We start from the raw sequence: 230,686 nt of genomic DNA, 5'->3' as shown, positions 1-230,686 counted from the left end.
CAGGCGGATAAAGGTGGATTTACCCGATCCCGAGGCGCCCACGAGGAAAACGAACTCCCCGCGGTCCACGTCAAGGCTGACTGAGTTGAGCGCAGGCCGGGATTTCCGGTCATACAGCTTGGTGACATTGTCGAATGTGATCATGACTACTTAGTGCCCATGGAGCGGCCGGAGACACGGGCCTTGGTTCGGGGTATGGGCACCGGCTCCTCGACTATAGCCAGCTTGCCGGACAATGGGCCAGAACCGGCCGGTGCGTGTCGGACCCGCGGGTGGGTCACGACGACGGCGCCTGCGCGGCGATGCGCCGGTCAAGGCCGCGATTTCCTGCAGGTTACTTGCGCGCCGAGACACTGCCGTTGGCGCGCCAGCGGATGCCGGCGTCAATGAAGTCGTCAATCTCGCCGTCGAACACCGCGGAAGTGTTGCCCACTTCGTGTTCGGTGCGCAGGTCCTTGACCATCTGGTAGGGATTGAGCACGTAGGACCGCATCTGATCACCCCAGGAGGCTTTGACGTCGCCGGCGAATGCCTTCTTCTCGGCGTCCTCCTGCTCCTTTTTCAGCAGCAGCAGCCGTGACTGCAGCACCCGCATCGCGGCGGCACGGTTCTGCAGCTGCGATTTCTCGTTCTGCATGGAAACCACGGTGCCGGTGGGAAGGTGCGTGAGCCGGACGGCGGAGTCGGTGGTGTTCACGGACTGGCCGCCGGGGCCGGAGGACCGGAAGACGTCCACGCGGATCTCGTTGTCCGGGATCTCGATGTGGTCGGTCGGCTCAATCAGTGGAATCACTTCGACGGCGGCGAACGAGGTCTGCCGGCGGCCCTGGTTATCGAACGGGCTGATCCGCACCAGCCGGTGCGTACCGGCCTCCACCACGAGGGTGCCGAACGCATAGGGGGCCTTGACTTCGAAGGTGGCCGATTTCAGGCCCGCCTCTTCCGCATAGGACGTATCCAGGACGGTGGTGGGGTAACCGTGGCGCTCGGCCCAGCGCAGGTACATCCGCAGCAGCATTTCGGCGAAGTCCGCCGCGTCCACTCCCCCGGCGCCGGAACGGATCGTCACGACGGCCTCGCGGGCGTCGTACTCACCGGAAAGCAGCGTGACCACTTCCAGCTGGGACAGCGACTTGCGCAGCGACTCCAGCTCGGTCACCGCCTCAGCCTTCGACTCGGCGTCGGCCTCGTCCTGGGCCAGCTCCACCAGGACCTCGAGGTCATCGATGCGGGACTCGATCTTCTCCAGGCGTTCCAGCTCCGACTGGCGGTGCGAGAGCTTGGAGGTGATCTTCTGCGCCTCGGCGGGATCGTCCCAGAGGTCGGGCACGCCGGCCATTTCGCTGAGCTCTTCGATGTCCTCTTTGATCTTTGCCACATCCGAGACCTCTTCAATGGAGGCGAAAGTGGAGCGGAGGGCGCGGATTTCTGCGGGAAAATCTATTTCTGCCATGGTGCTTACAGCCTACGCCATGTCCCTGCGCCGCTGCCCGCCGCCGTCGTCGTACGGGCACACGGGACACCGGACGCGCCGGGCCGATGCGCGCAGCGGTGATCGGGGACGGCGTTAGGTTAAGAGTACGGATATGGAATGTTCGCCCTTTCGAAGGAGCCTGTCGTGACCCATCCCGAGCGCGGACACATTTACACTTTGGACGAACTCAATGACCTCGCCGAGCAGGGCGATCCCTGGGCCATGGGGAAAATGGACGAGTGGGAGCAGCACTTTTCCAACGAATACGTGGGCAATATGAAGGACAAGTGTCCCGACGGCGACTGCGAACAGTTCGGGGAGCCGGTGACCATTTGCTACGGCGAAAACGGCCGGATCCTGGACATCGACCACGGCGGCTGGGGCCACGGTCCGGCCCGTGAGGCGGCAGAGCAGCGGAAGGCTTCGTAGGTTTTCACCACCGCGCCGGCGTGTGCTGGCTTTGCCTAGGGGCGATTGGAAGAATTCCTCTTCAGCAGTGTGTAGAGACCTGCAGCAACGAATATTCCGCCGAGGATACCCAGGGCAATCGAGCCTATCTCCAGTGCGGCTGCCGCGAGGCCGGCCACACTGGACGCCAGGATTGCTCCTCTCATGCGGCCACGCCCTCTGCCTTGTATTGCGCGGCCCACAAGTCACGGTCTTTGCGGGTGATCTTTTTGCGCAGGATTTCCCCCCAGGAGGAGAGAATCCATGCGCCGCGTATGCAGGCCAAGAGCTCAATGGGGATTATCAACACGACGATAAGGATGTCCCACTTGTCCTTATACGGGACGCGGACGGCGGTCTTGAGGTTGATGGCCAGGAACAGGAAGGGTACGAGCAGCCCCCACCAAGCCAAGGTCAAGGAATCCAGATACAGCGCCAGGGAAACTACCATCACCCAGAGCGCCCGGATTGCCGGTCCGAGCAGATTGAGCATCTGGCTCAGCCAATCCCTGATGGTCAGATGGTTGACTCCGAAGCGAAGCAGATCCTGCAGGGTGCCTGTCTGCCACTTCATGCGCTGCCCCCACAGGGACTTCAGGTTCTTCATCCCGTCGGTGTATGCCCTGATGGTGGTGGATACATAGGTCCTGTATCCCGCTTCCCGAAGCCGGTAGGTCAGCTCGTAGTCCTCCACCGCACTTTCGTACGACCACGGCCCTTCCCTGTCATCCCTGGCGGCAATCTCCCTCAGGGCCCTTCCGGAGAACGCAGACCCGGCGCCTGCCAGGACATTGGTCCACCCCTGATTCAGCCCCTGTTGGATGTTGTAGGCGTATTCGGATTTCTGCAGTCTGCACCACAGACCGGGCTGCCGGATGGTGAATTTGGAAGTCGATCCTCCGAAGAGACGCTTCCATGATTCCTTCTCCCAGTCTTCGATCGCATTGGGGACAAGCACCGTATCCGCGTCCATGGACACGACAAGGTCGGAGTCGCGGCCATAGAGGTTCCACCCCCTGTTCATGGCCTCGGACTTGCGGTGTTTCAGGCGGGGCAGATCCATGACGATGACGGGGTACTTCTTTGCTACCTCGACCGTTTGATCAGTACATCCATTGGCGATAATGACGATCTGGTCCGGCAGCCGGGTCTGCGCAAGCAGGGATTCGATGGTTTGCCCTATTGTCTGTTCCTCATTGTGCGCCGGCACTAAAACCGTGATCTCCATTTCTCCTCCTTCCTGTGCAGAGTGCAGGGATCCTCGCCGTGCCCGCCGTTGCCGCATCGCAACGCCACGCAAGAAGGACAACCCGCAGAAGCATGTCGAGCGTGGACTCGGCCGGCGGCGTACCGCGCTCGATGGCCCCTGTCCGCGCCAAGGAAAGAGGACACGAAACCTGCGGCCCGCGAGGGCAATGCCGCATAGCCTCGGAAGGAACGCCCGACGTAACCCGTGACCCGGTTCTCGAGTAACCGCCGCACCTTTGCGAACCGGCTGGCGGGATCCAATCCGCAAACGCGGATCGCATCCCGGCCCTGGCCCTCTACTATCCCTACGACATGCACTGGAGGGTCTCCCCGGTAAGGCACGGGATGGACCGGATATGCCGTCCGTCCCGCGAAAATCGTGAAGCCGGTTTGTGGCTACGGCGTAAGGCTAGGAGGCGCGGGAGGGCCTTGACGAGGGTATTGCGGGGCCGGATGGAAAGTCGGGTATGTCACCCGCGGCGCCGGGGGCAAGGACCCAGTAATCGCGGGCTTCCCCCCGGGTCCCGCCGGCCTCGGCTTCAACCGAAGCGCTCCACAAGCTGTGTGGACTCGGAGTCCACCCATCGGCGCCCGGCGGCCCGCCCGGACCGGCCGGAACCGACCTCCTGACGCGCCGTGGCAGTGCGTGGATGTGTCGGTGCGGAGGTCTACGTTAACCAGTGACGGAGAAGGAACACACGCCCTGATGAAGGAGCCTGTCTTGACCGAACGGAACCCGCACCACCATCCCGAACGCGGCCGCCTCTACACCCTCGATGAACTCAACGACCTGGCTGAGCAGGGTGATCCCTGGGCCATGGGCAAAGTGGACGAGTGGGACCGGGACTTCTCCAACGACTACGCGGTGAAGATGTTCGACAAGTGCCCCGACAGCAGCTGCGAATACTTCGGGGAGCCCGTCAATATCTGCTACGGCGAAGACGGGCAGATCCTGGACTTTGATCACGGCGGCTGGGGGCACGGGCCGGTGCAGGACATGGCGGAGAAAAAAGCGTCGTAGGGCCCGATCCTTACTGAAGCAGCCGTGCCCGGGCCTCACTGACGGCGGTGACCGGAATACCGTCCGGGACCAGGAAATTCACTATGGGCGGGTGCACCCGTGCAGCCAGGACAATCCGAGCCGTCCGGCCGTCCGCCGTGCCGGTGTCTTCCGCCACCACCAGGTCCTGAAAGCGGGATTCGGCCCCCGTCTCCTGAAGGTAGTTACGGGCAGCGGTGCGTACCGCACCCGCTTCCAGGGCCGCCGCCGGGCCGTCCCCGGCGTCGGACTGGCCCAGCGTGAACGCATCCGCTGCTGCCACAGCTGCCCCGTCTGCCGCCGAGAGCAGCTTTTTCTGTCCGATGTACACGGATGATGCCGCCATAACGACCGTCACCGTCAGCATCGCCAGTAGCGTGTAGCCAATGATCAGCACGCCGACCTGGCCGCTTTCTCCATCGCGGTTGGCTGCCGGCGTCATCCGAAGCGCTCCACGACCTGGGTGGATTCCGAGTCCACCACTACCGGAGAGTCCCCTGCCCAGGGAAGCCCGGGCAGGGGAACATCAATCGCCACCCGCACCGTTACGAGGGTGCCGGGCGCGAGGCAGTCCGCCGGGCAGGTAATAAGCATGTCCAGGTTCCCGGCCGGCAACCCGAAGTCATCCAGGGCAAGCTGCGCGGCTTCCGTGGCGCGTCGCTCCGCCGTCGCCGGATCCGGTGCCGCGGCATAGACCTTTGCAGCGGCATCCGCCGCTCCGACCGCGGCAAAAGAGGCACCCTGGAGCTGGCCCACCGTGATGATGAGATACACCACCGGAACCAGCAGCAGCAGCCCCAGGAAGATGAATTCGACGACGGCGCTTCCGGTTTCGTCCCGCCCGTGCCGGGCTTCACCGTACGTGTCCGGTCCGCCCTCAGCGCCAGGCCGCATGCCCGGACACCTCGATTCCGCCGCCGGGCCCGATCAAACCGAGCACCGGCAGCGGTGCCCGGACGGTGATCTCGAGCAGGCGGGCGTCGCCTGCTCCCTGTTCGGCGCTGCTGATGTCCCCGGCGTATTCCGCCCCCAGGGTGGCATGGATCAGGTCGGATGTGCGCCGGATACCGTCCTGCGGAGAACGGTCCGCCAGAGTCCCGTAGCGGGCCCCCGTTGCCGCGGCGTCGATGAGCGTGTTGCGCACGTGCAGCACCAGTGCCAGCTGGATCACCGCCATAAATACCAGGCTGACCAGCGCCCCGACCAGCACGAAGTCCACCACGGCCGACCCGCGGTCTGTCCCGCCCGTGCCAGCGCGCACGGCACGGGCCGCAGTTCGCCGGGTGTCCGCTGGGCGGCGTCCCCGGGCTATGGCTTCACCTGTTCCATCGCTGTCCTGAACAGCTGCTCCAGGGCGGGCTCGGCTATGAACAGCAACCCGGCGACCAGGATGGCGGACATCAGCGTAATCATGACCCACCCGGGTACGTCGCCGCGTTCCCGCTCCATGGGCCGGGCCGCAATCCGCACCCGGCGGAAAAGCCGGCTGCACCAGTCCGTTAGAAAGGCGACGGCTGCCCGCCAGCTGTCCTCTGTTCTCAGGCGGCGTTTCCCGCCCGTTTCGGCCCTCCGATGCCTGCTGGCGTTATTCATGGTGTTCCTTTCCTTCGTAGCCCTGGTCATTGATGTCCGGGGTGCCCGGATGCCCCACCGCCCTCACAGCCCTCACAGCCCCAGCCTCAGCAGTGCCATGCCCGGAAACACGGCAAACAGGACCGTAAGGGGAAGGATGCCGAAGACCACCGGCACCATCATGGCGATTTCCTTTTTTCCTGCGGTTTCCATCAGCTCGCGCTTGGCTGCGTCCCGCACGTCCTGGGCCTGCGCCCGCATTACGTCAGCCAGCGGCGTCCCGCGTTCCACTGCCACGCTGACCCCGTCCACAAACCGTGTGAGCGGCGCAAGCCGGATCCGGCCGGACAACTCCTCCAACGCGGCAGTCAGAGGCGTTCCCGCCCGCGTCTGTGCCAGAACCCTGCGGAACTCCCCGGCCAGTTCTCCCTGCGCCGCTGCTGAGACGCGCTCGAGTGACCCCACGGCGTTCTCGCCCGCTCCGACGGCGAGCGCCATCATTTCGGCGAGACTGGGAAACTCCGCCAGGATGCGGGCATTGCGGCGCTCTATCTGTTGGGTCAGCAGATAGTCGCGGAGGAGGAATCCCGCCACGGCACAGGCAAAGACGCCCAGGACTACCGCGGGTACGCCTATGCGTCCACTGCCGACCAGGAACACCGTTACCACCCCTCCTGCCAGGAGCCCCCCACCGGCACAGAGCACCTGTTCCACGCGGAAATCCACGACGGTTTTCGTACCGCCTGCCTGCTGCAGTCGGACGGCGAGCAGCCCGTTGCCGGGAGACAGGCGGGCCAGCCGGCGGCCGGCGTCGCGCAGTACCGGACGCAGGATGCGCTCGAGCGGACCGAACGGGGTGAGATCCGCCGCCGAAGGGTCCAACAACCTCGACGCCGGACTGACCGAGCGCAGTTGCGGCGCTACGCGCTCGGCAAAGGAGGTGCTGCGCAAAGGCGGCAACCGGTGCAGCACCAGGAGCAGGCTGATGCCCACCATGGCACCGGCCAGCATGGCCATCGCGGTCAGGCCCGTCACCGCAGGACCCTCACGTCTTCCGGCAGGGCCCCGATCCGCAGCATCAGCCGGTAGCAGAGCACGGATATCCCGATGCCTGCGGCCAGGATGCCGGCGCCCGCTGCCGTGTTGTAGGCTGCCGCGGTTTCCGGCCGGGCGGCCAAGAGCAGCAGCACCACCCAAGGGGCGGCGGCGGACAGCCGTGCCGCGTTGACGGTCCAGGATTGCCGTGCCAGCAACTCGCTGCGGGTACGGGCGTTCTCCCGCAGGAAGCCGGCCAGCGTACCCAGCAGGCGGCCCAGATCCGTACCGCCCACCTGGCGGGTGATCCGCAGCGCTTCGATAATTCTGTCCGCCACGGGATCCGAGAGCCTGTCCTTCAGCCGGGTCAGCGAATCCTCAAAATCGCCGCCGGACCGATAATCCGACGCGAACGAAGCGAAGTACCCCCGCAGTTCATCCGGCCCGTTGTCCGCAAGCTGGATCAAGGCCTCGGGGAGCGGGAGCCCCGCCCGGATCGCGGAGCGCAGGTGGTCGACGACGTCGGGCCAGAGTTCGGCGAGCGACGCCTTCCGCCGGGTGGCCTGCACCCGTACCAGCGCATAGGGAAGAACGGCACCGAAGCTGCCGAAACAAGCGGCGATGGGCACCGAGAGCGTCAGGGCATAGACCAGAAGCAGCACGGCAACGCCAGTGAAGGCGCACGTCGCCAGCAGCCCGCCCACGCTGACCCGTTCAATCCCGGCCTGCCGCAGCAGATCCTCGAGGAACCCTGCACGGCGGCGTCCTGCCTCCGGGCGGGGAGGGGAAACCCAGCAGGACTGCCACAGCAGCAGCAGGCCGAGTCCCAGGCAGAGTCCGGCGGCCGCGCTCACTGTCCGCTCCCGAGAAGCGCAGCCACGTTGACCCCTGCCCGAGCGAACTTCTCCGCTGCGGGCATGGAGGACGCCGTGACGGCCAGTTGGCCGTCAGGCCGGGCGAAAACGGACGACGACTCAATCAGGCCGTTTTCGACCCGTCGCCCCAGGGCCAGGATTTCGGTCACTTCCCGCTGTCCTGAGGAGGTCCGTTCACAATGGACCACCAGGTCAATGCAGGAGGCCACGGTCGGAACCACGAAGGCGCTCGAGATATTGCTCCCGGCCAGCAGCGGCAGAGTGCACAGCTTGGTTACCGCATCCCGGGCACTGTTGGCATGTACGGTACACATCCCGGGCAAGGCCGGTTATGCCTCAAGCACGCTCCACGCTAAGCTCATGCGATGCAGCGCACAGCTTTCATCTACTGCCGGATCAGCGACGACAAGACGGGCGCGAAGCTCGGAGTGCAGCGACAAGAGGAAGACTGCCGTACCCTCGCGGCAGACAAGGGGTACGAGGTCGTCCGTGTTTTCCAGGACAACGATATAAGCGCATACTCGGGCAAAGCGCGTCCGGAATACGCCGCCATGCTCAAGAGAGTGGCGGCGGGTGAAGTCGATGCAGTTCTGTGCTGGCACCCAGACCGACTCCACCGCCGTCCGATCGAGCTTGAGGCATACATTGATGCCTGCCGAGAGGGACGAGCAGTCACTCATTCGGTCAAAGCCGGAGAGATGGACCTCGCTACAGACTCAGGCCAGATGATTGCACGAATGCTGGGCGCTGCCGCCAGATACGAGTCCGATACCAAAGCAACCAGAATCCGCCGCGCATCGGAGCAGGCTATCCGGGCAGGTAAATGGACGGGTGGAACCCGACCCTTCGGATGGACGATTGCTGACGGCATCCCTGCGCTCCACCCGGAAGAGTCAAAAGCAATCGCTGAGGCCTGCACTCGCGTACTGAAGGGCGATAGCTTGGGATCGATTATCCGGGAGATGAATGACCGCGGTCTCACGACAACCAGGGGTAAGAAGTGGGGATACGCACAGTTGGCCCAGGCATTGGAGCGGCCCCGAAATGCGGGGCTGGCGGACTACCACGGGGAGATCGTGGGTCCTTCCACCTTCCCCGCCATCGTCTCGGAAAACGTGTGGCGGGGAGTCTGCGCCGTTCTTGGCGACCCTTCCCGCAGGCGCTCGCAGTCCAACAAGGCTGTCCACCTGCTCGCAGGAATAGCGCAGTGCCACTGTGGTGCCTTCGTCCGGTCGGCCACGGTCAGTGGCCGTGACGGTCAGAAACACCGCATCTACAGGTGTGTTGTTCGCGGTCCCGGCCACGTGAGCAAGCGGATCGAATTAGTAGACCATGTCGTCAATCGTGTGATTGTTGCAGTGCGGGCAGCCCAGTCGGCTACGAAAGAAGCCGACGTCGAACCCGACCCCGAGGCGGAGCGACTGCAGCTGGAAGCAACGGCGCTTCGTAAGCGTCAGGCCGATGCGGGAACTCAAGCTGCTCTCGGCAAAATCCCGATGCAGATGCTCAGTAACATCAACGCTGTCATTGAGCAGGAACTGGCCACTGTCACCGAAGCAATGGTCCGCATGGAGGCGGCTGCGGCCCGCCGACCTCCGAGTGACGGGGACATTCGCCCCCTCTCTATGGATTCACCCGAGGCCGCTGAGTGGCTGGGCATGCATATCGACGATCGCAGGGACTACCTCCGCAGTATCTGCAATATCGTGCTGCTTCCTCATGGCAAGGGTTCCACCAAAGTGTTCAACCCCGACACAGTCCAGGTGGTAATCAAGGCCCAGGGCGAGGGGCCGGGGCCGTTGAGCGAGGAAGCGATTCACAATATCCGCCGCCAAACTCAAGTGGCCCGGACTCTCAAAGAGGAAGGAGCAGGTACCTTCGTGACTTTCCATGTGGGGGGACAGGACGTCACGTACCGAATAACAGACGACGATGGTGGGTTACCGGCCACGGAGAGCGAACTGTATGCCCGCATGATCCCCATACGGGGCGCGGGGGCCTAGGGGCCAGAGCGGCCTGAGGGGCCGCAGGGACCCCAGGGGTGCCCGAAGCGGTCTTTAGCCACCCCTGCCTCTCCTGGTAGCTCCTAGGTGCCATTATGGGGTGCTGCTAGGGGTAGGCCGGCCCCCCCCTCAGCACCACTGCCACCCGTCGCTACTTGCGAGACCGAGGAGGCAAAGACAGCGCTTCCATACGGCGGTATAGCGTAGCCCTCGACATTCCAAGGTCGCGTGCAACTTCAGCGGCTGGCTCGCCTGACTCGATTAGACGAGCCGCCTTCTTGATCTGACTGTCCGTAAATTGAACCCGGCGTCCGCCCAAGTCCTTGCCAGCCTCTCGGCGTTTACTGACACTGTCCGTTATGCGCTCGCGTTTGATCTCGAGCTCCATCTGGCCAAGTGCGGCCATGACGGTGAATACCATGGCCCCCATGGGGGTGCTGGTATCCACGTCCCCGCCACCCAAGTTGAGCACCCGCAGTCCGGCACCCTTTGCCTTGATCTCCTCGGCCAGCTTCAGCATGTTTACGGTGGAGCGCCCCAAGCGGTCCAACGTTGTGACTACCAGTGTGTCCCCCTCGTGCAAGGCACCCAACGCCTTGTCCAGGTTCACTCGTGAGGCCTTGGCCCCACTGACTCCATGGTCCACATACGTGTCATCGCGCCGCACACCAGCGGCGAGCAGGTCGGCCTCTTGCCTGTCTGTTCCCTGTGCCTTGGTCGAGACCCGGGCATATCCAATAAGCTTTCCCATTTACCTGCTCGCATTCATGTGTCTCGCAACAGTGTTCTATTGGTGTGAAATTAACAGCTAGTTGTGAGACATGCAAGCGAGACGGATTGCGTGACCATTTCCTGCGGAATGTGTCTCACAACTGAAGTGTCTTAAAAGCCATGGGTTGCGAGACGGAAGGGCGACTGGGTTTTGTGCAACAATCGCTGCATGGTTTCAGTCCCCCCGCGTACCGTCATTTAAGTCACCCAGCTTCAACTGCCCTCGCTGCGGGGCCCTTGCTGCACAGGACTGGTTCGATATCTACGCGAAACCGTCGGAGGGCGATGGCCCTCTCGAAGAAATGGTGGATGACGTGAGCACGGCATGGGTAACGCCAGAACCTCACTGGCCGGTGTGGACAGCCAGCCGCTGTTACTCATGCAAGGATAATTCCATCTGGCTGGACAACACACTGGTGTACCCGGACCCATTTAAGGAATCCATTGAGGCCGTGAGCGAACCCCATGAGGACATGCCAGGGGATGCGGCGGTGCTTTTCCGCGAGGCTGTGTCAGTTCTTCCCTTCTCCCGCAGGGCTGCTGCGGCACTGTGTAGGGCTTCCATGGAAAGGCTGGTGAAGTTTCTTGATCCTGACTGCCCCAAAAACACCAGGTTGGACGAGCGACTCGTCCGCCTTGAGGATCGAGTGTCTTCCTCGACGATAAATTTGCTGAACGTGCTGAGGCATGTCGGAAACACTGCACTCCATGGTGGACACGATGGTGATGGAACGGCAACGATCTACATCGATGAAGATGACAGGACCATTGCTGAGACCTTTTTCGTTGCCATTAACACTCTCGTGGATGAACTTGTGACACGCCCCCGCAGGAGCCAAAAGTTGTACGACTCGCTTCCCGAGAGCGTACGGGCAGCCTATGAGCGAAAGGCTGGCAGGCCGGGGGGAGGCAACCCCCTCGATGTGGAGCCCGCCCACCGGTCGTCCTAGCCGCTCCCTACCCGGACGGGTTAGGAAGTTTTGGCGCCGGTCCCGGGAGCCCTTCTGCCTGTGGCCTACTGGGCCGAAAGAGGTCGAACTGGCCGATCTTCATGCCTTCATACACTGGATGAAGGCGGGCTGCTGCGGTGAACTGGTGAAGGTGCGGCATCAGGTCCTCCCCGTAGGCCATTGGGGGGCGTTTGCCGTCGCGGCCAAACGGGGGAAGCTCGCCGTAAGGGAGGTTGTTTGCGGCAGCCCAGCGCTCGATGTTTCGCATCCGAGGATGTATACCAGCGGCGTCGCGCCAGAAAGCCAAGGAACCGGCCAATGCGCGGGCATGACGAAGTTGGGAGTTTAGCGTCCCACTGATGGGCCACAGGTGATCAGGACGGACGCAACGCTTGACGTTGCAAAGGTGGTCCAATGTCTTCCGGCGCTCGTGACCGCCCATAAACCACACGTACGCGAAGCGGTGGGCATACCAATGCCCACCCGCATGCATCTGACCGTAGCCGTCTTCGTTCGGTTGCTCCACCCAGATCCAACAGCCAGTATCCCAGTCCGCCTCGATCCCTTTCCGGAACCGGGCCAGGGATTTTTGTTGCGCCGCGGGGCTGCGGGTCGTTAGGGCAAGCTGTTCGTGGGGGCGGCAGTATCCGTGGGCAGCAGGGAGACTCTTACATCCCTCGGCTTTGCACTTAGTTTGTCGGCGAAGCCACTTCCTGTAGTGCGGTTCGCAGCGGCCTTTGCGTCCGCCGTGCTGTTGACAGCCATCCTCGATGCATGTTTTCTGCGCAGTCATCGGGCTCCTAGCCGTGTCCCATGTTTATTGGACTCGCAAGCCTACATCAGCCCCCGAGCGCGCAGTGACAGGGCGGATTTTCAGGCTCCAGTCGGATGCCTCCAGGGAGGCACCCTACTAAGGTTTTATTCGAGTTGCCGGGCCCCTGCCCGCGTAGCCCTCAGCGGAGCGGGCCTTGGCTTGCCTGGACTTGACTTGCCCTTAGTCCAACGCCACTGACACTCAAGCGGAATGGCGTCAGCCCCCTCACCCCAGCCGCAAGGCGTACGCCACGCCGGAGCCTGCATACTCAGCGAGACCAAGCTTCCACTACGCTGAAGGCTCGAATCGTATGGGGGGATGGAAGACGTTGGCAGCTGCTACAGAGTCTGATGTGAGGAAGTACGCCGAAGTCTGCACAGTGGCAGTCACACATGTGCCTGCTGGCCGCGGCGGCAATGAGGAGGAGATCACCGAGACAGTACTCGGCACCCTCAGGAGGGTGGGCTACCAGGCTGCGGAGCACCCCATCCACGGCTTTGGGGCAGGGGCCACCGGCATGCCCGAAGTCCCGCTCGGTGTGGTCATCACGATTGTTCGGCAGGTTAGCCAATGGATTGCAGAATGGCTCGAAACAAAGCGGCAGCGGGAAATCAACGCCCTGCTACCCCAATGCGTCGTCCAGCTCGTTGTCACAACCAAAGACGGACCAAGACATGAACCTACCAACCTCGCCGCAGGACTGTTTGCCACACTCCCTGCGGTTCTTGCCGACTTGCAGGCGGCGGACTACCGCCGTCGATACACCTTCATGATTTACACCAGCGCTCCTGAATACGTGCAGGTGACGATGAACCTGTCGGACGACAACATGAGCAACAAGGATCTTCTCAAGCTAGTGCGGGCTTGCACGGTGAAGCCTCATGTTGAGCAGGGACCTGCAGGTGCAACCCTGCACCTGTGGTTCATCAAGAAACACTGGTGGATGCCAAAGAAGGTGGGAAAATCTGTCTCTCAGGCCTCCCCCGGTGAGTCCATGATCGGGCAGCGCCGTCACCGCTACCCCCAGACGAACTAGCTTGCGCCTGTGTGGTTGCACTGTGTGTGCCCCCAGTTCGGGAAGGGCGGAGACCTGCCTGCATCACGGGTATCTGGAACCACACCTTTCCGGGCATGCCCTTCATCCAAAGAATGGGTGAGCGGCGTTATAGGATCGTGGTCATCGACGGGGGACGAGTTACCCGCCATGCAGCCGCTGAAACGAGCTTGCGTAATCGGAAGGTAGGACTAATTGCCGAAATCCTCCGCAGATCCGCGGCAACAGTCACACGCCTGGCTTTTATTGGCGGTTGGCGAGAAACAACAGCATGCTGGCAATGACGGATACGAGGACGATCCCTCCGTAACTTACCGGTGGGATTCTACCGTCCCCCATTCGGAGGACCTAAAGGTAGGTGACGCGATAGTCCTTTGGGATAAGAAGACATCCCTAGGTGTATCGGTCATTGAATCGATTTCTATTGGCTCACAAGAAAAAACTATTAAAAAATGCCCGAACTGCAACAAGGGAAGCCTCAGGTTGCGGACCACAATGACGCCTTTGTACAGATGCTTCAGATGTGGTGCGCTGTTTAACGATCCTGTCCTGGTTCCCAAGCAGGTGAAAACCTTCGAAAGCAGACATGATGTCGCATGGGTTGATCTTGCAGCCGTTCTGCCGGGCTCAACACTCAGGACGCTCTGCAAAGATGCCAACTCCCAACAAAGCATGAGGCCTCTTCGTTGGGATGCGTTCCGCAGTGCGATTGCCGAGACCGCCATGCTGCCCGCGCTTGATACCGTGGAGACATCAGCAGCCCGGATCTTGGGTGGTCATAAAAACCGGACGGTCCGGGTCCGAATTGGCCAGCACCATTTCAGGAAATCACTTATTGATCAGTATGGATCTGTATGCGCATTCACAGGACCTGGGCCGTTGGCAACCTTGGAGGCAGGACATCTGTATAGCTACGCGAAGACGGGAGAGCATGATTGCGATGGGGGTTTCTTGCTGCGAAGAGACGTCCACCGACTCTTCGATTTGGGGTTCCTCGCCGTGGAACCCCAATCCTTGACGATTGACGTGCACTCGGACCTCGGAGTCTATCCACTTTACAACGGCCTCCACGGCCAGAAGCTGCATATCGCGGTTAATCAGAAACAACGGCAGTGGCTGGACGAGCACTGGAGAACCCATAGAGAACCGGACACGCTGTCTTATCTGTCAGGCCATCGCGCCAAACTCGCATAAACAGGTGACGGTCCACTTCTCAAATATCTTGGACCAGCGCTCGTCCCAAGCTCACCCCCGCTGGGACCAAAACTCTCTGTGCTGATCGAAATACTTTTGAGAGGTGAAGTGCTCCGACCAACCCGAAATCTGGGCGCCCTTCAGATACTCATCGAAGTATAGGCGGGCTGACGGATCGGTCAGGGTTTTCCGTGCCTTAACTTCTCCACCCATTCCGACGACTATCATTCCCCGCTCATAAAGCTCGTCACACCCGAACTTGCAAGCAAGCATCGCAATAGCCGGGATGTCTAGCTTTTCCTCCATCGTGCACAAACTCCGCTTCTTGATGTGAGCGGCTACTAGGAAGGCAAAATCGAACGTACGGCCGCATAGCGCGCATGCACCCTCGGAACCCTCCACGAGGTACTGCCGCAGATAGCTCTGCTCCATTCGTCTTTTCGCCTGATAGCTTGAATCCAGCTCATCAAACTGCCTCGCTATTCGTTTATTGGCAGCCTCGCTCGGGAGAGGCGCGGGTGCGGCCCAGACGCTTTCTAGGTACTTCACAATCGGCGCGCTCTGCTCATCGCTCAGGACGGAGAACTCACGAGTAGGGAAAGGTAGTCCGCCCAGTGCATCCTTTATTTGTTCATATGAAATGCTGACGTCGAGTGGCTGGTTGAAAGCATACATAAACTCCCATGAGGACTTATGGCCGTTTGCGGTCGTCTTCTTTTCCCACAGTTGATCCGCCAAAGCAGCGCTTCTGAACTTGTGAGTGACTGTGGCAGTCTTGAAGACTTCGTTGTTTCCTGTAAAGAGAACAACATCACCGCTTGAGATCCGTTGCCACCTGGTTTCCATCTGGCCCCGCTCGCCAGCTGTCGTTCCCCATACGGGAACGCCCCCGGACGGATGCAGCCTCTTCAATGCCGACTGGTCAGACTCGTGCAAATACTTCGCTGTCGTACTTAGGGAGATTGGATGTTCCACGGTTTTGGCATAGTTCTTTGCCGACTCAGCGTTGCGGGCCGGCTGGACGATCACTCGGGGCATACAGGATTTTCCTTCATGGCGGGGTACTTCGCAGCATTGACCTCAACCTTGTGTCTGATTGCCTGGTCGAGGTCAACCCGCGTTGCACGTGCTAAATAGTGCAGATAGATACATATATCGGCCATCTCGTCGGCTATGTTCTGTTTATTCGAAGATTGAGTAAGCCAGAGGTCGATTTCCGAATCCGGGGTCCATTGGAGGAGCTCGGTGAGCTCGCCAACTTCCTTCACCAAGGCCAGCATCAAGCTGCGTGGCAGATGGTGTTGCTCCCAATCCCTGACGGCAGCAAAATCATCAAGCGTCGCTTCCAACTCTCGGTCCATGGAACCATTTACTCACACCCGATGGTGCCCGGACGGCTGGCGGGCGGTCCGCGGCTTTCTCATCGCACAGGGCTGTCTTGAAGGGATTTGCACTGTGCATGAAACATAATCGGGAAGCCGGCGTTCAGGGCAATCAGCATGTCCAGGCTTTCCGCTTCCCGGACCTCCCCGACAATCAGCCGGTCCGGCCGCATCCGCAGGGCTTCCTTGACCAGGCGCCGCAGCGGGATTTCGCCCTGCCCCTCCAGGTTCGCCTGCCGGCACTGCAGACCCACGACATCACGCAGCGGCAACTGCAGTTCAAAGATCTCCTCTACAGTCACCACCCGTTCGCGGGCGCCTATGGCGGCGCCGAGACAGTTGAGCATGGTGGTTTTGCCCGCCTGCGTGGCACCCGAAACCAGGATATTCAGGCCGGCTCCCACTGCCGCATCCAGGAAACGGGCGGCGGGGGCGGAAAGCGTTCCCAGTTCCACCAGGTGCTCCAGGCGGCGTGCACGGGCCACGAACTTCCGGATATTGACCGCCCAGTGGCGCCGTGTGACATCGGGTATGGCCACGTGCAGCCGGGACCCGTCCGGCAGTGCCGCATCCACGAACGGTGAGGAAAGGTCCAACCGGCGGCCGGAGGATTTCAGCATCCGCTCGACCAGGACGCGTACCTGCTCCGATGTCAGTGTCAGCGAGGTCAGTTCCGACCGGCCATCCCGCGCCAGGTAGACCTCGGTCGGTGAGTTGATCCAGACTTCCTCGACCGTGGGATCATCCAGCAGCGGCTGGAGGATACCGAAGCCGGCGACGGCGTCGAACACCTGCCGGCGCACCGATTCGGGCCGGCCCAGCGGCGGCAGCGATCCGAGAAGGGAGCGTTCGTCGTAATCCGATACGGCGGCATCCACCAGCCGGCGGACCTCGCCCACCTGTTCCTGCGGATCCAGGCCGCGGACGCGGATGAGTTCGCGTACCTCGTCTTCCACGATCCGCAGCGCGTCCATCCGTATCCCCCGTATTCACCCGGGCGGAAGTGCCCGGTATGAGACTGGTGGCCTTGGTGTGCGGGCCACGGGCGACAGAGTAGGGGCCGGGTAGCGGAGAAGCGAGAGTAGTGGTCAGGCGTTGTGGATAAGTACCGGCCGCCTATGCCCGCCGGCACGTTCCGGGACCGGCGAACCCGGCCCGGAAGGTTAAGACAGCTCGTCCTCGACCAGGGAGCGCGGCTGCACCTTTTGGGGATTCACGAGGTACGCGAGCACCGCCACGGATGCCGCAGCTCCGACTGCGCCTACCGCGAAGCCGGCAATGGCGCCTTCCAGACCCCAGACCGGTGCCATGAATGCCATCGCGGCGATACCGGCAACGGTGGCGCAGAATGAAGCCGCCGAGTAGGCACGGTGCCTGCCGGTGGCCATCATGTAGGCCCCCGGAACGGCCGTGAGCGAGGACACGGCAACCACGGCCAGCAGGACCTGCAGGGTCGGCACACCGCCTTCATAGCGGCCGGGGAACACCAGGTCCATCAGCCAGGGCGCCAGGGCAATCAGTGCACCGAAGATGGCGGCGAAACCGACCACGCTGAGGATGAAGAACGCGAGTGCCTGCCGGCGGGTTTCGCGGGCGGCTTCCCGGGCCCTGCCGGCAAAATACTGGACCAGAACCTGATTGAGGGACTGCGCGAGCATATTCGCCGGCGTCGCCAGGGTCAGGGCGGCAGCGAATAGATCGGCCTTGGCCTTCACATCGAACGTCTGGACAAAAAGCATGACGGCCGGCAGCAGCCCTCCGGCCGCAACGAGTCCGAAGATGGCATACCCGGTATAGCTAAGCACCTGCCGGCGCTCGGCGACGTCTAGTCGGGGACCGGTTTCCCGCGGCCAGGCGAGGACGCCGTAGACGGTGTATCCCACGCCCAGGGGCAGCAGCAGCGCCCAGTGGGCTCCGGACGTGGTGACGGCCAGCAGGACACCAAACGAGACCGCAGCGGACACGAGGTCAAGGATCGAGGCGCGAGTGGCCTTGGCATGCCCAAGCAGAGCACCGCGGGTAAAGGTGTAGGCGCCGTAGCTGACGACCAGGAAGCAGGACGCGGCGGCGGCCGCCGCATCCCCGGTGAAGTAGTAGCTGATGGGATAGGCAACCAGTGCGGCGGCTGCGGAAGCCACCCAGAAGGATTTGCGCAGCAGCCGCATCACGCCGCCGGCAGCCGGACCGTTCATGGAGGCAGCGGGAAGGAATCGCATTGCAGCCAGCCCTGCCCCGGCAGGCCAGAACAGGGAGAAATACACCGCGAGAGACAGGACGGCCGATACCTCGGAGATTACATCCGAGGTATTACCGATCCATGTCGTGTACGCAAACCGGACAACACCCTGAACCAGGACGCCCAGCGTAGCCACCAGTGCGTGGAACAGGAGAACCATTTTCACAACGTAAGCCTACCGGTTTTCCCTGTGGTCCCCGCGCCGGTGCCCGCGGGCCGGGCCCTGGACCACCGGTAAACTGGCAAGCGTTGGCTCTTCCCTTCCCATCCCTTTGGAGTTCTTCTTGCGGATCCTCTATGTCATCACGGACGCCGAAATCGGCGGTGCCGAGGTTGTCGTCGAAACCATGGGCCGCAGCCTGCAGCCGGGCGATGAAGCCGAGCTGGCTGTCCTGATGGGCAGGGGGAACATGGGCGAACGCCTGGAAAAGGCGTTCAGCCGGGTGCATTACCTCGACTTCGCTCCGTCCTCGCGCGACCTGCCGGGCATGGTCCGCGCACTGCAGCGGGTGTGCCGCAGCTTCGAACCCGAGGTGATTCACTCCCACCTGTTCCACGCGGATCTGGTGACACTGCTTCTGCCCTCCTCCGGGGCCGCAAAAGTCAGCACCATCCACACCCAGGGTTTCAGCAAGGCCGACCACATCCTGACCCGGATGATTGCCCGGGTGGTCGGGCTGCTGTCCTACCGGTTCGATGCGGTGGTTCCCACCGGTGAGGCGTGCCTGCGGTTCGGGCAGAGCTACCGGTACCGCCGCCTCACCTCCCCCATCGACAACACGGCTCCCCTCCCCCCGGAGAACAATTACAACCCTGAGGCCAGGACCCTGCTGTCCCTGGCCCGCTGGCATCCGGTGAAAGGCCACCCCGTGCTCCTGGAAGCATTCAGCCGCCTCCTCGAGACCCACCCGGACTGGACCCTTGCGTGTGTAGGCCCCGGCGCTTCCGCAGACAATCCGGACGCCGTCCAGGCGGTCAGAGCGGCAGGGCTGCAGGAAGCATTGAACGACGGCCGGCTCCAGCTGCGCGGCCCCACGGGGGATGTTTCCGCCGTGCTGGCGGAGGCAGGTGCCCTGGTGATCTCCAGCCTTTACGGAGAAACGTTCCCCGTAGTAGGCGTCGAAGCCAACGCCGCCGGCGTGCCCGTGATCGCCACCCGGGTCGGTGAGTGCGCCCAGTTCGTCGCCAGTCCGGAGCATCTTGTGGCCCCCGGAGATGCGGATGCCCTGGCCGGGGCACTGCGCCGCTTCGCCGACTCGACATCGGCGGAACGCACAGGGTTCTCCAAGCAGGTCCGCACCCGGGCCGAAACCGAGTTCAGCCCGGAGACCGCTTCCCGGAAATACCGCGACGTGTACCGAAAAGCCCTGGCCCGCAAGCACAGCCGGTAGCCCGCAGGCGATCCGTGAACGGATCTGCCCTGTTGCCATCCGTGGGCCCGTCCCGCCATTGTCAGCCCTTAAAGGCGGGGTGTAATTTGTATGTGCTGGACGAGTCGTCCTACCGCACCGGTGCAGGGACCTGGTACCCGGGCCAGTGCATGGAGCTACCAAAGGCCGATTCGACACCAGGGGTGACCGGATGCCAGCCGTTGACGTATTGCTTCCCTATTGGGGCGACCCGGAACTTCTCAAGGCAGCTGCCGGGAGCGTCCTCGCACAGAGCTTCACAGACTTCAAACTCACCGTCATTGACGATGCCTACCCTGATCCCGAAGCCGGCAGGTGGCTCGCTGCGATGGAGGATCCGCGCGTCGAGTATTTGCGGAACGCTGAGAATCTGGGGGTGAACGCCAACTTCGCCAAGGCCCTCGGCCTTGCGACGGCGCCGGTGTTCGTCATGATGGGCTCGGATGACGTCATGCTTGGCAACTACCTGGAAACGGTCCTGGAGCTGATGGACGCCTTTCCGGCAGCCGCCGTGGTCCAGCCCGGGGTCATCCCCATAGATTCCGAGGGCATTCCGTCCCGAACCCTGCCCGACCGCATCAAACGCCTGACCGCACCCAAAGCCCGCGAGGCGCGCCTGCTGCAGGGAGAAACGCTTGCCGCCAGCCTGCTGCACGCCGGATGGCACTACTTTCCGTCCCTGGCCTGGCGCCGGGACGCCGTCCTGCCCTTGGGCTTCCGTCCGGAGTACGACGTCGTTCAGGACCTTGCACTGCTACTGGACGTCGCTGCCTCGGGTGCGGGCATGGCCGTGTCCGGGGAACCGGTGTTCCACTACCGCCGCCACGCCGGATCGGATTCCTCCCGACGGGCCCATGACGGCCGGCGGTTTAGCGAGGAGCACCGGTTTTTCGAGGACGAGGCTGAACGGTTTGCGGCACTGGAGTGGCCTCGTGCTGCCCGGGCGGCACGGCTGCACTGGACCTCCCGGCTCCATGCCTTGTCCGTGATCCCGGGAGCCATTTCAAGCGGTTCCTTCAAAACCGTCCTACCCCTGGCCAAACACGTCGTTCACTAACCACCAGTCTGTGCACATTTACGCCGGATAAACCGCACAGGGCTAATTCACACCTCCCCACCGGGAACTCCCTTGTCCCTTTCGTGACCCGTTTTCGGCTGTTGCGTTGATATTCCGGCAATGCCCCTCGGATAGTCTTCTCGTGACCCGGATTTATCATCCGGGCGAACCACCTGGAGACATTTCGTGAAAAAACACCACTTAGCCCGATCAATGGGGGCTGCAGTTCTCGTGGGGAGCCTTGCCTGGACGGCGTTGCCGGCCGCCGCCCTCCCCCTCATGCCGTCCGACCCGGCCGGGCCCGTGACAGCCACTGAAACCCCAGCCCCCGCGGTACCTTCCTCACCCGAGACAGCCGAACCCGCCGAACCAGCCGCACCCGCCACGGGCCAGCTGGAGACAGTCCCTGCAGCGCCGCAGGAGGAACCGGAAACTGAAGGCCTGCCGGCCGAGCCTGCACCGGAGAGCGCAGTTCCCACGGATGCCCCGGATGAGATGCCCAGCCCTGAGCTTGACGCAGCCGAGCTCAACGAAGCGGCAAAGGAACTCGGTGCCCGGATGGGCCAGGGCCTGGAGCGCCTGCAGGTCACGGGTGATCCGCAGGTCCCCACTCCCCTCGAGCTGGAGGACCTCAAGGAGATTGCCGCCGAGGGCCTGGACGCCCCCGAGCAGGTCCCGCCGTCCGGAACGGTACCGGATGCCGAGCTCTCCAGCCATGTCGGGTCCCCCGCGGCCGCAAAAGCTGCGATCCTGACGGAGCAGCCGTCAACCACGCTGGCCAACACCTGGCGGCCGCCGGGGATCCAGGGCCTCGACGTATCCAGCCACCAGAAAAACGTGGACTGGACAGCTGCCTGGAACCAGGGCGGGCGGTTCGCCTATGTGAAGGCCACCGAAGGAACGTATTACAAGAACCCCTATTACTCCCAGCAGTACAACGGCTCCGCCAACAAAGGAATGGTGCGCGGCGCCTACCACTTCGCTATTCCGAGCGTAGGAAGCGCCGTCGCCGAGGCGAATTACTTTGTGAACAACGGCGGCGGCTGGAGCGCGGATGGCAGGACCCTTCCGCCTTTGTTGGATATCGAATACAACCCCTATCCCGAGCTAGGCAATACCTGTTACAACATGACCGCCGGGCAGATGGTGAACTGGATCCGGGCCTTCTCCGACACCATCAAGGCCCGCACCGGCCGTGTGCCGATGATTTATTCCACGACTGACTGGTGGCGCACCTGCACCGGCAACACATCAGCGTTCGCCGACCATCCGCTGCACATAGCCCGGTATGCCCGGGACGCCGGCACCATGCCGGCCGGGTGGAGCAAGTACACCCTCTGGCAGTACAGCTCCACCGGGCCGTTTGTCGGCGACTCCAATGTGTTCAACGGCTCCGCCGATGCGCTGAACGCCTTCGCGCGCAACAACAGCTTTGTTCCGGATTGGACGGCCAAAACCTTCAGCCCGGGCGACTTCAACGGCGACGGTTCTGCGGACCTGGTTACCCGCCGTGCCGACGGCACCCTGTGGCTTTCGCCCGGGCGGGGTAACGGGACCTTCGGCACCGCTGTGAAAATAGGCCAGGGTTTCCAGATCTTCAACCAGCTGGTGGGGGTTGGAGACTACGACGGCGACGGGCGCAACGACTTCGTGGCGCGCCACATCAACGGAAGCCTGTGGCGTTACTCAGGCACCGGCAAGGTCGGCTCGGGCCAGGAAGGTTACCGGCCGGGTGTGCAGATCGGCACCGGAGGCTGGGAGACCTTCAGCAGGCTCGCCGGCACGGGTGACCTCAATGGCGATGGCCGGGCGGACCTGCTCGGCGTTCACTCGGACGGCCGCGTGGCCTTGTACGCCGGCACCGGCAAGGGCACCCCGGGACCGTCCCGCATCGTGGCCACGGGGTGGAACAGGTTCGACCGCGTCGTCGGCGTCCGGGACTTCAATTCCGACGGCCGCAATGACGTGATGGCTCGCACCACCAACGGGCAGATCTGGATACTGCCTGGCAACGGCGATGGCACCTTCCGCGCTCCCTTCCCCGTCGGACAGGGCTGGAACATCTTCAGCGATATTCTCGGCGGTGCTGACTTCAACCGGGACGGCAAGCCGGACCTGGTCGGTTCCACTTCGTCCCTTACCCTGTCCTTCTATGCGGGCACAGGCAAAATTTCGGAAGGTTATGCTGCCCGCAAGGCAACATCCACCACGGCATTGACCGGCCGGACGCATGTCTGGAACTCACCGGACTTCAACGGCGACGGCAAGGCGGACCTGCTCAGCACCACCTCCGACGGGCGGCTGTGGCTGCATCCGGGCAAGGGCTCAGGCACGTACGGCGCACCCGTCCGTATAGGCACCGGATGGAGCATCTATACCGAAATCATCAGTACCGATTTCAACGGCGACCGCAAGGCGGATCTTATTGCCCGCGACCGCGAGGGTACCCTCTGGTTCTACCCCGGGACCGGACGGTCCGACAGCAAAAATGAAGGGTACCGTGCACGCATCCGCATCGGTTCGAACTGGTCGGAATTCAGCCAGCTCCTGGCTGCCGGTGACATGGATGCCGACGGCCGCAACGACCTCATTGCCCGGGGCAAGGACGGCCGGTTGTGGCTTTACCGGGGCACCGGCAACGCCGGCGCCGGAAGCGAGGGCTACCGTCCCCGCACTTTGATCGGTACCGGCGGCTGGGACGCCATGACGGAAATCATCGCTGCCGGTGACTATGACCGTTCCGGCAGCAGGGACATCCTGGGCCGGTATCCGGACGGAACGCTGGCTTATTACCCCGGCGCCGGCAACGGCCAGCTGCAGGCAGCCGTCCCGGTGGGGGTCGGTTGGAACATTTACTCCGCCGTTCTGGGATCGGATGATCTGAACGGGGATTCGCTGCCGGACCTGGTGGCCGTGGAATCCGGCGGCAGGACCTGGTTCTACGCCGGTGACGGGATGAAGGACGAGGGCTACAGGCCCGCGGCCGCGGCCGGAAAGCTTTAACCCAAAAACGCAGGGGTACCGTCCCGGTCCGGGACGGTACCCCTGCGTTTTTCCTGTAACAGCGCCGGTGCTCTAGCTTCGGCGCCCGCGGGGGCTGACGCTGCCTGCTTCCCGAAGAAAATCATCAGTCCGCCCGGACCAGTCCATGGCGTCCAAAAGCTGGGGAGAGACCGTCTCGAGCGGTTCGGCCAGAGCCTGCTCCGTGGCTTCAATCCATCCCCGGCGGTCATCCGCCGCCACTGTGCGCACCGACGCTCCCTGCCCGCGCAGGTATTCCGCTGCCGCGACGGGCGTGCTGACAATAGCCGCTCCGGCTGCCACGGCTTCCAGGAGCGTTGTCTGGAAGCCTTCGGCCAGTTCCGTCGGGTTCAGCAGGACACCGCCGGAGAGGATCCCGCGGATCCCTTCGCCGTCGAGGTATCCGTGGACGGTGAACCGTTCGGGATGGGAGGTGGCGGCAACGGCCTGTTCCAACAGCGGACGCTGGGCGCCGTCGCCGATGAAGTGCACCTGCAGGTCCGGATTCTTCAGCGCCTCCGCGACCTCCACCACACGCTGCCAGCCCTTACCGGCTACCACCCTGCCCACATACACAAGGTGCGTGGGATGCGCCGGCACCTGCGGGGCCGCTGCGGAGAAGAAGTCCGCATCAATGGCGTTGTGGAACACATGGCCATCCACGTTGGCCAGCCTGCGGACAAAACCGCGGGAAGCATCGGAAATTGCCAGGACCCTCCCGGCGCCGCGCAGCACGGCCCGGCCCATCGTCCAGTCGACGGCCTTGCTCGCTACGGCCACCAGCGAAGAGACGCCGCGGACAAAGTCGGAGCCGTGCTCGGTGTGGATGGCCGGCAGCCGAAGCCGCTTCGCTGCCCGGACGCCCAGGTATGACATCGGGAAGAACCGGGTGTGGGTGGAGACGACGTCGGCCCCTGACTCGCGCAGCACGCTGCGGATCCGGCGGCCTGCTCCCGGCCAGGGGAAAGCCAGTACCCCTCCGATGCTCGGGGTGCCTTTGAGCCGGACGACCCGGACACCGTCTTCGGTTCCGCTCGGATGCACGTTATCCAGCGTGATGACGGTGACCGCATGCCCCCGCTCAGCCAGCCGCCGGGCCAGTGCCGAAATGTGCAGCTCGACGCCGCCCACTTTCGGGGGATAGTTGTTGACGACAAACGCTATGCTCTTCGGCGGCCCGGCTACGGGCCCCTGTGTGTGGGATTCCGCCATGGGTTACTGCGCGGCCTGCGAGGCGCTGTTTCCGTCCGTACCGACGGCGTCCGTGGAAGCGGGTGCCTGCCCGCGTTCCGTCGGGTGCTCCGCCTCGTCCAGCGCGAGCCGGCGCGAGAGCTTGGTAATGGAGATTTCCATACTGCGGAACCGCTGGTAGGTAGTCGCCATATAGACGAAGAAGCAGATGATCGTGGCGTACAGCACCAGATCGGTGCCGCGTCCGATGCCGAGGAACTCCGCTGCGGAGGACAGCACGGCCGGGAAGAATATCGAGAAGACAGCCGCGGCCGCGAAGATCAGCAGCAGGATCCTGCGGATCGCCAGGTGCCGCGCGTTGCTGCCGCCGCGCATAAGCGCAAAGGCGACCAGGATGACCGCCAGAACCAGAACTATTTGCACGATGATGATCATTAATTTCTACCTAGGACTAGTTCGGCGACGATGTTCACGGAGTTCAGGAGAGACTGTCCCTTGGAGCGCGAATAGTCCGTGTAGATGATCTCGACGGGGTGCTCAACCCAGCGGGGAGCAAGTTTGGCGATCTTGTTCACGAACTCGGAGGCGTGCGCCATACGGTTCTGCGTCAGGTTGATGTTGCGCGCAACGTAGGGATTGAATGCCCGGAGCCCGTTGTGTGCGTCGGTCAGCGGCAGGCCGGTAGCCATCCGCGATTGCAGGGCCGCGGTGCGCAGCACCAAACGCTTCGCCGGGCTGAGCTTTGTCCGGTCATCAAGGAACCTGGAGCCCAGCACAATATCCGCTTCCCCGGAGAGGACGCGCCCGGCCATTTCCCGTGCATCCTCCACGCGGTGCTGGCCGTCCGCGTCGAACGTCACGATGCAGCCCAGGTCCGGATCCTGAAGGGCATAATCGATGCCGGTCTGCAGCGCTGCGCCCTGGCCGAGGTTAATGGGGTGCTGCACCACCACGGCCCCGGCCGCCCGGGCAATCTCCTGCGAACCGTCAGTGCTGCCGTCATCGACGCAAACTACGTTGGGAAAGCTGGGGAGCAGCCCCTCTATCACCCCGCCGACGACCGAGGCTTCGTTGTACATCGGGATCACTATCCAGGTTCGATTCACCCGTCCATTATTCCACAGCGCCACTTGGCCCTACTACGGACCCGCTGCTGAGGCGGGGCGACCTTAATCGCAGGCAGTGATCCTGAAAAGTTCCACCGTGCCGATCTGATCGACCTTTTCGAAGCCCGGGGCACCGTCCAAACCGGCGATTCCCGGGTAGGCCTCGTTGGCCGGATTGCCGGGCAGGTAGATCAGTTCACCGCTGTTGATCGCATAGTCCACATTGAGCTTTTCCAATGCGTCGCAGACCTCCGGGTCCGTGGCAGCATCCCGGAGACGTGCGGCTATGACCTCGCGCTCAGGCGTCATCGGTGTCTGGACATGGGGGAAAAGGGCTGTGCGGCCGGAGACCATGTACACCCAGGCGCTGCCGTCCCACGGGTTGCCGGCCACCGCGGAGTCCTCCGGGACTATGTCGGTCAGCTCCTCGAAGAGGGCAAGCTCAGTGGTGGACATGATGTCCGAGTTCGGGCCCAGGGTGTAGCGCTTGGCTGCTTCCTGAACGGCCGGACGGACAGTGGTCTCCTGGCTGACCAGGAACAGTGTTCCCAGCACGGCCACAGCGGACACGATGGCGGCGGCCCGTCGCGGCATTCTGATCCGCTTGAGGCCACTGGCCAGCAGATCAGCCAGCACTACCGCACCCTTGGCTGCCAAGGGTACGGCGAGCACTGCCGTCGCGGCGGCGAGCCGGTTCTGGTCGTCATACCAGCCGCCGGTCAGGAACGTGCGCAGCGGTGAGTTTTCAACCCCTGAGGCAAAGATGAACAACAGCGCAATCAGCAGGTAGCCCGCAAGGTACCACCGTGTGCTCCTGGCCCGCAGCAGCGCAACCGCGCCCACCAGCACCAGTACCGCCGAGGCATAGGCGGCGTCGCGCAGGGCATGCGTGGTGAGTAGGATTTCACCGACCGCCTGGGCAGTTGTCTGGTAGGGCTGCCAGGTGTTGGCAAAGTCCCGCACCGGCAGCGGCCGCAGGGCAACCCACGCAGCGGCAAGCACGGCTGCCCCGGCGAGGCCGGCAACCACGCACCACAGCTTGGCGCGGACCGGCGCGCCTGGCCGGCGGAAGATCGGGAACGCCCATCCGGCATAGGCCGCCAGGGCCAGCGGCAGCAGTGCGACCAGCAGGACCAACAGGGCGTTGGGGTGTGAAAGCGCCAGACCGGGGCAGGCCAGCAGCACCAGCCACAGGAGGATCCAGACACCTCGGGGTTCCCTTGCAGCCCGGCGGATGACGAGCGAGGCCAAGGCTACGGCCGGCAGCACCAGCGCCATCGCGTAGAAGTTGGGGTAGATGACGCCCCAGTCCACGAGGAGGTACGGGTAGGCGCCCAATGCCGAGGATGCCACTGCCGCGGCAAACATCACCGCGGGCCGGTTACCGAACAGAACACGGGCGGCAAAGACGGCTCCGAGGGGCCAAAGGATAGCGCCGATCACAATGTTGACGCTGTTGACTGCCTCCGGGATCCCGACCCCGGCTGTATCCGCCACGAGAGCGGTGACTCCATGCCAGACAGCGGGATAAAAGGCCGGACCGGTGCCTTGGACCCCGCCCGCGGTGAGCACCGAGGCGCTACCGGTGTCCTGCATATAGCGCACGACATTCAAGTGGAAGATATTGTCCGCTGTTTGGGAGATGTACCCCGGCTGCTGGAAGATCTGGATGAAGCGCCAACCGATCAGGCAGGCGGCCAATGCCACGGCTGCCAGCCCGGTGACCTCACGGGCCGCTCCGCTGCGCGCCCATCCGGATGTTTCCGCTGCGTGGGCGCCCGCCGGGCGTGCTGCAGCAGGGGATGCGTCGGGCCGGCGGACAGCCCGGTCGAGCAGGAAGCGGACAACCATTGTCAGCACGGCAGCCACAGCGGTACCGATGAGGACCGTCAGAGGATTCCATTGCAGGCCCAGATAAGGGGCAACAACGCCCGTGACAGCCAGCACGGAGGCGCTCACGGCACCCGACAGCCCTACGGCGGCACGGACACCGCATCGGGAGGCCAGAACGACCAGGAACCCGGGAAGGACGAGAAAACAAAAAGCGATACTTACGGCCGGAGCAACGTCCATCCAGCTACTGTCCACGGTTCCACACTCTCGATGTTTTTTTGGTCTGTTCCAGCTCCGCCGCCTCCCGGCGCGGACCGGACACTAGCTGCGCAGGCGGGCGACGACGTCGTCCACCGGGCCGTCCATGATGATCTGTCCGTGCTCCAACAGGACGCCGCGCTTGCAGATCCGGGCAACCAGGTCCAGGTCATGGCTCACGACAACCAGGGTCTTGCCCTCCCCCGCCAGTTCCTTGATCTTGTCGATGCATTTCTTCTGGAACGGCTCGTCGCCGACGGCGAGGATCTCGTCCACGAGGAAAACCTCGGGGTCAGTGTGGACCGCCACGGAGAACGCCAGGCGCAGGTACATCCCCGAGGAGTAGAACTTCACCTCGGTATCGATGAACTGCCCGATCTCGGAGAATTCGACGATCGAGTCGAATTTCTCATCGATTTCGGCTTCGGTCATGCCAAGGATGGCACCGTTCAGGTAGACGTTGTCACGCCCGCTCAGGTCGTGGTGGAAACCGGCACCCACCTCAATCAGGCCGGCAACCCGGCCGCGGGTTCCCACAGTGCCGGTATCCGGGCGCATCACGCCGGAGATGTGCTTGAGGAGGGTGGACTTGCCGGACCCGTTGAGGCCCAGCAGTGCCACCGTCTCGCCCTGTTCAATGTCCAGGGAGACGCCTTTGAGGGCATGGAACTTCTCCGAAAGATCGCCCTTCCGGCCCTTGATGAGCCAGACGAACGCTTCCTTCATCGAACGGGTATGCCGCAGCACAAACTGCTTGTTGATGTTACGTACTTCAATGGCATTAGCCACGGTTCACAGCTCCTGCGCGAAACGGCCCTCAAGGCGACGGAAAACGAGCTGGCCAACGAGCAGCACCAGTGCCGATATAACCAGTGCAACGGGTATCCACACGGAGAGCAGGTGCGGAGGAATGGCCTCGGCACCGTCGGTGGTGGGCAGCCAGAACGCATAGTGGAATGTCTCGACGCCGACGGTAATGGGGTTCAGCTGGTAGATGTTGAAGAACGTCCCACCCAGGGTGTCCCGCACCATCTTCCAGGAATACAGCACCGGCGATGCCCAGGTGGCGATCATCAGCAACATGTCCACCAGGTTCTCCGCGTCGCGGAAGTACACGTTGATGGCTCCGAAAAGCAGGCCTAGTCCGGTAGCGAGCAGTGCCACGATGACAAAGCCGGCCACTGCCGCCGCCAACTGCAGCAGCGACGGACGCCAGCCATTGAACAGGCAGGCCACCACCAGGATCACGATCTGGGGCACAAAGTGGACGCCGGAGACCCAGACCGAGGCCACCGGGAAGAGCTGGCGCGGCAGGTAGATTTTCTTGATCAGCCCGCCGTTGCCCACAATCGAGCGTGACGCGTTCCCGAGCGCTTCGGTGAAGAAGTTAATCAGCACAATGCCGGAGAACAGGTAGATCGCGTAGTTGGGCAGCCCGTTAGGGTTGCGGTCGCTCAGCTCCATGTTCAGGAAGACACCCAGAGCAATGTAGAAGACAACGAACTGAACGCCGGGCTTCACATAGGACCAGAGGAGCCCCAGGATCGACCCGCGGTAACGGACCTTTAGTTCCTTGGAAACGAGCAGCTTGAGCAGGAAACGGGACCGGAGGATATCCGCCAGCCCCGCTCCCCGCCCCGGGGTTTCCAGTGCACCGGTGGACAAGCTTATTTACTCTCTTCCGAGTGCTCGGCGAAGGTCTTCTTCCAGGCCTCGAAGGAGGTGATCTCCGGAAGCGCCTCGCGGTACTGGTCGCTGAGCTTCTGCCAGTTCTTCAGGATTTCGGCATTTAGCTTTACTGCTTCTGCCAACAGAACCCGCAGCTGCTTGGGATCGCGCTTGTACCAGGATGCTCCGGTGCCTTCGGCGTTGGAGACCACAGCACTGTCGTACTGGGACATGCGCCACCACTTGTTGTCCTGGTGGGCAATGTAGGCCTGGGGATGCTCGAGGCTCGAGGTCGGCACCTTCTTGGTCAGCTGGCGGACCACTGTCTTAGCAGCCCACGGAATCAGGGTCGCGTAAGAAGGTGCGGAGAAGCCCTGTCCGCGCCGCGGCGGCTTGTGCATCACCGGAGCCGGGAACGCTTCCGGTTCCGGCTGGATCTGCGAGTCGCTGAAGTTTTTGGTCATGGCACGGATTTCCGGCAGCTTCGTCGGCAGGATCTCATGCAGATGGCCCGGCCCCTTGAGCAGGTCCTGCAGCGCCATCACCCGGCCCTGAGCGGTGAAGTACTGCATGGAGATCAGGTGCTTGAGGTCGATGTAGCCCGTTTCGCGGACCACCCGGCCGCCATGTTCATACGGGCTGTGGATCAGCGCCGCGATCATGCGGTTGCGGGTATGGAAGTACGCCTGCCAGCCGACCAGGTCATCCTTGTCGATCCAGGAGACGTGCCAGACCGCAGCACCCGGCATGGACACCGTCGGGTAACCGGCGCTCTTGGCACGCAGGCCGTACTCGGCGTCGTCCCACTTGATGAAGACCGGCAGCGAAAGGCCGATGTCGCGGATTACCTGCGTCGGGATCAGGCACATCCACCAGCCGTTGTAATCAACGTCGACGCGGCGGTGCAGCCAGGGGGTGTGGCGGAGGTTCGAGCCCACGAAATCGTGGCCCAGCGTCATCTGGTCGTGGGGCTGGTCAGGCTGGAAGCGGTAGGGGTTCACCGTTTCGCCGAAGGTGTGCAGGACGGTCCGGTTGTACAGGTCGAACATGTGCCCGCCCACGATGGTGGGCGTCTTGCACCGGTCAGCGAAGGTGACCAGGCGGGAGATGCTCTCGGGCTCCATCACGACGTCGTCGTCCAGCAGGAGCACATAGTCGCTGCCGCTTTCCACCGCCTCGTACATACCGCGGGCGAATCCGCCCGAGCCGCCAAGGTTGGCCTGGTTGATGATGCGGAGCTTGCCGCCAAGCATCGCCTCGACCTCGGCGAAGCCATCGGCCTCGGCGACCTTGTCGGTGCCCTGGTCAACGATCAGGACTTCCTTGACCACTTCGAGGGCTTCCGGATGCTCGCCGAGGATCCGCAGGTTGTTGATGCAGAAGGAAGTCTTATTGAGCGTGGTGATTTCAAGCGTGACGGTGCCGGCCTTCACCGGTTCTCCCGCGGCCTGCCACTCGGCTTCGTCAAGAATCAGGGGTTCGGATCCGGCCACCAGATCGAACCAGTACCAGCCGCCGTCGCCGAAGGGCTTCAGGCTCAGATCGAAGGTGCTGGTGGTCGGCGAATCCACGCGCTGCGTCTGAACATGCTGCAGCGAGCCGCGCGCATTGGATTTGTAGACGCTGACCGCACCCGTACCGGTGGTGCGGACGCTGAGCCGGACACTCTCAAGATTGGTCCAGCGCCGCCAGTAGCTCGCCGGGAAGGCATTGAAGTAGGTTCCGAAGGAAACCCGCTCACCGGGACGAACCGAGGTGGAACGGCGGGAGAGGAAGTCTTCGGCGTGTACTTCCTTGCCCGGTGCTGCCGCGGTCTGCGCCCGGGTGTCCTTGTGCGCGTCCCCGTTCATGGTGGAGAGCTGCACGCCGGTGGCGCTGCCTGTATCCATGTACAGCGGGATGGTGTCCAGCTGGTCCAGGGACGGGAGGATAACCCGCTGCAGGGACGACCAGGCCTGTCCCGGCTCGTTCGCGTCCTGCTTGCGCTCTACGATGGCGTTGCTCACGCTTCGACTCCTCCGCTTTCCAGCTTTGCGCCCCCGGTGAAGTGGGGCTTGATCTTATTGTCATACATCGACAATGCCGAACCGATCGCCATGTGCATGTCCAGATACTTGTACGTGCCAAGCCGGCCGCCGAAAAGCACATCGGATTCGCCCTTGGCGAGGTCGCGGTAGGCCAGCAGCTTCTTGCGGTCCTCCGCCGTGTTGACGGGGTAGTACGGCTCATCCCCCTTTTCCGCGAAGCGGGAGAACTCACGCATAATCACGGTGGCGTCCTTGGTGTAGTCCCGCTCGGGGTGGAAGTGGCGGAACTCATGGATCCGGGTGTAGGGAACGTCCTCATCCGGGTAGTTCATTACCGATGTTCCCTGGAAATCCTCGATCGGAAGGACTTCCTGCTCGAGATCGATGGTGCGCCAGGACAGGTCGCCTTCGACATAGTCGAAGTAACGGTCCACGGCGCCCGTGTAAACCACGGGAACCTGGCCGCGTGTAGCGTCCCGGGAGAATTCGTGCTCGCCGAAGAAGTCCGTATTGAGGTGGACCTGGATGTTGCGGTGGTCAGCCATCCGCTCGATCCACGCAGTGTAGCCATCAACCGGGAGACCCTCGTACTTGTCGTTGAAGTACCGGTTGTCGTAGTTGTACCGCACGGGCAGGCGGCTGATGATCTCCGCCGGCAGGTCCTTGGGATCCGTCTGCCACTGCTTGCCGGTGTAGTACTTGATGAAGGCTTCGTACAGCGGGCGGCCGATCAGGGAGATGCCCTTGTCATTAAGGTTGGTCGGATCCGTACCGGCAAGCTCGCCGGCCTGTTCCTGGATCAGTGCCCTGGCTTCGACCGGGCCCATGGAGGAGCGGAAGAACTGGTTGATGGTGCCCAGGTTGATGGGCATGGAGTACACCTCGCCCTTATGGCTGGTGTAGACCTTGTGGACGTAGTTGGTGAACTCGGTAAACCGGTTGACGTATTCCCAGACCCGCTCATTGGAGGTGTGGAAGAGGTGCGCTCCATAGCGGTGCACCTCGATTCCGGTCTGCGCTTCGTTCTCGCTATAGGCGTTGCCGCCAATGTGGTGGCGACGATCAAGAACCGCGACCTTAAGGCCCAGTTCCTTCGCAGCGCGCTCGGCTACGGTCAGGCCAAAAAAGCCCGACCCGACGACGACGAGGTCAACGTTCACATCTACTCCTGATTGGTACGGTATGGCCGGTCCGGGCGCATACCCGACTGCAAGGTTATCCGACTATTGCTTTTCGGGCACTTTGGGTGATGGGCTGTCGGCGACACGCGGCCCTGACGGCACTGCCCTGGTTCCCCGGTCTACCAGCCGACTGCTTCATGGAATCTGCGGTCGAATTCCGATGCCATGGACGCGGTGTACGACGTCGTTAGATGGTTGTTATCGACGTAAACGTACGTGTTTCCAATCACCGGACGGCAGATTCCGTCGGGACAGATGAGGTCGGAGAAATCGAGCAGCGGCGTGTTGACCCCCATGCCGTTCCACGGCCAAACCGGCGAGAGCTTCGTGGCCAGCGGCTCGGTGCATTCTTCGGCCTGCTCGCCGTTGGACTCGGCGCAGAGCTGCATGTCAAAGGCGAAGCGGGGATTGTCCCTGATGCCGACAACCGGGATTCCCTGCGCCTGCAGCTTTTGGGCGGCCTCGGGGAGTCCGTCCACCACCGGGTCATTGGCCTCCTCCGTCCGCGAAACGGTCGCCAATGTCACGAAGGCGTCCGGCATGATTTCCAACGCATAGTCGGTTGCGGCTGCATTGAACGCATTGCAGTCCGCGTTCCGGGTTTCGTCTTCCTCGCCGTACGGGCACAGGCCCAGCAGCAGTGCAATGACCCGGTAATTGTGGGCTTCGGCCATGGGTTCAATCGCTGACAGCCACTGCTGTACGTGTGAGCTGCCGACAACCAGGATGGTCTTTTCGGCGTCGTCCCCGTTGGCCGTGCTGAAGCAGCGACCGACCAGGGCCGGGTCTGTGGGTCCGTCGTCCACGTCCGCGCACTCCAAGGCCAGCCGACCCCAGGTGTCCGGGTCCTGGCTGGAAACGGACTGTATCGGCGCCGTTTCTGCTGCTTCGGAGGCAACGTATCCGGGCATCAGGACACGTGCTCCCGGATAGTTCTTCTCCGCCTCGGCCTGCAGTCTCTCCGCCTGGGCTTTGAGTCCATACTGCACACCTGCGAGGGGAACGGCGACCAGGCTAAGGCAGACGGCCACCACCAACACGGACCGCTTGAGGTTTGCGTCAAACCAGGCAGCGCGCCGCAACGGACGTTCGACGAAACGCGTTGTCAGATAGGCGAGCAGGAGGGAAGCAGCGATGATCGCGACTCCCGAGAGCGGCCCCGCTGACGGATATCCGCGGTAAATCAGGTAGATGACCATGACCGGCCAGTGCCACAGGTAAAGGGCGTAGGACATGTCACCCATCCGCACCAGCGGCCCCCAGGACAGCAGCCGGTCCGCACCCCATCGGCTGCCGGTCTGGCCGGCAAGGATAACGAGCGCGGCGGCGACCAGCGGCCAGAGCGCGACAAATCCGGGGAACTGCCCCTGCACATCCAGAATGAACCCGCCGGACAGGATCGCGGCGAGCCCTATCCAGCCTGCAGGAATCCGAAGCCCTCGCGGCAGTCGCAGATACGGGAGGGCGAGTGCCAGGAGCGTGCCGAAAGCAAACTCCCAGAGGCGTGTCCGGGTATCGAAGTAGGCATGCGCCTGGTTGGTGTAGGTCTCGCTGATGGAGAAGGCGAGGGAAACCACGAAGACCGTCCCGAAGACGATCAGGACCACGGCCCGGAAACGGCGCTTCGTAGCCCGCGCAATCAGTGCCGCGAGGCCGAAGAGCAGTGGCCACAGGATAAAGACCTGCCCTTGGACGGACAGCGACCAGAAGTGCTGGAACGGGCTGGCGATACTGTCATCCGCTGCGTAGTAGTCCACGGAGTTTGCTGCCAGCGCCCAGTTCTGGAAATACAGGAGGGAGGACCAGGCCTGCGAAAGTATTTCGTTCCAGCGGCTGCGGGGAACGAAGATGGCCGAGGCGACAAGCGTGCCCACGATGACCACGACAACCGCGGGAAGGAGCCGTTTGAAGACATGGACCCAGTAATGGAGCAGATCAAGTCCCCGGCCTTGTTCAACCTTCCGGATAAACGAGAGGGAGAGCAGGAATGCTGAGATGAGCAGGAAAACATCCACTCCGCCTGAAACCCGGTCAAACCAGATGTGGTAACAGGCGACCATAAGGACTGCGAGCGCCCGGAGGCCCTGTACCTCGGGACGGTATGTGCTTTTCCTACCTTGTACCGGTGCTGCATCTGCCCGGAGCTCGGCCTTTAGGTGAGTCACGCATGCCTTTCTAAAGCGGTATTCACTAATGCAGTCTACTGCGGACGGCTTGACCTCCCCTCCACACCCATCGTGCCCTCCCCTGTTTATCCACGGCCGGCTCCTTCGTTCGTGACCAGGAATACGGTCTGCCTAGGCTAATCCTGAAAACCAGCACGGCCCCGCCGCGACACCCGGGACGAACGTGCTGCGGAAACAGGTATAAGCCGGGTACAACCTTGGAGGGATGTTGCAGCTTCATGTGACGCTCGCAAGCGCGCCGGGCACCGAAACAGGCCTTCGCCCAGCCCGGACCGGGCTGCGTGAAGTGGTCATTGAGGTCTCCGCCGGGACCAGCGGCACCATCGTGGCCGCATTGCTCACCGACCGTTACGGTGCCGCGGCTCTCTGCATCCAGGGACGTCCCCTCGAGGAGCTCACGCCAGGGCAGGCGCCGTTCGTCAATGGGGCGGTGATCGTACGTTCCCCCTCGCTCCCCTCCCCGCCGCAGGGGAATGCCGTAGTTCCCGCCACGGCGGCAGCGCAACTGCTGCTTGTGGTCTGCAGCGGACCCGACGCCGGCCACATCATTGCGCTGCGGCGCGGCAGATATGCCATCGGCCGCGGACAACCCCCGCTGGCCGACGCAGCTCCGCTCCGAGGCGGACACCGGATAGGCATCGTGGATCCGGCGCTCTCACGCAGCCATGCCCAGCTCATTGTGGCCACCGATTCGGTCAGCATTCGTGACCTCGGTTCCGCCAACGGCACCTGGGTTAACGGCGAAAGAGTCCGGACAGCTCTCCTGGATACCGGTTCAACCCTGCGGATCGGATACAGCACCTGCCGGTTGGTCCTTGCCGGAGTGGCGGGCCCGGAGCCCGACGGCTCCGCCGCCCAGCCCGAGGATCCGTTCACCCCGCTGACGGTAAAGCTCCAGGAACAGGGTCAGAAAACCGCCCTGCTCCTGCTGGGTGCTCTGCTGCCGCTTGTGCTGGGGGTGGTCCTGGCAGTAGCAACCGGCATGTGGATGTTTCTGGCTTTCAGCGCCCTCTCCGCAGTGACTGCGCTCATCGCTGCCGTTTCCGGCAGCAGGCGGCGCCGTGAACAGGCTGCATCGGTTGCAGAGGCCGCCCGCGAAGATGCTCAACGCCGGCGCCTGGCTGCCCCCGATCCCGGAACCACCGCTGTGCAGGCAACGGCCGCCCCCGCCGGGTGTCCCGGCAGTACGCACCGGGACCGCCGGCCACCTGGGCTTCCACGACATGACGGCACAGGTCCGGATCCGTCACCGGTCCCGGTTCGGATCGGAGCAGCAGACCAGCCGGCCAACCTGGAGGTGGTTCCCGCACGTCCGGGCTTCGCGCCGCCGCAGCTGCAGGATGCTCCCGTGGTCCTGCAGCTGGGCCGGGACCGCGAGATTTCCCTGCACGGGACAGATGCCGTGGCGCTGTACCGGACCATCCTCCTCCAAGCCTCCGCCGCCGCGGGTGCGCGTACCGGAATGCTGTTCCTTTGCGCAGGTACCGCGGATGAGCTTGAACCCGACGGCAGGTTCCTGCCCGGCGTCACCCTGGCCGCCCTGCCCGAGGCGTCCCGCACGGCGCTGGCCGAGGCCGGCGCCCGCCTGCGGAAGCTGCTTCCCCCCTATTCCGCAGACCGGCCCGCGGTACTCGTACTGGCGCTGCGCGGGGCATGGACCGAGCTCGCCGGTGAGCTCCGTGAGGAACTCCCCACTGACTGGCGGGCCGGCAGCACCGTCATCTGCCTAGGTGGCCCGCCGGCAGCCGTACACGTGTCCCTGACCGCGGCCAGAGGAACCCTCGCCCGGGGTTCCGGCACCCTTGAGTTCCTGCCCGACCTCGTTCAGGCGCCGGTTTTCGGCCGGCTCAGCCGTGCGCTCGGGCGCAGCGCACCCTGCCCCGACCCCTCTTCCGAGGGGATTCCTCAAAGCCTGGCCTTCGACGCGTTTTTCGCGTCGGATCCCGGCCGTCTCCTACGGGACTGGGAAAAGAACGCTGCGGATGCGGACGCATCGGGCGGGAAGAATGGAGCAGCCGTCGTCGGGCTCTCTCCTGCCGGTCCGGTGACCCTTGGCCTCGAACGCGACGGACCGCATTTCCTCGTCGCCGGAACCACGGGGGCGGGAAAGTCGGAGTTCCTGCGCGCCTTCATCACCGGGCTGGCGTCCATTCATGCCCCGACTGCCTTCACCGTCCTCCTCATTGATTTCAAGGGAGGATCCGGGCTGGGACCGCTTGCCGTGCTGCCGCATTCGGTCGGAATCCTCACCGATTTTTCCGCGGAGAACGTATCCCGAGCACTCGTCTCGCTGCGTGCGGAGGTCCGGCGCCGGGAGGTCCTGCTAGCCGATGCCGGGGCGGATGACCTCGGCGCCTACAACGCCAACCGCCCTCCGATGGAACAACTTCCACGGCTGCTGGTCGCGGTCGATGAATTTCGCATGCTGGCTGAGGCGGTACCCGCTGCGCTGCCGGAGCTTTTGCGGATAGCCGCCATTGGACGGTCACTCGGCCTGCACCTGCTGCTGGCAACCCAGCGCCCGCAGGGCAGCATCACCACTGATATCCGGGCCAACATTGCCACGAGTGTTGCGCTGCGGGTCCAGTCCGCCGGCGAATCCCGTGACGTCATTAATGCCGACTATGCGGCCGAGATTCCGGCAGATCTACCCGGCCGCGCCTATGCCGGCATTGGCGGCCGCCCGCCCCTGCTGTTCCAGAGCCTTTCCACCGGCATGCGGAGCGTCACCAGCCGCTGCACGGTCCTGGATCTGGGTGAATACCTCGCTGCGGGCCCGGGCCCGGACACCCCTGCAGCATCGGCCGCCGACGCCGCTGCCCTCTCCGGTATCTGTTCCACCATCAGTGACGCTGCAGCCGCGGGAGGATATCCCCCTCCGTTCCGTCCGGTGCTGCAGCCCCTTCCATCGGTACTGAGCGGATCGATGCTCTCTACCTCACCGCTCCTGCACAGTGATTCCGGGACGGTAGTTCTCGGACTCATGGACGAACCGAACCGGCAGAGCCAACGCGCACTTGCGTGGGATCCCCGACGGGACTCCCACGTGGCCGTGCTCGGCAGCACCCGGGCAGGGGCGTCGGACTGCCTTGCGCTGCTGGCCGGCAGGCATCTGCGGATCCTTCCGGGACGGTACCTGTACGTGTTGGATTCGGACGGAAGCCTCGCCTGGCTGGATGGAGCTGATCAGACCGGAGCCTACGTCGGCGCGCAGGACACCAAACGGGCCGCGCGTGTGCTCGCCTACCTTGCCGCCGATCTTCTCCGCCGCATGGCGCCGCAGCCGTCCGCCAGCGGGAGCAGCGGGGCGCCCCCTGCGGGTATCACGCTCCTGATTACCGGCTGGTCCAGATGGTGCACGGCGTTCCGGTCCGGCCGCGGACTCACCGGCGAAGAGGACCTGGCCGACCTGATCCGGGACGGAGAACGCGCGGACATCTGTGTGGTGATCACCGGCGACAGGGAAGTCCTCAGTTCCAGGTTCTTTCCGCTGATTCCCAACCGCATGTTCTTTCCGGCGGATGCCAGCGCGGAGACGCTGCTGCTCTGGCCGCGGCTTCCGCCCATGGACCGTATCCCGGGGCGGGCACTCGTCCAGGGAAGGATTGGAACAGACGAGGGATTATCTGCCCAACTCCAGGTTCCGGAGGCCTTCCCGGAACCGGCGCCGCCTTTGCCCGCCGGGGTTGACCGGCCTCACCGGGTGGAGAGTCTTCCCGTTTACGTCAGCGCGGAGTCCCTGGACCCGGCGGCAACCGCAGACGACATCCCGGCGGGAGTGAGCGGCGACGAACTGGAAACGGCAACGGTCCGGATACCGGCAGGGACCGTATTCCTCGTTCTGGGTCCGCGGGGTTCCGGAAGGAGCTCGTTCCTGCGTCAGCTCGAAGGTGCAGCGCATCCATCGCTGAAAAGCCGGCTGGTCCGCGGGCCCGCCGATGTGGACGCTGTGGTGCGGACCTTGGACCGGGCGGATGCACGTCCGGAAAACATGCTGGTCCTGGTGGACGACGCTGATCTGCTTTCCCCGCCCGCGCAGCAGCAGCTGGCGGCTGTGCAGGCAAAAGGGGTACGGCTTGTCCTCGCAGCCCTCCCCGGACCCCAGCTGTCCGCACGGGTCCCACTGGCCGTGCAGGTCCGATCCGCACCGCGGGGTGCGCTCCTTGCCCCGGCGGGACCGGCGGACGGCGACATCCTGGGCGTGAGGACGGACCCGGCGGCACGGCATCCGGCCGGCCGCTGTTATCTGGTCGAGGGCCCGGTGGTACGGGAAGCGCAGGCAGCGGCTGTCCCAGGGAACCAGCGCTAGAAAGCCTTGGTCTCGGTCCCGTCAGTGCCGTCCGTCAGCCGCCGGGTATGGTCCAGAACCGGTTTGGTGAACAGCAGCAGCAGGACCGCGGCGGCCGGCAACAGCAATCCCAGCCCGGCGAGAACCAAACCCGCCTGCAGGGTGGGCACGGCGATGATCACGACAAAGAGCTGCCACACCATGGCGGCGGACCGGGTCCATCGGTAGCCGCGGAAGAAAAAGTGGCCGACGGCAAGCAACCAGACGGCCAGGGCCACGGCGAAGACGAGGGTGAAAACGGCCCCGCCGAGGGAAAGCGGAGTAGAGACGGCCAGTTGGTATCCGTACCACCCGGCGAAGGCCAGGAGGCACAGCGCCTCCAGAACCAGTACGGCCGCAATGACCAGTACTGCGGGCGCCCGCTTCACCTGTGGTGCATTCTTAGGTCTTGACACATTGGCACACTACCGGACATAGTCTGATTGCGGCCATGCCGGGGGCGGCCGCGGCGGGGTCATCCGGATCGGTCCATGGTTCGGTCCACGGTTCGATCCATGGTTCGAACGCATCGGCAGCCACACGCAGCAACGCCGAAAAATGTACTGCGTCGGCGCGTTCCGGGACAGCTCCCGCCTGATAAAGAACGGGGATGGCACACAAGACCTGTGATGCATCCCTCAGCCCTGAGGCCATATTTTCCGGTTGTTACCCCTTGTTTGCGTTCAGCTGACGTGCCACGCTAGATACAGGGAAATCAGGGGCCGAATCCGGCCCCTTTAGTTTGTAGTTGCTCGTGAATGTTTTCACAAACACGTAGGAGTCAACTTTTCAGAGGAGATAGTGATCAACATGGATTGGCGGAGCCGCGCAGCTTGCCTGGATAAAGATCCGGAGCTTTTCTTTCCCGTAGGCAACACCGGCCCGGCTCTTCTTCAGATTGAAGAAGCCAAAAGCGTCTGCCGGCGCTGCCCGGTCATCGATACCTGCCTCCAGTGGGCCATCGAAACCGGCCAGGACGCCGGCGTGTGGGGCGGCATGAGTGAGGACGAGCGCCGCGCGCTGAAGCGCCGCGCAGCCCGCGCACGACGCGCCTCATAACCGGGAACCATTCCCGTAGCCGGCCGCGCCGGCACAAAGGGCCGCTGCCATGGGCAGCGGCCCTTTGTTATGCCCGCACCTTTCCGGCGCGGGCATCGTTGCCTACGTACAGCGTTGCCTAGGTACGGCGGTATTCAGTATCGAGTCCCATCTCGATGGTGACCTGGGTGCCGCCGCCCTCGGCCGCAGACCACTCAATGGTCCCGTCCAGTTCGCTTTGGACCAGCGTGCGGACAATCTGCAGGCCCAGCCCCTCCCGGCGCGGCTCGGGCGGCAGCCCAACGCCGTCGTCGGACACGGTGACGGTGAGCCGTTCTTCCCGGCCCGCCGGTCCGTGCCGCCGTGCCGCCAGCCCCACCGTGCCGCGGCGGCCCGCCAGACCGTGCTCGACGGCGTTGGTCACCAGTTCGTTGATCACCAGGGCCAGCGGGGTGGCCAAGTCACTGGGCAGCTCCCCGAACGAACCCTCGCGCCGGGTCTTGACCTCCTGCGTCGGAGAGGCCACCTCGGCCGAAAGGCGGAACTGCCGGCCGATCAGCTCGTCAAAGTCCACATTCTGGGTCAGTCCCTGCGAGAGGGTTTCATGCACCAGGGCAATGGTGGAGACCCGCCGCATGGCTTGAGCAAGGCCCAGCTTCCCGTCCTCGCTCTCCATCCGCCGGGACTGCATCCGCAGCAAGGCCGCCACGGTCTGCAGGTTGTTCTTCACCCGGTGGTGGATCTCCCGGATGGTTGCGTCCTTGGAGACCAGCTCCATTTCCCGGCGGCGCAGCTCGGACACGTCGCGGCACAGGACCAGTGCACCAAAGCGCTCCTTCTCGTCGCGCAGCGGAATGGCACGCAAAGACAGGCTGACACCGCGCGATTCGATCTCGGTGCGCCACGGCATCCGTCCCGTCACCACCAAGGGCAGCGTTTCGTCCACCATCCGGCGGTCCTTCAACAGTGCCGTCGTGATTTCCGCCAGGGAGCGGCCCTCCAGGGTTTCCATATCCCCCAGCCGGCGGAAGGCGGAAACACCGTTGGGGCTGGCATACTGCACCACCCCTTCGGCATCCAGGCGGATCAGCCCGTCACCCACGCGCGGAGCGCCCCGGCGGGAGCCGGTGGGCGTCGCGAAGTCCGGCCAAAGCCCCAGGGTCCCCATCCGCAGCAGGTCATAGGCACACTGGCGGTAGGTCAGCTCCAGCCGCGAGGGCATCCGTGAGCTGGACAGGTCCATGTGCGAGGTCACCACGGCGAGCGTCCTGCCGTTGCGGACGAAGGGAATGGCCTCCACCCGCATGGCCGTCTCGGCGGTCCAGCTTGTTTCGCTGGACCGCTCGATCTGCTGGCTCCGCCAGGCCGCATCCACCAGCGGCAGCAGGTCGGCGCGGATGCGCTCCCCGACAAAGTCGCTGTGGAAGACCGTATGCGACGTGGACGGGCGGGCGTGTGCCAAAGCGACATACCCGCCCTCGGGCACGGGAAACCACAGAGCCAGATCCGCGAACGCGAGGTCCGCGACCAACTGCCAGTCCCCCACCAGCAGGTGCAGCCATTCCGCGTCCCCCGGGCCGAAGTCCGCATGCTCCTTGATCGGGTCGGTAAAAATTGCCACGTTTACTCCGGACTAGCGTCGAACAATGGAGCGCAGCACCCGCAGGGCTACCGAAAGCGAGGCCATGTCGTCCTGCTCCAAGCCGTTGACTTCCTTGAACATCTTCGTGGCCCGGCCCAGATGATCCGCGTTTTCCTGCTCCCACGTGTCCAGCCGCTCAACCGCGTCTCCCCCGGCCAGCTCCGGCGTGGACTCCAGGACAGCGGTCGTCATATCTGCCACGGTGGAATACAGGTCATCGCGCAGGGCTGCCCGGGCCAGTGCCTGCCACCTGTCTGCGCGGGGCAGATTGGTGATCCGGTCCAGCAGGTCATCGATGCCGTAGCGGTCATAGACCGCGTAGTACACGGCAGCAACGGACTCGGCCGGCTCGTCGAAGCCCCGGCTGACAAGGGCAACATCGAGGAGTCCGAAGGATTCGAACTGTTCGGCCCAGTAACTGCCAAGTTCCGTCGGAATATCCAGCTCGCGGGCCTTCTCCTGCAGCGCCCTGACCCGTTCGGCGTCTCCGCCGCGCAGGTACCGGGTGAGGTCGGCGAGCAGCGGCCGGACCACCGGCTTGAAGGCCTCAATGTCCTGGGCAATCGAGGTTCCCCTGCTGACGTGGTTGACGAACCAGCGCAGTGCCCGGTCAAGCAGCCGGCGGAGGTCCAGGTGCATCATGGACCAGGTCCGGGTGGGGAAGTCCGCAGGCAGCGCGCCGAGGTCGGCCAGGACCTTGTCGATGCCGTAGATTTCCCGGATGGCGATAAAGGCCCGTGCGATCTCCGCCTCATTGGCCGAGGTTTCCTCGATGATCCGGAAGGCGAAAGTGATTCCGCCGATGTTGATCATGTCGTTGGCCACGACCATGGAGATGATTTCCCGGCGCAGCGGATGGGTGTCCAGCTGGTCACCGAACCGCTCAACAATCTGCTGGGGGAAGTACCTCCGCAGGGTGCCCTCGAAGTAGGGGTCATCGGCAAGGTTGGACGCGGTCAGGGCCTTCGTGAGTTCAATCTTGGCGTAGGCGGCCAGCACGGCAAGTTCCGGCGATGTCAGCCCTTCTCCGGCAGCGATGCGGGCGTGCAGCTCGTCATTGCCCGGCAGCGCCTCCAGCTGGCGGTCCAGGTCCGCGTGTTCTTCCAGCCAATCCATCAGCCGCTCGAAACTCGGGCTCCAGTCCACCACGCGCTGGCGGTCGTTGAGCAGCAGCATGTTCTGGTCGATGTTGTCCTGCAGGACCAGCGTGCCCACTTCGTCCGTCATGGAGTGCAGGAACTCGGCCCGTTCCGCCGGGTCCAGCCGGCCGGCGGCGACCATTCGGTCCACGAAGATCTTGATATTGACTTCGTGGTCGGAGCAGTCCACGCCCGCGGAGTTGTCGATGGCATCCGTGTTCAGGATGACGCCGGCCCGGGCGGCTTCGATGCGGCCGCGCTGGGTCATGCCCAGGTTTCCGCCTTCACCCACCACCTTGACCCGCAGGTCTCGTCCGTCCACGCGGATGGGATCGTTCGCCTTGTCTCCGACGTCGGCCGAGGTCTCAGTGGAGGCCTTGACGTAGGTGCCGATGCCGCCGTTGTAGAGCAGGTCCACGGGGGCCTTGAGGATGGCCTTCAGCAGTTCCGGCGGGCTCATCTTCTTCGCCGTGTCGGGCAGGCCCAAAACGGCACGTACCTCCGGCGAGAGCGGAATGCTCTTGGACTGGCGCGGGAATATCCCGCCGCCGGCGCTGATCAGCGAGGAATCATAGTCAGCCCAGGAGGAGCGGGGAAGCTCGAAGAGGCGCCGCCGTTCGGCATGGGAGACGGCTGCGTCGGGGTTCGGGTCAAGGAAGATGTGGCGGTGGTCAAAGGCGGCCACCAGCTTGATGTGCTCGGAAAGCAGCATGCCGTTGCCAAACACGTCACCGCTCATGTCGCCCACACCCACCACGGTGAAGTCCTGGCTCTGGGTATCGATGCCGAGCTCGCTGAAGTGCCGTTTGACCGATTCCCACGCGCCCCGGGCGGTAATTCCCATGGCCTTGTGGTCATACCCGACGGACCCGCCGGACGCGAAGGCGTCGCCAAGCCAGAAACCGTATTCAGCGGAAATCGAGTTGGCGATGTCGGAGAATGACGCGGTGCCCTTGTCAGCGGCCACCACCAGGTAGCTGTCGTTGCCGTCGTGACGGACCACCCGCTCGGGCGGCACCACTTCCTCGCCGGACTCGGTCACCACCAGGTTGTCGGTGAGGTCCAGGAGCCCGCGGATGAAGGTGCGGTAGCTGTCCTTGCCTTCCTCCATCCAGGAGCCGCGGTCCACGGAGGGGTCGGGAAGTTTCTTGGCATAGAAGCCGCCCTTGGCGCCGGAGGGCACAATGACGGCGTTCTTCACTGTCTGCGCCTTCACCAGGCCCAGGATTTCAGTGCGGAAGTCCTCACGCCGGTCGGACCAGCGCAGCCCGCCGCGGGCCACTTCACCGAAGCGCAGGTGCACGCCTTCCACCCGGGGCGAATAGACCCAGATTTCGTATTTGGGACGCGGGAACGGGGCTCCGTCGATCGCACCGGTGTTCAGTTTGAAACTGATGTACGGCTTGTCCTGGTAGTAGTTGGTGCGCAGGGTGGCGGTGATCAGGGTGGCGAAGGTCCGCAGGACCCGGTCGGCGTCGAGCGTGGGGACCTGCTCGAGTCCGCGTTCCAGCGCCGCACGCGCAGATTCGATGGCGGCCTCGCGTTCGTCCACGTCCGGGTTGAACCGGCCGTCGAAGAGCGCCAGCAGGGCGTGCGCGACGTCGGGGTTGGCCAGCAGGGTGCCTGCCACGAAACCGTAGGAGTTGGCCGTGCCCACCTGCCGCATGTACTTGGCGTAGGCCCGCAGAATGACGACCTGCCGCCACGCGATGCCCTGCTGGAGGATCAGCCGGTCGAAGGCGTCCGACTCGGCGGTCCCGGACATCCCGGCGCGGAAGGCCTCGGCCAGCAGCGGGCCGGTCTTTACCGGGTCAATCCCTGCCGGGTACACCAGCCCAAGATCGTACAGGTAGAAGCTCGCGCCGTCGCCGCGCCGGATTTCGAACGGCCGCTCGTCCAGGACTTCCAGTCCGAGGTTGTGCAGGAACGGAAGGATCTGGGTCAGCGACTTCGGCTCCGTCAGGTAGAGCTTCAGCCGTGCATCGGCCTGCTCTTCGCTGTCACCGGCGGCCGGAACGTAGACGAACAGCTCCGGGGCGGTGTCGGGGCGGGCTACCCGGGCTTCAAAGCGGGCAATGTCCTCAAGCGCGTCTTCGACTTCGTAGGCCACCCGGTACGCAGCCGGGAACGCATCCGCCCACAGGGCCGAAAGCCTGTCGGCGTCCTGTCGCGCGAATTTGTTCCGGACGACCTCTTCCACGCCTTCCGTCCAGGACCGCGTGGCTTTCACCAGCCGGGCTTCCAGCGCCGGAGTATCCACCTCGGTAATCTCCTGGCCGCGGGGCAGCCGGATCCGGAAGAAGAGCCGCGCCAGGGCGGATTCCGTCATCCGGGCTTCAAAGTCGATGGATTCGGCATTGAACGTGGACCGCAGTTCGTCCTGGATCCGCAGCCGGACCGGCGTGGTGTACCGGTCCCTGGGCAGGAAGACCAGGGCGGACATAAACCGCCCGTAGATATCCGGGCGCAGGAAGAGCCGGGTACGGCGACGCTCCTGGAGGCGCAGGATGGCCAGTGAGGTATCCAGCAGGGCGGCCGGCTCGATCTGGAAGAGTTCGTCGCGGGGATAGGTTTCCAGAATGGAGACCAGGTCCTTGCCCGAATGTGAATCTGCCGGGAAACCGCAGGTGCGCATGACCTCGCGGACCTTATCCCGGACGATCGGGATGCTGCGGACAGAACCCGTGTAGGCGCCGGTGGCGAAAAGACCGATAAACCGGCGTTCGCCGTTGACGTTGCCGTGTTCGTCAAAGCGCTTCACGCCCAGGTAGTCCAGGTACGCCGGGCGGTGCACGCTGGAGCGGGAGTTGGCCTTGGTGATAACGAGGGCGCGCTTCTCCCGGGCCTTGGCACGGCCAGCGCCGGTAAGCCGCTGGACCCTGCGGGACGCCGAATGCAGCCGCAGCAGCCCCAGTCCGCTGTCCTCGGTGGGCCGGAGGGCGTCTTCTCCGTCTTCGGTGATGAGATCGTATTCCCGGTAGCCCAGGAAGGTGAAGTTGCCGTTGTCCAGCCAGGTCAGCAGTTCGCGCGCCTGCTGCAGGTCGGGAATGTCCCTGGCCCCGGGAACGGTGTCCAGCGAGCGGGCAATCTCATGCACCTTGGAGCGCATGGCCGGCCAGTCGGACACGGCAACCCGGACATCGCCGAGGACCTTGTTCAGCCCGTCGACAAGCTGGGCACGCTTGTCCTGGTCCGTGATGCGGGCAACCTCGATGGCGATCCAGGACTCGACGCGGGTGGTGCCGCCGTCGGTGCCGAGCAGGTCTGCGAGGTTCGGCAGGGCGGCGGTGTCGCCGCTGGAGACCCCCGCGGCGGCAGGGACACGCTGCACGCGCTGCAGTTCCCCGGTCCGGGGGTCCCGCGTGGCGAGGAAAATGGGGTGGACGACGAGTCGGATGGCGGCGTTCTGCCGGACCACTTCGGCGGTGACCGAGTCCACCAGGAACGGCATGTCATCGGTGACGATGAGCACCACACTGGTATCCCCCAGGTCCACGATGTCCACTGCCGCGGTACCTTCGGCGCGGGTCAGTGCGAGTTCCATGTGCTTCCGGGCGCGCTCCCGCAGCACCGACGGCGGATACGCCTGCGCATCTTCACGCGCCAGATGCTCGTAGTAATCCCCTGTGAACTCGTCGAGGGAAGTGTCCGAACTTAAAAGATCCGCGATGCTGGATCCTGACGACATGTAATACGCCTCCGATAGTACTTACGTCCTGCTGCTCCGTTGCAGCTTGCTCTAATGAGCCTAGCTCCGAATGCGTGAAAGGTCACTTTGCCCGCTGCGGGCGCCGCGCAGGCCGGCGCCGCCCGGTCTGAATGCCCGCCAGCGCGGCGATGGAGGCACGGAGGGCCGACGCCGGTGCCGTTTCCAGCAGGGCCGTCCCGGAGAGCAGAGCCGCATCGGCGGCGTCGTAGTCGGCCGGCAGGAAGGCGGCTATCTCTCCGCCGGGGCCGAACCGTTCCCAGGCGCCGCCCAACTGGGTTTCCGGCTGCCTGCCCACCGAGGACGCCCGGACCTTGTTCAGCACAATGAGGGGATCAGCGGTCGGCACCGTGTGTGCCAGTTCTGCCAAGGCCCGGACCAGGCGGGGCACGCCGACGGCGTCCGCCGCGCCGACCGCATAGACGGTGTCCGCCTTTTCCAGGACGAGCAGCGTGGCTGCGTTCCGGCGCGGGGCCATCGTGTCGAAGCTGAGCTCCTCGTCTGTCTCCAACGAGAACCCGCAGTCCACGATAATCAGGTCATACAGCCGGCGGGCTGTTTCGAGCACTCCGTCCAAGGCTGCCGGGCGCAGTTCCACCCAGCGGTCCGAGCGGGTCACCCCGGTAAGGACGGCCAGCCGGTGACCCCGCAGGGAAACGGACGCGGCAAGGGCGCTGAGGCTTTTCTCATCGAGCAGGCCCTGGTCCGCGAGTCGGCAGGCCTGGGCTATGCCCGCGGACTCATCGAGCAGCCCCAGGCCGACAGCGACGCTGGCTCCATAGGTGTCCGCGTCGATGAGCACCACGCTTCGCCCTGCCGCGGCATGTTCGGCGGCCAGGTTGACGGCGAGCGTCGTGCGGCCCGGCGCTCCGGCAGGACCCCAGACAGCGGTGACGGTGCCCGACCGGACGCCCGGCGAATCGGAGGCCGGGTCTCCCGGCCCCGGGCCGTCGGCGCCGGTGCCGGCTCCAAGGGCCGCCCCTGGATCTCCCATCGTGGTGCCGGTCCTCCGGCCGGGCCGGCCCAGGGCCAGTACGGCCGCGGAGATGAGCTCCGCCAAGGCTGCCGGCTCGAGGCCGGTGGGGGCATTGGGAATGTTCAGCGCATCCAGCCGCCGGCACAGCAAGGGGTCATCGGCGAGCGCCAGCAGGGCTACCCCGGCGGAGCCCAGCCGGTCCGCGACGGCGGCGGTGATCTCCTCTGTATCGCCGGCCACGATGGCGGCGCGGACCATTCCGGTTTGTGCCACAGCCAGCATTTCGGTCAGCTCATGGCACCGGCGTACCACCGTCACCGGCCCCTGGAGCCGCTCCAACCCGTCCAGGACACCTGCAGCTGCGGTTCCCACGGTAGCGACCGGGATGTTCACGAGCCGGGTGCGGGGTTGTGGACCACAGTGATTTTTGCCTGGTTCGAGAGGGCTGCCAGCAGAAGGGGCAGGTCCGTATCCTCAACCAGAATCAGGAGTTCGGTGCTCCGGTTAGCGCCGAGTGCCGACTCGGTAACGGACAGTTCCGAGATTTCAGCAGCCTCGATCAGTTGCCGGGGTTCGTCGAACCCGTTCCTTCCGTCAGGCGCAGCCGCCCAGATATCAACACGCGAGCCCGCCTCCGTCCTGGCCGGCAGGGGGTCTTCCACCCGCAGTCCCACTGGTTTGCGGTCCAGCGCGTCAGGCGCCGTCAGGGCGGATCGGGCCACCAGCTCCCCCTCCCGCAGGACGGCGCCCGCCACGGCGTTCTCCGGCACCCCCTCGGCGGCAGGCAGATACAAGTCCGAGGCGTTCCCCAGCCGGACGGGTACCGGGCGGAGGTCCTCCGCGCGGATGGGGTCGCCGGGGGCGATATCGCGGTGGACGGCGAAGACGTCGGTGGTCTCATCAGCCTGCTGGACAAGGGTCACCACTGCCGTGACGGAGCCCAGGATCAGGAGGATACCCAGCAGGAGCCGCGGATCCCGCCAGGACGGTTTGCGCAGCCTGGCAGCAGACGGCTTCGTTTCCTGTGTACGCAGACTCATGTTTCCCCCGGTTCCCCCGTGCTTGGCTGAGGCCAGTGTGGAGTACGCGCGGACGGATGGAAACGGTGGTTTTCGGGGCGGCGGAAATCTGTGGATAACCCGGCCGGAGGATTTTGCCGGTGCCAGACTGGTGCTGCTGGTATATAACAGGTGCAGACCGCAGTGGTGCGGTTCGAAAGGTGAGTGCCGTGGGCGATAAGAGATTCCTGACGCTGGCCGACGTCGCCGAGGTACTGAACATCTCCTCTTCACAGACCTATGCCCTGGTGCGCAGCGGAGAGCTACCCGCCATCCAGATCGGCGGACGCGGCCAGTGGCGGGTTGAGACGCAGCAGCTCGAAGACTATATTTCCCGTGCCTACCGCAAGTCCGCAGCAGCGGTCCGCCAGGGCATCCCCGCGGAAGACGGGGCCGACCGCTGATCCTGCCGTGTGCGGGGCTTTGGGCCGGATAAGAGGCTCAGCTCCAGCCGTGCTGCTGCGTCAGGACCGCTGCCACCGAGGAAGTCGGCAGAAGATGAACCGCGGACACGTTTCCCGGCCGCCGTGCCTCGCCGGCTGCGACCACGGCCAACTCCACAAAGTCCGCCCCCACCCGGTCAATGGTTCCGTGCAGAACCTCGCCTGGCGCCTTCCCTGCCGGCCGCAGCGTCACGGTGCTCCTGTCCCGGGCTATTTCCCGAAGGGCGGACGCGATGCCGAGGTTCAGCGTGCGGGTGGCGGAGGCGGCGAACCGGTCCAGCCCCGCGACCGATACCACGTGCGCCAGCGCGGCAAGGGCTGAGCCGCGTTCACCGTCAAGCACCACCCAGCCGGCGCCAACATGCCGCAGCACACCCCGCAGCGTTCCTGCCCGGCCGAGATCAAAGACCAGTTCCCTGCCGCACTGGCTCCGAAGCCGGTCCTGCAGCGTGAGCCCGCCGAGCTCCATGCGCACGCGTTCGGAAATTTCGCTGGCCGCGCCCAGTTCCTCCGCGGCCGCCATCTGTGCCTCCATGTCCCTGAACAGGGCATCCCATCGCATCGCCCAAGGCTAGCTTCGTCATCCCGCGGAGACCACCACTCTGGACACCTATCGCGCTGAAGTGTAGACACGAGCCTCACACGGAGCATTTGCAACCAAAGCCCAGCAATTTTGGTTATCCGGTTCAGTCGGCAACAAACAGCATCAAACTGCATCAAACGGGCGCGGCACCACCGCGACACCGTCCAGAACCACCACGGTCAGGAGACGCCATGAGCAAACGGGTTACCCGCCCGGGACTGGCAACCGATGCACTGACCGCTGCCGCGGTGGCAGCGCTGAGCCTGGTGCTCCTCATGGGCGGGGCGGAAATCCTCCGGGCCATGCCAGCCGGCGGCGACACCTCCGGTTCCCCGGTGTCGCTGCATTCCCTGGAACTGCTGGCGGGCCTGTGCGCCGCAGGCATCGGGCTGGTATTGATCATCTGGTGGGTGGGCGGGGCGCTCTGCGCGGTGGCCGGCGGCATCCTGCTGCGATGCGGCCTGGCGGCAGCGGGGCACCGGGCGCTGCTGCTGGCGCCCGGGCCGGCCCGGAGGCTGGCTGTTGCGGTGCTCGGCCTTTCCCTGACCGCCGGAAGTGCGCCGGCACTGGCAGCCGCTTCAGTACCGGTTCCGGCAGCGGCGGCGCCGGTCACCAGCGCCTTCGGCGCAACCGAACGGGACCGGCTGCCGGAACCGCTGCCTGCCGGCCTTCCCGGTGCCGCAGGGACGCCGGCTGAAGAACCCGTCTCACCGCTGTGGCGGCCGGCGCCCCCGCAGCCTCCCGCCGGGAACGTCCTGACGCCCGCGCCGCGGACGGAACAGGCTGAAGTGGTGGTCGTTGCCGGAGACACCCTGTGGTCGCTCGCGGCGGACCAGCTGGGCCCGCTGGCGACGGATGCCGAAATAGCGGCGCATTGGCCCCGTTGGCACGCACTGAATCTCGCCGTCGTCGGCCCGGACCCCCACCTCATCCTGCCGGGCCAGATATTGTCGGCGCCCGCCCCCGAGCCCACTCCCCCGCAGTAAGGAAGGACAGCACCATGACCAGTGTGATATTCCTGCCGGCTCCCGACTCCCCCGCAGAGCTGGCGCGGCTGGCGCAGCTGGCGCCGGCCGACGACGCCGGACCCATCGCTGTCTACCGGGCCCGGTCCCGGGAGGAGATCCCCGCTCCGGTGCCCGCCGTGCCGCGGCAACCCCCGGGAAACGGCGTGGACGTCTCGACACCACCCGCTGCCCCCGCGGCGGTCTGGGCTTCGGACCCCGCCGACGATGCACGGGTTCGTGCCATTTGCCAGTCCGTGGCCCTTGCCGCGCTCGAGGTGCTGGGCGGCGTCCGTCCACTGCAGCAGATGAGCCGCTGGCTGGACCAGGAGAATTATGACCGGCTGCAGCTGCGGGCCAACCTGGTGCGGGGCCGGCGGCAGGCAGCGGCGGCAGCTGCCGGCTCCGGGTCCGGCCCGGATCCGCAGCTGCTGCACCGCGGCGTGCGGATCCGCTCCTGCCGGCTGTGCCCCGTGGCCGAAGGCATCTATGAAGGGGCGGTGGTTGCGCTGGAACACGACAGAGCCCGCGCCGTCGCGCTGAGGATCCAGCTTCGGCGCGGGCTCTGGAGGGTCACCGCGTTGGAGATCGGCTAGGAGCCGCGCCTACTTGCGGCGCTTGGCCTTCTTGGCACCGGCCTTGCCGGCCTGGGCCGCGCGGCGGGTACCTGCACCGTCGGTCTGCTTGGAGGCCGTCCGCTCGATCCGCGTTTCCACCCCGCCCTGGCTGTCCGGCGCACTGAACTGCAGGCTCGCCGGCTGCTGCGGCGCCTCCAGTCCGGCAGCCTTGATCACGGGGGTGCCGATGACTCCGCGGGCGTCCTTGACTCCCGAAAGTGCGTTGGCGGCCGGCGCGGCAGGTTCGCTCACCTGCACGTCTGCATTGAACAGGTAACCGATGCTTTCCTCGCGGATGGATTCCATCATGGTCTGGAACATCACGAAGCCCTCGCGCTGGTACTCCACCAGGGGATCGCGCTGGGCCATGGCCCGCAGGCCGATGCCTTCCTTGAGGTAGTCCATTTCATACAGGTGTTCCTGCCACTTGCGCCCGATCACCGAGAGCACCACGCGGCGCTCCAGTTCACGCATGGTGGCGGATCCGAGTGCCTCCTCGCGCGCCTGGTAGGCCAGCTTGGCATCCGAAAGGATCTCATTGTGCAGGAACTCCCGGGTGAGGCGGGACTTTCCACCGGCTTCGTCAACAACCTCGTCGATTGTCAGGCCGATGGGGTACAGGGTCTTGAGGTTGGTCCAGAGCTGTTCCAGGTCCCAGTCATCCCCGTGGCCTTCGGCAGTGGCTTCGTTCACCACGGCGGTGACGACGTCTTCCAGGAAGAAGCTGATCTTCTCCTGCAGGTCATCACCCTCAAGGATGCGGCGGCGGTCGCCGTAGATCGCTTCACGCTGGCGGTTCAGGACGTCGTCGTACTTCAGGACGTTCTTGCGCTGCTCGGCGTTGCGGCCTTCGACCTGGCCCTGTGCGTTCTGGATCGCCTTCGAGACCAGCTTCGATTCCAGTGCGACGTCGTCGGGCATGGAGGAGCTGTTCATGATCCGCTCAGCGGCACCCGAGTTGAAGAGGCGCATCAGGTCATCGGTGAGCGAGAGGTAGAAGCGGGACTCGCCCGGATCGCCCTGGCGGCCGGAGCGGCCGCGCAGCTGGTTGTCGATCCGGCGGGACTCGTGGCGTTCGGTGCCCAGGACGTAGAGCCCGCCCAGTTCCACGACTTCCTGCTGCTCGGCGGCGACGGCGTGGCGGGCCTTCTCCAGCGCGTCCGGCCAGGCGGCTTCGTAGTCTTCCGGGTTGTCGTTCGGGTCAAGGCCGCGCCGTTCCAGCTCGGCAATGGCATTGAACTCGGCGTTGCCGCCGAGCATGATGTCGGTACCGCGGCCGGCCATGTTGGTGGCCACCGTAACGGCGCCCTTCCGGCCGGCCTGGGCAATGATCGCCGCTTCACGGGCATGGTTCTTGGCGTTGAGCACCTCGTGCCGGATACCGGCCTTGGCCAGCTGTTTGGAGAGGTATTCACTCTTTTCCACGCTGGTGGTGCCCACAAGGACGGGCTGGCCGGAGGCATGGCGTTCGGCGATGTCCTTCACGACGGCGTCGAACTTGGCCACTTCGTTCTTGTAGATCAGGTCCGACTGGTCGATCCGGGACATGGGCTTGTTGGTCGGGATCGGCACCACCCCGAGCTTGTAGGTGCTCATGAACTCGGCTGCCTCTGTTTCGGCCGTGCCGGTCATGCCGGCAAGCTTCTCGTAGAGACGGAAGTAGTTCTGCAGGGTCACCGTGGCGAGCGTCTGGTTTTCGGCCTTGATGGCCACGCCTTCCTTCGCCTCGATCGCCTGGTGCATGCCTTCGTTGTACCGGCGGCCGGCAAGGATGCGTCCGGTGTGCTCGTCAACGATCATGACTTCACCGTTGAGGACCACGTAGTCCTTGTCCCGCTTGAAGAGTTCCTTGGCCTTGATGGCGTTGTTCAGGAAACCGATCAGCGGGGTGTTGGCTGCCTCGTACAGGTTGGAAATGCCGAGGTAGTCCTCGACCTTCTCGATGCCCGGTTCCAGGATGCCGACCGTGCGCTTCTTTTCATCCACTTCATAGTCGGTTTCCCGGGTCAGCCGGGTCACGACCTTGGAGAACTCGGTGTACCAGCGGTTGACGTCGCCGCTCGCGGCGCCGGAAATGATCAGCGGGGTACGCGCCTCATCAATGAGGATGGAGTCCACTTCGTCCACAATGGCGAAGTGGTGTCCGCGCTGCACCAGCTCGGCAGCGCTCCAGGCCATGTTGTCGCGCAGGTAGTCGAAGCCGAACTCGTTGTTCGTTCCGTAGGTGATGTCCGCGGCGTACTGCTCCCGCCGGGTCGCGGGATCCTGGTTGGAGAGGATGCAGCCGCTGGTCATGCCGAGGAAACGGAACACGCGGCCCATCAGGTCTGACTGGTACTCGGCCAGGTAGTCATTGACCGTCACAATGTGCACGCCCCGGCCGGTCAGTGCGTTGAGGTAGGCCGGCGCCGTGGCGACGAGGGTCTTTCCTTCACCGGTCTTCATTTCGGCGATGTTCCCCAGGTGCAGGGCGGCTCCGCCCATCAGCTGGACGTCGAAATGGCGCATGCCCAGGGTGCGGCCGGCGGCTTCGCGGACGGCGGCAAACGCTTCGGGCAGGAGATCGTCCAGGGACTCGCCGTCGTTGTAGCGCTCCTTGAGGCGGTCCGTCTCACCCCTGAGTTCGGCATCGCTCATGCCCTTGAACTCGTCCTCGAGCACGTTGATCGCGTCGGCGTAGTTACGCAGTGTCTTCAGCGTCTTCTTGTCGCCGGTACGAAGAACTCGTTCGAGTAGTGATGCCACTGATTTGCTCCCAATCTAGTGTTGCCGAAATCTGGCGTCCCCAGTCTACGTGAGAGACGTATGGTGCTGGTCCGTGGTTCCCCAATGACCTTTATTCCCTGCATACTTCCAGCTTCAGCGCGGGAGCCAGATCCCCCACGGGCCGGACGGTAATCCCCCCGAGCCCAAGCCACTGTGCCATGAGGACAAGCTCCGCGGCCAGTTGGCGCGCCGTGGCCGCCGGAGCTCCGGGTTCGGCGAATGCTCCCTGCACCAGCAGCATACCCGCGGCACGGTCTGCTTTAAGGTCCACCCGGGCCACCAGTTCCTCGCCCAGCAGGAAGGGCAGTACGTAATAGCCGTGCTGCCGGGCGGCCGGTGGGGTGTAGATCCCGATCCGGTAATGGAAACCGAAGAGTTCCTGCAACCGGCGGCGCTCGAAGATGAGCGAATCGAAGGGACTGAGCAATGCCCGCCCGTGGGCGGTTCTGGGGATGACCGCTTCGGCGTGCAGGTAGGCCGGCTGCTTCCAGTCCGCCACGGCCACCTTTTCAAGTATTCCCTTCCGCACCAGCTCCTCTGCGGCCGCGGCGGCGGCACGCTGCGGCAGGCGGAAATAATCGGCCAGTCCCCGGACAGTGGCAATGCCGTGTGCCTTCGCCGCGGTCTCGGTCAGCCGGAGGACCGCGTGTTCCGGATCGGAGGGCTCCAGTGCTGCAGTGCCTGCCGGATGGACGTCCTCGGTCAGGGCGTACAGCCGCTCAAACTGCGGAGTACGGCCCGCGGAACTGATGAGGCCGGAAGCGAACAGATCCTCCAGGACCCGCTTGACCGCATTCCAGTTCCATCCCCAGTTCCCGGCGTCCCGGACCTGCCGGTGGCCCAGGACATCAGCTGTCTGCCTCGCGGTGAGGGGCCGGCGCGACGAGGCAAGGACTTCGAGAATCCGGTGGCGGAGGTTTTCAGCCACCTCGGCGGGAAGGGATACGGCCGTCATCCACGTGCGCTGCTGAACAGCCCGCAGATCGGCAAAGAGATCCGGGCGCACGAAGCTGGCCTCGTGCGCCCAGTATTCGACCATTCGCCGGGGTTTCCTCGTGGCCAGTCGGTCGAGAATAGCCCGGTCGTAGGGACCGAGCCGGGAAAACAGCGGAAGGTAGTGGCTGCGCGCCAGGACATTCACGGAATCGATCTGCAGCAGCGCCAGCCGGTCAAAGGTACGGCCCGCCTGCCTTGCGTTAACAAGGCCGGCGGGCCGTACACGGGCCAGTCCCTGGGCCGCCAGCGCCGTACGCCGGGCCTGGCGGAGCGACAGTCTGGTTCTCATGCCCTCATCCTAGGCCCGCCCGGAATGACGGGCGGGCCCGGGGAGGCCGTGTCAGGCTGTGGCGCGTCCTCCGGTTTCGGCAACACGGTATCCGCGGGTTTCCTCCCGCGGATCCTCCATGCCTTCGGCGCACTTTGAATCCAGGGTGATAACGCCGTAGGTCCAGCCGCGGCGGCGGTAGACCACCGACGGCGCCCCGGTCGCGGAGTCCACGAAGAGATAGAAATCGTGACCGACCAGCTCCATGTTGTCCACGGCGTCGTCAAGGCTCATGGGGGCACCCGGGAAAACCTTGCGACGAATCAACACGGGGCAATCGCCGGTCGCGTCTTCATCCTCGGCAGAGACGGCGTCGGCTTCTTCAGCTTCCGCCGCGGCGGCAACCTGTTCGTAAAGCGGTTCGGAGGTACTTACGGGACCAAGATCAGCGGTGGCTACCCGGACGGGGATCGGGGCGTGGCGTCCGTGGTGGACTTTGCGCCTGTCGCTGGCCCGGCGGAGCCGCTCGAGCAACTTGCCATAGGCGAGGTCGAAGGCTGCGAACTTGTCGCCGGACGTAGCCTCGGCGCGGACCACGGGGCCACGGCCGGTAACCGTGATCTCCACGGTCAGGGCACTGTCTGCGTCGCGGACGTTGCCCTGCTTCGTCACTCGGGCTTCCACCCGCTGGACCTTGTCGCCGAGCGCTTCCACTTTGCCGATCTTTTCTTCGGCATATTCGCGGAACCTGTCCGATACTGCAACATTGCGCCCGCTGATCATGAATTCCATGGTGCCCTCCAATAGATTTCGGTGACACAACAACGGCCGCTGCCTGTTTCCTTCACGGCCGTTGCCGCAGGATAGCTCCGCTTCTTGAAGCTATCCATACCAACACGTTAGATCACCGCCGGTCTTTATTCACGTCCCGTGATTCCGTTTCCACCGGCCGCCGCCGCGCTCCCCGGCACCGCAGCGGAGGAGGGAGAAGTGTTACGTGCCGGGGCTGGTGTGGCGGCGATAACGGCGGCCGAGCGGACGACGGCGCCCGCGAACCGAAGTGCCCGGACTGCCTCCGCGAGGGTCGCCCCGGTAGTCAGAACGTCGTCCACCACCACGCAGGTGCAGCCCGCGAGACTGCCGGCCGGGCCCGCCGTCATGGTGCCGTGGACGTTGCGGCGCCGGCCGGCGCCGCCCAGGCCCTTCTGCGCGCCCGCCGGCCCCTCACCTCCCACGCGAAAGCCGAAGAACCCAAGAGCCGGCGGTCCGGGCGCGTGCGCAACCAGGCATTCCACCCGGGACCCTGCCGGCAGCAGCTGCCGGCGTTCAACTCCCCGCATCAGCAGCAGCAGCGGGGAGTAACCGCGTTTGCGCAGTGAGCGCGCCGTACCCGGCACGGGCACCAGCACCACGGGCGTTCGGGGTTCGTGGCACGCGGTCCGGACCGCTGCGTGGACGGCACCCGCCAGAACCGGGACCAGGAAGGCCGCTAGGTCGGTGTGCCCGCGGTTCTTGAAGGCGAGCAGTGTCCGGGCGAGTCCGCCGGCATAGGTTCCCGCGGCCAGCACCGGAAGGGGGACAAAACCGGTGTCCTCCCCTTCGGGGCCGCATGTCAGCGCGTACCCGGGTTCCGGTTCCGCCGTCGGCAGCGCGGCCGCGCCTTCCTCCGCATGGCTGGGATGCAGCGTGGTCCGGCGGATTCCAGCTGCGCATCCGCTGCACAGGCTCCGGTCGGGCGTTTCGCAGACAACGCAGGCTACAGGCACCACGGCGGCTGCGAGGCCCGCGACCGCCCCGGCCGCCGCCCGGCCCGCGGGCGAGAAAAGCAGCCGGTCCAGCAGCTCGGATAGTTTCCCCATCCGCCCATACTCTCCCCCGCCGGCCGGACAGGGGCGCGGTGACCGGTTCGCTGTGGACCGGTCCCTCCGGCGGGCTGCATTGGCTCCGGCTGTGGAGGACGAGCCGTGACGGCCGGCCTGTCCTAGCCGGGGAAGGCGGGGTCCTTGACCCCTTCGGTTCGGAGGGGCCAGCTGCTGCCGACCTTATTGAAGATGCCGGCAGAGGTCTGGATGAAGATGTCCTCCACCCCGTTTCCGGCGCTGAGTCCTTCAATCCCTTCCTTGGGCGCAAGGAGCTCGGGTTCAAGGCCCGCGCCGAGAATGACGGGGGTGCCTTCCTCCGCACCGGCCTGCACGGCGACAACGGTATCTTCCGAAGCCCACTTGACCCGGTTTACGGCACCGGCTGCAGCGGGGACCTGCAGCGTCAACGGTGCGGTGAGGGACGTCGGAGTGCCGTCCGGTGACCGGACAATGCCCGCAATCATCACGTTGCTGCGGCCATTCTGGCCGGCGGCGAAAAGCGCCCGGCTGCCGTCGCGGGAAATCCGCACCTCAGTCACGGAGAGGCCTTCCAGCCACGGAGCTGAAAGCACTGCTGCCGAGGCCTGGTCCCCGCCCGGCGGGACAGCCAGCACTTCGGACCCGGTTCCGGAGGGCCGTGAGGTCCACACCCATTGCCGGTTGTCTACGCTTGGCGCCGTGAACCGGCTGCCATCAGCCGCTGTCCGAACATCCTGTCCCCGCCCGGTGACCAGAAGGGTGTCCTGCCCGCCGTCGAGGAACGCTATGGTCTCTCCGTCCGCGGACATGGCCGGATTGCGCGGGGCGTACTCCGCCACCGACGGCACATCCTCGATGTCCACGGGGCCATCGTTATAGAAGGCAAGGTCACCCTGGTAGATAACGATCTGCGTTGCACCGGCGGACGGGTCGCTAATGGCCGTCTGCACCTCGCCGCTTCCTTTGCCCAGGTCCACGGAGCGCTGCTGGGCCGTCAGGTTCACCGAGGTGACGTTGTTCAGTCCGCGCAGGTTTTCCTCGAGTTGTTTCACCATTTGCTGCCGGTTCAGGTCCGATGAATCGGACAGAGGCTCCGCCAAATCCACCGAGGCTTCGCCTGACGCCACGGGCACGGCGTCCCGGGCCAGGGAAGTACCTGCCGGGAAGGCACTGACGACGGCGCCTTCCAGGTACGGTGCCGGCCCCACCAGGAGGGCGCTGACAATGTTGGCTGCTATGCCGGGCCGCTGGATGAACCACCGGGTATCCGGAACCCAGTACTGGTAATCACTGGAATAGAAGTAAAGGTTGTGCGGCTTGAAGACAAGCGGGAAAGTGGCCGAGGGCAGCATGATGCCGTCGGGGATCGCGCTCAGCCGCCACTGTCCGTCCACTTTTTGGAGCCGGACGGGAATGGTTTCAGTACTGCCCTCCGGAACATCGGTGCGGATGCCCTGGGAGCTGACGCTTCCCTGTACTTCCAGCTGGATCTGGAAAAGGTCGGGTTCAGGCATGGCCACAATGCGCGAGGAACGGTAGACCGTGACCTTCTGGCTGGGCGACCAGGTGTCGGCCAGTTCCGGACTCAGGAACTGGCGCGCAACACTGTAATCGTCCGCAGCACCTTTTCCGGCCTCCATAAAACCACGGATGATGTCCTGCGGGGAGTCGCCCTCAGCCGGTCCCTCGGGCGAGAACACCGCGTCCGCACGCGCCTCGTTGCCGCTCTCGGCCGAAGCAGTGCCCACCGGGCCCACCGTCGGGATGGACGAGCATCCGCCGAGGAGCAGTGCGGAGCTGACCAGGACTGCGAGCAGGCGTCCCGCCTTGGTTTGCGCGGGGGACGCGTCCTGCCTTCTGCGCGTGCTCATCCTAGAAGACATCCGGTTCCTCCTCAGCGGTTACGGCCGCGGCGCTCAGCGCCCGGGGCCCGGCGTCGTGCGGCGAGAGCGGCACCGGCGACGAGTCAAACGTTCCTCCATGGCGCAGGGGCAGCGTGAGCCGGAAGCATGAGCCGTTGCCGGGATCGCCCCAGGCCTCCAGGCGGCCACCGTGAAGCCGGGTGTCTTCGGCGGCGATGGACAGTCCCAGGCCGCTGCCGCCCGTGGTGCGTGCCCGCGCCGGGTCCGCACGCCAGAAACGGTCGAAGACCCTGCCGGCGGCTTCCTCCGTCATGCCGATACCGTGGTCGCGGACGGCAATGCCCACGGCATCGGCGTTCACCGCTACGGCAATCTCGATCGGCTCGCCCTCACCGTGCTCCAGCGCGTTGACGAGCAGGTTGCGCAGGATCCGTTCAATCCGGCGCGGATCCGCGTCCACCACGCAGCTGGATTCCTTGGAGACCACCAGCACCTCGGAGCCGCTGTTGTTCGCCAACGGCTCCGTTGCGTCCATGACGTCACGGACGATGTGGAAGACATCGGTGGGCTCGAGGTCCAGCGCCGCCGCGCCGGCGTCGAAGCGCGAGATTTCCAGCAGGTCCGCAAGCAGTGCCTGGAACCGTTCCACTTGGTGGTAAAGGAGTTCCGTGGAACGCCGGTACATGGGGTCGAAGCTGTCGCGGGCCTCGTAGAGCACCTCCGCAGCCATGCGCACCGTGGTGAGCGGGGTGCGGAGTTCATGCGAAACGTCGGAGACGAAGACCTGCTGCATGCGCGAAAGCGTCGCGAGCTGGGTGATCTGGTCCTGGAGGGTCCCGGCCATGTGGTTGAACGACGCCGCCAGGCGGGCCACTTCATCCTCGCCTTTGACCTCCATGCGCTCCTGCAGTTCGCCGGCGGCAAGCTTCTCCGAGACCGCCGCTGCGTCGCTGACCGCGCCCAGGCCCGCTTTGGCGACTACCCAGGCGATGGTTCCGCTGATGGCCAGGAGGAGGAAACCGGCAATCCAGAGGATCCGGTGAATGTCATCCAGCGTTTTCTGCATGGAGGAGAGGTCATAGATCAGGTAGAGGGCGTACTCCGCACTGTCCGGCGGTAGCGTGACCTTCGTGGCGAAGGCGATGCCGGGTTCCCCGTGGGCGAGTTCGAGCGGGGCCCAGTACACGTAATCCGTATCAGCGTCCCCGACCGTGCTGGCAGCAACCGCGTCGCTCAGTGCCACCGGTATGCCGCTGGCGGTGATGTTTCCCGTGTTCACCGAGGAAGGGACGTACAGCGGGTCTGACGTGGGCAGCGGAGTCAGCAGATAGGTTCGCTGGGCGTCGGCACCCTTGCCCTCGAGCAGCGGAAGCGTGTCCGTCACCAGACGCTCGGTGCTTTCCCGGTCGCTGGCGGTGGTCTCACGGAAGTTGTCCTTCACATTGGAAAGGCCCGCCGTCGCCTCGGTCCGGAACTGGGCCAGCCGCTCCTCATAGAGGGACCCGGCAATCTGATGTGAAAGGAATGCACCGATGCCGGCGCCGGCGAGCGCGACAAGCAGCAGCGTGGACATGATCGTCTTGAACTGCAGGGACCGCCGCCACTGGCGGGCAATCCGGTGGAAGGTGGCCCGGCGGAAGGCACGCCGCAGGCGGCCAAGCTGTTCCAGGGCGCTGGCGATTCGTTCGGATTTCCCGGCCGCCCCGGCCAGGAAACCCGGCAACCTAACTCTGTCCCGCTTTATATCCGACACCGCGCACCGTCAGTACTATCTCGGGTGCTTCGGGGTCGCGTTCAATCTTGGAGCGGAGCCTCTGCACATGCACATTGACCAGCCGCGTGTCGGCGGCATGGCGGTAGCCCCATACCTGTTCCAGCAGCATTTCGCGGGTGAACACCTGCCACGGCTTGCGTGCCAGCGCCACCAGCAGGTCGAATTCCAGCGGGGTCAGCGAAATGCTGTCGCCGCCCCGGGATACGGAGTGGCCTGCCACGTCGATGGACACTTCGCCGATCCGCAGCGTCTCGGGTGACTTCTGGTCCCCCGGGCGCAGCCGGGCCCGGACGCGGGCCACCAGTTCCGCCGGTTTGAACGGCTTGGGCACATAGTCGTCGGCGCCGGATTCGAGTCCGCGGACGACGTCGGCCGTGTCGGCCTTGGCGGTGAGCATCACGATGGGGGTGTCGGACTCGTTGCGGATCTGGCGGCAGACTTCAATGCCGTCGATCCCCGGCAGCATGAGGTCAAGCAGCACCAGGTCCGGCTTGCTGTTGCGGAAAACGTCCAGCGCCAAGGAGCCGTCTGCGCAGAACACCGGATCGAATCCGTCGTTGCGCAGCACGATGCCAATCATTTCGGCAAGGGCTTCGTCGTCGTCTACGACCAGTATGCGTGCCTTCATAACTCCCTGTTCACTGCTTGCGTCCGTCCGCGCGCAACCGCGCGCCGGGGTCAGCAGTCATAGCGGCTGCCGCTCCCCCCAGGCGTGCAAAGCCGCCTAAGTCAATCCCTATCATCCTAAGCGACACAATTCCGGGCGCGGCTCGCCCCGGATGCTGATTGACCGCGCTGTCACTATAGTCGAGGTAACAAAGTCAACTGCCTGCAGGGGGATACGGGTAAAGATGAGCGAGCAAGAACACAAGGGGCCGCAAGACGGACCACAGGAATCCGTGCCGGGGCCGCCGCCAATGCCCCCGCAGGACCAGTCCTCCGCCGCCCCGTGGAGTCCCGCTCCCCCGCCGCCCGGCGCCTGGCAGCCCCCGCAGGGAGATCAGCAGCAGCGCCCGGCCAACCCCTGGGCGCAGCCGCAGCAGGGCTCCGCCTGGGACAGCCCCAACCCCTATGCCGCCGGCCCTGCGTTCGGGCAGCAGTATGGCTACACCCCGCCGCCCAAGCCAGGCATCATCCCCCTGCGTCCGCTCGGACTAGGGGAAATGATGGACGGGGCGTTCCAGGCCTGCCGCCGGAACGCGCTGGCGGCCTTCGGCAACTCTCTGCTGATCCAGGGCATCATCACGGCGCTGACCATCGGACTGGGCTTTGGCATGATCTCCACCTTCGAGGACGCGGCACTGAGCGGTGCCTCGGATGATGAGCTGACCGGCCCGGTCCTGGGGGCGCTCACCGGGTTCGCCGGGCTGGGCATTATATCTCTGGTAGGGGTAATGGTGGTGCAGGGCCTGCTGGTGGTTCCCGTGGCGCGGGCCACCCTGAATCTCCGGACCGGGTTCAGCCAGATGTGGCGGATTGCACGGCAGAGCATCCTTCGTTTGGCCGGACTGGCGCTGGTGCTGCTGGCAGCGTCAGCGGTGGCTATTACCGTCCTCGTCCTGCTGTTCAGCCTGATTATCTATCTGCTCGGAGATGCCGGAATTGCGGTCGTGGTGATAGCTGTCCTGGGGCTGGCAGCGGTGACCGCCTGGGTGTCGGTCAAGCTCGCCCTGGCTCCGGCAGCGCTGGTGCTCGAGGGCACCGGGATCTTCCGGTCGATAGCGCGCTCCTGGCAGCTGACCCGCCGGAACTGGTGGCGCACCTTCGGGATCATTATCCTCACCAGCATGATCGTCGGCGTCCTGACGCAGATCCTGACCATTCCCTTCAGTTTCATCATCGGCTTCGCCACCGCATCAACGGAGGACCCTGCAGCCCTCGTGGCCAGCAGCGTGGTGCTGATCGCGGTCACGCTGCTCGTCTCGGCCGTGGGATATGCCTTCCAGGGTGCCGTCACCGCACTGCTGTATGTGGACCTGCGCATCCGCCGCGAGGGGTTTGATCTGGCCCTGATGAAGGACCAGGAGGGTCCGCATACGCAGGATCCCGAGTTCCTTCCCGGCCGTCATGCCGTACCCATGATGCGCAAGGCTCCGGCCGGGCCGCCCACGGGTATGCCCTAGGCATGCTGTTCCCCTTGCGGCTTCCGGCCGGTTTTCCCGTCGAACGGTTACCCGTTCGGGTTTCCGGCGACGTTCCCGTCGAGCCGGACGCGGACCAGGCCCGTGACTGGGCGCGCGAGGAACTGGCCGAACGGATCTACGAAGATGCCAAGCCCGGTCTGGCGGAGCGTGTGCTCCAGTCGGTGCTCGACTGGCTCGGCGATGTACTGAGCGGCCTGGGCGGTCTGGGCAGCGGGCCCGGCGTCCTGGTCCTCGCGGCCACCGCCGCCCTCCTGGTCGCTGTCCTGGTGCTGGTCATCCGTCCGCGGCTGAATGCCAAGGCAAAGAAGAGGAATACGTCCGAAGTGTTCGCGACGGACGTCGTGGAAACTGCGGCCGACCACAGAAAACGGGCCGGCGAGGCGGCTTCGGAACAGCGCTGGGACACGGCCGTTGCGGAGCGTTTCCGCGCCATGGTCCGTTCCGCCGAGGAACGCGTCATTTTCGAGGTGCAGCCGGCGCGGACGGCGGCGGAAGCCGCCAGCCGGCTCAGCGGCGCGTTCCCTGCTTCCGGAACCGAGATCATGTGGCTGAGTCAGAGATTCGACGAGATCCTCTACGGTGCCCGGAACATGGCCGCCCGCGCCGCGGACTACCAGCGCGCCCTTGAGCTTGATGCCCTGCTGGAAGAAACCCGTCCGTCCATAGCGGAATCAAACGGATCGGCTCTGCCCGGGTTGGCGGTGCCCCGATGAACGGCTCCCCCGTCAAGGATGTTCCCCAAGACTCCCCCGCCGCCTCCTCCGCCCCGCCTCCTGCGGTGCCCGAGGAGCGCAGCGCTGCGGCACGGCCCGCGCCATTGCGCAGGGCCGGGAGCTGGTTGCGGCGGCACCGTGTCATTATTTTCCTCGCCCTTCTGCTCTGCGGCATGGTGGCCCTTTCCCTGTGGGGCCGTACCGACGCGGACGGAGTTGCGCTCTCACCGGACAACCCGGCACCCGACGGCGGAAGGGCCGCTGCGCAGATCCTCTCCGGCCAGGGCGTGGAAATCCTGCAGCCACAGGACATCGGCGAAGCGCAGGCCGCACTGGAGGAACATCCCGGTGCCACGCTGCTCTACCTTGACCCCAACGGTTTCCTGGACAGCGGCCAAATGGAGGAACTCGCGGACGCCGCGGGCCGGGCGGTGCTGGTTGCCCCCACGTTCGCCCAGCTTGCAGCAATCGCCCCGGACATCCGCCAGGCCGGCCTCCTGCCCGCCGAGCCCGGCACGCACATCCTCGACGCCGGGTGCCGGGACGAGGACGCACGAACCGCCGGCAGCGTCGCCACCGGGGGACGGACCTACCGCGGTCCGGTGACCTGTTTTACCTTCGACGGCGACCGTGGCGACGCCGGCGGTGCTGCCGGCTCCTACGCCGCCACCCGCGACGGCTCGACCGTTGTGCTGGGCAGCCCGGACCTCATTGCCAACAAGGCGCTGGCGTCCGAGGGCAACGCCGCCCTGGCGCTTCGGACCCTGGGGCCGGATGAAACACTCGTGTGGTACCGGGCCGTTCCGGCCGATATCCCCGTTTCGGACCAGCCCGCCGACCCCTTCGCCTACCTGCCGGCCTGGACCGGCCCGCTGATGCTCTGGCTGGTCCTGGTGACGGCGCTGGCCGGGTTCTGGCGCGGACGGCGGCTTGGACCGCTGGCCGAGGAACCATTGCCGGTAGTGGTCCGGTCCGCCGAAACGGCCGAGGGCCGGGCGCGCCTGTACCAGGACAGCCAGGCGGTGGACCATGCGGCCGCCACGCTGCGGGCCGCGGCCATGACCCGGCTTGCTGCCCATCTGCGGCTGGGCCCGGGAGCCGGCACCGACGCGGTAACCCGCGCCACCGCCGAAGCAACCGGCCGCAGCTACACGGAGACCGACCTACTTCTCAACCAGCAAAGGCCCGGCACCGGATCGGAATTGGTGCGCTGGGCCCAGGACCTGCACGACCTAGAGGAAGAAGCCACTTCATCATGAGCCAGCAGTTCGATACCTACCCCGTGCCGCCCGGAACGGCCGACGGTGCCGCACCGGCACCCCCGCTGCCCCCGGGCGAGGACCCGGTCCGCGCCGCGCTGGCACAGGTGCGGCAGGAGGTCGCCAAGGCCGTGGTGGGACAGGACGCCGCCGTGACCGGGTTGATCATCGCACTGCTCGCCAAGGGCCACGTCCTGTTGGAAGGCGTCCCGGGTGTGGCGAAAACGCTGCTGGTCCGCAGTCTCTCCGCTGCCCTTGACCTGGACACCAAACGGGTCCAGTTCACTCCGGACCTGATGCCCGGCGACGTCACCGGTTCCCTGATTTACGACGGCCGGTCCTCGGAATTCTCCTTCCGGGAAGGCCCCGTCTTCACCAATATCCTGCTGGCAGACGAGATCAACCGGACGCCGCCCAAGACCCAGGCATCCCTGCTTGAAGCCATGGAGGAGCGCCAGGTGACTGTTGACGGCGTCACACGCGCGCTGCCCGAACCCTTCATCGTCGCGGCCACGCAGAACCCGGTGGAGTACGAAGGCACCTACCCGCTGCCGGAAGCCCAGCTGGACCGGTTCCTGCTGAAAATGACGCTGGATCTTCCCGGCCGGGACGACGAAATCGAGGTGATCCGCCGGCACAGCAGCGGCTTTGATCCCCGTGACCTTGCCGCTGCCGGCGTCCGGCCCGTGGCCTCGGCACGCGACCTGGAGCTGGCCCGCCAAGCTGTGGCCGAAGTGTCCGTTGCCCCGGAGGTGCTGGCCTACATCGTGGACATTGTCCGGGCCACCCGTTCCGCGCCGTCGTTCCAGCTCGGGGTCTCACCGCGCGGCGCCACGGCACTGCTGAATACCTCCCGCGCGTGGGCCTGGCTTTCGGGCCGGACCTTCGTGACGCCGGATGATGTGAAGGCGCTGACGCTTCCCGCCCTGCGGCACCGCGTGTCCCTGCGTCCTGAAGCGCAGATGGACGGGGTCAATGCGGACCACGTGCTGGGCAGCATTCTCTCCACCGTCCCGGTCCCCCGGTAGGCGGGGCCGCGCTCATGGCTGTCTCCGGCCGGCTCGTCCTCCTGGCGGCTCTGGGAACCGTTGCGGTGGTGCTGTACCCCGGCGCTGCGTCGATCCTGCTCTGGCTCGCGTTCCTTGCCGCGGCTGCCGGAGCCGACCTGCTGCTGGCGGCGTCGCCTCGCCAATTACAGGTCCACCGGCAGCTGCCGGACAGTGTGCGCCTGACCGAGACCGCCGTCAGTACGCTGGTGGTGCGCAACGGCAGCCCAAGGGCGTTGCGGGCGGTAATCCGCGACTGCTGGCAGCCCTCGGCCGGAGCACGCAGCCCCGAACAGCAGCTTTCCGTTCCCGCAGGCGAGGCACGCCGCATGGACGTGGGCCTGGAACCGGCACGCCGCGGCGTCCTGCGCAGCGGATACATCGGCGTGCGCAGTTTCGGTCCCCTGGGCCTGGCCGCCCGCCAACGGACCCTCAGCCTGCCCGGCGAGATCAGGGTGCTCCCGCCGTTCTATGCCAAACGGCACCTGCCGTCCAAGCTGCGCCGCCTGCGGGAACTGGATGGAAACGCCTCGGTCCAGCTGCGCGGTGCAGGGACCGAGTTCGACTCGCTGCGTGAATACGTCCGCGGCGACGATGTACGTTCCATCGACTGGCGCGCCACGGCCCGCCGCCGCGACACCGTGGTGCGGACCTGGCGCCCGGAACGGGACCGGAGGGTCGTCATCCTTCTGGACACCTCCCGGACATCCGCAGCCCGGATCGATGATGAGCCCCGGCTGGACACCGGGATTGAAGCCACACTGCTGCTGGGCGTGCTGGCTGCCGGCGGCGGGGACCAGGTGGATTTCCTCGCGTTTGACCGCAGGATCCGCGCCCGCGTGGATTCGGGCGGGAAAGGCAATCTGCTCAGCAGACTGGTCAACGCCGCCGTCCCCCTGGAGCCGGAACTTATCGAAGCGGACTTCTCCCTGCTGCCCGGGGCGGTGCACGCCGTGACGGCACGCCGGTCACTGGTGGTCCTGATTACCTCCCTTGATTCCGGTGCCGTGGAGGAAGGCCTGGTCCCGGTCCTGCCCCGGCTCCTGGAGAAACACGTGGTTGTCGTCGCGTCGGTCCGCGACCCCGGTCTCAACGACCTGCGCACCGCAGGCGGGAGCACCCCGGCGGTGTTCCGGGCCGCCGCTGCCGAGCGTGCGCTGCTGGACCGGGCAGCGGTGACCGAACAGCTGCGCGCCATGGGAGCCGAGGTAGTGGACGAGCCGCCGCACGAACTCGCCCCCGGACTTGCCGACATGTACATCCGCCTCAAGGCAGCAGGAAGGCTCTAGCCATGGCATCCGCGTCCCTCTACCGGCAGGTCCTGGGCGCGGACTTTGCCCGCCTGCAGCCTGAGCTGCAGGACTACTTCGGCCTTGGCGAGGGCGCAGGCCGGTACGGGGAGGGCAGCGGCATCTTCGCCCGTGCCGGTTGTCCCCGTCCGTGGCTGCGCCCGCTGCTGCCCCTGGTGCCGGTCTCCAACGCCTTCTTCCCGAACTACGGGACCGAGGTTCCGTTCACCATCCGCAACTATCCGCACCGCGATCCCTGGGGACGCCCGGCACTCACGGCCGTGCGCTCCTTTGATTTCCCGGCGGGAACCCGGGTGTTCGAAGATACGACGGTGCTCACCGCTCCCGGCGTCCTGACGGACTATCTGGGCCGGCGGCGGAACCTGGCCACGGACCTGGTCCTGAAGGTCACGGACGAGGGGCATCTGCGGATGAATTCCCCGGCCAGCCGGCTTTTCCTCGGTCCGCTGCGGCTGCCGCTGCCCCGCTTTGCCGCAGCCGACGCGCACGTTGAACAGTGGTGGGATGAGGCCGCCGGGTCCTTCCGGATCCGCACGCAGGTGATCCAACGCCAGCTGGGGACCGTCTTCGAATATGACGGCGGGTTCAGCTACGGCCTCCGCCCGTTAGACGGCGAACTGCCCGACGACGTCGAACCCGCCAGGTGGGAGCGCCGGGTCTAGGTGACAGGGTCTAGGCAACACCGGGACTAGGCCAGCCACACCGGGTCTAGCCCTCAGCCACCACCTGGTCCAAGGCGGCGGCGGTCCCGGTGAGCCGTGTGAGGACCCTGCGGGCCGTTTCCGGCGACACGTCGGCAAGGCCCGAGGCCGGGGTCAGGCGGAGCGCCGGCAGGCTCGAGACCGGGAGTCCGATTTTGTGCCAGGGACGCAGGACACTCTCCACCAGACGGGTGACCTGGGGCAGTTCACCGCCCTCACGCGGAACAGGCAGGATGCCCAGCCAGACCCGGTGTCCGCTTTCCACCGCCTCCGCGATGCCCTCCCAATCGCGGGATGTCAGGGAATCGGCGGCCAGCGCGGTGCCCTGCGCCCCGGCCTGCCGGGCCAGTTCGAAGGGGGATTTGGTGCCCTTGCGCAGCGGACCGAATGCGTCCGCCCGGGGCAGGGCGAAGACTGTGGCCGCGCCGCCGGCGCTCACCGCTGTGCACAGCTGCTCCCAGGCGGCGGAGACCTCGGAGGACGGGACGGAACGCAGCGTGCGGTATCCGGAGGCGGTGGGAATGCCGCCGGCCAGCACTGCGGCGATGTCCGGCTCATCCACCTGGACGGTGATCCGTGCATCGGGAACCGAGGAAGAGGCCCGGGCAATATAGGATCCCACCCCGGCAATCAGCGACTGCATCAGGTCCCGGCGGGCGCCGGCGTCGGAAAGTGCCCGCTCCCCGTTGTGCAGGTAAAGGTTGGCGGCAAGCGAGAGGGGTCCGCGCAGGGAAATCTTCAGGTCCCCGCCTGGGTGTTCCCCGGCGACGTCGGCCAGGGCATTGAGGTCCTGGCTGAGCAGCGATACCGCCCTCCGGTGGTCCTTGCCGGGGCGTTCCACCAGCCGCCAGCCGTGCGGCTGGGTATCCACGAAAATGTCCACCAGCAGGGACGCGCTGCGGCCGACCGGGTCGGCCCCGGGGCCGCGCTGCGGGAGTTCGGCCAGGAAGGGCAGGTGGGGGTCCCCCAGCTCGCCGCGGATCACCCGGGTGGATTCCACCGGGTCGGTTCCGGGCCAGCTGCCCAGGGCCGTCGCGGCCAGCGTGCCGGTCACTGCCTCCGGGCGGGCCGCGGCCTCTGCCGGGTCAGGAGGCTGCGGCATCTGTTCCGCCGTTGCGGGTCTGGGAGATGGCCTGATGGTGCCGGATGACCTCGCTGATGATGAAGTTCAGGAACTTTTCCGCGAAGGCGGGGTCCAGGTGCGCGTCCTCGGCCAGCCGGCGCAGGCGCGCAATCTGGGCGACCTCACGCCCGGGATCGGCCGGGGGAAGATTGTGCTCAGCCTTGAGGTGGCCCACCCGCTGGGTGGCCTTGAACCGCTCGGCGAGCAGATAAACCAGGGTGGCGTCGATGTTGTCGATGCTGCTGCGCATGGCAAGCAGCTCTGCCATCACATCGTCGGCAACCTTCCCGGAGAGGGAACTTGCCCGCGGATCGAACTCATCGTCCGAAGAATTGCTCATAGGTCCTGTCTGGCTCATTCGTCCAGTTTAGGGTGCAGCAGCGCCCCGGCCGGAGCAGGTTACGCTGCCGTTCCCGGAACCGCCGCACCGGCACGTGTCAGGAGACGGCTGCCGGGTTCCATTCCAGGGAGCGGGCCGAGTCGATGGTCGCCTGTCCCAGCACGCGGGTGCCCTGGTACAGCACCATGGACTGGCCGGGTGCCACCCCGCGCATCGGTTCGGTGAGCCGGACCACCAGTTCCTCGCGGGCGGCTCCGGTTTCGCTGTCCGTGACGTCTTCCATCCAGCCGGTGGCGGCGACGGGATCGCCGTGTGCCCGGACCTGGACCATGCAGTCGAACGTGGACCGGTTGCCGATTTCGGCAATAGGCCGGCCGGCCCAGGAAATCTTGATGCCGCGCATCTGGTCGATGTTCAGCAGCTGCTCCGGTCCGACAATGACCTTGTTTTCCTTGGGCCGGATTTCCAGTACGAAGCGGGGCTTGCCGTCGGCTGCCGGGGTGCCGAGCTTCAGGCCGCGGCGCTGTCCCACGGTGTAGGCATTGGCGCCGGGGTGGGTGCCGAGCTTGGTGCCCGTTTCATCCACAATGTCGCCTTCGGACATGTTGATGCGCTCTTCCAGCCAGCCGCGGGTGTCGCCGTCGGGGATGAAGCAGATGTCGTGGCTGTCGGGCTTGTTGGCCACGGACAGGCCGCGGCGTTCCGCTTCGGCCCGGACCTCGGCTTTGGAGGGGGTTTCAGCGAGCGGGAACATGCAGTGGCGCAGCTGCTCTTCGGTCAACACACCGAGCACGTAGGACTGGTCCTTCGCCCAGTCGGCGGCACGGTGCAGTTCCGGATTGCCGTCGGCATTGGTGAGCACCTTGGCGTAGTGGCCGGTGCACACGGCGTCAAAGCCCAGCGCCAGTGCCTTTTCCAGCAGGGCAGCGAACTTGATCCGTTCATTGCAGCGCATGCAGGGGTTGGGTGTACGGCCGGCGGCGTATTCGGCCACGAAGTCGTCCACCACGTCTTCCTTGAACCGTTCGGAGAAATCCCACACGTAGTACGGAATGCCGAGGATGTCACAGGCACGCCAGGCGTCCCGCGAGTCCTCGATGGTGCAGCAGCCCCGGCTGCCGGTCCGCAGGGTGCCCGGCATCCGGGACAGCGCCAGGTGGACGCCGACGACGTCGTGCCCTGCCTCCACTGCCCGTGCTGCGGCTACGGCGGAATCGACTCCGCCACTCATTGCTGCCAAAACCTTCATGAACTAAAACCTGTTCCTGCTGTCTGGATGCTGCTTACGTGTCCGGCCATGCCGGCTTTCTTGGCACGCTCATACGCGTCCGGAAGTGCCTGCAACAATGTGTCAACGTCTTCGGCAGTGGTTGTATGCCCGAGGCTGAAGCGTTGTGCGCCACGTGCCTCGGTTTCGCTGAGCCCCATGGCGAGCAGCACATGCGAGGGGCGGGGAACGCCGGCCGTGCATGCGGATCCGGTGGAGGACTCAACACCGGCCAGGTCAAGGAGGAAAAGCAGTGAATCCCCTTCGCAGCCGGGGAACGTGAAGTGGGCGTTGCCCGGCAGGCGGCGTCCCCCGCCGTCGTCGTCACGTGCCCCGCGCAGGACGGCCGCCGGAATGGCCCGCTCGACGCCGGTGATGAGGTAATCGCGGAGCGTGCGCAAGCGTTCGGACTCGTCCGTCAGGTGCTCGGCTGCGTCCTGCGCCGCCGCGGCGAACGCTGCGATTCCTGCGGTGTCCAAGGTGCCGGAGCGGATGTCCCGCTCCTGTCCGCCGCCGTGCTGGACGGGCGTGAGCTTGACGGCACGGCCCACAACCAATGCGCCCACTCCCACCGGACCGCCGATCTTGTGGGCGCTGATCGCCATCGTGTCCAGGCCTGCAGCACGGAAGTCCACCGGGAGGGCACCGAAGGCCTGCACCGCGTCGGAATGCACCGGGATGCCGTATTCGTGTGCCAGGGCCGCAATGGCGCGGATGTCCTGAACGGTGCCTACCTCGTTGTTCGCCCACATGGCAGTCAAGAGCGCCGTGCTGTCGGCGTTGGCCTCCAGCTCGCGGCGGATGGCCTTGAGGGACATCACGCCGTCGGCGTCCACCGGGATCCATACCGGCACGGCGCCTTCGTGCTTCTCCAGCCACTCCACGGTATCCAGCACGGCATGGTGCTCAATGCCGGAAACGAGGATGCGGGTGCGGGCCGGGTCAGCGTCGCGGCGGGCCCAAAACAGGCCCTTGACCGCAAGGTTGTCCGCTTCCGTGCCGCCGGAGGTGAAAATGATCTCCGAGGGATGGCAGCCTGCAGCGGCGGCCAGGATCTCGCGGGAGTCCTCCACAACCATCCGGGCGCGGCGGCCTGAGCCGTGCAGCGACGAAGGGTTGCCGCTGCGGCTGAGTTCTGAGGTGAGTGCGGCGAGGGCCGAAGCCGAAATCGGCGTGGTCGCCGCGTGATCTAGATACACGGGCACCAGCTAATTCTAGCCGCCATTACGCCCGCTGCCGATTCGGGCGGCCGGGACTTTCCGAACTATCCGGTAGCTGCAGGCCCTGCCGCTCTCCCCCTGGCCGGTTCACCGCGGTACTGCGGACGCGGGGCAGGAATTTGGAGAGTCGGTAGAATTGCTCCACTTAGCCTCACCCGCCCCCTAACGTCCCCGCCTGCGCAGCCCTCCGGAAAGGAACCGCCGTGAGCCCGTCCGGCCCGACACTCTATGAGGTCCTGGGGCTGACGCCTGCGGCATCAGCGGCAGAGATCAAATCTGCATACCGGAAGGCAGCACGGGAAACCCATCCGGACCACGGTGGAGACAGCGAGCGCTTCCACCGCGTTACGGATGCCTACCGCGTCCTGTCCGACCCCGGGCAGAGGCAATCCTATGACCGGACGCTCGGCGGCAGCGGCAGGCCAGCGGCCGGCGGTACCGAACCGGCGAACGCAGCACGCCGTCCCGCAGCCGGAAATGCAGCCGGCAGGCCCCCGGCCGCAGACCTGGACCGGCCACCGATCTTCGTGCCGGACTTCTCGCCGCGGAACCCGCCGCTGATTCCCCTGACGCTCGCCGGCCAGCAGATCCACGGCGCTCCCCGCCGTCCGGGTTTCTTCTCCCGGCTCGGCTCCACGGGCAGCCGGTTCGATGCGGAGAACCTGACCATCCGGCTGCTGGACCGTGAAGTCCTGGACGAGTACCCGGCGGCCAGGCTGGTCAACGGCCTGCACATCCCCGACGCCGGACCGGGCGGAGGCAACCTCGACGTCGGGCACGTGCTGTTGGGCGGCTACCGCATGGCCGTGCTCGGGTCGCTGATGGCATCCGAGGGCAACTACCGGTGGGACGGCCGGCACCTGCGGCACCGCGGCCGGGAAGTCTCCACCCTCCGCCTTGCCGATGCCGTCCGGACGCTGCAGTCACGCTTCCCCGACTGCCTTGTGGCAGGCTGGCTGGTCCTGCATAGCCCGAACGGTAATCCGTTCGAGCCGATCGTTGATTATCCGCCCTCGCTCAGCCGCTCCGCGCCCGCCACCCTGCACGTGGCCAACCCCGGCGGGCTGGTGCGGGAGCTCCGGCGCTTCTTCGCCGAGGGACCCACCCCCAACGCTGTCCAGCTGCCGGTGCTGGCACCGCTGATCGACGCCTCGTCCCGCTGACCGGATGCGGCCCGGCCGGGGTGCTCGGGCATAGGATATAGCTGTGTTCCGCATCCTTTTCCATACCCCTGAAATCCCGGGCAACACCGGGAACGCCATCCGTCTTGCCGCCATCACCGGGGCCGAGCTTCATCTGGTGGAGCCGCTGGGCTTCAGCCTGGAGGATTCCAAGCTTCGCCGGGCGGGCCTGGACTACCACGACCTCGCAGTGCTCCATGTGCATAAGACGTTGCAGGACGCCTGGGATGCGCTGCGGCCGGAGCGCGTTTTCGCGTTTACGTCCGATGGCGATACCTCCTATACCGATATCCAGTACCGGGCCGGTGACGTCCTGATGTTCGGCCGGGAGTCGGTGGGACTTCCGGCGGAGGTCAAGGAGGATCCGCATGTCACCGCCCGCGTGCGGCTGCCCATGCTGCCGTCGCTGCGTTCCCTCAACCTTGCCAACTCCGCCTCCATTGCCGTGTATGAAGCCTGGCGCCAGCACGGCTTCGCCGGTGCCCAGATCTAGCGAAGGATCCACCCATGTCTGAACACCCCCTCGGGACCACTTACGACGACGGCGCCGCCGACTTCGAACGCCTCGCCCCGTCGCTGTGGAACCCGATGGGCAACGCCCTGGTGGCGGCGGCCGACATAGCCCTGGGCGACCGCGTCCTGGACGCCTGCTGCGGCAGCGGAGCCACCACCATCCCGGCCGCACAGTTCGCCGGGCCGGACGGCGTGGTGCACGGAGTGGACCTGAGCGAGGAACTCCTGGCCCTGAACCAGGCCAAGGCGGACACCCTCTCGCTGAACAACGTGCAGCTGGCGAAGGCGGATATTTCCGATTGGGCCGCCGAGGAGCCCTATGACGCAGTGCTGTGCGCCTACGCGGTGTTCCTGCTCCCGGACATGGACGCCGCCGCTGCGGCCCTGGTGTCCTCGCTCCGCAGCGGAGGACGCCTTGCCCTCAGCACCTGGCAGGAAGGCGCTGCGGCCGAATTCAACGAGCTGCTGTGGAAGGCATGCCGGCAGGAGCGTCCGGATCTGGCCGATGCCGCCACCCACCCGGCCGTCGAGAACCTCAGCCGGCTGGATTCAGTGGAAAAGCTCACCGCCTGGCTGCAGGGGCTCGGACTGCAGGAGGTCACCGTGACGCCGACGCCGGGCCGGGTGCAGCTCAGCGGATCCCTGGCCTGGTCGCTGGTGCTGGGCAGCACCTACCGGACGCTGCTGCCCGCCGACCCGGCGGCGGCGGAACGGGTACGCGAGGCGTTCCTGACCGAACTCGGCGATGATTTCGAGCTCAACACCGACACCCTGATCGCCACCGGAGTCCGTCCCTAGGACCTGTCCGCACCCGGCCGGCGTTGCGGGCCGGGTGCGCCTGCTCGCAACGGCGGCTGCCGCTTCCCGGTCCGGACCGGTCAGAAACCTGCGATGGTTTGGTCCGTGTTCACTCCAACGGCATGGAAAGCCTCGGCACTGGATCCCTCAGGCAGGTGGTGGCGTTTGGCGTTCTCCTGCAGGAGCCGGCGGACGGTGGCGTCCATACGGTCAATATCCGGGTGCTGGCTGGCATGGACCCGGATCGCGGCAAGCTTTGCGTCCACGGTCTCAGTGACGTCGACGGCGGTGTTCTCCCGTTCGCGGGGAGCACCGTAAAACCATAGCCACGGCACCTTGTATGCCTCGAGGCCCTGCTCCGCCAGTTCGGGATAGGCGAAGGGGTTCTCCGCCGCCGGGTAGACCGCACGGGTCACGATCTCGCCGCAGGCGAGATGATCCGGATGGCTGGCCTGCAGCCTGTCCCAGTTCCGTTCGGGATGCATTGACAGGACCACGTCCGGCCGGACCCGGCGGATCAGTTCCACCGCGCGGGCAATCACTGCATGGTTGACCTCGAGGTAACCGTCCCGCTCATCCAAAAAGACCACGTCCCGCGCACCGACCTGCCGAGCCGCTGCCCGCTGTTCGTCCCTGCGCAGCCCGCTCACATTGGTGCGGTCCGCCGGATCGAACCCGCCGGCGTCGCCGGAGGTCATGATGCAGTAGGTGATGTCCGCGCCTTCGCGCGCCCAGCGGGCCACCGTGCCGGCGGCGCCAAAGTCGATATCGTCCGGATGGGCGGCGAAGGCCAGGACCCGGCGCGGCGTGGAAACAGCTGCCACCTTAGGACCTGCGCTTCCGGATCTCCTCAGCGGCCTGGGGCAGTACGGAGAAAAGATCCCCGACCACACCGAAATCCGCGATTTCGAAGACGGGTGCGTCGGCATCCTTGTTCACGGCGACAATGACCTTGGCGGTCTGCATGCCTGCCTTCTGCTGGATGGCGCCGGAGATGCCTGCGGAGATATACAGCTGCGGGGACACCGTCTTGCCGGTCTGGCCCACCTGCGCCGAGTGCTCGATCCAGCCTGCATCGGTGGCCGCACGGGAGGCGCCCACGGCACCGCCCAGCAGATCGGCCAGTTCCTCCACCGGCCCGAAGTCCCCTTCCATGCCGCGCCCGCCCGCGACGATCACCCGGGCTTCGGAGAGTTCCGGCCGCCCGCTGACCCGTTTGCCGGTGCGGCTTGTCACACGGGCGGCAGGACCGGTTTCCGGTACCGGGAGCTCAACCAGTTCCAGCGTCGGAGCGCCGTCCTGCGCCGCTGCGGGCTCGATGCTGTTGGCCTTGACCGTGATGATGGGGGTGCCGCTCTCCACCCGGCAGGTGGAGGTATAGGACCCGGCGAGGACTGATTTGGTCACGGACAGGTCCGGGGCAACTGCCACGGCATCGGTCACCACGCCGGAACTGAGCTTGATGCCGGTGCGGCCGGCAATCTCGCGGTCTTCGAAGGAGTTGCCCAGCAGGATGGCCGACGGCTGCTCCGCCGTCGCTGCGGCCGCCAGGAAACCGGCCTTTGCGGCCACGAGCACGCCGTCGAGCTCCCCGGCAGGCTCGTAAACCTTGACCGCCCCATGGGAGGCAAGGGCGGCGAGCAGCTCGGGGTCCGGACGGCGGGCCGCTGCGACCACCGGCTCTCCTATGCTGCCGGCCAGGGTCAGCAGCTCACGGGCGGCACGGGGCAGGGGTAAATCAGGAACATCGAGAAAAACCAGAACGGACGCCATGAATGCGCTCCTTTGGGACGTGGGCGGCGGCGCGTGGGGTGCGCCGGGTTCGAAGTGGTCGGGTTCGCTAGATAAGCTTCTGCGCTGCGAGGAAGTCCACCAGCTGCACGCCGGCGGTACCGTCGTCGGTAATGACGGTGCCCTGGGCGCGTGGCGGCCGCGGTGCCGATGCCGCAACCGATGTCCAGGCGCCTTCCAGGCCTACTTCCGCGGGTTCGAGACCGATATCCGCGAGGGAGAGGACCGTGATGCTTTTCTTCTTAGCCGCCATGATGCCCTTGAAATTCGGGTACCGGGGTTCGTTGGCCTGGTCCGTGACGGATACCAGGGCCGGCAGGGGGGCCTCGACGGTTTCGGTGAAGGAGTCGCCGTCGCGGCGCGCCTTAACCAGGGTGGCGCCGTCCGTTTCCGTGACCTCAAGTTCGGACGCGAAGGTGATCTGCGCCAGCTGCAGGCGTTCGGCCAGCTGCGCGGGGACGAGGGAGGTTTCGCCGTCGGTGGAGGCCATCCCGGTGATCACCAGGTCCACCGGGCCCAGGGTCCGCGCGACGGACTGGACGGCGGCGGCCAGGGCCAGGGACGTCCCCGAGGCATCGGAGCCGGCGAGCGCGGCATCGCACAGGTGGACCCCGGAGTAGGCACCAATCTGGAGGGACTTCTTGACCGCATTGACGGCGGCCTCGGGTCCCATGGCGAGGGCAGTTACCTTGTTTCCGGCGGCTTCGCCTCCGCGGGCCTCCGCCAGGGTCAGTGCGGCTTCCAAAGCGTATTCGTCCAGCTCCGAGAGGATGCTCTCCGAGCGGTCGAGGGTGTGGCCGGGGCCGGTGAGATGCCGGTCGAACTGCGCGTCGGGGACGTGCTTTACCAAGACGACAATATTCAGCGGACGGTTGGCTGAGTCCTGCATTCCGGCCTTTCCGGTAGGAAGATCAGTTCCCGACGGCCTGGAAGTTCTCCTGCCGACGTTCCCGCCCGTTGGGCGGTGCGTTTTAAGTCAATCACACCCCGAACGGGCATTGTGCCCGGTGCAGGCGGAAGGGCCGCCCCGGATGCTTCCGGGCGCGGCCCTTCGTCGTGTTCTTCTGTTGATCCGGTCTTGTGTTTACTCGGCCGGGCTACTGGTTGGCGGAATCCCCGAGGGTCACGTCGGTGCTGGAGGCCTTTCCGCCGCGGGTGTAGTCCACGGTGGCCTTCCCGCCTGCAGGCTGCATCCGGATGGCTGCGGTCAGGGACTGGGCGTCGGTGATCGGGATGCCGTTCACCGAGGTCACCACATCGCCGGCACGCAGTCCTGCCTTCTCTCCCGGGGACCCCGGGACCACTTCGGCAACCTCGGCCCCCACTGTGAAGGAAGAGGACGAGTTCGACGCCGTGGCGGGCTTTACGGAAACACCCAGGTATCCGTGCGTTGCGGAGCCGTTGTCGATGATCTCATCCGCCACCCGTTCCGCGTAGCTGATGGGGACGGCGAATCCGACGCCGATGTTGCCGCTGTCTTCACCCGCGGTACCCGAGGCTGCCGAGGCGATGGCCACGTTGACGCCGATAACGTCGCCGTCAGTGTTCACCAGGGCGCCTCCGGAGTTGCCGTGGTTGATGGCCGCGTCTGTCTGGATGACATTCAGGTAGATGGAGCTTTCCGCCGAGGACTGGTTTTCCGAGGAACCGTCCGGCGGTGCGAACCGGAATCCGAAGCCGTCGTCCTCGGGCTCCTCCGAACCGTCCGTCTCCCCTTCCGGCGCGGCGGAGGACTGGACGCTGATGGTGCGGTTAAGCGTGGACACAATACCGTCGGTGACCGTGCCGGAGAGCCCCAGCGGAGCGCCGATGGCGATCACGGTGTCGCCAACGTTAAGGTTTCCGGAGTCACCGAGGGACGCCGGCGTCAGGTTGTCGGCATCCACCTTGATGACGGCGAGGTCGGAGACCGGGTCGGTGCCCACGATGGTGGCCGGGAGCACCCGCCCATCGGACATCTGCACCTCAATGCCGGGGTCGCCGGTGAGCCCGCCCAGGGTCACCACGTGGGTGTTGGTCAGGATATGCCCGTCATCGTCCAGGACGATTCCCGAGCCGGTCCCGCTGTTGCCCGAGGCCGCAACCTCAATGGTCACCACGCTTGGGGAGGCCTTCACCGCTGCCGCCGTGACCGCATTAACGCTGTCTTCGTTGTTGACGACGACGGTCTGGGACTGTCCGGCCTGTCCCGCACCTGAAGTCCCGTCATCCAGCAGCGCGTTGGCCCCTACGGCCACACCGCCGCCGAGGAGCCCGGCGAGGAGCATTCCCGCGACCAGGGTGCCGGCACCGAACTTCTTGGCCGTGGACCGTCCCGCCGCCGGCGCGGCCGGCGCCTGGTGGAACGAACTGCCGGTGGACTCACCGTAGGTCTGCGGCCCGTAGGGTGCCGCTCCGTTTGCTTCGGCTGCGTGCGGGGAGGATCCGTGTGCTGACGGAGTGTGGGATGAGGGAGTGTGTGATGAGGGAGTATGCGGGGACGAGCTGTCCGGGGCATCCGCGCCGGGGTTCCGGTTGGCAGCAGCTGCAGCCGGATCATTCAGCGGCTCCGTGAGCGGACCTGTCTGCGGATCGTTCTGGGCGGAGCCGGCGGAGGACGGCGGTGCCGGCGGGCGGGGCGGCAGCGGCCGTGCAGGGCCGTCGTTTCCCCCGTGGTGCTCAGTCATGTGGGCTGTCCTTTCGAAGTTCGATGTACCCATGGTGTAGCCACAACGTTCTGTATCTACTATGACAGCGCTTGCTGGGACATATGAGGATGGATGCTGAACATCGGCTGTGAAAACGCCGAATGTCCCCTCCGCAGCCTGATCTTTCTCCTGACGGTAAAAGGGCAGGTCAGAGACGGGTGCCCCACCGGTCCACCGACGGCGGGGGCGCCTAAGCGTGGTGGACGCCGCATGGGGTGGCCCCTAGAATCGGTACCAACGGTTGCTGGGACCTGAACCCGGGGCGAGACGCAAACCAAAGGATTATCTATGCAGTCACGGTACAGGTTGGCAGCCATTCTTGGCTTGGGTGCACTGGCGGTCCTGCCGCCGGCGGCGGCTTTCGCCGGAACCGCTCCGGCGCACGCTGCCTTTCCCGCCGCCATCCACGGATCATTGCCCGTCGCCCCCGCCCTTCCGGCGGAATCCCCTGTAACCATCCCGCCGGGCGAATACATAGTGGATCCGGCCGATGTGCTGGGGAGCAACGCCGCAGAGGTGGAGCAGGCAATTGCCGATGTACAGGAGAGCACCGGGTACACCCTGTACGTGGTTTACGTGGACTCCTTTACCGGCCCTTCAGATCCCGTCGCCTGGTCCCGGGACGTCGTGCAGGCCAAGGGCATGGGTGCCAGGGAGGCGCTGCTCAGCATTGCCACGGGTGACCGGAAGATCCAGGTGTCCACCGGTGACCAGAGCGTCCTGAACCAGGAGCGGCGGAACGCCATCCTGGCGGCGGCCACCGAACCCCTTTTGGGTTCGCAGAACATCACTTCCTCCCAGTGGGCAGACTCGGCGGTGGCAGCGGCGGAATCGCTGGAGGATATTGCCGGCGGAGGCGACGGGGACGTCGCGGCCTCCGGTTCCGGCTCAGGCATTGCTCCGTTGGTGGTCGGCGGCGTGGTGGTGGCAGGCGGTGTGGGCACTGCCCTGCTGATGCGCAACCGCCGGAAGAACAAGTCCGGAACCGTGGACCCCGCCCGGCGCCAGGGGCCCGCGGCGCCGGTGGACCCGCTGGACACCATGAGCGTTCCCGATCTGCGGAAGCGGGCTGGAAGCCTGCTGGTTGCCGCAGACGATGCCATCAAGTCCAGCGAGCAGGAACTGGGCTTTGCCATGGCTGCCTACGGCGAAGATGCCGTCGCGACCTTCTCCGAGGATCTGGCCGCTGCCCGGAACCATATGGGTGAGTCCTTCAAGCTGCAGCAGCAGCTGGATGACCACATCCCCGACACTGAAGCGCAGCAGCGCGCCTGGCTGAAGGACATCATTCGCCGGTGCGAAGCGGTCAACGAGTCCCTGCAGGCGCATAAAGAGGACTTTGACGCCCTGCGGGAACTGGAGAAGAACGCTCCTGCCGCGCTGGCTTCCGCCCGTGAGTCAGCCGGGCAGGCCTCCTCCCGGCTCAGTACTGCGGCGGCGACCCTGGACGGCCTGCGGTCGCGCTATGCGGTGTCAGCGGTGCAGCAGGTCAGCGACAACATCGACCAGGCCAATGAACGCCTCGCTTTCGTCGCCAATGCCGCCGCTACGGCCGAGGAAAAACTCGCTGAACAGGACACCTCCGGGGCGGTGGTTCTGGTCCGCGCCGCCGAAGAGTCCGTACACCAGGCCAATGTGCTGCTCGATGCGATCGACAAGCGGTCCAGGGAGCTGGACGCCGCGCGCACAGAGCTGCAGCGGGCCGTAGCCGATGCCAGGCAGGATCTCGCCCAGGCCGATGCCTTTTCCGCTTCCGGGGCCTCCCCCGGACTCGCCGGCCCCGTGGCCGGCGTGCGGGCCGCCCTGGAGGAAGTGGAGCGGGCACTGCAGTCCGGCCCGTATGACCCGGTGGAGCTGCTCCGCCGGCTGGAAACTGCGAACACCCAGCTCGATGCGGCACTGGAAGGCATCCGCGACCGGCAGGAACAGGAACGCCGGGCAAGGGACTCCCTCCAGCACGCCATCATGGCCGCACAGGCCCAGATCTCCGGGACCTCTGACTACATCAGGGCGCGCCGCGGCGGAGTAGGCAGCGAGGCACGTACCCGCCTGGCCGAGGCAGAACGCAACCTGCAGCAGGCAGTCGCGATGCAGTCCTCCGATCCGGTCAGTGCCCTCGCCTATGCCCAGCAGGCCAACGCCCTCGCGGCCCAGGCAGCTGACATGGCCCAGCAGGACGTCGACGGTTTCGGCGGCGGCGGCTTCGGCGGCGGCTTTGGCGGCGGACGCGGGAACGGGATGGGTGGCGCCATCCTGGGCGGCATTCTGATCGATTCCATCCTCCGCGGCGGCTCCCACGGAGGCGGCTGGGGCGGCGGCGGATTCGGCGGGTTCGGCGGCGGCGGGTTCGGCGGCGGTGGGTTCGGCGGCGGAGGCGGCGGTTTCGGATCCTCGGGAGGCAACTTCTGATCCACCCGGGCGGATGCCCGGGAAGGTGCACCAAGATGTACCGTGCGGGCCTCATGGCCGGTGCGGGGCAGTACTTACACACAGCAGATTGAAAGGCAGACATCGTGGTTAAGCAGTCGATTTTCGGACGTATCACCCAGTTGGCGAAGGCCAACATCAATGCCATCCTCGATCAGGCCGAGGACCCGCAGAAGATGCTCGACCAGATGGTGCGGGATTACAGCAACAACATTGCCGAGGCTGAAAGTGCCGTCGCACAGACCATCGGCAACCTGCGCATGCTCCAGGATGACTACAACGAGGACATTCAGAACGCCCAGAACTGGGGCAACAAGGCCCTGGCCGCTTCCCGCAAGGCCGATGAGTTCCGCGCCGCAGGCAACGCCGTCGACGCAGAGAAGTTCGACAACCTGGCCAAGGTAGCCATCCAGCGCCAGATCGCATCGGAAAACGAGGCCAAGGGCGCCCAGCCCACCATTGCTTCCCAGGAGGAAATCGTTGAGCGCCTCAAGACCGGGCTGAACCAGATGAAGGGCAAGCTGGACCAGCTCACGAGCAAGCGGGACGAACTCGTTGCCCGGTCCCGCAATGCCGCCGCGCAAACCCAGATGCATGACGCCATGAAGAGCATCGACGTGATGGACTCGACCTCCGAAGTAGGACGCTTCGAAGAAAAGATCCGCCGTGAGGAAGCACGTGTGCGCGGCGCGAACGAGCTGGCTTCATCCAGCCTGGACGCCCAGTTCGAAAGCCTGGAGGACCTCGGCGAGCAGACCGAGGTGGAGGCCCGCCTCGCCGCCCTGAAGTCCGCTTCCGGCAGCAAGCAGTCCGCTATCGAGGACTAGGCGGCCAGACCACTCCCCCTTTGCGAAGGGCGGGCACCGGTTACGGTGCCCGCCCTTCGCCGTTGTGCGGCGGAGCCGGGACGCGGCGGCCGGCGATGGCCCGGCGGCGCAGCATGTAGGGCAGCGGCAGCCAGAGCGCTGCGACCACCAGGGCAATTGCCAGTGCCGCTGCGGCACCTGCCCTGACGGAGAGCACAATATCGAAAACCAGTCCGATGGTCCCCGCCAGGATCAGCCCGACCAGCACGAGCGTAAGGCATAGCAGCAGGTCCGACAGCTCCACCAGCTCCCGTTTGAGGTTTCGATGGATAAAGCTGCGGTGCATCACGATGGTGGACATCAGCAGCGCGGTAACGAGGACGGAAAGGCCCACCAGCGTCAGGTAGATGCCCACCTGGAACCGGTCCAGTTCCTCGAATTTCTGCTGGAAGGGCAGGGTGAGGAGGAAACCGGTGAGGATCTGTGTTCCGGTCTGCAGGACCCGCAGCTCATTCAGCAGATCCGTCCAGTTGCGGTCCAGGGTCCGCAGCAGCCTGTCATCGCTGTCCGGGTTCCGTTCCCGGGGGTTGTCTCCCATTAAGGAAGGGTCTCCCCGGCCCGTGAAAAGCGAAAGTCCCCCGAGGTTCCTTGCGGATCCTCGAGGGACTTTCTTTTGTTGCGGGGGCAAGATTTGAACTTGCGACCTCTGGGTTATGAGCCCAGCGAGCTACCGAACTGCTCCACCCCGCGGCGTGATATCCAACTCTACCCGCCGCGGGGGCCCGGCGCAAACCGGGGACAGTCCCGCTTAGTCGCCGCCCTCTCCGTCAGCCTGGTCCGCGGCACCGTCAGTAGGTTCGCCCGTGGCAGCGTCGCCGGATGTATCACCGGCTGCGCTGTCGAGCTGCTCCTGGGCGGCGGTGGCCCGGGCAATGGCGTCCTTGAGCTGGTTCTGGGTTTCCCCGTAGGCGGCAAAGTCCCCGCGGGCAAGCGCTGCCTGCCCGTCCTGGATCGCCTTGCCGGCGTCGGCAAGTGCGGTAGCCAGTTCGGACTGTGCAGTTGCGTCCCCGCCAGCTCCCGGGGTCTCCGGGGTGGCCCCGACGTTCCCGGCGTCGCCGGTTTCCGCGCCCGAGTCACCGCCAAAGATCTGGTTCAGTGCCTCGTCGAGCGTCGGAGCGAATCCAACCTTCTCGCCGAAGTTGACCAGCACCCTCTGCAGCGTCGGGTAGGAGGAAGCGCCTGAAGACTGGACGTAGACCGGCTGGACATACAGGATGCCGTCACCGACCGGCAGGGTCAGCAGGTTGCCGTTGATGACTTCCGAGGCACCCTGGCGCAGCAGGTTCAACGCATTCGAGACGGTCGGGTCCGAGTTGAACGTGTTCTGTGCCTGGCCGGGGCCTGGAACAGCGGTGTCCGTGGGCAGCGAGAGCAACCGCAGCTTGCCGTAGCTGTCACTCTTGACGCCAGCTTCGCCGGTGCCGGCGTCCGCGTCTGCGGACAGGAAGCCGTAGAGCACGTTGCGTGCCTCGTTGTTTTCGTTCACGAAGGGAATGAACGGTGTGGTCAGCGAGAACGTGGCGTCATCCTGTCCCGGCATCTGCAGGGACAGGTAGTACGGCGGCTGCTTGACGTTGCCGTTGCCTCCGGTCGGATCGCTTGGAACGCTCCAGGCGTCGTCGTTCTTGTAGAACGAGTCCGGGTCGGTCACGTGGTACTTGCCCAGCAGTTCGCGCTGGACCTTGAACTGGTCCTCCGGGTAGCGGACGTGGGCCAGGAGGTCCGCGGACATGTCGCTGTACGGCTTCAGCGTGGAGGGGAAGACCGCCTGCCAGGACTTGAGCAGCGGATCCTCGTCATCCCAGGCATACAGCGTTACCGAGCCGTCATAGGCGTCAACCGTGGCCTTGACCGCGTTGCGGATGTAGTTGACCTGCTCCTGCGGCAGGGCGGCGGCGCCCGGGGTCAGCGAGTCCGTGGTGGCGTCCTGCAGCTCCTGCTGCGTGGAGTACGGGAAGTACTTGCTGGTGGTGTACCCGTCAACGATCCACTTCACGCGTCCGTCAACAATGGCCGGGTAGGCGTTGCCGTCCACGGTCAGGTAGGGAGCAACCTTTTCCACACGCTCGCGGGGATCCCGGTCGTACAGGATCTGGGATTCCTCGTTGATGGCGTCGGCCAGCAACAGCTCGGTGGACTGGAACTTGATGGCATACACCAGCTGGTTGAAGAGGTTGCCCACGCTCGGGCCGCCGTTGCCGCTGAAGGTGGTCTGTGATTCCTCCTCCGAGTTACCGGTCTGCGGACGGTCGATTTCCACCGGCGGGGTGCCTTCGGGTGCGCCGACCACGGAGTACTGCGGGGAGTTCTCGCCGAAGTAGATGCGAGGTTCGTAGGAGCCGTTCTCGGTCAGAACGCCCGTGGAGGGGATGCCGGACTCCATGAAGCTCGGCTTGCCGTCCGCCTCAACCGTTGATCCGCGGGCGGCCACCACGCCATAGCCGTGGGTGTAGAGAATGTGCTCGTTCACCCAGCCGGACGGCACGCCGCCGACGTTCAGCTCACGGACCGCGATGACGGTGTCCTGGACTTCGCCGTCGATCTCATAGCGGTCCACGTTCAGGGTCTGCGGGAACTGGTAGTACTGGCGGAACTGCTGCAGCTGGCTGAACGCGTCGGAGACGACATTCGGGTCCAGCAGGCGGATGTTGGTGGTGGTGCCCGCGTCCTGTGCGAGGGCACCGGCGTTGGCATTCACCGTGGCGTCGTACGGGATCACCTCTGTGTCAGAGAGTCCGTACGCTTCGCGGGTCAGGTCGATGTTGCGCTGGATGTACTCGCGTTCCAGGCTCAGCTCCGACGGCTGGACCTGGTAGCGCTGGACAATCCAGGGGTAGACGCCGCCGGCCACGATGGCGGTGATAATCAGCATTGCCGTACCGATAATGGGCAGGCGCCAGCGGCCAATGACGGCCGAAAGGATGAACAGGACGGCGACGATCACCGAGGCCACGGCCAGGATGGCCTTGGTGGGGATGACTGCTTCAACATCGGTGTAGAGGGCACCGGTCCAGGTCCCGGAGGTGCTCAGCAGCGTGTCGTAGCGGTCAAGCCAGAAATTGACGCCCTGCAGGATAAGGAACGCGGCGGCAATGACCGCCAGGTGGATGCGGGCCGGGCGGCTGACGAAGACGCCCTTCTCCTCCAGGCGGATGCCGCCGTAGAGGTAGTGCGTGAGCAGGCCGGCAATGCCGGCAATCACGACGACGCTGATCAGGAACCCGACGATGAAACCGATGAACGGCAGCGTGTTCAGGTAGAAGCTGTAGTCCATGTTGAACTCGGGATCGGTCCGGCCGAAGTCCCGACGGTTGAAGAACAGCAGTGCCTGCTGCCACATGGACATGGCTGCGGTGCCCGCGAACCCGCCGACAACAATCGGAATGCCGATCATCAGCAGCTTCCGGATCGGCTCCAACTGGGCCTGGTACCGGTTCAGGTTGTCCTGCAGTGCGCTGTCCGGGGCGTAGATGGGGCGCGATTTGTAGGCGACCCGGATACTGGTGAAAACGGCCGCTGCCATCACCAGGAACGCAGCGAGGAACATGCAGATGCGGGTCAGGTTCTCCTTGAGGAAGACTTCCAGATAACCCAATTGGTTGTACCAGAGGACGTTTGCATAGACCTGTGAGAAATACACAAAGCCAATGACAAGCACGGCGACCACAATCAGCGTGGCAATCAGCGGGCTGCGCCGCCGTCGCCTTCCGCTGGACGTTGCCGTGCCGGGTCGGGAAAATGGGCCGTTTGGTCCGGAAGTCACAGTTACCTCATCGTTCGGTGCGTCGGCTCGCGGCATTGCCGGCCGCACCGGAGGGATGTTCTGCGGGGGCGGTGCCCCGTCGCATATGTGTCCCCGCCGGATGGCCCGGAAGCCGTCCGTAGACCATTCTGCCTTGGAACCCTCTCCGGCTGCTACTTCTCCAAGGCGCCGGAGAGAACCTTGTCCCGATCGTAACGAGGCACGGCGGCGCCTGCCAGTGCCCGCGGTCAGCGACCGGCTATGAAGTGCACTGCTGCAGATCCGCCGCGCTGCCGCCGGCGGCAAGTTTTTGCACCGCATACAGCGCCTCTTCAAGCGTGGCGACGCGGACGACGCCGAGGCCCTCGGGCACATGCCCCACAACCTCGGCGCAGTTCGCGGCCGGGGCAAGGAAGAATTCGGCTCCCGCGTCGGAGGCACCGATGAGTTTCTGCCGGATACCGCCGATCGGTCCCACGTTGCCGGCCGCGTCGATGGTTCCGGTGCCGGCGAAGTGCTTTCCCTCGGTGAGCTGCTCCGGCGTGAGGCGGTCGATGATCCCCAGCGCGAACATCATTCCGGCCGAGGGACCGCCGACCCGTTCCATGCCCTGGCCGATTTCGACGTCAAAGGGGAAATCGAACGTGGTTGCCAGCTCGATGCCCAGCTGGTAGGTGCCGGACTCGTTCTGTGCGGGCGTCACGGTCTCCACCTCCTCCGCACCGTCGCGGCGCACCGTCACGTCGGTGGGCGAGCCTCCGACGTCGTTCAGGGTGCTGCGCAGGGTCTCGATACCGTCGATCCGGGTGTCCCCTACCGCCAGGACGGTGTCTCCGGGCTGCAGCAGGCCTTCCGCCGCCGATCCTTCCACCACGGCGGCGACCGTGAGTTCCTGCGTGTACGGAATATCCAGCTCCGTCAGGGCAGCGGCGACCGCGGCTTCCTGGGAAGACGTCATCGCCGCGGCGTTTTCCTCATCCACCTGGTCGCTGGTGGTTCCGGGGGCGTACAGGAACTCCGTGGGGTACACGACGTCGTCAGTGTTCAGCCAGCCTCCCACGGCCTGGAAAATGCTGATGTTGGTGCTGGGGCCGCCGGACACATACACGGTGGTCAGGTCCAGCTCGCCGTCGGTCGGATAGCTGGTGCGTCCCTCGATTTCGATGATGTCCTTGCCGCCGGCGCTGCCCAGCGTGTTGAACGTGGGGCCCGGTGATTCCACCACGTACTGCGCAGGCAGCAGCACTCCCGCTGCACCCAGGAGGAGGGCCAGCGCACCGGAGACGAGCATGGCCCGCGCGCGCGGCGTGCGCCGGGCGGGCGCAGGCTGCCCCTGCCCCAGTCCCTGGTACGGGTAGACGTTGTAGCTTCCGTCCGGCGCGGGGGCCGGTACCGGCTTCCCGGGGCGCGCGCCGCCGGGCCGGCCGTTCCCGGCGGCACTTCCGTTGCCATCGGGGGTACTGCTGTCGTCATGAGAGGGGCGCAACTGACCAACCTTTTCCTGCGCTCTGTTCCTGCGCTCGTGTACGGCATGTTCCCGGCGCCGTGGTCCGGCTGCCAACCCTGCAAGCCTACGCGCCCATCCGCCTGCAGGCGCGAAGGTGCACGCGCCTGGCTTTGCCTACAGCGAACGATCGGCGCCGTACGGGACACACATCAGGCACTGCCGGTAACGTAAAGGGAATATGTCCGGCAGGTGCCGGGCCGTAAGGCACTATCTTCTTCCACAGGACCGGTGGTATCCCATGAGCTCCAACCCATCCGACCGAGGGGACAACCCGCAGGACCCCCTGTCCGAGATGCTTGCACGCCTGTTCGGCGGCGGCGGCGCCGGCGGCATGGATCCCGCTGAACTGGCCAAGGCGGCGGGCCTGCCTTCCGATCCCAACGCCATGGCCATGATCTTCCAGCAGGTCCAGGCAATGTTCAGTGCCTCCTCTGACGGCCCGGTGAACTGGCAGCTGGCCAAGGACAATGCCCGGCGGGTCGCGGCCACCGGCAGCGACCCCTCAGCCGGCCCCAATGCTGCCCGGGAAGTGGATGAGGCGCTGCACCTGGCCGGCCTCTGGCTGGATCCGGTCACCGACTTCGCGGCCACCTCCACACTTGGCCGGGCATGGTCCCGCGCGGAGTGGGTGGAGGCCACCATGGATTCCTGGCGGCGGCTGACCGAGCCCGTGGCCGTGAGCATCTCCGAAGCACTCTCCAACGCCATCACCACCCAGATGCCGGAGGAAATGAAGTCCATGATGGGCGGAGCCTCCTCGATGCTCGCCAACATGGGCGGTGCGATGTTCGGCATCCAGCTTGGCCAGGCGGTAGGCGCCCTGTCCAAGGAAGTGGTCAGCTCCACCGACATCGGACTGCCGCTGGCTTCCGGAACCATGGCGCTGCTTCCGGCCAACGTTGCCGCCTTCGGCGAGGGCCTGGACGTGCCCGAAGCGGAGATCCGGCTGTACCTCGCGGTCCGCGAGGCTGCCCACGCCCGTCTCTTCGCGCACGCGCCCTGGCTGACGGCGCATCTTTTCGGGGCCATCGAGAGCTATGCCCGGGGCATCCATATCGATATTTCCAAGATCGAGGAAGCCGCACGGGACATCGACCCGTCCAATCCGGAATCCATCCAGTCGGCCCTCTCCGGAGGCGTGTTCCAGCCGCAGCGGACCCAGGCGCAGGAAGCTGCCCTGGAGCGTCTGGAAACCGCGCTGGCCCTGGTGGAGGGATGGGTGGACGAAGTCACCGCCGCGGCCACCGCGAATCTGCCTTCCGCCGGCGCGCTGCGTGAGATGATCCGCCGCCGCCGGGCCAGCGGCGGGCCTGCCGAGCACACCTTCGCCTCGCTGGTGGGCCTGGAACTGCGGCCGCGCCGCCTGCGGGATGCCGCGGCCCTCTGGGCGCACCTGACCGAAGAACGCGGAATCGAAGGCCGCGACGCCGTGTGGGAGCATCCGGACCTGCTGCCGACGTCCGAGGACCTGGACGATCCCCAGGGCTTCGGCAAGCGGCGCCAGCTGATCGAAGCCGCCGACTCCGACGTCGATGCCGCGCTCAAGCGCCTGCTTGACGGCGGCTTTGATACCCCGGACGAAGCGGAGAAGCCCGCCGACACCGGTGAGGGTACGGGCGAAGGCTCGGAGGAGCTCAAGGACGCCGGGAATAACGACAGCGACGCTGACGGCAACGGAACCGGCGACACCGATGAACCCGGAAAGCCGGGTTCCAACTAAGCCCCGGAGGAACCGGGCCGGCCAATAGCGGTCGGGCGAGAGGACTGGTGCAGTGCCCGCAGGGCCTTGCGCTAGTCCTCCCCCATTTCCCCCTTAAGTCCGCGCGAACTGGCGAAGGCAGCTCCCGAGAGGAACGCCTTCGCCAGTTCCGTCTGCGGATAGTTTTCCAGCAGCCGCCAGAAGGCCGGGCCGTGAGAGGGGACCAGCAGGTGGGCAAGTTCGTGGAGCAGCACGTAGTCCACCACCCACTGCGGCATCCCCTTCAGCTTGTCGGAAAGCCGGATGGTCCCCCGGCCGGGAGTGGCCGATCCCCAGCGTGAGTTCTGGTTGCTGACCCACCGCACGGAGACGGGCCGGGCGTGCCCGGAGAGATAGCGGCTGGAAAGTTCGGCCGCCCGGCGCATCAGATCGCTTTCACTGGTGGCTTCATCCGGTTCCTGGGACACACGCTGTTCCAGCCTCGCGACCATGCGCTTCACCCATTCTGCTTCCTGGGCGGCGGAAAAGTGGGCGGGGATGGAGACCAGTGCCACGCCGTCACGGAATACCGCGTTCACGGTGCGCTTGCGGCGGGCGGATCGGCGGACCTGGATGGGGATCCCGCTGCTGGTGGTTGCCGGTATCAAAGCATCGGGGGTCCGGGACGGGGAAGGCATGATTCCAGCCTAGCCCCGCCCCGGACGGTCCTGTTGCCTGTGGATAACTGCCCGCCGTGCGGTTCCCCGTGCCAGCATGGTCTGCAGTTGGGCCGGCAGGGGGCGGCGTCGTGCAGACCTCAGGGAGCAGACCATGCGCATCAATCCGGGAATCCATGTACTCGATATCTCGCCGCGGGCGAGGCAACTGGGAATCGGTTCCGGTTCATTGCTGCTGCGCAACCTCCAGGATGCCGATGTCGCCTTTCTAGGCGTCCTGCGCAGCGGGGTGCCGGACGGCACTGAAGCCGCCGCCGCCACTGCCCTGGCGGTGCCGGAGGAACGGGCGGCAGCACTGATCGAAGCGCTCCGCCCCCTGCTGGTTCCGCATGAGGTCTCCGCTCCTCCGGTCCCGTCGCTGCGTTCCGAGCGTCTCTCCCCCGATGGCCGGCGTCTTTCCGCTGCCTACGGCATCAATGGCGAAGAGCCCGTCCGCCGCCGGGCCCAGGCAACGGTTTTTATTGACGGCCTTGGCCGTGCCGGTGCCTTGCTGGCGCGCACGCTCGCGACAGCGGGGGTCGGGCGACTGCTCCTGCGCGATCCTGCCGTGGTCGCTCCGGCCGATGTGGGTGCCGCCTATGCAGTGACGGATATTGGAATGAACCGGGCCGCAGCGGTGAAACGGCATCTGTTCCGGATTGATCCCACCCAGCAGGTGCTTACCTTTACCGATGCCGGGGAGCGCGCGGCGCCGGGAGCGGTAGACCTCGCCGTAACCGTGGGGACCTTGGGAACTCTTCCACGCAGCGGTGACCCCGGGGCCTTGCCCGGCGTGCCAAGGCTCCTTCTATCGGTGAACGAAACCGGCTGGGACGTCGGCCCGCTCCTGGTGCCCGGGTCAACGCCGTGCCTGGAGTGCCTGGACCGCCGCCGTGCGGATACTGATCCGGGCTGGTACGCGGCTGTCGAAGCCCTCACCAACCAGGACAGGGAGCGCCGGTCCGGTGCCGGTCCTTCCCGGAGTCCCGCCGCTGGCCCGGAGTGCGCCATTCCTGAAGGCGAGGAAGCGGCAGGCGCGGCCCTCGCGGCCGGAACGGCGGCCCTGGCGGCCTTGGTCTTCCTCGACGGCATCAACCAGCCGGCGCTGCTCTCCGCGGTGTTGTCGCTGCGCACCTCGGACGGATATTCCCGGCTGCAGAAGCTGGAGTACCACCCTGCCTGCGGCTGCAGGCTGCAGCACCGGGAAACCCGCACCGGGCGGCCGGAACATGCCGCCTAGGAGTCGGCGCCCTGTGACAGCACCTGCAGCACCGCTTCGCCGTAGCGCTCCAGCTTTGACGGACCGACGCCGGGCAGGGTTGCCAGCCGGTTCAGGGACGGCGGACGGTCTTCGGCAATGGCCACCAGCGTCGCGTCCGTGAACACCACAAAAGCGGGGATTCCGGCCTCCTGGGCTGCTTCGCGTCGCCACTCACGCAGGGCCTCAAAGGTCGCTTCTTCATAGGTCACCGGACAGTCGCCGCAGCGGCCCACCTTGCGTTCCGCCCCGGTGGTCAGCAGCGCCCCGCAGCTGCGGCACTTGGCCGGACCGGCAACCTTGCGCCGGGTCTGCTTTGCCGGACCCGCCGTCCGGGCCGTGTCGCGTTCGGTGCGCGGACGCAGCCCGTCCAGGAACCGCGACGGCTTCCGGTTGGCACGCCCGCCCGGTGTCCGTGCCGTGGACCAGGACAGGGCCAGATGCTCGCGGGCACGGGTGATGCCCACGTACAGCAGCCGGCGTTCCTCATCAACGGCCTCGGGGGTATCCGCGAAGGAAATCGGCATCAGGCCTTCGCTGAGCCCCACCAGGTACACCGCGTCCCATTCCAGGCCTTTGGCGGAGTGCAGCGAGGCAAGGGTCACGCCCTGGACGCGGGGGGCGTGCTGTGCGGCCGCGCGTTCCTCCAGCTCGGCCACAAAATCCTGCATGGTGAAGATGCTGTCCGGGTCGCGGGTACGGGCGACCTGCAGTTCCTCGGCCAGCGCCACCAATGCGGCCAGCGACTCCCAGCGTTCCCGGGTGGCTCCGCCGCCTGCCGGCGCCTCCGGCGTGTAGCCGAGCGAGGCCAGGATGTCCCGCACCAGCTGCGGCACCGGATCGTTGCCTACCGACCGGGACGCTGCCCGCAGCTGCAGGACCGCGTCGCGGACTTCCCGCCGGGCGAAGAACCTTTCACCGCCGCGCAGCTGGTAGCCGATCCCGGCGGAGGCCAGGGCCTGCTCATAGGCCTGGGACTGCCCGTTGGTGCGGAAAAGGACCGCGATTTCGCTGGCCTGGACGCCCTGCGCGATCAGCGCCTTGATGGAGGAGGCCACATGCGCTGCCTCTGCCTCGTCGTCGGCACACTCGGTGAAGGTCGGTTCCGGACCGGCCGGGCGCTGCGCCACCAGCTCGAGCGGCGTGGGCCACGCCGGGGCGTTCCGGTTGCGTTCCCCTTCGGCTGTGCGCGCGGCCAGGATCCGGTTCGCCAGCCCGACCACCTGCGGGGTGGAACGGTAGTCCCGGACCAGTTTGACGACGTCGGCGTTCGGGAAGCGCTTGGTGAAATCGAGCAGGTGCCGGGGCGTGGCACCGGTGAAGGAGTAAATGGTCTGGCTTGAATCGCCCACCACGCACAGTTCGTCGCGGGCACCCAGCCACAGGTCCAGGAGCCGCTGCTGCAGCGGGGAAACGTCCTGGTATTCGTCCACCACAAAGTGCCGGTACTGGTCCCGGACCATGGCCGCCACCCGCTCGTCCTCCTGGAGGATGCCCACCATGATCAGCAGGACATCCTCGAAGTCGATGATGTTCCGGTCCACTTTCACGTCCTCATAGGACTGGAAAATGCGGGAAATCGCCGTCAGGTCAAACCCGGCCGGCGGCTCGCGGTCGGCCGCGGCGCGGACATAGCTGTCCGGGGTCAGCATGGAGACCTTGGCCCACTCGATCTCCGCGGCCACGTCGCGGATGGCAGCCCGGTCCGTGGACAGACGCAGCCTGCGGGCCGCCTCGGCGATGATCTGGGCCTTATGGTCCAGCAGCCCCGGCAGGGCCCCGCCGACGGTATGCGGCCAGAAGTACTGCAGCTGCTTCAGCGCCGCCGCGTGGAAGGTTTTGGCCTGCACTCCGTGGGCGCCGAGATCGCGCAGCCGGGTACGCATTTCCGCCGCAGCCCGCGCCGTGAAGGTGACGGCAAGGACCTGCTGCGGTTTGTAGACGCCGGTCGCCACACCGTAGGCCATCCGGTGGGTGATGGCGCGGGTCTTGCCGGTACCGGCACCGGCCAGGACGCAGAGCGGGCCGGTCAGGGTGGTGGCCACTGCCCGCTGCTCGTCGTCGAGGCCGGACAGGATGCGTTCTTCGGGTGATTCGCTGCTCATGCGCGGGCGTTGGCCTCCGGTTCGGTGATGGGCCCGCCGTACCAGCGCTCGATCAGGTTCCGGGCGATGGAAATGGGGCCGGCAATGGTGATTTCGCCGCTGGCGACGGCGTCGGTGAGCTCGCTGCGGCTGAACCAGCGGACATCGGACATTTCAACACCGTCGGCCTGTGCCACGGAGTCTGAGGCCCGGGCGGTGAAACCAAGCATCAGTGAACACGGGAACGGCCATGGCTGGGAACCGAGGTATTGCGGAGAGTGGACAACCACGCCCGACTCCTCCTCCACTTCACGAATCACCGCGGCCTCCAGTGATTCCCCCGGTTCCACGAAACCGGCGAGTGTGGAATACCGGTTGCCCGGCCAGGCAGCGGCGGATCCCAGCAGGATCCGGTCCTGGGCGTCGATCACGGAGACGATGATCGCCGGGTCGGTGCGCGGGAAATGCGAGCTGCCGTCCTCGGGACAGCGGCGGACCCAGCCGCCCTGTTCCGGATGCGTTGCGGCACCGCAGCGCGGGCAATGCGTGTGCACCGCGTGCCAGTTGGCGATGGCTGCGGCCTCCACGAACAGACCCGCATCAAGGGCGCCCAGTTCCGTGGCTGCGGTCCGAAGACTCATCCAGGCGGCGCCGTCCACCGCGAGCGCAGGGTCCGGTTCCGGCAGGGTCACCAGCACGACGTCGGTCCCCTGCGGCACCTGCGCCTCCGCCAACGTGCGGCCCAGGTACACCGGAACCTCGCCGAAACCGCTTTCGGGCGGCTCCTGCAGAACCAGCACGGAGTCCCGGATCAGCGTCCGTCCCTGGGCAATGTACATGACCCGGGTTCCGGCCGCGGCACGCATGGTCTCGAAAAAGTCCGGGGAGACGCGGCGCACTGAACCGCGGTCCACGGCTGTCCTGGCCAGCGGTAATACACCGAGGGGGGAAACTTCTGCTGCCGGTGCCGGGATACTCATACCACCACCGTACTGACTACCTCCCCCCAAACTGTAGTCGGGCCGCAGTGCACCGTCCGGCTTGAGGTTTTCCTCACGGTTTGGGCGACTCGCCGCCGGACAATGGTTATTCGGGACACATCTGCCCATACGGTTGAAGATGTGAAACGGACCCCCATGGAATTGGCTGCAATGGCCAGCGCTGCCGTCCCAGGGCTGACCCCCACCGGCGTTGCCGGTTCCCCCGACGACGCCGCGGATTTCGACGCCGCGCTGCTGGTTGACGATGCCGGGCGCCGGTGGCGCGTCCGCTCCCCCAAGCACCTCGAGGCCAGCATGCGGCTTGAAACCGAGCTGCTGGTGCTGCGCACCTTTGTGCCGGCGGTACGGGCGGAACTGCCGTTTGCGCTTCCCTACGTTGCCGGAACCGTCCGCCAGGGCGAGTTGTGCACTTTCGTCTATTCCCACCTCCCGGGCGCCACCCGCTCCATTGACCAGCTGATGACAGCGGGCAAGGCCGTAGCGGCGGAAATCGGACGGGCCATGGCTGCCGTCCATGCACTCCCCCGCGACCTGGTGACCAAGGCTGACCTCCCCAGCTACAGTGCCAACGAATTCCGCCAGCGCCGGCTGAACGAGCTGGATCAGGCCGCCACCACCGGAAAGATTCCCTCCGTACTGTTGCGGCGCTGGGAACACGCGCTCGAAGACGTCTCACTGTGGCGGTTCAAGCCAACGGTGGTTCACGGCGACCTGCATGAAGACAACATCCTGCTCACCGGTGAGCGGGTCAGTGCCGTCACCGGGTGGACGGACCTCCGCGTCGGTGACCCGGCCGACGACTTCGCCTGGCTGATTGCCGCCAATGATCCCGGCTTCACCCGTAACGTGCATGAGGCCTATCTCGAGGCCGGCAAGGATCCGGAGGATCCGCATCTGATCCGCCGTGCCGCCCTGTCGGCCGAATTTGCCCTGGCCCAGTGGCTGGTACGCGGCGTTGCCGCCGAAAATGACGCCATGGTGGAGGAAGCCGTGGAGATGCTCCGTACCCTCGAAGAGGACGTCCGGGTGCAGGAAGCAGCAGACAAGCGTTCGGGCCAGGCCAGGGCAGCAGAGGCACGCGCCTCGGTGGCCCGGCCGGAGGGCACCGGCGCCGCTGCGGAAGCGCCTTCATCCGCGGCTGCCGCCCAGGCTGAGCGATCCGCCGCCACCGTCACCACCGGCGTCGACACCGCCCGCGGGTCAGCGCGGAATGCCAAGGTAACGGTCGCCCCGATAGCACCGGATTCCGCCCCCTCGGTGACCGTGCAGGACGCAGCGGATGCCGAAAAAACCACCGGAGAAGAAGCCGCCGGGAAAACCGCCGGCTCGGATCAGCCGCTGGCCGACGTGATCGCGCTGCCAGCCCGCACTGAGGGTACAGACCCCGCTACGGCCGAAACAGGCTCGGCGACAACGGACGCCACGGAAACGGACAGCACGGAACGGGACAACGCTGAACAGGCCAACACCGGCCCGTCACCATCGAAGGACACGGGCAATGCCGCACGCGACCCGGAGAACACCTCCGGGGACACAGCGGGGCCTGCGCAGCCGGACTGCGGCGAAGCGGCGGACAATCCCGGCAGCGCCAATCCTTCCACCACGTCCCTTCCCCTGGCTCCGGTCCCGGACAAGTAGCTCGTGTGCCAGGCCTTGCAATAAGCCCTGGACCGGATACTTCCTGGAAAGGTGCTCCGCCTCGGCGGGGCACCTTTTTTGCTGCCCGGAGTGATTGAACAAAAAACCCGGCAAAAAACTTGCCTTCCTACTGCCCCGGTCCTATGGTTAGTTACATAAGTAATGAACCACCTAACCAAACCGGCCTGGACCAGCACTCTCATCCCGGGCACCCAGCGCAGGAGCCGCTTTGATAGATGACAGCAGGCCGATCTTCCAGCAGATCGCAGAACGCGTCGAAGGCGACATCCTTGACGAAATCCTCAAGGAGGAAAGCCAAGTGCCATCCACCAACGAGTTCGCCGCCTTCTACCGGATCAACCCGGCAACCGCCGCCAAGGGAATCAATCTTCTGGTCGATGAAGGCATTCTCTACAAGCGCCGCGGCATCGGCATGTTCGTTGCCCCCGGCGCCCGGGAAACCGTCCTGAAGAAGCGGCGCGAGCAGTTCTATCAGCAGTACGTCCGTCCACTGACGCTCGAAGCACGGAGGCTTGGGATCGACGACGAGCAGCTCGCCGGCTTCATCCAACGCAGCACCGCCGACACCGAAGGGAGCCTGGCACCATGACCGCCGGCACCGAAAACGTGATAGAAACCCGGAACCTGACCCGCCGCTACCGGGACCAGCTAGCACTCGACAATGTGAACCTCAGTATCGCCGGCGGCCGTATTTACGGTCTGCTCGGCCGCAACGGCGCCGGCAAGACCACGCTGATGTCGATCCTGACCGCCCAGGGGTTTGAGTCCGCGGGTGAGGTACGGGTCTTCGGGGAACACCCCTTCGAAAACGAGCGGGTGCTGCGCCGGATGTGCTTTGTCCGCGAGTCGCAGAAGTACCCGGACGACTTCACGGCCGCCAATGCCTTTGCCTCCGCCCGGCTGTTCTACCCCCATTGGGATGCCGGGTTCGCCGCCTCACTCGCCGAGGAGTTCCGCCTCCCCCTGAAGCGCCGGATCAAGAAACTCTCCCGCGGCCAGCTCTCCGCCGTCGGCGTCATCCTCGGACTGGCTTCGCGGGCGGACATCACGTTTTTCGACGAACCGTACCTTGGCCTGGACGCCGTTGCCCGGCAGATCTTCTATGACCGGCTGGTTCAGGACTTTGCCGACCACCCGCGCACCATCCTGCTTTCTTCGCACCTAATCGATGAGGTGGCCAACCTGCTGGAACACATCATCGTGATCGATCAGGGCCGGATAGTCCTGGATGACGACGCCGAGAACATCCGCGGCAGCGCCGTCACCGTCACCGGCACGGCGGACGTGGCGGAGGCCTTCGCCTCCGGCCGGACGGTGCTGCACCGCGAGTCCCTCGGTTCCCTTGTGTCGCTGACACTGGAACACCGAATGGACGACGGCGAGCGCCGGGAAGCCGCCGAGCTGGGATTGCAGCTGACTCCTGTGTCCCTGCAGCAACTCGTTGTCCGGAAGTCGCTTCAAACCACCCGCCCGGACGCACCCGGCACCGAAGTACATAGCCTGGAGGCCTTCAAATGAAGCAGTCACTTGCCGTTGCAAGGATGCAGCTGACGAATAAGTGGATCTACCTGTGGACCCCGCTGATCATCCTCGCCGCCTCAACACTGATTTCCCTGGCCATCTTCGCCATGGTTCCCGATGACGCCACCATCATTTCAGGCTCCGGCCAGGCCGTGATGTGGTACTTCTTTGCACTCGGCATCCAGGCCATGACACTGCTCTTCCCCTTCTCCCAGGCCATGAGCGCCAGCCGGCGGTCCTTCTACATTGGGACCGTGGGACTGTTCACGGCCGTGGCCCTGGTGCTGGCCGTCCTGTACTGGATCCTGGGGCTGATCGAACAGGCCACCGACGGATGGGGCATGCAGGGAGCCATCTTCGCCATCCCGTGGATTGCCGAGGGCACCTGGTATGCCCAGATCCTGTTCTACTTCGCGGTCACCATCCTGCTGTTCCTGGCCGGCTTTTGGAGTTCGACAATCTACAAGCGGTGGCGGACCGTCGGCCTGACAGCGGCGCTGGTAGGACTCGGCGCAGTGTTGCTCGGAGCCATCGCCCTGATTACCTGGCGGGATGCCTGGCCGTCTGTGGGAGCCTGGATGGGCGAGCTGACACCGCTCTCCCTGGCAAGCTGGGTGCTGGCCTCTGCAGCGCTACTGGCCCTCACCTCCTACGCCACGCTGCGACGCGCGGTGCCCTAAGCAACGGCCAAAACCCGTCCGCCGGCTCAGAACCCGGCGGACGGGGTGCTCGCTGCCTCCCGGATGATGTCCTCCAGTTCCGTTTCCCCGGCCAGGTTGAAGGGCCGGATGAGCTTGTCCGCCGCCACGTAGTAGAACGCGGCGCGCACCTTCTCCAGCGGCACACCCTTCAGCCGGGACCAGGCCAGCCGGTACACGGCCAACTGCATGGCGCGGACGTCCAGCTTCGATGACGACGGCGGCGCCCCGGTCTTCCAGTCGATCAGGTCCCAGGTGCCGTCGGCGTCCTGGAAGACGGCGTCGATCCGCCCCCGCACGACGACGGCGTCCACCTTGGTTTCCACCGGAACCTCGATGTAGGCGGGTGTCCGCTGTGCCCACTCGGATGCCTCGAACGTCGCCACCATGTCCTCGAGCTGGTACGCCTCGTCCACATAGGCATCGGCAGCCCCCGGATACTCATCGATATCCAGCATGCCGCTGCTGCCAAAGAACTCCTCAACCCAGGCATGGAAGGCCGTGCCCTTACGGGCAGCCATGCCGGGCTGGCGCGGGACCGGGCGGCGCAGCTGACGGGTCACCTCGGCCGGATCATCCTTCAGGTCCACCAGCATGGACGCCGAGATGTGGGCAGGGAGTTCCACCGGCACTACTTCATTGGGCGGACGGTGCCGTGCCAGCAGCAGCTCCGTTTCCCGGCCCCAACGGCCGTCCGGCACCGGGGCTTCCCTGCCGTCCGGGGACGAGGCGCGGTCAGCGGCCTGCCGCTCCGCGGCCGCCAGGACGGACTGCGCCGCAGCTTCCATCCGCGGGCGGCGAGAGCCGAGCGGATCCTTGGGCCAGGCGGCACGCTCGGCCTCGGCTAGGGCGGGGTTCTCCGTACCCTCCTCCTCGGCTGTCACCCAGCGTTCCAGGTGGTACCCGGGTGCGCCCTCCTGTTCCAGCTCGTACAGGTCCTGCAGGTAACGCGAGGGGCCCAGGGGCTTTGAACGTCCCCCGCCCCACGCGGAGGAGGTGCAGATCAGCACCGATTTGGCCCGGGTGAAGGCAACGTATGCCAGCCTGCGTTCCTCCCGTTCGGCATGGCCTTTGGCGTCTTCACTGAAGAGCTTCTCACTCTCCAGCCAGGACTTCTGGTCCACCTGCTCCCAGTCCCACTGTGGCAGGTCCAGGCTGTCGCCCCGAAGCGTCCACGGCACCGAGGAGTCGCCGCTGCTCCAGCGTGAATCCTTGTCGCTGGGGAAGGACGCCTCGTTCAGGCCGGGAACGGCCACGATGTCCCACTCCAGCCCCTTGGAGGCATGCACGGTCAGCAGCTGCACAGCCTCCCGGCTGGGTTCCAGCGGGGTGACGGGCAGCCCGTTTTCCTCGGCGTTGGCAGCTTCCAGCCAGGCCAGGAACGCGGCCAGGTCCACCCGTTCCGCGGATGAGCTGAAGGTAGCCGCGGCGTCGATGAAGGCGTCGAGGTTGCGGCGGGATTCATGCAGGGTGACGCCGGGTTTGGCCGCCACTTCAAGGTCCAGCAGGATCCTGCGCTCCACCTCACCGATCAGGGTGGTGAGGTCCTCCCCCACAAAGCCGCGAAGGTCCCGCAACTCATCGCGCAGCAGGGTGAGGCGGCGCAGCCCTTCCTCCGAGAGGGACCGGCCGGCGTTGGAGACCCAGCCGGCGCGCGGCAGTGAATCCACTGCTTCGACCAGGCTGCCGGCCTCCACGAGGTCGGCTTCGACCACCAGGTCCGGCCCTTCATCCGGGCCGTGGATGTCGGCCGCGTCCGCCACCCGGACGGCGCGTTCGCGGACCCGCACCAGGTGCCGCGACCAGTCCGCCAGGGCCATCAGGTCCGCGGGCCCCAGGCGCCAGCGGGCTCCGGAAAGGATGCGCAGCATGGAATCCGAGCGGCCCGGGTCCCCCAGTACCCGCAGGACGGCCAAAAGATCCACCACTTCGGGCGTGGAAAGCAGTCCGCCCAGTCCAACAATCTGGACCGGGATGCCGCGCAGTTCCAGTTCCTTGCGGATGGGTTCAAACTGCTTCCGGCCCCGGCAGAGGACGGCGACGGTGGGCCACAGGACGTTGCGGCGGTCGTCGTATTCGGCCTTCTGCTGCCGGTGTTTGGCCACCAGCTCGGCGACGGCTTCGGCTTCGCCCAGGATCCGTTCCCTGCCGTGCCGTCCGGGTTCCACGGACACATCGCAGAGGTAGCGCCCGAGGTACACCTCGCCGAGCGGCGCGCCGGGCCGGGCCTGCAGCTCGGGAACGTGCGGCAGCCGCTGGTGCTTGAGCCAGGGGGCGGCGTTGTTGAGCTCGCTGGAGACGGTGTTGGCGGCGGCCAGCACCGAGGTGGAGTTCCGCCAAGCCACGGACAGATTGGCCAGGGGCGCCAGGGCCCGCCCTTCCTCCGTGATCAGCGGGAATTTCTCCCGGAAGGTGCCCAGCTGCCCGGCGGACGCGCCGCGGAAACCGTAAATGGACTGATGCGGGTCACCCACCGCGGTGACCGAACGTCCGTCCCCGAACAGCTTGGAAAAGAGCACCATCTGCGCGTGCGAGGTGTCCTGGAATTCGTCCAGCAGCACCACCTTGTACTTGGCGCGTTCCATCTCCACGGCTTCCGGGATGGTGGCCGCTATGCGGGCGGCGAGTTCCACCAGGTCACCGAAGTCCAGCTGCCGGCGTTCGGCCTTTGCCTGCCGGTAGGCCTCCACCAGTTCGGTGACGGAGATACGGGTACGCAGCCGGTTGAGCATCTTCCGGGCCGCCTGCGTGGGCTCCTTGGGTTTGCCGAACTGATAGGGCAGCACGGAAACCGCGTCCACGTGGGCCTGCAGTTCGGCCCGTACCTCAGCGGGGGTGCGCAGGTGTTCGGAGCATTCCCCGGCCATTTGCAGCACTGCCGAGACCAGGGTGGATTTGGCTGCGGTGAAGTGTTCGTAGTCTCCGGAGTATGCCTCCACTACCTCGTTGGCCAGCTGCCAGGACTGCGCGCCGCCGAGCATCACGGAGTCGCGTTCAACGCCGATCCGCAGGCCGTAGTCGTTCACGATGCCGTTGGCGTAGGAGTGATAGGTGGAAACGGTGGGTTCCATCCGCTCTTCGGCGCTCTCATCCGGCCCGTCTGCCCCGCCGGCGGAGTCCAGCTGGCGGTACAGCAGGTTCAGGCGTCCGCGGATCCGGGTGGCCAGCTCGCCGGCGGCCTTTCGGGTGAAGGTCACCCCGAGAATCTGTTCGGGCCGGACCAGCCCGTTGGCCACCAGCCAGACCACCCGGTCCGCCATGGTTTTGGTTTTGCCCGAACCCGCGCCGGCGATGACCAGCAGCGGTTCCAGCGGACCCTCGATGATGCCGATCTGGTCTTCGGTGGGGTACTGGACGGGAGCCTGGGGTTCGGTATGCAGCAGTTCCGCCAGTTCCCTGGCGGAGTACCGCGGAGCTCCGTTCGCCGGCAGGGTGCCGTCCGGGTGCTCGTTGGTTCCGGATACCTCATCGGTTACGGAGGCACTCACTCGGTGACCTGCTTTCCTTCAGCGCACAGTGGACAGATTTCCGGCAGCCGGCAGCCGTTGCCGCCGAATCCGCTGCGGCCGGGATCGTGGACGGTTTCGAAGAACGCTGCCGACATCAGCCGTGCGGCGTCGGCCACCATGTCGCGGGCAGACGTATCCTCCGGGTCCAGCGGCGGCTGCTCCTGGACGGAAACACCCTTGTTGCTGGTCCCCAGCTGCACAAGGGCCGCGCCGCCGGGTACCTGCGGTGCCTCCGGGAAGGCACCCTCGCGGATAGCCTCCTGATAGGCCGCCAGCTGGGGATGGCCCGCAAGGTCATCCTTCTTCGGCGCAGACTTGCCCGTCTTCAGGTCCACGATGAACAGCCGCCCGTCGGCGTCCTGTTCCAGCCGGTCGATCTGGCCGCGCAGCAGGGCCGTCCGCGCTTTGCCATCGATCTCCACCGGCAGTACCACTTCGAAGTCCTGTTCCACGCCGGCGAGGGAGCGCCCGCTGCGCCGCATGCTGATGACGTATTCGGCCAGCTTGCGGACCATCGTTTCGGCGCGGTGGAAGTCCATCTGCCCCTCCCAGTTGTCCTTCATTCCGAGCGATGGCCAGCGCTTCTGCAGTTCGGCAACGTATTCGCTGCCTGACGCGTCCGGCAGGTCCTGGGCAATGGAATGCACCAGTGTTCCCAGGGAGCGGGCAAAGTCGGTCGCTTGTTCCCCGCCCGCAGCGGACACGAACCAGCTCAACGGCGACTTGAGTACGGCGTCGACCTTGGACGGAGACACGGGGATCGGGACCTCCGGAGGCAGGATCGGTTCCTCGGTGGAGAGCGGAGCCAGCCCCCACCACTGCTCAGGATGGGCGCCCGGGACGGGAACCGGATGATTGAGCATGGCGCCCAGCCGGTACACGGCTTCGTCTGCCGCACCTCGGTCGGCGTCCGGCTGCTGGGCGTGCCTGCGCAGCTCCGCCACCAGCGAGCGCAGGGTGCTGGGGCGCAGCACCTCGGTGCGCGCGCGTTTCTCCGCACCGGGTTCCAGCGGCGCCACCAGGTCCAGGAACTGCGAGGGCTGCTCGTCCTCCGAGGACACCGCCGTGCAGATCAGCACCTCCGTGGCACGGGAGATGGCGGTGGAAAAACTGCGCAGCTCATCGAAACGGATGGCCTGCATCAGGGTCAGCGGGCTGCGGTGGGCCCGGAAATTGCTCCCGTGTTCCACGGCTGCCACCAGTTCCCCGCTGCCCAGCAATTCGCCGCGCAGCCGCAGGTTGGGCCACACATCCTGCTGGATGCCGGCCACGATGACCATCGGCCATTCACGTCCGGCGGCGCTGGCCGGGGTCAGCAGTTCCACCGCTTCCCGGCGCTGGGCCCGGGCGGCCAGGGTATCCATCGGCAGCTCGGAGCTCGTGAGGTAATCCAGGAACTGCGCAGGCGTGGAACCCGGCAGCTGGTCCACGTACCGTTCGGCCGTCTGGAACAGGGCCATGATGGCATCCAGGTCCCGGTCCGCACGGGAAGCGGCGGGGCCGCCCGCCAGTGCTGTCTCGGCCCATTTTTTGGACCAGCCCGATGCCGACCAGAGTGCCCAGAGAACGGTTTCCGCGGTGGCCCCGGGTTCGGCGGCTGCCTGCCGTCCGGCGGTGAGCATCCCCGCGATGCGCCGGGCCGCGGTTCGGGCGTCCCACGGCAGGCCGGCAAGCGCCAGGCCGGAGGGGGATTCCGGGTCCAGCAGCGATTCGACCAGCAGCACGTCGCTGGTGCGTCCGCCGCCGCCGCTGAGTTCCTCGCGCCGCAGCGCCTGGCGCAGCCGGCGCAGTTCAAGCGTGCTGGCACCGCCGATGCGGGAAGTCAGCAGCGAAACAGCGAGTTCCGGGGTCAGGAGCTCCGGAGCAAGGACAACGGCGAAGGCGTCCAGCAGGGGACGGACGGCGGCTTCGTCGCGGACCGCTTTTTCGGCAACCGGGACCTTGACCTCAATGCCCTGGCCTGAGAGGTAACGCTGCAGTGCGGCCAGCTGCGCACCCGTCCTCACAATCACGGCCATGTCTTCCAGCGACCGCCCCTGCAGCAGTTGGGCTTCCAGGATCCGCTGGGCAACATAGCGCTGCTCATGCATGGGCGAATCAACCACGTGGGCTTCAGCGGCGGGCACGGCGGGTTTCCCGGCAACGGATTCGGCCCGGGCACCGGGGCTCGCCGGGGCACCCTCAGGACGCCCTTCGCGGTCCAGGAAGCGTGCATCCGCAACGGCCGTGCGGTAGGACGGCAATGATCCCACCACGGAAATGCGTGAGGCGGTCCGGGTCCAGGCCCCGGCCAGTTCCCCGGCCAGACGGTGCGAGGTGGTCAGGACGCGCGTTTGAATCCCGCCGGGGAAACGGTTCCCCAGCGTGCCCACCAGGTCCGGGCGGGCGCCGCGGAAGCCCTGGACCACTGTGTCCGGGCAGGCGGTGGCCATGGAATCTCCCGTACCTGCGAGAAGGGCAAACAGGCTGTGGATGGCGGGGTTGGCTTCCTGCAGGTCATCGACCAGCACCAGCCGCAGACGGTCCTGCTCGGCGGCCAGAAACTCGGGATCCGAGCGCAGGATGTTCAGCGCGGACGTAATGATGCCCGCCGGGTCGAAGGACTCCGGCATCCGCAAATCCAGGACATCGCGGTACTCGGCGTACAGGTCGGCCGCCGCCACCCAGTCGGGGCGGCCGTACCGCTGGCCAAGTTCCCGCAGCTCCTGGGTGGAAATACCGTATTCAATGACGCGGTCAAACAGCTGCCGGATTTCCTGCCGGAACCCTCGGGTGCCCAAGGCAAGGTCCAGGCTTTCGGGCCACGGCAGTTGCGGAACGCCGTGCTGCCCGTGTCCGGCCAGCAGTTCCTTGATAATCACGTCCTGCTCGGCGCCGGAGAGCAGTTTGGGTGCACGGGTGAGGTACGGCAGCCTTCCCTCGGTCTTGGCGCGGCGGATCAGGTCGAAGGCGTAGGACGCCCAGGTACGCGCCGGGGCGGTGCTCAGTGTGCCCTGCAGCCGGGCGGAGAGTGCATCCCGCAGCCCGGCGGCGGCAAGCCGGGTGGGGGCGAGCATCAACAGGTTCGCAGGATCCAGCCCGTCCCGTTCAATGCGGGCGACGGCGGCCTCCACCAGGACCGTGGACTTGCCCGTTCCGGGTGCTCCCAGGACCAGTACGGGACCGCTTCCGGCGGGAAGGTCCACCACGGCCTGCTGGTCCGCGCTGAGCTGCGGAACCGCGGCTGCGGCGGCAGCCGGCGAAACGAGTTGGAGTTTAACGCTCATGGCTCCACTTCATCATGACCCACTGACATTCCTGCTATCTGCGGAGCCCGGGGGTGGTGCGGCGCCGGACCCGGGATCCGCAGACGCGAGAAGCCGGTTGCGAAGGGCATCGAGGTGCTGCCACTGGTCCTCCGTCGGCTGCCAGCGTGCAGCGGCGATCAGCACCCGGTAACCGTTGCCGTCGTCGTCGGCCGTTCCCCGAAGGGGCGTGCCCTCCCGGCGGTAGTGTTCCCACGCCCGCCCGCCATGGCACCGGGGCGGCTGACCGGATGCACGCAGCACCCGCCACCAGCAGACCTCGGAACCGCGGGCGGACATTACGGCACCGACCTGACGCGGGCCGCCTGCTCCGAGCAGTTCGGCAATGTCGCCGTAGGACAGCACCCTGCCCGGCGGAATGAGATCCGCCACTGACAGCACCGCATCCGCATACTCTGCCTGCATATCCAGCAGGGTACCGAGGCAGCGGCACACCCCGCCAATTCCGGGATTGTCAGTACCCGCCGGTACGTTTGATGCATGAACAGCTGGCATGAACTCCCCCGGGCCGCCTTCGATCTGGAGACCACGGGCCGGGACCCGCAGACCGCACGGATAGTCACCGCATCCATCATCCTGGTCAACGGCAGGGGTGACACGCTCCAGCACCATGAATGGCTGGCCAATCCGGAAATACCCATCCCCGCGGAAGCCGCCGCCATTCACGGCATCACCACTGAGCGTGCCCGGGCCGAAGGCGGGCAGCCGGCATCCGTGACTGCGGAAGTGGCTGACGTACTGGGCGGTTTCTTCGCCGCCGGTATCCCCGTGCTGGCCTTCAACGCCTGTTATGACTTCACGGTCCTGGCCTGGGAATGCGAGCGGTTCGGCCTGACCGCCCCCAGCCCCTTCCCGGTGATTGATCCGTACATCCTGGATAAGCAGGTGGACCGGTTCCGCCGCGGCAAGCGCACCCTCACGGCCATGGCTGAACACTACGGCGTGGGTTTTGAGAATGCCCATACGTCCGCTGCGGACGTGGCCGCCACCCTGGAAGTTGCAGCGGTCATGGCGGCGAAATACCCGGAACTGCAGTGCGACGCAGCGCAGCTCCACGAGTCCCAGATCGGCTGGGCTGCCGGGCAGGCGGCAAGCTTCCAGGAATTCCTGCGGCGGCGGAACCCCGAAGCCGTGATCGACGGCGCCTGGCCGCTGCGCCCGGCGCAGGATCTTGATCCGTTGGCGGTCCTGGACCCGGCCTGACCGCCGCCTTCGGCCCGTCGTCACAGGCCGTCACCTTGGCTCACCGCCCGTTGCCGTCATGAGATACTGGTAGTTGTGTCTGGCGCTGATGGCGCCCGGGCGTACCCGCGCACCATGCGCGCGCAACCCGCCCCGCGCCACGAGATTGGCGGGCACCCTCCGCACGGCCGGCCCTGGCCACGGCACGCCTGAGTGCCCCTCTCCAGGCACACCCCTGTCCGGCCGCTTACGCATATGACGAGGACCAATGATCACAGTTACCGACCTCCGCAAGGTCTACCGGCAGGGTGAGCGCGATGTCACCGCCCTGGACGGCGTCAGCCTTAGCGTGCCCAAGGGCTCGATCCACGGCATCATCGGACATTCCGGTGCCGGCAAATCCACCCTGGTGCGCTGCCTGACCCTGCTGGACCGGCCGACGTCGGGCTCCGTCACCATCGACGGACGCGAGCTGACCGCGGTGAAGGACTCCGAGATCCGTGCGGCCCGCCGCCGCATCGGCATGGTGTTCCAGCACGCGAACCTGATGGATTCGCGGACTGCTGCTGCCAATATCGCCCACCCGCTGGAACTGGTGGGAACCAAAAAGAGCGTCATCGACGCCAAGGTGCAGGAGCTGCTGGGCCTGGTTGGCCTGGAAGGTTTTGCCGGGGCGTATCCCGCCCAGCTCTCCGGCGGCCAGAAGCAGCGCGTCGGCATTGCCCGCGCCCTGGCCTCGGATCCCGATGTCCTGCTCTGTGACGAGCCGACGTCTGCCCTGGACCCGGCCACCACCGACGACATCCTGGACCTGATTTCGGACCTGACCCGCAGGCTGGACCTGACGGTGCTGATCATTACCCACGAAATGAACGTGGTGAAGCGCATCTGCGATTCCGTCTCCCTCCTGGAGGCCGGCCGCGTCGTGGAGCACGGCCCGCTGCGCGACGTAGCCTCCGACCTGCGCGGCCGCCTGGCCAAGCAGCTCATTCCCCTGCCGGCCACTCCCCCGTCCCCGGGCGGTCCGGTGCTGGAGCTGCTCTTTACCGGGCAGACCACCTCGGACCCGGTGCTTTCAGCCCTGACCCGCCGCTTCGACACGGACGTCAATGTTTTGGCCGGCAGCGTCGAGCTGCTGGCCGGTACCCGCTTCGGACGGCTCCGCATCCAGCTGGACACACATACCGACATGACCGCAGTCCATGAATACCTCGCCCTGCAGGGCGTCACCGTGGAGGTGGCCGCATGAATTTCCTGACCGAGCTTTTCGACAATCCCGGCATTACCAAGGCGCTGCCCGAAGCCGTGGTGGAGACCCTGCAGATGGTCGGCATTTCCGGCTTCTTCACGCTGCTGATCGGCCTGCCGCTGGGCGTGTTCCTGCACACCAGCGCCCCGGGCGGGCTGCGCCCGCTGCGCATCACCAACCGGATTGTCAGCGACATCATCGTCAACATCACCAGGTCGGTGCCCTTCGCGATCCTGGCCGTCACGCTGATCCCGCTGGCCCGCCTCGTCACCGGAACCTCCATCGGCCCGATAGCTGCCTCCGTATCGCTGAGCATCGCCACCATTCCGTTCTTCGCCCGTCTGGTCGAAAACGCCCTGCGTGATGTCTCCGGCGGCAAGATCGATGCCGCGCTCGTGATGGGGTCCACCAAGATGCAGGTGATCTCCAAGGTCCTGCTGCGTGAGGCCATGCCCGGCCTCGTGGCCGCCCTGACCACCACCATGGTGACCCTGGTCGGCTACTCGGCGATGGCCGGCATCATCGGCGGCGGCGGCCTGGGCCGGCTGGCCTACAACTACGGCGTGCAGCGTTTCGACACCCAGGTGATGCTGGTGACCATTGTCGTCATTGTGGCCCTGGTCCAGATCATCCAGCTGGTGGGTGACTGGTTCTCCCGCCGGGTAGACCACCGGTCCGCTTCGGGCAGCGGCAGGCGCCGCCGTCCGGCCGCAGCCGTCTCCGGAACCGACGCCGCAGCCGCCGTGCGCCCTGCCGGTGCGGCGGACCGCGAACGGGACGGCGCCGCCGTCTGACTCCCCTCAGGTTTCCGCACAGTCCGGGCAGTTTCCGGACTGATTCCCGGATCTGCAGCCAGTAGCCGCTAGCTGCACCCCACCCGCCGGCGGAGTTCCGTCACGGGTTTCGCGAAAGGAACGCACTAGATGCGTAAAGCACTAACCCTCGTTGCCACCGGTGTGGCCACGGCTCTGGCGTTGACGGCTTGCGGTGGATCTGATTCCGCCCCCAGCGCCGTAGAGAGCCTTGACCCCGCCAATCCGGTAACCCTGACCGTGGGCGCCAGCCCGACGCCGCACGCCCGGATCCTGGAGTTCGTCCGTGACAACCTCGCCGAAGAGGCCGGGCTGGAGCTGGAAATCCAGGAGTTCGACGACTACATCACGCCGAACATTTCCCTGAACGACGGCGACAGCGACGTCAACTACTACCAGCACCTGCCATACCTGGAATCCCAGATGGAAAGCCAGGGCTACGACTTCGAGCACGGCGCCGGCATCCACATTGAGCCGTACGCTGCGTTCTCCGAGAAGCACGACGACGTCTCCTCCATTGAAGACGGCGCCCGGGTGATGGTCACCAACGACCCCTCGAACCAGGCACGCGCCCTGAAGATGCTCGAAGATGCCGGTCTGGTGAAGGACATCGCCGACGATTCCTCCGTGCTGACCCTGACGGACGAGCAGAACCCGAAGAACCTGGACTTCCAGGAGAACCAGCCTGAACTGCTGGTGAACGATCTGGGTGACGCAACCGTGGACCTGGCCATCATCAACGGCAATTACATCCTCGAGGCCGGGCTGAGCACCGATGACGCCCTGCTGGTGGAATCCGTGGAGGGCAACCCGTACGCCAACTTCCTCGCATGGAAGACCGGCAACAAGGATGCCCGGATCGACAAGCTCGAAGAGCTGCTGCACTCCCCCGAGGTCAAGGCCTTCATCGAAGAGACCTGGCCGAACGGCGACGTGACGGCCGCGTTCTAGGCCACCGCCAAACAAAAAACCCCGCACCTGCCAGGTGCGGGGTTTTTTGCTGTCCGGCTGCGCTTCCCGGGCCAGGGCTGCGCTTCCCCGGACTAGGGCTGCGCTTCCCGGACTAGGGCTGCGCCTGTGCGGCGGCCTTGGCGGCTGCCGGCAGGGCCGCGTAGATGCGGTCCATCGCGGCGTCGTCGTGGGCGCCCGAAAGGAACCACGCCTCGAAGACGGACGGCGGCAGGTACACCCCGGAATCCAGCATGGAGTGGAAGAACGGCCGGTACCGGAAGGCTTCCTGCGCCTGTGCCTGCTCGTAGTTGTGCACGCCGGTGGCGGAGGTGCCGAAGGCCACGCTGAACAGGCTGCCTGCGCGCTGGATGCTGTGGTCCACGCCGGCCTTGTCCAGTTCGGCGGAAACCGCGGCAGAGAGCTCCGCGCTGCGGGCGTCCACCGTGGCGTAGACCTCGGCGGTCGCGGCCTTCAGCGTGGCGACGCCAGCGGCCATGGCGATCGGATTACCGGAGAGGGTGCCTGCCTGGTAGACCGGGCCCAGCGGGGCCAGATGGTCCATCACATCGGCGCGGCCGCCCAGTGCGGCCACGGGCATGCCGCCGCCAATCACCTTGCCGAAGGTGAACAGGTCCGGCGTCCAGCCTTCGACGGCGCCGGTGAGACCCCAGTAGCCGGCCGGGCCGGTACGGAAGCCGGTCAGGACCTCATCGAGGATGAGCAGGGCACCGTGCGCGGCAGTGATCCGGGACAGCGCGGCGTTGAAGCCCTCGTCCGGGGTCACCACGCCCATGTTCGCGGGCGCGGCCTCGGTAATCACCGCGGCAATGTCTGAGCCGTGCTCGGCAAAGGCCTTTTCCACGGCGGCAACGTCGTTGTACGGCAGCACCAGGGTCTCCGCGGCGGTGGCCGCCGTGACGCCGGCGGAGCCGGGCAGTGCCAGCGTGGCCAGGCCGGAGCCGGCGGAGGCCAGCAGGCCGTCCAGATGGCCGTGGTAACAGCCGGCGAACTTGATGACCAGGTTACGGCCGGTGTAGCCGCGGGCCAGCCGGATGGCGGTCATGGTGGCTTCGGTGCCGGTGGAGACCATCCGAAGACGCTTCACACCGGGCACCCGGTCCATGACCAGCTGGGCCAGCTCGGCCTCAGCCGGGGTGGAGGCGCCGAAGGAGAGCCCGTTGTCGACGGCGGCGTGCACGGCGGCCAGGACATCGGGGTGGGAGTGGCCTACCAGCGCCGGGCCCCACGAGCAGACCAGGTCCACGTACTCGCGGCCCTCGGAGTCCGTGATGTACGGCCCCTTCGCGGAGACCATGAATTTCGGTGTGCCGCCCACCGAGCCGAAGGCGCGGACCGGGGAGTTCACGCCGCCGGGCATCAGGGCCCGGGCGCGGTCGAAAAGCTCGTCATTGGAAGACGGTGTGACAGGTGAGGACATTACTTGCTTTCCTTCAGCCAGGCTGCCAGCTCGGCGGCCCAGTACGTGAGAATCATGTTCGCGCCGGCCCGCTTGATGCCCAGCACGGACTCTTCGATGGCCCGGCGGCGGTCAATCCAGCCGTTGGCGGCGGCAGCTTCAATCATCGCGTACTCGCCCGAGATCTGGTAAGCGCCCACCGGCACCGGGGACATCGCTGCCACGTCCGCCAGCACGTCCAGGTAGCTCATGGCCGGCTTGACCATCACCATGTCGGCGCCTTCTTCGAGGTCCAGCTCCACTTCCAGCAGAGCCTCGCGCCGGTTCGCCGCCTCCATCTGGTAGGTCCGCCGGTCGCCCTTGAGCTGGGAGTCCACGGCTTCGCGGAACGGGCCGTAGAACGCGGAGGCGTACTTGGCGGCGTAGGCGAACAGGGACACGTCCTGGTACCCCGCTTCGTCCAGGGCCTGGCGGATGACGGCAATCTGGCCGTCCATCATGCCGGACGGGCCAAGCACGTGCGCGCCCGCGCGGGCCTGTTCCACGGCCATCCGGCCGTAGATTTCCAGTGTGGTGTCGTTATCCACCACACCGTTTTCGTCCAGGACGCCGCAATGTCCGTGGTCGGTGAATTCATCCAGGCAGACATCGCTCATGATCACCAGCTCGTCGCCCACCTCCTCGCGGACGGCGGCAATTCCGCGGTTGAGGATGCCGTCCGGGTCCGTGCCGGCACTGCCCGCGGCGTCGCGCTCGGCGGGGATGCCAAAGAGCATGATGCCTCCCACCCCGAGATCCACCGCCTCTGCTGCTGCCTTCTTCAGGGAATCCATGGTGTGCTGGACGACGCCGGGCATGGAAGTCAGTGGATTCGGCTCGGTAATCCCCTCGCGGACAAAGGCGGGCAGGATCAGCTCGGCCGGATCGAGCCGGAATTCGGCGGTCAGGCGCCGCATGGCGGGGGTGGTGCGCAGCCGGCGGGGGCGGTGCTGGGGGAAGCTCATAGAGGTAAGTCTGCCTTCCGGTATTGGGGGAGCTAGTTTTTGGAGCCCGTTGACATAGCAACGGACAGTGCCTGCGCTATTCCCTGCGGAGTCGGCCGTTCCGCCACGGCATGCGGCGGCAGGTCCAACCCGCGCATCTGCGCGGCGGTACTGTCGCCGATGGCCACCAGCAGTGTTCCGGCAGGTACCGGGGAACAGCGCCGCGCAAAACGCAGGGCAATGCTGGGCGAGGTCAGGACGACGGCGCGCGGCCCGGCAGGTGCCCGGGTCCGGAATTCCGAAGGGTCCAGCAGCCCGCCGGGCGGAACAGAGGGAGTGAAGCGCATTCCAGCGGCCGGGTAATCCACGGTGCAGTACGCGGTTACGGCGCGAACATCCCAGCCCATGGCCGTCAGCGCATCATGCAGCGACGGATCGGCAATGTCGGCCTGCGGCAGCAGGACCCGCAGGTCTCCCCCTTCGGGGTCTGTCCCGGAGGGGTCCGGCCAGGACGCAGCCAGGCCGCGGGCAGACTGGTCGGAGTCGGGCATGAAATCGGCATCGAAGCCGGCTTCCTCCAGGGCCTGCCGCGTGCCGGCCCCTACTGCCGCTATCCGGGTATCCGCCGGAACCACGGTTCCGGGGCGGATACCCAGCGCAGCGCACCGGTGCGTGACGGCCCGGACCGTAGTCACCGAGGTGAACACCACCCAGGCGAACCGTCCGGCGTTGAGCGCATTCAGCGCCCTGTCCAGTGCCGCGGTGTCCGCCGGGAACTGGAAGTCGATCAGCGGCATCAGCGCGACCGTTGCACCGCATGCCTCCAGTTCCCGGACCATGGCCGAAGCCCGGTCCGGGGTCCGCGGAAGGACAATGCTGAGTCCGGTGAGGTCCGGACCGTTGTGCCTGACTGCCATCAGCAGCTCCTGCAGGGCATCAGCTGGCGGGCAGATCTGTGAGCTGCCCGGCTCCTGCTGCCAGCAGTTCCTCGGCCACCTGCACGCCGAGGGCGCGGGCCGCATCTTCGGTGAGCTCGGCGACGGCGGCGTTGCGCCGCAGCAGACGGGTCCCGTCATCGCTGCAGACCACTGCTTCGAGGCTGATGCTGCCGTCCTCCACATGGGCCAGCGCGCCTACCGGGGCGGTGCAGCCGGCTTCGAGCCTGCCCAGCATGGCGCGCTCGGCGGCGACGGTGAGCCTGCTCTCCCGGTGGTCGTAGGCCTCCAGTGCCTTCGCCAGCGCCCCGTCTTCGGCATCGGCAGCGCGGCATTCCACGGCCAGGGCACCCTGGCCGGGAGCGGGCAGCATCACGGCGGGATCAATGAATTCGGTGATGACGCCCACCCGGCCCAGCCGGGCCAGCCCGGCGGCAGCCAGCACCACGGCGTCGAGGTCTCCCGGCGCGCCTTCCATCAGTCCGGCCACACGACCCAGACGGGTATCCACATTGCCGCGGATGTCCACAATCTCCAGGTCCGGGCGGGCGGCCCGCAGCTGCGCCGCACGGCGGGGTGAGCCGGTGCCGATCTTCGCTCCTGCCGGCAGCCCGGCCAGGGTCAGGCCGTCACGGGCGCACAGTACGTCGCGTACGTCCACGCGCTCGGGAATGGCACCGAGCGCCAGCCCCGGGGCCGCCGCCGTCGGAAGGTCCTTGAGCGAATGCACGGCGACATCGCAGTCCCCCCGCAGCAGCGATTCGCGCAGCGCGGCGACGAAAACCCCGGTGCCGCCGATCTGGGACAACGCGGCCCGGTTGATGTCTCCCTCGGTCCGGACGCGCACCAGTTCGACGTCGAACCCGCCGAGGGTGGAAAGGGCTTCGGACACGGTGGTGGTCTGCGTGACCGCGAGCGCACTGCCGCGGGTCCCGATCAGGACGGGCGAGTGGGCCACTATTCGACGCCCACAGTGGAATCGGCGCCGGCGATGGTCGGCTTTTCACCGCGCAGGTTCGCGCAGCAGCCGGGACGGCAGACGTCGTACCAGGGGCCGAGCGGGGTGAGGGCGGGGCGGTCGGCGATGGTGTTCTCCGCCGTCCGTTCCTGCACCAGGTCCACCAGGCCGGCCACGAAGGTGTCGTGGATGCCCGGCGTCGGCGTGCGGTCCGCAGCCAGTCCCAGCTCCTTGCAGGTATCCATAGCCTCGGTGTCCAGGTCCCAGATCACCTCCATGTGGTCGCTGACAAAGCCGAGCGGCACAATGACGACGCCGTTGACACCCTTGGCGGGAAGTTCGGCAATGGCGTCATTGATGTCCGGTTCGAGCCAGGGGATGTGCGGGGCACCCGAACGGGACTGGTAGACCAGCTGCCAGTCCAGGCCGGCGGCTTCGGGGATCCGGTCGATGATGGCGCGGGCGTTGGCCAGGTGCTGGGCAACGTAGGCGCTGCCTTCTTCGAACTCCCGGTCGCGCGGACCGGAGGCTTCGGCATCCGCGGTGGGGATGGAGTGGGTGGAGAAGAGGATTTCGATCTTCCCGTCCGTCATGCCCGCGGCGTCAAGCTGCGCGCGGACCTTGGCGATCGACTCGCGGACACCTTCCACGAAGGGCTCCACGAAGCCGGGGTGGTCGAAATACTGGCGGACCTTGTCCACCTGCAGCTTTTTGTCCAGCCCGGTCTTCAGCAGGTTCATGCCGAGGTCCTCGCGGTACTGGCGGCAGCTGGAGTAGGAGGAGTAGACGCTGGTGGTGACCATGAGGATGCGGCGGTAGCCGGTGTCATAGGCGTCCTGCAGGACATCCTTGATGTAGGGCGCCCAGTTGCGGTTGCCCCAGAGCACGGGCAGCTCGACGCCGCGCCGGGCCAGTTCGGCCTCCAGTGCAGCCTTCAGCGCACGGTTCTGGGCGTTGATGGGGCTGATGCCGCCGTTGGCCCGGTAGTGCGTGGCCACTTCTTCCAGCCGTTCATCGGGGATGCCGCGCCCGGCGGTGACATTGCGCAGGAAGGGAATTACGTCTTCCTGGCCTTCGGGGCCGCCGAATGATGCCAGCAGGATGGCGTCGTAGTGCTTCGGTTCCATGCGCCCGTTTTCGTCAACCCCTTCGAGCGGGTTGAATGCGGCGGGCTCGTGGGAAACGTCGGATGTCATTTAAGTACCTCGGCAACATCGGCGGCCGGGATACGCCGGCCGGTATAGAAGGGAACTTCCTCGCGGACATGGTTGCGGGCTTCAGTGGAACGCAGGTGGCGCATCATGTCGACCAGGTCAACCAGATTGGGGGCCTCCAGGCCAAGGATCCATTCCCAGTCGCCCAGGGCGAAGGAAGCGACGGTGTTCGCAAGGACCTGGGGGAATTCGCGGCCCAGCATGCCGTGGTCGCGCAGCATCTTGCCGCGTTCCTCGGCGGGCAGCAGGTACCACTCGTAGGAGCGGACAAAGGGATAGACGCAGATCCAGGCTTCGGGCTCGATGCCGCGGGCAAAGGACGGCCAGTGGTTCTTCGAGAACTCCGCATCGCGGTGCACGCCCATGGCGGACCAGGCGATTTCGGTGTTCGCGAAAAGTTCCGTGCGCCGGATCCGGCGCAGGGCTGCCTGCAGCTCTTCGGGCTTGCTGCCGTGCAGCCAGACCATCACGTCGGCGTCGACGCGCATCGCTGATACGTCGTACAGGCCGCGCAGCGTCACGTTGTTCGCGCCGAGGTCCTTCGCGAGGGTCTCAAAGGCCTCCACGGCACCGTCCGAGACGGGTGCCGTCGGCGCTCCGGACCGTTTGAATACGGTCCAGAGGGTAAAGAACTGTTCTTCGTTGCCAGCCGCCCCGGAGGCGCTCTGATCCATCGTCTCACTCATGATTAACAGTCTGCCCCTTGCTTGTGGGTAAATCGAAACACAGAACTTCTACGGGTTGTAGAAAGTGGTTAATGTCACACCTGCCGCAATGCCCGGGCCAGCTCTGCCATCCGGGTGCGGGTGTCCGCGGTTACCGCGGCCAGGCCGGTACCGGCCAGCCAGGCGCCGACGGCTTCCAGTCCGGGCACTTCGGCCACCGCGGCCCGGACCGCTGCCACCCGCTCGCCGTGGCCAACCGCAGCGGAGGGCAGTGCGCCAACCCAGCGCACGACGTCGGCACCGACCACGTCGTCGGCCCCGAGGGAGACCTGCAGCAGCGCGGAGGCATCCGCTATGGCCTGGCGGATCAGGTCCTCGTCAGCGCGGTCGGCGTGGGCGGGCTCGGCGGCGTCGTCGTCCGGCGAAAGCGCACGTCCATAGGAAAGCCGCAGCACGTGTGTCCCGGGTCCGGTGGAATCCGCGAGCCACTGCCATTTGGCAGTGGCGTGGGTCAGTGCCTTGGCATCCACGCCTTCCACGTCCCGAGCCACCAGGACGCCGGTGCCGCGCGGCATCGCGTCAAGTTCCGGCCGGTCCACTACCAGGGTGACCAGTGCAACGCCGGGGCCAGGCGAGGGCTTGTACGCCGAGACTTCGGGCAGGGCGCCGCCCATCAGGTCCACGGCGGCCGGTCCGTCCGTGGCAACCACCACGGCATCGGCGGTGAGTTCCCGGGTTTCGCTGTCCGCTTCCGCGCGGATCTGCCAGCCGTCGTTATGCCGGGTAAGCGCCCGGGCCCGAGTAGCGGGAAGCAGCAGCACGCCCAGGGCGTCGAGATCAGCCACCAGGGTCTCGGTAAGGCGGCCCATGCCGCCCTCCAGCCCCGCTACCGCCGAGCCGGCCGGGGCGGCGGCGCGGATGGCTCCCACCGCTGCCGCCAGCGATCCGTGTTTGGCAATGGCGTCACGGAGCCCCGGGGCAACGGAATCCACGTCCAGTACATTCGGATCGGCCGAATAGACCCCGCCAACCACCGGGGTGACCAGCCGGCGAAGCACTGCCTCACCCATCCGGCTGCGGACCACCTCGCCCAGGCTGACAGACTCCCGTCGCTGCAGGGACCCTACCGGCAGGACCTTGTCCAGGGCAGCGCGGGCAGCACCCACCCGGCCCAGGGCACGGGCAATTTCCGGATCGCGCGGATCCGCGGGGATGCCCAGAATCCCGCTGGCAGGCATCCGCTGCGCGCCGGAAGGCAGGTCATCGGCAGCCAGCTGCAGCCAGGAACCGGCAGGGTTTGGCTGCACGACGGCGCCGGACAGGCCCAGCTCGGCGATCAGTTCGGGCACGGCGGTGGACTTGGTGGCGAAGGATTCGGCTCCGCTGTCCAGCCGGATGCCGGCCACCTCGTGCCGCCCCACGCATCCGCCGAAGGAATCGGAGGCGTCCAGTACGGTGACGCGGATGCCGGCCCGGGCCAGATCGCGCGCAGCGATCAGGCCGGAGATACCCCCGCCCACCACAACGGCCGAGGGGACATTCTCGGGCGGGACGCCCGGCGCGCTGCTCTTGGCCGGCTTGGCTGACCGGCCGGTTTTAGCGGGGAAACGGTGCGGCATGGTTACGGCTCCACCGAATGAATCAGTTCGACCACGCGCGTCAGCACGGTGGCATCGGTTTCCGGGGGAACGCCGTGGCCAAGGTTGACCACGTGGCCGGGAGCGGAGGCACCGGCAGCGAGGACTTCACGGACGTGGGCTTCCAGGATGGGCCATGGCGCACTGAGCAGGGCGGGGTCGATATTGCCCTGCAGCGGGGTACGGCCGCCCAGCCGGCGGTTCGCTTCATCCAGCGGAAGCCGGTAGTCAACGCCCACCACGTCCACGCCGACGTCGCGCATGGCCACCAGGAGTTCGGACGTGCCGGTGCCGAAGTGCACCAGAGGCGCTCCCAGTCCGCGGACATGGTCCAGGGCGCGGGAGGAGGCCGGGGCTACGTGCCGAACGTAGTCCGCCAGGCCAAGGGAACCGGCCCACGAATCAAACAGCTGTCCGGCACTGGCGCCTGCTTCCAGCTGGGCGCGCAGGAACATTCCGGACGCGTCCGCCGCCCAGGCGGTCAGGGCCTGCCAGGCCTCCGGGTCCGCGTGCATCATGGTGCGCGGGCCGAGGTGGTCGCGGGACGGCTTGCCCTCCACCATGTACGCCGCAAGCGTGAACGGGGCACCGGCGAAGCCGATCAGCGGCTTGGACCCCAGCTCGGCAACCGTCAGCCGGACCGCCTCACGGATCGGCTCCAGGGCTTCCTCAGTCAGCCGCGGCAGGGCGGCGACGTCCGCCGCGGTCCGCACCGGCGAACCCAGGACGGGGCCGACGCCGGGAACGATATCCACGTCCACACCGGCGAGCTTAAGCGGGATGACGATGTCGGAGAAGAAGATGCCCGCATCAACATCGTGGCGGCGCACCGGCTGCAGGGTAATCTCCGCAGCGAGCTCCGGACGCAGGCAGGAGTCGAGCATCCCGATTCCCTCGCGCGCCTTCAGATACTCGGGCAGGGAACGGCCTGCCTGGCGCATAAACCACACCGGGCGGCGCGTCGGCGTGCCGCCCCGGTAGGCGGTGATCAGGGGGGAATCGGCCGTGCGGCCATCCAGCAGCGGATGAGTGGCGCTAAGAGTCATACTTTGATTCTCTCCAAAATCCGCGGCAATCGATAACCCGGGGCCTTCCGCACCCTCGGGGTGTCCCTTCTCACACCCCGGCAGGTGTGATTCCGGCCGGCCCGGTTGAAGGGAACCTGCCGGGGGTGGCTAGTATTGACCTACTGTGGTTCTACTTTCCCTTATTGCTACGCACACCGACGTAGACCTGGAGACTGTCGCCCGCCTGAGTGCCGGCGCGTCCGAGGTCCCGTCTTCGCTGGTCGAATCCGGAACCGCCGTCACCGGCTCCGTGGTCCTTGCCACTTGCAACCGGCTGGAGGTGTACTGCGAAACGAAGTCCGACGACGACATCGAGGCCGCACGTTCCGCCGTCGTCGCAGAGATCAGCCGGCTCTCCGGCATGAGCGAGGACCAGGTGTCCCGTTCCTTTGCCACCAATACCGGCGAATCCGTGGCCCAGCACCTGTTTGCCGTGGGCGCGGGCCTGGACTCGGCCGTGGTGGGCGAACGCGAGATTGCCGGCCAGGTGCGCCGCGCGCTGATCGAAGCGCAGGAGTCCGGCACGGTCAGCGGCGGGTTGAGCAGATTGTTCCAAACCGCTTCCCGCACCGCCAAGGATGTCGGTGCCATGACAGCCCTCGGTAAACGGGGGCTTTCCATTGTCTCGGTTGCCCTGGGCCTGGCCACCGACCTCTCCGAAGACACTGACTGGTCGAAGAAGTCGGTCGTGGTCTTTGGCACCGGCGCCTACGCGGGCGCCACCATGGCCCTGCTCAAGGACCGCGGCTGCACCGACATCAGTGTCTACTCCTCCTCCAACCGGGCCGAGTCCTTCGCCGCTTCCCGGGGCGGCCGGCCGCTGACGCGGAAGTCCCTTCCGGAAGCGCTGACCAAGGCCGACGTCGTCATCGGCTGCAGCGGCAGCGACAGCCAGGTCAGCGCCGACGATGTCCGCCGCGTCCGCGAGGCAGCCGGCAACCCGCTGATCATCATTGACCTTGCCCTCACCCACGACTTCGATCCAGCTGTCCGTGAGATCGACGGCGTCGAGCTCATCACCCTGGAGTCCGTGCGGCTGGCAGCCCCCGCCGAGCAGGCCGAGTCCCTGAAGCAGGCCAGCAGCATTGTGGCGGAGGCAGCAAAGAACTTCTCCAAGCAGCAGCTGAGCCGCGAAATGGATTCCGCCATCATCGCGCTGCGCCGGCACACCTTGAACGTCCTGGAATCCGAACTGGAAAAGGTCCGCTCCCAGCACGGCTGCTCCGGCGCGGCCGAGGAAGTGGAATTTGCCATGCGCCGCATGGTCAAGCAGCTGCTGCATGTGCCCACGGTCCGTGCGCGGGAGCTCGCTGCCAGCGGCCAGCAGGAGGACTACATCCGCGGACTCGAAGCGCTGTACGGCATCACCGTGGACCGCGCGGATACCGCCACGCCCGCTGCTGTCCCCTCCCCCGCTGCCGAAACAGCGGCGGAAGCAGATGACACGGGCCGGGACGAACCCAGGTCCGCCTAGCTCCGGCTTGTTCCACTCCGCCTAGTACAGCGGTTTCTCCGGTTCCACCCGGCGCACCCACTCCAGGATCCCGCCCGTGACGTTGTAGACCTCCGGGTATCCCTCTCCCCGCAGGTAGGCAGCCACTTCCGCGGACCGGCCCCCGGATTTGCAGTGCACATAGACCGGCCGCCCCGGTTCGGGCCGGAATCCCCCGGCCAAAACCGTTCCGCGGGGTGCCAGCCGGGCGCCTTCGATGTTGACAATGTCGTGTTCGCCGGGCTCCCGCACGTCCAGGAGCTCGAAGTCGCGCAGCCCCGCGGCGCGTTCGGAGAGCAGTTCCTGCAGGACCGCCACATCAACTTCGGGGCCGTCCGCGGCCGTGGGAGGCGCTATCCCGCAGAACGCCTGGTAGTCAGTGAGCTCCGTGACCGGTTCCGCCGCCGGGTCGCGGCGCACCTTCACCTCGCGCCAGCTCATGTCCATTGCGTTGAAGACCAGCACCCGGCCCAGCAGGGTCCTGCCGGTTCCGGTAATCAGCTTGATCGCTTCGTTGACCATCACCGACCCGATTTGCGCACAGAGCACCCCCAGCACCCCGCCTTCGGCGCAGGAAGGCACCGATCCGGGCTCGGGTGCCAGCGGAAACAGGTCCCGGTAGGTCGGCCCGTGCAGGCCCCAGAACACGCTGACCTGGCCGTCAAAGCGGAGAATGGACCCCCACACATACGGTTTGCCCAGGATCTCGGCCGCGTCGTTGACCATATAGCGGGTGGCGAAGTTGTCCGTGCCGTCCACAATCAGGTCATAACCGGAGAAAACGTCGAGCACGTTTGAATTATCCAGCCGCTCCCGGTGCAGGATGAGGTTCACCAGCGGATTCAGGCCGGCCACGCTGCGGGCTGCCGATTCCACCTTGGGGCTGCCGACGTCGGCCACACCGTGGATCACCTGGCGCTGCAGGTTGGACAGGTCGACGACGTCGTCGTCCACAATGCCGAGCGTTCCCACGCCGGCGGCCGCCAGGTACAGCAGCGTCGGGGATCCCAGTCCGCCCGCCCCCACCACCAGCACCCGGGCGTTCTTCAGCCTGCGCTGGGCCTCGGCACCGAACCCGGGGATGATCAGGTGCCGGGAGTAGCGTTCCGTCTCTTCGCGGGTGAGTTCGGCGCCGGGGGCCACCAATGCGGGTAGTTCCGTGGCGGGGACCGGCGAACTTGCTAAGGTCATGAAGTCCAATCTAAGCCACTGGTCCGGCTCTTGGAGCTGTCGCTACAAACACCCGCAGGTAAAATAATGGTCATTGTCCGTGCAACGGACCGCGCCGGAACTGTTGAAAGGTCCACCAGTGAGTAACCAGGCAGCCGGCAAACCGGTTCGACTCCCGAGGGAGGAGCGCCGCCGGCAACTGCTGAGCGCCGCCCAGGAGGTGTTCGTAACGCACGGTTTCCATGGTGCGGCAATGGATGAGATTGCGGATGCCGCCCACGTCAGCAAGCCCGTGCTGTACCAGCATTTCCCGGGCAAGCGGGAACTGTATATGGCACTGCTGGATAACCACCTCAACACCCTGACCGAGTTCCTGGATACGGCCCTGAAGTCCACCACGGATAACAAACTGCGCGTGCGGGAAACCATGCGGGCCTATTTCCGTTTTGTTGCCCAGGACAGCCAGGGGCACCGGATGGTCTTTGAATCCGATCTGACCTCCGATGCCGAGGTCAGTGCCCGCATCGAGGAATTCAATGCCCGGTTCGCGAACAGTATTGCCGGCGTGATCGCCGAAGACACCAAGCTTTCCCCGCTGGAAGCCACGCTGCTGGGCCGGGCACTGGCCGGCATGGCGCAGGTCAGCGCGCGCTATTGGCTGGAAACCGACGGCGGTCTGGACATCGATGCCGCGTCCGAGCTGGTCTACCGTTTAGCTTGGCGCGGAATCAGCCGGTTCCCCAAAGAGATCTAGAGTAGATTTCGAGAAGTTCTTAATCGTTTACAGGAGGCACCACGGTGGAAGTAAAAATCGGCATTCAGAACGTAGCCCGCGAGATTGTCTTCGAATCCGGCCAGAGCGCCGATGAAGTTGCCGACGCCGTGGAGCAGTCCCTGGCCAGCGGCGCGCTGCTGCGCCTGAAGGATGTCAAGGGCCGCCTGATCGTGGTGCCCGGCGCTTCCATCGGCTATGTCGAGATCGGTGCCGAAGAGGTCCGTCGCGTCGGTTTCGGCGCCCTCTAGCCGCACCGCAGCCGGATTATGCTCAGCCTGATCCTTGTTACGCTGACCGCCGTGGCCGCAGGTCTTGCGGTCTGGGCTGCGGACCGGCACCGCGACAGATACGGTGTGCTGCTGCTTCCCGGGGTGTCCGTCTGCGCGGCCATCCTCACGTGGGTGGGCTTCCAGATGGCCGGAGCGGCATCGTTTGAATCCGCCTGGATCGGATGGGCGGTGCCGGCAGCGGTAGCCGTCCTGGCCCCGCTCATCGCCGTTGTACCCATCGGCCGCAGACGGGCAGCAACCGACGCAGCTGAACAGGACCGCATCCTTCGGCTCTGAGTCCGAACACCCCGCTTTGCAGTGCGGTAAAACTCCGCAGCCAAAAACACGGGACGGCGCTTCGGTGCCGTCCCGTGTTTTTTTGGTTTCCGTCCCGGCGATCCGGAGAGCCTACTGCACGGCGCGCGCGGGACGGCCGGAGGAAATCCCGCTGTCCACCGGAGCAATACGTTCCAGTTCACGGGCGAAAACCCCGGCTAACCTGGCGTGACCGTCGGGGCTCAGGTGCCGTCCGTCCGGTCGCAGCGCGCCGTTGATGCCGTACCGGGCCCACCAGTCCCCCGGGCTCAGGAACTGAAGCCCGGCCTCGGCGGCGGTAGCCGCGAGCAGCCGGTCCACGTCCCTCCGCGCACCGGTACCGTCTCCGATGACTCCCACCATAAGGATCCGTGCCGAGGGATAGCTCTGGCGTACATCGCTGATCAGCCGGCGGGCCCCGCCTTGGATTTCCGCCGCCGAATGGGCGGTGTCATTACCGCCGCCCTGCAGGATGACCAGTGCGGGGTCCCCCCACGGCAGCAGCCACTGGTGCGATTCAAGGGCCTCGGCGTAGGAGGAAACGGTTCCATTGCCGTGCGCAAAGCCGGTGCCGCCGGCGCCGCGCAGGATCGGCCGGTAGCCGGCCTGTACCAGTCCCTGACCCACCCAGGTGGTCATCGAGGTCTGGGAGTCGCCGATGACCAGGGCGGACTCGCCGACGCCGGGCACCACGCTCATCACCCGTCCGGTCCCGGGGTCATACATCAGTGAGCCGTTCTGGAAATCGGTGCGGAATCCGTGTCCGTGCGGATACTCCGAACGTATTGGAAACCCCAGCGACGCGCCCTCCGGGGTGTTCCAGACACCGTGGACGGCGCTGCGGACCCGGTGCGCTCCGGTTCCGGTATTCCACAGTTCCATCTGTGCCCCGATCTGGCGGCTGCACCCCGCGGCGTTACACGCCACGGTGCCCGCCTGCAGGTCCGCCGGCAGCCCGGCCTTCCGCCGGGTTTCCGCCAGCAACTGCAGATCCAGCCAGGCTTGCCGGGGAACACCGGCGGGCGCCCGGCCCGCCTTATGTCCTCCCGCGGTTATGGTCTTGGCTGCCGCGACCGGCTTGGCGTATCCGGGGCGGTCCGATCCGCCCGCTCCGGGGAACGGGCTGCACAGCAGCAGGCATGTCAGCACGGCAATCCCCGCCAGCCGCCGCGCATGAAGGACTGACCCCATTCGTTCCTCCGCGTTGGTTCCCCCGTGGCCGCCGGCCCTGGCCGTTGGCTCCATATGGGGGAAGCGTAGCGGCCCTCAGGCAGTTAACCCGAGAAGACTCATACGTTTCGAATGATTACGTGTCAGCTGTGCGGTCAGCGCCTTGATTTCGGCGTCGACGGCCTCACGGCCCTGCCCTTCGAGCAGTCCGCCGGGGAAGGCACGTTCCACCACCACGCGCTGGGCCTGGGTCAGGGCCTCGCCGACCAGGCGCCGGCCCCACAGGGCCAACCGGGAAGCGAGCCGGGGGTCGTCGGCCAGGGCCACCCTGAGGCGGTCCAGCAGGATCTCGCCCGTCTGCTCCGTCGCCTTCAGCCCCTGGATCAGGCTGTTGGTTTCGGCGTCCAGCCAGGAGGCAACGGCCTGGTAGAAGTCATCGGAGATGGCATCCGTGACGTAGAACTTCATCAGGGACTCGTACCAGTCCGCGGGCCGGGTCCGGTCATGGAAGGCGTCCACAGACGCCTGGAAGGGCCGCATGGCCTCTTCCGGGTCCACGCCCATAGCGGTCAGCCGCGTGCAGATGACTTCGAAGTGCGCATATTCATGCACGGCCAGGCGTCCGAGCGTGGCCCGGTCATGCAGCGTGGGGGAAAACCGCGCGTCGGAGGACATCCGTTCAAACGCCGAGAGTTCCCCGTAGGCAATAGCCCCGAACAGATCCGTCAGGAACCGCTGATACGTTTCGCCGGCGTCCTGCGCTTCAGTTGCGGAAGAGGCCGGCAGATCCGAATGATGCCCGTTAGTCATAACGGCCAGCGTACCCGGCGGCGGTGTCCCGAAGCACGGCGGCGGCGCGCCCGGGCGCCTCGACAGGACACGGATGCGGGGCGATCAGGGGGTGCCGGGTAGACTGGTGAGGTAGTAACTGGATGCCCGGTCGTCTGTCGTATGAATAGTCATGTGAAGTGCTCATGTGAAGTTATTGTTTTGACCAGACCCGCAAACCCTACGCGATCTTGAATTTTCGGCCGCCGCCGTGGCCAATGGAGCACAGGCGGCCCGCAGTTGTTAGCCCGCGATCGGCTTCCGCTGGACGCGCACCGCGCGCGTGCCATCCGCTCCGGGATGGGCTGTCTCAGCCACTCGTCGAGCCTGGCACCCGCGCGCTGCCTAAACTGAACGGTATTTAATTGAACACTGAACTTTCCCAGGTTGACGACGATCGTCACCTCACCGCAGATGACAGCAACGAAGAACTGACGGTTGCCGACAGCCTGGCCACCAAGGCCCAGGCTGCGGAGATCCCCGAACTGACCTTCGCTGATTTCGGCGTCCGTCCCGACATCGTGGAGTCCCTCGCCGACGCCGGAATCACCCACCCCTTCCCCATTCAGTCCATGACCCTCCCGGTTGCGCTGGGAGGGCATGACATCATCGGCCAGGCCAAGACCGGCACGGGTAAAACCCTCGGCTTCGGCATCCCGGCGCTGCAGCGCGTTGTCGCGCCCGAGGACGAAGGCTACGCGGACCTCGCCGTCCCCGGCGCCCCGCAGGCCCTGATCGTGGTGCCGACCCGTGAACTGGCCGTCCAGGTGGCCGGCGACCTCACCGCCGCCGCGCGCCGCCGCGGCGCCCGCATTGTCACGATTTACGGCGGCCGCGCCTACGAGCCGCAGATCGACGCCCTCGCTGCCGGCGTTGAAATTGTCGTCGGCACCCCCGGACGCCTGATCGACCTGTACAACAAAAAGCACCTCTCCCTGAAGAACGTGCGGATTGTGGTCCTCGACGAGGCCGACGAGATGCTGGACCTCGGCTTCCTGCCGGACGTGGAAACGCTCATGGCTGCCACCCCGGCGGTCCGCCAGACCCTGCTGTTCTCGGCCACGATGCCCGGTGCCGTCGTCTCCATGGCCCGCCGCTACATGACCAAGCCCACCCACATCCGCGCCGCCGATCCGGACGACGAAGGCCTGACCAAAAAAGACATCCGCCAGGTGGTCTACCGGGCGCACAACCTGGACAAGGCCGAGGTGGTGGCCCGTATCCTGCAGGCCCGCGGCCGCGGCCGGACCATCATCTTCACCAAGACCAAGCGCACCGCAGCGAAGCTCTCCGAGGAACTCGTGGACCGCGGCTTCGCCGTCGCCGCCATGCACGGTGACCTGGGCCAGGGCGCCCGCGAGCAGGCCATGCGTGCCTTCCGCAACGAAAAGGTGGACGTTCTGGTAGCCACCGACGTCGCCGCCCGCGGCATCGACGTCGACGACGTCACCCACGTGATCAACTACCAGTGCCCCGAAGACGAGAAGACCTACCTGCACCGCGTGGGCCGCACCGGCCGTGCCGGACACAAGGGCACCGCGGTGACCTTCGTGGACTGGGACGATGTTCCCCGCTGGGGCCTGATCAACAAGGCCCTGGGCATGGACCAGGCCGAGCCCGTGGAAACCTATTCCTCCTCCCCGCACCTTTTCACCGATCTGGATATCCCCGAAGGCACCAAGGGCCGGCTGCCGCGGAACAAGCGCACGCACGCGGGCATTGACGCCGAGAAGATCGAGGACCTGGGCGAAACCGGCAAGTCCGGCGGGCGCAGCGGCTCCTCCCGGGACGGCGGCCGCGGCCGTTCAGAGCGTGGCGGAGCGTCCCGTTCCGGCGCCCGCGAAGGATCCCGCAGCGGTTCCCGCGAAGGATCACGGCGCGGCGAGTCCCGGCGCAGCGGTTCCGGGCGCGGAGAGTCCCGTTCGGAGTCCCGCGGTGCCGACCGTCCGGCCGAATCGCAGCCGGCAGAGGCACGGGCGGCAGCACCCGCGGCCGACACGGCGGCAACGGACCGGCCCCGTCGCAGCCGCACGCGCCGCCGCAACGGTGAGGTCGTAGCCAAGACCAGCCCCACCGCCGAATAGCCGCAGCACTGCTATGAGCACCCCTCTGTGGACGCCGGACGGCGGGTCGCTGGTGGTACACGCGGATAACGCGGAGTTCCTCCCGACCCTGCCGGACGGCTCCTTCACCATGATTTACGTCGACCCGCCCTTCAACACGGGGCGCGCCCAGCGCCGCCAGCAGACCACCATGGTCCGCAGCGTGGACGGCAGCGGCGACCGGATCGGTTTCAAGGGCCGCAGCTACAGCACAGTCAAGGGGCTGCTCTCCAGTTACGACGACGCGTTCGAGGACTACTGGGCGTTCCTCGAGCCCCGGCTGGCGGAGGCCTGGCGCCTGCTTGCCGACGACGGCACCCTGTACGTCCACCTGGACTACCGTGAAGTGCACTACGCGAAGGTGATGCTGGACGCCCTGTTTGGCCGGGACTGCTTCCTGAACGAAATTATCTGGGCCTACGACTACGGCGGACGGGCGAAAAACCGCTGGCCGGCCAAGCACGACAACATCCTGGTCTATGTGAAGAACCCGGACGCCTACCACTTCGACAACGCAGAAGTGGACCGCGAACCATACATGGCTCCGGGACTGGTGACCCCGGAAAAGGTGGCGCTGGGCAAGCTGCCCACCGATGTCTGGTGGCATACCATCGTCTCCCCGACGGGCAGGGAAAAAACCGGCTACCCGACCCAGAAGCCCGAAGGCCTGCTGCGCCGTGCCGTGGCCGCCAGCAGCCGCGAAGGCGACTGGGTGCTGGACTTCTTTGCCGGATCGGGGACGCTGGGGGCGGTTGCGGCCAAGCTGGGCCGCAAATTCGTCTGCGTGGACGCGAACCCGCAGGCCATCGAGGTGATGTCCCGGCGGCTGGGCGCCGCCGCGTCAGTGGTTTCCGCCGAAACCGGCCGGCCCCTGCCCGCTGCAGGCGCCTGAACGGACCCTCTCGCCTCTCCGTAGAGGGAGCGCGCCCCCCGTTCAGCCGCCGTGCGGAAGGGAGCCGACGACGGCGCTGCCGGTGCCCAGTTCCGCGATGCGGGCCAGCACGGCGGGATCGGTGGTGTGCTCCGCCAGCCGGTTCGGCTTGCCCGTGCCGTGGTAGTCGCTGGAGCCCGTGACCAGCAGTGAGTTCTTCTCCGCAAGCCGGCGCAGCCACTGCCGGCCGTCTTCGGGATTGTCCCGGTGGTCAACCTCCACACCCAGCAGGCCGGCGTCGATCATCTCGTGGAAGGTCGCTTCCCCGACCACCCGGCCGCGTGAGGACGCCACCGGGTGCGCGAAGACCGGCACTCCCCCGGCCTGGCGCACCAGTTCCACGGCGCGGGCCGGATCCGGCGCATAGTGCGCCACGAAGTACGGGGACCGGGCGGTGAGGATCCCGCTGAACGCCGCCGAGCGGTTGGGCACTACTCCCGCCGCCACCAGGGCATCAGCGATATGCGGGCGGCCGATGGTGGCCCCGGGCGCCACCTGTTCCTGCACGGCGGCCCAGTCGATGGGAAAATCCTCGGCGAGGCGGGACACCATCAGTTCCGCCCGCGACACGCGCGCCGCACGGGACCGGGCAATTTCCTCCAGCAGCCCGGGATGCTCCGGATCGTGGAGGTAGGAGAGCACGTGCACGCTGATGCCCTCCGCGCTGCGGCAGGAGACCTCCATGCCCGGCACGAAGGCCAGGCCCAGATCCACGGCAGCCGCGGCGGCCTCGGCCCAACCCGCGGTGGTGTCGTGATCGGTCAGGGCCACGACGTCGACACCGGCGGCGGACGCTGAAGCCATGACGTCCGCCGGCCGTTCGGTGCCGTCGGAAACGCTGGAGTGGGTATGCAGATCGATTCTCACGAGTCCAATCTAACGCCCCGGCCTGCCTTCTCCCTGCCACGGCAACGGGTGCTGCCGGAACGGGTGTTTTGCCGCGTAGCAGGGCGGTGAGACGATGGATGGGTGACTACAGACGCTAACGCCTTCTCCGAAAAGGCACTGACAGAGAACACCCTGCCCGAACCCTCCGAGGGCCAGCCGCTCGAGGACCGGGTCAACAACCGCTCCCAGCGGCCCTCCTCCGAAGCGTTCAAGAAGTTCATGTCTTCCGGCTGGGCACCCCAGTCCGGCGAACTTCCGGAGCGTGACGCTGTGGCCGATTTCGCCGCACGCCGCCGCCGCGCCCTCTCGGAACGGTTCCCCGGGGAACGGCTGGTCATCCCGGCCGGCCCGTTGAAGGTCCGCTCCAACGACACGGACTACCGTTTCCGCGCACACTCCGGCTTTGCCCACATGACCGGCCTGGGACTGGACCGCGAGCCCGACGCCGTGCTGGTCATGGAGCCGGTGGAAAACGGCACCGGCGACGACGGCGGCAACCACACCGCCGTACTGTACTTCCGTCCCCTCGCCGGCACCGACAGCGACGAGTTCTACTCCAACGCCCGCTACGGCTCCTTCTGGATCGGGGACCGTCTCGGCCTGGAAGAGGTCAGCGCCCTGCTCGGCCTGCCCACCCGGCACCTGCAGGAAGCGGAAACCGCCATCACGAACAACGTGGGCGATCCGCAGTTCGGCGGCGTCTCCGTCCGGCTGCTGCGCGGCGTGGACGAAATGGTTGACGCCCTGGTGGACACCGTCCGGTACAACACCGCACTGGATCCGGAAAACGCGGACCTCAGCGCCCTGGATGCCCTGGACGGCGAGCTCACCGAAGCTCTTTCCGAACTCCGCCTGATCAAGGACGAGTGGGAAATCGAGCAGATGAAGGCAGCTGTGGCCGCCACCGTCAACGGCTTCACCGAAGTGGTCAAGTCACTCCCCCGCGCCATCTCCCACCCCCGCGGTGAACGCGTCGTGGAAGGCGCATTCTTCGCCCGGGCACGCGAAGAAGGCAACGACCTGGGCTACGACACCATTGCTGCTTCCGGCAACAATGCCACCGTGCTGCACTGGATCCGCAATAACGGCGCGGTCAAGGCCGGGGAGCTGCTCCTGCTCGACGGAGGCGTGGAAGCCGAAAGCCTCTACACTGCCGATGTCACCCGCACCCTGCCGGTCAACGGCAGCTACACCGAGGTCCAGCGCAAGGTCTACCAGGCCGTCCTGGATGCCGCCGACGCCGGCTTCGAAGCGGCCAAGCCCGGTGCCAAGTTCCGCGACGTGCACGCTGCGTCCGTGAAGGTCCTGGCCGAGCGCCTGGATTCCTGGGGCCTCCTGCCCGTGCCGCTGGAGGAAGCCCTTTCCCCCGAAGGCCAGCAGCACCGCCGCTGGATGCCGCACGGCGTCAGCCACCACCTCGGCATGGACGTGCACGACTGCGCCCAGGCCCGCGCGGAACTGTACCTGGACGGCACCATCACCGAGGGCATGGTGTTCACCATTGAACCGGGCCTCTACTTCAAGGACACCGACCTTGCGGTACCCGAGGAATACCGCGGCATCGGCGTGCGGATCGAGGATGACATCCTGATCACCGCCGACGGTCCCGTAAACCTCAGTGACGCCCTGCCGCGCAACCCGGACGACGTCGAAGACTGGATGGCCGGCATCTACGCCGCGGAATAGCTTCACCGCCCGGCTCGCAGTGGGTACGCAGAAGGCCCGCACTTTCATAAGTGCGGGCCTTCTTCTGCGCAGTGGCCGTTCCCTTAGGCGCGGTGCCGGTTAGGCGCGGTGCCGGTTAGGCGCGGTGCCGGCCCTCGCCGGAGTCATCGGAGGCGGGCTGCTGGGTGGGGCTCCCGGGTTCCTCCGGGGCCTTGTCCAGCGTGGGAGCCTGGCCCTGAGCACCCTGCGCGGAAGAACCGTGCTGAGGGGAAGCCTGGGCCGGAGCCTCCGGCCGGGGTGTGCGGCGGATACCGTACTGGGGGCGGCCGTCCGGCAGGTCGGGGAACTGGCCCCGCCGCGTCGCCCGGGGAGAGCTCTCCGGTGCCGAAGCGCCGGCCGGCGCCTGCGCGGAACCGTTCGGATCCTGCGGGGCGGTGTCAGCTGCGGGCCGGCCGTAGGGGTTGGCCCAACCGGAGGGACGCTCCGGTGCCTGCCCCTGCGGACCGTTGACCGGCGGATGAATGGCGGGGGCATCCGGTCGCGCACCGGGTGCCTGCGGATGTCCGGCCTGGCCCACCATCGGCAGCTGGTGCAGCAGCCGGCGGGCCTCATTGGCCGCCTCCGGGGACACAATCACGTCGTAGCTGGTGGCGATGACCTGGCTGGTGGAGGTGAAGTCCCTTCGCCCGCGCTGCAGAGCGTAGGCCAGTACGCCGAAGAGCACCCAGAAGACAGCGCCGAGCGCCATGGACGGAATCAGCGAGATCCCTGCGCCGCTGCCGCCGAAGAGCATCAGGGCCAGGCCCACAAAAAGGCCGAACCAGGCGCCCGTGGCCGCGCTGGACAGTGCCACGCGGGGATAGGTCAGCCGTCCGGTGACCCGTTCCACGGACTTGAGTTCGTTGCCGACAATCGAAACCATCTGCACCGGGAACTTGCTGTCCGCGAGGTAGTCGACGGCTTTCTGGGCGTCCAGGTAGGCGGTGTACCGTCCTACGGTTTCGCCCCTGGGCAGGCTGCGGCCTGCGTCCGGCTTGGGTGTGGCACCAAATAGGTTCGACATTTCCCTATTCTCTCGCATCGGCGTCACGGAAGGCGAACGTATCGCTGGCAGTGAACGGTCCGCTGCGGGCCTACCTCTTAATACGGCGTTAGCTGCAGGCACAAAGTAGCCTAAGAATGTGAGCACAAATCCTACCCGCGTCTTTATCGCGCGCCTGCTCGGCCTGGATGTCTTTGACCCGCTCGGTGACCGTCTGGGGCGGCTGCGCGACGCCGTCGTGCTCGACCGCGGCCCGGGCCGGCCGCCGCAGGCCGTGGGCATTGTGGTGGAGGTGCCCGGCAAGAAACGCGTTTTTGTCCCCCTGACCCGCATCACCTCCATGGACCCGGGGCAGATCATCTGTACTGGGCTGGTCAACCTGCGCCGCTTCGAACAGCGCGGCGCGGAGATGCTGGTGGTCGCCGAGCTCTTTGACCGCCGGGTGAGCCTGCGCGACGGCAGCGGTGACGCCACCATCGAAGACATAGCCATTGAGCAGAACCGTGCCGGGGACTGGCATGTGTCCAATCTCTTTGTGCGCCGCGGCGGGTCTGAGTCCCGGCTGCGGTCCCTGCGCCGGCGCGGCGAGCAGATCATCGTGGACTGGAAGGACATTGTCCACTGGGATACTTCCGGGCCGCAGGCGGCGACGTCCTTCGTTGCCCAGAATGATGATCTGAAGGCCGCCGACTTCGCCGAGGCACTGCATGAAATGAGCGGAAAGCGCCGCATTGAAGTCGCCAGCGAACTTCAGGATGAACGCCTTGCAGACGTGCTCCAGGAACTCCCCGATGATGACCAGGTCGAGATCCTGCAGTCCCTGGACGTGGAACGGGCGGCCGATGTGCTGGAGGAGATGGACCCGGATGACGCCGCCGACCTGCTCAACGAGCTGCCGGAGGAGCAGAAGGAAGAACTGCTGCAGCTGATGGAGCCCGAAGACGCCCGCGACGTCCGGCGCCTGATGAACTATGAGGAAGACACCGCCGGGTCGCTGATGACTCCGGTCCCGGTTATCCTGCCGCCCGAGGCCACGGTGGCGGAGGCACTGGCCCATGTGCGCCGGGAAGAGCTCACCCCTGCCCTGGCCTCCTCCATCTACGTGTGCCGTCCCCCGCTGGAAACGCCTACCGGAAAGTATCTCGGCGTCGTCCACATCCAGCAGCTGCTCCGCTCCGCTCCCCCGGAGGCCCTGGGCAACATCCTGGACACGGATCTTGAGCCTGTCCGCGACTACGCCACCATCAGCGAGGTGTCGCGGATGCTGGCCACCTACAACTTGAATTCATTGCCGGTGATCAGTGACGCCGGACGGCTGGTCGGGGCGGTGACGGTGGACGATGTGCTGGACCACCTGTTGCCGGACGACTGGCGCGTGTCCGACGAAACCGGCCCGATAACGCAGCAGGGAAGGAAAAATGGCTGAGAAGATCAAGTCAACAACCACCGGCCTGGACACTCCCCGCACTGCACGGACGCGGTGGCTGCCGCGGCTCTCCCCCAACCCGGACGCCTTCGGCCACGCCACGGAGAACTTTGCCCGGTTCATGGGTACCCCGCAGTTCCTGGTCTACATGACCGTTTTTTGTGCGGTCTGGCTCATTTGGAATACGTGGGGGCCGGAATCGGCACGCTTTGACAGCGCTGCGCTCGGCTTCACTGTCCTCACCCTGATGCTCTCGCTGCAGGCGTCCTATGCGGCACCGCTGCTGCTCCTGGCCCAGAACCGGCAGGATGACCGGGACCGCGTCTCCGTCCGCCAGGACCGTGAACGCGCCGAGCGCAACCTGATGGACACCGAGTACCTCACCCGGGAAATCGCCGAGCTGCGCATTGCCCTGCGTGAGGTTGCCACCCGGGACTACGTACGGTCCGAAATCCGCGGGCTGCTGGAAGAACTGCTCGAGGCCAATGATGAAGACGGCGGCACCAGGCGGCGCCGGCGCAATTCCGAGGGGGCGGACACCATGCCCAAACTCAATCCCGGCGGGAGGGACAGCTAGGCCGTGACACTGCCCGAAGCCGCTTCTCCGCTGGAAGCACAGGTTCGCCGCGCCCTCGACGGCGTCCAGGACCCGGAGCTGCGCCGGCCCATTACCGAGCTCGGCATGCTCAAGGACGTCACTGTGGACGCCGCCGGGAATGTCGCGGTGCAGGTTCTGCTGACCATCGCCGGCTGCCCGTTGCGCGGCACCATCACCGCCGACGTCGAACGTGCCCTCGCCGCGGTGCCCGGCGTCGGCAGTGTGGGCGTGGAGCTGGACGTAATGACGCCCGAACAGCGCAACGCGCTGAAGGACCGGCTGCGCGGCGGCGACCCGGTGCGCACCATCCCGTTCAACCGGCCTGACTCACTCACCCGCGTTTACGCGGTGGCCAGCGGGAAGGGCGGCGTGGGCAAGTCCAGCGTGACGGTGAACCTTGCGGCGGCCATGGCCGCCCAGGGGCTCCGCGTAGGGATTGTCGACGCCGATGTGCACGGGTTCTCCGTGCCGGGGCTGCTGGGCATCACCCAGCCTCCCACGCGGGTGGATGAGATGATCCTGCCTCCGGTGGCCTACGGGATCAAGACCATTTCGATCGGCATGTTCGTGGAGGGAAACCAGCCGGTGGCCTGGCGCGGGCCGATGCTGCACCGTGCGCTGGAACAGTTCCTCACGGACGTCTACTTCGGGGACCTGGACGTGCTGTTCCTTGACCTTCCCCCGGGTACCGGGGACATTGCCATTTCCGTGGGGCAGCTGCTCCCGGGATCGGAAATCCTCCTGGTCACCACCCCGCAGAGCGCGGCAGCGGATGTCGCTGAGCGGGCCGGCAGCGTGGCCCGGCAGACCGGGCAGAAAGTCGCCGGGGTCATTGAGAACATGTCCTGGCTGGCGCTGCCGGGCGGGGAACGCCTGGAGGTCTTCGGGTCCGGCGGAGGCGCAGCGGTTTCCGGACGGCTGGGAGATGCCCTCGGGTACGCGGTTCCGCTGTTGGGAAGCATTCCCCTGGATGTGTCCCTGCGCGAGGGCGGCGATGACGGCCGGCCGGTGGCACTCAGCCTGGGCAGCAGTGCAGAAGAAGCCCCCGCCGGGGAAGAGACGGCAGCAGCGGAACTGCGCAGGATTGCACGGGAGCTCGCGCGGCGTCCCCGCGGACTTTCCGGCAGGAACCTGGGAGTCAGTCCCGTCTAGGAACGCGGACGGGCTGCACCGCGCCAGACGGGCTCCGCTACGGGCGGGCTGCCCTGCCGGAGGACCGGACGGAGCGGCTCTACGTGGCCTCTACATCAAAAGGTGCGCGCTGGCCCGCGGCCAGACGCTCAAGCGGCTTCACCGCGGGCGGGCGGGATGCAGCGGGTGCGGCCGGGGACTTCGCCAGGCTCGGGGCCGTCCCGGCGCCCGCCGGGGAAGGCGCCGGTGCCGGAGGGCGGGCAGCTACCGGTTTGGCGGCGTCGTCGAAGTCATCAAGCAGCGCTTCCTTGATGATGCGGCGGGGATCGTACTGACGCGGGTCCATCTTGCGCCAGTCGACCTGGTCAATCTCGGGGCCCACTTCCTCCCGCAGCTGCTCACGCGCTCCGGTGGCCATCCTGCGTACTTCCCGAACCAGCCGGGCCAGTTGCGAGGCGTATTCGGGCAGGCGCTCAGGACCCAGTATCACCACGGCGATGATCGCCAGGATGATGAACTCGTAACCGTTGATTCCTACCACTCTTGAAGACTACCTTTTTGCGGGAGCCTGGAGCCACTTGCCGCCATCTAGAGCGCCCAGCCGGTGCGCGAGAACACGGCCAGGCCGCGGACTATCCGTTCCACGGGCTCGGGCTCGGCGGCAGGCCGGTCGAGGCGGGCGGATTCCATGACCGACATTTCCTCCACGGCACGGGGCAGGGTCTTCACCGGCAGCGTGGAATCAAACGTGTAGGTGACGCTCCCCGCGGCCACTACCACCTGCCCGGGATTCCCATCCGCCCCAAACACTGCGGGGCCTTCCGTCGACCCGGTCACGGTGAAGCCGTCCGCAGCAACCGCCCGGCCGCTGACCGCGTTGATCACCGGCTGGCGGTTTTCACCGGGCAGCGGATGCTGTTCCACCAGCCGGATCTGCTCCCCGTTCCCGGTAAACGTCATTTCGACGGCGGGACGGCCGGCCACCTCGAGGGGGCGGGCGGACTCCAGCGTCAGGCCCAGGTCCGCAAATTCAGGACAGGACCATCCGTGCGCCCGCAGCAGGGCGAGCTGCTCCGGCCCCAGTGTGTCGGAGCCTCCGGTTACCGTATGCCAGCCGGATGCCATGGCTGCCGGCGTTCCCGCAACGGCAGGAACCTCCAGCACGGTGCCGGCAATGTAGGCTCCGGCCAGCAGCACGGCGCCCGCCGCGGCCACTGCCCCGGCGGCGGCAAGCACATGGCTGCGCCCGTCGAGGTTGGGCTTTGTCGGCGCGCCGACCATTCCCGCGCCTGAGGCCGCTGCATCGCAGGCCACGCTGAGGTTGATCCTGTCCTTGAGCTCCGGTGCGGCCGCCGGCACCCTCAGTGAGCGCAGGCGGCTGCGGAGCCGGCGTTCTTCGGCCACCCTGGCCCGGCACAGCGAGCACCGGGCAAGGTGCGCTTCGATGGCCTGCACCCGGCGGGGCGGCATTTCGGCATCAATGTAGTCGCGGAGGTGCCGCGTGGGGTGTCGCACTGCTCAGCTGGCTCCTGCAACCCGGGGAAGCTTCAGGCGCGGCATGCCCGCAGGGCGAAGCTGCGGGTCCCTGTGGGCGAGCTTTTCCTTCAGCATCGCCCTGCCGCGGTGGATCCGGGACCGGACGGTCCCCAGCTTCACGTCCAGGACCCTGGCCACTTCGTCATAGGACAGTCCCTCGAGATCGCACAGGACCACAGCTGCCCGGAAATCGGGCGGCAGTTCCTCCAGCGCCCGGGCAATATCGACATCGAGGTTGTTGAACTCAAAACTGCGTTCGGGACCCGGTCCGTTGCTCGGAAGCCGGCTCTGGGTCTCTTCCGTCATTCCGTCAAACCGGATGCGGCTGCGCCGCCGCGCCTGGTCCAGGAACAGGTTGGTGGTGATCCGGTGCAGCCACCCGTCCAGCGTGCCGGGCTGGAAGTTCGCCAGGGAACGGAAGACCCGGACAAAGACTTCCTGCGTCAGGTCCTCGGCGTCATGCTTGTTGCCGGTCAGGCGGTAGGCCAGCCGGTATACCTTGGCCGAATGTGCCTCCACAACTTCTTCCCACGTGGGGCGCACCCATTGAGCAGCGGTGTCAGCTGCAGTGGTTTCCGGCGTCGTCGCCATGGCCTTCCTCCTTCCGTCCGGCCGGCCGCCTCCCTGAGCAGCCTGCACGTTCCATAGGCCCGGAATACCGGGATCGGCCCGTCGAGGCGGCTTCAAAAGATCCATGCGGATCGGGAAACGGAATCTGCGTTGAGAGACTGGATGCGCCGAAAGCCCTGCGCTTCACCCCTGACCGCCCATGGCGTCCGCACATCCAATTAACAATGTTTACGCATGAATCTGAGAGTTGGCTGTTAGCACGCAGTTAGAACCTGGACAAGACGCTCCGGCAATGCGTACGCGGTTAGTCCGCCGGTGGCCTTAAGCTTGTCAAAGCAAGAACCCCTCCGGACCGAAAGTGAACCCCCATGCGCGCCGACAAGCAGACCAGTTGGTCCTACACGGAGGCTTTGCCTACCGAGGATGAGGTGCTGCTCCGCGCGCGCGAGAGGTCCTACGAGCTTGGCGTCAGCGCCGTCTCCAGCGGAGTGGGCGCCGCACTGACCGTGTTGGCGGCCGCCAGCAAGGCTGCCACCGTCGTGGAAGTCGGAACGGGCGCCGGAGTCTCCGGGGTCTGCCTGCTGCGCGGGCTTGGCCGCAACGCCGTCCTGACCACCATCGACTCCGACGTCGACCATCTGCGTGCCGCCCGCGAAGCCTACGCGGAGGCCGGGATTCCCGGGAACCGCACCCGCACCATCTCCGGCCGGGCCGCGGAAGTGCTTCCCCGGCTGACCGACGCCGCCTACGACATGGTGTTCATCGACGCGGACAAAGCCTCGTTCCCGCTCTACGTTGACCAGGGCGTACGGCTGCTCAAGCGCGGCGGCCTGCTGGTAGTCAACGATGCCCTGGACCACGGCAAGGTGGCCGATCCGGCGGTGCGCGAAGCAACCACCAACACCCTGCGGAAGGTCGGCAAAGCCATCCGCGAGAATGAGAATCTCGCCTCGGCCATGCTTCCCACCGGTGACGGACTGCTGCTGGCAGTTAAGACGGCTTAGCCAGCCGCGCCGCTCCGGACGGCCGCCCCGCCCCGGGACGGCCTGGAGTCTCCCGGTGTCCTACTGAAGCCCGGGTTTCCCCTGGCCGGCCAGGTAGGACAGCAGCAGCCGTACACCGAACCCGGTGGCCCCCTTGGTCAGTTCACGGGTGTCCTTGCCGGTGTGTGAAGGACCGGCAATGTCAATGTGCGCCCACGGGACGTCCGCAGTGAATTTCTGCAGGAACAGCGCTGCGACAATCGCCCCGGCACCGAACTTGGCCTTCACCGGCGCGATGTGCGCGACGTCGGCTATGTCGGACTCGAGCACGGCGGCATATTCAGAAACCAGCGGCAGCTGCCAGACGGCGTCGCCGGATGCGGCGCCGGCAGCCTCCAGCCGGGCCAGCATGTCGGGATCGTCGCCGAACAGTGCGGCGTGATGGTTGCCCAGCCCTACTGCGGCGGCGCCGGTCAGGGTTGCCACGTCAATGAGCGTGTCCGGGGCCAGTTCCGCCGCCGCATACGCCAGGGCATCGGCAAGAACCATCCGCCCCTCGGCATCGGTATTGCCTACCTCAACCGTAGTTCCGTTGTAGGTGCGCACAACGTCCGCGGGCCGGTAGGACGCGGCGCCAATCGCGTTCTCGGCAAGGGCCAGCACAGCCGTTACCTTCACGGGAAGCTTTAGCTCCGCTGCGGCCGCAACCACGGCCAGCACGGCGGCAGCGCCTGCCATATCCGTCTTCATGGTCATCATGGCGTCCCGGGGCTTGAGCGAAATGCCCCCGGAATCGAACGTGATGCCTTTGCCCACGAGGACAACATGCGGGCCGTTTGCGGCGCCTTCCGGAAGATAGGCGGCTTCCACCAGCCGCGGCGGATTCTCTGACCCCGAGCCCACCGCAAGCAGCCCGCCGAATCCTTCGGCGCTGAGTTCGTCTTCGGTACGTACGCGCACGCGCAGTCCGCTCCGCTCCCCCAGGATCCGGGCCTGGTCCGCCAACCACGCGGGGGTGGCCGTGGCAGCGGGAATGTTCGTCAGGTCCCGGGCCGTCCATACGGCCCTCGCCGTGGTGATGGCGCGGGAGACGGCAGCAGTGTCCGCGCCGGTAAGTTCAAGATGCGCCGCAATCGGCGCGGGCGCAGGGGTAACCCCGGTCCGGGGAACCCGGTAGCCGCCCAGCAGGAAGCCCTCGGTGAAAGCCTCCTGTGCTGCCGGTTCCAGACCGTCCACGGCGGCAGCCCGTACCCGCCTGGCTCCCATCGTTGCCCGGGCGAGAGCTGCGCCGGCACGCCGCAAGGCGGCCAGCGACTCGTCCCCTACGCCCACATAGATGAGTCTTCCGGGGAGACCGGTGGAATCCCGCGGCGGTTCAACCACCAGGATTTCGCCGGCCCTGCCCGTGACCCGGGCGTTCCGTGCCCGTACGGCAATGTCAGCACCGTACCGGACGGCGGCTTCCACGGCGCCGGGACGCGGCTGCGGAACCGGGACATCGTCGTCGTCGTCCTGTCCCGGACCCGCAGCCGGCGCCGGAGCCATAGCAACAGCCAGTACGTCCACTCCCTCCCCCGCAGCCGGATCCAGGCCGCCGCCGGGCGCCTGCGTCCCGTCAGCAGAACCGAGCGATGCCAGAACAGTGACTTCGGGCAGCGACGCTGTGGGGAACGGAGCGGCCGCACCGGCGGCCTTGGACGTGGGCTTGGAAGGCAGCTGCATGGTTTAAAGGCTAGCCCGTCACTCCCAAAAGGCATTCCTTCAGCTTGCCGGCCTCTTCGACGTTGAGCTCAACCACCAGGCGCCCTCCGCCGTCAATCGGCACCCGCAATATGAGGCTGCGCCCCTCCTTTGTAACCTCCATGGGTCCGTCACCCGTACGCGGTTTCATCGCAGCCATATCTAAGATTCCCCTTTCACAGTGCGCCGGTTTTACCGGATCACCTGTAATCCGCTGCCTGCGAAATAAACAATCCCGCGGGCAATTGCTGTCATTATTCCGTACAAGTGGCAACCAGAGGAAATTTCGTGTGTTCCGGGCCACAACGGCTACGGCGGATAGTCCCCGCCTCCGGGCAGCGGGGTCCACCGCCAGAGCCAGGCCACCCAGACAATCTGCAGCACCGCGAAGGTCACCACCACGGTTCCCCGGTACGCCCGGGACCGGCTGAGCCACGCCGCCGAAAGCGCCAGCGGAAAGAGCGGCAGCAGCAGACGGAAGGTGCTTGTCTGCGGGTTCAGGAAGACCAGCAGGTACAGCAGATACGACGCGCACCACAGCTGGAGTTCCAGTCCCAGCCGCCGCACCGGCGGTGAAGTCAGGTACAGCGCCATGGCCAGGAGAAGGACCGCCAGCAGGACAGGGCCGAAAACCGGGCCGACGAGGTTTTCCGCCATGGTCAGCCATGGCTTGAACGGCACCAAATCACCGAACCGCCAGGCGCTCTCGGTATCCGTATAGGCCCGTATGTCTCCCGTCCCAGCCCAGGCGAGCGCCGGCCAGGCCAGCGCCGCCGCACCGGAAACTGCCGTCAGGGCCGTAAGGCTCCAGGCTTCACGCCCGGGGAATCCTGCCTGTCCGCGCCGTGCAAGGCGGATCAGCAGAATCAGGCCCACGGTCAGGGCAAACGGCACACCCACCGGCCGGGACAGGCACATCAGCACCACCACCGGAATAGCGGTTAGGTACCGCCGCTCAAGGAGCAGGTACAGGGCACCGGCCAGCAGCAGCAGGTTCAGGGCTTCCGCGTAGGGAATCTGCAGGATGGGCGACACCGGGAAGACGGCTACAAACAGCACCCCCCACAGGGCTGTCCCGCGGCCTGCCCGCAGCCGGAACAACCGGTAAATCACCAGGGCGGCGGCAGCGCCCGCCACCATGGCGACAATCGGCGCAAGTACGTTCCAGCCGAGTCCGGTCACCGCGTCCAGGCCGCGGACCACCAAAGGAAACAACGCGTAAAACGCCCACTCGTTTTCAAGCGCTTTCCCCGCCGGATCCCTCGGGACGGCGTCCGGATAGCCATTCTCATAGATACGCGAATACCACTCGGCGTCCCAGATATTGATGAACTGCCAATACGTCGGGGACGGACCCCACCACGGCCCGGCCGGCTGGAACCGTGCAACAGCTGCCAGCACCGCCAGCGAGAAGAGCCGCGCGGCGGCCCACAGGGCAAGGACCTGGAGATACCAGGGCCACCGGGAGAAAGCGGCGGATGCCCGCCCCGCAGCAGTCCGCATCCGGGCATGCACCCGTGAGGTGGTGGCGGTTTCCTGCGGACGGTCAGCCACTGTGACGGACCCAGCAGGAGGCCAGATGGTCATTGACGTACCCGGTGGCCTGGAGCATGGCATACGCGGTAATCGGACCGACAAAACGGAATCCGCGTTTTTTCAGATCGGCTGCGAGCGCCGCGGATTCCGGTGTGGACGCGGGAACCTCGGCAGAGGTGCGGGGGGCCGGCCTGTCCCCCGGGGCACGGTAGCGTTCCAGCAGACTGTCCAGGCCGCCGGCATCCGGCAGCATCAGCAGCGCGCGCGCATTCGAAATCACCGCATCGATCTTCGCAGCGTTGCGCACAATGCCCGGGTCAGCCAGCAGCCGTTCCCTGTCGGCGTCGCCGAAAGCCGCCACCGCCACCGGATCGAAGTCCGCGAACGCTGCACGGAATGCCTCCCGCTTGCGCAGGATCGTGATCCAGCTGAGCCCGGATTGGAAGGCTTCCAGGCTGAGCCGTTCAAAAAGTGCACGGTCGCCCTCTACCGGCCTGCCCCATTCCGTGTCGTGGTAGTGCTGATAATCCAGGCTCGCCAGCGCCCATCCGCAGCGCAGCTGCCCGTCCGCGCCGGGCAGGGCGCTCACTTAGCCTCTCCGTCCGGCGCCGCGTCCTGGCTGCGGGCCCGACGGTCCGCCTCCAGTTGGCCGATCCGTTCGTCCTTCTCGGCCAGGGTCCGGGCCAGCCGGTCCAGGACCGCATCCACCTGGTCCATCCGGTACCCCCGCGGGGCGACGGAGAACCGCAGGCGCGCGATGTCATCCGCGTCCGGATCCTCCGGCAGCAGCACCGGAGGCAGCCTCGGATCCGGCTCCGCCAGGCCCTGCACTTCCGCGGGCCCCCGGACCGTCTCGGAGCCGTGCTCCGGCGAAGCGCTTCGCAGCCGGCCGGCGGAGAACATCGCCGCCACGCCCAGGACGGCAATGGCAAGGAATACCAGAAGGAGTGTCACAGGACCATCGTGCCAGATGCGCTGCTACGGCGAGACGTGGCCGGCGCTGTCCGCAATCATCAGCCGGACTGCCTCGGCCGGGTCATCCACCACGTGAATGAGCTTCAAATCCGTTTCCGCCACCATGCCCTCGGCCAGCAGTGTCTCGCGGATCCAGTCCAGCAGCGGGTTCCAGAAATCCGAACCCACCAGCACAATCGGGAAGGAAGTTACCTTCTGCGTCTGCACCAGGGTCATGGCCTCAAACAGTTCATCCAGCGTGCCGAAACCGCCCGGCAGCACAATGAAACCCTGGGCGTACTTCACGAACATCGTTTTCCGCACAAAGAAATAGCGGAAGTTCACCCCCAGGTCCACCCATTCGTTGAGCCCGGTTTCGAAGGGCAGTTCGATCCCCAGGCCGACGGACAGCCCGTCCGCGCCCACCGCGCCCTTGTTGGCCGCCTCCATCGAGCCCGGCCCGCCCCCGGTGATCACGGCCAGCCCTGCTTCCGCCAGCAGCCGGCCCACCTCCTCGCCCAGCTTGTAATAGCGCGAGCCCGGCACACTGCGGGCTGATCCGAAGACACTGACGGCCGGCCCCAGTTCGGAGAGGGTGCCGAACCCCTCCACGAATTCGCTCTGGATCCGCAGAACCCGCCAGGGGTCGGTATGCGTGAAATGGCTGGTTCCTGCGGTGTCCAGCAGGAACCGGTCCGACTGCGGCGTCAGGGCGGCGCCGCGGCGCAGCTCCACCGGTCCGCGCTTCCGCGAGCCATTCTGGGTCAGGTGCTCTTCACTCGTAGGCATGCCTCTAGGCTAGCCGGGATGGCGCCGCTGGCAACGGGATCATACGCATCGGGCCGCATCCCCCGATTTAGGTTGCTCTTGAGTCACAATTACCCCTCCCAGTGGCGCCTGACACATGCCTGCAACATAATCTGGTTAGATTTTCCTTATGACCAGTGACACAACCCCAGGCACGTCCGCGCCTGAATCCGCTGCACCGCTTGTTTCGCTGAAGAACGTGAACAAGCACTTCGGGGACCTCCACGTCCTGCAGAACATCAATCTCGACATCGCCCGCGGCGAGGTCGTCGTCGTTATCGGCCCTTCGGGATCCGGCAAGTCGACCCTGTGCCGTGCGATCAACCGCCTCGAGACCATCGACGACGGCGAGATCACCGTTGACGGCGCCGTCCTGCCGGCCGAGGGCCGTGCCCTGGCCAAGCTCCGCGCCGACGTCGGGATGGTCTTCCAGTCCTTCAACCTGTTTGCCCACAAGTCCATCGTGGACAACGTTGCGCTGGGACCGGTGAAGGTCCGCAAATCCAAGCCGGCCGAGGCCAAGAAGCTGGCCATGGAGCTGCTGGAGCGCGTTGGCGTTGCCAACCAGGCCAACAAGCTCCCGGCCCAGCTTTCCGGCGGGCAGCAGCAGCGCGTGGCGATCGCCCGCGCACTCGCCATGAAACCCAAGGTCATGCTCTTCGATGAGCCCACCTCGGCACTGGACCCGGAAATGATCAACGAGGTCCTGGACACCATGGTGGGCCTGGCCAAGGAAGGCATGACCATGGTGGTGGTCACGCACGAAATGGGCTTCGCACGCAAGGCAGCAGACCGCGTCATCTTTATGGCCGACGGACAGATTGTCGAAGAAGCCACGCCCGAAGAATTCTTTACGAATCCCAAGAGTGACCGCGCCAAGGACTTCCTCGGCAAGATCCTCTCGCACTAGACCGTCCACAGCAGTACCGGCAGTACCGCAGTACCGGGGTTTCACCAGTTGGGGGAAATCCTTATGAGGCTAGGTGCCCCGTCCACCGGAGCACCGCAATGCAAGGAGACATCATGCGCAAGACCCGTTACGCCGCAGCAGCAATCGCTGCCGTGGCCGCCCTTACCCTCTCCGCCTGCGGCGGAGATTCCGGCTCCGATTCCGGCAGCGAAGGATCCGGCGAAAAGATCCGCATCGGCATCAAGTTCGACCAGCCCGGTGTCGGCTTCAAGGACGGCAGCGAGTTCACCGGCTTTGACGTAGACGTAGCCAAGTATGTTGCCGAAGAGCTGGGCTACCCCGAGGACCGGATCGAGTTCATCTCCACGCCCTCCCCGCAGCGCGAAAACATGCTCGAGAACGACCAGGTGGACATGATCCTGGCGAGCTACTCCATCACGGACACCCGCAAGGAAAAGATTGCGTTCGCCGGCCCCTACTTCGTAGCCGGCCAGGACCTGCTGGTTGCTTCCGACAGCGACATCAGCGGACCGGACAAGCTCGACGGCAAGAACCTGTGCTCCGTCACGGGCTCCACCTCCGCCCAGAAGATCAAGGACAACTACGCTGCCGGCGTGAACCTGCTCGAGCAGCCCAGCTACGCCGAGTGCGTCACTGCCATGCAGGGCGGCTCCATTGACGCCGTCACCACCGACGACATCATCCTTGCGGGCCTGGCCTCCACGGACGCCAACAAGGGCAAGTTCAAGGTAGTGGGCAACACCTTCTCCGAGGAGCGCTACGGCGTCGGCCTGCCGAAGGACGGCGGACTCGTCAAGTGCGAGGACATCAACACCGCCATTACCAAGATGGTTGAAGAAGGTGCTTGGGAAGATGCCATCAAGAAGAACACCGAAGGCGCTGACTACACCTTCAACGCAGAGCTGAACCCGCCGAAGACGGACGCCTGCGCCTAACCAGTACCACCGGCGCTCCTGCGCCGTCCGTTCCACCCCGAGGCCGGGAGGGCATTCCGCTCTCCCGGCCCGGGCTTCGTCCACCATAAAGAGGTGAAACATGGAGGGTTTTACTGCCCTCTTCGAGCAGTACGACGTCGTCGGCGCTTTCTGGGTCAACATCCAGCTCGCGTTCTGGGCGGCTCTCTGGTCGCTGATTCTGGGCACCGTCCTGGCGCTGATGCGGATCTCCCCGATCCCCAGCCTGCAGTGGTTCGGTGCCGCCTACGTGAATATCTTCCGGAACACACCGCTGACCATCATCATGGTGTTCGGTTCACTCGCCCTCTGGTCGCAGCTGAACGTCAGCCTGTCCTCGGACTTCAACACCAACTTCTTCCGCCTGGCGGTCCTGTCCCTGACGGTCTACCACGCAGCCTTTTTCTGTGAAGCCATCCGCAGCGGCGTCAACACGGTGCCCCTGGGCCAGGCGGAAGCCGCCCGGGCCATCGGCCTCGGTTTCCTGCCGGCCGCACGGATCATCATCATGCCGCAGGCTTTCCGCGGTGCCATTGCCCCGATGGGCAACGTGCTGATTGCCCTGGTGAAGAACACCACCGTGGCCGCCACGGCCGGTGTAGCCGTGGAAACCTCCAGCACGATGAAAACAATGATTGAGTTCTACCCCAACCTGATGACCCAGATCTTCCTGACCTTTGCCATCGGCTACGTCATCATTGTCATCCCCATCGGCCTGCTCACCACCTGGGCCTCGAAGAAACTGGCGGTCGCACGATGAGCGCACAGAACGTCCTGTTTGACGCTCCGGGGCCCAAGGCGCGCCGGAACATCAGAATTGCCAACGTCCTGGGCATCCTGCTGGTCCTGGGCCTGCTCTGGGTGGCAGGATCCGGGCTGGCCGAAAAGGGCCAGTTCGAGGCCGCCAAGTGGACCCCGTTCCTGGAATGGAGCACCTGGCAGTACTACCTGCTCCCCGGCCTGCTTTCCACCCTGAAGGCTGCCGCCGTCGCCGTCGTTGCCTCCATTGCCTTCGGCCTGCTCTTCGGCATCGGACGGCTTTCCACCTTCAAGCCGATCAGCTGGGCCTGCGGGATCGTGGTGGAGTTCTTCCGCGCCGTCCCCGTGCTGCTGATGATGGTGTTCTTCTACCAGTTCCTGTCCAAGTCCACGTCGGTGGATCCGGCACAGGTTCCGTTCTGGGCAGTGGTCATCGCACTGACCCTCTACAACGGTTCGGTCATTGCCGAACTGGTGCGCTCGGGTGTTTTCGGCCTGCCCAAGGGTCAGCGTGAGGCCGGTCTGGCCATCGGCCTGACCCCGGGCCAGTCGCTGCGCAGCATCGAAATGCCGCAGGCCCTCGTTGCCATGCTGCCTGCGCTGCTGAGCCAGTTTGTAGTGATCCTGAAGGACTCGGCGCTGGGTACCTTTATCGGTTACACCGAACTGCTCGAATACGCCCGCCGCCTGGCCTCGGGAGAGGGCAACATCCTGCCGGCCCTGCTGGTCACGGCGGCCATCTTCATCCTGCTGAACTTCCTGCTGACGTTCGCGGCGCAGCGCCTTTCCCGGCGCCTTGGTGCCCGGGCCGGGAAGCTGCTCAAGATCGAAGACACCGTCGAACCCGAAGGCGTCGAGGCTCCCGCTCCGGCCAAATAGCCGCCGAGACCGGAACGGTCACGAATAAGGGGAGGACAGGCATCGCCTGTCCTCCCCTTTTTTTACGACGCGGGGAACGTCCTGCACCGCCTCCGTGGGGACTTGACCGCTATCGGATCCACCGTCAGAGTCCTCGGCATGATCTTCGATGAGCTCGTAGGGGGTGCTCCGTAGTGATCGACCTTCGCCAGGTGGCCGCACCACCGTGGGAAGAGGACCTGCTGGTCACCGCCCGGCCCAAGGGAGTCGTGGACGTGTGGTCACTGATGCGCGATGCGCGCTGCGCCACGTTCGAAACGGTCTGGGACTCCGGCGGCTGGCGGGGGGCACTGGTGCCCGGTGAGCACCCCGTGGTGGTGGCCGGCGCGTGGGAGCGCCACGGCGTGGGCGGGTACGACCTGACGGGACAACGGCTGTGGCAGGACCGCAGCCGCACGAACGTAGAAGCCGTGACTGCCCTGGCTGGAGGTCGTGTGGTCGTCACTCATCTCCGCAGGACCACCCGCGTGCTGGAGGCAGCGACCGGGGAGGAGGTGCGTACCCTGCGCGGGGCGTTGAGAGTGATCGCGCTGCACCCGGATCTCTCGCTTGCAGTAGGTGGCGGTTGGTGCCGCCTGCTGGATCGTTCGCTGGATCCGCTGGGGTCCCGAATTTCGACCGGACTGAATACGGTTTGGTGTGCGGCCAGCGACGGGGAGCACCTGGCGATCAACGAGATAGGCGGACCCTTACGCCTTCTCGACTCCGACGGGCGGGAACGAGCGAGGATAGATGAGCACTTCCGGCATGTTCTCCACGACCCGGTGACGGGGACCTGGGTCGCGGTCCACGAGCCCTCCGATGGGAAGAACTCCCTGTTCCGGTTCAACAACGACGGGGAGATTATGGAGCGCCGCCCCTGGGACCTCCGCATCGGCGGTACAGCGACGATGCGCGGAGGCAAAACGTTGATCCTGATCACGCCTGAAGGCGGGCAGGTCGTGAACGCCGCGGACTGGAGCGTGCGCAGGCTTGAAGCGACGTGAGCCCGGGCGCCGAGCAGCCCGTGGCATTGCCACGGGCTGACGGATGTGCTGCCATCACCAACGACGGCAACAACAGCCGGCTGGTCCCGGACCAGCCGCTGCAAGACTCACGGTTGTTTTTACGCCGTTGCGGGGCTCAGCTCAGCCAGGTGCGCAGCGACGCCAGGCAGGTGCGAATGGCCGCGGCGTCCACATGCTCATTGTCCGTATGGGCCAGCAGCGCATCCCCGGGGCCGAAGTTCACAGCCGGGACGCCCAGGGCACTGAACCGGGCGACGTCGGTCCATCCGTATTTGGGCTTCGGCTCTGCACCTACAGCGGCCACGAAACTCGCTGCAGCAGGCAGCGTCAGGCCCGGGCGGGCACCGGCGGCGGCATCGGTGCGAACGACGTCGAACCCGTCCAGCAGCGTCCGCACATAGGCTTCGGCCTCCTCGATGCTCTTGTCCGGGGCGAAGCGGTAGTTGATTTCCACGGTGGCGGCATCGGGAATGACGTTGCCCGCCGTGCCGCCCCAGACCTTGACCGCGTTGAGTGATTCCCGGTAGTCCAGTCCCTCCACGGACACGGTGGCGGGTGAATGGTCGCGCAGCCGCACCAGGATTTCAGCGGCGGCGTGGATGGCGTTCTCCCCCATCCAGGCGCGGGCGGAGTGTGCGGCGCGTCCGGTGGTGGTGGCGTGGAAGCGCATGGTGCCGTTGCAGCCGCCCTCCACGGTGCCGTTGGTGGGCTCCAGCAGGATGGCGAAATCAGCCTTGAGCCACTCGGCGTGGGATTCAGCCAGTCGTCCGAGGCCGCTGAGGGACGCGTCCACTTCCTCGTGGTCATAGAAAATGTAGGTGACGTCCCGGGTAGGGTCGGTAAGCGTGGCGGCCAGGACCAACTGGACCGCCACCCCGCCCTTCATGTCCGTGGCACCGCGCCCGTACAGAACCTCCCCGTCCCAGGACGGCGGTACCGTCCCCCGCGAACCGGGAACAGTCGGCAGGGGCACGGTGTCCAGATGCCCGGCCAGGATGACCCGCTCACTCCGTCCGAGGTTGGTCCGGGCCACCACGGAGTCTCCGTCCCTGGACACCTCCAGGTGGGGGTAGGCGCGCAGGGCGTTTTCCACTGCGTCGGCAATCGTCTTTTCGTTGCCGGAGACGCTCTCAATCGCCATCAGCGCAGCCGTAAGTTCCGCTACGTCGTCGGTAAGGTCCAGAAAAGGCACAGCTGTATCAGTCACCGTCCCACAGTACCGCTCGGTAGACTGGAGCCCATGACTTCAAGCTCCGCCCCCACCACCGCCGAAACCACAGACAGCCGCACTGCCTCGGGCCTTGGCCTGGCCACCGTCACTTCCGACGGCACGGTGCTCGATGTCTGGTTCCCCCGCCCCGTTCTGGGCACTGCCGAGGCCGACGCCGCACTGCGCAGCGACCTCGAGGCCGCTGCCGAGGCCCTGGCCGACGGCATCCGCGGAACGCATGGGCAGGTACTGGATACGCAGATCGACCTCGACGCCGCCCCCGCCGACACGGCCGATGCCTACCTGAGGCTGCACCTCCTGTCCGCCCGTCTGGCCGCACCCAACACCATTAACCTGGACGGCATCTTCGCCTCCCTGCCCAACGTTGTCTGGACCAACCACGGCCCGTGCGCCGTGGCGGACTTTGAGTCCGTCCGCCTGCGGCTTCGCAGCCGGGGCCCGGTCACGGTATTCGGCGTGGACAAGTTTCCCCGGATGACCGACTACGTACTGCCCTCGGGTGTCCGGATTGCCGACGCCGGACGGGTCCGCCTCGGCGCCCACCTGGCCGAGGGCACCACCGTGATGCATGAAGGGTTCGTGAACTTCAACGCCGGGACCCTGGGCACCTCCATGGTCGAGGGCCGCATCTCCGCCGGCGTTGTCGTCGGTGACGGCACCGATGTCGGCGGCGGGGCCTCGATCATGGGCACTCTCTCCGGCGGCGGCAAGGAGAAGATCACCCTGGGTGAGCGCGTGCTGCTGGGCGCGAACTCCGGCGTCGGCATCAGCATCGGCGATGACAGCGTGGTGGAGGCGGGCCTGTACGTTACCGCCGGCACCCGTGTCAGTGTTGCCTCCCCTGACGGCGGCGAGCCACGCGTAGTGAAGGCCTCGGAGCTCTCGGGCGTGCCCAACCTGCTGTTCCGGCGCAACTCCGCCACGGGCGCCGTGGAGGCACTGCCCCGCAACGGGCGCACCGTGGAGCTGAACTCCGCACTGCACGCCAACTGACGCCCGGCACACACGCGACGACGCCATGGCCATGCTCCGGCAGCAGGAGACCCGCAGCTTTAGGCTGCTGGTCCTCCTGCTGCTGCTCTGCGTGCTCGCCTTCGCAGCGCTGTTCGCCGTGTCCGCCCTGTCGAAAAAGAAACACACTCCGGTGATCTCGGAACGCTGCGTGGCCGCCGTGGGCGGGGCGGAATACTCCCTGACGCTGGAACAGGCTACCAACGCCTCCGTCATTTCCGGCGTGGGAGTTGCCCGCGGCCTGCCGCCGCGGGCAGTCTCCATTGCACTGGCAACGGCCCTGCAGGAATCCGGGCTGCGCAATGTGAACTACGGCGACGACGCCGGCCCGGATTCCCGCGGACTGTTCCAGCAGCGGCCCTCCCAGGGGTGGGGCAGCGAGGAACAGGTGATGGATCCCGTCTATGCGGCCAATGCCTTCTACAACGGCCTGGAACAGGTTCCGGGATATCTGGACCTGCCGATCACCGAAGCGGCACAGGCCGTGCAGCGCAGCGCCTTCCCGGATGCCTACGCCAAGCACGAGGGTCCGGCACGCGCGTTCGCATCAGCGCTGACCGGTCAGAGCCCTGCCGCATTGTCCTGCACCCTGCGGGCACCGGTGACAGCCTCTGACCCTGCGGCAAGCGCCTCGGCCGCCGAGGCGATCTACGGGTCGCTGGGCGGCACGGTGCTGGGTCCGCTGTACCTGGCGGACGTCAGCGGCAGCTACGGCTGGTCGGTGGCCTCCTGGTTTGTGGCCAACGCCAAGGCGCTGGGCATTGAATCGGTGGCCTACGACGGGCGGACCTGGCATGTCGGTACGGCCGTCTGGGAGGAATCAGAGGCTGCCGCCGGGCAGGTAGCCGTCACGGTTTTCACTCCCCCGGAAGAGTAAATGCCGGTCCGCGCACCCGGCACGGAGAGCGCAACGCCGGCGCGAAGCGTTTAGGCTTAGGATCATGCGCATTCTAGTCACCGGTGGCACCGGTTATATCGGATCCCACACCACCCTCGCCCTGCTTGAAGCCGGGCACGACGTGGTGGTGCTGGACAACCTTATGAATTCCAGCGAAGAATCCCTCCGCCGTGTTCAGGAACTGACCGGCCGGAAGGCTGAGTTCGTCCGCGCCGATCTGCTCGATACCGCGGCACTCGAGGAGGTCTTCGAAGGCGGCAGCATTGACGCCGTCATCCATTTCGCCGGCCTCAAGGCGGTGGGCGAATCGGTGGCGAAGCCGCTGTATTACTACCACAACAACGTTGTGGGGACGATCAACCTGCTCGAAGCAATGGACCGGCACGATGTGCGGACCCTGGTCTTCTCCTCCTCGGCCACGGTGTACGGCGCCTCCGAGGAAGTGCCCCTCACGGAGGACGCCCCGCTGGACGCCGTGAACCCGTACGGCCGCACCAAGGAACAGATCGAGGACATCCTCAGTGACCTTGGTGCTGCGGACGGGCGCTGGAACATTGCGCTGCTGCGTTACTTCAATCCGGCAGGCGCCCATGAATCAGGCCGCATCGGCGAAGATCCCACGGGCATCCCCAACAACCTGCTGCCGTTTGTGGCCCAGGTAGCCGTGGGACGCCGCGAGAAGGTCCTGGTCTTCGGCAACGACTACCCCACCCCCGACGGCACCGGTGTCCGCGACTACATTCACGTGGTGGACCTCGCCGCCGGGCACCTCGCCGCCCTGGCCTACCTCGGCGAAAACTCAGGAGTGTTCCGCTGGAACCTGGGCACCGGCAACGGCTCCTCTGTTCTGGAGGTGCTGACCGCTTTCTCGGACGCGGCAGGCAAGGACATCCCCTACGAATTCACCGACCGCCGGCCCGGCGACGCCGCCGTCAGCTACGCGGACCCGTCCGCCGCGCACCGGGACCTCGGCTGGCGCGCCGAACGGTCACTGGCGCAAATGTGCGAGGATCACTGGCGCTGGCAGAAGAACAACCCCGAAGGCTACGCCGGGTCCTAACCCGCTTTCCGCCAACCGGGTTGGCAGATAAAAAGGGAAGGTCCCCGGAAATTTCCGGGGACCTTCCCTTTTTATCCTTTTTCGTCGGTTTCCTGCCGGTAATCCGGCGGAACCGCTAGCGCTGCGGGTAGTTACGCTCCGGGGCGCCCGTGTAAAGCTGGCGCGGACGGCCGATCTTCGTCTGCGGATCCTGCATCATTTCACGCCACTGGGCAATCCAGCCCGGGAGGCGGCCAATGGCGAAGAGGACGGTGAACATCTTCTCCGGGAAGCCCATGGCCTTGTAGATCAGGCCCGTGTAGAAGTCCACGTTCGGGTACAGTTTGCGCTCGATGAAGTAGTCATCGGCAAGTGCCTTTTCCTCCAGGCGCATGGCGATGTCCAGGAGTTCGTCGTTGCCGCCGAGCTTGCCCAGGATTTCATGGGCCGTGGCCTTGACGATCTTGGCCCGCGGATCGTAGTTCTTGTAGACGCGGTGCCCGAAGCCCATGAGCTTCACGCCGTCTTCCTTGTTCTTGACCTTCTCCATGAAGGTCTCCGGAGCCATGCCGGTGCCCTGGATGTCACGCAGCATGTTCAGTACGGCCTCGTTGGCGCCGCCGTGCAGCGGGCCGAAGAGTGCACTGATGCCGGCCGAAACGGAGGCGAACATGTTCGCGTTGGAGCTTCCGACCAGACGCACGGTGGAAGTGGAGCAGTTCTGCTCGTGGTCCGCATGCAGGATCAGCAGCAGGTCCAGCGCCTTCACCAGGTCCGGATCGATTTCGTACGGCTCGGCCGGCAGGCCGAAGGAAAGCCGCATGAAGTTCTCCACCAGGTTCATGGAGTTGTCCGGGTAGAGCATCGGCTGGCCGATGGACTTCTTGTGCGCGTAGGCAGCAATCACCGGCAGCTTCGCCATCAGGCGGACGGTGGAAAGCTCCACCTGTTCTTCGTCGAACGGGTCCAGGGAATCCTGGTAGAACGTGGACAGCGCGCTCACCGCGGAGGACAGCACCGGCATCGGGTGGGCGTCGCGCGGGAAACCGCCGAAGAAGCCCTTGAGGTCTTCGTGCAGCAGGGTGTGGCGCCGGATCCGCTGGTCGAAGTTCTCCAGCTCGGTGGGCGTGGGCAGTTCCCCGTAAATCAGCAGGTAAGAGGTCTCGAGGAAACTCGAGTGCTTGGCCAGCTGTTCAATCGGGTAGCCGCGGTACCGCAGGATGCCCTGGTCACCATCGATATAGGTGATCGCGGACGTAGTGGCCGCCGTGTTCATAAAGCCGGGGTCAAAAGTGACGGTGCCGGTCTGCTTCAGCAGCTTGGAAACGTCGAATCCGTCGTTTCCTTCCGCTGCGGCAACGCGGGGCAGCTCAAGCTCATCTTCCGGTTTTGGGCCGTACTGAAGCTTGGCACTGGGTTGCTCAGTCATTAAGTCTCCTTTAGGAGTTTTCGAAACCGCCGCTATGTACATCCGCTTCCGACTGACATAGTGCATTCCGCTAAACTATTTCGCTAAAACGCTACCGGTTTCAGTGCCCTTACCACTAATCGGCAGGGGCACTGTTGTACAAGCGCAACATGGACCGGGGCCCGTCCGGCGCGGGTCCCCATCATTTTTTGTGCCGCACTATTCCTGTGACGCCGCTTCCAGCCGCTGCGCCGCCGCACGGACGTCCTCATCCGAGCCGGTCAGGGCAACCCTGATGAAGCCTTCGCCCGCGTCACCGTAGAACACCCCCGGGCCTACCACTATGCCAAGTTCGGCGAAGCGGCCCACGGTTGCCCAGGTATCCTCACCCGCAGTGGCCCACAGGTACAGTCCCGCCTCGGAGTGTTCAATGGTCAGTCCGAAGGATTCCAGCGCCGGCACCAGGAGGTCACGCCTGGCACGGTACAGCTCCTTCTGGGCGGCCACATGCGTATCGTCACGCAGGGCCACCGCCATGGACGCCTGCACGGGTGCGGGAACAATCATGCCGGCATGCTTGCGGCTGTTGACCAGATTCGCGATGATCGCCGGGTCCCCTGCTGTGAAGGCAGCCCGGTACCCGGCCATGTTCGACTGCTTGCTCAGCGAGTACACCGCGAGCAGGGACTCATGGCTTCCGCCGCTGACGCGCGGGCCAAGGATGCTGGGGACGGGCTCGCCGTCGAGTGACGGGTCCCAGCGGCCCCAGCCGAGTTCGGCGTAGCATTCGTCGGAGGCCACCACCGCTCCCACCTCGCGGGCCTGCGCCACGAGGGCAGCCAGCGATTCGGCGGAGCGGACAATTCCGGTGGGGTTGCCCGGCGAGTTGACCCAGATCAGCCGGACACGCGCACGCGTCTGATCGTCGAGGTCATCGAGGTTGTCCGCCGCCACCGGCGTCGCACCGGCGAGAACCGCTCCCATGTCATAGGTGGGGTAGGCAACCACGGGCCGGACGACGACGTCGCCCTCCCCCAGCCCAAGCAGCAGCGGCAGCCAGGCCACCAGTTCCTTGGAACCTACCGTGGGCAGCACGGCCGCCGGATCGAGGCCGGGCACCCCGCGGCGCCGGGCGAACCATTCCGAGACGGCCTCCCGCAGGTCGGCGGTGCCGTGGGTGGTGGGATACCCGGGAGCGTCTGCGGCGGCTGTGAGGGCATCACGGACGATCCGGGGCGTGGGATCCACCGGCGTGCCGATGGACAGATTAACGGCGCCTCCGGGGTGCTCCGAGGCGCGGCGCTGGTACGGAGCCATGGCGTCCCAGGGGTACTCCGGCAGGTTCAGGCCGAAGGCCCGGGAGACGGCCGGGCTCATGCCTGGTTCTGCGGAGGAAGGGCCGCGATGATCGGATGGTCCTTGTGCGTGTTGCCGACCTTGGCCGCACCGCCCGGAGAGCCCAGGTCGTCAAAGAATTCGACGTTGGCCTTGTAGTAGTCCGCCCATTCCTCGGGCGTGTCATCCTCGTAGTAGATGGCCTCAACCGGGCAGACGGGTTCGCACGCACCGCAGTCAACGCATTCGTCCGGGTGGATGTAGAGGGAGCGTTCGCCTTCGTAGATGCAGTCCACGGGGCACTCTTCAATACATGCCTTGTCTTTTACATCCACGCACGGCTGCGCAATTACGTACGTCACGTCCCTTGCCTTCCTGATCTGCGTACCCCCGCCGTTCGGGCGGAGACTCGCTTGGGGTGTTGGTTCCACGTTAGTAGCCGAAACCATTATCTCCCAGCCGGGACGCCCGGTGAGCACCGCGCCCCGGACATAGGATGGAGTAATGAACCCCGAGCAGCCTGCCGATCTCCTGCAACGGCTGGCGCCGGGAGAGCGCGTGGTGGTGCGCTACCGGATCGAAGGCGGCTTTACGGACGCCCTGGGCGTCCTGCTCCGGTCCGGCAGCGAGGACTGCACCGTCTCCACCCGGCGCGGCGACGTGGTCATCCCGTATCTGCTGGTGACAGCCGCCAAACCCGTCCCACCGGCACCTCCGCGCCGGGAACGGAAATCCCCATCTGAGGCCGTTTCCTGCCGCTAGTTCCGGCCGGATACGGCTCCGGGTTGGATTCGGCTCCGGGTTGGATTCGGCTCCGGGTTGGATTCGGCTCCGGGTTGGATACAAGTCGATGCCGGATACGCCAAAGGCCGCCGGAAGGAATCTTCCAGCGGCCTTTACTGTCAGGTGCGCGTCAGGCCCCGGCTGCGGGCGGCTGCCCTGCGGCACGGTCCCGGCCCAGCACGCGTGCGCAGATCAGGACGGCGGCGATGGTGGCCACCGCCTGTCCGAACAGCCAGAGCAGGCCGGCAGTTACTACGGGCGGCTGCTCCTCTGCATTGGCGCCGGTGACAATCAACGGTGCCTCATTCAGCAGGTCAAGGGAGAACAGGCCGAGCACCAGATACGTCACCGCACCCGTCACGGCGCTGAGTACGGCATTGCGCCGCCACAGGCCCACCAGCAGGGCAATAGCGCAGCTGAACACTACTGCCAGCAGGGCACCCACCGGCAGGCCGGTGTCGCCCGCATAGACCACGTGGTTGTGCAGCGAGGTCCCCAGCACCGCAGCCAGGATCCCGCCGGCCACAGCGGCAAGAGGCCCCCGCCAGCGCGGGGACCTCTTGCCGGAATCTGCCGAAGTGGCGATGGTGCTAGTTCTTTGCGCGGGCGCGGTTGGCCTTGGCGCGCTCGTTGGCGTCAAGGATCAGCTTGCGGATGCGGATGGACTCCGGAGTGACCTCCACGCATTCGTCCTCGCGGGCGAATTCGAGGGACTCTTCCAGGGTAAGCTTCCGCGGCGGGGTGAGGTTTTCGAAGGTGTCCGAGGAAGCGGCACGCATGTTGGTGAGCTTCTTTTCCTTCGTGATGTTCACGTCCATGTCATCGGCGCGCGAGTTCTCGCCAACGATCATGCCTTCGTACACCTCGGAGGTGGGCTCCACGAAGAAGGAACCGCGTTCCTGCAGGTTGATCATGGCGAACGGCGTCACAACGCCGGCGCGGTCGGCAATCATCGAACCGTTGGTGCGGTACTCGATGGGGCCGGCCCACGGCTCGTAGCCTTCGGCGATGGACGCGGAGATGCCGGCGCCGCGCGTTTCGGTGAGGAAGCGCGTGCGGAAGCCGATCAGGCCGCGGGCGGGAACAATGAATTCCATCCGGACCCAGCCGGTGCCGTGGTTGGACATGTTGACCATGCGGCCCTTGCGGGCGGCCATCAGCTGGGTGACAGCGCCGAGGTATTCCTCGGGGACGTCGATGGTCATGTGTTCCATCGGCTCGTGGATCTTGCCGTCGATGGTCTTGGTGACAACCTGCGGCTTGCCCACGGTCAGTTCGAAGCCTTCGCGGCGCATCTGCTCCACGAGGATGGCCAGCGCGAGCTCGCCGCGGCCCTGGACTTCCCAAGCGTCGGGACGCTCGGTCGGAAGGACCTTGAGCGAGACGTTGCCGATCAGTTCCTTGTCGAGACGGTCCTTGACCTGGCGGGCCGTGACCTTGGCGCCCTTGACCTTGCCGGCCAGCGGCGAGGTGTTGATACCGATGGTCATGGAGATCGCGGGATCGTCAACGGTGATCAGCGGCAGCGGCTTGGGGTTGTCGACGTCGGTCAGGGTCTCACCGATGGTGATGTCCTCGATACCGGCAACGGCAACGATTTCGCCGGGGCCGGCGGATTCGGTTGGTACGCGCTCCAGTGCCTTGGTGGCCAGGAGTTCGGTGATCTTGACGGTCTTCATGGTGCCGTCCTGGCGGGCCCAGGCAACCTGCTGGCCCTTGCGGAGGGTGCCGTTGAAGATACGCAGCAGGGCCAGACGGCCCAGGAACGGCGAGGCGTCAAGGTTGGTGACGTGCGCCTGAAGGACACCTTCGGGATCGTACGTCGGAGCCGGAATGTGCTCGAGAATGGTCTGGAACAGGGGTTCCAGGTTGTCGTTGGCCGGTGCCTCGCCGTCGGCGGGCTGCTCCAGGGACGCGGCACCCACACGGGCTGCAGCGTAGACAACGGGAACGTTGAGGACCAGGTCAAGGTCCAGATCCGGCACTTCGTCCGCGAGGTCGGAGGCCAGGCCGAGCAGCAGGTCCATGGACTCGCTGACAACTTCGTCGATCCGGGCATCGGGGCGGTCGGTCTTGTTGACCAGCAGCACTACGGGGAGCTTCGCGGCCAGCGCCTTGCGCAGCACGAAGCGGGTCTGGGGCAGCGGGCCTTCAGAGGCGTCCACGAGCAGCACCACGCCGTCGACCATGGACAGGCCGCGCTCGACCTCACCGCCGAAGTCGGCGTGGCCGGGGGTGTCGATGACGTTGATGGTGATGGTTTCGCCGTTGGCAGCCGGGCCGTTGTAGAACACCGTGGTGTTCTTGGCCAGGATGGTGATGCCCTTTTCGCGCTCCAGGTCACCGGAGTCCATCACGCGTTCTTCCACGTCTCCGTGGGCGGCAAACGAGTTCGTCTGCTTCAGCATGGCGTCGACGAGGGTCGTCTTACCGTGGTCAACGTGGGCCACAATAGCAACGTTGCGGAGATCGCTTCGCACTGCGCTGTTTACAGCCGTGTTGGTTTCTGACATGCGTGAGGACTCAATTCATAGGAGATCAGTTCGGGGTGTTTCATATCGGCCGGGTTTGGTTCCGGCGTATCCGGCTGTTCTGTACGAATGCTGATTCAATCTCTTGCTCAATCACCAGTCAGAATCCACCGAAGGCCCCGCCGTCAGCGGGCACGCTAACATTCTAATCCCAAGACCATATTCTCCCTAATGCGGTAATCCGGCGGCCCCCGGCGCCGGCTTCCGCGAGGACCCGTGGCGCCGGTATTTGCGCCGGTATTAGCGCTGATCTCCGCACCGGCGCGGCGCGCCTTTCCCCCCGCCCCGGATCAGGACGCAGGCGCCGCCATCGGGCCCGGACGCAGGGAAGGCGGGGAACCGTACCGGTCCCCCGCCTTCATGCCTCACCGCCGTGCTGCTAGGCGACCTCGGGCGGCAGTTCGAGCCGCGATCCGGGGATGGCTGCCAGCAGGGCCTGGGTGTAGGCCTCCCGGGGGTTGTCGAACACATCGTCCGTGCTTCCGGTTTCCACGAGCTTGCCCTTTTCCATGACGCAGACATAGTCCGCGATCTGGCGCACCACGGCCAGGTCATGGGTAATGAACAGGTAGCTCAGGCCCAGTTCGGACTGCAGGTCCGCGAGGAGGTTCAGGATCTGTGCCTGCACCAGCACGTCAAGTGCCGAGACAGCTTCATCACAGATGACCACCTCAGGGTCCAGTGCCAGGGCACGGGCAATGGCCACGCGCTGGCGCTGACCGCCGGAGAGCTCGTTCGGGAAGCGGCGCATCACCGAGGAGGGCAGGGCGACCTGGTCCAGGAGCTCGCGCACCTTGGCCTCCCGGCTCTTCGCGTTGCCGATCTTATGCACCCGCAACGGCTCTTCGATGGTGCGGAAGATGTTGTACATCGGGTCCAGGGATCCGTAAGGGTCCTGGAAGATCGGCTGCACCCGGCGCCGGAATTCGAAGAGGCGCTTGGAGTTCAGCGTGGTCATGTCCACCCCGTTGAACAGGATGGAGCCGCTGGTGGGCGTCTCCAGGTTCAGCACCATCCGCGCCACGGTGGATTTGCCCGAACCGGACTCGCCCACGACGGCGGTGGTGGTGCCGCGCTTGATGTTGAAGGAGACGTTGTCCACGGCGGTGAAGTCCGTGGATTTACCCAGCCCGTTGCGCAGCTTGAAGACCTTGGTCAGGTCCTTGACCTCGATGACGTTGTCCGCTGCCTTCAGCTTCGTCTGGTCCTCGGAGGTCAGCAGGTCCGCGCTCTCCACGCCCAGGCTCTTCGCGGAGTCAATCCGCTTGGAGGCCAGGGAGGGTGCGGATTCCACCAGCTTGCGGGTGTACGGGTGCCGCGGGTTGGTGAGGATCTCCAGGGCGGGCCCGGACTCGACAACCTGGCCCTTGTACATCACGACCACCTTCTGAGCGCGTTCAGCGGCCAGGCCCAGATCGTGGGTGATCAGCAGCACCGCGGTGCCCAGTTCATCGGTCAGCGTGCCCAGGTGGTCCAGGATCTGCCGCTGGACGGTCACATCCAGGGCCGACGTCGGCTCGTCCGCAATCAGCAGGCGGGGCCGGCAGGACAGGCCGATGGCGATGAGCGCACGCTGGCGCATGCCGCCGGAGAATTCATGCGGGTACTGCTTGGCCCGCCGTGCCGCATCCGGGAGGCCCGCCTGCTCCAGCACCTTGGCGATGTCGGCAGGGGCATGCGGCAGTCCGTTGGCCCGCAGGGTTTCCTTGACCTGGAAACCGATCTTCCAGACCGGGTTCAGGTTGGACATCGGGTCCTGGGGCACCATGCCGATGGAGCTGCCGCGCAGTTCCTGGATCCGCTTGGGGCTGGCCTGGGAGATGTCCTCGCCGTCAAAGATGATCTGTCCCCCGCTGACCCGGCCGTTGCCGGCCAGCAGGCCAATGGCGGCCAGGGCGGTGGTGGACTTGCCCGAACCGGACTCACCCACGATAGCCACGGTCTCACCGGGCATAACCGTCAGATGTGCGTTCCGGACAGCCTCAACCTCGCCGTTGGCGGTGGCAAAGCTGATGGCAAGGTCACGGATTTCCAGCAGCGGCTGGACGGCCGCAGCGTTTTCGGTGTTGATGGTCATCGTTTGCGCGCCTTCGGATCAAGAGCATCACGGACCGCGTCGCCGAGCATGATGAAGCTCAGCACGGTAATGGAAAGTGCGGCGGCGGGCCACAGCAGCGTTGACGGGTTTGAGCGCAACGAGGTCTGTGCAGCCGAGATGTCATTACCCCACGACATGATGCTGGGCGGCAGCCCGATGCCCAGGAAGGACAGCGTTGCCTCGGCAACAATGAACGTACCCAGCGAAATGGTGGCGATAACGATCACAGGTGCCAGGGAGTTCGGGATCACGTGCTTCATCAGCGCCGAGAACTTCGAAACACCCAGCGACCGCGAGGCCACCACAAAGTCCGCGTTGCGCACTGAAATCACGGCGCCGCGGGTAATACGTGCCACCTGCGGCCAGCCGAATATGAGCAACGTAAAGACCACCGTGATGATGGTCCGGTTTTCGCGGAAGGCCGGCAGCTGCATGATGATGATGGCGCCGAGGATCAGCGGCAGTGCAAAGAAGATGTCGCCGAGGCGGGCCAGGATCGCGTCCAGCCAGCCGCCGTAGTAACCGGCCAGCGCGCCCAGGATGCCGCCGATGACGACGACGGCGATGGTGGTCAGCAGGCCGACCAGAACCGAGGCGCGTGTGCCGTAAATGACGCGGGCGTATACGTCACAGCCCTGGAGGGTGAAGCCGAGCGGGTGTCCTGAAGTGGGACCACCGTTCGAGTTGGCCAGGAGGCAGCCTTCATCCGGGGATGCACTGGTGAACAGGCCCGGGAACGCGGCCACGGTCAGGATCAGCAGGATCAGCAGGGTCGAAATGATGAACAGCGGCTGCGTGCGCAGGTTCCGCCAGGCTTCGCCCCACAGGCTCAGCGCCTTGGTTTCTTCCTTGACGCTGTCGGTCTCGGCCAGAGGGGTTTCCTCCAGCGGTGCCACATAGTGCTCGGTGCTTGCGGTGTCTTTATGCATAACGGATCCTCGGATCAAGCCAGGCGTACAGGAGGTCTACGAGAAGGTTGGCGATGACGTAGACGAAGACGAGGACACTCACGATCGATACGATGGTGGGTCCCTCGCCCCTGATGACCGACTGGTAAAGTCGCTGCCCCACGCCGGGGACGTTGAAGATGCCTTCGGTGACAATGGCGCCGCCCATCAGCGCACCCAGGTCTGCCCCGAGGAAGGTCACAACGGGGATCAGTGAGTTGCGCAGGATGTGCACGGTAACCACGCGCGGCCGTGACAGGCCCTTGGCGGTGGCGGTGCGGACATAGTCGGCATTCATGTTCTCGATCACGGATGTGCGCGTCAGGCGCAGCACATAGGCGAAGGATGCCAGGCCCAGTACCAGGGCCGGCAGGATCAGGTCCGTAAACCCGGCATCGCCGCCGACGGTGGGCGAGGTCCATTGGAGTTTGACGCCCACTATGAACTGCAGCAGGAAACCAAGGACGAACACGGGAATGGCGATGACGATCAGGGAAACAACCAGGACCGTGCTGTCGAAGAGCTTGCCCTTCTTCAGACCGGCGATCAGGCCGAAGATAATGCCGAAGACAGCTTCGAAGATCAGCGCCAGGATGGCAAGGCGGATCGTGACGGGGAAGGCCTGGGCCAGAACGGCGGAGACCTCACGTCCGGAGAAGTCGATGCCGAGGTCGAAGGTCACCAGGTTCTTCAGGTACAGCAGATACTGCACGATGAAGGGCTGATCCAGGTTGTACTGGCTGCGCAGCTGCGCAGCAACGGCCTCATTGACCGGCTTGTCACCGAACAGTGCGGCAATCGGATCGCCGGGCAGGGAGAAGACCAGGAAATAGACAAGGAAAGTTGCCCCGAAGAATACGGGGATCATTTGAAGTACACGTCGAAGGACGTAGCCGGCCATTAGGGTTGGCCTCCTGCCAGCTGGGGGGGATTTAGGTCTCGCATGTTTTGTATACCTGTTCTTGGTAAGAACCCGAATACAAGCCGGGGCCCGGCCTTCTGGCCGGGCCCCGGATCGGTCGGTCTAGATGGTGCTACTTGGCCGTGACGTTGTAGTAGACCGGGACGCCGTTCCAGCCGGTTTCAACGTTTTCCACGTTGTTGCTCCAGCCGGACTGAGCCACCTGGTACCACAGCGGGATGACGGGGAGGTCCTTCAGCAGGACTTCCTGTGCCTGGTTGAAGATCTCGGCACCCTCTTCAGGAGTGGAAGCCGCGAGGCCTTCGCTCAGGAGGTTATCGAATTCTTCGCTGGAGTATTCACCGTCGTTGGAACCTGCCCCGGTGCCGTACAGCGGGCCGAGGAAGTTGTTCAGCGACGGGTAATCTGCCTGCCAGCCGGTACGGATGGCACCGCTGAGGGTCTTGGCAGTGGCGTCTGCGCGCAGTTCCTTGAACGTTGCGTAGGGCTTGCCTTCAGCGTTGATGCCGAGGTTGTTCTTCAGGCCGTTGGCTACGGCGTCCACCCACTCCTTGTGGTTGGCGTCAGCGTTGTAGCCGATGGTGAAGGGCTTGTCGGCGGGCCAGGGCTCGATGTCCTCAGCCTGCTGCCACAGCTCCTTGGCCTTCTCGGGGTTGAACTCCAGCACCTCTTCACCGGGGATGCTGTCGCTGTAGCCCTCGATCACCGGAGCGGTGAATTCCTTGGCCGGTTCACGGGAACCGGAGAAGATCACCGAAGTGATTTCGTCCCGGTCGATGGCCATGGAGATGGCCTGGCGGCGCAGCTGGCCGGCCTCACCGGAGAACTCGGGCAGGTAGCCCGGGATGGTGATGGTCTGGTTGCCTGCGTATGCCTTTTCGGAGTAGCGGCCCTCGCCCAGATCGGTCTTGAACGTCTTCAGTGCCGAGTTCGGCATGGTGTCCAGGATGTCCAGGTTGTCCGACTGCAGGTCTGCATAGGCAGCATCGAAGGAGGAGTAGAACTTGAAGGTCACTCCGCCGTTCTTCGGGACACGGGTACCGGTGTAATCCGGGTTGGCGACGAGGTCAATCTGGACCTCGTGCTGCCAGGCGTCGTCGCCGTCGAGCATGTACGGACCGTTGCCGACGGGCTTTTCGCCGAAGGCGGCCGGATCCTCGAGAGCTGCAGCCGGCAGCGGGAAGAAGGCCGTGTAGCCGAGGCGCTGCGGGAAGTCAGACTCCGGCTGGCTCAGCTTGACGGTGAACGTGGTGTCATCAACAACGGTCAGGCCGCTCATGGTGTCTGCCGTGGCGCCTTCAGCGCTGACTTCGTCATAGCCTTCGATGCTCTCGAAGAAGTACGAGTTCAGCTGGGCGTTCTTCGCAGCGGCACCGAAGTTCCAGGCATCCACGAAGGACTTGGCCGTGACCGGGTCGCCGTTGGTGAACTTCTGGTCCGCCTTCACCTTGATGGTGTAGGTCTGGGAATCTTCGGTCTCGATGGACTCTGCCAGCTCGTTGACCGTGTTGCCGTCAGCGTCGTAGCTGACCAGGCCTTCGAAGAGAAGGTCCATGATGCGTCCGCCGCCAACTTCGTTGGTGTTGACCGGCATCAGCGGGTTCTGCGGTTCGGTGCCATTAGCAGTAATGATCGCGGTGTTGTCGCCTTCACCGGAGCCTTCGGCCGATTCGTCGGATCCTCCACCGCAGGCGCTCAGCGCGAGTGCGGCAACAGCCGCTACGCTCAGCATTTTGGAAGTGCGTGTGACGCGCATTCCGCCTCCTAAGTTCTGTTCGGTTCCGGCGTTGTCACGCCGGTGTTGCGGCTCCGCCAAATGGTGAACCGACTCACAAAGCCAACAGCATAAGCCCAAGTTGATTCGCGGCGGTAACAAACTAGGGGTGCCGCCCTAACACAGGGGCATCAGTCACCATCGGCCGGCGACGAAAGACGCTCCCCACATGGGATTAAAGCGCATCTGGGCGGCCGGTAACAATTTGGCATACCGGCGGTCCATTACATGCAATGACATGTCATATTTGCCTGTTCGGTGCGACACTTGACCGCTGTTTTGCCTGCACCACAACCGGGGCGCCGGCCGGTGTATTGGCGGGCAGGGTCCGGACATCCTGCGCCGGGAGCGCACGGCCCGCGGGGCCGGTCCGCGGTAAAATCGCAGCTCAGGTGTACACCGCGCCCGACGACGGATTAGAGGATTCAGTGAAGATCGCAATTATCGGCGGGTCCAAGGGCACCGGAGCACAGTTGGCAGAGCTGGCACGCACGGCGGGCCATGATGTCACGGTCCTCTCACGGAGCGGGAAGGCTCCCGCCGGCGTGACCGTACTTACCGGCGATGCCACCGACCCCGCGGCTGCCGGGCGCACCGTGGCGGGAGCCGACGCCGTCGTCGTCACCGTGGGCGGCGCCAAAGGTGTTCCGAACCAGCGGGCCGCGGTGACCAGGGCCGTGATCCGTGCCATGCAGGAAAACGGTGTGGACCGGCTTATTGTGCAGTCCTCCCTGGGTGCGGGAGACTCGGGTTCCCAGATGCCCGCACCGCTAAGGGCCATCATGAAGATGGTCCTGGCCAAGGCCCTGGCGGACCACAACGAGCAGGAAGCTGCCGTGAAGGATTCCGGGCTGGCCTGGACGATTGTCCGGCCGACGGGGCTCACGGACAAGGAACCCGCCGGTAGGTGGAAGGCGCTCGAGACCACCGACGCCGGCCGGCTGGGCGGTTCAATTCCCCGCCGCGACCTCGCGGCGTTCATGCTGGAGACCCTTACCGACGGTTCCACTGTCGGCAAGGCTTTTGGCGTCAGCAGCTAGGAGGCCGGGCGCCTCAGGCAGCCCGGGTTCGTTCTGGATGCCTGTGGGGTGAGGGACTGCCCTTTACTTCCCCGTGGCTACTGCCTCTTCCGGGCCATGGAGGCCTTAATAACCGGCCCGCTGAACCACAGTGCCGCTCCGGCCAGGACCCAGACCCCCAGCGTCAGTGCGGCGGCGCCACCGCCGACGCCGCCGAAGTACGCAACGGAGCGCACGAGCGTGCCGGCAGCACCGGGCGGAAGGAGCTGGCCGATCATCGCGACCCCGCCCGGCAACCACTGGGCGCTGGTGGCGATGCCGGCAAAGGGATTGCCGACAAACATCATGGACATGGCCGCGATGGTGAACCCCTTGGTGCCAAAACACTCATTGAGGCCGGCCAGGGGCAGCGCGAGCGCCGCGATGCCCAGCGCCACACTCGCCGCCACCGGAACCAGCGGTCCCTCGATGCTGCCGAACAGATATTTCAGCACGGCGGCGACAACGAAGCCTCCCGCGACCGAGAAGCCGGTAAGCCCGGCGAAAATCCACCAGCGCTGTCCGGACAGCATCGAGCGGAACGCCACGGCGGGCACAATGCCGCCGAACACCAGCGGAAAGGCCAGTCCGCCGATACCCACGCCGGTCGGGTCTCCCGCGGGAAGCGGAACCACGTCCACGATCCGGGCTGTCTGTCCCATGCCGCCGGCCATTGTGGCCCCGACATTGCTGACTGTTCCTGACACCGCCGTAGAGCCGGCACTGGCAACATAGACGGTCATATCCGGATCCGTGAAGTTGAACCCGCCGACAATTTCCCGGTTCCGGATTCCCGCCTCGAGCTCATCTGCGCTCTCGTAGGGCTGCACCATGAAGGCACCCGGTGACTGGTCTTCCAGTGTTTCTGCAACTGATGCCGCCCGGTCCTCGGAACCCACCACGCCCAGGGCCAGGTCCCGCGGTCCGGAGTGGAGCGAGGGCGAGATGAACAGCATCAGCAGGGCCAGCAGAATGACAGAGAGTCCGAGGGTCAGACCGGCCCAAACGGCCGCGTGCTTTCGATGCGAGCCGGAGGACGGCGGTGGGGATGACATGGTTCCTTCTTCTTTCGGAGGTATTTCCTCCGCTTATACGGAAGATATTCCTCCGGTTTAGACTGGGGGTCAACTTGAAGGAGGCGTGGATGAGAGCCGACGCAGCACAGCGAAGAGACGCGATCATCAGCCATGCGAGACATGTGTTTGCTGCGCGGGGCGGTGACGTTGCTTTGGAGGCAGTGGCTGCCGCCAGTGGCGTGGGCATTGCGACGCTCTACCGGAACTTCCCCTCCCGTGAGGACCTGGTCCGCGCGGTGATCGAGGACATGGTGCGGGAGATCCTGGAGATCGTTGCCGAAGCACGCGGCGCTGCCCAAGAGGACCCGGCGGAAGCCTGGAAGGGCTTGCTGGCCAGGTTGATGGACATGGAACTCGGAGCCCTGACCGATGGTCTTGACCTGCAGGCCGGGGCAGGACCAGCCGCGGCAGAGGCATCCCCGCTCGCGCAGATCCAACAGCCCGCCCTCGACGCACTGGAAGAGCTGCTGACACTACTGAAGCGCAGCAATGCCGTACGGAGCAGTATTACTGCCCTCGGGGTCGTGGTGGCAGTGGCCACCATGACCCGCCCGCAGGTGCCGGCCATCCGCGACGCAGCTCCCGGCGTCCCGGAACAGCTCGCAGAGGCCTACCTCCTCTGGAGCAGCACGGTGTAATCCGCCATAGTTGCAGCCCTGCCCCGGCGCTGAGAACGCTCACCGGGCGGGACCTGCCCGGCACCACTGACCGGCGGTTTGCTAGACTTGACGAGGCCTTCGGGCCTATCACGGCATCGATGACACGACACGCGGGGCACTTCAAAAAGTACTTCTGACACGGCACGGTCGATCGCCTCCACACCGCCGACTGTCAGGAGACTCTATGGCGCCCTCTTCAAATTCCCGCTCGGACATCCAGGGACGTGCAGTTGGAATGATCGCGGTCGCAGCGGCCGCTGCGTTCCTCGCCACCTTCAACGAGACCTTCCTCAACGTAGCCTTCACGCCGATCATGCAGGACTTCGGCGTCAACGTCAGTACCGTTCAGTGGCTGACCACCGGTTACCTGCTTGTCGCAGCCGTGTTCGTGCCCGTCGCCAACGTTCTGTACCACCGGTTCCCCACCCGACCGCTGTTTGTCGCCGTCGTAGCCGTCATGGTTATCGGATCGGTGGTGGGAGCCCTTGCCCCCACCTTCGAAGTGCTGCTCATTGCGCGCCTGCTGCAGGCCATCGGAACCGGCCTGCTCACCCCCATCGGCATGAACATCACGCTTGCCGTGTCACCGCGCGAAAAGCTGGGGCTCAACATGGGCATCATGGCCGCGATGACCACCCTCGGCCCGTCGCTGGCCATCGTCCTGTCCGGCGCTATTCTGACCGTCGCCCCCTGGACCACACTGATGTGGGTGTTCGGGGGTCTCACCCTCGCCGTGCTGCTCGCCGGTGCCATCGTCCTGCGGAACGCCACTGATCTGGGCCGCCCGGTCCTGGACATCCTCTCGTTCATTCTTGTTGCCATCGGTCTGGTCGGGATCCTTTACGGCGTGTCCAGCGCCTTCGAGGGATCTGCCCTTTACGCAGGCGTTGCCGGCATCGTTGGATTGCTCGCCATGTGGCTGTTCGTCATCCGCCAGCGCCGCATCGCTAACCCGCTGATCGACATGCGCCCGTTCTCGAATGCACCCTTCGTGCTCGGTGTGCTGATGACGATGCTCGGCCTGGTCTTCGTCTTCGCCATGAACGTGGTCATCCCGCTGTTCCTCCAGGGCGCGCTGGAGATGCCGCCGCTGGGCGCTTCGCTCACCCTCGCCCCCGGCATCCTCCTCACCGTGGGCATGGGGCCCATTGCCGGCCGCATGTTCGACCGGCACGGGGGCCGCTGGTCCATCCCGCTCGGGTTCCTCGTTATGGCACTCTTCGTCACGCTCGTCGGAGTTGCCGCCGGCCACTCCTCGGTCTGGATCTTCGGCATCCTCTACGTTCCGGCAGTGCTCGCTACGGCATTCGTCGTCGGGCCTGCGCAGACCTTCGCGCTATCCAACCTCGACCGTGAGACCAGCCCGCACGGCGTCACGATTGTCTCCACGAGCTTCCAGATCGCCGGCTGCGTGGGCACCTCGCTGGCGACCGGTATCTACGGCGCCGTAATTGCGGCGAAGGCCGGTGCCGGGAACAGCGACACTGATTCGCTGCTCGCCGGCTTCCACGGTGCCGTCGCCTTTGTGGTCGTCACCTCGCTGGTCGGCATTCTGCTTGCGTTCCTGGCCTACCGTTCGGTGCGCTCACGCCGCGCGGAGAAAAGCGTCCGGCACCCGGCGTCCGCCCTGGAGCCGGTCATGAAGTCCGACGTCTACGCCCTGTCCTCGGATCAGTCCGTGCTCGACGCCCTGCAGACCTTCACGGAACGCGGCATTTCGGGCGCACCGGTCCTCCACGCAGACGGCACGCTGGCAGGCTTCCTGTCCGACGGCGACGTCCTGCGCCACCTCTCGGCTACCCACCCGTCCTCGACGTCAATCTATTCCTACGCCATCGGGGCTGGGGACGATCTGGAACAAGCCATGTCCGATCTGGCGAACCTGAACGTTATGCGGCTGGCAACGCACGACGTCGTCACTCTCGACGCCGGTGCCTCGCTCAGTGACGCTGTGGCTGCCTTGTCCGATGCGCGGCTGAAGAAGGTTCCGGTGGTCAACGGGGCTGATTCCCGCCCAATCGGCATCGTGAGCCGGTCAGCGGTCAACCGTCTGGCGGTCGCCACGTACCTGCGCTCGCGCGGTGAGGCCGTGCAGGCGGAGGCCGGTACCCCAGCGTAGCCCTGCGGAGTAGTGAAGGCCAGGCCCGTCCGGCCTGGCCTTCACTATTTACCGGCGGTGTTCCCTGCCATTAGTCAGCCCGCCGGTAGTGCACCGAGAGGGCTCCATTGCTCATCGGTTCAGCAGAGACCAGCTCGAGACTGCGCGCACTGTCGAGGAGGCCCCCGTAGAGGGTGGGACCGTGCCCGGTGATTCTGGGGTGGACCAGGAACTTGTAATCATCAACCAGGCCCAGCCGGTCCAGGCCGGAGGCCAGCATGCCGCTGCCGACAAGCACGCCGTCGGGATTCCGGTCTTTGAGGTCCTGTACTGCCGTTCTCAGATCGCCTTCGATGCGGTGGCTGTTGTTCCAAGGGAAGTCGCTGCGTGACGCGGAGACGACGTACTTGGGTTTGTCTTCCAGCGTGAGCGCCCACTGGCGCAATGCCGGGGGCGCTTCCACCTCACCGCTGGCAACCAGCGGCCAATACTCCTCCATCATTTCGTACGTGGTGCGGCCCCAGAGCATGGCGCCGGCCTCGTCCAGGAGGGCAGTGAAGTGCTCGTGCGTCTCGTCATCGGCGATGCCCGCCCGGTGGTCGATACAACCGTCCAGGGTGACGTTGATACTGAAGGTGAGCCGGCCCATACCTTGATTCTTCGCGGCGCCGGCACTCGTGCGCAAGGGCTGCCGGTTATCCCGACCTGCCCTGCGCCAAAGGCCTGCTTCCTGATTCGGGTCACAATACAGTGACGCCGACGGGCAACTGCGAACTGTTCCGTTTCCCGTACCGACATATACGTATGTGGACGGATCTACCTGAAGGAAAACATCGACAAGCGGAAACCGAACGGGATCCCTTGAACTGAACATTAGCTGCGCTGACGCCGGCGCTGGAAAAGGAATTCTCGTGGAAAACACTCACCACAACGGTGACGCCAGGGCCCAGCTCGAAGGCTTTCTCTCATCTCCAAAACTTGCTGCGGTACATCGACGCACGGTTACAGGAGAAGGGGGCGATCGCGCAACGTTACCAACCGCTGGAGCCGCTCAATCCGAAGTGGAGCATCCTGCCATTAGCAATGTTGAGCGTGGGACTCGTGGTCCTTCTTACGGCAATCGGGACGCCGATCATTCAGGCATGGGCGAAAGCTGATGCGTATGCACAAGGACAAATCTTCTACTCGAATATCCAGCCGCTCAGCGTCGCCATTCTCGCAAGCCCGGTTGCCCTCGCCTTGGCATCGGCCATCTGGCTCGTTCGCAACAGGCTCGTTCTTCCCCGGCTGCACGCCCGGACAGAACAGATCAACCAGCAGCGAGTGACGCACAACCGGGCCGTATCGGCTGACGAGCAGCGAGTGGATGCCCAACTCACCCAGGCCAGCCGTGACTTTGCCTCGGACATCGGCAACCGGTTCCCTCAGGCCTACCTTTATGACGAAGCAGTCGGCTTCTGCCTCCAACTGGTGCGCGATCACCGGGCCAGCACCATTCACGATGCGATCAACCTCTACGAGACCGAACGTTACCGTCAGCGGATGGAAAACCTGCAGGCCTGGCAACTGGCGGAAGCACAGCAGACGCGTAAGCTCATGGCTCTCGGCACCGTGGTCAACGCAGCGATGCAGGGCGCGATGATTGGGACCGTGCGACACGAAGGTGCACAGACTCGTGCGGCCCTACGCAAGCCCGTCAACGTGAACGTCAGGGTGCGCTGAGGTCCGGCCACCACCAGCGGTGCCGTGACCGGCGCTTTTGTGCACGCTCTGCCCTGCGTCGGGGGCGTCGAAATAGTCCTCGCGCGCCGCATCAAAGACCGGCTGGGGCAGGGCCAACGGAGCACGGTCCAGCCGTCGTCCTGCTAGGATTTCGCCGATAGCACCCGGAATCATCCGCATTCCCTGAGCCCCCTTGATGGACCGCCTGATCCGTTCCCCCTCCGCCGTGAGCAGCATCCCCCACGACGAGTCCACTTCAGCCAGACCGGAACCGACCAGGATCGACATTGCCGTCTCCATCCGTTCCCGCGAAGGGACGTCGGCCTGCAACATGTCCCACCCCGGCAGCAGCGTCCGGAGCGTCGAGGGGCGCTTCCCGCGATGCAGCAAAGTCATAAGCGTTGCGGCATCGGAGATATCCAGGTTTCTACGGTCCATGCCGGTCACGCTAGCGCATTTCGAGAAAGCTTGTTGTGAGCACCCCCACTGTTCCGGTACCAGCTCGATACTGGCGCGGGACTGACGTTGCTTTAGGTCAGAAGACGGTACGTTCATTGCCCTTCAACAAACTCACCGAGAAGACGGATTAGACCATGATATTCAGAGGTGAGCTGAGAGTCTGCTGAACCATCCTGTTTTGCAACGTATCGGTCGGGAATGCTACCGCTGCCTTGATACTGAAAAGTCTGCCTAATCCATTCCCGGGTTTCTCGTAGGGACTGATCAGATCTATCGCGATTGAGCTGTTCTGCTTCCTTCTTATAGCCGCGGCCTAGCTCAGGAAGCCCGACCAGGGGAAGCATTTCAGCGAATCTCGACATGCTGTCCACGACTTCGTCAATCGACTGCGCCATGTTTATATTCCAATCTCACTGACCGACGGCTTTACCTTTGTCCTAAGACCCGTTGATTTGCACTTGACCAGTATCGTCTTCCTTCCCGCCGGTCACGGTGCCGGGGCAGGCTGGGATTGCTTCGTGGAGTTACTGCGGGGGCTCAAGCACGAGGCCTTCGTCTCCCGGGAGGACTTTGCCTTGATCCCGCTCGGCACTGTCCTCCTCATTCAACGTAAACGCGTCGCCGGGCGAACAAGGAGCAATAGCGCTAATACTGTACGACTCGTCCGATGCATAGGTATCGAATTCAGCCCGGAGGACGGGACCACCCTCGGCGAAGACGGTCGGGTGTGTTGTCGGATTTACGGTGCGTACGCTCATGCCGAGGGACTCCCAATACTCCGCGACGCGCTTGGCGTCCCCAATATGGTCAGTTCCACGGGGCGCCCAACGGTCATAGCTGTAACTGGCTGTGGCATCCCCCAGTCCAGGGCTGCTTTCGGGGGTGCACTCCAGCGCCCCCGCTGACCCGTTGCGGGGCCACCACCCGGTGACGTCGAGCTGTTCGGCGGTATTGAACACGAGTTCGACCGCGCGGTCCCGGCCTTCCCTGGCACTGATGGTCTCCTCGGGGATGTTTTTCTCCGACATTGTCGTGTTTGTCTCCTTCTCAGCGCACGCGGCTAAGCTCGTTCCCATCATGAGCACGGCGGCAGCGGCCGTAAGAGTCCTCAGATAGTTTCTAAATTCGGGCACCATTCATTCCTTTCATGAACGCGACACCCCCATGGCACGGGCTTCCTGCGCCGATGCCCCGACGAAATGCGCCCGCATAAGGACTACCTCCTGCACCGTGGTGGTGTCTTTTGAACCATCTTCCGGATGTACTGGTGCTGAGCGGGTCACCGGGACCCGGGACACCAGGCGCCGATTACCGGACCTTCTACGCCGGGAGCGCTCCACCCTCAACAAGGAGGGAGTGCGCTATGGTCCACTGGGCCCAGACGAAGACCAAAATCAATGCCGTCCCAAAGATATAAGAGGTTAAACGTGAACCTCTCGCCATGTGGTGAGCATCCGATTTCTTTGTCCCCCTCCACAGACCCAGAGGGCACAAAAACGGGAACTATCGCTATCGGCATAGGTATCCCGTTTCTACCGAACTGCCCGTCGTAGGGCAGCATCGTGCTCATGGGAACGCTCAATAAGACGAACACCGCCAGACACCCACACAGACCAGCGTGGCGGCGCCACACAGAATCCCCATGATTTTGGTCGTCTTCATTCCCAGCAGAAGATCGATCTCGGTCAATTGCCTGCGCCGGCGTTTCTTCCTCACCGGTTGCCCGTCGTCTTCCACGTTGAGTCTCACCTTCTATCCGGGTTACCCAAGGATAGATTGCGCCATAACCAACTGACCCACAACACATCCCACCGTAATTGCTAAACCGAGGACATACAGTCCGAGGCGTTCTACTTTCCCCATATGGTGAGCATCAGATTTCTTGCCGGTGCGCCAGAAAAGGAAAAGGACAACGGGCATGATGAGCATGGCAACCGGCATCGGGATTCCGTTTCTACCGAACTGCCCACCCACTGTAATCCATACGAGTGTTGAAGGGAACACCGAAAAACACAAATATCGCTATCCCGGCACAAGCCGCAAAAGCAAGAACGCACTGGATATCGATAATCCGGGTCGCTCTTTTTCCCAATCGCATGTCCTGCTCAGTGAGCTCACCCAACCAGTGTTTCTTCGCAGGACCTCGTTCACCCTTCACCACCCGAGGATACCTGCTGCATCCGCCACAAGGGGGAAATTTATGCCTTTGAAATCGCCGAAAGTTCAATCCGTCGACCGCAGTCAATATCGTCAGCGTCTTCCGAGCATTGCAGTGCCTGACCACAGGCCGGAAATTCAATTTATTTTCTCGAATGCCCACACCGTCGGCGTCAGACCGATAGGATCCGTGACCCAGCGCAAAGACCGGGTGGCGACCCCTATCTCAAAGGAAAAACTTCCCCCATCATTCAGCTGTGCTGCGACGGCGTCCCGATTCGATTCGTTGATCCCCGAAGACAACACCAGCGGCCCGCAGTCCGTAGTGCTGATACTCACCTGGGACCAGGAGGCGGAACCACGGGCACTAGCAGAAGAGCGTCCCGCCTCCGCGCCTGTCACCGTACACTCAATCGATACGCGGTGGCTCTTGTCATAGCTGACAACCGCCCACGGTCCGACAAGCACGGCTGAGCCCACAACCACGATTACGAGGATAAGAATCCACCCATATATCCGATGCTTTTTGGGAGGGCGGACGTGGGTGACCCCCCTCGCAGTGCCGGTCGTTCCTCTTACCATTCGTCCCAAAGGAGTCCTGTCTTCTTGCCTACGGCTTAGCGGATGCGGCGCGGCATCGGACAGAATCTTGCCCTGCGCATCCAGGACCGAGATCTGGTCGGCGAAACGGCCGTTGATGACTATTGAGTCACTGCTTCGACACCGGACAGATAACCGCCGGCGACCGGACGGAGGTGACCATGCCAACATGTTCGACACAAATCCACCGGGAGAAATGGGCTACGTCCCAACGTGGCTAGACTCTCGTCCTCCTATGTTGAACCACCTTGAAGAACTTTTCCCTATACATGCTATCTGCCTAGAAATTTTCTAACTCATCAATCACAGCCCCTGATGGATAGCCTACCCACTCCGAACGATTCTGGAGAAAGAGTTCCTTGGCCTTATTGAGGCACATATAGGCATCGGTTCGTGAGCGATCTTTATCAGGAACGAGCGCTTTAAGTAATTCGATTGTATCCAGGTGTATCTCCTGGCCTTGATCGTCAATAAGCGCATACTCCCAATTATGAGATAATCCAAAAAGACCAGACCGCCGATACTCAACTGCTTTCAGATATCTTTCCTTACACGCCATATTAACTACCCAAATCCCATGCTGCTTGTGGATCCTGACTATAATTAGGATACCCCGACACCCGAGCCAACTATTCCTGAATTCATCGGCATCGGCTTTGACCATCCTGTGTTCGAGGACGCCCTCGAGAGCAACAACGCGCTTAGCTGGCTGGCACCGCCAGCCGTTCAAACTCGCATGATCAACAACATTCTCAGCGACGAGAACAAGAAGAAGTACATCGGCGAAAATGGAGCAGCGTTGAAAGAGCAGGCCAAGGTGTTCTACTCCGGGATCATCGCAACCGTCGATCCCGAGAACACCATCGACTTTGAGTTCGCAGGGTAGATGCCAGCACCGTGTCCTGGCTGAAACTAGTCGTCGTCCTTCGAGGACAACTCGGCCATCGTTTGCTTCATCGGTTCAAGCTACCAAGGGACAAGCGAGAAGGGGCCGTTGAGACCATGTGTTCTCAACGGCCCCTTCCGACTCCCATAATCAGGAACTAAACATTGAAGCGGAATTCCACCACGTTCCGTAGACGAATAACCTCTGCTCCACACCAATTAAGAACTGTCCCGCGGACGGCCAGCGCTCGGCGCCGCGGTGGGCCAAAGACCTGGCCGCCGGGCGCGAACATCAGCGCGGCTCCGCCGACAATCGCCACCCCGCCGACAATGTATTCCCAGTTGTCCTTAACCCACCCCCCCCCCCGCGCAGCAGCCAGCACACTACGGTTGGAGGCGTCATACGCCTTCAAGTCCTCAACCGTGAGCGGACGCAGACCCGTTGGATCGCTGGCGTTCAGCGGGCTGTTGCCCGCATAGGAGTACGGGTTACCGTCCCAGCCTGCGCCGAGCACCGGGGGCAGCGGGTCCATGGAAAGGAAGCCTCCGGCTCCCGGATCGTACGCCCGGGCACCGAGCCATTCGAGGCCGGCAACATCCAGGCCTCCGTTACGGGTCAGACCGATCCCGGCCGGAGGCGTCGTGGGTGAACTGTGCCGCCCCGAGCCGGGGGTTGTGCACGGATTTCACCCGCCCGGCCGCGTCCCGGGCATAGGTGGTCGTGGTGCCGGCGATGTCGGTGAAGGACGTACGGTTACCGTCCCCGTCATACGCCCAGGACATGCCCTCGGCTCCGCGGGTACGGGAGGTCAGCTGGCCCCGCCGGCATGCGGAACAATTTACCGCTGCAATTGGGAATCGTTATAAACCCTCCCGGTGGGATATTCCACCCACTTTGCTGTCTCTCCTTCCTCGTATAAGGAAGTCGCAATCATCTCGCACTCCTGCCAGTCACGGCGCGATCCTCCGGGACGGACGCCCAGCGCGGCAGGAAGATCCCTCAACCGAACACGTTTCGGCTCGCTTTCAGGTGATAAGACAAGATACTCAGGGTCGGCCACAAACCCGAACAGCCTACGTCGCGGTGAAAACACGAGCCGGAAGTATGAGGGATCATTCGGCGGCATAATATGTGCATCTCCTAGCGTTTCAGGTCCCAAGATGCCTGCGGATCCTGACTATAGCCAGGATAACCCGCTACGCGCTCTAGTTCCTTGTCATAAAATGGGCTCGGATCCATAGGCGGTATCCCCTCGACCCGAGGTCCCATCGGCGCTCCAATGTCCACAAGATCCTTGCCCTGCATCATTTGATAATTAATCCACTTCTCATTCGCCCACACGTGCAGGCCGACGTGATGCCGTTCTGACAGGTGCTTTCTGGTGAAGTCATAAATGGGGTCCGGCAAAGACTTGTAATAACCCATACCATTCGCATTTGCGTATGGCTCGACCCGGTACTTCATGCTCCGACCCATAGCCATCGTGCCCGCGTTGGGGCGGGCGGTGACAGCTGCCATTACTTTCTGCCCGATCTTGTGCCCGGCAGCCCCGCCGGCACCCCCGGTCACCGTACCGATAACCGTTCCTTGAGCAGTCGCGCCCAGGGCGCCGGAGACCGTATGGGGTCCAGGACCGGTGTAATAGCCGTAAGCACCTTGAATCCCCCCGCCTATTCCACCCGAGCTGGCCCCGGCGACGACGGTAGCTTTTATCCCGGTGAAGCCAGCGCGGGCTGCGATACCGGCACCCCCAAACCCGCCAAGGGCCCCGCTCAAAGCAACCTGCCCCCAGTTGACCTCACCAGTGGTTGCCTTCTGAATGATCGTATCTGCGCCGGCAGCAACGAGCATCGCTCCTGCCGGTCCGCCAACGCCTGTTGCAATGAGGACACCGCCAGCAATTACCATGGCCCCGCCGGCAATGTATTCCCAGTTGTCCTTGACCCAGTCCCCGGCAGCAGCCAGCACACCGCGGTTGGCTGCGTCGTACGCCTTCAAATCCTCATCGGTCAACGGACGCAGACCCGTCGGATCAGTGGCATTCAACGGGTTGTTGCCCGCATAGGAGTACGGGTTGCCGTCCCACCCGGCACCCAGGACCGGAGACAGCGGGTCGGTGGAAAGGAAACCACGGGCCGCCGGGTCATACGCCCGGGCACCGAGCCATTCCAGGCCGGCAATATCCAGGCCACCGTCACCGGTCAGACCGATACCGGCCGGCAAACCACCGGCCATTCCGGGGATTACGCCCGGGCCGGGCCCGGCGCTTCCGGACATGGCACCCGGTTCCGGGATCACCGAGGCACCCAGCACCGCCCACGGATCGTCTTGGTCCGTGGCCCGGGCAGCACGCCACCCCGCAGCGATCCACGCATCCCCGACCCCGGTCACCCCGCCAGGCAGGTTCAGCACCTGCTCCCCACCGATACCGGCCAGCGTGGGCACTGCACTGGCACTGTCCCACCACACCGGGCAGCCGTCCACCGACGCCAGCTCACCGAGGGCATCTACCCACAAGCGGTGCCGGGCTGTTTCAGCGCCGTCCGGGGTGCGGTCCACGGTCCCCTGCATGTACCCGGTCTCGCCCCAGGCGTATTCGGTCCAGGACCCGTCCGGGCGAATCAGCCGGGACCGGCGTCCCAATCCGTCGTAGACATATTCCGTCCGGGACCCGTCCGGCTCGGTGACGGAGGTCAGTTCACCGGCAACGTCATAGGCATACAGCCGCGAACCCGCCGGGGAGTGTTCGCGGACCAGACGCCCACCGGCGTCGTACTCCCACTCCGAAACCTCAGACCGCACCGTAGCGGCAGCACCGGACTCGCCCAACGGCGTGGTGGCAGCAGCCACGAGCTGCCCCGCCCCGTCGTACCCGTACCGGGTCACGGCACCGGCACGGGTCAGGCCGGTGATCCGGCCATCCTCGTCGCGGCCAATCAGGGTGATGTCCGCGGACCCCGCAGGATCAGAACGGTCCGTGCGGGTGTGCTCGGACAGATACCCGTTCCGGTAGACCCACTCCTGCACCAGATCCTCCGCCGTGACAGCGGTCATCCGGCCGGAGGCGTCATGCGTGAACTGCGCTGACCCCAGCCGGGGGTTTCGCACGGATTTCACCCGCCCGGCTGCGTCCCGGCCGTAGGTGGTGGTGGTACCGGCAGCGTCAGTAAAGGACGTACGGTTCCCGTCTGCGTCATAGGACCATGACATGCCCTCGGCTCCGCGGGTGCGGGAGGTCAGCTGGCCCCGGCGGTTGAATCCGAGTTCATGCTCGACCGTCAGCCCGTCATCCCCGGTGAAGTCGGTGACCACCACCCGCCGGTTCATCCGGTCGCGGTCCACCGACGCCAGCAGCTTCCCATTCCGGGAGGTGCTCGCCTCCCGTCCGGCCGCATCATACGTCCAGGAGGTGGTGTTCCCGTCCGGATCGGTCTGGGACAACTGCCGGCCCGCCGGATCATAGGTGGCCGTGGTGACCCGGCCCAGCGGATCACTAACCGAATCCACCTTGTCCGTCGCGGTGTAGCTGCGGGTGGTGACCCCGCCCAGCGGGTCGGTGATCCGGATCAGACGCCCGCGGACGTCGTACTCGAACCGGGTCCGACCTCCGACGCCGTTGACGGTCTCGGTCAGCTCGCCAGCGAGGTTGTATTTGAAGCGCCGGGTCCCGTACCAGGAGTCCTGGGAGAAACACAGCCGTCCCGCCTTGTCATACCCGTACCCGGCATTACCGCTGCCCGGCGTGACGCGCAGAATGAGCCGGCCGCAGGCATCGTACTCGAACGTCTCCGTCTCCCCGGTGGGAAGAATCCGGGAGGTAACGCGCTGATCGGCGTCATACACCAGCTCAGTTTCGGCCCCCAGCGGGTCGATGGTCTTCCACGGCCGGCCGCAGACGTCGTACTCATACCGGGTCACCGCCCCGGACGGAGAGGTGACAGAGATGATCTTCCCGGCCACGTCCCGTTCCAGGCGCGTGAGTCCGCCCTCGCCGTCGAGCAGTTCCACCGGGTTCCCGGCCGCGTCGTAGGTGATCAGTTCCGCGGACCCGTCAGCGGTTTCGGCCCGCACCGGGCGACCGTATTCGTCGAAGCTGTAGGTCGAGGAGGAGAAGGCATCAGCGACGGTGGCCGTGCCGGCCGCGCGGTCGGTCACGGTATCGGAGCGGACGCCGGTGGGATCGACGACGGCGGTCAGGTTGCCGACCTTATCGTATTCCCGGATCCAGTCGTGCCCGGCCGGGTCGGTGATGCCGGTCAGCCGGGAGAGCGTGTCGTGGGCGAAGCCCCAGCGGGCACCGTCGGGCAGGATCGCCGCGGTGACGTTGCCCAGCTCGTCAAAGACCCGCTCAATGCCGCGGCCCAGAGGGTCGATGGTGCGGACCAGTTCCCCGTTGGCTGCGTATTCCAGTGCGGTCCGGCCCCCGTCCGGTGCAACGGAGGCGGTGAGCCGCCCGGCGGTGTCGTACTCGAAGGACCAGTCGGCGCCATCCGGGTCTTCGCGCCGGACCAGCCGGCCAGCGGCGTTGTAGCTGAAGCGGGTCTGCGCGCCGGACGGGGTGACCGAGGCAAGCGGACGGCCGGCGGCATCGCGCACTATCCGCGCGGTGTCGCCTAGCGCGTTGCGGGTGGACACCAGGTCACCGAAGTCGTCGTAGTCGAACTCGACGGTTACCCCGGCCGGGTCCGTCACCCGGGTCAGGAGCCCGTGATCCCAGGTCAGTTCGGTGCGCCCGCCGAGCGGATCTCCAATCACCGAGGGGTTACGGGACAAATCATCCGCGTATTCGTAGGTCACGACGGACCCGGATTCGGTGACCAGGGTGGTGATGCGGTCCTGCTCGTCCCAGCCGTAGGTCAGGTCCGCACCCTCGGGCGTGACGGTGCGGATCTTCCGGCCCCGGTCATCGTAGGCGTGGACGGTGACGGACCCGTCCCGTTCAGTGAGGGAGACCAGATTGCCGTGCCGGTCATAGGCCACGGACTGACGCTGGTCATGGGAGTCCAGCACCCCGACCAGCCGGCCCTTGGCATCGGCGATCCAGGAGTTGGAGCGGGTCCCGTCCTCATCCGAAACCACTGTGACCCGGCCGGAGAGGTAGGCGAAGCGGGTGCGGCGGCCGTGCTGGGTGACCTGCAGAATCACCCGGCCCTGCTCGTCATAGGTGTTCTCCGCTTCCAGCACACCGGCGGCGGAGTAAACGGCGTCGATCAGCCCCTGCTCGTTCCACCGGTACGTCCGGGTGCCGGTCTCGGTAGTGACCGACACGAGGCGGCCGGCGTCGTTGTACCCGTATTCGGCCCGGCGCCCGTCCGAGGCCCGCACGACGACGGCACGGCCGCCCACGTAGTCGACGTCCAGGAAGCGGCCGCGCACGTGCTCCAGCCGAGTGACCCGACCCGGGTTCCCGGCGTCGTCGTTGGTGTCTGCCCATGCCATCGGCTCCCGGTGCACGGAGACTGTCCGGCCACGACCAGATCCGGCACCCAGCCAGACCCCGGCCAGGCTGTAGGCCCACCAGGTGCCCCGGTTGTCCCGGATCACCAGCAGGTCCGTGCTGCCCTCCGGCAGCGAACCCAGTTCTGCGTAGACAGCTGATCCTGCCGGCTCACGGGTCAGCCAGTAATTCTCCCCCACTGCCCGGCCCCAACCATCGCCTTCGCGGGGAAAGTCCATGGCGCGGCCGTCGGCCAGGATCCATCGGCCGCCTTCATCCGAGAGAACCAGCTCCTGATCCAGCACCGAGGACCAGCCCGGACCAAACACGCCGTGGGCGTCCTGCGGCGCCAGAGAGTTGTACATCCGGGACAGCACCAGGTTGGACGCAGTACCGGCAAAACCGAGGTCCGTTTCCGGTTCGACGAAGTTACCGGTGGCCGTGTTCACCGGGTCATTGGCGTACCCGGTGGTCGGAACCGCACCGTAGGCCGTGGGTGGATCGATCTGCAGCCCGTCTCGGGTGGCATCCACGCCGGCTGCGGCCAGAGCAGCTGCCAGGGCCGCGTCCGAGAGAGTCGAGACGTTCCCTTCCCCTCCGGCCTTCGCGAAGTCGTCAGCGAGGGTCACTGCCCACCGCGCGTCATTTTCGTTGGCGTCCAGATAGGCCCGGTAGGCGGTGATCACCCCGTCCGCTTCGATCCGTCCCCATCCGCACTGCGCGGCAAAATCGTCCAGATGGCCTTGGAGCATTCCGGGTACCGAGGCCAAGGTGTCATCCAGGGATCGGGAGTTCGTCGCGAAGGTCCGCAGGTTTGCCGGCCTTGCCGAGGATATGCCGCCGCCGCCTCCACCGCCGGGTTCGGTAGTCCGGGACCCCATGGAGGCCGTGGTCGAATCAAAGGTGGGCGCCGGGCCCCGCTCAGCATTGGGCCGCTCTTCGCCGCCGTCGAAGATGTCTCCGACGCGTTCGGCAATATTGCGTTCGTTCTGCCGCCGAACCCAAGCGTTGTTCTCCCTGCGGCGGGCGTCCTCTTCGTGTCCGGCCTGGATCATCGTCCGCACATACCCGGCAACGATGTCCAGCGCTTCCGCCAAGGCCCGCCCATCGTTGCCGGCCGTATCGGCGTTAGCCTGGAACACCTCGGAGAAATACCCGGCAAAATCCTCTTTCGCCGCGGACACATATGAGGCGCGAGTGCCGGCCTGGTCCCTGAGCCGTGCGGCTTCGGAGGTAAACGCATCCCGCATGGCCCGGGCTACCCCGTAATCGAACCGTCCCCGGTCATCCTCCGGCAATAACGGCACCTCAGTAAAACGATCCAACCCAAACATGCTCAATGCCCCCCCCACTGGACAAACACGAAAAAAGAAAAAACTATGGCCACGGCCCTTTCGGCCGGGGAAGAAACACGTCCCCGTACGGAGGGAGCCGAACGGCAGGAAATCCCTTCAGGACCGAAGAACTTGCGTACCGGGGCAGAACCGGCAGCGGCAGTCACGTCCGGGGATCCGCTCAGCGGAGCGGATCCCCGGACGTTAAGTGCAGACAGGCGTCGGGCTTAGGCGCCGCCGCCAGCGGAGAAAATATCCTGCGAGATCTTCTGCAGCTGGGTGCGGAGCTCTTCGAGTTCCTGGCGGGCCTTATCCAGGGCCGCCTTGGTTTCCGGCCACGTGGATCCGCGGAACTGCGCAGCCAGCGGGCCGTCCCAGGTGTTCGGATCGGACAGGATCTTGCCCTGCGCATCCAATGCCGAGATCTGGTCGGTGAAACCGCCGTTGATGATGGACTGCACCTGGTTGATGGCAGACTTCGCCTGCTCGGTGGACAACACGCGTGACATAAAAATTCCCCCTATGAGTCACTGCTTCGACACCGGACGGATATCGGCCGGTGACCGGACGGACGGAACCATACCAACATGCTCGCCATAAATCCACCGGGAGAAATGGACAACGTCCCAACGTGGCTAGCGAATCTTATGCGCATTTCGTGGAGTGACGCATATAGGCGCTTCAGCTTCCACCTCGTAGGGAAAGATCATCTGTAAAGCTATCGACCCCGGTTATAAGAAATGCCGCCCTCAGCGTTTCCGATGAGGGCGGCATTTTTATTGATTCAGGCGAAAAACTAAACGTTGAATCGGAACTCAACCGCGTTCCGCAGCCGAGCAACGTCTGGTGGAGCACTCCTGCTGCGCTCGAATCCGGAGCAAGTTGGACCAACCTGCGCGTTCTCTCAAGTGGGATTACTTGGACACCCGTTTCGGGGACCCACTCGCTTCGAAAGGAGACACGGCAGACGAGGTCACCGCCAGCGTCTTGACTGCGGAGAGGCATGCTCTGCCGGAGAGTCCATCCACCGATGATGCGGTGAAGAGGGAGAATACAGACATGCCTAACGAACAGTTCGAGAGCACGCATGACGCCACCACCGCCTTTTCGCGACCGGCCCCCGATATGACCATCGCCCGTGAAGTGGGTGAGGTTATCACCCACATGCTCGGAGATGCTCGGTCCGTGATCGACCCGACAGCGATGATCTGGACGGCTGAGGCAGCGGAGGAGCTTCGGTCTAGAATCGGGGACAACCCAATCGCCGGTGCGGGCCAGGGTCAATGGGACAAACTCGACCAACAACTACAGGGCGCACCACGAGAGGTTGTGCTTCTTGCCGCGGAAATCATCTTCTTACGCGAGCATCCACTACGGTCCGCCCGGCCCAAGACTCGCCGGGCACACGTAGATCGAGCACTTTCCCACCTCGATTCGCCCGTAGAGGTTTCAGCGCCGATGTCGACGTGGCTGGATCGCCCAACAGGGGTCGCGGGGTTCGAACCTGGCTCTTGGTACAACGGGGCAATGTGGCGGCATGTCATTTGGACAGCTTCATTTGTGTGCTACTGGGATGGTTTATCCGAAGGCGAGCGCGAAGCTGCACGAATCGATCCGTGGAAGCTACAACAGGTCATGCTTTCTTCCGGCAACGACCGTCCCGACATTCGTAACGCGCTGCAGTTCCTGGCTCGCCCTGACACCTTCGAACCAATCGCGTCCGCCTCAATGAAGCGGACGGTTCGTGACGGCCTTGCCGATCGGATCGGTGGCGCAAGTGGCAGTGACCCGACGTCGATAGATCGCGATCTTCTTGCCATTCGTGGTGCACTAGCACGTTCAATCGATGGACCATTCCATTTCTGGACGCCGGGAGTGGAAGAACTTTGGAACTCTGCAGCCAGAGAAGCCGATCCTGCTGCCGCTGAGACCGCCGCATTCCCGGAACCCCGTCCACGCCACTATTGGCTCTACTCTCCCGGTGAGCAGGCTTCTGAATGGGAGGAGTTCTCCACCAGTGGCATCATGGCGATCGGTTGGGATCAGCTAGGTGACCTTGCGGATTTCACTAGCCGCGATGCGATTCGTCAGGAACTCGACGTAGACGAGAGCGGCGGTTCGATGAAGAACGCCGTGTTAGCGGTGTGGCAGTTCCAGAACGAGATCGCCGTTGGCGACATCGTCTACGCAAAACGTGGCCGCCGTGAGATCGTCGGTCGCGGCGAGGTCACCTCTGATGCCCGGTTCGAACCGGATCGTGCCTCGTTCCGCCACGTCCGATCGGTGGAGTGGACCCACGCCGGGTCGTGGGAGCACCCCGGAGACGCGGCAGTTAAGACGCTCACCGATATCACAGCCGACCGAGACTACATCGAGAATCTTGACACTCTCGTCACCGGCGACGTGACGCCTGAGGAGCCCATCCCGGCGGCGCCGCTCCCGTCCTACGACAAGGCCTCCTTTCTCAGCGATGTCTATATCTCCGAGACAAGCTACGACCGGCTGAGTTCATTGCTGCTTCGAAAGAAGAACATCATCCTCGCCGGGCCGCCCGGCGTTGGAAAGACCTTCGCTGCCAAACGCCTCGCGTACTCCATCCTGGGCGTGAAGGACCCAAGCCGGGTCCAAACCATCCAATTCCATCAGAGCTATTCCTACGAGGACTTCATGATGGGCTACCGCCCGACCGAGACAGGCGGGTTCACACTTGCCGAGGGAGCGTTCTACCGGTTCTGCGAGGAAGCCCGCGTCGACGATGATGACCGGCCTTACTTCTTCATCATCGACGAGATCAACCGCGGCAACATATCCAAGATCTTCGGTGAGTTGCTCATGCTCATCGAAGCCGACAAACGTGGACAAGGCCTACGCTTGGTCTACAAGAATGAGACCTTCTCCGTCCCGGCGAACGTCCACATCGTCGGGATGATGAACACTGCAGACCGCAGCCTCGCCGTACTCGATTATGCGCTGCGCCGCCGCTTCGGATTCTTCGAAATGACCCCCGGTTTTGACTCGTCCGGATTCGCTCGCTGGCAGCAGGAGGCCGGCAGCCCCACCCTCGACCGCCTCATAACCGCCGTCGTCGACCTGAACAGGACCATCGCCAACGACCCAGCGCTCGGTCAGGGATTCATGATTGGGCACAGCTATCTCACCCGTCCTTCTGGCAACGACGCCGACGACGGGTGGCTGCATTCCGTCGTTGAAGACGAACTCATTCCACTGCTCGACGAGTACTGGTTTGATGAGCCCATCAGAGCCGAGGAGTGGGCAGGCAGGCTCCGGAAGGCCGTCGCGTGATCGACCGCTCAATCAGCATTCGCAACGTGTACCTGATGATGGCCTACGCGTTCAAGGCGATCCGCAGCGACAATAACGCCAGGATTGCGGGCGAGCGATTCGACCATCTTCACGACTTGTTTGCGGAGATCCTTGTGCTTGGCGTCGGAGCACAGATCAAGCGCGGCATTCACCGGGACTACCTTCATCGCAGCGACGAGATCGCCACCGTACGCGGCCGGATCGATGTCACTCGCACTATTGGCACCCGGTCGACAACCCGTGGGCGGCTAGTGTGTGAGTTCGACGAATACGAACCAGACACACCCCACAACCGGGCCCTGAAGTCGGTCATTGTGCTCCTTGTCCGCCACGGCGATGTTAAGGTGGCACGCAAAGATGCGCTGCGGCGGCTTCTTCCCTACTTGGACGCAGTGACGCTTGTCGCACCGAAGTCGATCCGTTGGGACACGCTCACCTACCACCGCGCCAATGCCACCTACCGCTTGCTGCTCGGTGTCTGTGAACTTATCGTCCGGGGGCTCCTCCCCTCGCACGATGCAGGAACCAACAAGCTCACCTCGTGGGTCTCCGACGATGCGATGAGCAGCTTGTACGAGCGGTTCCTGCGCGAGTACTACACCGTCCACCACCCGGAACTCGCCCCCAGGGCGTCCGCCGTTGCGTGGGACTACGACGACGCAAGCGCACTAGGAGCCAAGCAACTCCCGGCCATGCGCACCGATGTCACACTTCGGAGTAAGCAACACACTCTCATTATTGATGCGAAGTACTACAGCCAATCGATGCAGGTCAGCAGGTGGGGCAAATCGACCGTTCACTCAGCCAACCTGTACCAAATGTTGTCATATGTAAAAAACCAAGACACCCGGCGGGACGGCTCCGTCAGCGGACTGCTCCTCTACGCGCGTACCGATGCCGCAGAGCAGCCCGACTTGGACGTCGTAGTCCAAGGCAATCGGCTAGGAGCGCGAACCCTCGACCTCAACCAACCTTGGGAATATGTAAGCGCTCAGCTCGAAGGCTTAGTCGGCTGGGTTTGAGACCCAGGTGCTCATATAGATTAAAGACGCTGTAGCGGCGGCAAGCCCAGTGATCTGATCGACAATCAGCCCCAAGTTACACCGGTCAATCCACGGCTTTGGCTCTAGGTACGACCTTTCTCTTAGGGAGAACGGCCGACGCAAGATGGTTTTTCTCTTCCTACAGAAATGCCGCCCTCACGCATTGCGGAGGGCGGCATTCTCATTGCTTCAGGCGAAGAATCTAGACATTAAATCTAAATTCAACCACATCGCCGTCGGCCATAACGTATTCCTTGCCCTCGATGCGGACCTTGCCGCGGGACTTGGCCTCGGCCATGGAACCGGCCTCCACCAGATCATCGAAGGACACCACTTCGGCCTTGATGAAGCCGCGCTGGAAGTCGGTGTGGATGACGCCGGCAGCCTGCGGTGCGGTATCGCCCTTGCGGATGGTCCACGCACGGGTTTCCTTGGGACCGGCCGTCAGGTAGGTCTGCAGGCCCAGGGTGTGGAAGCCGACGCGGGCCAGCTTGTCCAGGCCCGACTCTTCCTGACCGCTCATCTCCAGCATTTCGCGAGCTTCTTCCTCGTCCAGCTCCACCAGGTCGGCTTCGAGCTTGGCGTCAAGGAAGATGGCGTCTGCAGGGGCCACGAGTTCACGCAGTTCGGCCTGGCGCTCCGGGTTGCCCAGCACGGCGTCGTCCACGTTGAACACGTAGATGAACGGCTTGGCGGTGAGCAGGCTCAGCTCGCGGAGGTGCTCCATCTCCAGCTTGTCCTTCTCCGCCGAGGAGAAGATGGTGTCGCCGCGTTCCAGCACGGCCTGCGCGGCCTGCATGGCGGCCAGCTGCGCGGGCTCGCGCTTCTTGATCTTGACTTCCTTTTCCACCCGCGGGATCGCCTTTTCCAGCGTCTGCAGGTCGGCCAGGATCAGCTCGGTGTTGATCGTCTCCATGTCAGAGCGCGGATCCACCTTGCCGTCCACGTGGATGACATCGGGGTCATCAAACACGCGGATAACCTGTGCAATGGCCTCAGCCTCGCGGATGTTGGCCAGGAACTGGTTGCCCAGCCCTTCACCTTCGGAGGCACCCTTCACAATGCCGGCAATGTCCACAAAGGACACGGTTGCCGGGAGGATGCGGGCCGACCCGAAGATCTCGGCCAGCTTCGCCAGCCGCGGATCCGGAAGCGAGACGACGCCGACATTCGGTTCGATGGTGGCGAACGGATAGTTCGCCGCCAGCACGTTGTTGCGGGTCAGCGCATTGAACAGGGTTGATTTGCCGACGTTGGGCAGGCCGACGATGCCAATAGTAAGAGCCACGTTAGTAAATGATACCGGGCGCTAGGACTCGTCGGCACGGCGGCGGCCGCCAAGCCCCCGGGAGGAATCCCCCATGGCCTTCAGAGTGGCCCGGATTTCCTTGGGCAGCGAGAAGATGATGTCCTCCTCGGCCGTGACAACCTCTTCGACGTCGCCGTAGCCGTACTCGGCAAGCAGGTTCAGCACGTCCTGGACCAGGTTCTCCGGCACGGAGGCACCGGAGGTGACACCCACGGTGGCCACGCCCTCGAACCAGCTTTCATCCACTTCATTGGCAAAGTCCACGCGGTAGGACGCCTTGGCGCCGTATTCGAGCGCCACTTCCACGAGCCGGACGGAGTTGGAGGAGTTCGCCGAGCCCACCACCAGCACCAGGTCCGCTTCCGGGGCGATCTTCTTGATGGCCGCCTGCCGGTTGGAGGTGGCGTAGCAAATGTCGTCGCTGGGCGGGTCCTGCAGGGTGGGGAAACGCTCCCGGAGCAGGTTCACGGTGTGCATGGCTTCGTCCACGCTGAGGGTGGTCTGGGAGAGCCAGATGACCTTCTCCGGATCCCGGACGGTGACCTTGTCCACGTCTTCGGGTCCGTTGACAATCTGCATGTGCTCCGGCGCTTCGCCGTAGGTGCCCTCGACCTCTTCGTGCCCTTCGTGACCGATGAGCAGGATGTCGAAATCATCGCGGGCAAAGCGCACTGCTTCGCGGTGCACCTTGGTGACCAGCGGGCACGTGGCGTCAATGGTCTGCAGGTTCCGGTCCTTGGCGGACTGGACGACGGCGGGTGAGACTCCGTGAGCGGAGAAGATCAGCCGGGCGCCTTCGGGCACCTCGTCGGTTTCATCCACGAAGATCGCGCCCTGTTCCTCCAGGGTGCGGACCACGTGCAGGTTATGGACAATCTGCTTGCGCACGTAGATGGGCGGGCCGTAGGCCTCCAGCGCCTTCTCGACGGCGATCACTGCACGGTCCACTCCGGCGCAGTAGCCGCGCGGTGCCGCGAGCAGGACGCGCCGGGGCCCGTACACGGGAGCAGCGGAAGCCACTTCCTCGGGGGTGCGGCGCCGCCGGGGCACGGTGGGCATAGGCACGGAGACAACTGTGCTGGTCATGCACCCATGCTATCGGGTATACAGGGCCCCGCCGGGCGACGACGGGGTGGGTACGCTCACAGCGGAGCTACCTCCGGGACCCGCCCAGTGCCCGGACCAGCAGCCCCACCACGAACACCGCCGCACCGGCCAGCATCAGCGCCACCGTCCACGCTGACAGGCTTGCTGCCGCCTCTCCGGCAAAGGCATTCGCGAACGCCGATCCCACCGGGCTGCTGAACTGCTGGGAGGAAACCAGCTCCGGGACCATCCGTGCCCCAAACCACAGCACCGCACCTGCGAGCGCCGCACCGAGTCCCATCAGGGCCAGTGTGGTGGAGCGCCGCCGTGCCGTCAGCAGGGCGAGGACCGCTGCAGCAGCGGCGGCCAGGGCCAGTACCGGCCAAGCCTCCCCGGCGCGTTCCGCGTTGCGCAGCAGCTCCGGATGTCCCGCTCCGCCGATCTGCACCGGCACTTGCTCCGGGGCGGGAACATCCACGTTCAATTCGCTTCCCACCGTTTCCGTGACCAGCCCGACAAGGGGCGCAACGTCCAGGGTCAGGTTCCCGGAGGGCTCTCCGCCGTTTTCGGACGAGAACGTGAGCGCGTGCGAGCGGCGCAGCGACTCGTTCCAGGCTTCCGGGTAGTCAGGCAGGGCCTGGACGTTTTCCACCGCGGAGGTAATCAGCGGCGTCACCAGCTCGGCCAGCGGTTCCGGCACGTCGGCGGAGGCGGCAGCCTCCGTAGCCAGGGAAGAGGCAAGTTCGCGCTGGAACGTCTCGTCCTCGGCCAGCGGCGCACCCAGGGCGGCGAACCCGCTTTCCGTCACGACGTTGGTGTTGAGCCAGGCTCCGCAGAAGGCGGCGGACGTGAGCAGCACGGCCAGCAGGCCCAGGATCGCCGAGGCGAGGGTGCGCATAGGGGGTTCCTTGTCTGTTGCGGGCCGGCTGCGTGCCGGCTGTTTCGGCCCGCTTCAACACCGGTTGGAGCAAGGACAGGGGGACGTACCTGATACACATTAAGCTGTACCGGTTTCCACTCCGGTCCCAGTGCCACATCCAATCCACCGCGGGAGCCTCCAGATGCAAGACGACAGCGGGCCGTTGAGTCCCGAGAATACCCCGGAGAAGACCACACTGCCCGCAACGGCCGCGCAGACCTCACCGGAGAACCCGTGGCCGCTGGCACTGCTCTCCAAGAACCTGAAGAGCTACATTGACCGCGCGCCGGCCACTTGGGTGGAAGGGCAGGTCATCGAGCTGAACCGGCGTGCCAACGCCTCCTACATCACGCTGCGCGACGTCGATGCCGAAGTCTCGCTGTCGCTGACGGCATGGAGCGCGGTGATGAACAGGCTGGAGCTTCCGCTGGAGCGCGGTGCCCGGGTGGTGGCCCTGGTGAAACCGGACTTCTGGGTGAAAACCGGGCGGCTGTCCATGCAGACCCGGGACATCCGGCCCGTGGGGCTGGGGGACCTGCTGGCCCGGATCGAGCGGCTGCGGCAGGCACTGGCAGCCGAAGGCCTGTTCCGGGAAGACCGTAAGCTTCCCCTGCCGCTGCTGCCCGGACGGATCGGTCTGATCACCGGCCGCAATTCCGACGCCATGAAGGACGTGATGCGCAACGCCGCGCTGCGCTGGCCCGCCGTCGCCTTCGAGGTGCGCGAGGTGGCCGTCCAGGGCGTCAACGCCGTCGCCGAGGTGAGCCGGGCGCTGGCGGAGCTTGATGCCATGCCCGAGGTGGACGTCATCGTGATCGCCCGCGGCGGCGGATCGCTGGAGGATCTGTTGCCGTTCAGCCACGAGGACCTGGTCCGCGCGGTGTCCGCCGCGCTCACCCCGGTGGTCAGTGCCATCGGCCACGAGGCGGACCGTCCGCTGCTCGACGACGTTGCCGACCTGCGCGCCTCGACCCCCACGGATGCCGCGAAACGGATAGTCCCTGACGTGGGCGAGGAGCTGGCCCGGGTCCGGCAGTCGCGGGCCCAGCTGCGCCGCGTGATCCAGACGCTGCTTACCCGTGAGACGGACCGGCTGAACCACGTCCGGTCCCGGCCGGTATTGGCCGCACCGCTGTCCATGGTCGAGCACCGGGAGGAGGAGATCTCCCGGCTGCGCGGCAGGGCCCTCTCCGCCGTGACCGCCGAAGTCCGGCGGGACACGGACCGGATCGGGCATCTGCGGGCCCAGGTTCGTGCGCTTTCGCCGCAGAACACCCTGGACCGCGGTTATGCAGTGGTCCAGCTGAAGGACGGTTCAGTAGTACGCGACGCAGGCACGGTGCCCGCCGAAGCCCCGCTGAGGATCCGCGTGGCAGTCGGTGAACTCACCGCCACCGAAGGCACCCGCTGACCGGCCTCCCCCGCACTCCCCCGCCCGAACACCTTTCACACCACGACACAGCACACCAGCAAGCATTGAGGACAAAACATGAGTGAAACACCGGCAGTACCGGCAGACATCGAGGCCATGAGCTACGAGCAGGCACGCGACGAACTGATGGCAGTAGTGGGACGGCTCGAAACCGGCGGCGCCAGCCTGGAGGAATCCCTGGCCCTGTGGGAGCGCGGCGAGCACCTGGCCACCCGCTGCGAGTCCTGGCTTCAGGGCGCGCGGGAGCGCCTGGACGCCGCCCGGGAACGGGCTGCCGGCGAATAGGACCGGCGAAGCAGACCCACTGACTGGGCCACACGGGAGGCGGAGCACCGGCAGGACAGGCCCCGGAACGGGCCGTCCCACCGGGCCCGGCAGCTCCTGAAGCTACTTCCGGTAACCGGCCAGGAACTCGCCCAGGCGCTGCATGGCGTCCTCGATGTCCTCCACGCTGGGCAGGAACACCATGCGGAAATGGTCCGGCCGTACCCAGTTGAAGGCCGTGCCCACCGAAATCAGGATCTTCTGCTGCTTAAGCAGGTCCAGGGCAAACTGCTCGTCATCCTTGATGGGGTAAACGTCCGGATCCAGGCGCGGGAAGAGATACAGGGCCCCCTGGGCCAGTTCGCAGCTGACGCCGGGAATGTCGTTGAGCATCTGGTAGGCCTTGTCCCGCTGGGCGCGCAGCCGGCCGCCGGGCAGGATCAGGTCGTTGATGCTCTGGTAGCCGCCGAGGGCGGTTTGGATGGCATGCTGGGCCGGAACATTGGCGCACAGCCGCATGTTCGCCAGCAGGTTGATGCCCTCGATGTAGTCCGCGGCATCCTGTTTCGGCCCGGAGATGGCCATCCAGCCGCTGCGGTACCCGGCAATCCGGTAGGCCTTGGACAGGCCGCTGAAGGTCAGGCAGAGGACGTCGTCCCCCGTGAGGGAGGCAGAGTTGATGTGCACGGCGTCGTCGTAGACGATCTTTTCGTAGATTTCGTCAGAGAAGATGATCAGGCCGTGCTTGCGTGCCAGGTCCACGATCGACTTCACCACGTGCTCGGGGTAGACCGCGCCCGTGGGGTTGTTCGGGTTGATCAGGACAATGCCCTTGGTCCGGTCGGTGATCTTCGCCGCGATGTCATCCACATCGGGCCACCAGTGCTCGTTTTCATCGCACATGTAGTGCACTGCGGTGCCGCCGGCCAGGGAGACGGAGGCCGTCCACAGCGGGTAGTCGGGGGCGGGGACGAGGATCTCGTCGCCGTTGTTCAGCAGCGCCTGCAGGGACAGGGTGATGAGTTCGCTGACCCCGTTGCCCAGGTACACGTCGTCAACGTCGATGTTGTTGATGCCCCGGCCCTGGTAGTACTGCACGACGGCGGTGCGGGCGGAGAAGATGCCGCGGGAATCGCTGTACCCCTGGGCTTTGGGCAGGTGGCGCATCATGTCCACCAGGATCGCCTCGGGTGCCTCGAAACCGAACGGGGCGGGGTTGCCGATGTTCAGTTTCAGGATGCGGTGGCCGGCCGCCTCCATGCGCTGCGCGTGTTCCAGCAGCGGTCCGCGGATGTCATAGAGGACGTTATGGAGTTTGTGCGACTGCTTGAATTCTGCCATTTCTTTAGGATGCCACAGCGCGGCACCCCCGCAGCGTATGTGTCACTGCAGGGGTGCCGGATATGCGCCGGAGTACCGGCCGGGGCTCAGGCGAGGCCTTTCTCCTCCAGCCAGTCCTGTGCCGCTTCGCTGGGATCCAGCTTCTGGTCACCGCTGACGGCCTGGTTCAGGGCGATCAGGTCCTCCGTGGTCAGCTGGGCGGAAACGCTGTTCAGGACCTCGCGGGCTTCATCGCTGACCCGGTCATCGGCAATCAGCGGGATAACCTGCTGGGCGGGCCAGTTTTGCTTCGGGTCTTCCAGGACCACCAGGCCGTTTTCCTCGATCGCCGGGCTGGTGGTGTAGATATCGGCCACCTGCACATCGTCATTGATCAGGGCGTCCACGGTCAGCGGACCGCCGCTGTCACCGATGGCGGTGAACTCCTTGAACTCGCAGCCGTATTTGTCTTTCAGGCCGGCCAGACCCTGGGTGCGCTCGGCAAACTCGGCCGGTGCGCCGAGGGTGAGTTCCCCGCACACCTCCGCCAGGTCCTCGACGGTTTCCAGCTGGTACTTTTCGGCAGTGGCAGCGGTGACCACCATGGCGTCCTTGTCCTCGGCATCCGAGGGTTCCAGGACCACCAGGTTTTCCGGGAGCTTCTCGCTCAGGGCATCGACAATCTCGCCGGGATCCACCAGCGCGGTTTCCGGATCCACTTCCACCAGCAGTGAGCCGGTGTATTCCGGGATCAGGTCAATCGAGCCGTCTTCCAGTGCCGGGATGTATACCTCGCGGGACCCGATACCCAGCCGGGTCTCCGCCGGGATACCGGCAGCGTTCAGGGCGCCGGCATAGATCTCGGCAATGGTGCTGCTTTCGGGGAAGTCCGCAGACCCCACCACCACGGCCTGTTCGGTGCTGCTGCCCGAGGCAGCCGGGGCGCTTTCGTTGTCCAGCGGATCACCGCCTCCGCTGCAGCCAGCCAGGGCCAGTGCCATCCCGCCGGCGAGGACCGCCAGGGCCTTCCGCCGGGGATTCCGGCTCGCGTGCTGCATCATGGTTTTCCTCCTAGTGCGCCGGCCGCGGGAACTCCGCTGCCGGTCGATGTGCCGGACGCCTGTCGGCGCCCGAGTCCTTTGGGAATAAGAAAGCGTGAGGCGAGGGCAATAACGGCATCCACGGCCAGGGCCAGCAGGGCAATGATGACCGCCCCGCCGAACACCCGCCCGTAGTCCCCTACAGCCAGCCCGTCGATCAGGTACCGGCCCAGTCCGCCGAGGTTGATGGTAGCCACCACGGCAGCGGTGGCCACCACCTGCAGGGTGGCGCCGCGCAGCCCGCCCAGCAGCACCCGCATGCCGTTGGGCAGCTCCACCTTGAACAGGATCTGGGCTTCGGTCATGCCCAGGCTGCGGGCGGCATCCACCACGCTGCGGTCGACGGCGGCCACCCCGGCGTAGGTGCCGGCCAGCAGCGGCGGCACGGCCAGCAGCACCAGCGCCCAGATGGGCGGCATCAGGCCCAGGCCGGCCAGGAGCACAAACAGGGTGAGCATGCCGAGCGTCGGCAGGGCCCGTAACAGCCCCGAGAGCGCCACCACCGTCACCTGTCCGCGGCCGGTATGCCCTATCAGCAGGCCTACCGGCACGGCGATGGCCGCGGCAATCAGCAGCGCCAGCCCCGTGTACTGCAGGTGTTCCAGGGTCCGGACCGGGATCCCGGCGGCGCCGCTCCAGTTGGCCGGGTCGGTCAGCCATTCCCAGCCCTGGCCCAGGGCGTTGGTGCTGGTGTAGTCGGCGAGAGGCAGGTGCAGGGACAGCGCCGCAGACATGGTCATGCCCCCTTCAGCGCGGCGTCGGGCGCGGCGAGCGGAACCGGGCGGGAGGCCGTGGTGGCGGCGTCCCCGCCTCGGTCCGGGCGTCCGACAGTGCTGCGGCCCGTGCCGGTGCCGCCGGCGGCACGCCGCCAGGGTGTCAGGAAGCGCTGCAGCAGCACAAGGATCAGGTCCATCAGGAACGCAAGGACGAGGGTGGCAAGGATGCCCACCACAATTTCGGTGACGAAGTTCCGCCGGAGGCCGTCGCTGAAGAAAAAGCCCAGGTTCTGCACCCCGATCAGGGCGCCCACGCTGACCATGGAGATGTTGCTGACCGAGACGACGCGCAGTCCCGCGATGAGCACCGGCACCGAGAGGGGCAGGTCAACGGTGAGGAAGCGGCGCAGCGGGCGGTATCCCATGGCAACCGCTGCCTGCCGGACGCCGTCGTCGACTGAATCGAAGGCATCCACCGCCACCCGCAGCATCAGGGCGACCGCGTAGATGGTGAGGGCAACGATGATGTTGGCCATTTCCAGGATGCGCGTGCCCAGGATCGCGGGCAGGGTGACGAACAGTGCCAGCGAGGGGATGGTGTAAAGCAGGGAGCCGGTGGAGAGCACAAACGTGCGGATCTTCCGCCGTCCGCGCACCAGCTGTGCCGCGGGCACGGCAATCAGCACGCCGATCACCAGCGGCACTACTGACTGGTAGAGGTGCAGGGCGCTCAGCCGCAGTACGTCATCGGTATGGGAGAGGAACCACTCCATCTCAGGCTCCGCTCCGCTGCACGCGGGCTGCTTCGATCAGCGCCAGGATCTCGGCGGGGCGGACGACGCCGGTGACCCGGCCCCGGGCGTCCACGGCCACGCCCATCCCCGAGGGTGAGGACAGTGCAGCGTCCAGGGCACGGCGCAGGCTCTCCCCTTCGGGATACAGCGATCCGCCCGGTATGAGGGACCCGGTGCCGGTGATGGAGCGCCGGGCTGCTGCGGGCACCCAGCCCAGCGGGGCGCCGTCGTCGTCCACGCACAGGGCCCAGCCGTCGGTGACGTCCACGGCCGGATCCGGCAGCTGGTCGGCGCGAAGCAGCTGCACCGGGTGGACGGGCACCGCGCCGCCGTCCTGGAAGGACAGATGCCGGAAGCCGCGGTCGCGTCCCACGAATCCGGCCACGAAGTCATCCACCGGTGCCCGCAGGATCTCCTCCGGGGCTGCGTACTGGGCCAGGCGCCCGCCGGTGCCGAAGACGGCAACCTTGTCTCCGAGGATGGTGGCCTCGTCAATGTCGTGGGTAACGAACACGATGGTTTTGGACAGGTCCTGCTGCAGGCGCAGCAGTTCCTGCTGCAGTTCGTGCCGCACCACCGGGTCCACGGCGCTGAAGGGTTCATCCATCAGCAGTACCGGCGGATCTGCCGCCAGCGCCCTGGCTACTCCCACCCGCTGTTGCTGCCCGCCGGAGAGCTGTGCCGGATACCGGTTGCCCAGCGTGGAGGCCAGCCCGACGACGTCGAGCAGTTCCGCCGCGCGGCGCCGTGCCTCGCGCCGCGAGGTGCCGTTCAGCCGGGGCACGGTGGCCACGTTGTCCAGCACGGTCCGGTGCGGCAGCAGGCCGGAGGACTGCATGACGTAGCCCATGGAACGTCTCAGCTGCGCCGCCGGTCCCTGGGCGATGTCCCGGCCGTCCACCTCGATGCTGCCGGAGCTGGGCTCCACCATCCGGTTGATCATGCGCAGCGACGTCGTTTTGCCGCAGCCGGACGGGCCGACGAATACGGTGACGGACCCGCGGGCAATGTCCAGGTTCAGGTTGTTCACCGCCGGGGCGGCCTCGCCGTAGGTCTTGGTGACGGACCGGAAACGGATCATCGGCGTCACCGCAGCCGCCCCGGCTGCAGCGGTGGACGCCGGGGAGTCGGCGGGAGCTTCGTTGTGAGGGACAGGGTCTGGCGGCGGGGTCATGCTGCGTGCCTTCCGTGAGGGATGCCGGTGCACTGGCAGGTCGCGACGTGCCGTGAAGGATCACGGTATTTCACGGCTGCCGCGCTAGTCCAGCAGTAGGTGTCCCGGCGATGGATTCGTGCGGTGCGTTCCGCGGGGTGAGGTCCCCGGGATGGTTAGCCCGCCGGGGTGCCGGGACCGCTGTGTACGTCCGGGCTGTCGAAGAGACGGAGGCCCGCGTCCACCAGCTCGGTCCGGTCCAGGGACGGGACCTCCGCCAGCGGAAACCAGGCGGCCTCATCGGTGCTGCCGCCGGTTTCGTGGCGCAGCGCTCCCCCGGTGACTTCCGCAGCGTAAATGATGCGCAGGCCGTGCATCAGCCGGGGTTCCCCGCGCATCCGGCGCCCGGGCGGAATGAAATGGCTGTCCACACCGAGCAGGGCCCCCAGCCTGACCTCGAAGCCGGTTTCCTCCCGGACTTCCCTGATGGCTGCGGTTGGCGCGTCCTCACCGTATTCGAGCCCTCCGCCCGGAAGGGTCCACCGCGAGTTGCCGTACTGGTTCCAGTGCGCCAGGAGGATTTCTCCGTCACGGACAATCACTGCGTATGCGCCTACGCGCACGTCGAAGTCAGCTGCCATGTCCGGTCCCCTCCGTGCCGAGAAGATACGCCGTACCGAAAACGGGGTCCTGGGCGAGGAACCGTACATCTGCCAGACCCGCAGCGTTCAGCCTGGACCGGAGCAGCTCCTGGAGCAGAGACTGGTGCATGCCCAACCCGCCGCCGACCACCACCGGTCCGGACATCTTCAGCAGTCGGGCCACGTCGATGGTCAGCCCGGCCAGATGCTCCGCTGCGGCATGCACTATGTCAGTGGCCGCAGGGCTGCCGGCCCGGGCGGCATCGAACACCAGCCCCGCCTTGCCCGCCCAGAAGCGGCGGTCGGTGCCGCCGTGGAAGAGCCCGATCAGTTCCGCGGGGTGCCTCAGATCCGTGGCCTGCAGCAGGGCGGAGCTGAGGGCGTCCGGCTCCCGGCCCAAGTTGTCCAGGCGCAGGGCGTGCCGCACGGCTTCCCGTCCTATCCAGTACCCGCTGCCTTCGTCTCCGAGAAGGTGGCCCCAGCCGCCGGAACGGGCCTGGCGTCCGGCCGCATCGATTCCCCAGGCCACCGACCCGGTGCCGGCAATAACGGCGATACCTTCCGAGGCCGAGCCGGCCGCGAGGATCAGCCGGGTGTCGTGGACGACGTCGACGGCGGCGTCGGGCACCTGCGCCGAGATCAGCGCGCGCAGCGCAGCGGCGTCCTGTTCCGTGTCCACCCCTCCTGATCCGGCGATCACCCGGGTCACCCCGCGGTTACCCAGCCGGGTAAAAATGTCCATCAGCGAGGCCCGGGCCGCTTCCACGGAAACGTTCTGGACATTGGCGCTGCCGGCGGTTGCTTCGGCAACGACGACGCCGTTCCGCAGCCTGATGCCATGGGTCTTGGTCCCGCCGATGTCCAGGCCGATGACATCAGGTCCGGAACCGTCCCGTTCGGTTCCTCCTGATCCCCGGCCGGTTCCTGGGCCCTCCGGGGCGGAGGTGGGAAATGCATGCATCCGTCCAGCCTACTTCCCGCGGCCGGCCGGCGTACCGGCGCGTGTCCCTAGGCGGTGCTGCTGCGCCTGGCCCGGACAAGGCTGAGGACGGCGAGGACGAGGCAGGCGGCAGTAATGAGCCCGGAGAACCAGGCGACGGAGGGTTCCAACCCCCAGAGGGCACCCGCGGCACCCAGCCCGAGCACGGGCAGGGCACTGCCCAGGTAGGTGATGACATAGACGGTGCTGATGATCCGCGCGTGCTCGGAAGCTTCCACGGCTGCGGCCACCTCGTTGAAGACCACCCGGAAGGCCATCCCCTGGCCGAACCCGGCCAGCAGGCAGGCGGCGATCAGCAGTGGCAGGCTGTCTGCGGTGCCCGCCACCGGGATCAGGGCGATTCCGGTTCCCATCAGGGCCAGGCCCGCCGGAGCGGTGTACCGGCCGCGGATACCGGTCAGCTGGCTGACCGCGGAGGCACCGAGCGCGAGGGCAGCCAGCAGGCCGATTGCCGGCCGCCAGGTGGTGCCGGCAATGGTCGAAAAATAGGACGGTGCCAGGGAAAGGCAGAAACCGAACGCAGCAAAACTAAGGAACCCGGTGGCCGATGCCACCCAGAACTGGGTACGGGCACGATGCGAGACGGCGGGCTTGCGCGGGCGCAGCATGGCCAGCGGCCGTCCCTCCGACAGGGAGATGGCCGGGCGTGCCTTGAGCAGGCACAGTGGCACCAGCAATCCCGCCAGGACCGCGGAGTGAATCAGGAACGGAGTCAGGGTCGGGGCCGGCAGCAGCGAAAGCAGCCCGCCGATCACCGGACCGGCGGCCACGCCCCCGGCCGAGACCAGCAGGGTGAAGCGCGTGGCCCATTCGGGCCGGTGCGGCAGCAGCTCGCGCAGTGCGGCCGAGCTCGCTCCGGTGGCCAGGGCCACGGAGGCGCCCTGCAGCGCACGGCCTATCATCAGTGCCCCGACATCGGTGGCGGTACCGAAAATCAGGCCGCCGGCGAGGGAGACAACTCCTGCCAGCACGAGGGCGGCGCGGCGTCCGATGTAATCCGACCAGTGCCCCACGAGCAGCAGCCCTGCCACCAGGACCAGGACGTAGGAGGCGAATGCCAGTGTGACGCCGAAATAGGACAGTCCGAGCGATGCTCCCAGCAACGGATAGAGCGGAGTGGCCAGGTTGGCGCCGACGAGCAGCGTGGACATCACGGCAAGCGTCAGGATGAGCCGGGGACGTATGGCGGCGTCCCATTCCTTTCGCTTGGTCCGGGCGGCGGGCTGCATGCGCAGCTCACTGAGCACTGTCACTAATGTTTCCGTCCTGTTTGTAGCTAATGCTCCTACAGGATGGGGTGTTGCACTGCAGTGAGAACACATTAGAGTGTTCTTTTGATCAATTCGCTCAATATGGTCGCTTGCCACTGACAGGAGATGCGCTAAATGGCCAATCTGGACGCGCTGGACCGCCGCCTGCTGCTGGAACTGGTAAGGGATCCCCGGGCCCAGATCAGCGACTTGAGCGAAAGGCTCGGCGTGGCCCGCAACACCGCCCAGAGCCACGTGCGGCATCTGCTCCGCGCCGGCGTCATCCGCACCGCCGGACGGGAAGTAGACCTGGCGCAGCTTGGCTACGATGTGCAGGCCTTCGTCACCATTGAGGTAACCCACCGGGAACTCGACGGCGTCATTTCCGGGTTGCGCACCCTTCCCCAGGTGCTGGAGGTCCATGAGATCTCGGGCCGCGGTGACGTCTGGTGCCGGGTTACCGCCACGGATACCCAGCAGCTGCAGCAGGCGCTGCGTTCACTCCTGCGGCTCAAGGGCGTTATCCGCACGGAAACTGTCCTGGCCCTGCACGAGCACATTCCGTACCGCACCGAGCCGCTGCTGGAAAAGCTGGTTCCGCCCGCTGAATAACCTGCCACGGATCACCGGACCGGCAGCTACTGCGAGGCGTCCCGGAGCAGGCGCCGGGCGGTTTCCAACCGCAGCTTGGCACTGAGAATACGTGCGCTGCGGTGTGCGCCGCCCGCCCCGGCCACAAGGGAGAGCACGACGCCGGCAGCCCGTGCGTTCAGGGCCGCCGGGTCAACTGCCGCTCCGAACACCTGCCGGTACTTCTGCAGGGCCGTCTCCAGCTGGGGCTGCGAGGGGTTGGCGGCCGCCAGCACCGCTAGGTGGCCGATCAGGCACGCCAAATCGTCCACCCGGTGTCCGGGGCCCAGGGCGTCGATGTCGAGCAGACCGCTGATAGCGGTGCCCGTCAGCAGCAGGTTGCCCTCATGGAAGTCGCCGTGCACGGGGACCACGGGCCCGGCCGGTGTGGCTTCGAGCGCCTGCTGCACCCCGGCTGCCAGCGTCCGGATACCGTCCGCCTCGCCGGGCAGTAGCGCTGCTGCCGCGTCCGCGTAGTCGTGGGCGCCTTCGGCCCAGGACCGTCGGCGGGGCAGGTCGGCTGCCTGCGCTGGGAGAGCATCCAGCAGTTCGAGAAAATGTTCGGGTGCCACCCCGGCCGCGCCGTCCTCCACCAGCAGCCGGAAGAGGGAGGTTCCAGGCAGTGCGGTGAGCGCCAGCGCGCTGCGCGCCGCGGCCCCGGGTATTTCGAGCAGGCGCGGGGCCGGTACGCCGGCTGTCTCAAGCATCAGGTGGCGTCTGCGCAGGGCGGGCAGCTGCTCTTCCGGAAGCAGTTTCAGGTAGGCGGTGCCGCGGGGGTGCTCGACGTGCAGCACCGCCCGGCGCAGCGGCCGGTAGGCCAGCAGCCGCAGCCGCACCGGTTCGGTGGAGGCAAAGGCATCGCGGCCCACCGCTGCGGCATCCGTGGCCCAAGGCAATCCGGGCAAGGCCGGATCGTGGGGATGAATCCACAGCCTCAGCCGGTGTCCGGCAATTCGGGCCGAGGCCGTGTGCGGGCCGTCCGGCCCGGCCGCCGCGTCCGCGGTGGTGGCACCGATATGCAGGACCAGCCCTTTGGTCTGAAGGCCGTCCGACCCGGGGGACGCGGCTCCGGCAGGCCGGCAGCGGACCCGGTAAAGCGCGGAGACGGATCCGCCGGGCCGGTGGTGGGTGCGCAGATGCCGCCAGTCTTCCAGCCGCAGGCCGCGGGGCCTCAGCAGATCCTGCAGCGGGCCGCGCATTGCGGCAGCGGCCAGGACGGACACCGCATCGGCGGCCCGGCCGGGGCCGGCATGCTCGGTCGACATCCGGCAGCCGGGAGTCCGCGGGCGGCTAGGCCCGGCGACGCTGCAGAACGTCGTCGAGGTTGATCTTGCCGGTCTCCGGGCGCTCCTGTGCCGAGGGAAGGGCCGGCACCGCGCCGGGACGCAGCGGGGTCTTGGTCATCGGCCGCGGCGGCTCCGGCAGGACTATCGGTTCAGGAGCCGGACGGGCGGCCTTGGGGGCGTCGACGTACACCGGCTTCGGCACCTCTACCGGCTCCCACGGGGTGGTGCCTGCCTTGGGCGGCAGCGCGGGCACCTTCGGCGCCTCAGGCTCAGCCGCTTCGCGGGCTACCCGCGGGGAGGGGGATGCCGCGGGGGCTGTTTCCACGGCGGTGTCCGGCGCCGGTACGGCCTGCAGATCGAACAGAACGGTCTCGCGCAGGGGCGGCTGCGGCGTCACAGGGGCGGATTCCTGACGATCCTCAAGCTCGCTGTCCGCGGGGAAAGCCACTGCAGTCCGGTGCTGGACATCCGGACCCATGGCCTCCCGGAAGGCATTCTGCACCCGGCGCCGCCGGTCCCGGAGCGCCAGGCTGCGGAGTCCGATCACTGAGACGGCCGCCGTCGCCAGGCCCGCTGCGGGAACCAGCCAGGAAACCGCAGTGGCCGCAGCGAGCACCCCTCCGACCAGTACCGTCATGAGTGCCAGCAGCCCGGTTAGCGCCAGGGTGAGCCGGCCCTTGCGGATGCGGAAGGCGGCAGGCTGCATTCCGCCGCCGGGCCCGCCTGCGTAAGACTGTGTCGACCCGCCCCCGCTGGGTGTATTGCTCGTGTTGTACATAGTGTTCCTCTGGGACCCCTTGTCCGGGGAGGCGGGCGGATGGTTGGCGGTAGAGGACGTGGGAGCCGCGGCCTGAACGGCTGCGCGCCGGAAGATATACGGACCGACCCACAGCAGCCACAACGCAACGGCAAGTGCCAGCACAAGCGAGCTGTTGAGGGAGCTGTTCAGAGGGAAGTCCACACTTACGACGGTAGAAGCTCCCGGCCTGTCGCCGCCGTATTGGAGGCGGTGTGTCGGCGTGTCGGGTGTGAAAAAAGTTGCCTAGCGGGTCCGCCGCGACCTCCAGCGGTTCAACAGCCCTTCCGGCACCTCTTCAGCGGTCAGCGCGAAACTGCGGTGGTCGGCCCACTCGCCGTTGATGTGCAGGTATTTCAGGCGCAGTCCCTCGTCGCGGAAACCCAGCTTTTCCACCACCCGGAGGCTCGGGCGGTTTTCCGGCCGGATGTTGATTTCCATCCGGTGCAGGCCCAGCGCGGAAAAGCAGTGGTCGGTGGCAAGGGCTACAGCCGTGGGTACTATGCCGCGTCCGGCACGGGCCTGGTCCACCCAATATCCAAGGGTCGCCATCCGCGCCGAGCCCCAGACAATGGTGGATACAGTCAGTTGCCCCACTATTGCCGGTGCCCGGGCCGGATCCTGCCGCTCGGTGATCAGGAACGGCAGGGCTGAGTCCTGCCGCGCCTGGCGGTTCAGGCTGCGGACCATGTCTGCGTACGTCGGCGGCGTACCGCCGCGCACGGGATTGGTGGCCTCCCAGGGTCCGACCCAGCCGGCATTGCGGGAACGGACCTCGGTCCATTCCCGCCGATCCCGGAGCCGGATGGGCCGGAGAATAATGTCGTCGCTCTCCAGCACCACCGGCCATACGGTCGAGCCCCACACGGCAGTTAGCCTTCGAGGCTACCGGTGAAGTCCTTCAGCCATTCGCGCAGGCCCGGACCCAGGTCTTCGCGCTCGGAGGCGAGGGTCACCACGGCCTTGAGGTAGCTCATCTTGTCACCGGTGTCGTACCGGCGGCCGCGGAACACCACGCCGTAGACGCCGGAACCTTCGCCGTCGGCTGCAGCCAGGGTCTGCAGGGCGTCGGTCAGCTGGATTTCTCCGCCGCGGCCCGGTCCGGTTTCCTCCAGGACATCAAAAACGGCCGGGTGCAGCACGTACCGGCCGATCACGGCCAGGTTGGACGGCGCTTCATCAACGTCGGGCTTCTCAACGAGCTTGTTCACCCGGACGTAGTCTTCGCCCTCAACCACGGAGATGTCGGCGCAGCCGTAGGCACTGATCTGCTCCGGATCGACCTCGATCAGGGCAATGACGGAGCCGCCGGTCTTGGCCTGCACTTCGACCATCTTCTCCAGCAGCGGGTCGCGGGCGTCGATGAGGTCATCACCGAGCAGGACGGCGAACGGTTCGTCACCCACGTGCAGCTTGGCGCGCAGCACCGCATGCCCCAGCCCCTTGGGATCGCCCTGCCGGAGGTAGTGGATCTCGCCGAGTTCGGACGCAGCGCGCACCATGGCAAGCTTTTCGAGGTCGCCCTTGTCTTCCAGCGTCTTTTCGATAAACGGAACACGGTCAAAATGGTCTTCGAGGGACCGCTTGTTCCGTCCCGTGATCATCAGGATGTCGGGCATGCCTGCGTTTACGGCTTCCTCGACCACGTACTGGATTGCCGGCTTATCCACGACCGGAAGCATTTCCTTCGGCATCGCCTTCGTGGCTGGCAGGAAGCGTGTACCCAGGCCTGCGGCGGGGATTACGGCTTTGGTTACGGTGGGGCGTGCTGTCGTCATAGTGGTAAGAGTACCTAAGTGTGCTTCATTTGCACCAAATACGCGGGGGTGTTGGGACAATGGTTCGTATGCATCAAATGAGCAAAGTCCAGGCCCGCGCGGATTTCCTGCAGGCCCGCCGCGCACTGTCCGACGCCGAGCGGCAGCACGCGGCCGCGGCGTTGGAAGAACGGGGACTGGCCGTCGTGACGGACCGGCTGCCGGCGGGAGCAACGGTGGCCGGGTATCTCTCTGTCGGAAGCGAACCGGGCACCGCCGGACTGCTGACCGGACTCACGGAAGCGGGCTACCGGGTGGTGGTGCCGATATGCGAGCCTGACCGCCGCCTGTCCTGGTGCTACTGGACTCCCGGCATCGACATGGCACCGGGACTCTTTGGCTCTCTTCTGGAACCGGCCGGGCCCCGGTACGCCGCAGCGGACCTAGCCGGCCTCGCCCTGATCCTCGTGCCTGCCCTCGCGGCCGACGACGCCGGGGGCCGGATGGGCAAGGGCGGTGGCTACTATGACCGTTTCCTTGCCCGGTTGCGGGCTGACGGCAATGCGACCCCGGCGGCGGCAGTGGTGTACGACCACGAGTTTGTGCCCGCCGGACACTTCGAAACCACTCCCCTGGATGCACCCGTGGACGGGGTCCTGACGCCGTCCGGCTGGCACGAACTGCCCGCTCAGCACATGTATACTTAGCACTCGAGGCCATAGAGTGCCAAGGAGGAGTTACTAGAGTGCCAACGTACGCGTATGCCTGCAAGGACTGCACCCATTCATTCGATATCCAGCAGTCCTTCAGCGAGGATTCCCTGACCGTCTGCCCCGAATGCGGTGGCCGCCTTCGCAAGAAGTTCAACAGCGTCGGAGTGGTCTTCAAGGGTTCCGGCTTTTACCGCACTGACTCCCGCGATGCCGCCTCGAGCGTACCCGCGGCCGCTTCCAAGTCCGAGACCGCCAAGAGCGATGCAGCGAAGCCTGCCGCCAAGGCCGATAGCGGCAGTGGTTCAGCTGCCCCGGCTTCGACAGGATCCGCCGGCGCGTCTGCCTGACGTTTCACTACCCTCTTTACCTAAATGGTGGTCCCGGGGCCTGCATGGTTCCCGGGACCTTGCCATCTCTGACCCGGCTTCCGCGCCCTGACCTGGCCTCCACAGAGGGTTTTCCAGCCACGGCCGTCGCTGTCCGGTCCCCTTAGGCCGGACCCGCCGGAATCCCTCCCCGCAGCGGCCCTAGTGTGACGGCATGCGATACCGCCGCCTCCGCCCTTCCACCCTTCCCGGGCCTGGCCGCGCCCCGCGGCTGCGGCGCTTCCTCACCCGCCACCGCCGCCTTTTGGCTGCCCTGGCCTGCTGTGCTGCCATAGGCTGCGCGGTCCAGGCGCTGGTTCCGCCGGAGACCGACCGTACGGTGGTGGTGACTGCTTCCCGGGACCTTGCCGTCGGGACCGTCCTGGATAGCACTTCCTTGGAAACCGTCCGGCTTCCCGCCGGGGCCGCACCGCCGGGAGCTTACGAACGTACCGAGGAACTGCTGGGCCGACGCCTGGCCACACCTCTGCTGCACGGCAGCCCGGTGACAGATGTTTCGCTGGCCGGTTCCGGCCTGCTGGCCGGGACACCGCCGGGCACCGTTGCCATTCCTCTGCGCCCGGCAGACCCGTCGGTGCTGGACCTGCTTGGACCGGGGCAACTTGTCACGGTGGTCACGGGTGCCGACCCGGCCGGCGCACTGGCGGAATCCGGGCAGAGCACTGGCGCAGAGGTCCTGGCAACGTCTGTGCCCGTGCTCTGGGTATCCGGCACCGAGCCCGCCGGAGGCTGGCCGGCAACCGGCGACGAAGGGCTGGTGGTGGTGGCGGCCAGCCGCGACAATGCTGCCCGACTTACCGCGGCTTCCGGAACAGGCAGCATTTATCTGGTTCTCACCGAAGGATGACGCCGGCTGCCTGAGTTCGACCAAGTGGCCACGTGCAAAGAGACTGCCTTTGGGACAGGATCCCCTGGAAGAAGCGGGACGCCCGGCTAGCCCCAGTGCGGCGGGCGCTGCTCCAGCAGCCAGGAATCCCTGTCGTCCGGACCGTCGCCCCACACTCGGGGGTCATCCTCTTTGGCTTTCTCCGGCAGCAGTCCGGCCGGTCCGGGAGACCCGGCGCGGCGGTTCCCACGCCTGCGTACCGTCGGTTCGGCGGGCTCCCCCGGTCCGGCGTGTCCCGCGGCCGTCTGCGCCTGGCGCTGCGTCGCCGAGTTCGCCCGCTGCTCGGGCTCCCGGCTGTTTGCACCGGTCATGTTTACTCTCCTTCGCTGCGCTCGGGCAGGGACCCGGACCTCCGTTCGCGCATGCGACTGCTTCCGTGCGGGGTCACCGTGATTTGCCGGCCCTGCGGTGTGGTTGAAGCATTTCCAGCGGGGCCGGAACCGGCCTCCGCCGTTCCGGTACCGGGAGCGGCTGCGCCGGCCCGGGAGCCCGCGTCCGCAGGCTCGGGCAGGTTGAGGTAACGGCTCACCAGATCCGCGCAGGCGGACGGGTCGCTGAACACCTCAATGGTCCACAGCGGCATGTACCTCCAGCCACGGCGTTCGAGCAGCTGAGGGCGGAGCCGGCTTCGTTCACGCACCGACATGGCCCGGTACCGGTCGGTTCCGTCTGATTCGATAGCCAGCGGAATCGACCCGGCACCGGGGTCACCGTTCCCGGGGGCAGCGGCAACAATGTCGATGGCACCGTCATAGTGGTCCCATACCTTGGCTCCGCGCTCACGCAGCCTGCCCACGAGATCGGCCACCAGCGGATCCTCGTCCATGATGCCGCCGGCGGTGGGGGTTTCCCCTGCTGCCTTGGACGTTTCCGCAGCGGCAGCCGCAGGATCAAGTTCGCGCCTGATGAGCTCGTAGAAATCCAGTGCCCCGTATCCAAGGCGCGTCCTGTCCAGATCCGCGGGCTGGAAGCAGGTCAGCACGTGCTGCTTGTAGCGCGCCCGGGTCATGGCGGTCACGAATTTCTTGCGGCCGTCCGGTGCCGAAAGGGGACCGAAGTTGTGCAGCGCCCGGCCGTGCGGGGTACGTCCGAAACCGAGGGAGAAAATCACGCAGTCGCGGACCATGCCCACGGCACGGTCCACCGGGACCACCCGGAAGGACTCTGCCTTGGCGGTAAAGAAGTCCGCGGCCCAGGGGAAGTTCGCCATCTGCACGCGGATGGCCTCGGCCACCCGAACTGCGTGGCGGGGACTGGCCGTGATCACGCCGAGGGACTGGTGCGGGCGGCGCCGGATGTGTTCGAAGACCAGGTCCACGACGCGGTTTACTTCGGCAGCAACGCTTTCCACGCCTTCATGGTCGGCGCTGGGCATCCCGGTGCCGTCCGCCAGGTATTCCACCGAGAGGGAGCGGTGGCCGTTGGCCACCTCATCAGCAGCCGGCACCATGGACAGGCGTCCGCCGTAGAAGGAATCGCTCAGCTGCTTCAGCAGGGCTTTGTCGGTCCCGCGGTAAACGGTGGAGAGGCTGCGGGTCGGCAGGACGCGTTCCAGGGCCTCGAAGGCGCTGGGCAGTTCAGTGTTCTGCCCCTGCGCTCCGGCCGGTTCCACCCCGATGGTGAACGGCCGCGGGCCGCCCAGCCGGGAATCACCGAAGGCGACAACCTGCCCGGCACGGGCCAGCGCCGGAACGGCCGACTGCAGGCTGGTCGATTCGGCGTCCAGCAGCACCACCGTGTCAAAGCGCCGGCCTTCGGGCAGGACCATCGGCAGCACCAGGGGACTCGCTGCCCATACCGGCAGCAGTGAGGAAACCAGTTCCTCGGACTGTTCGCACAGGCTGGCCAGGGAGAGTTCCCCGTCCTTGATCAGCTCACGCAGGTCCTGGGCGGCAGCTTTGGATTTGTCGACACCGGCACGCCAGCGCGAGGCCAGGCTCCAGCGCAGCCGCGAGCTGCCGGAGGCAATATGCGCATTGTCGGCAAGCCGGTATTCGGCCTCCAGCCGGCGCAGGCTGTTGCCGTCGGACATCGCGAGGTAGTCGTCGCCGCTGATCATGGCTTCGAGGGCGGACTGCCACCAGGCCAGCTCGAGTTCATAGCCCACGTGGCGGGGCTGCACCTCGCGCTCGCTCAGGTCATCAAGCAGCTCGCCCAGGCCCTGGGCGCGCATCTCGTCCAGCAGCAGGGTGCGTTCAGGCAGCGTCTCCAGGGTCTCGCGGTCGCCGGCGAGCTGGCTCAGCTGTTTTTCCAGTTCATCCAGCGGCAGGGATGCAAGGTCCGGGTGCAGCGGCGTCTCGGCAAGTATGTCCGTCAACGTGTCCAGCTGACGTTTCACCAGCAGGTAGGACCGGTTAATGTCGGCCAGGCCGGTGGGAACCGAGGGGTGGCGCTGGGTGGTGGCGTACCGCGTCCAGGTGGCCCGCTGCTGCTGGACCTCGAGGAGGGAGGCATGCAGGTCGGAGATATGCACGCCGGGGCGGATGTACTCCTTGGCCACCCGGCGCAGCCGGGAGCGGGTCATGGAACTCATGTCTATGCCGCGTTCACGCCGCCAGGAGGAGGACGCCGTGGCGGAAATAAGGTCGGTCACCGGGCGGTCGAAAATATCCGGCGTGAACTTGTCCAGGCTTTCCCGGACGGCGACCAGCAGTTCCAACTGCTCACCCCACTGGGCGAAGGTTTCACCCAGCCGGATCTGCGAGTGTTCGGCCACGTCCTGCACCTTGGCGCGCAGGGCCGGCAGGTCGGTGGCAAGGGTCTGGGTAAGCGCGTAGGCTTCCTCGGTCTCCTTGCGGTTCAGCAGCTTGGCACCGTACCAGGGGCTGGTGGTGGCAGCGCGGCTGAAGCTGCCCAGCTCGGCGGCCCGGCGCAGCCGTCCGGTGAGCTCGGTACGGTCGGTGATGCTGTCCAGCACGCTGCGCTTGAGCCGCACGGTGGTGGCCGGTGCGGGATTCATGGAGGTCAGTTCCGCCAGGGACTGCATGGCCTGGTACGGCGAGCATCCCCACCGGCGGCGGACGTTGTGCAGGCTCTTGACGTGGTCCCGCAGCTGGTGGCGGTTCTCCTGCAGCACCTTGTGCAGGCCGGCCAGTTCGGGTGCCTTCGACTTTTCGTTCCGGACGATGGCCCGGACCAGCTGGTCCTTGAGCTGCTGCTGGGTGAGCCCGGCGTTGACCTGCAGTACAAGCGAACCCAGCTGCAGGGCGTCCAGCTCGGAGACGAACTGGTTCAGGGTGCCGCGGCGTTCGGCTACCACCAGCACGGATTTGCCGGCATTGGCCAGTGCGGCGACGGCGTTCAGTGCCGTCTGGGTCTGTCCGGTACCCGCGGGGGCGGAGACCACCAGCGACTGTCCGGCGTTGATCAGGTCGAGTACTTCCTGCTGCTGCCGGTCCGCGTCCAGGATCAGCAGTTCATCGGCCGGGTCCCGGTCATCCAGCGGCGGAAGGTCCAGGGGCCGGGCGGCCGGAGGCTCGGCCGAGCCGTCGCGGGCAGCGTCGATCAGGGCGCGGAGGATCGGGTGGGCCGGATCCAGCGCCGGATCCTCTGAAAGGTCGGCAAGGTCGGCGAAGGTGGAGACCAGCAGGCGGTGCTCGATGTTGATGCCGCGCACGCTGCCGGTGACGGCACGGAGCTTTTCGAGGACCGGGTGCGGGTCGAAGCGGGCGGTGCCGTAAGCCAGCCGGGTCAGGGCATCGACGTCGATCTCCAGTCCCTGCTCGTTCTGGAGGTGGCGGACCAGGGCCGGATTGAGGGCGGCCTTTTCGGTCAGCTGAAGCTCATAGTCATCCTGGGAGGCGTGAACGGTGAGGGCCACCGGGGTGAGCAGGACGGGGGCGGTCAGCGACTCGGGACGCAGTGCCTCGTCCGAGGCGTAGCGCCAGGACGCGGTCCCGGCAGCGATGTAGCCGACGTCGATGCCCCGGTCGGTGCCGAGTTCGTAGATCTTGGCGCGGAGCAGGCGGCCTGCCTTCATCGCGGCACCGTACTGGTCCGGGTCCCGCAGCAGGGTGGAGAGCCGCGTCCGGCGTCCGGCGAGCAGCTGGGCCAGCCCGGACGGATGGGCGTGTGTGAGGTCAATGCTGTTGGCAGCGGACGGGGTGAAATGCAGCAGGGTGTCCGTTCCGGCGTGCTGTCCCAATTGTCCCAGCCACGGCAGCAGGAAGTCCGAGGGATTCTCCCCGGTATTCTGCTCAGACACTAGTGCCCTCTTTTCTGCACTTCCGCGCGTTTTTGACCAAATTGGCATACGTTCAAAACTATCGCGTCGGACCCCGTTTCCCGAACATAGCAACGCGGGCGACGCCAAGGGGATGACAAAGGGGACGGCCGCATCGGCCGTCCCCTTTGTCTTTACGCTATTCCCACTCGATTGTTCCCGGCGGCTTGCTGGTTACGTCCAGCACCACCCGGTTGATTCCATCCACCTCGTTGGTGATCCGGTTGGAAATCCGGGCCAGCAGATCGTAGGGCAGCCGCGACCAGTCGGCCGTCATGGCGTCCTCGCTGGATACCGGGCGGAGCACAATGGGGTGGCCGTAGGTCCGGCCGTCACCCTGGACGCCCACGCTGCGCACGTCGGCCAGCAGGACCACCGGCATCTGCCAGACCTCGTCATCCAGGCCGGCAGCGGTCAGCTCGGCCCGGGCAATCGCGTCGGCCCGGCGCAGCAGGTCCAGGCGTTCCTGGTTGACCTCGCCGACAATGCGGATTCCCAGGCCGGGGCCGGGGAAGGGCTGGCGGCCGACAATTTCGGCCGGCAGGCCCAGCTCGGCACCGACGGCGCGAACCTCGTCCTTGAAGAGCGCCCGGAGGGGCTCGACGAGTTCGAACTTCATGTCCTCGGGCAGCCCGCCCACGTTGTGGTGGCTCTTGATGTTGGCTGCGCCTTCGCCGCCGCCGGACTCGACGACGTCGGGGTACAGGGTGCCCTGCACCAGGAAGCGGATGGGCTCGCCCTCTGCCTCGGCCTTGGCCATGATGGCCCGCTCAGCCTCTTCGAAGGCGCGGATGAATTCGCGGCCGATGATCTTGCGCTTGGTCTCGGGGTCGGAGACGCCGGCCAGGGCGGACAGGAAGCGTTCCTGTTCGTTGGCCACGTAGAGGTTGACGCCGGTAGCTGCCACGAAGTCGCGTTCCACCTGCTCTGCCTCGCCTTCGCGCAGCAGGCCGTGATCGACGAAGACACAGGTCAGCTGGTCGCCGACGGCGCGCTGCACCAGGGCTGCGGCCACGGCGGAGTCAACGCCGCCGGACAGGCCGCAGATCACCCGGGAGTTTCCGACCTGGGCGCGGATGCGGGCAACCTGCTCTTCGACAATGTTGCCGGTGGTCCAGCTGCGTTCAATGCGGGCGCCCTTGAACAGGAAGTTCTCCAAGACGGCCTGGCCGTGCGCGGAGTGCTTGACCTCGGGGTGCCACTGGACGCCGTAGAGTCCCTTTTCCTCGTTGGCGAAGGCGGCAACGGGTGCGCCTGCCGTGCTGGCCAGCACGTCGAAGCCCTCGGGGGCTTCCTGCACGCTGTCGCCGTGGCTCATCCAGGTGTTCTGTTCCTCCGGAGTTCCCTCCAGGATGGAACGGGCGCCGCCGACGGCGCGGGCGTCGGTGGAACCGTATTCCCGCAGGCCGGTCTTGGCCACCTTGCCGCCCAGGGCAGCGGCCATGGCCTGGAAGCCGTAGCAGATGCCGAGTACCGGCACGCCGGCCTCAAACAGATCGGTGTGAACCGTGGGGGCGCCTTCTGCATACACGCTGGAGGGCCCGCCGGAAAGGATAATGGCAGCCGGGTTCTTCGCCAGCAGCTGCTCAGTGCTGTAGGTGTGGGGAACCACCTCGGAGTAAACGTCTGCTTCGCGCACCCGGCGGGCTATCAGCTGGGCGTACTGCGCTCCGTAGTCCACAACGAGGACGGGCCGCTCTTCAATGGGGTCAGTCGCGGGATTAGTCACGTTCCAAGGATAGTCGTCCCGCCACCGGCGGTGCACACCGGCCGGTGGACGCCTCCGGCCGAACCGGCAGGCGTCCGGGTTCCCTAGTAGCGCTTTGCCGCTTCAGGATGGGCTTCCAGCTCTGCCACTACCTGCTTGTGGACGCGGCCTTCGACGATAAAGGAGAGGAAGGGCACACAGCCGCCCAGGGCAAGGATGATGAATTTCGAGAACGGCCAGCGCATCAGCTGCCAGAGGCGGAAGTCTGCCAGCAGGTACACCACATAGATCCAGCCGTGCAGGATCAGGACGCCCACGGACAGGTTCACTCCGCCCACAATGACTTCGGTGCCGAAGCCGTACTTGATGATCATCTGCACCACCAGCGCCAGCAGGAGGAAGCCGGTGACGTAGGCAAAGACCTTGTAGAAGGTCAGCGCCGAGCGGATCTGCGCGTGGGTACCGCCGAACCGGCGCTTCTTTTTCCTGGGTGCTTTTGCGGTGCTGGTGGATTCGCTCACTTGGTGACCTCGCTGCTGGGATGTTCGGTATCGGGTTCGGGTGCTTCGTCGAAGTCTTCTTCGTCCTCGTACTCGTCCTCTTCAAGGCTGCGGCGGTACTCGTCGGCAACCAGGCGCCACCAGAGGAAGACGGAGAAGCCCGCGAAGATGATCCATTCAAGGGCGTAGAAAATGTTCAGCCAGTTGACCGGGGTTTCCTCCGGCTGCCCTTCCACCACCACGGCCTGCATGTCACCGGAGTCGGGAGCGGCGTCGTCCACGGTGATCTCTTCGGCGGTAACGAACGCGGAGTAGGACGGAACATCCCAGATGTTGATCAGTTCCGCGGTGGAGAGTGAGGGAAGGATTCCGTTCTCGTGCGGCTCGGGCAGCGGTGCCTCGGACGGCAGCAGGCGTCCGGCGACGGCGGCTGTTCCGGCCGGAGCGGGAACGGCGTCGTCGGGATCCTCGACCCATCCGCGGACTACGGGAATGTAGGCGTCCCCGGGGGCGCCGTCGACCTGGAATGCGGTCACTACCCAGTAGCCCTGTTCGCCGTCCTGGAGCCGCTCATCAATGATCACGGTTTTGTCCGGATCGAAGGAACCGGTCATGGAGACCATCTGATCGGCTTCGGTCTCATACATGGGCTTGCCCGGGACGAACGCCTCGGTCAGCGGCTGCACGGTTTCCGTCGCGTCCGGGTCCGTGGCCTTCTCGGATTCTGCGCTGGAGAACTGCCACTGGCTCAACAACACAAAAACCGTCGAGATGGCTAGGGCGAAAAGCAGTCCGGCTATCCAGCGGGGCTTCAGGGCAGTTTTGAGCACGGGTTAACGGTACTTCGTCCGCCTGTAGAAAACCCAATGCCGGGGTGCCGCGGACCTAGTGATCGAAGAACACGAGGGAGGAATTAATCAGTTCGGCGATGACCTCGGCGTCGTTCGCACGGCGCAGGGAGTCCCGGAATGAGGGCCGGAACAGGGATCTGGCGATCGTGGCCAGGACTTCGAGGTGCTGGGAATAGGACGCGGCCGGGGTGGCAATGAGCAGTATGACCGTGGCCGGACCGTCGGAGGCGCCGAAGTCCACGCTGTGGCCGTAGCGGGTGATCCCCACGGCAATGGACGTTTCCCGCACAAACTCGCTGCGGGCATGCGGCAGCCCGATCCCGCCGGGCAAGCCGGTGGCCATCTGGTGCTCGCGGGCACTGACCTGTTCCAGGAATCCCGCCAGGTTGGTGATGCGCCCGGCCCGGTACATCCGTTCAGCCAGCTGGGCGGCGGCCTCGTACCGGTCCGCCGCCTCCATTTCAAGGATCACCAGGCCCGGTTCGGTGAGTACCGCATCGGACTCGCTCAGGGAAAGTTCTTCGGTCACTGCTGTTCTTCGCTCACTGATTCTCTGAAGGGTCTGTGTGTCCGGTTCATCAGATCCGGGGCGTAATGTCTTCGGCGGCCAGCCGCGCGCTGTCGGCACTCTTGTCGTCGGGCTGTTCCTGGCTGAGCCGTTCGGCTTCCACCCTGGCCTGATAGTGGGCCACTTCGCTGTCCACCCGTGCCTGGTCCCACTTCAGCAGCGGGGCCATCAGTTCCGCTGCCACCGGCGCCGCGGACACGCCCCGGTCCCAACTCTCAATGGAAATGCGGGTCCGTCGGGCCAGGACATCTTCGACGTGGCGGGCACCCTCATGGGTGGTCGCGTAAACAACTTCGGCCCGCAGGTAGTCATCCGCCCCGGGCAGCGGTTCAGCCAGGGACGGATCGGATTTGATCAGGTCCAGCACGTCATAGGCCATGGACCCGTAACGGTTCAGCAGGTGCTCCACGCGGGCCACATGCACTCCGTACTCATCCGCCGTGCGGTGCCGCCGGTTCCAGGCAGCCTTGTAACCCACCGCACCCAGGAGCGGAATGGTGGAGGTGCAGCTTTCGGGCACCTTTTCGTCCAGCGCCCGGGCGGCTTCGTCCACGGCGTCCTTGGCCATCACCCGGTAGGTGGTCCACTTGCCGCCGGCGACGACGACGAGTCCCGGGACCGGGTGCGCGACCACATGTTCGCGGGAGAGCTTGGCGGTGGAGTCGTTTTCGCCGGCGAGCAGCGGCCGCAGGCCTGCATAGACGCCCTCAACGTCTTCCCTGGTCAGCGGTGTCTTCAACACCAGGTTCACGTGCTCCAGGATGTAGTCGATGTCCGCGGAGGTGGCTGCCGGATGCGCCTTGTCCAGGTTCCAATCCGTGTCCGTGGTGCCGATGATCCAGTGCCTGCCCCACGGAATGACAAACAGCACCGACTTTTCGGTGCGCAGAATCATGCCCACGGTGGACTGGATCCGGTCCTTCGGGACCACCAGGTGCACGCCCTTGGAGGCACGGACCTTCAACTGGCCGCGGTCGGTGACCATGGCCTGGGTTTCATCAGTCCAGACACCGGTGGCGTTGACCACCTGGCTGGCGGCGATATCGAATTCGTCCCCCGTTTCCTGGTCACGCACCCGTGCCCCGACCACCCGCTCCCCCTCACGCAGGAAGTCCACCACGGCCAGCCGGTTGGCCACCGCGGCGCCGTAATGCGCGGCGGTCCGGGCCATGGTGGCCACGTACCGTGCGTCATCCACCTGGCCGTCGTAATAGCGGATGGCGCCGACCATGGCGTCGTCCTTGAGGCTGGGGGCCATGCGCAGGGTCTGCTTGCGGGTCAGGTGCTTCTGCATGGGCACCCCGCGTGAGTTGCCCGAGGTCATGCCCATGGTGTCGTACAGGAAAATGCCCGCACCCACGTACGGGCGTTCAATGAACCGCCTGGTCAGCGGATACAGGAAGGCCACGGGCTTGACCAGGTGCGGGGCAATGCGCTGGAGCAGCAGGCCGCGTTCCTTCAGGGCTTCCTGCACCAGCGCAAAGTCCAGCATTTCCAGGTACCGCAGGCCGCCGTGAATGAGCTTCGAAGACCGTGAGGAGGTCCCTGACGCCCAGTCCCGGGCCTCGACCATGCCCACTTTCAGTCCGCGGGTCACGGCGTCCAGAGCCGCACCCGCGCCGACCACCCCGCCGCCCACTATCAGGATGTCCAGCTCGTTGCCGGGCTGCGTGGTGGCCCGGAGCCGGTCCATCGCTTCGGTCCGGTACTGGGGGCTCAGGGCGTCTGCAGACATGGTCGGGTTCCTCTCTAGGGTCCTGCCGTAGCTGCGTCCACTCTAGGCAATGCGCGCCGGTTATTACAGGTTGTACTGGTAGGGGGAAACCAATACCTCAATACGCTGGAACGCCTTCAGGTCCGAGTACCCCGTGGTGGCCATGGCCCGGCGCAGGGCGCCCATCAGGTTGGAGGTTCCGTTGGTGTGGTGCGACGGGCCCCAGAGGACCTCCTTCAGCGGCCCGACGGTGTCCAGGTGGACCCTGTCCCCGCGGGGCAGTTCGCTGTGGTGCGCTTCCTGGCCCCAGTGCCATCCCTGCCCGGGTGCCTCTTCGGCGCGGGCCAGTGCGGAACCGAGCATCACGGCGTCGGCGCCCATGGCCACGGCCTTGATGATGTCGCCGCTGGTGCCCATGCCGCCGTCGGCGATCACGTGCACATACCGTCCGCCGGACTCATCCATGTAGTCGCGGCGTGCTTCGGCAATGTCGGAGATGGCCGTGGCCATGGGTGCGTGGATGCCGAGGGCGCGGCGGGTCGTGGTGGTCGCGCCGCCGCCGAAGCCCACCAGCACGCCTGCGGCGCCGGTACGCATCAGGTGCAGGGCCGGAGTGTAGCCCGCTGCTCCGCCGACGATGACGGGGACGTCCAGCTCGTAGATGAACTGCTTGAGGTTCAGGGGCTCAACGGTCTTGGACACGTGTTCGGCGGACACCGTGGTGCCGCGGATGACAAACACGTCGACGCCGGCGGCGAGGACGGTCTTGTAGAACTCCTGGGTACGCTGCGGGGTGAGGGAACCCGCAACGGTGACACCGGCCTCGCGCATTTCGGCCAGTCGGGAGCTGATCAGTTCAGCCCGGATGGGGGCGTCGTAGATCTCCTGCAGCCGGCGGGTCGCTGCGGGATTGAAATTGTCACTGCTCAGCTGGGCGATTTCGTCCAGCAGCGGCTGCGGGTCCTCGTACCGGGTCCACAGCCCCTCCAGATTCAGGACGCCCAGCCCGCCGAGCTTGCCCAGCGCGATGGCCGACGCCGGGGACATCACGGAGTCCATGGGAGCGCCGATGACCGGCATCTCGAACTGGTAGGCGTCTATCTGCCAGTTGATCGAGACATCCTGCGGATCGCGGGTGCGCCGCGAGGGCACAATTGCCACATCATCCAGGGAATAGGCTCTGCGCCCTTGCTTGCCACGGCCAATTTCAATCTCGTTACTCACACTCCCTAGGTTATCCCAGCACACCCCCGGCGCCTTAAAGCTGCCGTTATCGGACTACGCGGCCTGCATCATCGGGGAGTACAGCCCGACGGCGGGCGGCGCAGGTTAACCACGAAGGGCAGCTCCTGCGCCGTGCGCAGGAACTGCCCTTGCCTCGAAGAAGGTCCTAGCGGCGTGAACCGTAGTTCGGCGCCTCGACCGTCATCATGATGTCGTGCGGGTGGGATTCCTTCAGCCCGGCCGGGGTGATCCGGACAAACTTGCCCTTGGCCTTCAGCTCCGGGATGGTGCGTGCGCCGGTGTAGAACATGGTCTGGCGCAGGCCGCCCACGAGCTGGTGTGCCACGGCGGAAAGCGGACCGCGGTACGGGACCTGGCCTTCGATGCCTTCCGGAATCAGCTTCTCGTCGCTGGGCACGTCCGCCTGGAAGTAACGGTCCTTGGAGTAGGAGGTGTTCTTGCCCCGGGACTGCATGGCGCCGAGGGAGCCCATGCCGCGGTAGGACTTGAACTGCTTGCCGTTCACGAAGACCAGGTCACCCGGGCTTTCCGCGGAACCGGCCAGCAGGCCGCCGAGCATCACGGTGTCGGCGCCGGCAACGATGGCCTTGCCGATGTCACCGGAGTACTGCAGGCCGCCGTCGGCGATCAGCGGGACACCGGCGGGGATGGCTGCCTTGGAGGCTTCGTAAATGGCGGTGATCTGCGGAACGCCGACGCCGGCGACCACGCGGGTGGTGCAGATGGAGCCGGGGCCCACACCTACCTTGATGGCGTCTGCACCGGCGTCGATCAGCGCCTGGGCGCCTTCACGGGTGGCTGCCTGGCCGCCGATGATGTCCACGTGCGCGGCGGCCGGGTCCTTCTTCAGGCGGGCGATCATGTCCAGCACGCCGGCGCTGTGGCCGTTGGCGGTGTCCACCACCAGGATGTCGACGCCGGCATCAACCATGGCCATGGCCCGCTCGTAGCCGTCTCCGAAGAAGCCGATGGCGGCACCGACGCGGAGCCGGCCTTCGTCATCCTTGGTGGCCAGCGGGTACTGCTCCGCCTTGTCGAAGTCCTTCACCGTGATCAGGCCCTGCAGCTTGCCGGCGTCGTCCACCAGCGGCAGCTTCTCGATGCGGTTCTTGCCGAGCAGTTCCACGGTCTCTTCCGCACTGATGCCCACGCGCCCGGTGATGAGGGGCATGCGGGTCATGACCTCTTCAACCTTGCGGTTGGGGTACTCGGAGACCGGGATGAAGCGGGTGTCGCGGTTGGTCACAATGCCCAGCAGCGTGTTTTCGGCATCGACAACCGGCAGGCCGGAGACGCGGAAGTGGGCGCAGAGGTCGTCCAGTTCCCGCAGCGTCGCGTCGGGGGAAATGGTCACCGGGTTGGTGATCATGCCCGATTCGCTGCGCTTGACCCGGTCCACATGCTCGGCCTGGTCGGCAATGGAGAGGTTGCGGTGGATGACGCCCAGGCCGCCCTGGCGTGCCATGGCGATCGCCATCCGGGATTCCGTGACGGTGTCCATTGCTGCGGAGAGCAGCGGGGTCTGCACGGTGATGCGCTTTGACAGCCGCGAGCTGGTATCGGCTTCGGAGGGGATGACATCCGTCGGGCCGGGCAGCAGGAGGACGTCGTCGTACGTCAGGCCGACGAAGCCGAACGGATCATGTTCTGGGTACTGCTGACTCAAAGCTGCGCCTCTTTCGGGGGGATGAGGAAGGAGAAGGCCCGAATAAGCCTGTTCCTATCCTAAAACGAAAGCAGGGCCGCCCCTATTCCACTGGTTCGTATCCGTCTGCCGCCACCGGCAGGCCTTCCCAGCCGGTGGCGGCCAGGATGCGCAGGGACAGCACCCTGGCCGTAGTCCGCAAATAGGTCTTCCCCAGATGGTCGTGGTCCATGTAGACAAGCATGTTGCCCACGATGCCCGGGCACTCGTCAGCGGTGCAAAGCTGATCGCTCATGTCCACCACGGCCACGCCCGGAATCCGTGCGGACAGGCCGTCCAGCGGCGAAACCGGGGCCAGGACCGAGCTGCGGGGCAGCGTGCAGCTCTGAACATCAAGTTCGTGGCTCTCCAGGCATTTGACCATGTCGTAGTCGAACCGGGGGTTGTCCCGCATGGCAATCACGGAGATGCCGGCTTCGGTAAAAGGCAGCACGCCGTCCGCATAACCGGGGACGAGAATCTCCTCCGGAGAGCTTTCCCGTGTGAGCGAAGCCACGGTGAAAACGCCGTCGGGCATGGTGTCCAGCACGTACTGCGCAGCGGCGGCATTGAACGCGTTGCACTCCTCAGTGCGTTCGGGCACCTCGGCCCCGTACCGGCAGCCCGGCTTCAGAACGGCGATCAGATGCCAGCGGTTGGCCTCCGCCACGGGTCCCAGCGCGGCCATCCACTGCTGGGCATGGGAGTCCCCCAGCACCACGATGGTCCGCAGTGCCCCCTCCGCTGACCCGATTTCCAGGCATTTCTCCAACAGCGGGTCGGCGGGAGCGTAGCCCTCCGCGCAGCGTCCGTCGAAGTCCGCCCATTCGCTGCCGACGCCGCTGACCGAGGGCTTGAGCACCGCATCGCCGGGCACTGCCGCGGCAAATGCCGGGTCCAGGGCGAGGGCGCCCGGGTTATCCGCGACGGTCTGGCTCATGACGCGGATCTGGTCCTGGCGGACGTTGTGCTGCCAGCTGCCCAGCGGGGCAGCGACCAGGGCCAGCAGGGCCGTGATGACGACGGCGGGGCGCCAGTAGCCGGCCTCGCCCCAGGACCAGGAGCGCAGCGGCGTTTCGATGAAACGGGTGGTCAGGACGGCGAGCAGGAAGGACACCGCGATGATGACGGCGCCGTCCACCGGGCCTGCTTTCTCCTGTCCGGAGACCATCAGCCAAAACACCAGCACAGGCCAGTGCCAGAGATAAAGGCCGTAGGAGTTGTTCCCCAGCCGTACCAGGGCCGGTGCGGACAGGAACCGGTCCGCCCCAAGACGGCTTCCGGTCCGTCCGGCCACGATGATCATCGCTGCGGCCAGCAGCGGCCAGAGCGCAATGTAGCCCGGGAACTGCTGCTGGACCTGGAGCAGGATGCCGCAGCTGAGCATGGCGGCGATGCCCGTCCAGCCCATCACGATCCGGGCCTGCCGGGGCGGGTTGAGGTATGGCAGCACCAGCGCCAGCAGAGATCCCAGGGCAAATTCCCACAGCCGGGTGCGGGTATCGAAGTAGGCGTAGGACTGGTTGGTGGCAGTCTCCCAGACGGAGAAGCCCAGCGAGCACGCGAATATCGTGCCGAAAATACCCAGCAGCAGGTGCCGGTACCGCAGCCCGAAACAGGCAGCCGCGGCGGCGCCGGCGGCGAAAATCAGCGGCCAGAGAATAAACACCTGCCCCTGGACCGAGAGCGACCAGAAGTGCTGCAGCGGGCTGGCGCTGCTGTGGTCACGCGCGTAGTAGTCCACGGAACTGTTCGCCAGCGTCCAGTTCTGCAGATAGAACAGCGAAGACCAGGCCTGCTTGAACAACCCCGGCCAGTCACTGCCGGGCATGAGGAAACGGGCAGCGGCCAGGACCGCCAGGAGCACCGCGACGGCGGCGGGCAGCAGACGCTTGAACAGGTGCAGCCAATGCCTGCCCAGCTGCAGCGGCTGCCCGGCTTCCACCTTCCGGACAAAGGACCCGGTGAGCAGGAACGCCGAAATCAGCAGGAAGATGTCCACTCCCCCGGAGACCCGGCCCAGCCAGACGTGATAGATGACCACCAGGACCACCGCCAGTGCACGCAGCCCCTGAACTTCGGGGCGGTAACGGCGCGGTTCCCGGCCTGTTTCTTCTGCAGTTCCGGCGGCAGCCCGGCCCGCCGCAGGGACACCGGCGGAGGATGCCGCCTGGCCCTGCTGGTGTGTCTCCGGCACTGCTGCCCTTCCCGTTCGAGAACAAATAACCGGAAGAGTTTACCCGTTGTGCACTTTGCCCCCGCAGCCGGGACAGACAAAGGCCCCGCCCTCGGAACGATGTCCGGGCGCGGGGCCTTTGCTTGGGCCGAGGGGTGACGGACTAGTGCTGGTGTCCGTGATCCTCATCTTCGTCGGCAGGCTTCTCCACCACGAGGGCTTCGGTGGTGAGTACCAGCGAAGCAATCGAGGCGGCGTTGCGCAGTGCCGAACGGGTGACCTTGACCGGGTCAATGATGCCGGCAGCGATCAGGTCTTCGTACTCACCGGTGGCGGCGTTGAAGCCGTTGTTGACCTTAAGGTCACCCACCTTGGAGACAACGACCATGCCTTCGGACCCGGCGTTCTCGGCAATCCAGCGCAGCGGCTGGGCCAGTGCGCGGCGGACCAGTCCGACGGCGGTGGCGGCGTCGCCTTCCAGCTTGGCCACCTCCGAGTCGGTGTCCAGTGCCTGCGAGGCGTGGACCAGTGCGGAACCGCCGCCGGCCACGATGCCCTCTTCCAGAGCGGCACGGGTGGAGGACACAGCATCTTCGATGCGGTGCTTCTTTTCCTTCAGCTCCACCTCGGTGGCCGCACCCACGCGGATGACACCAATGCCGCCGGACAGCTTGGCGAGGCGCTCCTGCAGCTTTTCGCGGTCCCAGTCCGAGTCCGTGCGCTCAATTTCCGCACGGATCTGTGCCACGCGGTCTGCAACATCGGCTTCAGAGCCGGCGCCGTCGACAATGGTGGTGTTGTCCTTGGTGACCGTGATCCGGCGGGCCGAGCCCAGGACCTCCAGTCCAACCTGGTCCAGCTTCAGTCCGAGGTCGGGGCTGACCACCTGCGCACCCGTGAGGGTCGCGATGTCCTGCATCATGGCCTTGCGGCGGTCGCCGAACCCGGGAGCCTTGACGGCAACCACGTTCAGGGTGCCGCGGATCTTGTTGACCACCAGGGTGGACAGCGCTTCGCCGTCCACGTCTTCGGCAATGATGAACAGCGGCTTGGAGGCCTGCAGCGCCTTTTCCAACAGCGGCAGGAACTCCGCCACGGAGGAAATCTTGCCGGAGTTGATCAGGATCAGCGCGTCTTCGAGGACGGCTTCCTGGCGCTCTGCGTCCGTGACGAAGTACGGCGAGAGGTAGCCCTTGTCGAACTGCATGCCCTCGGTGATGACCAGTTCGGTCTGCGTCGAGGAGGATTCCTCGATGGTGATGACGCCGTCCTTGCCGACGGTGTCGAAGGCCTGGGCCAGCAGTTCACCGATCTCGGTGCTCTGCGCCGAGATGGCGGCCACGTGGGCCACCTGGTTCCCCTCGACCGGCTTGGCGTTTTCCAGCAGCCGGTTCGCGACGGCGTCCACGGAAACTTCGATGCCGCGCTTGAGTGCGCCGGGAGCCGCCCCCGCGGCAACGTTGCGCAGGCCTTCCTTGACCAGCGCCTGCGCCAGCACGGTGGCCGTGGTGGTGCCGTCACCGGCAACATCATTGGTCCGGGTGGCAACTTCCTTGGCCAGCTGCGCGCCGAGGTTCTCGTACGGATCCTCCAGCTCGACCTCGCGGGCAATGGTGACGCCGTCGTTGGTGATGGTGGGGGCGCCCCAGGTCTTGGCCAGGACAACGTTACGGCCGCGCGGGCCGAGGGTTACCTTGACTGCGTTGGCCAGCTTATCGACGCCGGCTTCCAGCGAGCGACGGGCGGAGTCATTGAACTCCAACTGCTTTGCCATGTGTGTGTCCTTTCCGACAACTACATCTGCACCTACATCAGAAAACCCCGGCCAGAATGGTGGCCGGGGTTTTCAAGGGGAACTACTTTACGACGACGGCCAGCACGTCGCGGGCGGACAGCACCAGGTATTCCTGGCCGCCGTGCTTGACTTCGGTTCCACCGTACTTGGAGTAGATGACAACGTCGCCTTCGGCAACGTCAACCGGAACGCGGTTGCCGTTGTCGTCAACGCGGCCGGGTCCAACTGCAACTACTTCGCCCTCCTGGGGCTTTTCCTTGGCAGTGTCCGGGATAACGAGACCGGAAGCAGTGGTCTGCTCAGCTTCGAGCGGGCGGACAACAATACGATCCTCAAGCGGCTTAATAGAGACCGACACTCGGGCTCTCCTTTGCGTAGTTTCTAACGGGTTTGGGGCCGTCGGTTGGCGCTGGCCGTCGTCGCGGTGCCGGTTCGCGCTTCCCTTCGGGGAGTTAGCACCCTCACGTGCGGAGTGCTAAGTCAGACTTTATGCACTGGTTAGCACTCGGTCAAGGTGAGTGCCAGAGCTGTGCGGATCGGGCCCCTCATGATGACGTCCCCGGGGCAACCATGACGTAAACCTAATTTGCTTAGGCTTACCTAACGGGATAACTTTCATCTGCGCGCATCATTAGAAAACATTTCTGTGCCCTATTCCTGCGGTAGGCACATCGACTCTCACCGGAGCCCCCATGATCACGAAGTCCCGCCTGCTGGCCGGAACCGCCCTTGTGTCCCTCCTTGCGCTCAGCGCCTGCTCCACCGAAGCAGCAGAAGCCGACGCGGACACCACGCAGGGCTCGACCGTTACGGTTGAGCACGCACAGGGCAGCACCGACGTTCCGGTCAACCCCGAGACCGTCTACACCTTCGACCTCGGCGCCCTCGACACCTTGGATGCCCTCGACATTGACGTTGACGGTGTCCCGGCCGCGCAATTCCCGGAAAGCCTCTCCAAGTACGGTTCGGATGACTACGCCAAGATCGGCAGCATGAAGGAACCCGATTTCGAGGCCATCAATGCCGGCGCCCCGGACCTGATCATCATGTCCGGCCGCACCGCGGACTACTACGACGAGTTCTCCAAGATCGCCCCCACCATCGACCTCAGCACCGATGCCGCGGATCCGTGGAACTCCTTCATCGCCAACACCGAGATCATCGGCGAGATCTTCGGCAAGGAAACCGAGGTCGAGGACAAGCTTGCCGCCCTGGACACCAAGGTCGAAGAGACCAAGGCAACCGCGGCGGACGCGGGCAACGGCCTGATCATCCTGACCAGCGGCGGCGAGCTGACCGCTTACGGTGCGGGGTCCCGCTTCGGCCTGGTGCACGACGTCCTGGGCGTTGCCACCGCCGCGGACATCAAGTCCGAAGCCCAGCACGGCGAACGCGTCGGCTTTGAATACATCGCCGAAACCAACCCGGACAACCTGTTTGTCATTGACCGCGACGTCGCCATCGGCACGTCCGGCGAGGTTGCCTCTGCAGTGCTGGACAACGAACTCGTGAAGGGAACCGAGGCGGCCCGCAATGACCGGATCACCATGCTGGATTCCTCCAGCTGGTACCTCGTGGGCTATGGCCTGAACAACGTTGACGCCATGGTCAGTGCAGTCCAGGACGGCATTTCCTAACCCGCTTCCGCCCACCTGCTCAATCCTTGCCGGCCAGCCTCCCGCGTTCAGGGGAGGCCGGCCCGGTGCGGAAGATGGAAAGCTTCATGACTGCACTCCTCTCCCCCACGGCCCCGGTACCCGCCGGGGCTGCCGGCGTTGGCCGGCGGCGTCCCGGCCCCGGGGCAATGCTGATAGTGGGCGGAACCGCCGTCCTGGTGCTCGCCGTCGTCAGCATGTTCGTCGGCGTCAGTGACGTGTCACTGCCCGCCCTGCTGGCGGGGGACGAACACGCCTGGCACATCTTCTGGATCAGCCGGATCCCGCGGACCCTCAGCATCATCCTGGCGGGCATGGCCCTTAGTGTGGCCGGGCTCATCATGCAGCTGATGGCCCGCAACAAGTTCGTGGAACCCTCCACGGTGGGCACCGTGGAATCCGCATCCCTGGGCATCCTGGTGGTCACGGTGTTTATCCCCGGTGCCTCACTGCTGGTCAAGATGTCCACCGCCACGGTGTTCGCCATAGCGGGCACCGCACTGTTCCTGCTGGTCCTGCGCCGGATTCCGCTGCGGAACACGCTGATCGTGCCGCTGGTGGGCATCATGCTCGGCGGCGTGATTGCCGCCGTCACCACGTTCTTCGCTTACCGGTTCGATCTGCTGCAGACCCTGAACAGCTGGATGGTCGGAGATTTCTCCGGCGTGCTGCGCGGGCGGTATGAACTGCTCTGGATTGTCGGCGCACTGACCCTCATCGGCTACCTGGCCGCGGACCGTTTCACCGTTGCGGGCATGGGCCAGGATTTCACCACCAACCTCGGCCTGAACTACAACCGGGTGATGACGCTCGGGCTGATCATCGTGTCCCTGATCAGCGCCGTCGTGGTTGTCAGTGTCGGTTCCGTGCCGTTCCTCGGCCTGATCGTGCCCAACCTGGTCTCGCTGATGATCGGGGACAACGTCCGCCGGGCCATCCCCTGGGTCGCCATCTTCGGCGCCGGATTTGTCCTTGCCTGCGACATTATCGGCCGGACCATCCGCTACCCGTACGAAATTCCGGTGGGCGTCATTGTCTCTGCCATCGGCAGTGCCCTGTTCCTCTACCTGCTCCTGAGAAAGCGCTCCGCCCGTGCCTAGCAGTCCCGCCAGCGCCCTTCCCCCCGCCCTGACCGTGCGGCGCCGCCGCCCAGTCCGGAACCTTTCCCCCCGTTTCTGGCTCATCCTGCTCTCGGTGCTGGCGGCAGCTTTGGTCACGGTGTTTATGACCATCGACCTGCGCGGGAACATCGGTTATGTCCTGCCGCGCCGGGCCATCAAGGTGGGCTCGATGATCCTGGTGGCCTACGCCGTCGGCGTGTCCACCGTGCTGTTCCAGACGGTGACGGCCAACCGGATCCTGACGCCGTCCATCATGGGCTTCGACGCCCTCTACGTGCTCATCCAGACGCTCCTGGTCTTCGCCTTCGGCGGCGGAGTGGTGCTCTCCATGTCCGGCCCGCTGCGCTACGGGATGGAAGTGGCCCTGATGGTGGGCTTCTCCTTCCTGCTGTACCGGTGGCTCTTTACCGGCGGCGGCAAGTCCCTGCACCTGATGCTCCTGGTCGGCATTGTGCTGGGCACGTTCTTCCGCGGCATCTCCTCCCTGCTGCAGCTGCTGATCGATCCCAGCGAGTTCATCATCCTGCAGGACCTGTTCTTCGCCAGCTTCAACAACGTGGACGGCAAGCTCCTTGCCTACTCGCTGGTTGCCGCCGCAGCCGTGAGCATTCCGGCCTGGCGCCTGAGGCGCCAGCTTGATGTCCTCTCCCTGGGCCGGGAAACCTCGATCAACCTGGGCATCAACCACAAACGCACCGTGACCCTCGTGCTGGTGATCTGCTCGGTGCTGGTTGCCGTGTCCACCGCGCTGGTGGGCCCGGTGACGTTCTTCGGGCTGCTCGTCGCATCGCTGGCCTACCAGCTCTGTTCACACTTCCGGCACGCCGCCGTCGTTCCGATCGCCGTCCTGCTCGGCGTTATCGCCCTGGTGGGCGGCCAGCTCGTGCTCGAACGCGTTTTTGCATTCGACACGGCCCTCAGCATCGTCATTGAATTTGTAGGCGGGATCGTCTTTTTGATCCTGCTCCTGAAAGGCTCCGTCAAATGATCCAGGCAACCGGCGTTACCAAGAAGTACGCCGCCACCACGGTGGTGGACGGAGTGAGCTGCACCATCAAGGAGGGCGGCATCACCTCCATCATCGGCCCCAACGGCGCCGGCAAGTCCACCCTCCTGTCCATGATCAGCCGGCTGCTGGGGATGGACGCCGGCACGGTCACCGTGGACGGGCTCGACGTCGTCTCCACCCCCGGCCGCGACCTCGCACGGAAAATGGCGATCCTGCGCCAGGACAACCAGCTCACCGTCCGCCTGACCGTCCGGGACCTGGTGGGATTCGGGCGCTATCCGCATAACGGCGGCCGGCCCGGGCCCGACGACAAAGCGCACATTGACCAGGCCATGGCGTACCTGGACCTGACCGCACTGGCGGACAAGTTTGTTGACGAGCTTTCCGGCGGCCAGCGCCAGCGGGCCTTCATCGCCATGGTGCTGGCACAGGACACGGACTACCTGCTGCTGGACGAGCCGCTGAACAACCTGGACATGAAGCACTCCGTGGAAATGATGCGGCTGCTGCGCCGGCTTACCGACGATTTCGGCAAGACCGTGGTCCTGGTCATCCACGACATCAACTTCGCGTCCTGCTACTCGGACGACATCATCGCCATGTGCAACGGCCGCCTGATCCACCAGGGGCCGCCCGCGGACATCATGCGCCCGGAAATCCTGCGGGACATCTACGAGATCGATATCCGGATCGAAGAGATCGACGGCAACAGGATCGGCGTGTACTTCGCCTAAACACGCCGTCCGGTGCGGCGTCCGCTCCGGCCGGCGCCCGGGCAGACACCGCTCCCGGAACGAAGTAGGCCGCTGGCGGACCGGTTTTGGCCGGTGCGCATTGCGCCGCGCCAAAGCCCTCTCCTAGGTTGAAAGACCCACATATCCGGTTTTTCGGGAAGGGCCAGCCATGGAGTCCAAGCTGCGCGTCGCGGTTCGGTTTGACCTGAACGTCCGGCAGGCGCGCCTGGTGGTGCGCGGGCGGGTCACCGAGCAGAACAGCAGGGTGCTGTACGTACTGGCCCGGCGTGCCAATGCCTCGCTTCCCGGTCTTGCCGTGGTGCTGGACCTGCGGAAGGCTTCGGCAACCGAGGCTGCGCTGGCTGACCTGCTGCGCAGTTCGGAAACGGGCGCCCTGCCGGTACTGGCCGGGAACACCGCCGGGGAGACGCTGGCACCGCGGCAGCTGAGCATCCTGGCGCCCGCGGCCTAGCTTCTCCCGCAGCAAACCTTCTCCCGCGGCAACCTTCTCCCCGGCCGTCAGCGTCCGGGCGGCGTCACCGCGGCCAGGCGCACCACGGCGTCGGTAAGGACCTGCGGTGAACAGGCGAAGTTGAGCCGGGCGAAACCTGCACCCTGCCGGCCGAACCGGAGCCCGGGTTCCAGCGCCACCCGTGCCTGTTCCAGCGCAAGGGCTGCCGGAGCCTCACCCCAGCCGGCCGGGCCGAAGTCCAGCCAGGCCAGGTAGCCGGCGTCCGGCGGCAGGTAACCGACCCCGGGCAGGTGTTCCGCCAGCAGCTGCCCCAGCAGCGCCCGGTTCCCGGCCAGGGATTCCATCACGCCGGACAGCCAGGGCCCGCCGTCGTTGTAGGCGGCCACGGCGGCGTGCAGCCCCAGGATGCTGGTCCTGGCCGAGACCTCTTCCGGCATCGATGCCAGCTGCAGCCGGGTCCGGCCGCTCTGCGCCACCATCACCGCGCATTTGGTGCCGGCAATGTTCCACGCCTTGCTGGCTGCGGTGACGGCGATCCCGTACTCCCGCGCGTTTTCCGAAACGGTGAGGTACGGGGTGAAGGACCCGGGTGAATACGCCAGCGGGGCATGGATCTCGTCACTGATCACCGCCACGCCGTATTTCGCGGACAGGTCCGCGAGCGCCCGGAGCGTTTCGGCGGAGTGGACCAGGCCCAGCGGATTGTGCGGGTTGCAGAGCAGCAGCGCATCCGCGCCGCGGAGGAACGCCCGCTCGATGCCGGCCAGATCCAACGTCCAGCCCTCATCTCCGGGGAGTAAGGCTACTTCCACCACGGAGGCGTCCGCTTCCACCGGCAGCTCAAAGAAGGGCGGATATACCGGCGGGGTGATCACCACACTGCCATCCACGGGAACCACCTGCCGCAGGGACTCCACAATCGCCACGCTCACATCCGTAGTGCACTTCACGTCCTCCGCTGCCACCTCCCATCCCCAGGTCCGGGAGGCGTAGCCGGCAAAGGCTTCCGCCACGGGCCCCGGTCCGGCGATGTAGCCGGTATCGGAGGCCAGTACCCGGCTGATGATTGCCTGCTGCACGGGTTCGGCCAGCGGATAGTCCATCTCGGCCACGAACAGCGGCAGCACATCCGCCGGATAGGTCTGCCATTTGTAGCTGGTCCGGGACCGCAGTGCGGCCAGCGGCTCGGCGGAGATCCTCGTCATGCCGCCCAACCTACAGCTAACGTGCGGGTGCGCAGAAGAACTAGGCTGGAGGGCATGCCTGATACTTCCCTTGCACATGTTCTGACCCCCGAGGGATGGCAGCTGCTGAACTCGCTTCCCCCGTACCTGGAATCCGAGTCCCTGAAGCTGAACACGGACCTGCGCAAGGCAGGACACTCCCCCGAATTGGTAGCCGCCGTCCTGACCCAGGCGAAGCTGCGGATGAAGGCCCGCTCCAAGTTCGGCCCCTTCGCCGAGCACATGGTTTTCACCGCCCCCGGCCTGGAGCAGGCCACCCGGCTCAACGTCGCCGCCCTGCATGCCCGCCGCTACCAGGACGCCGGGCTACAGAAGGTGGCGGACCTGGGCTGCGGCATCGGCGCCGATTCCCTGGCGCTGGCCACCCTGGACCGGCAGGTGACCGCCGTCGAACTCGATGAGATCACCGCGGCCGCCGCCACCATCAACCTGATGCCCTGGCCCGAAGCCACCGTGGTCCAGGGCAAGGCGGAGGAATTCGACCTGACCGGGTTCGACGGCGTGTGGCTGGACCCGGCGCGCCGGACCACCTCGACGTCGGGCACCACCCGCATTTTCGATCCGGAGGCCTTCTCCCCGCCCCTGTCCTTTGTGGAGTCGCTGGCGGATTCCGGGCTTCCCGTGGGCGTCAAGATGGGGCCGGGCATCCCGCACGAGGCGCTGCCGGCCAACTGTGAGGCGCAGTGGGTCTCCGTGGACGGAGACGTCACCGAGGCCACCCTGTGGTTCAACGCGCTGCGCCGCGACAACGTCAGGCGCGCGGCCCTGGTGATCGGTTCCGGCGGCGCCGCGGAACTGACGTCGCCGGTGGATTACGACGCCGGCGCCCAGGATGTGCAGCTGGGTCCGGCCGAGGGGTATCTCTACGAGCCCGACGGCGCCGCCATCCGGGCCGGACTGGTAGCCGATGTGGCTGCCACCTTGGACGGGCACCTGCTGGATCCCCACATTGCCTACATCTGTGCCCCGGAACTTCGTGAAACACCCTTTGCCCGGGCCTACCGGATCCTGGAGGTCCGCCCGTACAACGTCAAGGCGCTCAGGTCCTGGGTAAAGGAGAACCGGATCGGCGTGCTGGACATCAAGAAGCGGGGCATGTCCGTCACCCCGGAGGAACTGCGCAAGGCCCTGCTCGCCGGCTCCGGGAAGGGCGGAAGCAAGGCGGACAATAAGGCGACACTGGTCCTCACCCGGATCGGCGAGGACCGCGTGGCCCTGGTGGTGGAACCGGTTCCGGTGCCCTGACCGGTACGCGTCCCTCCGGCGGCACATCGGTCATATAGCGGCCGGGGCACCGGTCAGGCGCGGGAGAACTCGCTGGCCGCCCGGACCTGTTCCGGGGTGGGCCGCACCCCGGTGTAAAGCACAAACTGTTCCTCCGCCTGGATGGCAATCACTTCGGCACCGGTGATGATCTGCTTTCCGGCCTTGCGGGCAGCGGTGATGAGCGGCGTCTCGGCCGGCAGCGCGACGACGTCGAACACCACCTTTGCGGCAGCCACCGTGTCGTCGTGGAAGGACTGGACGTCTTCGTCCTGCCCGGCCATGCCCAGCGGAGTGACGTTGATCAGCAGGTCCGCCGTGGAGGTGCCCGGCTCCGCCTGCCAGCTGAAGTCGTACAGGTCCGCCAGCGCCCGCCCGGTCCCTTCGTTGCGGGCCACCACCGTGACGTCGGAGAACCCTGCACCCTGCAGCGCCGCGGCCACAGCCTTGGCCATGCCGCCGGACCCGCGCAGCAGCACTGAGTGCGAGGCCGGCACGCTGTAATCACGCAGCAGCCGGGCGATGGCCAGATAGTCGGTGTTGTAGGCCGTGAGCACGCCGTCGTCGTTCACGATGGTGTTCACCGAATTGATGGCCCGGGCGGAGGGATCCATCCGGTCCACCAGGGCGATCACGTCCTCCTTGTACGGCATGGAGACCGCCGCTCCGCGGATGGGCAGCCCGCGGACCCCGGCAATCGCCTGCGCCAGGTCCGTGGGGGCAAAGGCCTTGTACACGTAGTTCAGGCCCAGCTGGTCGTAGAGGTAGTTATGGAAGCGCGTCCCGATGTTGCTGGGCCGGGCGGCCAGTGAGATGCACAGGGTCATGTCTTTGTTCAGGATCGGCATTTACCCATTATGGCCGCGCCCCGCCCGGCGACCCGGGGCCCCGAGCAGGTTTTCGCCGGCGGTTCGCCCGGGCTCGCGGCGGTTATAGGATTGTGAAGGTTCTCAAGCGCAAAGATGCGGGTCCGGGCGCTGGTATTTCGTAATGCATGAAGCAGGAGACAGTTTGGAAATCGAGTTCGCCAAGTCCGCGCAGTCAACCCTGGGAGTCGAGTGGGAACTCGCCCTGGTGGACGGCCGCACGGGTGACCTGGTCTCAGTGGCAGACCAGGTGCTCTCCGGTGTCAACGCCAATGATCCGGCGATGCGTGCGGATGAGGAGCATCCGCACATCAAGCAGGAGCTGTTGGAGAACACCGTGGAGCTGGTGACCGGGGTGTGCACCACGGTGGCCGAGGCCAAGGCGGACCTCACCCGTTCGCTCGAGGCGGTCCGCCGGGTGACCGACCCCATGGGCGTGGAGCTCTTCTGCTCCGGTTCGCACCCGTTCAGCGCTCCCCGCTCGCAGCCGGTGACGGACAAGGAACGGTACGCGAAACTCATTGACCGCACCCAGTGGTGGGGCCAGCAGATGCTCATTTACGGCGTTCACGTCCATGTGGGGCTGGACAGCCGGGACAAGGTCCTGCCTGTCCTGGACGGACTGGTGAACTATTTCCCGCACTTCCAGGCACTCTCCGCGTCCTCCCCGTTCTGGTCCGGGGAAGACACCGGATACGCCTCGCAGCGGGCCATGATGTTCCAGCAGCTGCCTACATCCGGCCTGCCGTTCCAGTTCGCGTCCTGGGCGGAGTACGAATCCTACGTCGCCGACATGCTCACCACCGGCGTGATTGATTCGATCAGCGAAATCCGCTGGGACATCCGGCCCGTTCCGGGGCTGGGCACCATCGAGATGCGGGTCTGCGACGGACTGGCCAGCCTGCAGGACATCGGAGCCGTGGCGGCCCTGACCCAGTGCCTGGTCCACGAGTTCTCCTCGATCATCGACGCCGGCGGCACCATCCCCACGATGCCGCCGTGGCATGTACAGGAAAACAAATGGCGGGCCGCCCGCTACGGGCTGGAAGCCATTGTCATCCTCGACGCCGCGGGCAACGAAAAACTGGTCACCGAGCATCTGCTCGAAGACGTCCTGCCCCGGCTTGAGCCCATTGCGGAACAGCTGGGCTGCAGCACCGAACTGAACGACGTCCGCACCATCATCGAACGCGGGGCCGGCTACCACCGCCAGCGCCGTGTCGCCGCGGAGAACAGCGGCGACCTGCGCGCCGTCGTGATGGACGGCATCGCCCAGCTTCGCGGGGCCTGAGCCTGCAGAGCCTGAGCCTGCAGACTCTGCGGAAAGCATAGAAGGGCCCCGGCGGGATTGAACTGCTCCCCGAAAGTTGGACTGAGAAATCAGTTCTAACTTACGGGGAGCAGTTCTATGCCTGCGCGCAGTTCATTGTCCGAGGACCAACGCCAGAGCGCGGTAGCGTTATTCGAAGCCGGTTGGGGCAACAGATCCGTGGCAACGAAGCTCGGAGTCAGCCGCTGGCCGATTCGCCGGCTATACGACCGATGGCGAGTTCATGGAGGTACGACGCTGGTGGGCAAGCCAACGAAAAGGGCGTTCTCGTTCGAGTTCAAGCTCGCTGCAGTGCAACGCCATCTCTCCGGTGAGACGAAGGCAGCCCTGGCTAAGGAGTTCCAGCTTTCCTCTCCGGCCTTGATTGATACGTGGACGCGTCAATACCGGACAGCGGGCGAAGATGGACTGCGCCCAAAGCCGAAGGGCCGGCCAAAAAATGATCCCGGCGCGGCTAGAAAGCCTGAGTCTGAGCTGCAGCGGCTGCGCCGGGAAAACGAACGGCTGCGCGCAGAAGTCGCGTTCCTGGGAAAAGTACGGGCCTTGGGGGACGGGGAACG

Annotated in this window: 200 protein-coding genes, 1 tRNA gene and 3 pseudogenes (1 of these 204 cut by a window edge); 77 read left to right on the top strand and 127 right to left on the bottom strand. The window is 65.7% G+C overall.

The genetic code is table 11. From position 1 onward, the window contains the following. Both ftsE and prfB read right to left on the bottom strand, forming a co-directional pair. A protein-coding gene (gene ftsE / locus AC5RTS_RS05950; protein ID WP_493991153.1) for a cell division ATP-binding protein FtsE crosses the window boundary here: on the bottom strand, positions 1 to 144 show its start. It extends 612 nt beyond the left edge of the window; 144 of the gene's 756 nt are visible here — the first part of the coding sequence; its start codon is at positions 142 to 144; its stop codon lies off the left edge, out of view. Between the two features lie 190 nt (positions 145 to 334). After that, positions 335 to 1,453 carry a peptide chain release factor 2 gene (prfB, locus tag AC5RTS_RS05945; protein WP_290244659.1) on the bottom strand — a complete coding sequence of 373 codons (1,119 nt, stop codon included), beginning with the start codon at positions 1,451 to 1,453 and terminating at the stop codon, positions 335 to 337. 165 nt (positions 1,454 to 1,618) lie between these two features. Here prfB and AC5RTS_RS05940 point away from each other — a divergent pair, with 165 nt between their 5' ends. Further along, positions 1,619 to 1,903 (top strand): hypothetical protein, encoded by a 285-nt coding sequence (locus AC5RTS_RS05940; protein WP_493991152.1) that lies wholly within the window; start codon positions 1,619 to 1,621, stop codon positions 1,901 to 1,903. A gap of 35 nt (positions 1,904 to 1,938) precedes the next feature. On the opposite strand, the gene AC5RTS_RS05935 is transcribed toward AC5RTS_RS05940, so the two are convergent. Together AC5RTS_RS05935 and AC5RTS_RS05930 are read right to left on the bottom strand one after the other, a co-directional pair. Continuing rightward, complete coding sequence (locus tag AC5RTS_RS05935; RefSeq protein ID WP_493991151.1) at positions 1,939 to 2,088, bottom strand: hypothetical protein; 150 nt, start codon at positions 2,086 to 2,088, stop codon at positions 1,939 to 1,941. Continuing rightward, positions 2,085 to 3,149: a glycosyltransferase family 2 protein gene (locus AC5RTS_RS05930; protein WP_493991150.1), complete on the bottom strand. Its 1,065-nt coding sequence runs from the start codon at positions 3,147 to 3,149 to the stop codon at positions 2,085 to 2,087. The genes AC5RTS_RS05935 and AC5RTS_RS05930 overlap by 4 nt, the downstream gene beginning before the upstream one ends. 726 nt (positions 3,150 to 3,875) lie before the next feature. Between AC5RTS_RS05930 and AC5RTS_RS05925 the strand changes: the two genes are divergently transcribed. Continuing rightward, positions 3,876 to 4,190, top strand: coding sequence for a hypothetical protein (locus AC5RTS_RS05925; protein WP_493991149.1), 315 nt, complete (start codon positions 3,876 to 3,878; stop codon positions 4,188 to 4,190). A 10-nt stretch (positions 4,191 to 4,200) separates the two neighbouring features. Here AC5RTS_RS05925 and AC5RTS_RS05920 read toward each other — a convergent pair whose 3' ends face one another. From AC5RTS_RS05920 to AC5RTS_RS05890, 7 genes and pseudogenes are all read right to left on the bottom strand, one after another. Then, a complete protein-coding gene (locus AC5RTS_RS05920; protein WP_493991148.1) occupies positions 4,201 to 4,650 on the bottom strand; it encodes a hypothetical protein in 450 nt (149 codons plus the stop codon). Beyond that, the gene (locus AC5RTS_RS05915) at positions 4,647 to 5,102 is read right to left on the bottom strand and encodes a hypothetical protein (RefSeq protein WP_493991147.1); all 456 of its coding nucleotides are present in this window, start codon (positions 5,100 to 5,102) and stop codon (positions 4,647 to 4,649) included. The genes AC5RTS_RS05920 and AC5RTS_RS05915 overlap by 4 nt, the downstream gene beginning before the upstream one ends. Next, the gene (locus tag AC5RTS_RS05910) at positions 5,086 to 5,469 is read right to left on the bottom strand and encodes a TadE family protein (protein WP_493991146.1); all 384 of its coding nucleotides are present in this window, start codon (positions 5,467 to 5,469) and stop codon (positions 5,086 to 5,088) included. The genes AC5RTS_RS05915 and AC5RTS_RS05910 overlap by 17 nt, the downstream gene beginning before the upstream one ends. Positions 5,470 to 5,516: 47 nt before the next feature. Continuing rightward, the gene (locus AC5RTS_RS05905; RefSeq protein WP_493991145.1) at positions 5,517 to 5,801 is read right to left on the bottom strand and encodes a hypothetical protein; all 285 of its coding nucleotides are present in this window, start codon (positions 5,799 to 5,801) and stop codon (positions 5,517 to 5,519) included. Between the two features lie 72 nt (positions 5,802 to 5,873). Then, positions 5,874 to 6,815 (bottom strand): type II secretion system F family protein, encoded by a 942-nt coding sequence (locus AC5RTS_RS05900; RefSeq protein WP_493991144.1) that lies wholly within the window; start codon positions 6,813 to 6,815, stop codon positions 5,874 to 5,876. Further along, a complete protein-coding gene (locus tag AC5RTS_RS05895) occupies positions 6,812 to 7,669 on the bottom strand; it encodes a type II secretion system F family protein (RefSeq protein WP_493991143.1) in 858 nt (285 codons plus the stop codon). Before AC5RTS_RS05895 ends, AC5RTS_RS05900 begins: the two co-directional genes overlap by 4 nt. Further along, positions 7,666 to 8,013 (bottom strand): annotated as a pseudogene (locus AC5RTS_RS05890) (CpaF family protein); the annotation flags it as partial. The pseudogene AC5RTS_RS05890 and the gene AC5RTS_RS05895, both read right to left, overlap by 4 nt. Positions 8,014 to 8,055: 42 nt before the next feature. On the opposite strand from AC5RTS_RS05890, the gene AC5RTS_RS05885 reads away from it, so the two are divergent. Next, a complete protein-coding gene (locus tag AC5RTS_RS05885; protein WP_493991142.1) occupies positions 8,056 to 9,693 on the top strand; it encodes a recombinase family protein in 1,638 nt (545 codons plus the stop codon). Positions 9,694 to 9,844: 151 nt separating this feature from the next. Here AC5RTS_RS05885 and AC5RTS_RS05880 read toward each other — a convergent pair whose 3' ends face one another. Next, positions 9,845 to 10,444, bottom strand: coding sequence for a recombinase family protein (locus AC5RTS_RS05880; RefSeq protein WP_493991141.1), 600 nt, complete (start codon positions 10,442 to 10,444; stop codon positions 9,845 to 9,847). A 472-nt stretch (positions 10,445 to 10,916) separates the two neighbouring features. Between AC5RTS_RS05880 and AC5RTS_RS05875 the strand changes: the two genes are divergently transcribed. The 3 genes from AC5RTS_RS05875 to AC5RTS_RS05865 all read left to right on the top strand — a co-directional run bounded on the left by AC5RTS_RS05875 (position 10,917) and on the right by AC5RTS_RS05865 (position 14,476). Continuing rightward, positions 10,917 to 11,414, top strand: a complete 498-nt coding sequence (locus tag AC5RTS_RS05875; RefSeq protein WP_493991140.1) for a DUF4145 domain-containing protein — start codon at positions 10,917 to 10,919, stop codon at positions 11,412 to 11,414. A 1,166-nt stretch (positions 11,415 to 12,580) separates the two neighbouring features. Further along, the gene (locus tag AC5RTS_RS05870) at positions 12,581 to 13,264 is read left to right on the top strand and encodes a hypothetical protein (RefSeq protein WP_493991139.1); all 684 of its coding nucleotides are present in this window, start codon (positions 12,581 to 12,583) and stop codon (positions 13,262 to 13,264) included. 213 nt (positions 13,265 to 13,477) lie between these two features. Next, the gene (locus AC5RTS_RS05865; RefSeq protein ID WP_493991138.1) at positions 13,478 to 14,476 is read left to right on the top strand and encodes an HNH endonuclease; all 999 of its coding nucleotides are present in this window, start codon (positions 13,478 to 13,480) and stop codon (positions 14,474 to 14,476) included. Between the two features lie 51 nt (positions 14,477 to 14,527). On the opposite strand, the gene AC5RTS_RS05860 is transcribed toward AC5RTS_RS05865, so the two are convergent. The 4 genes and pseudogenes from AC5RTS_RS05860 to AC5RTS_RS05845 form a co-directional block, all read right to left on the bottom strand. Next, complete coding sequence (locus tag AC5RTS_RS05860; protein ID WP_493991137.1) at positions 14,528 to 15,514, bottom strand: hypothetical protein; 987 nt, start codon at positions 15,512 to 15,514, stop codon at positions 14,528 to 14,530. Next, positions 15,502 to 15,837: a nucleotide pyrophosphohydrolase gene (locus AC5RTS_RS05855; RefSeq protein ID WP_493991136.1), complete on the bottom strand. Its 336-nt coding sequence runs from the start codon at positions 15,835 to 15,837 to the stop codon at positions 15,502 to 15,504. Before AC5RTS_RS05855 ends, AC5RTS_RS05860 begins: the two co-directional genes overlap by 13 nt. 71 nt (positions 15,838 to 15,908) lie before the next feature. Then, positions 15,909 to 16,832, bottom strand: a pseudogene (locus tag AC5RTS_RS05850) (TadA family conjugal transfer-associated ATPase); the annotation flags it as partial. A 189-nt stretch (positions 16,833 to 17,021) separates the two neighbouring features. Further along, positions 17,022 to 18,260, bottom strand: a complete 1,239-nt coding sequence (locus AC5RTS_RS05845) for a lipopolysaccharide biosynthesis protein (RefSeq protein WP_493991135.1) — start codon at positions 18,258 to 18,260, stop codon at positions 17,022 to 17,024. 118 nt (positions 18,261 to 18,378) lie between these two features. Between AC5RTS_RS05845 and AC5RTS_RS05840 the strand changes: the two genes are divergently transcribed. From AC5RTS_RS05840 to AC5RTS_RS05830, 3 genes are all read left to right on the top strand, one after another. After that, positions 18,379 to 19,485 (top strand): glycosyltransferase, encoded by a 1,107-nt coding sequence (locus tag AC5RTS_RS05840; RefSeq protein WP_493991134.1) that lies wholly within the window; start codon positions 18,379 to 18,381, stop codon positions 19,483 to 19,485. Between the two features lie 190 nt (positions 19,486 to 19,675). Continuing rightward, on the top strand, positions 19,676 to 20,560 hold the full coding sequence (locus AC5RTS_RS05835; protein WP_493991133.1) for a glycosyltransferase family 2 protein: 885 nt from the start codon (positions 19,676 to 19,678) through the stop codon (positions 20,558 to 20,560). Between the two features lie 303 nt (positions 20,561 to 20,863). Next, on the top strand, positions 20,864 to 23,563 hold the full coding sequence (locus AC5RTS_RS05830; protein ID WP_493991132.1) for a GH25 family lysozyme: 2,700 nt from the start codon (positions 20,864 to 20,866) through the stop codon (positions 23,561 to 23,563). Between the two features lie 72 nt (positions 23,564 to 23,635). Here AC5RTS_RS05830 and AC5RTS_RS05825 read toward each other — a convergent pair whose 3' ends face one another. The 9 genes from AC5RTS_RS05825 to AC5RTS_RS05785 all read right to left on the bottom strand — a co-directional run bounded on the left by AC5RTS_RS05825 (position 23,636) and on the right by AC5RTS_RS05785 (position 35,010). Beyond that, positions 23,636 to 24,793 (bottom strand): glycosyltransferase family 4 protein, encoded by a 1,158-nt coding sequence (locus tag AC5RTS_RS05825; protein WP_493991131.1) that lies wholly within the window; start codon positions 24,791 to 24,793, stop codon positions 23,636 to 23,638. Between the two features lie 3 nt (positions 24,794 to 24,796). Continuing rightward, positions 24,797 to 25,207 (bottom strand): DUF2304 domain-containing protein, encoded by a 411-nt coding sequence (locus tag AC5RTS_RS05820; RefSeq protein WP_493991130.1) that lies wholly within the window; start codon positions 25,205 to 25,207, stop codon positions 24,797 to 24,799. Continuing rightward, a complete protein-coding gene (locus AC5RTS_RS05815; RefSeq protein WP_493991129.1) occupies positions 25,207 to 25,878 on the bottom strand; it encodes a glycosyltransferase family 2 protein in 672 nt (223 codons plus the stop codon). Before AC5RTS_RS05815 ends, AC5RTS_RS05820 begins: the two co-directional genes overlap by 1 nt. A gap of 63 nt (positions 25,879 to 25,941) precedes the next feature. Next, complete coding sequence (locus AC5RTS_RS05810) at positions 25,942 to 27,951, bottom strand: DUF6541 family protein (RefSeq protein WP_493991128.1); 2,010 nt, start codon at positions 27,949 to 27,951, stop codon at positions 25,942 to 25,944. 81 nt (positions 27,952 to 28,032) lie between these two features. Then, positions 28,033 to 28,758, bottom strand: a complete 726-nt coding sequence (locus AC5RTS_RS05805; protein ID WP_493991127.1) for an ABC transporter ATP-binding protein — start codon at positions 28,756 to 28,758, stop codon at positions 28,033 to 28,035. A 3-nt stretch (positions 28,759 to 28,761) separates the two neighbouring features. Then, positions 28,762 to 29,634, bottom strand: a complete 873-nt coding sequence (locus tag AC5RTS_RS05800) for an ABC transporter permease (protein WP_493991126.1) — start codon at positions 29,632 to 29,634, stop codon at positions 28,762 to 28,764. Between the two features lie 2 nt (positions 29,635 to 29,636). Next, complete coding sequence (locus AC5RTS_RS05795; RefSeq protein WP_493991307.1) at positions 29,637 to 31,526, bottom strand: glycosyltransferase; 1,890 nt, start codon at positions 31,524 to 31,526, stop codon at positions 29,637 to 29,639. Positions 31,527 to 31,639: 113 nt separating this feature from the next. Beyond that, entirely contained in the window at positions 31,640 to 32,824 is a 1,185-nt protein-coding gene (gene glf, locus AC5RTS_RS05790; RefSeq protein WP_493991125.1) for a UDP-galactopyranose mutase, read from the bottom strand. Between the two features lie 140 nt (positions 32,825 to 32,964). Beyond that, positions 32,965 to 35,010, bottom strand: coding sequence for an acyltransferase family protein (locus AC5RTS_RS05785; protein WP_493991124.1), 2,046 nt, complete (start codon positions 35,008 to 35,010; stop codon positions 32,965 to 32,967). Positions 35,011 to 35,236: 226 nt separating this feature from the next. Between AC5RTS_RS05785 and AC5RTS_RS05780 the strand changes: the two genes are divergently transcribed. Continuing rightward, a complete protein-coding gene (locus tag AC5RTS_RS05780; protein WP_493991123.1) occupies positions 35,237 to 39,340 on the top strand; it encodes an FtsK/SpoIIIE domain-containing protein in 4,104 nt (1,367 codons plus the stop codon). Here the strand turns inward: AC5RTS_RS05780 and AC5RTS_RS05775 are convergent. Then, positions 39,337 to 39,774 carry a hypothetical protein gene (locus AC5RTS_RS05775; RefSeq protein ID WP_493991122.1) on the bottom strand — a complete coding sequence of 146 codons (438 nt, stop codon included), beginning with the start codon at positions 39,772 to 39,774 and terminating at the stop codon, positions 39,337 to 39,339. The genes AC5RTS_RS05780 and AC5RTS_RS05775 overlap by 4 nt on opposite strands. A gap of 394 nt (positions 39,775 to 40,168) precedes the next feature. Between AC5RTS_RS05775 and AC5RTS_RS05770 the strand changes: the two genes are divergently transcribed. After that, the gene (locus AC5RTS_RS05770; protein ID WP_055239553.1) at positions 40,169 to 40,417 is read left to right on the top strand and encodes a WhiB family transcriptional regulator; all 249 of its coding nucleotides are present in this window, start codon (positions 40,169 to 40,171) and stop codon (positions 40,415 to 40,417) included. A gap of 118 nt (positions 40,418 to 40,535) precedes the next feature. Here AC5RTS_RS05770 and AC5RTS_RS05765 read toward each other — a convergent pair whose 3' ends face one another. From AC5RTS_RS05765 to AC5RTS_RS05750, 4 genes are all read right to left on the bottom strand, one after another. Further along, complete coding sequence (locus AC5RTS_RS05765) at positions 40,536 to 42,017, bottom strand: sensor histidine kinase (protein ID WP_493991121.1); 1,482 nt, start codon at positions 42,015 to 42,017, stop codon at positions 40,536 to 40,538. Between the two features lie 12 nt (positions 42,018 to 42,029). Beyond that, positions 42,030 to 46,865: an NAD-glutamate dehydrogenase gene (locus tag AC5RTS_RS05760; RefSeq protein WP_493991120.1), complete on the bottom strand. Its 4,836-nt coding sequence runs from the start codon at positions 46,863 to 46,865 to the stop codon at positions 42,030 to 42,032. An 82-nt stretch (positions 46,866 to 46,947) separates the two neighbouring features. Further along, positions 46,948 to 48,231, bottom strand: a complete 1,284-nt coding sequence (locus AC5RTS_RS05755) for a CpaE/TadZ family protein (protein WP_493991119.1) — start codon at positions 48,229 to 48,231, stop codon at positions 46,948 to 46,950. Positions 48,232 to 48,248: 17 nt separating this feature from the next. Further along, complete coding sequence (locus AC5RTS_RS05750; protein ID WP_493991118.1) at positions 48,249 to 48,899, bottom strand: hypothetical protein; 651 nt, start codon at positions 48,897 to 48,899, stop codon at positions 48,249 to 48,251. A 188-nt stretch (positions 48,900 to 49,087) separates the two neighbouring features. Here AC5RTS_RS05750 and AC5RTS_RS05745 point away from each other — a divergent pair, with 188 nt between their 5' ends. Then, positions 49,088 to 49,321, top strand: a complete 234-nt coding sequence (locus tag AC5RTS_RS05745; RefSeq protein ID WP_493991117.1) for a helix-turn-helix domain-containing protein — start codon at positions 49,088 to 49,090, stop codon at positions 49,319 to 49,321. A 37-nt stretch (positions 49,322 to 49,358) separates the two neighbouring features. Here AC5RTS_RS05745 and AC5RTS_RS05740 read toward each other — a convergent pair whose 3' ends face one another. Then, positions 49,359 to 49,922 carry a hypothetical protein gene (locus AC5RTS_RS05740; RefSeq protein WP_493991116.1) on the bottom strand — a complete coding sequence of 188 codons (564 nt, stop codon included), beginning with the start codon at positions 49,920 to 49,922 and terminating at the stop codon, positions 49,359 to 49,361. Between the two features lie 212 nt (positions 49,923 to 50,134). On the opposite strand from AC5RTS_RS05740, the gene AC5RTS_RS05735 reads away from it, so the two are divergent. Next, complete coding sequence (locus AC5RTS_RS05735) at positions 50,135 to 50,929, top strand: LysM peptidoglycan-binding domain-containing protein (protein ID WP_493991115.1); 795 nt, start codon at positions 50,135 to 50,137, stop codon at positions 50,927 to 50,929. Between the two features lie 14 nt (positions 50,930 to 50,943). Next, positions 50,944 to 51,543, top strand: a complete 600-nt coding sequence (locus AC5RTS_RS05730) for an Rv3235 family protein (protein WP_493991114.1) — start codon at positions 50,944 to 50,946, stop codon at positions 51,541 to 51,543. A gap of 9 nt (positions 51,544 to 51,552) precedes the next feature. Here AC5RTS_RS05730 and secA read toward each other — a convergent pair whose 3' ends face one another. The 7 genes from secA to mtrA all read right to left on the bottom strand — a co-directional run bounded on the left by secA (position 51,553) and on the right by mtrA (position 61,699). Then, complete coding sequence (secA, locus tag AC5RTS_RS05725; RefSeq protein ID WP_493991113.1) at positions 51,553 to 54,309, bottom strand: preprotein translocase subunit SecA; 2,757 nt, start codon at positions 54,307 to 54,309, stop codon at positions 51,553 to 51,555. Positions 54,310 to 54,400: 91 nt separating this feature from the next. Then, positions 54,401 to 55,615 carry a winged helix-turn-helix domain-containing protein gene (locus tag AC5RTS_RS05720; RefSeq protein WP_493991112.1) on the bottom strand — a complete coding sequence of 405 codons (1,215 nt, stop codon included), beginning with the start codon at positions 55,613 to 55,615 and terminating at the stop codon, positions 54,401 to 54,403. 51 nt (positions 55,616 to 55,666) lie between these two features. Next, complete coding sequence (gene hpf / locus AC5RTS_RS05715; protein ID WP_493991111.1) at positions 55,667 to 56,386, bottom strand: ribosome hibernation-promoting factor, HPF/YfiA family; 720 nt, start codon at positions 56,384 to 56,386, stop codon at positions 55,667 to 55,669. Positions 56,387 to 56,511: 125 nt separating this feature from the next. Next, on the bottom strand, positions 56,512 to 57,453 hold the full coding sequence (locus tag AC5RTS_RS05710) for a ComF family protein (protein WP_493991110.1): 942 nt from the start codon (positions 57,451 to 57,453) through the stop codon (positions 56,512 to 56,514). Between the two features lie 122 nt (positions 57,454 to 57,575). Next, positions 57,576 to 59,306: an LpqB family beta-propeller domain-containing protein gene (locus tag AC5RTS_RS05705; protein WP_493991109.1), complete on the bottom strand. Its 1,731-nt coding sequence runs from the start codon at positions 59,304 to 59,306 to the stop codon at positions 57,576 to 57,578. 1 nt (position 59,307) lies between these two features. Further along, complete coding sequence (mtrB, locus tag AC5RTS_RS05700) at positions 59,308 to 61,020, bottom strand: MtrAB system histidine kinase MtrB (RefSeq protein WP_493991108.1); 1,713 nt, start codon at positions 61,018 to 61,020, stop codon at positions 59,308 to 59,310. Between the two features lies 1 nt (position 61,021). Next, on the bottom strand, positions 61,022 to 61,699 hold the full coding sequence (gene mtrA, locus AC5RTS_RS05695) for an MtrAB system response regulator MtrA (protein ID WP_493991107.1): 678 nt from the start codon (positions 61,697 to 61,699) through the stop codon (positions 61,022 to 61,024). A 223-nt stretch (positions 61,700 to 61,922) separates the two neighbouring features. Here mtrA and AC5RTS_RS05690 point away from each other — a divergent pair, with 223 nt between their 5' ends. The 6 genes from AC5RTS_RS05690 to AC5RTS_RS05665 are packed head-to-tail and all read left to right on the top strand — an operon-like array spanning position 61,923 to position 68,205. After that, a complete protein-coding gene (locus AC5RTS_RS05690) occupies positions 61,923 to 63,194 on the top strand; it encodes a DUF7847 domain-containing protein (protein WP_493991106.1) in 1,272 nt (423 codons plus the stop codon). Positions 63,195 to 63,196: 2 nt separating this feature from the next. Beyond that, complete coding sequence (locus AC5RTS_RS05685; protein WP_493991105.1) at positions 63,197 to 63,928, top strand: DUF4129 domain-containing protein; 732 nt, start codon at positions 63,197 to 63,199, stop codon at positions 63,926 to 63,928. Then, the gene (locus AC5RTS_RS05680; protein ID WP_493991104.1) at positions 63,925 to 65,187 is read left to right on the top strand and encodes a DUF4350 domain-containing protein; all 1,263 of its coding nucleotides are present in this window, start codon (positions 63,925 to 63,927) and stop codon (positions 65,185 to 65,187) included. The genes AC5RTS_RS05685 and AC5RTS_RS05680 overlap by 4 nt, the downstream gene beginning before the upstream one ends. Continuing rightward, complete coding sequence (locus AC5RTS_RS05675; protein WP_493991103.1) at positions 65,184 to 66,215, top strand: AAA family ATPase; 1,032 nt, start codon at positions 65,184 to 65,186, stop codon at positions 66,213 to 66,215. The genes AC5RTS_RS05680 and AC5RTS_RS05675 overlap by 4 nt, the downstream gene beginning before the upstream one ends. Before the next feature lie 14 nt (positions 66,216 to 66,229). Then, positions 66,230 to 67,522: a DUF58 domain-containing protein gene (locus AC5RTS_RS05670; protein ID WP_493991102.1), complete on the top strand. Its 1,293-nt coding sequence runs from the start codon at positions 66,230 to 66,232 to the stop codon at positions 67,520 to 67,522. Between the two features lie 2 nt (positions 67,523 to 67,524). Then, positions 67,525 to 68,205, top strand: coding sequence for a DUF4166 domain-containing protein (locus AC5RTS_RS05665; protein WP_493991101.1), 681 nt, complete (start codon positions 67,525 to 67,527; stop codon positions 68,203 to 68,205). A 46-nt stretch (positions 68,206 to 68,251) separates the two neighbouring features. Here AC5RTS_RS05665 and AC5RTS_RS05660 read toward each other — a convergent pair whose 3' ends face one another. The 4 genes from AC5RTS_RS05660 to AC5RTS_RS05645 form a co-directional block, all read right to left on the bottom strand. After that, on the bottom strand, positions 68,252 to 69,346 hold the full coding sequence (locus tag AC5RTS_RS05660; protein WP_493991100.1) for a uroporphyrinogen decarboxylase/cobalamine-independent methonine synthase family protein: 1,095 nt from the start codon (positions 69,344 to 69,346) through the stop codon (positions 68,252 to 68,254). After that, a complete protein-coding gene (locus AC5RTS_RS05655) occupies positions 69,330 to 69,707 on the bottom strand; it encodes a chorismate mutase (protein WP_493991099.1) in 378 nt (125 codons plus the stop codon). Before AC5RTS_RS05655 ends, AC5RTS_RS05660 begins: the two co-directional genes overlap by 17 nt. A gap of 97 nt (positions 69,708 to 69,804) precedes the next feature. Continuing rightward, complete coding sequence (gene mnmA / locus AC5RTS_RS05650) at positions 69,805 to 70,956, bottom strand: tRNA 2-thiouridine(34) synthase MnmA (protein ID WP_493991098.1); 1,152 nt, start codon at positions 70,954 to 70,956, stop codon at positions 69,805 to 69,807. Further along, entirely contained in the window at positions 70,953 to 72,179 is a 1,227-nt protein-coding gene (locus tag AC5RTS_RS05645; RefSeq protein ID WP_493991097.1) for a cysteine desulfurase family protein, read from the bottom strand. The genes mnmA and AC5RTS_RS05645 overlap by 4 nt, the downstream gene beginning before the upstream one ends. A 218-nt stretch (positions 72,180 to 72,397) precedes the next feature. On the opposite strand from AC5RTS_RS05645, the gene AC5RTS_RS05640 reads away from it, so the two are divergent. Genes AC5RTS_RS05640 through AC5RTS_RS05630 form a run of 3 tightly spaced genes read left to right on the top strand, consistent with a single transcriptional unit; the run spans position 72,398 to position 74,686 of the window. Beyond that, entirely contained in the window at positions 72,398 to 73,357 is a 960-nt protein-coding gene (locus tag AC5RTS_RS05640) for a J domain-containing protein (RefSeq protein ID WP_493991096.1), read from the top strand. 43 nt (positions 73,358 to 73,400) lie between these two features. Beyond that, on the top strand, positions 73,401 to 73,868 hold the full coding sequence (locus tag AC5RTS_RS05635; protein WP_493991095.1) for a tRNA (cytidine(34)-2'-O)-methyltransferase: 468 nt from the start codon (positions 73,401 to 73,403) through the stop codon (positions 73,866 to 73,868). A gap of 14 nt (positions 73,869 to 73,882) precedes the next feature. After that, positions 73,883 to 74,686, top strand: coding sequence for a class I SAM-dependent methyltransferase (locus tag AC5RTS_RS05630; RefSeq protein ID WP_493991094.1), 804 nt, complete (start codon positions 73,883 to 73,885; stop codon positions 74,684 to 74,686). Positions 74,687 to 74,766: 80 nt separating this feature from the next. On the opposite strand, the gene AC5RTS_RS05625 is transcribed toward AC5RTS_RS05630, so the two are convergent. The 4 genes from AC5RTS_RS05625 to AC5RTS_RS05610 form a co-directional block, all read right to left on the bottom strand. After that, complete coding sequence (locus AC5RTS_RS05625) at positions 74,767 to 75,510, bottom strand: PIG-L deacetylase family protein (RefSeq protein ID WP_493991093.1); 744 nt, start codon at positions 75,508 to 75,510, stop codon at positions 74,767 to 74,769. Position 75,511: 1 nt separating this feature from the next. Further along, the gene (locus tag AC5RTS_RS05620; RefSeq protein ID WP_493991092.1) at positions 75,512 to 76,459 is read right to left on the bottom strand and encodes an electron transfer flavoprotein subunit alpha/FixB family protein; all 948 of its coding nucleotides are present in this window, start codon (positions 76,457 to 76,459) and stop codon (positions 75,512 to 75,514) included. Positions 76,460 to 76,526: 67 nt separating this feature from the next. Continuing rightward, positions 76,527 to 77,366 carry an electron transfer flavoprotein subunit beta/FixA family protein gene (locus AC5RTS_RS05615; RefSeq protein WP_493991091.1) on the bottom strand — a complete coding sequence of 280 codons (840 nt, stop codon included), beginning with the start codon at positions 77,364 to 77,366 and terminating at the stop codon, positions 76,527 to 76,529. Positions 77,367 to 77,574: 208 nt separating this feature from the next. Continuing rightward, on the bottom strand, positions 77,575 to 79,143 hold the full coding sequence (locus tag AC5RTS_RS05610) for a S1C family serine protease (protein ID WP_493991090.1): 1,569 nt from the start codon (positions 79,141 to 79,143) through the stop codon (positions 77,575 to 77,577). A 309-nt stretch (positions 79,144 to 79,452) separates the two neighbouring features. On the opposite strand from AC5RTS_RS05610, the gene AC5RTS_RS05605 reads away from it, so the two are divergent. Continuing rightward, positions 79,453 to 81,573: a TPM domain-containing protein gene (locus AC5RTS_RS05605; protein WP_493991089.1), complete on the top strand. Its 2,121-nt coding sequence runs from the start codon at positions 79,453 to 79,455 to the stop codon at positions 81,571 to 81,573. A gap of 104 nt (positions 81,574 to 81,677) precedes the next feature. After that, positions 81,678 to 82,418, top strand: a complete 741-nt coding sequence (locus tag AC5RTS_RS05600) for a PspA/IM30 family protein (protein WP_493991088.1) — start codon at positions 81,678 to 81,680, stop codon at positions 82,416 to 82,418. 40 nt (positions 82,419 to 82,458) lie between these two features. Here the strand turns inward: AC5RTS_RS05600 and AC5RTS_RS05595 are convergent, their stop codons facing one another. From AC5RTS_RS05595 to AC5RTS_RS05580, 4 genes are all read right to left on the bottom strand, one after another. Further along, positions 82,459 to 82,995 carry a DUF6328 family protein gene (locus tag AC5RTS_RS05595; RefSeq protein ID WP_493991087.1) on the bottom strand — a complete coding sequence of 179 codons (537 nt, stop codon included), beginning with the start codon at positions 82,993 to 82,995 and terminating at the stop codon, positions 82,459 to 82,461. Positions 82,996 to 83,073: 78 nt separating this feature from the next. Beyond that, positions 83,074 to 83,147: transfer RNA gene (locus tag AC5RTS_RS05590), tRNA-Met, on the bottom strand. A gap of 58 nt (positions 83,148 to 83,205) precedes the next feature. Next, entirely contained in the window at positions 83,206 to 86,220 is a 3,015-nt protein-coding gene (locus AC5RTS_RS05585) for a UPF0182 family membrane protein (protein WP_493991086.1), read from the bottom strand. Between the two features lie 238 nt (positions 86,221 to 86,458). Next, positions 86,459 to 87,685, bottom strand: coding sequence for a YlbL family protein (locus AC5RTS_RS05580; RefSeq protein WP_493991085.1), 1,227 nt, complete (start codon positions 87,683 to 87,685; stop codon positions 86,459 to 86,461). A 259-nt stretch (positions 87,686 to 87,944) separates the two neighbouring features. On the opposite strand from AC5RTS_RS05580, the gene AC5RTS_RS05575 reads away from it, so the two are divergent. Continuing rightward, entirely contained in the window at positions 87,945 to 89,426 is a 1,482-nt protein-coding gene (locus AC5RTS_RS05575; RefSeq protein WP_493991084.1) for a zinc-dependent metalloprotease, read from the top strand. A gap of 71 nt (positions 89,427 to 89,497) precedes the next feature. On the opposite strand, the gene AC5RTS_RS05570 is transcribed toward AC5RTS_RS05575, so the two are convergent. Then, positions 89,498 to 90,082 (bottom strand): M48 metallopeptidase family protein, encoded by a 585-nt coding sequence (locus tag AC5RTS_RS05570; protein WP_493991083.1) that lies wholly within the window; start codon positions 90,080 to 90,082, stop codon positions 89,498 to 89,500. Positions 90,083 to 90,215: 133 nt separating this feature from the next. Between AC5RTS_RS05570 and AC5RTS_RS05565 the strand changes: the two genes are divergently transcribed. Beyond that, a complete protein-coding gene (locus AC5RTS_RS05565) occupies positions 90,216 to 91,340 on the top strand; it encodes a ThiF family adenylyltransferase (protein WP_493991082.1) in 1,125 nt (374 codons plus the stop codon). Here the strand turns inward: AC5RTS_RS05565 and AC5RTS_RS05560 are convergent. Then, entirely contained in the window at positions 91,337 to 93,463 is a 2,127-nt protein-coding gene (locus tag AC5RTS_RS05560) for an ATP-dependent DNA helicase UvrD2 (protein WP_493991081.1), read from the bottom strand. The genes AC5RTS_RS05565 and AC5RTS_RS05560 overlap by 4 nt on opposite strands. Continuing rightward, positions 93,460 to 94,422 (bottom strand): NAD(+) diphosphatase, encoded by a 963-nt coding sequence (gene nudC, locus AC5RTS_RS05555; protein WP_493991080.1) that lies wholly within the window; start codon positions 94,420 to 94,422, stop codon positions 93,460 to 93,462. Before nudC ends, AC5RTS_RS05560 begins: the two co-directional genes overlap by 4 nt. Before the next feature lie 156 nt (positions 94,423 to 94,578). Here nudC and AC5RTS_RS05550 point away from each other — a divergent pair, with 156 nt between their 5' ends. The 4 genes from AC5RTS_RS05550 (at position 94,579) to AC5RTS_RS05535 (ending at position 98,303) form a co-directional block, all read left to right on the top strand. After that, complete coding sequence (locus AC5RTS_RS05550; protein WP_493991079.1) at positions 94,579 to 96,081, top strand: phosphotransferase; 1,503 nt, start codon at positions 94,579 to 94,581, stop codon at positions 96,079 to 96,081. 229 nt (positions 96,082 to 96,310) lie between these two features. Continuing rightward, on the top strand, positions 96,311 to 96,691 hold the full coding sequence (locus AC5RTS_RS05545; RefSeq protein WP_493991078.1) for a GntR family transcriptional regulator: 381 nt from the start codon (positions 96,311 to 96,313) through the stop codon (positions 96,689 to 96,691). Further along, entirely contained in the window at positions 96,688 to 97,620 is a 933-nt protein-coding gene (locus tag AC5RTS_RS05540; RefSeq protein ID WP_493991077.1) for an ABC transporter ATP-binding protein, read from the top strand. Before AC5RTS_RS05545 ends, AC5RTS_RS05540 begins: the two co-directional genes overlap by 4 nt. Then, positions 97,617 to 98,303, top strand: coding sequence for a hypothetical protein (locus tag AC5RTS_RS05535; RefSeq protein ID WP_493991076.1), 687 nt, complete (start codon positions 97,617 to 97,619; stop codon positions 98,301 to 98,303). The genes AC5RTS_RS05540 and AC5RTS_RS05535 overlap by 4 nt, the downstream gene beginning before the upstream one ends. A 26-nt stretch (positions 98,304 to 98,329) precedes the next feature. Here the strand turns inward: AC5RTS_RS05535 and AC5RTS_RS05530 are convergent, their stop codons facing one another. From AC5RTS_RS05530 to AC5RTS_RS05520, 3 genes are read right to left on the bottom strand one after another with little or no spacing between them, the layout of a single operon-like run. Beyond that, positions 98,330 to 101,809, bottom strand: coding sequence for an ATP-dependent helicase (locus AC5RTS_RS05530; RefSeq protein WP_493991075.1), 3,480 nt, complete (start codon positions 101,807 to 101,809; stop codon positions 98,330 to 98,332). Continuing rightward, the gene (locus tag AC5RTS_RS05525; protein WP_493991074.1) at positions 101,806 to 105,096 is read right to left on the bottom strand and encodes an ATP-dependent helicase; all 3,291 of its coding nucleotides are present in this window, start codon (positions 105,094 to 105,096) and stop codon (positions 101,806 to 101,808) included. Before AC5RTS_RS05525 ends, AC5RTS_RS05530 begins: the two co-directional genes overlap by 4 nt. Before the next feature lie 12 nt (positions 105,097 to 105,108). Then, entirely contained in the window at positions 105,109 to 105,540 is a 432-nt protein-coding gene (locus AC5RTS_RS05520; protein ID WP_493991073.1) for an MGMT family protein, read from the bottom strand. A gap of 75 nt (positions 105,541 to 105,615) precedes the next feature. Here AC5RTS_RS05520 and AC5RTS_RS05515 point away from each other — a divergent pair, with 75 nt between their 5' ends. The 4 genes and pseudogenes from AC5RTS_RS05515 to AC5RTS_RS05500 all read left to right on the top strand — a co-directional run bounded on the left by AC5RTS_RS05515 (position 105,616) and on the right by AC5RTS_RS05500 (position 109,329). Continuing rightward, positions 105,616 to 106,338: a 3'-5' exonuclease gene (locus AC5RTS_RS05515; protein ID WP_493991072.1), complete on the top strand. Its 723-nt coding sequence runs from the start codon at positions 105,616 to 105,618 to the stop codon at positions 106,336 to 106,338. A gap of 247 nt (positions 106,339 to 106,585) precedes the next feature. After that, the gene (locus tag AC5RTS_RS05510; protein WP_493991071.1) at positions 106,586 to 107,566 is read left to right on the top strand and encodes a methionine ABC transporter ATP-binding protein; all 981 of its coding nucleotides are present in this window, start codon (positions 106,586 to 106,588) and stop codon (positions 107,564 to 107,566) included. After that, positions 107,563 to 108,240: pseudogene (locus AC5RTS_RS05505) on the top strand (methionine ABC transporter permease); the annotation flags it as partial. The gene AC5RTS_RS05510 and the pseudogene AC5RTS_RS05505, both read left to right, overlap by 4 nt. A 249-nt stretch (positions 108,241 to 108,489) precedes the next feature. After that, positions 108,490 to 109,329: a MetQ/NlpA family ABC transporter substrate-binding protein gene (locus AC5RTS_RS05500; RefSeq protein ID WP_493991070.1), complete on the top strand. Its 840-nt coding sequence runs from the start codon at positions 108,490 to 108,492 to the stop codon at positions 109,327 to 109,329. Positions 109,330 to 109,441: 112 nt separating this feature from the next. Here the strand turns inward: AC5RTS_RS05500 and hemL are convergent, their stop codons facing one another. From hemL to hemE, 8 genes are all read right to left on the bottom strand, one after another. Continuing rightward, a complete protein-coding gene (gene hemL / locus AC5RTS_RS05495) occupies positions 109,442 to 110,767 on the bottom strand; it encodes a glutamate-1-semialdehyde 2,1-aminomutase (protein WP_493991069.1) in 1,326 nt (441 codons plus the stop codon). Next, the gene (gene hemB / locus AC5RTS_RS05490) at positions 110,767 to 111,750 is read right to left on the bottom strand and encodes a porphobilinogen synthase (protein WP_493991068.1); all 984 of its coding nucleotides are present in this window, start codon (positions 111,748 to 111,750) and stop codon (positions 110,767 to 110,769) included. The genes hemL and hemB overlap by 1 nt, the downstream gene beginning before the upstream one ends. Before the next feature lie 32 nt (positions 111,751 to 111,782). Next, positions 111,783 to 112,646, bottom strand: a complete 864-nt coding sequence (locus tag AC5RTS_RS05485) for a uroporphyrinogen-III synthase (protein WP_493991067.1) — start codon at positions 112,644 to 112,646, stop codon at positions 111,783 to 111,785. Positions 112,647 to 112,665: 19 nt separating this feature from the next. Further along, positions 112,666 to 113,622: a hydroxymethylbilane synthase gene (hemC, locus tag AC5RTS_RS05480; protein WP_493991066.1), complete on the bottom strand. Its 957-nt coding sequence runs from the start codon at positions 113,620 to 113,622 to the stop codon at positions 112,666 to 112,668. After that, positions 113,622 to 114,818: a ferrochelatase gene (locus tag AC5RTS_RS05475; RefSeq protein WP_493991065.1), complete on the bottom strand. Its 1,197-nt coding sequence runs from the start codon at positions 114,816 to 114,818 to the stop codon at positions 113,622 to 113,624. The genes hemC and AC5RTS_RS05475 overlap by 1 nt, the downstream gene beginning before the upstream one ends. Continuing rightward, on the bottom strand, positions 114,815 to 115,522 hold the full coding sequence (gene hemQ, locus AC5RTS_RS05470; protein ID WP_493991064.1) for a hydrogen peroxide-dependent heme synthase: 708 nt from the start codon (positions 115,520 to 115,522) through the stop codon (positions 114,815 to 114,817). Before hemQ ends, AC5RTS_RS05475 begins: the two co-directional genes overlap by 4 nt. Positions 115,523 to 115,596: 74 nt before the next feature. Beyond that, complete coding sequence (hemG, locus tag AC5RTS_RS05465) at positions 115,597 to 117,120, bottom strand: protoporphyrinogen oxidase (RefSeq protein ID WP_493991063.1); 1,524 nt, start codon at positions 117,118 to 117,120, stop codon at positions 115,597 to 115,599. A 2-nt stretch (positions 117,121 to 117,122) separates the two neighbouring features. Continuing rightward, positions 117,123 to 118,184, bottom strand: coding sequence for a uroporphyrinogen decarboxylase (gene hemE / locus AC5RTS_RS05460; protein ID WP_493991062.1), 1,062 nt, complete (start codon positions 118,182 to 118,184; stop codon positions 117,123 to 117,125). A 145-nt stretch (positions 118,185 to 118,329) separates the two neighbouring features. Between hemE and AC5RTS_RS05455 the strand changes: the two genes are divergently transcribed. Beyond that, positions 118,330 to 119,679 (top strand): glutamyl-tRNA reductase, encoded by a 1,350-nt coding sequence (locus tag AC5RTS_RS05455; protein WP_493991061.1) that lies wholly within the window; start codon positions 118,330 to 118,332, stop codon positions 119,677 to 119,679. 21 nt (positions 119,680 to 119,700) lie between these two features. On the opposite strand, the gene moeB is transcribed toward AC5RTS_RS05455, so the two are convergent. Next, positions 119,701 to 120,888, bottom strand: coding sequence for a molybdopterin-synthase adenylyltransferase MoeB (moeB, locus tag AC5RTS_RS05450; protein ID WP_493991060.1), 1,188 nt, complete (start codon positions 120,886 to 120,888; stop codon positions 119,701 to 119,703). 118 nt (positions 120,889 to 121,006) lie between these two features. On the opposite strand from moeB, the gene AC5RTS_RS05445 reads away from it, so the two are divergent. From AC5RTS_RS05445 to AC5RTS_RS05435, 3 genes are read left to right on the top strand one after another with little or no spacing between them, the layout of a single operon-like run. Beyond that, positions 121,007 to 121,621, top strand: a complete 615-nt coding sequence (locus AC5RTS_RS05445; protein ID WP_493991059.1) for a TetR/AcrR family transcriptional regulator — start codon at positions 121,007 to 121,009, stop codon at positions 121,619 to 121,621. Between the two features lie 44 nt (positions 121,622 to 121,665). Continuing rightward, on the top strand, positions 121,666 to 121,890 hold the full coding sequence (locus AC5RTS_RS05440; protein ID WP_227903616.1) for a DUF3107 domain-containing protein: 225 nt from the start codon (positions 121,666 to 121,668) through the stop codon (positions 121,888 to 121,890). Positions 121,891 to 121,941: 51 nt separating this feature from the next. Further along, positions 121,942 to 122,208, top strand: coding sequence for a hypothetical protein (locus AC5RTS_RS05435; protein WP_493991058.1), 267 nt, complete (start codon positions 121,942 to 121,944; stop codon positions 122,206 to 122,208). A gap of 111 nt (positions 122,209 to 122,319) precedes the next feature. Here AC5RTS_RS05435 and AC5RTS_RS05430 read toward each other — a convergent pair whose 3' ends face one another. Both AC5RTS_RS05430 and AC5RTS_RS05425 read right to left on the bottom strand, forming a co-directional pair. Continuing rightward, positions 122,320 to 123,417 (bottom strand): SGNH/GDSL hydrolase family protein, encoded by a 1,098-nt coding sequence (locus tag AC5RTS_RS05430; protein ID WP_493991057.1) that lies wholly within the window; start codon positions 123,415 to 123,417, stop codon positions 122,320 to 122,322. A 75-nt stretch (positions 123,418 to 123,492) separates the two neighbouring features. Next, a complete protein-coding gene (locus AC5RTS_RS05425) occupies positions 123,493 to 124,206 on the bottom strand; it encodes a ferritin-like fold-containing protein (protein WP_493991056.1) in 714 nt (237 codons plus the stop codon). Between the two features lie 383 nt (positions 124,207 to 124,589). Between AC5RTS_RS05425 and AC5RTS_RS05420 the strand changes: the two genes are divergently transcribed. Beyond that, positions 124,590 to 126,308 (top strand): DEAD/DEAH box helicase, encoded by a 1,719-nt coding sequence (locus AC5RTS_RS05420; protein WP_493991055.1) that lies wholly within the window; start codon positions 124,590 to 124,592, stop codon positions 126,306 to 126,308. A 13-nt stretch (positions 126,309 to 126,321) separates the two neighbouring features. Further along, positions 126,322 to 127,218, top strand: coding sequence for a DNA-methyltransferase (locus AC5RTS_RS05415; RefSeq protein WP_493991054.1), 897 nt, complete (start codon positions 126,322 to 126,324; stop codon positions 127,216 to 127,218). Positions 127,219 to 127,260: 42 nt separating this feature from the next. Here AC5RTS_RS05415 and AC5RTS_RS05410 read toward each other — a convergent pair whose 3' ends face one another. Next, positions 127,261 to 128,124, bottom strand: a complete 864-nt coding sequence (locus tag AC5RTS_RS05410) for a PHP domain-containing protein (protein WP_493991053.1) — start codon at positions 128,122 to 128,124, stop codon at positions 127,261 to 127,263. Positions 128,125 to 128,262: 138 nt separating this feature from the next. Here AC5RTS_RS05410 and AC5RTS_RS05405 point away from each other — a divergent pair, with 138 nt between their 5' ends. Beyond that, on the top strand, positions 128,263 to 129,831 hold the full coding sequence (locus tag AC5RTS_RS05405) for an aminopeptidase P family protein (RefSeq protein ID WP_493991306.1): 1,569 nt from the start codon (positions 128,263 to 128,265) through the stop codon (positions 129,829 to 129,831). A gap of 115 nt (positions 129,832 to 129,946) precedes the next feature. Here AC5RTS_RS05405 and AC5RTS_RS05400 read toward each other — a convergent pair whose 3' ends face one another. Beyond that, the gene (locus AC5RTS_RS05400; RefSeq protein ID WP_493991052.1) at positions 129,947 to 130,873 is read right to left on the bottom strand and encodes a YflT domain-containing protein; all 927 of its coding nucleotides are present in this window, start codon (positions 130,871 to 130,873) and stop codon (positions 129,947 to 129,949) included. Positions 130,874 to 130,991: 118 nt separating this feature from the next. On the opposite strand from AC5RTS_RS05400, the gene AC5RTS_RS05395 reads away from it, so the two are divergent. Genes AC5RTS_RS05395 through AC5RTS_RS05385 form a run of 3 tightly spaced genes read left to right on the top strand, consistent with a single transcriptional unit; the run spans position 130,992 to position 134,028 of the window. Further along, positions 130,992 to 132,278: a magnesium transporter MgtE N-terminal domain-containing protein gene (locus tag AC5RTS_RS05395; protein WP_493991051.1), complete on the top strand. Its 1,287-nt coding sequence runs from the start codon at positions 130,992 to 130,994 to the stop codon at positions 132,276 to 132,278. After that, entirely contained in the window at positions 132,271 to 132,855 is a 585-nt protein-coding gene (locus AC5RTS_RS05390) for a DUF1003 domain-containing protein (protein WP_493991050.1), read from the top strand. The genes AC5RTS_RS05395 and AC5RTS_RS05390 overlap by 8 nt, the downstream gene beginning before the upstream one ends. A gap of 9 nt (positions 132,856 to 132,864) precedes the next feature. Beyond that, positions 132,865 to 134,028 carry an Mrp/NBP35 family ATP-binding protein gene (locus AC5RTS_RS05385; protein WP_493991305.1) on the top strand — a complete coding sequence of 388 codons (1,164 nt, stop codon included), beginning with the start codon at positions 132,865 to 132,867 and terminating at the stop codon, positions 134,026 to 134,028. Between the two features lie 79 nt (positions 134,029 to 134,107). Here the strand turns inward: AC5RTS_RS05385 and AC5RTS_RS05380 are convergent, their stop codons facing one another. The 3 genes from AC5RTS_RS05380 to sigE are packed head-to-tail and all read right to left on the bottom strand — an operon-like array spanning position 134,108 to position 136,134. After that, entirely contained in the window at positions 134,108 to 134,548 is a 441-nt protein-coding gene (locus tag AC5RTS_RS05380) for a twin-arginine translocase TatA/TatE family subunit (RefSeq protein WP_493991049.1), read from the bottom strand. A gap of 47 nt (positions 134,549 to 134,595) precedes the next feature. Next, positions 134,596 to 135,522 (bottom strand): anti-sigma factor family protein, encoded by a 927-nt coding sequence (locus AC5RTS_RS05375; RefSeq protein ID WP_493991048.1) that lies wholly within the window; start codon positions 135,520 to 135,522, stop codon positions 134,596 to 134,598. Positions 135,523 to 135,525: 3 nt separating this feature from the next. Continuing rightward, the gene (gene sigE, locus AC5RTS_RS05370) at positions 135,526 to 136,134 is read right to left on the bottom strand and encodes an RNA polymerase sigma factor SigE (RefSeq protein ID WP_493991047.1); all 609 of its coding nucleotides are present in this window, start codon (positions 136,132 to 136,134) and stop codon (positions 135,526 to 135,528) included. 347 nt (positions 136,135 to 136,481) lie between these two features. Here sigE and AC5RTS_RS05365 point away from each other — a divergent pair, with 347 nt between their 5' ends. Beyond that, complete coding sequence (locus AC5RTS_RS05365; RefSeq protein ID WP_493991046.1) at positions 136,482 to 137,117, top strand: O-methyltransferase; 636 nt, start codon at positions 136,482 to 136,484, stop codon at positions 137,115 to 137,117. Positions 137,118 to 137,177: 60 nt separating this feature from the next. On the opposite strand, the gene AC5RTS_RS05360 is transcribed toward AC5RTS_RS05365, so the two are convergent. The 6 genes from AC5RTS_RS05360 to AC5RTS_RS05335 all read right to left on the bottom strand — a co-directional run bounded on the left by AC5RTS_RS05360 (position 137,178) and on the right by AC5RTS_RS05335 (position 142,115). Next, positions 137,178 to 138,818, bottom strand: a complete 1,641-nt coding sequence (locus tag AC5RTS_RS05360) for a leucyl aminopeptidase family protein (protein WP_493991045.1) — start codon at positions 138,816 to 138,818, stop codon at positions 137,178 to 137,180. A gap of 10 nt (positions 138,819 to 138,828) precedes the next feature. Beyond that, positions 138,829 to 138,996, bottom strand: a complete 168-nt coding sequence (locus AC5RTS_RS05355; RefSeq protein WP_493991044.1) for a DUF3117 domain-containing protein — start codon at positions 138,994 to 138,996, stop codon at positions 138,829 to 138,831. 149 nt (positions 138,997 to 139,145) lie between these two features. Then, the gene (locus tag AC5RTS_RS05350) at positions 139,146 to 140,339 is read right to left on the bottom strand and encodes a hypothetical protein (RefSeq protein WP_493991304.1); all 1,194 of its coding nucleotides are present in this window, start codon (positions 140,337 to 140,339) and stop codon (positions 139,146 to 139,148) included. Positions 140,340 to 140,382: 43 nt separating this feature from the next. Continuing rightward, positions 140,383 to 140,961 (bottom strand): DNA-3-methyladenine glycosylase I, encoded by a 579-nt coding sequence (locus tag AC5RTS_RS05345; protein ID WP_493991043.1) that lies wholly within the window; start codon positions 140,959 to 140,961, stop codon positions 140,383 to 140,385. After that, positions 140,958 to 141,326, bottom strand: a complete 369-nt coding sequence (locus tag AC5RTS_RS05340; protein ID WP_493991042.1) for a DivIVA domain-containing protein — start codon at positions 141,324 to 141,326, stop codon at positions 140,958 to 140,960. Before AC5RTS_RS05340 ends, AC5RTS_RS05345 begins: the two co-directional genes overlap by 4 nt. A gap of 24 nt (positions 141,327 to 141,350) precedes the next feature. Then, positions 141,351 to 142,115 carry an LOG family protein gene (locus AC5RTS_RS05335; protein ID WP_493991041.1) on the bottom strand — a complete coding sequence of 255 codons (765 nt, stop codon included), beginning with the start codon at positions 142,113 to 142,115 and terminating at the stop codon, positions 141,351 to 141,353. 148 nt (positions 142,116 to 142,263) lie between these two features. Here AC5RTS_RS05335 and AC5RTS_RS05330 point away from each other — a divergent pair, with 148 nt between their 5' ends. The 5 genes from AC5RTS_RS05330 (at position 142,264) to AC5RTS_RS05310 (ending at position 146,680) form a co-directional block, all read left to right on the top strand. Further along, a complete protein-coding gene (locus AC5RTS_RS05330; protein ID WP_493991040.1) occupies positions 142,264 to 143,043 on the top strand; it encodes an amino acid ABC transporter ATP-binding protein in 780 nt (259 codons plus the stop codon). 113 nt (positions 143,044 to 143,156) lie between these two features. Then, entirely contained in the window at positions 143,157 to 143,999 is an 843-nt protein-coding gene (locus AC5RTS_RS05325) for a glutamate ABC transporter substrate-binding protein (protein ID WP_493991039.1), read from the top strand. Positions 144,000 to 144,099: 100 nt separating this feature from the next. Further along, positions 144,100 to 144,777: an amino acid ABC transporter permease gene (locus AC5RTS_RS05320; RefSeq protein WP_493991038.1), complete on the top strand. Its 678-nt coding sequence runs from the start codon at positions 144,100 to 144,102 to the stop codon at positions 144,775 to 144,777. Continuing rightward, the gene (locus tag AC5RTS_RS05315; RefSeq protein WP_493991037.1) at positions 144,774 to 145,655 is read left to right on the top strand and encodes an amino acid ABC transporter permease; all 882 of its coding nucleotides are present in this window, start codon (positions 144,774 to 144,776) and stop codon (positions 145,653 to 145,655) included. The genes AC5RTS_RS05320 and AC5RTS_RS05315 overlap by 4 nt, the downstream gene beginning before the upstream one ends. Before the next feature lie 173 nt (positions 145,656 to 145,828). Further along, positions 145,829 to 146,680 (top strand): WD40 repeat domain-containing protein, encoded by an 852-nt coding sequence (locus AC5RTS_RS05310; RefSeq protein ID WP_493991036.1) that lies wholly within the window; start codon positions 145,829 to 145,831, stop codon positions 146,678 to 146,680. Positions 146,681 to 146,816: 136 nt separating this feature from the next. On the opposite strand, the gene dapE is transcribed toward AC5RTS_RS05310, so the two are convergent. Next, positions 146,817 to 147,908, bottom strand: a complete 1,092-nt coding sequence (dapE, locus tag AC5RTS_RS05305; protein WP_493991035.1) for a succinyl-diaminopimelate desuccinylase — start codon at positions 147,906 to 147,908, stop codon at positions 146,817 to 146,819. A 33-nt stretch (positions 147,909 to 147,941) separates the two neighbouring features. Between dapE and dapD the strand changes: the two genes are divergently transcribed. The 3 genes from dapD (at position 147,942) to galE (ending at position 150,901) form a co-directional block, all read left to right on the top strand. Further along, positions 147,942 to 148,925, top strand: a complete 984-nt coding sequence (gene dapD / locus AC5RTS_RS05300) for a 2,3,4,5-tetrahydropyridine-2,6-dicarboxylate N-succinyltransferase (RefSeq protein ID WP_493991034.1) — start codon at positions 147,942 to 147,944, stop codon at positions 148,923 to 148,925. Positions 148,926 to 148,956: 31 nt separating this feature from the next. Beyond that, positions 148,957 to 149,820: a transglycosylase SLT domain-containing protein gene (locus AC5RTS_RS05295; RefSeq protein WP_493991303.1), complete on the top strand. Its 864-nt coding sequence runs from the start codon at positions 148,957 to 148,959 to the stop codon at positions 149,818 to 149,820. A 64-nt stretch (positions 149,821 to 149,884) separates the two neighbouring features. Further along, complete coding sequence (galE, locus tag AC5RTS_RS05290) at positions 149,885 to 150,901, top strand: UDP-glucose 4-epimerase GalE (protein WP_493991033.1); 1,017 nt, start codon at positions 149,885 to 149,887, stop codon at positions 150,899 to 150,901. Between the two features lie 115 nt (positions 150,902 to 151,016). Here galE and AC5RTS_RS05285 read toward each other — a convergent pair whose 3' ends face one another. From AC5RTS_RS05285 to fdxA, 3 genes are all read right to left on the bottom strand, one after another. Next, positions 151,017 to 152,309, bottom strand: a complete 1,293-nt coding sequence (locus tag AC5RTS_RS05285; protein ID WP_493991032.1) for a citrate synthase — start codon at positions 152,307 to 152,309, stop codon at positions 151,017 to 151,019. A 198-nt stretch (positions 152,310 to 152,507) separates the two neighbouring features. Beyond that, a complete protein-coding gene (gene dapC / locus AC5RTS_RS05280) occupies positions 152,508 to 153,665 on the bottom strand; it encodes a succinyldiaminopimelate transaminase (protein WP_493991031.1) in 1,158 nt (385 codons plus the stop codon). Then, positions 153,662 to 153,985 (bottom strand): ferredoxin, encoded by a 324-nt coding sequence (gene fdxA / locus AC5RTS_RS05275; protein WP_227903680.1) that lies wholly within the window; start codon positions 153,983 to 153,985, stop codon positions 153,662 to 153,664. The genes dapC and fdxA overlap by 4 nt, the downstream gene beginning before the upstream one ends. A 142-nt stretch (positions 153,986 to 154,127) precedes the next feature. On the opposite strand from fdxA, the gene AC5RTS_RS05270 reads away from it, so the two are divergent. Continuing rightward, positions 154,128 to 154,385 carry a putative acetyltransferase gene (locus tag AC5RTS_RS05270; protein ID WP_493991030.1) on the top strand — a complete coding sequence of 86 codons (258 nt, stop codon included), beginning with the start codon at positions 154,128 to 154,130 and terminating at the stop codon, positions 154,383 to 154,385. A 151-nt stretch (positions 154,386 to 154,536) separates the two neighbouring features. Here the strand turns inward: AC5RTS_RS05270 and AC5RTS_RS05265 are convergent, their stop codons facing one another. The 6 genes from AC5RTS_RS05265 to AC5RTS_RS05240 form a co-directional block, all read right to left on the bottom strand. Next, positions 154,537 to 154,932: a hypothetical protein gene (locus AC5RTS_RS05265; RefSeq protein WP_493991029.1), complete on the bottom strand. Its 396-nt coding sequence runs from the start codon at positions 154,930 to 154,932 to the stop codon at positions 154,537 to 154,539. A 64-nt stretch (positions 154,933 to 154,996) separates the two neighbouring features. Next, positions 154,997 to 156,919, bottom strand: coding sequence for a translational GTPase TypA (gene typA, locus AC5RTS_RS05260; protein WP_493991028.1), 1,923 nt, complete (start codon positions 156,917 to 156,919; stop codon positions 154,997 to 154,999). A 397-nt stretch (positions 156,920 to 157,316) separates the two neighbouring features. Beyond that, the gene (locus AC5RTS_RS05255; protein WP_493991027.1) at positions 157,317 to 159,014 is read right to left on the bottom strand and encodes an ABC transporter ATP-binding protein; all 1,698 of its coding nucleotides are present in this window, start codon (positions 159,012 to 159,014) and stop codon (positions 157,317 to 157,319) included. After that, entirely contained in the window at positions 159,011 to 159,964 is a 954-nt protein-coding gene (locus tag AC5RTS_RS05250; RefSeq protein WP_493991026.1) for an ABC transporter permease, read from the bottom strand. The genes AC5RTS_RS05255 and AC5RTS_RS05250 overlap by 4 nt, the downstream gene beginning before the upstream one ends. Beyond that, on the bottom strand, positions 159,957 to 160,883 hold the full coding sequence (locus AC5RTS_RS05245) for an ABC transporter permease (RefSeq protein ID WP_493991025.1): 927 nt from the start codon (positions 160,881 to 160,883) through the stop codon (positions 159,957 to 159,959). Before AC5RTS_RS05245 ends, AC5RTS_RS05250 begins: the two co-directional genes overlap by 8 nt. Positions 160,884 to 161,016: 133 nt before the next feature. Beyond that, complete coding sequence (locus AC5RTS_RS05240) at positions 161,017 to 162,660, bottom strand: peptide ABC transporter substrate-binding protein (RefSeq protein WP_493991024.1); 1,644 nt, start codon at positions 162,658 to 162,660, stop codon at positions 161,017 to 161,019. Positions 162,661 to 163,106: 446 nt separating this feature from the next. Between AC5RTS_RS05240 and AC5RTS_RS05235 the strand changes: the two genes are divergently transcribed. Then, a complete protein-coding gene (locus AC5RTS_RS05235; RefSeq protein ID WP_493991023.1) occupies positions 163,107 to 163,718 on the top strand; it encodes an NAD(P)-dependent oxidoreductase in 612 nt (203 codons plus the stop codon). A 77-nt stretch (positions 163,719 to 163,795) separates the two neighbouring features. Here the strand turns inward: AC5RTS_RS05235 and AC5RTS_RS05230 are convergent, their stop codons facing one another. Then, positions 163,796 to 164,791 (bottom strand): hypothetical protein, encoded by a 996-nt coding sequence (locus tag AC5RTS_RS05230; RefSeq protein ID WP_493991022.1) that lies wholly within the window; start codon positions 164,789 to 164,791, stop codon positions 163,796 to 163,798. 89 nt (positions 164,792 to 164,880) lie between these two features. On the opposite strand from AC5RTS_RS05230, the gene AC5RTS_RS05225 reads away from it, so the two are divergent. Both AC5RTS_RS05225 and AC5RTS_RS05220 read left to right on the top strand, forming a co-directional pair. Then, positions 164,881 to 165,450, top strand: a complete 570-nt coding sequence (locus tag AC5RTS_RS05225) for a TetR/AcrR family transcriptional regulator (RefSeq protein WP_493991021.1) — start codon at positions 164,881 to 164,883, stop codon at positions 165,448 to 165,450. Positions 165,451 to 165,655: 205 nt separating this feature from the next. Then, complete coding sequence (locus AC5RTS_RS05220; protein WP_493991020.1) at positions 165,656 to 167,590, top strand: MFS transporter; 1,935 nt, start codon at positions 165,656 to 165,658, stop codon at positions 167,588 to 167,590. 70 nt (positions 167,591 to 167,660) lie between these two features. Here the strand turns inward: AC5RTS_RS05220 and AC5RTS_RS05215 are convergent, their stop codons facing one another. After that, on the bottom strand, positions 167,661 to 168,218 hold the full coding sequence (locus tag AC5RTS_RS05215) for a dihydrofolate reductase family protein (protein WP_493991019.1): 558 nt from the start codon (positions 168,216 to 168,218) through the stop codon (positions 167,661 to 167,663). 329 nt (positions 168,219 to 168,547) lie between these two features. On the opposite strand from AC5RTS_RS05215, the gene AC5RTS_RS05210 reads away from it, so the two are divergent. Then, a complete protein-coding gene (locus tag AC5RTS_RS05210; protein ID WP_493991018.1) occupies positions 168,548 to 169,291 on the top strand; it encodes a hypothetical protein in 744 nt (247 codons plus the stop codon). On the opposite strand, the gene AC5RTS_RS05205 is transcribed toward AC5RTS_RS05210, so the two are convergent. From AC5RTS_RS05205 to AC5RTS_RS05195, 3 genes are all read right to left on the bottom strand, one after another. After that, the gene (locus AC5RTS_RS05205; RefSeq protein ID WP_493991017.1) at positions 169,253 to 169,729 is read right to left on the bottom strand and encodes a hypothetical protein; all 477 of its coding nucleotides are present in this window, start codon (positions 169,727 to 169,729) and stop codon (positions 169,253 to 169,255) included. The two genes, AC5RTS_RS05210 and AC5RTS_RS05205, sit on opposite strands and share 39 nt — an antisense overlap. Positions 169,730 to 169,842: 113 nt before the next feature. Further along, on the bottom strand, positions 169,843 to 170,145 hold the full coding sequence (locus tag AC5RTS_RS05200) for a hypothetical protein (protein WP_493991016.1): 303 nt from the start codon (positions 170,143 to 170,145) through the stop codon (positions 169,843 to 169,845). A 129-nt stretch (positions 170,146 to 170,274) separates the two neighbouring features. Continuing rightward, positions 170,275 to 170,778: a hypothetical protein gene (locus AC5RTS_RS05195; RefSeq protein ID WP_493991015.1), complete on the bottom strand. Its 504-nt coding sequence runs from the start codon at positions 170,776 to 170,778 to the stop codon at positions 170,275 to 170,277. Positions 170,779 to 171,668: 890 nt separating this feature from the next. On the opposite strand from AC5RTS_RS05195, the gene AC5RTS_RS05190 reads away from it, so the two are divergent. Then, the gene (locus tag AC5RTS_RS05190; protein WP_493991014.1) at positions 171,669 to 172,346 is read left to right on the top strand and encodes a hypothetical protein; all 678 of its coding nucleotides are present in this window, start codon (positions 171,669 to 171,671) and stop codon (positions 172,344 to 172,346) included. Positions 172,347 to 172,787: 441 nt separating this feature from the next. Here AC5RTS_RS05190 and AC5RTS_RS05185 read toward each other — a convergent pair whose 3' ends face one another. Beyond that, positions 172,788 to 173,066 (bottom strand): hypothetical protein, encoded by a 279-nt coding sequence (locus AC5RTS_RS05185; RefSeq protein WP_493991013.1) that lies wholly within the window; start codon positions 173,064 to 173,066, stop codon positions 172,788 to 172,790. A 177-nt stretch (positions 173,067 to 173,243) separates the two neighbouring features. On the opposite strand from AC5RTS_RS05185, the gene AC5RTS_RS05180 reads away from it, so the two are divergent. Next, a complete protein-coding gene (locus AC5RTS_RS05180; protein ID WP_493991012.1) occupies positions 173,244 to 173,393 on the top strand; it encodes a hypothetical protein in 150 nt (49 codons plus the stop codon). Between the two features lie 157 nt (positions 173,394 to 173,550). On the opposite strand, the gene AC5RTS_RS05175 is transcribed toward AC5RTS_RS05180, so the two are convergent. The 4 genes from AC5RTS_RS05175 to AC5RTS_RS05160 all read right to left on the bottom strand — a co-directional run bounded on the left by AC5RTS_RS05175 (position 173,551) and on the right by AC5RTS_RS05160 (position 180,673). Beyond that, positions 173,551 to 173,994, bottom strand: coding sequence for an RHS repeat-associated core domain-containing protein (locus AC5RTS_RS05175; protein ID WP_493991302.1), 444 nt, complete (start codon positions 173,992 to 173,994; stop codon positions 173,551 to 173,553). A gap of 7 nt (positions 173,995 to 174,001) precedes the next feature. Beyond that, positions 174,002 to 174,175, bottom strand: a complete 174-nt coding sequence (locus tag AC5RTS_RS05170) for an RHS repeat domain-containing protein (RefSeq protein WP_493991011.1) — start codon at positions 174,173 to 174,175, stop codon at positions 174,002 to 174,004. Between the two features lie 358 nt (positions 174,176 to 174,533). Next, a complete protein-coding gene (locus AC5RTS_RS05165) occupies positions 174,534 to 180,155 on the bottom strand; it encodes a DUF6531 domain-containing protein (protein WP_493991010.1) in 5,622 nt (1,873 codons plus the stop codon). A 236-nt stretch (positions 180,156 to 180,391) separates the two neighbouring features. Continuing rightward, positions 180,392 to 180,673: a pyrophosphorylase gene (locus tag AC5RTS_RS05160; protein WP_227902099.1), complete on the bottom strand. Its 282-nt coding sequence runs from the start codon at positions 180,671 to 180,673 to the stop codon at positions 180,392 to 180,394. 550 nt (positions 180,674 to 181,223) lie between these two features. Between AC5RTS_RS05160 and AC5RTS_RS05155 the strand changes: the two genes are divergently transcribed. After that, entirely contained in the window at positions 181,224 to 183,467 is a 2,244-nt protein-coding gene (locus tag AC5RTS_RS05155) for a DUF8426 domain-containing protein (RefSeq protein ID WP_493991009.1), read from the top strand. Further along, positions 183,464 to 184,510, top strand: coding sequence for a 5-methylcytosine-specific restriction endonuclease system specificity protein McrC (mcrC, locus tag AC5RTS_RS05150; RefSeq protein ID WP_493991008.1), 1,047 nt, complete (start codon positions 183,464 to 183,466; stop codon positions 184,508 to 184,510). The genes AC5RTS_RS05155 and mcrC overlap by 4 nt, the downstream gene beginning before the upstream one ends. Before the next feature lie 223 nt (positions 184,511 to 184,733). On the opposite strand, the gene ychF is transcribed toward mcrC, so the two are convergent. The 3 genes from ychF to AC5RTS_RS05135 all read right to left on the bottom strand — a co-directional run bounded on the left by ychF (position 184,734) and on the right by AC5RTS_RS05135 (position 187,824). Next, a complete protein-coding gene (ychF, locus tag AC5RTS_RS05145) occupies positions 184,734 to 185,819 on the bottom strand; it encodes a redox-regulated ATPase YchF (RefSeq protein WP_493991007.1) in 1,086 nt (361 codons plus the stop codon). Between the two features lie 21 nt (positions 185,820 to 185,840). Continuing rightward, a complete protein-coding gene (locus AC5RTS_RS05140; protein ID WP_493991006.1) occupies positions 185,841 to 186,926 on the bottom strand; it encodes a 4-hydroxy-3-methylbut-2-enyl diphosphate reductase in 1,086 nt (361 codons plus the stop codon). A gap of 67 nt (positions 186,927 to 186,993) precedes the next feature. Then, on the bottom strand, positions 186,994 to 187,824 hold the full coding sequence (locus AC5RTS_RS05135; RefSeq protein WP_493991005.1) for a hypothetical protein: 831 nt from the start codon (positions 187,822 to 187,824) through the stop codon (positions 186,994 to 186,996). Between the two features lie 163 nt (positions 187,825 to 187,987). On the opposite strand from AC5RTS_RS05135, the gene xseA reads away from it, so the two are divergent. Continuing rightward, entirely contained in the window at positions 187,988 to 189,256 is a 1,269-nt protein-coding gene (gene xseA, locus AC5RTS_RS05130) for an exodeoxyribonuclease VII large subunit (protein WP_493991004.1), read from the top strand. A 78-nt stretch (positions 189,257 to 189,334) separates the two neighbouring features. After that, positions 189,335 to 189,562: an exodeoxyribonuclease VII small subunit gene (locus AC5RTS_RS05125; RefSeq protein ID WP_493991003.1), complete on the top strand. Its 228-nt coding sequence runs from the start codon at positions 189,335 to 189,337 to the stop codon at positions 189,560 to 189,562. Between the two features lie 102 nt (positions 189,563 to 189,664). On the opposite strand, the gene AC5RTS_RS05120 is transcribed toward AC5RTS_RS05125, so the two are convergent. From AC5RTS_RS05120 to AC5RTS_RS05085, 8 genes are all read right to left on the bottom strand, one after another. Then, positions 189,665 to 190,882: a pyridoxal phosphate-dependent aminotransferase gene (locus AC5RTS_RS05120; protein ID WP_493991002.1), complete on the bottom strand. Its 1,218-nt coding sequence runs from the start codon at positions 190,880 to 190,882 to the stop codon at positions 189,665 to 189,667. An 86-nt stretch (positions 190,883 to 190,968) separates the two neighbouring features. Then, positions 190,969 to 191,922 (bottom strand): ABC transporter substrate-binding protein, encoded by a 954-nt coding sequence (locus AC5RTS_RS05115; RefSeq protein ID WP_493991001.1) that lies wholly within the window; start codon positions 191,920 to 191,922, stop codon positions 190,969 to 190,971. Further along, positions 191,919 to 192,701 carry an ABC transporter permease gene (locus AC5RTS_RS05110; protein ID WP_493991000.1) on the bottom strand — a complete coding sequence of 261 codons (783 nt, stop codon included), beginning with the start codon at positions 192,699 to 192,701 and terminating at the stop codon, positions 191,919 to 191,921. The genes AC5RTS_RS05115 and AC5RTS_RS05110 overlap by 4 nt, the downstream gene beginning before the upstream one ends. Next, positions 192,698 to 193,450 carry an ABC transporter permease gene (locus AC5RTS_RS05105; protein WP_493990999.1) on the bottom strand — a complete coding sequence of 251 codons (753 nt, stop codon included), beginning with the start codon at positions 193,448 to 193,450 and terminating at the stop codon, positions 192,698 to 192,700. The genes AC5RTS_RS05110 and AC5RTS_RS05105 overlap by 4 nt, the downstream gene beginning before the upstream one ends. 1 nt (position 193,451) lies before the next feature. Continuing rightward, complete coding sequence (locus tag AC5RTS_RS05100) at positions 193,452 to 194,552, bottom strand: ABC transporter ATP-binding protein (protein ID WP_493991301.1); 1,101 nt, start codon at positions 194,550 to 194,552, stop codon at positions 193,452 to 193,454. Positions 194,553 to 194,800: 248 nt separating this feature from the next. After that, positions 194,801 to 195,265: an NUDIX hydrolase gene (locus AC5RTS_RS05095; protein ID WP_493990998.1), complete on the bottom strand. Its 465-nt coding sequence runs from the start codon at positions 195,263 to 195,265 to the stop codon at positions 194,801 to 194,803. Further along, positions 195,255 to 196,226 (bottom strand): N-acetylglucosamine kinase, encoded by a 972-nt coding sequence (locus AC5RTS_RS05090; RefSeq protein ID WP_493990997.1) that lies wholly within the window; start codon positions 196,224 to 196,226, stop codon positions 195,255 to 195,257. The genes AC5RTS_RS05095 and AC5RTS_RS05090 overlap by 11 nt, the downstream gene beginning before the upstream one ends. Positions 196,227 to 196,273: 47 nt before the next feature. Next, positions 196,274 to 197,518: an MFS transporter gene (locus tag AC5RTS_RS05085; protein WP_493990996.1), complete on the bottom strand. Its 1,245-nt coding sequence runs from the start codon at positions 197,516 to 197,518 to the stop codon at positions 196,274 to 196,276. 132 nt (positions 197,519 to 197,650) lie between these two features. Here AC5RTS_RS05085 and AC5RTS_RS05080 point away from each other — a divergent pair, with 132 nt between their 5' ends. Then, positions 197,651 to 198,127 (top strand): Lrp/AsnC family transcriptional regulator, encoded by a 477-nt coding sequence (locus tag AC5RTS_RS05080; RefSeq protein ID WP_493990995.1) that lies wholly within the window; start codon positions 197,651 to 197,653, stop codon positions 198,125 to 198,127. Between the two features lie 26 nt (positions 198,128 to 198,153). On the opposite strand, the gene AC5RTS_RS05075 is transcribed toward AC5RTS_RS05080, so the two are convergent. The 4 genes from AC5RTS_RS05075 to galU all read right to left on the bottom strand — a co-directional run bounded on the left by AC5RTS_RS05075 (position 198,154) and on the right by galU (position 202,005). Further along, a complete protein-coding gene (locus AC5RTS_RS05075) occupies positions 198,154 to 199,410 on the bottom strand; it encodes a phosphotransferase (protein ID WP_493990994.1) in 1,257 nt (418 codons plus the stop codon). A gap of 25 nt (positions 199,411 to 199,435) precedes the next feature. After that, on the bottom strand, positions 199,436 to 200,392 hold the full coding sequence (locus tag AC5RTS_RS05070; RefSeq protein ID WP_493990993.1) for a hypothetical protein: 957 nt from the start codon (positions 200,390 to 200,392) through the stop codon (positions 199,436 to 199,438). A gap of 81 nt (positions 200,393 to 200,473) precedes the next feature. Then, positions 200,474 to 201,094: a GNAT family N-acetyltransferase gene (locus AC5RTS_RS05065; protein ID WP_493990992.1), complete on the bottom strand. Its 621-nt coding sequence runs from the start codon at positions 201,092 to 201,094 to the stop codon at positions 200,474 to 200,476. Between the two features lie 5 nt (positions 201,095 to 201,099). After that, on the bottom strand, positions 201,100 to 202,005 hold the full coding sequence (galU, locus tag AC5RTS_RS05060) for a UTP--glucose-1-phosphate uridylyltransferase GalU (protein ID WP_227903737.1): 906 nt from the start codon (positions 202,003 to 202,005) through the stop codon (positions 201,100 to 201,102). Positions 202,006 to 202,082: 77 nt separating this feature from the next. Here galU and AC5RTS_RS05055 point away from each other — a divergent pair, with 77 nt between their 5' ends. From AC5RTS_RS05055 to cpaB, 3 genes are all read left to right on the top strand, one after another. Then, positions 202,083 to 202,691: a 5-formyltetrahydrofolate cyclo-ligase gene (locus AC5RTS_RS05055; RefSeq protein ID WP_493990991.1), complete on the top strand. Its 609-nt coding sequence runs from the start codon at positions 202,083 to 202,085 to the stop codon at positions 202,689 to 202,691. A gap of 38 nt (positions 202,692 to 202,729) precedes the next feature. Further along, a complete protein-coding gene (locus AC5RTS_RS05050) occupies positions 202,730 to 203,044 on the top strand; it encodes an FmdB family zinc ribbon protein (protein ID WP_493990990.1) in 315 nt (104 codons plus the stop codon). A gap of 193 nt (positions 203,045 to 203,237) precedes the next feature. Continuing rightward, on the top strand, positions 203,238 to 203,930 hold the full coding sequence (gene cpaB / locus AC5RTS_RS05045) for a Flp pilus assembly protein CpaB (RefSeq protein WP_493990989.1): 693 nt from the start codon (positions 203,238 to 203,240) through the stop codon (positions 203,928 to 203,930). Between the two features lie 86 nt (positions 203,931 to 204,016). On the opposite strand, the gene AC5RTS_RS05040 is transcribed toward cpaB, so the two are convergent. The 12 genes from AC5RTS_RS05040 to groES all read right to left on the bottom strand — a co-directional run bounded on the left by AC5RTS_RS05040 (position 204,017) and on the right by groES (position 220,790). Then, on the bottom strand, positions 204,017 to 204,280 hold the full coding sequence (locus tag AC5RTS_RS05040) for a hypothetical protein (protein ID WP_493990988.1): 264 nt from the start codon (positions 204,278 to 204,280) through the stop codon (positions 204,017 to 204,019). 2 nt (positions 204,281 to 204,282) lie between these two features. Next, positions 204,283 to 208,173: an AAA family ATPase gene (locus AC5RTS_RS05035; RefSeq protein WP_493990987.1), complete on the bottom strand. Its 3,891-nt coding sequence runs from the start codon at positions 208,171 to 208,173 to the stop codon at positions 204,283 to 204,285. A 157-nt stretch (positions 208,174 to 208,330) separates the two neighbouring features. Next, positions 208,331 to 209,920 (bottom strand): glutamine-hydrolyzing GMP synthase, encoded by a 1,590-nt coding sequence (guaA, locus tag AC5RTS_RS05030; protein ID WP_493990986.1) that lies wholly within the window; start codon positions 209,918 to 209,920, stop codon positions 208,331 to 208,333. A gap of 83 nt (positions 209,921 to 210,003) precedes the next feature. Continuing rightward, positions 210,004 to 210,420 carry a DUF3817 domain-containing protein gene (locus tag AC5RTS_RS05025; protein WP_493990985.1) on the bottom strand — a complete coding sequence of 139 codons (417 nt, stop codon included), beginning with the start codon at positions 210,418 to 210,420 and terminating at the stop codon, positions 210,004 to 210,006. Further along, the gene (locus AC5RTS_RS05020) at positions 210,417 to 211,229 is read right to left on the bottom strand and encodes an SURF1 family protein (RefSeq protein ID WP_493990984.1); all 813 of its coding nucleotides are present in this window, start codon (positions 211,227 to 211,229) and stop codon (positions 210,417 to 210,419) included. Before AC5RTS_RS05020 ends, AC5RTS_RS05025 begins: the two co-directional genes overlap by 4 nt. 55 nt (positions 211,230 to 211,284) lie before the next feature. Then, entirely contained in the window at positions 211,285 to 211,779 is a 495-nt protein-coding gene (locus AC5RTS_RS05015) for a PTS sugar transporter subunit IIA (protein WP_493990983.1), read from the bottom strand. A 49-nt stretch (positions 211,780 to 211,828) separates the two neighbouring features. Then, entirely contained in the window at positions 211,829 to 213,553 is a 1,725-nt protein-coding gene (locus AC5RTS_RS05010; RefSeq protein WP_493990982.1) for a glycerol-3-phosphate dehydrogenase/oxidase, read from the bottom strand. Positions 213,554 to 213,616: 63 nt separating this feature from the next. Continuing rightward, positions 213,617 to 214,756, bottom strand: coding sequence for a GuaB3 family IMP dehydrogenase-related protein (locus AC5RTS_RS05005; RefSeq protein ID WP_493990981.1), 1,140 nt, complete (start codon positions 214,754 to 214,756; stop codon positions 213,617 to 213,619). A gap of 166 nt (positions 214,757 to 214,922) precedes the next feature. Continuing rightward, positions 214,923 to 216,443: an IMP dehydrogenase gene (gene guaB, locus AC5RTS_RS05000; protein WP_493990980.1), complete on the bottom strand. Its 1,521-nt coding sequence runs from the start codon at positions 216,441 to 216,443 to the stop codon at positions 214,923 to 214,925. Positions 216,444 to 216,525: 82 nt separating this feature from the next. Then, positions 216,526 to 218,658, bottom strand: coding sequence for an acyltransferase family protein (locus AC5RTS_RS04995; protein WP_493990979.1), 2,133 nt, complete (start codon positions 218,656 to 218,658; stop codon positions 216,526 to 216,528). Between the two features lie 142 nt (positions 218,659 to 218,800). Beyond that, a complete protein-coding gene (groL, locus tag AC5RTS_RS04990; RefSeq protein ID WP_493990978.1) occupies positions 218,801 to 220,411 on the bottom strand; it encodes a chaperonin GroEL in 1,611 nt (536 codons plus the stop codon). A gap of 82 nt (positions 220,412 to 220,493) precedes the next feature. Next, entirely contained in the window at positions 220,494 to 220,790 is a 297-nt protein-coding gene (gene groES / locus AC5RTS_RS04985) for a co-chaperone GroES (protein WP_087076694.1), read from the bottom strand. Between the two features lie 334 nt (positions 220,791 to 221,124). Between groES and AC5RTS_RS04980 the strand changes: the two genes are divergently transcribed. From AC5RTS_RS04980 to AC5RTS_RS04960, 5 genes are all read left to right on the top strand, one after another. Further along, a complete protein-coding gene (locus tag AC5RTS_RS04980) occupies positions 221,125 to 222,069 on the top strand; it encodes a siderophore ABC transporter substrate-binding protein (protein WP_493990977.1) in 945 nt (314 codons plus the stop codon). Between the two features lie 86 nt (positions 222,070 to 222,155). Next, positions 222,156 to 223,187, top strand: a complete 1,032-nt coding sequence (locus AC5RTS_RS04975) for an ABC transporter permease (protein WP_493990976.1) — start codon at positions 222,156 to 222,158, stop codon at positions 223,185 to 223,187. Continuing rightward, positions 223,180 to 224,196: an iron chelate uptake ABC transporter family permease subunit gene (locus tag AC5RTS_RS04970; RefSeq protein ID WP_493990975.1), complete on the top strand. Its 1,017-nt coding sequence runs from the start codon at positions 223,180 to 223,182 to the stop codon at positions 224,194 to 224,196. Before AC5RTS_RS04975 ends, AC5RTS_RS04970 begins: the two co-directional genes overlap by 8 nt. Further along, positions 224,193 to 224,951, top strand: coding sequence for an iron ABC transporter ATP-binding protein (locus AC5RTS_RS04965; protein ID WP_493990974.1), 759 nt, complete (start codon positions 224,193 to 224,195; stop codon positions 224,949 to 224,951). The genes AC5RTS_RS04970 and AC5RTS_RS04965 overlap by 4 nt, the downstream gene beginning before the upstream one ends. Before the next feature lie 169 nt (positions 224,952 to 225,120). After that, positions 225,121 to 225,423, top strand: coding sequence for a hypothetical protein (locus AC5RTS_RS04960; protein ID WP_493990973.1), 303 nt, complete (start codon positions 225,121 to 225,123; stop codon positions 225,421 to 225,423). A 47-nt stretch (positions 225,424 to 225,470) separates the two neighbouring features. On the opposite strand, the gene AC5RTS_RS04955 is transcribed toward AC5RTS_RS04960, so the two are convergent. After that, complete coding sequence (locus AC5RTS_RS04955; protein WP_493990972.1) at positions 225,471 to 226,628, bottom strand: MalY/PatB family protein; 1,158 nt, start codon at positions 226,626 to 226,628, stop codon at positions 225,471 to 225,473. A 54-nt stretch (positions 226,629 to 226,682) separates the two neighbouring features. On the opposite strand from AC5RTS_RS04955, the gene AC5RTS_RS04950 reads away from it, so the two are divergent. Further along, entirely contained in the window at positions 226,683 to 227,912 is a 1,230-nt protein-coding gene (locus tag AC5RTS_RS04950) for a class I SAM-dependent methyltransferase (RefSeq protein ID WP_493990971.1), read from the top strand. Between the two features lie 53 nt (positions 227,913 to 227,965). On the opposite strand, the gene AC5RTS_RS04945 is transcribed toward AC5RTS_RS04950, so the two are convergent. Beyond that, on the bottom strand, positions 227,966 to 228,778 hold the full coding sequence (locus tag AC5RTS_RS04945; RefSeq protein WP_493990970.1) for a shikimate 5-dehydrogenase: 813 nt from the start codon (positions 228,776 to 228,778) through the stop codon (positions 227,966 to 227,968). Positions 228,779 to 228,941: 163 nt separating this feature from the next. Here AC5RTS_RS04945 and AC5RTS_RS04940 point away from each other — a divergent pair, with 163 nt between their 5' ends. Both AC5RTS_RS04940 and AC5RTS_RS04935 read left to right on the top strand, forming a co-directional pair. Further along, positions 228,942 to 230,087: a glutamate--cysteine ligase gene (locus AC5RTS_RS04940; RefSeq protein ID WP_493991300.1), complete on the top strand. Its 1,146-nt coding sequence runs from the start codon at positions 228,942 to 228,944 to the stop codon at positions 230,085 to 230,087. Between the two features lie 279 nt (positions 230,088 to 230,366). After that, the coding region (locus AC5RTS_RS04935; protein WP_493990969.1) for a helix-turn-helix domain-containing protein at positions 230,367 to 230,686 on the top strand (320 nt) is incomplete at its 3' end.

This window comes from Arthrobacter sp. MDT1-49-2 (genome assembly GCF_059090185.1).
This window is presented reverse-complemented; position numbering and strand designations above follow the sequence as displayed.

Bases quoted from the DNA above. Each gene is read 5' to 3' on its own strand.
- AC5RTS_RS05285 (WP_493991032.1), bottom strand. From the start codon at position 152,309: ATGACTGAGCAACCCAGTGCCAAGCTTCAGTACGGCCCAAAACCGGAA.
- AC5RTS_RS05190 (WP_493991014.1), top strand. From the start codon at position 171,669: ATGATGAGCATGGCAACCGGCATCGGGATTCCGTTTCTACCGAACTGC.
- AC5RTS_RS05735 (WP_493991115.1), top strand. From the start codon at position 50,135: ATGAGCAAACGGGTTACCCGCCCGGGACTGGCAACCGATGCACTGACC.
- AC5RTS_RS05160 (WP_227902099.1), bottom strand. From the start codon at position 180,673: ATGTCACGCGTGTTGTCCACCGAGCAGGCGAAGTCTGCCATCAACCAG.
- AC5RTS_RS05565 (WP_493991082.1), top strand. From the start codon at position 90,216: ATGCGCATCAATCCGGGAATCCATGTACTCGATATCTCGCCGCGGGCG.
- hemL (WP_493991069.1), bottom strand. From the start codon at position 110,767: ATGTCCTCACCTGTCACACCGTCTTCCAATGACGAGCTTTTCGACCGC.
- AC5RTS_RS05810 (WP_493991128.1), bottom strand. From the start codon at position 27,951: ATGGACGTTGCTCCGGCCGTAAGTATCGCTTTTTGTTTTCTCGTCCTT.
- AC5RTS_RS05860 (WP_493991137.1), bottom strand. From the start codon at position 15,514: ATGCCCCGAGTGATCGTCCAGCCGGCCCGCAACGCTGAGTCGGCAAAG.
- dapD (WP_493991034.1), top strand. From the start codon at position 147,942: ATGACTTCAAGCTCCGCCCCCACCACCGCCGAAACCACAGACAGCCGC.
- AC5RTS_RS05315 (WP_493991037.1), top strand. From the start codon at position 144,774: ATGAGCGCACAGAACGTCCTGTTTGACGCTCCGGGGCCCAAGGCGCGC.
- AC5RTS_RS05535 (WP_493991076.1), top strand. From the start codon at position 97,617: ATGAAGCAGTCACTTGCCGTTGCAAGGATGCAGCTGACGAATAAGTGG.
- AC5RTS_RS05905 (WP_493991145.1), bottom strand. From the start codon at position 5,801: ATGAATAACGCCAGCAGGCATCGGAGGGCCGAAACGGGCGGGAAACGC.
- AC5RTS_RS05930 (WP_493991150.1), bottom strand. From the start codon at position 3,149: ATGGAGATCACGGTTTTAGTGCCGGCGCACAATGAGGAACAGACAATA.
- hemG (WP_493991063.1), bottom strand. From the start codon at position 117,120: ATGCCGCACCGTTTCCCCGCTAAAACCGGCCGGTCAGCCAAGCCGGCC.
- AC5RTS_RS05415 (WP_493991054.1), top strand. From the start codon at position 126,322: ATGAGCACCCCTCTGTGGACGCCGGACGGCGGGTCGCTGGTGGTACAC.
- AC5RTS_RS05620 (WP_493991092.1), bottom strand. From the start codon at position 76,459: ATGGCGTCCGTTCTGGTTTTTCTCGATGTTCCTGATTTACCCCTGCCC.
- AC5RTS_RS05570 (WP_493991083.1), bottom strand. From the start codon at position 90,082: ATGCCTTCCCCGTCCCGGACCCCCGATGCTTTGATACCGGCAACCACC.
- moeB (WP_493991060.1), bottom strand. From the start codon at position 120,888: ATGACCTTAGCAAGTTCGCCGGTCCCCGCCACGGAACTACCCGCATTG.
- AC5RTS_RS05720 (WP_493991112.1), bottom strand. From the start codon at position 55,615: ATGAGAACCAGACTGTCGCTCCGCCAGGCCCGGCGTACGGCGCTGGCG.
- AC5RTS_RS05680 (WP_493991104.1), top strand. From the start codon at position 63,925: ATGAACGGCTCCCCCGTCAAGGATGTTCCCCAAGACTCCCCCGCCGCC.
- AC5RTS_RS05820 (WP_493991130.1), bottom strand. From the start codon at position 25,207: ATGATCATCATCGTGCAAATAGTTCTGGTTCTGGCGGTCATCCTGGTC.
- AC5RTS_RS05730 (WP_493991114.1), top strand. From the start codon at position 50,944: ATGACCAGTGTGATATTCCTGCCGGCTCCCGACTCCCCCGCAGAGCTG.
- AC5RTS_RS04975 (WP_493990976.1), top strand. From the start codon at position 222,156: ATGACTGCACTCCTCTCCCCCACGGCCCCGGTACCCGCCGGGGCTGCC.
- AC5RTS_RS04945 (WP_493990970.1), bottom strand. From the start codon at position 228,778: ATGCCGATCCTGAACAAAGACATGACCCTGTGCATCTCACTGGCCGCC.
- AC5RTS_RS05220 (WP_493991020.1), top strand. From the start codon at position 165,656: ATGGCGCCCTCTTCAAATTCCCGCTCGGACATCCAGGGACGTGCAGTT.
- AC5RTS_RS05425 (WP_493991056.1), bottom strand. From the start codon at position 124,206: ATGACTAACGGGCATCATTCGGATCTGCCGGCCTCTTCCGCAACTGAA.
- AC5RTS_RS05485 (WP_493991067.1), bottom strand. From the start codon at position 112,646: ATGGCAGTCAGGCACAACGGTCCGGACCTCACCGGACTCAGCATTGTC.
- AC5RTS_RS05705 (WP_493991109.1), bottom strand. From the start codon at position 59,306: ATGAGCACGCGCAGAAGGCAGGACGCGTCCCCCGCGCAAACCAAGGCG.
- AC5RTS_RS05400 (WP_493991052.1), bottom strand. From the start codon at position 130,873: ATGTCGAACCTATTTGGTGCCACACCCAAGCCGGACGCAGGCCGCAGC.
- AC5RTS_RS05090 (WP_493990997.1), bottom strand. From the start codon at position 196,226: ATGCATGCATTTCCCACCTCCGCCCCGGAGGGCCCAGGAACCGGCCGG.
- AC5RTS_RS05670 (WP_493991102.1), top strand. From the start codon at position 66,230: ATGGCTGTCTCCGGCCGGCTCGTCCTCCTGGCGGCTCTGGGAACCGTT.
- AC5RTS_RS05760 (WP_493991120.1), bottom strand. From the start codon at position 46,865: ATGTCGTCAGGATCCAGCATCGCGGATCTTTTAAGTTCGGACACTTCC.
- AC5RTS_RS05540 (WP_493991077.1), top strand. From the start codon at position 96,688: ATGACCGCCGGCACCGAAAACGTGATAGAAACCCGGAACCTGACCCGC.
- AC5RTS_RS05855 (WP_493991136.1), bottom strand. From the start codon at position 15,837: ATGGACCGAGAGTTGGAAGCGACGCTTGATGATTTTGCTGCCGTCAGG.
- AC5RTS_RS05325 (WP_493991039.1), top strand. From the start codon at position 143,157: ATGCGCAAGACCCGTTACGCCGCAGCAGCAATCGCTGCCGTGGCCGCC.
- AC5RTS_RS05925 (WP_493991149.1), top strand. From the start codon at position 3,876: ATGAAGGAGCCTGTCTTGACCGAACGGAACCCGCACCACCATCCCGAA.
- AC5RTS_RS05330 (WP_493991040.1), top strand. From the start codon at position 142,264: ATGACCAGTGACACAACCCCAGGCACGTCCGCGCCTGAATCCGCTGCA.
- AC5RTS_RS05125 (WP_493991003.1), top strand. From the start codon at position 189,335: ATGAGTGAAACACCGGCAGTACCGGCAGACATCGAGGCCATGAGCTAC.
- AC5RTS_RS05075 (WP_493990994.1), bottom strand. From the start codon at position 199,410: ATGTCGACCGAGCATGCCGGCCCCGGCCGGGCCGCCGATGCGGTGTCC.
- mnmA (WP_493991098.1), bottom strand. From the start codon at position 70,956: ATGAAGGTTTTGGCAGCAATGAGTGGCGGAGTCGATTCCGCCGTAGCC.
- hemE (WP_493991062.1), bottom strand. From the start codon at position 118,184: ATGACTCTTAGCGCCACTCATCCGCTGCTGGATGGCCGCACGGCCGAT.
- AC5RTS_RS05355 (WP_493991044.1), bottom strand. From the start codon at position 138,996: ATGGCTGCGATGAAACCGCGTACGGGTGACGGACCCATGGAGGTTACA.
- AC5RTS_RS05780 (WP_493991123.1), top strand. From the start codon at position 35,237: ATGTTGCAGCTTCATGTGACGCTCGCAAGCGCGCCGGGCACCGAAACA.
- AC5RTS_RS05055 (WP_493990991.1), top strand. From the start codon at position 202,083: ATGAGCAAAGTCCAGGCCCGCGCGGATTTCCTGCAGGCCCGCCGCGCA.
- galU (WP_227903737.1), bottom strand. From the start codon at position 202,005: ATGACGACAGCACGCCCCACCGTAACCAAAGCCGTAATCCCCGCCGCA.
- AC5RTS_RS05740 (WP_493991116.1), bottom strand. From the start codon at position 49,922: ATGCGATGGGATGCCCTGTTCAGGGACATGGAGGCACAGATGGCGGCC.
- AC5RTS_RS05710 (WP_493991110.1), bottom strand. From the start codon at position 57,453: ATGGGGAAACTATCCGAGCTGCTGGACCGGCTGCTTTTCTCGCCCGCG.
- AC5RTS_RS05135 (WP_493991005.1), bottom strand. From the start codon at position 187,824: ATGCGCACCCTCGCCTCGGCGATCCTGGGCCTGCTGGCCGTGCTGCTC.
- nudC (WP_493991080.1), bottom strand. From the start codon at position 94,422: ATGAGTATCCCGGCACCGGCAGCAGAAGTTTCCCCCCTCGGTGTATTA.
- AC5RTS_RS05155 (WP_493991009.1), top strand. From the start codon at position 181,224: ATGCCTAACGAACAGTTCGAGAGCACGCATGACGCCACCACCGCCTTT.
- AC5RTS_RS05550 (WP_493991079.1), top strand. From the start codon at position 94,579: ATGGAATTGGCTGCAATGGCCAGCGCTGCCGTCCCAGGGCTGACCCCC.
- AC5RTS_RS05610 (WP_493991090.1), bottom strand. From the start codon at position 79,143: ATGACTGAGCACCACGGGGGAAACGACGGCCCTGCACGGCCGCTGCCG.
- mtrA (WP_493991107.1), bottom strand. From the start codon at position 61,699: ATGAAGGCACGCATACTGGTCGTAGACGACGACGAAGCCCTTGCCGAA.
- AC5RTS_RS05040 (WP_493990988.1), bottom strand. From the start codon at position 204,280: ATGACCGGTGCAAACAGCCGGGAGCCCGAGCAGCGGGCGAACTCGGCG.
- AC5RTS_RS05690 (WP_493991106.1), top strand. From the start codon at position 61,923: ATGAGCGAGCAAGAACACAAGGGGCCGCAAGACGGACCACAGGAATCC.
- AC5RTS_RS05360 (WP_493991045.1), bottom strand. From the start codon at position 138,818: ATGCAGCTGCCTTCCAAGCCCACGTCCAAGGCCGCCGGTGCGGCCGCT.
- typA (WP_493991028.1), bottom strand. From the start codon at position 156,919: ATGTCAGAAACCAACACGGCTGTAAACAGCGCAGTGCGAAGCGATCTC.
- AC5RTS_RS05750 (WP_493991118.1), bottom strand. From the start codon at position 48,899: ATGAGTCTGCGTACACAGGAAACGAAGCCGTCTGCTGCCAGGCTGCGC.
- hemQ (WP_493991064.1), bottom strand. From the start codon at position 115,522: ATGAGTGAGACGATGGATCAGAGCGCCTCCGGGGCGGCTGGCAACGAA.
- AC5RTS_RS05335 (WP_493991041.1), bottom strand. From the start codon at position 142,115: ATGCCTACGAGTGAAGAGCACCTGACCCAGAATGGCTCGCGGAAGCGC.
- AC5RTS_RS05575 (WP_493991084.1), top strand. From the start codon at position 87,945: ATGAGCTCCAACCCATCCGACCGAGGGGACAACCCGCAGGACCCCCTG.
- AC5RTS_RS05430 (WP_493991057.1), bottom strand. From the start codon at position 123,417: ATGGGGTCAGTCCTTCATGCGCGGCGGCTGGCGGGGATTGCCGTGCTG.
- AC5RTS_RS05195 (WP_493991015.1), bottom strand. From the start codon at position 170,778: ATGTCGGAGAAAAACATCCCCGAGGAGACCATCAGTGCCAGGGAAGGC.
- AC5RTS_RS05295 (WP_493991303.1), top strand. From the start codon at position 148,957: ATGCTCCGGCAGCAGGAGACCCGCAGCTTTAGGCTGCTGGTCCTCCTG.
- AC5RTS_RS05630 (WP_493991094.1), top strand. From the start codon at position 73,883: ATGTCTGAACACCCCCTCGGGACCACTTACGACGACGGCGCCGCCGAC.
- AC5RTS_RS05515 (WP_493991072.1), top strand. From the start codon at position 105,616: ATGAACAGCTGGCATGAACTCCCCCGGGCCGCCTTCGATCTGGAGACC.
- galE (WP_493991033.1), top strand. From the start codon at position 149,885: ATGCGCATTCTAGTCACCGGTGGCACCGGTTATATCGGATCCCACACC.
- AC5RTS_RS05270 (WP_493991030.1), top strand. From the start codon at position 154,128: ATGAACCCCGAGCAGCCTGCCGATCTCCTGCAACGGCTGGCGCCGGGA.
- AC5RTS_RS05660 (WP_493991100.1), bottom strand. From the start codon at position 69,346: ATGCCGCAGCCTCCTGACCCGGCAGAGGCCGCGGCCCGCCCGGAGGCA.
- cpaB (WP_493990989.1), top strand. From the start codon at position 203,238: ATGCGATACCGCCGCCTCCGCCCTTCCACCCTTCCCGGGCCTGGCCGC.
- AC5RTS_RS05170 (WP_493991011.1), bottom strand. From the start codon at position 174,175: ATGTCCTGGGCGTATGACGGGGACGGTAACCGTACGTCCTTCACCGAC.
- AC5RTS_RS04965 (WP_493990974.1), top strand. From the start codon at position 224,193: ATGATCCAGGCAACCGGCGTTACCAAGAAGTACGCCGCCACCACGGTG.
- AC5RTS_RS05825 (WP_493991131.1), bottom strand. From the start codon at position 24,793: ATGGCGGAATCCCACACACAGGGGCCCGTAGCCGGGCCGCCGAAGAGC.
- AC5RTS_RS04960 (WP_493990973.1), top strand. From the start codon at position 225,121: ATGGAGTCCAAGCTGCGCGTCGCGGTTCGGTTTGACCTGAACGTCCGG.
- AC5RTS_RS05120 (WP_493991002.1), bottom strand. From the start codon at position 190,882: ATGGCAGAATTCAAGCAGTCGCACAAACTCCATAACGTCCTCTATGAC.
- AC5RTS_RS05245 (WP_493991025.1), bottom strand. From the start codon at position 160,883: ATGGCCGGCTACGTCCTTCGACGTGTACTTCAAATGATCCCCGTATTC.
- AC5RTS_RS05795 (WP_493991307.1), bottom strand. From the start codon at position 31,526: ATGGATACAGGCAGCGCCACCGGCGTGCAGCTCTCCACCATGAACGGG.
- AC5RTS_RS05770 (WP_055239553.1), top strand. From the start codon at position 40,169: ATGGATTGGCGGAGCCGCGCAGCTTGCCTGGATAAAGATCCGGAGCTT.
- AC5RTS_RS05365 (WP_493991046.1), top strand. From the start codon at position 136,482: ATGCGCGCCGACAAGCAGACCAGTTGGTCCTACACGGAGGCTTTGCCT.
- AC5RTS_RS04980 (WP_493990977.1), top strand. From the start codon at position 221,125: ATGATCACGAAGTCCCGCCTGCTGGCCGGAACCGCCCTTGTGTCCCTC.
- AC5RTS_RS05595 (WP_493991087.1), bottom strand. From the start codon at position 82,995: ATGGGAGACAACCCCCGGGAACGGAACCCGGACAGCGATGACAGGCTG.
- AC5RTS_RS05080 (WP_493990995.1), top strand. From the start codon at position 197,651: ATGGCCAATCTGGACGCGCTGGACCGCCGCCTGCTGCTGGAACTGGTA.
- sigE (WP_493991047.1), bottom strand. From the start codon at position 136,134: ATGGCGACGACGCCGGAAACCACTGCAGCTGACACCGCTGCTCAATGG.
- hemB (WP_493991068.1), bottom strand. From the start codon at position 111,750: ATGAGCTTCCCCCAGCACCGCCCCCGCCGGCTGCGCACCACCCCCGCC.
- AC5RTS_RS05230 (WP_493991022.1), bottom strand. From the start codon at position 164,791: ATGTCATCCCCACCGCCGTCCTCCGGCTCGCATCGAAAGCACGCGGCC.
- AC5RTS_RS05835 (WP_493991133.1), top strand. From the start codon at position 19,676: ATGCCAGCCGTTGACGTATTGCTTCCCTATTGGGGCGACCCGGAACTT.
- AC5RTS_RS05665 (WP_493991101.1), top strand. From the start codon at position 67,525: ATGGCATCCGCGTCCCTCTACCGGCAGGTCCTGGGCGCGGACTTTGCC.
- dapC (WP_493991031.1), bottom strand. From the start codon at position 153,665: ATGAGCCCGGCCGTCTCCCGGGCCTTCGGCCTGAACCTGCCGGAGTAC.
- AC5RTS_RS05350 (WP_493991304.1), bottom strand. From the start codon at position 140,339: ATGCGGACTGCTGCGGGGCGGGCATCCGCCGCTTTCTCCCGGTGGCCC.
- AC5RTS_RS05880 (WP_493991141.1), bottom strand. From the start codon at position 10,444: ATGGGAAAGCTTATTGGATATGCCCGGGTCTCGACCAAGGCACAGGGA.
- AC5RTS_RS05475 (WP_493991065.1), bottom strand. From the start codon at position 114,818: ATGACATCCGACGTTTCCCACGAGCCCGCCGCATTCAACCCGCTCGAA.
- AC5RTS_RS05920 (WP_493991148.1), bottom strand. From the start codon at position 4,650: ATGACGCCGGCAGCCAACCGCGATGGAGAAAGCGGCCAGGTCGGCGTG.
- AC5RTS_RS05185 (WP_493991013.1), bottom strand. From the start codon at position 173,066: ATGGCGTGTAAGGAAAGATATCTGAAAGCAGTTGAGTATCGGCGGTCT.
- AC5RTS_RS05115 (WP_493991001.1), bottom strand. From the start codon at position 191,922: ATGATGCAGCACGCGAGCCGGAATCCCCGGCGGAAGGCCCTGGCGGTC.
- xseA (WP_493991004.1), top strand. From the start codon at position 187,988: ATGCAAGACGACAGCGGGCCGTTGAGTCCCGAGAATACCCCGGAGAAG.
- AC5RTS_RS05095 (WP_493990998.1), bottom strand. From the start codon at position 195,265: ATGGCAGCTGACTTCGACGTGCGCGTAGGCGCATACGCAGTGATTGTC.
- hpf (WP_493991111.1), bottom strand. From the start codon at position 56,386: ATGGAATTCATGATCAGCGGGCGCAATGTTGCAGTATCGGACAGGTTC.
- AC5RTS_RS05615 (WP_493991091.1), bottom strand. From the start codon at position 77,366: ATGCAGGACTCAGCCAACCGTCCGCTGAATATTGTCGTCTTGGTAAAG.
- AC5RTS_RS04955 (WP_493990972.1), bottom strand. From the start codon at position 226,628: ATGACGAGGATCTCCGCCGAGCCGCTGGCCGCACTGCGGTCCCGGACC.
- AC5RTS_RS05685 (WP_493991105.1), top strand. From the start codon at position 63,197: ATGCTGTTCCCCTTGCGGCTTCCGGCCGGTTTTCCCGTCGAACGGTTA.
- AC5RTS_RS05250 (WP_493991026.1), bottom strand. From the start codon at position 159,964: ATGCATAAAGACACCGCAAGCACCGAGCACTATGTGGCACCGCTGGAG.
- groL (WP_493990978.1), bottom strand. From the start codon at position 220,411: ATGGCAAAGCAGTTGGAGTTCAATGACTCCGCCCGTCGCTCGCTGGAA.
- AC5RTS_RS05255 (WP_493991027.1), bottom strand. From the start codon at position 159,014: ATGACCATCAACACCGAAAACGCTGCGGCCGTCCAGCCGCTGCTGGAA.
- AC5RTS_RS05205 (WP_493991017.1), bottom strand. From the start codon at position 169,729: ATGGACCGTAGAAACCTGGATATCTCCGATGCCGCAACGCTTATGACT.
- AC5RTS_RS05560 (WP_493991081.1), bottom strand. From the start codon at position 93,463: ATGAGCAGCGAATCACCCGAAGAACGCATCCTGTCCGGCCTCGACGAC.
- AC5RTS_RS05390 (WP_493991050.1), top strand. From the start codon at position 132,271: ATGGCTGAGAAGATCAAGTCAACAACCACCGGCCTGGACACTCCCCGC.
- AC5RTS_RS05105 (WP_493990999.1), bottom strand. From the start codon at position 193,450: ATGGAGTGGTTCCTCTCCCATACCGATGACGTACTGCGGCTGAGCGCC.
- AC5RTS_RS05110 (WP_493991000.1), bottom strand. From the start codon at position 192,701: ATGACCATGTCTGCGGCGCTGTCCCTGCACCTGCCTCTCGCCGACTAC.
- AC5RTS_RS05510 (WP_493991071.1), top strand. From the start codon at position 106,586: ATGATCACAGTTACCGACCTCCGCAAGGTCTACCGGCAGGGTGAGCGC.
- AC5RTS_RS05500 (WP_493991070.1), top strand. From the start codon at position 108,490: ATGCGTAAAGCACTAACCCTCGTTGCCACCGGTGTGGCCACGGCTCTG.
- AC5RTS_RS05605 (WP_493991089.1), top strand. From the start codon at position 79,453: ATGCAGTCACGGTACAGGTTGGCAGCCATTCTTGGCTTGGGTGCACTG.
- AC5RTS_RS05655 (WP_493991099.1), bottom strand. From the start codon at position 69,707: ATGAGCAATTCTTCGGACGATGAGTTCGATCCGCGGGCAAGTTCCCTC.
- AC5RTS_RS05225 (WP_493991021.1), top strand. From the start codon at position 164,881: ATGAGAGCCGACGCAGCACAGCGAAGAGACGCGATCATCAGCCATGCG.
- AC5RTS_RS05140 (WP_493991006.1), bottom strand. From the start codon at position 186,926: ATGACCAGCACAGTTGTCTCCGTGCCTATGCCCACCGTGCCCCGGCGG.
- AC5RTS_RS05675 (WP_493991103.1), top strand. From the start codon at position 65,184: ATGAGCCAGCAGTTCGATACCTACCCCGTGCCGCCCGGAACGGCCGAC.
- AC5RTS_RS05320 (WP_493991038.1), top strand. From the start codon at position 144,100: ATGGAGGGTTTTACTGCCCTCTTCGAGCAGTACGACGTCGTCGGCGCT.
- AC5RTS_RS05240 (WP_493991024.1), bottom strand. From the start codon at position 162,660: ATGCGCGTCACACGCACTTCCAAAATGCTGAGCGTAGCGGCTGTTGCC.
- AC5RTS_RS05180 (WP_493991012.1), top strand. From the start codon at position 173,244: ATGATCAACAACATTCTCAGCGACGAGAACAAGAAGAAGTACATCGGC.
- AC5RTS_RS05100 (WP_493991301.1), bottom strand. From the start codon at position 194,552: ATGATCCGTTTCCGGTCCGTCACCAAGACCTACGGCGAGGCCGCCCCG.
- AC5RTS_RS05885 (WP_493991142.1), top strand. From the start codon at position 8,056: ATGCAGCGCACAGCTTTCATCTACTGCCGGATCAGCGACGACAAGACG.
- AC5RTS_RS05010 (WP_493990982.1), bottom strand. From the start codon at position 213,553: ATGTCTGCAGACGCCCTGAGCCCCCAGTACCGGACCGAAGCGATGGAC.
- AC5RTS_RS04950 (WP_493990971.1), top strand. From the start codon at position 226,683: ATGCCTGATACTTCCCTTGCACATGTTCTGACCCCCGAGGGATGGCAG.
- prfB (WP_290244659.1), bottom strand. From the start codon at position 1,453: ATGGCAGAAATAGATTTTCCCGCAGAAATCCGCGCCCTCCGCTCCACT.
- AC5RTS_RS05915 (WP_493991147.1), bottom strand. From the start codon at position 5,102: ATGCGGCCTGGCGCTGAGGGCGGACCGGACACGTACGGTGAAGCCCGG.
- AC5RTS_RS05525 (WP_493991074.1), bottom strand. From the start codon at position 105,096: ATGAGCGTTAAACTCCAACTCGTTTCGCCGGCTGCCGCCGCAGCCGCG.
- AC5RTS_RS05200 (WP_493991016.1), bottom strand. From the start codon at position 170,145: ATGGCGCAGTCGATTGACGAAGTCGTGGACAGCATGTCGAGATTCGCT.
- AC5RTS_RS05520 (WP_493991073.1), bottom strand. From the start codon at position 105,540: ATGCAGGCAGAGTATGCGGATGCGGTGCTGTCAGTGGCGGATCTCATT.
- AC5RTS_RS05935 (WP_493991151.1), bottom strand. From the start codon at position 2,088: ATGAGAGGAGCAATCCTGGCGTCCAGTGTGGCCGGCCTCGCGGCAGCC.
- AC5RTS_RS05215 (WP_493991019.1), bottom strand. From the start codon at position 168,218: ATGGGCCGGCTCACCTTCAGTATCAACGTCACCCTGGACGGTTGTATC.